The sequence below is a fragment of the Flavipsychrobacter sp. genome, assembly GCA_041392855.1.
Lineage (GTDB): Bacteria > Bacteroidota > Bacteroidia > Chitinophagales > Chitinophagaceae > UBA5543.
The window spans coordinates 593,015-823,700 of sequence record JAWKLD010000001.1 but is presented as its reverse complement, the minus strand read 5'-3'; the positions used below and the strand labels follow the sequence as shown (position 1 = coordinate 823,700).

Here is a 230,686-nt window from a genome sequence, read left to right as displayed (position 1 = left end):
TAGCATCAGTAAGCTATAACCACTTGGCAAGAATAGGCTCTCATCCTAACATAGATAGAACCAGTATGAAAGTAGTTGACCTCGAAGCCGTAGAAATACCGGGGTTTGATGACGAAATGCTGATTACTTGCCAAAGTAGAGAACGTGATGGCTCTACGCCAACCATATGTATTCCTTGTCCATGGGTAGGTAATATACAGAACGACTTTATCACAGTTATGAGAACAGACCTATATGGTAATGTATTAGACGCGTTAGACATATGGGATAATAGTGACGGTAATGGCTTGTTAGATTTTGAGTTGTACCCGACTCATACATTGTATAAAAAGTTCACTTACTTATCAAATAATTATGAGATACTTTATATATGTGGTACTGCTACAACAGAGAACACCTCTTTGCCCAATCAACCAGACTATAAACACGACAAAAAAGCATTTGTTATAGCTGTGGATGTTAGTAATAATCAGCTAAGCGTGTTAGGCAATATTACATTTAACTACCGCTCAACAGGCACTACCATTATACCTAGCCCTGGTGACTTTAACGGCAGACAATATGATTTTGATATAGCCATGCATTTAGACTGGATCACATCCGGTTCGTATATCGACCATGTAATGGTATCAGGAAGTGTGAACGGAGAGCAACCTAACCCACTGAACCCCGGAGACCCCAATACTGAATATAATAGAAGTGCTGCAATGAACCTTGTTTTGAACCCTGTAACTCTTGCCATCCAAGCAGACTTTCCATATATGTCTAAAAAGATAGAAGAACAAGGAGAAAATGAATACAGCATCGGACTAATGGAACATAGCAATGCACTTGCACCATTCAACTATAAATATCAACTAGGAAATAAGTTCTATATATCAGACAGAGGAGAATACCCTTACTCTGCATATGGCATGTGGGTAAACAGACTTCATGCAGACCTTTTCATCCTGCCTAGTGCCACACCTACCATGTACACTATTGATGGAGAATATTGGGGTATGAAGATCATGCCTACTTATGGCCAAACACCTATTGGCACACAAACTGCACGTACGGGGCATTTCCTGATCTCAGGGTTTCAAACAGAGGATTGTAATTTTACATTCTACAAACCATCAATGAGCAACATGACCGCCTTTCTGGTAGACTTACACGTAGACTACTGGGCTGCTCCTGGCGACAAAGTTAGAGTTACGCCAAAGTTCATCCCACCTCCTGCAACAAACCCTGGTCAATGGACCTCTTTTAACAGCACAACAGGTACTGGTGGCTACGCTTACTTAGGTGGTGGCTTATCCAATTCTGTATGGTATAATACTGAATTTGCTGCTAGAAATTTCAGCAATCTTGCTAATCCTAATAATGGGGACGATGAGGTAATTATGTACACACCAAAATATCAGCCTGATGGTAGTGGCAGTAATATATTAGGTTTTGCTTATACTGCTGCAGACAATGATTTTTATAGCTTACCAGATGCACCACTTACTTGTGGCCCTGAACATGACTGCGACCCTACATTCTATGAAGAGGAAGTAATGGCTGTAGCTTCGTCCACAAACAACGACCCGTTAGTTTTATGGGATGCAAATGCAGCAATTGTTCAAAACGTATATGACGATCCAGTAGAATTGATTTGTCAAGATTATAGTTCTCCTCCGGGTATCTCTAGCTATAAAAATGGCGCTACTGTAAAGAACATTATGGAAGCTAGTGAAACTAAAGTATTCCCTAACCCAACTAACGACCATGTTTTTGTTAACCTTTCATCTGCTATAGATAAAGAGGCTAATATTACTGTTGAGTTGATCAATATTCAAGGACAACATATGGGCAACCTATATAAAGGACGTGCTGAATTACTAAACAACCAAAGAGCACTTTCTTTACCTGATGTAGCTCCGGGTCTTTACTTAATCACTATTAGTGACGGTAGAGAACAACTACATAAAGAGAAACTTACTATTCAATAATAGTTAAGCGATCATAATACCACATAAAAAAGCCCCTCCTTACGAGGGAACTATATACTACTTGGGACAAATAAATTTTAATAAAAATTAATAGATTATGAAACGCCCTTGGTGGTTTTGTTTTGATTTTTTGGTGATTGTATTGTGCTGTCTGATGTCATTGGCTTTAATTGTAATGATGGCACTGAATTATTATGTTTATTTTGTTCTTCCTGAAAAGCTTTCTTCTGCAACCCATACTGAAGCCATGAAGTATATACAGTCGCTACCCCTATAAGTAATGTTAACGCAATAACAGAAATATCTTTAAACTTTAACAGTTTTCTGCTATTATACTTGCCTGTATATCCTCCTTCTCCATGATATGCGATACCTTCTAATGTTATTATCCAATCGGTAAAACATAGTTCATCAATTGGAGTTGACATGTAATATATTGTTGCGTATCCGTCCTTCAATAGTTTGACTAATATTTGATTTAGTATTTCGGAAGCTCCATCTTTTGAAAACGATTTATCTTCTTGTTGGGCTTTATGTAATAATGTTTCTATGCATATTGATTCGTTAATATGGGAATGTTTATACAATAGCTTTAGTATGAGGTCAAGCTTACTTCTCATATCCTCATGATTTGCAATTATTCGGTTCTCCATGCCGAAAAATACAGTTAGTATATTTCATAAAATAGAGTATAAACACCCTAAATAGTATTTCAATAGTTGTTACATTTGTTGTGTAGTATCGTTAATCGTACTTGCTACTCTGAATAACCACAAATGAGAAGCATTGCAAAGTATGGTCATATGGTACGCCTGTATTGGCGTAGCTGTGTCTTTTTGCAATGTAGGCTGTGGTTAGCCTTGAGTAGCATAAGAATATCGGCTACGCTATTTTTTAACTCAAAATAACCACAATTATGAAACAGCTACTAGCATTGCTATTAGTGGTGTTACCTTTTATTTCCTTTTGTCAAACAAATAGCTACATTATTGATAGCGATAAGGCAATCGCTGATTTTTTTAATAGTTCAATATTACAAGACAATTATTATTACCAATCTGCAACGGTTACTAAATTAAATCAGGAACAAAGAACCATCGACTTTGTAAAACAAGTGAAGGGGTCTTCTATTTGTTTAGTAGATAGGTTGAATAAAACTATATTTTTAGCACTTGCAGACCCAGAGAATAATAATCAACGTATAATTTATTCAGGATATAAAGTTACTGGGGCTACCCAAGTAAAAAATAGCAATATTATAGAGGTTGATTATTATTTCAAGAAAATTGAAAACAACAAGGAATTAGATGACATTATAGACGGAAGTTTATCTATATACGGGCATGATTCATTTGAGGTAAGAATAAATAACTACCCTTCATTTTATAATTATAAGTTTTACCAAAAAGACAGATTAAATAAAATAGAGGGGTATAGCTATGTAGGAAATGATACTACTAAGATTTATCACCTTAATGAATTATCCCCTGAAGATAGACCTCAATTAATAAACCCTAACCCGCCTAAAAAACATGAAAGTAACACTATACTTGACAAATATATAGCAGAAAGGGAGGCTATTATTCAATCATTAAAACAGCTAAATAAAGACCACTATACATATAGTGGTGGTACATATACTCGAATAACACCAAACCTAACAAAGAATTATCCATTATCTAATATGTGGCCTGTTGCGTCTTATGCTATTGATAAGCAAAATGGAATACTAGGATTGGTATTAGTACCATCATTCAACCCTAATTATCCTGACATTAATTTTAGAGGCGATATAACCAAGTATAGTCAAAATAAAGGCAAAGTACATATTGAAGCAGAAAGCACTTATTTCAGGGTAAAGATTGACATACAGCCTGATTATTCATCCCGTATTGAAGTAATAGGAGAAACAAAACGGCATGTTTATAAATCTGGAAAGCTAATTAAACTATATAAATAAAATATTATGAAATTTTCTGCACTTAGAACCATTGCAAAAGCTATTAATTTTTTTGCATGGATAGTTTTTATTTCAAATGTAGCAGTACTATTAGTAGCAACATACGGACTTTATTTATCTCACTTAGAATACATTAAATACAATATTGAACCTAGGCTTTTGTATTCAACATTTGGCATCGTGGTATTGGTAATTGTAGGAGTGCTAATATCACTGTTTATACTAGTGATAATGCTAGGAGTTTCAGAATTAATAAAGCTATTTATCAACTTATCTGATAAGTTAGAGAACATTGATAATAATATATACGTCTTAGCAGCTAATCATGAAGAAGCGGAGCAAGTTGTATAGGCTATGTAGGCTCATGGCTAGGTGTTTTATATGGCTTATATACCCCTATAATGATAAATAAAAAAGGAGGCTATTACACCTCCTTTTCTCTACCTATTCATTAATAAGTGCGTTACACTTATAGTAGTTACAGTTACAAGCAAAATAATAGCTAAAGCCTGTTGAAATGTAACTTTTGCCTCAATGATAGGACATGCAGGGGAACCGCATGTTTTGATTGTTAAGTCAATCATGTAAAATATTTTTAGTTAGATACAAAGTTCACTTTGCTTAACTATCCTTTCAATAGGTACACTAATTGGTGTATCTATTTTTTATATGATTTTATTTTCTTATTAACTCTTTATAAGTAACACGTGTATTAGAGACCTTTAATACAGCATTTTTAAAGCGTTCTACGCTTGTTAAATCACGAGTATTATATCTATATCCAAACTCACTACAATAGTTGTTTAGGTGCTTTACTGATACACTATGATATATACCATAGATACCACGCTTTAAGATTGACCAAAAGCCCTCAATAGAGTTTGTATGGAATTTACCTCTTACATATTCCTCTTTTTCATGGTTTACAATCTCATGTTGTTTGAACTCTTTATGTAAACCACTATAAGCACCAAACCCGTCTGTTATTATGGTAGCATCTTTGCTTACAATCTCACGTACTATTGGTTTTATTGCAGCACCGTTAGCATAACCTGTAGTAACAGGACGTAATACCATATTACCATTACGCTGCAATAGACCTACCATAGGAGTTTTGCCAGTATAACCGTTTACTCTTTTACGCTTTGATTTATGTTTGTTACGCTCCTTACCACCAATGTAAGTTTCATCAATCTCAACTTCACCAGTCAACTGGTCAGTGCTATTGTCTTTTAGCATTTCACGAATACGGTGTAATACAAACCATGCTGATTTTTGTGTAATACCCAATGTTTCTGATAATTGTATGCTACTTACACCTTTCTTAGATGTAGTGCAAAGGAACATAGCAGCAAACCAAGTTCTAAGACCGATTTTAGAGTTTTCAAAGATAGTGCCAACGGTTACGCTGAACTTCTTATGACAAGTCTTTTCACGGCACTTATAACCTCTATTAGTTACATACGGGTTGATGCAACCACAATGAGGGCAAGCAGGATTGCCTCCCCAACGCTGTTGAGCGTACCACTCTTTACAAAAGTCCTCGTCTTTGAAGAAGTCTAATAGCTGTTGTAAGTTCTTGAACTGGCTTTGCATTTGATTAGTTTGTGATACAAATATACAACTTGTCCCGTTAACTACCTAATAATAAGCGTAGATTTTTTCATCAATCTATATCATTCCAAAATTTATAGCCTTTACAGTAAGTGCTTTCAGCATTTATTGAGATAGTTAAGGATAAATATTTGTTTGCAACATAAAAAAACACATATCTTTACAATGCTAAAATTTAAAGATTATATCAATGAATACTGAAACAGATAAAAACATACCCAAAAATGAGGAATCAAGTTCGTACCGAAGTAAGCGTACGCGTAGCTCTCCGTATCCATCCTATATCATAAATAAATGCTTTGATTTGGTGCAAGACATCGATACTGAGTTTACCGATGTTGTTTATACTCCACAAGAAGATATAGTTAATAATGTAGGTAAAAAGGGTGGTGCATTCCTTATGTTTCTCGGTTCTTGCGTTCAATACAATTTATTAGATTTGAAAAAAGGTGAAGGATATAAACCTTCTGCACTATTTAAAAAAATATCAAGACCATTGCCTAATGAAAATGTAGACGATTTATACAAGGAGTGCTTGCTTGAGCCCAATTTATATAAAAGTTTAATAAATGAGTTCAATAATAAAGCCTTGCCAAGCAAAAGTGGGCTAGCTAATATATTGGTGAGGAATTACAATATAAAAAGTAATGCCGCAGACAAAGCCGCTACTATATTCATAAAAAATCTTAATGAGTTAGGATGTATTAAGGACGGGAATATATTATACTTAAATTCCGTTAAAGCCAATAAAGTAGAGGAGATTGAAGACGATAGCACTATTATTGAAGAGCAGGAATCTATCGTTAAAGATTCGCAAATAAATACACCCTCTACGTCTGTAACTACGCAGACCAACCAATTACTATTAACAGAATCAACAAATCACGATAAATTAACCATAAAACTTACAGAGGGCAAACATGCGTATTTGTCTTTTCCAAATGATATAAACGTAAAAGATATAGAAATACTAAAATTGCAGATAGAATCACTTTCATTAACAATATAAAAAATACCGATGTAGTTACATCGGTATTATAATTTGCTAAAATTTAAAGACTGTCGAAACAGACTCTTAATGCTACAAAGATAAGAAAAGATAAGAAAGGGCAAAATTAATTGCCCGTATTTAAGATGACCAAGGAACGAAACTACAACAGATTAGGGCAGCCAACATATACTGCCGACCACATTAGAGTTACGGTACGTTGTTAGTCTCATAAGCTAAACAATACACGCCGTCCCGTTGTAAGTCGTTTACAGTCCACAGGAAAAGAACCATTCGCGGTGGTCGCCTCGTTTCTACGAGGCTTTCCTGTTTCAACTACAAAGGTACAACAATAGTACCAGATATTAATTAAATTTGCTTTATATGAGTAACGATAAAGACAATAAAAAGAAAGAACGTGCTGATAAGTACGAAGAAAAGGTGAAGTTTGACGGCACTTTTGAGGAAATGGTGGGTATGAGCTTTGGAGGTAAGAAAGAAGAAAAAGATATGATTGAATTACATTTTGCTTTTGAAGAGAAGGAATATAGCTTCAAATATCGTACAGAAGAAAGAATAGAAGGAGAAGGGAGAGGACGGGTTGAATGGAAAGATTATTATATCACCTTTGAAGATAAGCGGCAAGGTATTAATATTAAAAATGAACTTTTGCAATCCACAAAAGGTAAAGGCTCTTGGGTGAAAGATGGCAATATAGATGCTCCAATAGATTTACTATCAAAAATATCAAGTAATATTTACAAGTTTGAAAACGGGGGAAACAGCGAATAACACGCTGTTTTTTATTTGCCTACCCTTGTCCCAAGTAGTATATAGTTACCCCTTACGAGGGGCTTTAAATTTATAGAACCATTAAAAAACAATACTTACATCATGGCTACACTACGGTTGAGGAAGTTGGTCAAGTCCTCACCCTTTAGCATATCCTGCGATAGCAATGCCAAGTCGAATGCATGACGGGCAATGCGTACCCTATCATCTTCCTGCTCTGCCTTTAGTATACGGCTAATCAGCTCATGATTACCATTCACCCCTACTTTGTAGCTCTCCGGCATAGCACCAAACATAGCCATGCTTGGGTTCATTTGTGCCATCTCACGCATACGGCGGGTCATCTCGTCCATTGTCACCGTTACAGGTAGTTCGTCTGCACTTATGCTCTCTACTTCTACCTTCATGGTCTCCCCTTTGTTGATGGCTTTGTTGAATATCTCGGTCACCATCTTTGTTTCTTCTTCTGTTAACGCATGAGCTACAGCATCTTCTTTTTTGATGAGGTTGTTTATCGTATCAGAGTCTACACGTCTTAGGGTTATTTTCTCCAGCTTATGCTCCATGAAGCTCACAAAGTGATTATCGATAGGAGAATCCATAAGCAATACATCATAATCCTTTTTAGCCGCCGCTTGTATCTGAAAGTTTTGCTTCTCAGGGTCGGTAGCGTATAAGTACACCAACTGCTCTTCTTTATTCTTCTGTGTAGGCTCTACCTTCTCTTTATATTCGTCTAGTGTGTAGAATTCGTTCTTCGTATTCTTCAACAGGGCAAACTTAGTGGCCTTCTCGTAGAACTTCTCATCAGTCACCATACCGTATTTCACAAACAGACCAACATCTTGCCATTTAGACTGGTAGCCCTCACGATCGCTCTTGAATAGCTCTGCTAATTTATCAGCCACCTTCTTAGTGATGTAGCTATTTATCTTCTTCACATTACCATCTGCCTGTAAGAAGCTACGCGATACGTTCAACGGGATATCCGGAGAGTCTATCACCCCGTGTAGCATCATTAAGAACTCCGGTACGATCTCCTTCACCTCATCGGTAATGAATACCTGACGAGAGAAAAGCTTGATCTTGTTCTCCTGCATTGGGTTGAAGTCTTTCTTCAATTTAGGGAAGTACAATACCCCTGTCAGGTTGAATGGATAGTCTACATTCAGGTGTATCCAGAATAGCGGGTCTTCCGTCATCGGATATAGCTCGCGGTAGAAATTCAGGTAGTCTTCGTCTGTCAGGTCGCTAGGCGCTTTTGTCCAGATAGGAGCGGTATTGTTGATGATATTATCCAACTCTACCGACTTGTATTTAGGCTTGCCTTCCTCATCCTCACCATCAGGCTCTTGCTCTGTTCTCGTACCAAACTTTACAGGTATTGGTAAGAAACGGCAATGCTTATCCAATATTTGCTTCAGCTTATACTCTTCTAAAAACTCTTCGCTCTCTTCGTTCACATGTAGTATAATATCAGTACCTACCGTATCACGGCTACCTGCACTTATCTCAAAGCTAGTACTACCATCACACTCCCAACGTGCCGCTTCTGCACCCTCTTGATAAGAAAGTGTGTTGATCTCCACCGTGTCTGCCACCATGAAAGCAGAATAGAAACCCAAACCGAACTTACCAATGATCTCATTGGCATCTTTAGCTTCTTTGAACTTCTCTACAAACTCTGTAGCACCAGAGAAGGCGATTTGGTTGATGTATTTCTTGATCTCCTCAGCCGTCATCCCCAAGCCATTATCTGAAATAGTAATGGTCTTCTTTTCAGCATCCAGCTTCACCTCTACCATTGGTGTAGGTAGCTCGCCCTTGTACTCGCCAAGAGACGATAGACGTCTTAGCTTCTGTACGGCATCGGTAGCGTTAGACACTAGCTCACGAAGGAATATCTCATTATCCGAATAAAGGAACTTCTTAATAATGGGAAAGATGTTTTCCGTATGTATGGAAATAGTACCTTTTTCTTGCATATCTATTATGTTTTTACTTTTTATAGTTATGCTAGTACCTAATCAATCCCCGTTCCAATAGCCCTTACCGTGTCATATTGACAGAATGGCGGTAGGCGGACTGAAAAAATGTACCGCAAAGAAGGTGTATTGTGTCTTAGTTTTAGGGTAGTTGGGACAGCTAAACTGTTTTCTGTAATTTAGGTCTACCCTATGCGCATCATTACCAGAACATTAGGATACGACCCATATACACTACGTATAGAGGAACACCTCACCGATACACACAAAGGTGTATACTACAGAATATGCGAACTAACAGTACACAAGGGTTTTACTCAGATAGGCAAACACAAAGGCAAGTCTCCAGAAGAATGTATTGACCAAGCCACTTTTCACTACGGTGTGCCCAAAGACTACTGGCAGTATGCTGATGTGCATGACAGTGCTGCAAAAATAGAAAGCGTTAGTGATCAACTTTTAGCTAACCAGCAATTACTATATGCTTATAACAAATATAAAATCCTAGATTATACACTTGCTCCTTTTATTAGTAAACACAAGAAATCATTAACTATCATATTTAGTTTTTTAACTGCCATTTGGCTAGCCATACTCATATATGCACTCACTCACAAGGTTGAAGCAACAACCGAGGACACGGTAATACCTACTACAGAACATAATGAAGACCTTGACTTTGTTGAACAACCCGAATTCAATAGAGTACTCCTCCTCTACAAACTAGACGATAGTATAACACATATAGACACCATACATCTCTAGTTATTCTACCGCTCTGAACATCATCTCACCATAAGGCGTTTCAACATTTGTGCCTAGGCTGTCATTCCATGTTCTTTCCAATAAAATAAAGGAAAGCGTATCTATACCTACAGTATCTACTAAGGATAGTTGTCGCACATGTAACAAAGTATTAAATAGTCGAGGGTCGGCGTACTTGGAGTTAATATACCCCTTGGTGTCAACGCTCCATATAGGCCATGAACCTTTAGGTGATCCCCAAGGATGGTGGAAGTTAATTTGTGTTGTATCGTATTTCTCTACTGTGAAGCAAAAGGAATATCCTGTGTCTAACACCATATCTATGGTGAACGCCTTTACATAATTATACCATTGCTGTTCCAGCCAAGCCTCTCCTATCACTGTTTCAGTACCACTTATGGAAACCAGCTCATACCGTTTAAGAAACACCCCTCTTTTTTTAGCACCGTCCATATTTGCCGACCATTGTATATTTTCCAAGTCGGTACACAAACCGCAGCCAGCTAGTATGCATATGAGTAATAAGGGCAGGTATCTGTTCATTGTTGTTGCTATGGCAGATGAAGATAATACTACTAGAACTATAATAATAACGTTTTAGTATATCCACCATACTGGCATAATACTTGTATTTTAGAGGGTCTATCTATAATAATAACACTTCATGAAATTCGTCTGCTCGCTACTGCTCCTTCTTCCTTTTCTCAACACTCAGGCAAGCACAGTTGATTCTATTAAAATAGAAGATAATTATCTGCTCTACCATAAAGTTGACACGAAGCAGTCTGAAAAAGCAGGACTGATCCTATACATGCATGGCGGTGTCAGCCAGTTTAAAGGCACAAAGCCTACACTTGTGCCAACTGTCGACCTACTCGAGGGCAATCAGTACTTTTTACCCGCTGCTACTAATGCAGGCTACGACGTGATACTGCCTATTGCCTACAATGAGTATAACTGGCTGGAGGACAAAGGAGAGTTATACATCAACCAAATAGTAGCTACCTATGGTAAGGATTATGAACGGATAATCATATCTGGCTTCTCCGATGGGGGTACAGGGGCTTATCGCTTTTTCTACAACAATCCCAAACAATATGCAGGGCTACTCCTCTTCAACGGATACCCACAACTGGGCAACTATTATAAAAAAGTGAACCACTACGACGGCATGGGTAAAACCATTGTGTATAGCTCTTGTACAAACGATAAAGTCATACCCTATGAATTTCTATTGGTAGAATATCGTAGGCAAAGCATGCTCAACCAGCACACCTACTTTATTTTAGCCGAAGGCAAACATTCTTTTGCTGCTTATGACCAACAACATATTGACCAATGTATAGCGCTGCTGAAAAAAGAGCCTACACCACAGACAAATGATAAAATAACCCTTTACCCTCCTGTTGACGGGCTTGTGGTAGACGGAGTACTAAAACATATCTACGATTTCAGAAAAAAGACAGCCAAGAACTACACCATGGCAGCTACCGAATATCAAAACAATCAGCATATTTATAAGGCATACGACAAACTCCTGTCCAATGGCGCTATAATTAAACTACAACCAATTACGGTTGCTCCTTCCTCTATCAAAGAAGGTATTGATTTCGACTTTGATATCACTATCGACGGTAAAAAGGAGATCATTAATCTTACCAATTGGTTGAATACCCCTACATGGTAATCGGTATGGCACAATACTTGTTCTTCCTAAATGCTAAAAACTAAACTATATGAAACTATACACCTTATTTACAGTCATTGCTATAGCGGCTGTAACCACATCTTGTAAAAAACCGACCGACGGCATTACTAACCGCAACACCAGCGAGATGATCATTGGCACGCATCCAGGGTTTGCACCGGCTGCAACACCATCGCATTACTACCTTATTAACAACACAGGTGCTTATGAAGACACCACCAACACCAAACCCAACGTACAGCAATATAAATTTGACTACAAACTAAGTCAGGCAAAATACGATCAGGTAAAGTCCTTATTAAATCAAATACCCGAAGCCTTACTGAAAGAGAACGGGAAGTCTTATCGCAGTCCCAACACAGCAGACTGTAGTGGTAATATGGTGACTACCGTAATAGATGGCACTACTTACACATGGAGTATGGAAGATTGTACCGAAGGCATGCCTGACTATGTAAAACCTTTTGCCGACAATGTAAGCGCAGCTGTAAATATCTTAAGGCAATAGCACTTACTGACATACGGTTGTCAATGGGTAATAATACCTTTGTACAAGGTATATGATAATAATAACCAAAAAGCCTGAAGTAACTAAACGAGTAGATTCCTGCATTAAGGTCTATAACGCTAAGGGTATTGACGCAGGTGTAGCAGCTATACAAGAGCATATTCTATCGGCAAAGATCAAGTTCCCTTTGTTGGAGCATGCTGCCACCTTATTGTATGAGCAACTACCCGAGGAAGACCATATACCACTTTGTACTAAAATAGAACAGCTAAAGACCATCGGCGGGAATGTATTGATAGGTATTATCTTACAACAACGCTTATCTACACATTTCTCGAAATCGTTGGAGATGGCTACTCATTATATCTCATTAGCAGATGTGTGGTATGTATGTGATATTATTGGGGAGCGCACCTATGGCTATGCGCTACTCCACTACCCTGAGCAAACACTACCTATCATCAAAAAACTATCAACAAGCGATAGCAATTGGGTCATCCGTTCGCTGGGAGCAGGCGGGCATTATGCTATAAAAAAAGGACTTAAAGCAAAGCATGCGGTACAACTCTTTCAGCTGCTACTTACCATGGCCAACACTAAAGACAAAGAGATAAGGCAAGGCGTGGGCTGGGCAGCAAAAACTACCGCAAAGTTTCACCCTGATATTATACAACAGCACCAAAAAGAAATAAACAATACCGAGCAAGTGGCTAACTGGTTCCGTAAGAAAATAGAAATAGGACTAAACCGTAATAGCTATGCCCAAAGAAATTGAAGTAACATCGATACTCAATAAAAAGAAGCATAGAGATTCATGGTTCTTGGACGACTACACCATAAACCTCTATAGTAGCTGTTCCTTCAACTGCTTGTACTGCTATATAAGAGGCAGCAAGTATGGTACCAACCTAGAGACATCCCTATCAGTAAAAACAAACGCCATAACACTACTTGACAAGCAACTGGCTAATAGAGCTAAAAAAGGACAATACGGTATTATAGTTCTCTCTTCTGCTACCGACCCCTACTTACAGATAGAAAAGAAATACCAGCTTACCAGACAAGCGCTTAAAGTAATTGCCAAACATAGATTCCCTGTACACATCATTACCAAATCAGACTTGATAGAAAGAGATTTTGATCTCTTACATCAAATAGACCAAACAGCGATATTACCCAACGACTTGAAAGACGACCTGCAACGAGGTGTTATCGTATCCTACTCTTTCTCTACGCTTGACAATAAAGTAGGAAAGATATTTGAACCGGGAGCCACATTACCATCGGCTCGTTTAGCGGCTTTACAAAAAACTGTTGCCAAAGGTTTTCTGACAGGAGTAAGCCTGATGCCGCTGCTACCTTTTATATCCGACACTACGGAACACTTGGAGCTGATGTATTCCACCTTCAAGCATATTGGGGTTGACTATGTTTTACCAGCTACCATCACCCTCTTTGGCAATGAAAAAGCAGATAGCAAAACGCTTATACTAAATGCCGTAAGCAAGCATTATCCTGAACTATTGGAGCGCTACCATAAGTACTTCGACAACAGTCACGAATTACCTAAATATTATCGTGATGCCTTCTACCAAAAGATGCAGGAACTACTTGATGAATATGGACTGGCAAACAGTATTTTGGAGGGCGCTAGGAGGAAATAGCTTTTTACTTTTTCTCTTTCTTAGGAGGTAAAGACATCACATATTCATAGCTCTTATCAAGGTATTTGGCAAGCAGTTTTAGATCGCCGTACATTTCCTCTGGTATCAACACATAATCTTTCATTACTGCTCCGTAAGACTTGTAGATAGTCGTATTATGTTCTTCCATAAATTTCTTACAGTCGTCCTTATGCAGCCGTATACCTATCTCACCAGCTTTGTTGAATAGAGAAAACATATATCCGTTAGCTGATGTGTAGGGCATGGTTTTGCCCTTACGCTCGAACTTCTTATTGGTAGCAATAAGTTTATCGTAAAAGTTGAGTTTCTCCTCCCACATAGCAGTAGTTAATTGTGTTATTAATACAGGGTTAATATTTATCATTCAGTCTACCCTTTTACCATACTAGTAACCATATCATCCAATGCTGCAACCTTATCAGTGGCATCAAAGGCATCTTCTGGCAATACCATACCTATCCCTATTACTTTCTTAGCTACTTTAAATAGCTCTTCCATAATTGTAACTATCTCCCAATTGACACGAATGGTAACACGAGCATTACCCGTAGAAGTAATGTCATAATGTGACACTTCTTTATCTCGTAGATTGGTTAGCCTTTTTATCGGATTCTTCATGGGTTTATACCTACTCAAAGCAGTGCGTATTGCACCTAGCTTATCAGCATCTATAGTGTCATTATAGGCATTGGTATAATACATCTGCAAGCTATTTTTCTCTTTCGATCTATCACCACCAAACAATGCTACAAAATCAATTACCAGCCCCTTATATAGTAATTCGCTCATATATTTCATATAAGCATTATGCTCTATTAATACTTTCTTTTTATCGTCAGCATCACGTAAATATTGCAATAAAGACAACTTATCATATATCAGTTTCAATAATAACAACTGGTCTTCTAAAAGTTGTTGTGCCGTTCGACTGTCTAAAGGTTCTTGATAAGAAGCCTGCTTATTTTTAGAGTATTGCTTTTTATGCATATGCTAATATCGAATTATTTTCTTTAACCTACCTCTTTTCGAGTAACTAATAATTAATGATAACCACCTGTTTTAGAACCAAAAGTTAATCGCAACATTAAGTTTTTTTAATGTGCTTTTTCCATCCAAACCAAATGCATTTTTAGCTACGTCTTTCTATATACCAGTACTATCACAAAGGAAGTACTGCACTACAAAATAAGGCTATTATTCAACAACTATACAATATGCAACCTATGAAAAACAGGCTACTCATTCTTTTATCTACACTGGCCATTGTGGGCATTTCTATGCTGCCACAACAGGCAAAGGCAACACATGCCTCGGGTGCAGAGATCGTATACGAATGGCTGGGAGACTCTACATATAGATTCTTCTTTAAATTCTACCGCGACTGTACCTTAAATCCTAACGGAACGCCAGCTACTGCTGCACCACCCAACACGGTGAACCTTTGTTTCTTTAACAACTGTACTAACACAGCATATAATAGAGTGATGACAAGATGGACAGGTACTATCCCTCCCGGTGTAGCAAACGGGACACAAGTATCACGTGGTTGCTCTATGACCAGAACTGACTGTGAGAACCCAAACTCATCAGTTCCCGGATATGAAGAATGGTGGTACTCTGTAATAGAACCACTACCCTTAGCCTGCAACTCTTGGAAGTTTGCCGCATGGATCAATGCACGTAATACAAGTAACAACATAGGTGGCGGACAACTATATGTAGAAACCACCTTCAATAGTGCTAACACATGGGCTAATAACTCTCCTTACTTTTCTATAAAGCCTATACCTTATGTATGCATAAATACCCCATATACATTCAACAATGGCTCCATCGATGCTGATGGAGATTCTTTAGTATCTGAAGTAATAAGACCATTGAATGCACCTACGGGCAACAGCTGTACTAACCCTGCGCAGTTAATGGGATTAAGAGCTCAACCTACTGGTTTCCCAGCTATTACTTTTCCTGGAAACCCTATACAATCCAACGGCTCTTTCTCACTAAACCCTAGCACAGGACAAATCAACTTCACAGCAAGTCTTATAGGAGCTGAAACAATGACCATACGTACAAGAGAATACCGTAACGGACAGTTGTTAGGCTCTATAATGAGAGATATACAGGTACAAGTACTACAATGTAACCCTACAATACCTAAAATTGACACACCTAGTATTGATATCAAAGGAGGACAATGGCTCAACAACCAAGCTAACGGTTGCATAGACCAGAAAATGGAATTTTGTTTTGATGTCACATCAGCAGACACTGATGCAATTATCATACTTGAAGACAATTTAAAACAATCCTTACCAACAGCTTCTATTAGCTATAAAAATCAAAGAACAGATACGGTAACGGCATGCTTCTCTTGGACACCTACAGTAGCAGATGTAGGACTTAATAATATTATCATTACTATTAAAGATTCTACCTGTAAACCGCCAGGCATATTATTGTCCTATACTATAAGCATACCTATATATATATGGCCATCTACCAAAGCTGTGCCAGATACCAGCATATGTGAAAATGACGCTGCTTTCTTAGGCGCTACCGGAGGAGGAAACTATACATGGACAATACTTTCCGGAGGTACTCCTAACAGTTTAAACAATCCAAACATCGCTAACCCAATTGCAAGACCTACCACTACAACTACTTATGTAGTTACTTCAGGAGCATCTTCCTTCTGTACTAACAACACTGATACTGTAAAAGTAGATGTACTTAGTGGTCCTAAATTTGATGGTCAGGATGATGTGATCACCTGCCCGGGCAAGCCTACAGCTTTAGATGTAAAACCTGATAACACAACTGGTGTTACTTATACCTATAATTGGACCCCAACCACATACTTAAGCTCTACAACCAAGGCAGACCCTACAAGTACTACACCTGTAGATATCACCTACTATGTAGAAATAGGCAGCAATGTAAATAGCTGTAAAGGCAGAGACACTATTATGATCGATGTTTTGGACGGATTTAATATAGAGAATCCAGATACTATTATATGTGCTGGTCAAAGCGTTCAAATACGTGCTAATGGTGACACTAGATACAAATACACATGGACTGATGATGCAGCTTCGGGTGTTGTGTCTAACAGGGATATTATAGCACCATCACTTACCCCTGCTCCTCATGGCGAGTATACATATACTGTAAAAGCAAGCTATGCAGGTTGTGATGACAGTATAGCAACCTTAAAAGTAGAGGTACAACCAATACCATCTGTAGTTGTTAATCCTGACAAATCAATATGCTTTGATGACACCACAAGCTTATCAGCAGATGTTACACCTGCAAACTATACCAACTATAGCTACAAATGGACACCTGGAGCATCTCTAAATAACGATGCAATTACGAACCCTATATTCAAAGGTACAGGCACGACTACATTGATACTTACAGCAAGCACATCTATTGGTTGCGAAGGAAAAGATACAGTTACTGTAAACGTCTTCCCTGCCGACTTTATCAATGTATCAAACGATACGGCAATATGCCCGGGAGATACAGCTATTATAGCAATGACCGTACCGACCGGTACACAATACTATTGGAGTCCTGATATTAGTATTAACAGCACTGAGGATATGTCTCCAAAAGTATGGCCTGTAGCCAACCAACTTTATACTGTATATGCGAGAGATATCAATAACTGTAAGGATACAGCTCGTGTAAAAATAAAAGTACAGCCTAAAGCAATACTACACTTACCAGATTCTATACGTCTTTACCCGAAAGAAACCTACCATATGAATCCTGAAGGTAACTGCGTGTACTATAGCTGGTTCCCAACTGTAGGTTTAAGTAACCCTAGCATTGGTAATCCAAGGGCTACTCCTGATGTAAACACACGTTATATAGTACGTGCAAGTACTGAAGGTGGTTGTATGGCTACAGACTCTATAGACGTGCTTGTGATTGAAGATAGTTATGTAAAACTACCAAATGCCTTCACTCCAGGAAATGGTAATAATGCTACTTTCAAAATAGTAGGCAGAGGCGCTATAGAATTGAAGAGCTTTGCTATCTACAACCGCTGGGGAACAAAGGTTTTTGAAACAAAAGATGCTAACCAAGGATGGGATGGACGCTTTAACGGAGAACCACAGCCAATGGGTGTGTACATATACTCTATTGAAGCAACTACCCCAACAGGCAGAACAATCAATAAACAAGGCAACGTTACCTTGATACGATAAAAGACATAGAGATAATATAGTGTTGAGGGGCTATTGCGCAGATGCAGTAGCCCTTCTATTATTTCATAACTATAACATTGCCTTAAGAAAGCATTAGGAATATATTTAAAGCATATAAAATACTTTCATTTTAAAATCCACACTAAATGAGTAAGGCTTTAAAATTTATACTGACAACATCATGGATACTTTTCTCTCGTGGCTATGATGTATATGCTACTTATCAGCATACACCAGACTTAGAAAAAGAAGCTAACCCATTGGCATCAGTACTTGGGTTTGGCTGGTCGCCTATATTATTAATAGTTAGCCTACTTACTCTTTTTATTATTTATAACTATTACATAGCTACTTTCAAACCATACAACCTCTTACCTCAAGAAAAAGGGTTAAGTTTTGAACAAGTGACTACTTACATATACTTTGGCAAGAGTGATAAATGGGCTGCACTTTTATATAAAATGCCTAAAAATGTAAAGCGGCTACAACACTACTTAGGACATATACTTACCTATGCCATATCATTTGCAGGTATAATAAGCACTATAATGTGGCTATTAATAAGACACACCGATTTCTATAAAAACTACCACAGTGCTGCTGCTATATATGTTATTATAATACTTGGTATAATTGGCATCAATATATACTGGCACAGAAAAATGTATAAAACATACCAACTACAAACAGAACAGTCGTACACTACCACTACCATTTAGAGAAGATATTATATAGTTTTGTTGGCAGAAAGCTATTAGCATGCAACAGTTTAAAATAGAAGAGTACGAAACACAATTCGATAAGAAATTCCCCGAGTTTGAAAGCTTGAGCAAAATGGAAGGCGATAAAGTCATACGCCATCTACGAAACAATATACCTGGCGCAAGCGAGCGCGGTAATATTTTTGCTACCATTGAAGACAACCTTGAATATGACGATTATGACGAAGAAGTAATTTATGATATAGCCTATCTATTCAGTCTATACGATTTTGCGGATGCAGAAAAAATGTACATCATTTGGAATGAAGACACTGTAGACGCTATGAACAAATTCCCTTTTATTAACGCGTGGACAGCTATTTGGAAACCGGAATTTGACGAAAGGATTATTCTTTACACACCTGCTACAGGAAAGGTACTACTCATCACTCAATATGGTGCTGTATATAGCAACTAATACACTTCTTCTATCACATTACATTATATAGGGCAGCTATTTTAGCTACCCTTTTTTGTTAATAAGTGGCAAACTGTTAACAAACTTCCTGTTAACCAGTTCTAAACATAGCGTTAAGCAAACATGATTCTTTGGAGTGAGGCTTGTTCTTGTTGCATCTTTGTGTCAACAAAACAAACAACAACGTCTCGGGCGTTTCAAAACAAAAAATAAAACACACACAAACACAAAACAAAAACACACACAGTAAAAAACACAGTCATGCAAAACACGATCACTCTTCAACAACAAGCAACTTTAAACATCGGGAAAGCTATAGCTAAAAAAGATGCACTTAAAAAGAATGCACTCTTTGTTGCTATCATCACTTGCATTGTTTTAGCAGTTAACCTTTAAGTTTTTTACTAAATGCCTGTATGCTACAGATAATAGTGCAGTAGAATATAGATAGCAGCTACATGGCATATTAACAAGTTCTCTCTTATCCTCTATATGTAACAGAAGCCTCCAGTCTTGGAGGCTTATTTGTTTATGTATAAGTATATAAAAAGTGCCTTATACTAAACGTATAAGGCACGGGATGGTACACCTATAACCATCTATGATAACTAATTAAGGCTTATGCAAGAATACAGACCTTATTACGCGATTCACATTTATTCTACAATATTGAAACGTCTGGTGTATACCTGACCATCTACTTCTATAGATAGTGTGTATAAACCTGGTGCGATCTTGCCGTTCAAGCTCAATTTATGGGTCAATTTACCATTTACAACGTCTGTAGTAGCAGTATGTACTTTCTGACCAAGGTTGTTGTAAATAGAGATGTTTGTAGCTCCATTAACACCTGCGAATGTTCCCTCAATAGTAAACTCACCATTATTCGGGTTAGGATACAATCCTAGCTCATCAGCTCCATTTACAGCATTCTGTACTGAGTTAGGCTGATTTACAACCAAGGTATTACTAGACTCAAACTCGTTCACTTTACATGGATGGTCTGGCTTCATTGTCACTTGGATCTTATCTAAGTATAATAGATCATTTACTACATAGGTATCACCTGTTACACCAGCTACTACCTGACCACTTCTACGCCAGATGTAAGTTGGGTTAGCACCACCATTTACAGGAACTGCAGTTATCGTTGTAGGCATACCCGGTACTAGTACACTTGGGTTAGCTACGATAGATACAGATGATGCTTCCACTTTATTCACTGTGAAGATCTCCTTATTGGTGATCACAGGCTCAGGACAAGAGAAGCTGTTCGTGAAGATACACTGAACAGTATCATTATTTTTTGCTCCTATAAACTTAAATGTACCTTGCGGATTATTAAGGACCTTAACGCTATTCACATACCAATCGAATGTTGGGGAAGGACCTGCATTTGTATAATACAAGAATACATTTACGGTATCACCCTCACATATATTGGCAGATGGTGTAGCTTGTATTCTACCAGTAGCAAATGTTCTTGGTATAACTCTCATATTGATGCCTGCACTGCTTACCACCATTGGTGTTGCACATAGAGCACTACTTGTCAGACGACAGCTTACCACATCACCATTTACAAGTGTATTAGTAGTAAAGGTTGTTGCAGCCACACCAGTGTTCACACCATTTACTTGCCATTGGTAAATCGGGTTCGCACCGCCATTCACCGTACTTGTAACTGTAAACGTCGCCGCTCTTGTATCACATACTGAATCACCCGGAGGTCCACTGATCGTAATAGATGGTACCGGACGAGGATGAACGATCATCGTCTTAGTATTACTTGTTACTGATGCAGGTGAAGGACATGGTACACTAGAGGTCATCACACATGTGATCACATCTCCGTTAGCTAAGCCTGAGCTGGTATAACTTGTAGAGTTACTACCCACATTAGTACCATTTCTCTTCCATTGGAAGCTTGGACTAGGACCAGGGTTAGTTGTAGATACTACAGTAAAGGTTACTGAAGTATTTACACATATGTCTGTATCACTCGCTGTTATTGTTAGAGCAGGAGTAAGGATCGGATGAACGATCAATGTTGCACTGCTTGTAGTAGCAGGAGTACATGGACTTGCACCACTTACCACGCAACGGAATTGAGCATTGTTCAATCCTAAGTTAGCATTAGTAATAGATAGTGTAGATGAGGTAGCACCATTGTAAGTGAAACCACCAGTACCACTACTACCATTGCTGATATTAGTAAATCCGCTTCCTGTATTGGCCTGCCATTGGTAAGTAATACCTGTACCTGTAGCGCTACAGCTGAAGCTTACATTATTACCATCACAGATAGCATTATTGCTTGGGTTACCTGTTATAGCAGGAGGCGTGTTAACTGTTAATAGTCTTGCATTCGAAGTAACAGAAGGTGTACAAGAACCACTTATGATACAACGATATTGGTTGTTGTTGAACGATGCTGCCGGAGCTGCCAAGTTTAGTGTTGCTGTAGTAGCACCGCTATACACACCACCATTAGATACATTGCTCCAAGTACCACCACCATTAGTGCTTACTTGCCATTGGTAAGTAACAGCAGTACCTGTAGCTGATACGCTAAAGCTAGCATTACTTCCAAGACATACTACAGAGTTAACAGGCTGTGCTGTAAATCCTGGTAGAGTAAGCATGGTAAGTGTAGCCGCTGTAGAAGTAACTGAAGGCGCACATACGCTATTGACCATACAACGGTATTGGTAACCATTGATCGCCAAACTAGCACCTGTTAATGCTAAAGTAGCTGTATTAGATCCACTATAGATACCTATGTTGGTCACATTAGTCCATGTAGTACCACTATTAGTGCTTACTTGCCATTGATAACTAATACCTGTTCCTGTAGTAGTGACACTGAATGTAGTATTACTACCATCACAAACGTTCTTGTTAGTAGGATTAGCTGTGATAGCAGGTAAAGTATGTACTGTTAATGTTCTTGCTGTAGAAGTAACGCTTGGCGTACAAACACCACTTACGATACAACGATATTGGTTATTGTTAGCCGATGTTGTTGCTGCAGTAACACTAAGTGATGGAGTGGTTGTATTACTGTGGATACCCGTATTAGTTAGGTTCGTCCAAGTACCACCACCGTTAGTACTTACTTGCCATTGGAAGGTTAGGCTTGTACCTGATGCTGTAATACTAAAGGATGTACTACCACCATCACATATTACTTTATCTACGGGCTGTACATTTATAGATGGCAGGCTATTAACCACTAGTAAGCGAGGAGCAGAAGTAACACCTGGAGGACATGAGCCACCCAGTACACAACGAAACAAGGTACTACTAGATGTAGCCATTGCATTAGTTATGGTTAATGATGCAGTAGTAGCATTGCTGTAGATACCACCATTCGTTACGTTACTCCAAGTAGCACCACCATTAGTACTTAATTGCCACTGGTAGGTTACACCTAAGCCTATAGCCGTAACATCAAAGGTTGTATTATCTCCCGCACATATTGTACGATTGACGCCATGATTTGTTACAAAAGGAGCAGCATTAACGGTCAATATTCCAGCATTAGATGTAGCAGCAGGAGCACATGTACCTGTTACAACACAACGATATTGATAGTTATTTGCCGTTGGAGGTACATTGGTCAAATTCAAGGTAGATGTAGTAGCATTGCTATACATACCACCATTCGTCACATTACTCCAAGTAGCACCACCGTTAGTACTTTCTTGCCATTGGTAAGAAATGCCTAAACCTGTTGCTGATATTGTAAATGAGGCATTGTTATTCTGGCATATGGTACTATTAATAGGGTGCATGGTAACAGCTGGCGTACTATTAAAGATTAGTATAGCTGCTGTTGTTGTTGCAGCCAGAGCGCAAGTACCGCTAATTACACAACGGTATTGGTTATTATTTTCTGCAACTGTTGCTGCAGTTAAGTTTAAAGTAGCTGTTGTAGCATTACTGTAGATACCCGTATTCGTTAGGTTCGTCCAAGTAGCACCACCGTTAGTACTTACTTGCCATTGGTAAGCTATACCAGTACCTGTACCTGCTGCAGTGAAGCTTGTGTTGCTTCCTTCACAGATAGTACTGTTAACAGGGTTAACGGTAACTACAGGAGCTGTATTGATCGTTAATGTAGCAGCAGTTGATGTTGCACTTGGTGCACATGTACCACTTACGATACAACGATATTGGTTGTTGTTAACTGCTGTTGTTGCTGCAGTCAAGTTCAACGTTGCTGTTGTTGCATTACTATAGATACCAGTGTTCGTCAAATTCGTCCAAGTAGCACCACTATTAGTACTTACTTGCCATTGGTATGTCAATGCTGTACCTGTAGCCGTTACACTGAATGAGGTATTGCTACCCTCACAGATAGTACTGTTAACCGGAGCAACTGTAACTACTGGCTTAGTATCTATGGTCAACGTAGCAGCTGTTGTTGCTACAGATGGCGTACAAGTACCGCTTACCATACAACGGTATTGATTATTGTGTACTGCTGTTGTTGCAGCAGTCAAGTTCAAGGTAGTTGTAGTAACACCTGTATAGATACCTGTATTCGTCAAGTTCGTCCAAGTAGCACCACCATTAGTACTTACTTGCCATTGGTAAGCTACACCAGTACCAGTACCTGCTGCTGTGAAGCTTGTATTGCTTCCTTCGCAGATAGTACTGTTAACAGGGTTAACGGTAACCACAGGAGCAGTATTGATCGTTAATGAAACTGTATTAGAGGTTACACTTGGTAAACAAACACCACTTACCACACAACGGTATAGGTTACCATTGTCAGAAACAGCAGCGCCTGTTAGGTTTAGTGTTGCAGTAGTAGCACCACTGTAGATACCACCATTAGCTATACTACCCCAAGTACCACCACCATTAGTACTGATATACCATTGATATGCTGCACCAGAACCTGTAGCCGTTACCGTGAAGCTTGCATTACCACCAGGACAAGTTGCTGTGTTAGATGGTTGTCCTGTAATTGCAGGCAATGTATTTACTGTTAATTGTGCAACATTAGATGTAGCACTTGGAGCACAAGTACCACTTACCACACAACGATATCTGTTTCCGCTGAAGGTTACCGCAGGAGTAGCTATGCCTAAGCTTTGTGTAGTAGCACCACTATAAGCACCACCGTTCACTACATTACTCCAAGTAGCACCACCGTTAGTACTTTCTTGCCATTGATAAGTAACATTAGCACCTGAACCTATTATGGTAAATGATGCACTATTACCTAAACATACTGCCATATCAGCCGGTTGCGATGTCACCTTAGGCACTGCATTTACAACAAGTAAACGTCCTGCGGTGGCTACACTTGGCGCACATGTACCACTTATTACACAACGGAATAGTGTACTACTAGCCGACGGTGTAGCATTAGTTATAGTTAATGATGCAGTTGTAGCATTACTGTAGATACCACCGTTTACAACATTAGTATAAGTAGTACCACCGTTAGTACTTGATTGCCATTGATAGGTCAAACCAGTACCTGTTGCTGTTACATCAAAGGTTGTATTATCTCCCTCACAAATAGTACGGTTAACACCGTGGTTAACTATTGCAGGAGAAGTATCGATCGTAAGTGTTGCAAATGCCGATGTTGCAGAAATAGCACAATTAATAGTACCACTTACAACACATCTATATTTAGCATTATTTATCGCTAAATCTGCATTAGTTATAGTTAATGTAGCAGTAGTTGCGCCACTATAAGCAAAACCACCTAAACCGCTACTACCATTACTTACATTAGTAAAACCACCTCCTAAATCTACCTGCCATTGGTAAGTAATATTGGTACCAGTAGCAGCAATGGTAAATGACGTACTACTACCAACACACGCATTTTTATTAGTAGGGTTAGCAGTAATAGCAGGTTGGCTATGTACAGACAATGTTTTTGCAGTAGATGTAACTGTTGGCGTACAAGCACCACTTACTACACAACGATATTGATTATTATGAGCACTAGCAGGTGCCCCTGTAATAGTTAGGATCTGTGTAGTAACGCCGCTGTAAATACCACCGTTTACTAGGTTAGTCCAAGTAGCACCACCATTGGTACTCTCTTGCCACTGAATAGTTAATGTAGTTCCCGAAGTATTTACTTCAAAGGTTGTATTACCACCTTCACAAATGACCCTATCAACAGGTTGTACATTAATAGCAGGTAATATATTTACTTTTAGTAATCTTGGTGCAGATATAACGCCTGGAGGACAGGTACCTCCAATCACACAACGGAAAAAAGTACTACTTGCTGAGGATACCACATTTGTGATAGTCAAGGATGCTGTGGTAGCATTACTATAGATACCTCCGTTAACCACATTTGTATAAGTATTACCCCCGTCAACACTTGACTGCCATTGATAGGTCAAACCAGCACCCGTTACTGTTACATCAAAGGTTGTATTATCTCCCTCACAAATAGTGCGGTTAACACCGTGGTTAACTATTGCAGGAGGAGTATTGATCGTAAGTGTTGCCGCATTTGAATTAGCATTTGGGGTACAAGTACCGCTTACTACACAACGATATTGATTATTATTTACAGCTGTACTCGCCGCGGTCAAGTTCAATGTAGTGGTAGTAGCACCTGTATATATTCCTGTATTGGCAAGATTAGTCCAGGTAGCACCACTGTTAGTACTTACTTGCCATTGATAGCCGATACCAGTACCTGTAGCTGTTATTGTAAAGCTTGTATTATTACCTGCACATATAGCACTGTTAACTGGCTGTACTGTAACGACAGGTTTTGTATGTATGGTTATAGTTGCGGCAGCGAGACGTAGCGCTTGGTGTACAAGTACCACTCACTACACAACGGTATTGATTATTATTCTCTCCCACTGTTGCTGCTGTTAAGTTTAAGGTTGATGTTGTAGTATTACTATAGATACCACCATTTGCCAAGTTGGTAAATGTAGCCCCCCCCATTCGTACTCACTTGCCATTGGTAGCTCAATGCAGTACCGGTAGCAGTTACACTAAACGAAGTATTGCTTCCTTCGCAAATCGTGCTATTTATTGGATTGACAGTAACTACAGGCTTTGTATCTATGGTTAATGTACCAGCATTTGAAGTAGTACTTGGCGTACAAGTACCACTAATAACACAACGATACTGATAGTTATTTACGGCAGTGTTTACTGCTGTCAAGTTCAATGTAGCTGTTGTAACAGTACTATAGATACCTGTATTAGTTAAGTTGCTCCATGTACCTCCACCATTCGTACTTACTTGCCATTGGTACGTCAATGCTGCACCTGTTGCAGTCACACTAAACGAACCATTACTCCCTTCACATACTGAGATATTGCTTGGCTGTGCTGTTATATTCGGTGCTGTATTTACCGTTAATGTCCTTGCTGTAGAAGTAACACTTGGCGTACAGGTACCACTTACAACACAACGGTATTGGTTATTATTCTCACCCGCTGTTGCTGCTGTTAAGTTTAAGGTTGCTGTTGTTACATTACTGTAAATGCCTGTATTGGTCAGGTTAGTAAATGTTGCTCCCCCATTTGTACTCACCTGCCATTGGTAGCTCACTCCAGTACCTGATGCCGTTACACTGAAAGATGTATTATTGCCTGCACAGATTGTACTGTTAACGGGCTGTACAGATATACTTGGCAATGTATTGATCGTTAATGTTGCTGCGTTTGAGGTAACACCTGGAACACAAGTACCACCTACAACACAACGATACTGGTTATTATTCTCTGCAGTAGTTGCTCCTGTTAAGTTCAAGGTTGCAGAAGTGACCGTACTATAAATACCTGTATTAGTTAGGTTTGTCCATGTACCTCCACCATTGGTACTCACTTGCCATTGGTACGTTAAGCCTGCTCCTGTAGTCGTAACACTAAAACTAGTATTGCTACCATCACATATCGTACTATTAACAGGCTGCCCTGTTATATTCGGTGCTGTATTTACTGTTAATGTTCTTGCTGTAGAAGTAACACTTGGCGTACAGGTACCACTTATTACACAACGGTATTGGTTATTATTCTCTCCCGCTGTTGCTGCTGTTAAATTTAATGTCGCTGTAGTAACATTACTATAAATACCACCATTTGCCAAGTTGGTAAATGTTGCTCCCCCATTTGTACTCACCTGCCATTGGTAGCTCACTCCTGTACCTGATGCCGTTACACTGAAAGATGTATTATTGCTTGCACAGATTGTACTATTAACAGGCTGTACAGATATACTTGGCAATGTATTGATCGTTAATGTTGCTGCGTTTGAGGTAACACCTGGAGTACAGGTACCACTTACTACACATCTATATTGATTACTATTAACGGCTGTAGTTGCTCCTGTTAAGTTCAAGGTAGCAGAAGTGACCGTACTATAAATACCTGTATTACTTAGATTTGTCCATGTACCTCCACCATTTGTACTCACTTGCCATTGATAAGTTAATCCTGCTCCTGTAGCCGTAACACTAAAACTAGTGTTGCTACCATCACATATTGTACTATTACCAGGTTGCCCTGTGATAGCAGGGCCAGATAAAGCTGAAAGAGTGGTAGTACTCGTATTAGCACTACCACAAGAATTAATCATTACCAGTCTATACCGATAACCATTCATACTTGCAGTTTTATTTGAAATGCTCAATGTTGCTGTTGTAGCTCCACTATATATACCTCCATTAGTTACATTACTCCACGTACCACCGCCATTAGTACTTAGCTGCCATTGATTACTTGTTGCATTATTTACGCTATAACTGAAAGATGAGGCTGTACCTTCACAAAATGGATTATTAATTGTGGAGCCAGATGTAAATGGTACACTATTAACAGTTAGCGTACCGTGACTGGAGGTTGCTGACGGTGTACAAGAACCACTTGCTACACAACGATACCTATAATTATTCATTCCTGTAGTAGCACCTGTTATCGCTAATGTTGCTGTAGTAGCACCACTATATACACCTCCGTTACTTACATTGAAATAACTAACTCCGTTATTAGTACTCATTTGCCATTGATAACTACTAGCATTATTAGCGCTTACGGTAAATGTAGTATTACTCCCTGCACATATCGTCCTGTCGGGCGGATTTGTTGTTATAGAGGGAGTACTATTCACAGTTAGTGTACCATGACTAGAGGTTGCATTTGGAGCTATAGCCCCGCTAACCACACAACGATACCTATAATTATTCATTCCTGTAGTAGCACCTGTTATTGCTAATGTTGCCGTTGTAGCACCGCTATATACGCCACTATTACTTATATTACTATAAGTAAAGCCACTGTTCGTACTTAACTGCCATTGATAGCCTGTAGCATTATTAGCGCTTACGGTAAATGTAGTATTACTTCCTGCACATATTGTCCTATTAGGAGGGTTGGCAGTTATTGATGGTGCAGAAGCAGTCGCAGTTACCGTAAATGTAGTAACCCAAGAATTACCAACAGAAAAACTAGCAAACATCTGTACACCGTAAGTACCTGCAGATAAAGGATATGCAGCTCCAGAAAAACTACCACTACCATTCCCACTAATAGTATTACCACAACAGCCAGCAAACCCCCATCCTCCATTAAAACCACTACCGCCAGAAACCGAATAAGTGGCATTAGTTAGTTGTAACCCTGAATTAACTGTTATTTGAAAATAATCTTGTCCATCACCAGGTGTACTCAAATTACCACTAACAGTATATGTTCCTGCAGATGAAATAACAAAAGTTGGGTCATTAATAGTAATTGAAATATCAGCACCTTCGGCATATAAGCTAGTCTGTGCTTGTGCTACTTGCACTAATAGAATCAACATAGACAAGCCTATAAAAGACTTATGCAAACATTTTGCAGTCATGGAGAACGTCTCCTTTAGACGTCTATTCATTTTAAACATAGGATCCACTTTAATTAAAAACAATAGGTTTACTAACCATTTTATTGATTTGTTCAGTGGAGACAGGGTATCTATATTTAAAGACTAATATTTGATCATTTTATACAAATTATTGTAAGCGCATAAACATGATTGTCTCTAAGTATATAACTTGCGACAAAGTAGTCATTTTTGTAATAATTAGGGTGTTTTAACCCATTTTATATACGGTTATTTTTATGGCAGATATCAAGCGTATGACATAATATGTGGGAAAGTTGTTACCATTTTTTGATGTCATGTCATTTATAGTTTAATACTGCTTGACACTACTCACATGATTAAGAATAACAACAAATAAAAACGATAACATCTTAGCGCTTTTATATTCAACTTGGAAAAAGGTAAGCCCCCCCCCTCTTGGAGGCTTATTTGTTTAACAATACATGGTATTTATAGACGAGTATCAGTATTATAAGCTAAAACACCTTTAAACTCTTTAAAACTATACGCACTTACTCCTAATATCGACGCGTTTATTAACTCCTTTCTGTTTATACGTATCATACATGTAACTTTATTCATATAAGAATCTAATGCAAAAAAGCAGTTAATATGAGAAACCTATATATAATATTTTTATCCCTGCCTCTATTTTGCGGATATACAACAAATGGACAAGTTGTTAACCCAGGAAATACAGTTTTTAAAGAAAAAACATTTACCCCATCTCCTGATGACTCTGCATCAGCAAATGCTCGAATAACATTTGGTTGTGATCCCAAATCATCACTTTTCAACATTGAGAATACCGTACTATACAAACCTAGTTTTGACGAAATGACTGCTGCTGCATGGACTCACAATGCGCACAATTGCCAATATGGATTAATTAGATTTTATCAGAAATTTCCACAAATATCAACCATACCTTCCCATGCTATTATAGACAGTGCTTTTGTAATACTAAAGGGTAAAACACCAAGATATAAAGCAATAACTGTAGGAAACTCTTACTATCCTAACTCCCCATATAATAAGTGGGGAACTAATGAAGTAGAAATACTACGCAATTTAACGAATTGGCATGCAGGATCAATTACATGGAATAATGCACCAACTTACACTTTAAAAAATAGTGCAACTATACCCTACTCTACAAGCCAAGGAGGTTATGACATAACAGCAAACGTAACTGCTATGATACAGGACATGGTTAGCTCATCAAACAATTTTGGATTTACATTCAAGCTGCAAACTGAAAAATTATATCGAAGTATGCTCTTTTTCAATAGCAATGCTATTGTTACAAATAACAGACCAGCTTTAAAAGTATACTATCATTATAACAATGTATCAATTAGCAGCAGAAATAACGAAGGAATAAGTAACATAAGCATTTTTCCAAATCCATCTCATAAAAAAATAAGTATCAATTATCATACAAAACAAGCAAGACTATTAAACTATTATATTATCGACATCAAGGGACAAACTTTAATTGAATCATCTATAGAAACCCGACAAGGGAACAACAAGCTGGATATCGATCTTGATAAAATTGAGAGTGGCACCTATATATTGCAAATGAATGTTGGAACAGATGTCACTAGAAAGCTATTCACAAAAATATAACTAGTTGTGTTATACTTAAATATAAATACATTCGGAGTAGAAGTTTTTATGGCACTTTTCTAAAGTTGCGCGTGTTTATAAGTATTTACAAAACATTATATTTAAAGTTACAACAACTTACTATCCACACATGACAAGAAGATTATATTTTTCTTTTTTTCAATTCACACTCTTCTTATTTATACAGTACATAGCCGCTGGACAATCTATACACACAAAACACTTTACAAAAAAAGATGGTTTACCTAGCGCTGCAGTATACATGTGCCATCAAGACCTTGATGGTTATATATGGATGGCAACAGCTAATGGGCTAAGTAGATATGATGGCAAAGAGTTCAAAAACTATAATCAAGAAAATGGAACTCTATTAAATAACATTGTAATAACTATTAACAACGATTATGAAAACAATATATGGGCTAAAGCGTACTTTGGACCACCTGAATTTTCAGTGATAAAAAAAAATAAAACAATTAAACACTTAGACTCCTCAGCCTATACATTACATGACCAAGGGCAACATTTACTTGAAAAACTATATGCTAAAAAAAGCCAGACAGCCTATATTATAGGTTCATACTCATTAATGAGTATAAAAAAAGGCAGGAAGCCTGCTTATGTAAAGACGTCTTTAGCGAAAATAATTTCCATATTCGAAACCGACAATGGGAACGTGTACACAACAGAGGGACAATCAATATATAGGATCAATGATACTATTATTGAATGTTATCAAAAAAACATCTTCAATTCACATTGTAGTAAACTAGCTTACTATAAAGGCTTTTTGTACGCACAAATAAAGGACTCAATACATATTTACAAAGACTGTTTGGGATCCTTCATTCATACAAAAGCATACAAACAGACAAAAACAGCTGCCAATTTGCATGCAAATGAACATGGCTTGTGGATAGCATATGATAATGAACGTAAAATCAACTTACTCAAGCAGTACGACTTCCTATCATCACCCGTAGAGGTTGAATTACCGGGGTTGGTCAATAGAGTATTAACTGATAATGACCAGGGATTATGGATATGTACATTCGATAACGGTGTAGTATATATACCTAACCCCAATATTATTAGCTATTCTGTAAAAGAGGGTCTATCCTCGCAAACAGTACTTGCTATTGATGCTATTAATGAAAATAAAATATGGATAGGACATCGCTCAGGTGAGGTTGACATTCTGACGAAAGACAATAATCATATAAAAGCAAAAAAAAGATTCTATATAAAAGACAGCTTCCCAGGTTATAGCTACATTGAAGATATAATTACCCATAAAGAAAACACCTACATTTTATCAAGAGGAAAATTTCATAAAATTGAGCGAGGACAGCTAAAAGAAATATTTAAAACTAATAGTACCTATAAATCGTTTCAGGTAATCAATGATTCTTTGATTGGTATCGGTTCTACAGCATACTTCATTCTAAATACACGAACAAAAAAACAAAAGAAATATTCGATAGGACGAATATTTTGTCAATCAAAAGATTCAGATGGTAATATCTGGCTAGGTGGCTTAAATGGCCTATATGTCTTCAACCCAGTTATTGATAACGCTCCAAGGAAGATAACCTATATCGATTCAGGAACAGTACATGCATTATCTATACAAAACAAATTTATATGGCTTAGTTTGAATACTAGATTATACCTTATAAATAAGGACAGTGTCTTAAAAGAGTTTTCAAAAGACGAAGACCAATTACCCAAATCAATTATAGGAAAAATAGCTACACAGAATAATCATATTTGGCTTGGGTCTGTAGATGGCTTGTTCTACGGCTCATTTAATTATGACTCCTTAACGTTTAATAATAGTAGACTTATTAATCATAATGACGGGCTTTTAACTGACGAGGTGAGTACTATAAAAGCTTACGATTCGGCAACATATATAGGCACTTATAGCAATGGCTTTTTTTCCACAACACCTAATGACACAAGTAGTATTAATTACGTAATATCAGATATAAAATTCGAAGAGTTAAAAAGCAATAAAATATTCAGCTCAGATAGCATTAGTATTGATTACTCTAAAGAAGGGATCGAAATAGAATTTCATACCGCCGCACTAAAATATCATGATGAAATATTCTACAGGTACAAGTTAGAACCTTTCCATACCGAATGGAGAACAACTACCAACAATATTATACAATACACAAACATCCCTCCGGGACGGTATGACTTTCTGATTGAAGTTCAAGACCGTAGACCAAATACTACATCAACACTTAGCACTACACATATTTATATTGAACCCCTATTTTGGCAAACATCCTGGTTCAAACTTTTAATTGGGTTATTACTCTTGTTATTAATAAGTCCACTATTTTATTGGTACTATCGTTATTTAAAAAAACAAACAAAAAGGCAAATAGAACGAGACAGGTTTATAGCAAAAACACGATTAAAAACATTAAAAGCACAAATTAAGCCACATTTTATATTTAACTCGTTAAATGCAATGCAAGATTATATCTATACAAACAGTAGAGATGATGTTGCTAAACTATTACAAAACTTTGCGAGCTTGATCCGAAAAGGACTACACTTTTCAGATAATGATTTTGTAACAATAAATGAAGAGATACTTTTTTTAGAAAAATACCTTTCTCTTGAGAAAATAAAATGTGAAGACTGTTTCGATTACGAAATTAAAGCCCCTCAAGCGATACGCTTACTTAATATCCCAAGTCTCATTACACAACCTTTTGTAGAAAATGCTGTTGTTCATGGACAAAGCAAAAATAAGCACTCATTTATAAGCATTGTCTATTCCATTGAAGAAAACAACATTACATGTACAATAAAAGATAATGGCATTGGAATAAAGAAGTCCCAACAAAGAAAAAAAGGAAACACCTCAAAAGGAATGGGAATTTCGATGGAAAGGGTTGATTATTTTAAAATGGGATTAAATGTTGACATCAATATACAAATTGAAGACCTTTCTGAGAATAATTCAAATACTACAGGAACTTGTATAACTATAACTGTAAACAACAGTGCTAACAAACAAAAAAAATGAAAACAACAGCATTAATTATTGATGACGAATTGAGATCAAGACGTGTCTTAAAAAGAATGTTATCTCAATACTGTGAGGACATATACATCCTAGGCGAAACTGACAATATAGACCATGGTTTAGAATTAATAAAAAGTACTTCTCCTGACATACTATTTCTAGATATTCAACTAAAAAATGAAACAGGATTTGAACTACTAGGGCAAATACCCAATATAACTTTTCAAACAATTTTTGTAACTGCGTATGATTCCTATGCCATAAAAGCTATTAAGTGGTCGGCACAAGATTATATTCTTAAACCTGTGGACCCTGACGAGCTTAAAGCAGCGGTAAACAAAGCAATAAGCAAAACTAACACTCATAAAAAAACAGAAGAAAAAAAGGCAGTAAGCACTGAAGCAAACATCGGTCTACCAACAATGGATGGTTTAAAATTTGTACCTATAAACACCATTATGCGTTGTGAAGCAAAGGGCACCTATACCCATTTCTTTTTTGATAAAAATGAAAGCATCCTTGTTTCTAAGTCATTACAAGTGTATGAAAACCTTTTAAAGGAACATGGTTTTTTTAGGATTCACAAATCGCATCTTGTAAACCTGAAATACATAAAAGAATATATCAAGGGACGTGGTGGACACATAGTAATGAAAGACAACACAACTATTGGTGTAGCACTACGAAAAAAAGAAGATTTCCTTAAACGAATATTACATTAACTACGCGTTCACTTCATTATCTGCACGGCTACAAATTATCCTTAAGCATCCGTCATAGTAAAAAGTAATTTTCCTCCTGTAGCTACACAATACAGGCGGAACCCGAAAAGCCTTATATGAGAGTAGGGTTTATTTAAAACATTTACTATGAAAAAAGTATTTATAGCGGTTACCCTTACACTACTGCTATTTGCAAACCTATCATACGCGCAGTGGTGCCAACAACCTGACCCTGGCTTCTGCCCTGGCAACCGCTTTAACAACGGGGATTTTGAGTCTGTAACGGGCAATCCAGACTTGGCCACACATCAAGATATCAACTTAGCAACAGGTTGGGGTTCTATTTTCACAAATGGTGCAGGACAAAGCAATGCTGACCTAGCCTGTTCAGGCACCTCATTATGCGGAGGCATTCCATTGCCAAACAATGGAGGCATAAACTCAGGCATGTGGATACATAATGCTAGCGTAGCTAGTAATGCTGATTTTAGAGAACAAATGTATAACCGACTGGTACAACCTATAGCAGCTAATACGGGCTTTTATTCTTTTACTTGTAAGCTTGCATCTCCTACAGCTAACAGCTGTCAAGCCAATACAGCCAACACAATTGACATTGCCGTATATGGTGTACTAAACCCTACTAATACTTTAGCCAACAATCCTTTTACCAGCTTATACACCCCGTCTGACTTAAATCTCTGGAATGGTATACCAGGAGTGCAAGTAGTACTTTTAGGTACCATCACTACACCTGTGGGTTTAAATGCAAACTGGCAAATCGTCAACTTCACCTTTGATTCTAATATTCTACCAGCAGGAGGTATTACGCATATCATGATTACCAGAAGCCCAACCCCTAGTGCTATCTTTAGAAAAAAATTCATTTTGTTTGATGAGTTCTGCATGCAACCTACAACTACACCTGAAGAGCCTGCAAGAGGTTGCTGTGATGAAATAGAAGAACCTAACCTGATCAACAATGGAAATTTTGGGGACGGCAATTCAGGATTTACGAGTACTTATACTTACCAAGGTTCTATAGGAGCTAACTCCGTATCCGAAGGCATGTATTCTGTACTTACAGGTGCTGAGGCGGCAAACATTAGCAACTGTTGGGATATTGTAGACCATACAACTTGTACTAATGATGAGGGGAAGTTTATGGTAATAAATGGTAAAACCCACAACCCGCAAAGCTCAATTATCTACCATCAAACAGGCATACCTGTTGAAGAGGGAGAGGAATATATTTTCTGTATGTATTACCAGCATTTACCGCAATGCGCCTTCGATATATTCTCTCCTAACAATATAACCTTGGATTTTTTAGACGCAGATTTTTCTATAGGCGGATGCGAAACCGAAATTGACGATTGTGGATGGACTAAAATATCATACACACTAATACCTGATAATAATACGCTTGATATAGTTATTTTCTTGAATCAAGCAGGAATAGGTGACGGTAACGATATAGCTATTGATGATATCAGCTTAAGAAAAAAAGCAGATGTACCTGACAACATATGCGGCTTTGACGTAAGCTCTAGTACTACAGGTAGCAATATTGTCTTCACTGCTAATTCTTTTACTCCAATACCCGCAGGCTTTGATGTTACATGGACCGTTATGGAAATCGATTACACTACCAGAAATCCTATACCTGGTACTACACTTACTTACACATGGCCACCTAATTCTACAAACTTTCCAGGATACTGTTGCACACCGGGTGGAGCTACCCCAGGTGCTTTTACTACCGGTAAAAGTTACAGGATAATACGCAATGTAACCAATTGTTGTTACAAAGATTGTAACTGGGTATGGGAGTGGTTATCTACGCCTATGTCGATGATAGAAGGGGCTGCTAAACAACCGGGAGATGAACCTGAAAAACCATTCAATGGATATTATCATTACAAGTCTGTTAACGGACAGGATTTCACCCCTGTTAACCTAACTGTAGCAAATGATAATGGCATAAACATTTTCCCCAACCCTGGTGATGGTGTGGTGACTATTAAATCCGAGCATGTTTTAGAAAACACGACCTTAACTATCTACGGTACCGATAGCAAAGTTGTTCTTAAAAAAGATATCAACGGCACAAAAGCAAGTATTGATATTCATGCACTACCTAACGGCGTATATACATTTGAGATTACTGAAGCTAATGGTAAGGTAACACATAAAAAGTATGTAAAACAAGAATAAAAAGCAACAAATTTGGCTTGTTTACCTTTTCTAAAATAAAAAGGCCTTTGCTCGACAGCAAGGGCTTTTTATTTCTAAAGGAAAAAGTTAATAGAATTATGACCTATTCTATGACGTCAATAATTTACAACTGCTTACAATAGTAACGACTAATCCAGTAACAAGTAAGTTTCCTCTCCAGACTTAGAGACTTATTTGTTTGCAGCAAACAACAATTCTACACTAAGAACACGTAATAATTGTTGAATCTCCTATATGTGCATATTCATGACGAGCATTTAATTTATTAGGATAAACAGCATTACTAAAGTCGATTCTATCAAAAGACTCAATGAAAGAATCAAAATCAACTGATGTCATTTCATACAATACTTTGTTTAATAAAGTAGCTAAGGGTTTTCTAAATATTGTTGAAAGAGAAAGGACATGAGCATGTCTAGATTGTTGTAGCAAAACATCCGTTAAAGAACAGTTTTTAAATATTGGATACCCTGTAAGACACTCGATTAGTATAACCCCCCAAGAGTAGATATCGGACAAAGGAGTTAGCTTGCCATTTTTCAACTGCTCATATCTAGCATAGGAGGGTGTACCTCTTTCTTCATCACTTAAATCATCACTAAGCACTATTTGACTATTCTTAGAAAAGAATGAACTTATGCCAAAATCTAGGACTTTAATGTCTCCTTTGCTTGTTATCATAATATTTTGAGGCTTAAGGTCTCTATGAACAATACCTTTAGCATGCATATACCTGATAACATTTAATAATTGTCTCATTATTTTTTTCACTCTAGATGCATTTATAGTATCATTACTCAAGAGTGTATCTTTTAATGTACGTCCATTTATATATTCTAATACTGCAAAGGGTTTATTAACATTCAACCAGCCTTTATCAATTAATTTCACAATATTAGGGTGTGATAGATGAGCACAAATTTTCAATTCACGGACAAAGCGTTTCCTTTGTTTTTCTTCATGAACAAAAGTCATCCCTTCTCTATACTTCAGTACTTTTATAGCAACCACCTGCAATGTATCAACCTCAACTGCTTTATAAATAGCACCAAAACTCCCCTCTCCTATTTTATGTAGTATTTTGTAACGATACTTCTCTCCATTAAGAATAGCCCTACATATGAGTTCTTTTTGTTTCATGGTGTCCATTAATTATTCACTTAATTTTTAGCATTCTATCTCCCCAATACAAATATTATCCTTTATCACTTTCAGTTGAGGGAATGCAAATCTTATTTCCCCAGTTCTCCTTTCTATTATTTCGGAAAACAAATAGCCATATGGTTTCATTTTCACAATTTGCTTACGTAGCCTAAAAACTTGTAAATTGAGGTAATACTTATCAACAATAAAACCCAACTCTTTGCTTATTTCTTTTTCCAGTTCGCTTGTTCCTACCCACCCTTGGTCTGCAAAAGTCACCCCTTCTTTAAAGTCGTCTAATCGTTTCCTACACAAAGAGAGTAACATATAGTTATACGCCCTCCTTCCAAAATCATATTCATTATTATCAATTACAAGCTTCAGTTGTATATCCTCTTCGTTTGCACTTACACAAATATTAAAGCAAGCATTCTGAAAGACAATATCATAGTCTAACGTATCTGTTAATACCTCGTTGGCAATAAATTCCCATTCTTCATTTCTATATTTAAATTTAGTACCTGTAGACAAAAAGATCTTTTTATCTGCTGACTCAGCTACCCATTTTTTATTTTCAGACATGTAGAAAACTATCTCCGGCTGCTGTTCATTGGGTAAAGCGCAACAAGAATCCAGAGGTAATATTCTATTCTTTGTAGTTAACGATCTTAAATAGTTTGTTGGAGGTTTGGTATCAAGAACATACCACTTATCTGCATTTACATTACCAAATTGTATCTGTGTGTTTAAACCGATCTTTCTGCAACACTTACTAATCAATACACCATCAATAAAAGTTCCATTCCTACTATGGTCTCTTATATACCAGTAGCCATCAGACCAAAATATAGTAGCGTGTGTACGTGAGACATCTCCATCACTCAAAGTAGTACTGCAGAGATATGTATTCCTACCAAATTGATGATAAGAATTAAAAAAAACAATTTCTTTTGTTTTTGCGTTTTCAAGGCGACCCATAAATAAGGAGTTTTATACTTAATAAACTTCCTCCAGTTTTCAGTGTACCTAAAATTAAGGAATAAAATTATAAGTACACAAAAAGCCACTCTCGAGAAGTATATCTTCAAAGAGTGGCTTAACTAAGTGCTGTTATACAGTTTATTTATATCAGCTTATTAACTGGATATATAGGTCAGGCTTAATGCTAAGTTGTCTAATACCACAAGTGGGTATGGCTGCTTAGTCAGATTGGAGAATATGACCAAACTAAACTTCAATGCCCCTTGATATTGACTAGGTTTATTCTGAGTCATCCAGTTATCAATATTATCTGCCCAGCCTTGCAACATTGGGTCTAAACCTGTAGCCAATGTAACAGATACTATCGTCTGCATTACCACAGGTAGATTAACAGGAGAAAGACTTGAAGCGTTAATACTATAATCGTAACTACATGTCATCTGGAAAGACAATGTTGGCTCAGTATTGTCCTTCAATAGCGTATCCATTAAAGTTTTAAGCTGTTCAAATAATGTTCTGGTCGTTGGTGAACCTTGATTATTTGGCAGATTGGCTATCTCGATCAGCTGTGTGCTATTGATCGTTGTCATACAAGCATTAGAGAAAGAAATATCACCCGTAGTATAGACAAAGACATCGCTGGTTACTTTTCCTTGAACAAGATTTTCATTCCGTGTCAAGTAGACATCTGTCATAGCATCCTGACGTTGAAGAATATTCATATCAGGAATTAACACCTGCCTTGCAGCTATATTCTGCGCATCGGTACTCAACAATGGTTCGCCTGTTGATTTATTGACATAATAATAGCAGAAATCTCCATCACAAGCATCTTCTTCATTTGTCCAAGTTTTAATATCATAAGTATCAGGCGAAATAAGTACTTGAGGCGTTCCTATACCTTCAGGTGGTTTACCATAAATAGTTACTACCTGCACAAACTGTCCATCTAAGCTTTTAGGACCTTCTTGTACTTTAAAAGGGTAAGGCTCAGCAGTACCTGTACTTGTGATTTGGCGTGGAGTACTATTTATACTAAGCCCTCCTCCTGCAGAGGCAGCAGTTACAATATTTTGAACTATTTGCACAAATGAACTTACAGCAATACCTGCATCGTTAAATAACTTATTTGCATCTTCACTATCTTCATTATACACCTGCGCATCAATTTTATTGACCTTAGTTTGCAGATCCACATCTATTGAAGGATATACTGTTATAAACTCTGCAAGTTGATTAAAGGCATCAGGTATAGCCTTTAACATGGCCATTTGTGCCTCACCCACATTAAAGTTTATAGTAAAATTCAATGTATCCTGAGGGTAATGGAATGTCTGCGAATAATTAAATACATAATTCCACTCCAGCAATTGACTGATATCTGGATTATTGACGTTAGGAGATGCTCCTGATTGATTAACCAATGATGGATTTTGAGGGAAAGACCTTAAGAACATCGGAACGAAGAATCCTCCTAATTGGCTTTCCAAAGTTTCAACTCTGTCATTTGGCAATACAAAGCTTAACCAGCTGGATGGCGTAAATCCATTTATAGGCTCTGCTATTTGATGCTCTATATCTGCACTCTTATAAGAAAGGTTAAGATTTATCTCTGACAACACCTCCCCTTGTGCACCTCTTACTATTTCAGGTGTAGTGAGCAAGAAGGCAAGAGGCTGTTCTTTGCTTTCATCAAGAGAAACCTTAGCAGAAGTTATCGTTAGCTGATCTGGTTTAGAGTAACTTACATAATCTGTATTTATAACAGCCTCTTTCTCACCCTGTACGGCACGCATATTAGCATCAAGTAGATCATCACTAATCGTTACAGTTGTTGTTCCTATAATAATATTGCCAGAAGCCTGAATTTCTACTGATTTACCATCTTCTGCAAGTGTTGCACTAACTACAGTAAGCGGACTAGCTAAAGTATAATTAGCTGTATTTGTAGCAGAGGTACTATCTAATGCTGCATTAAAATATAAAGTAGTGATCGTCAACTTATCTTCTTCACTAACAGCACCTTCAAATATGGTATTTTGCATAAAATTACCATATAGATTAGGAGGTGTTCCGTCGGTTGCATCTGCTGTTACTTTAACATCGAATTGTATACCCGAATTAGTTGCATACAAATTCATCAGCTTGGCTAGCAAGGCTTGCTTCAACGCATCTTGTACGGCTTGTGCATCCGCCGTCTCCCCTTGATACACTGGCACCATAAGCAGCTTAGCAATATCAGCTAACGACTCTTTACTGTTTTGTATATCTTCTAAATATGTTTTATTCAGCTTCTTATCGATCAGCTGTATTGAAGCAGTAAATTCAGGAGTAAGTATATCATCTACAGCACTAAAGAAAGTAGCTACCCACTGGTCTAGATCTATTTCTGTAAAATCTTTTTGATAGGCAGGAGTTGTAAAGTCGATACCAACACCCGAACTATAGGTATATATATCTACCCCTTTACGACTTTCTAGCTTATTAGAAACTGGTCTTGGTGCAAATAATGCCGGCAAACCTGGATTCTGAACATCGTAGGCTATAGGACCGTTATCATCGATACCTAATCTTACCGCCCATATTGTTCCATCAGGTTTTTGCTCACCGAGCTTATCGCGGTCTGCACCTGTAGAAACTTTTAAGTAATACTTGTCCGTTATAGACATTGTTGTTTCAAAAGCTTCAGCAAACTCATTAAGTGCTAGAGTTGCCGCACCCGAATCTGTAGACGGGGATATATTGGTAGAAACCGATTTTATACCGCCTGTAGTTTCAAAATCTCCCATTACAGCACCACCCGTACGTTCAATATTGAAAGACAACAGGATCTCGAATATCTGTTCCGCATTTACTTTCGTTGGTTCTATCGCAAATGAAAGTGTATAAACACTCTGTGGAGCTGCTACTGTTGTTCCACCTTTAGAGCGATCTTGTAAATACAGATATATAGACGCTATCCAACTATTCACCAAGTCATTAAAGGTATCTTCAGCAACAACAAAATTCATATCCACGAATAATGTTGTCTGCATAGACATCTGAATACCTGAAGGGTCGGTTAGCTGATACAGTAGTTGCGTATATACTTGCAGATCCTGTGTGGCTTGCTGTACAATAGAAGAGCTTGCCTCTGCCGGCACATCAGGATAGCTATAAGTGGCTTGCCCATTATAGGTAACAGTTTTGCTATCATTCTGAATATTACCAATAGCCAATGTATACTGAGTATCCTCTGTCATTGCATCTGTAACAGTTAGAACAACTGTCATATTATCGCTTTGGAGCTGTGCCGCCGTTAATGCAACATCAGGGTTTAAGTCAGAACTTAATTTATAATTGGCAATGGCATTAGCCGTAGTAGCATCTAAGGCAGTAGTAAATGTGAGTAGCAACGATGTGCTGCTAGTTGCTTTAGCCGACAGCAGACCATTATACTGTGTCGTATCAAACGATATCGGAATATTGATTTGATTAGCAGGCGTATTGATCACATACCAACCAGTGGACGTAGACGGCCATTGATTGATAGCTAATAAGCTATCAGTATAACCTGTTAATATAGGCCATTCGTTATGCACTGTCGGGGTATCATTAGTTGATTGACTTGTGGTCGATTCATCTAAAGTAGTCAATATAGTATTACCATATATATCACACCATTCAAAATCTGGCTGTATCAAATATCCTAGACCAAAATACGGACTACTACTCATATCAGGCATACCGTCGGCAGTATCGCTATTTGGCAATTGGTTTGCAAGTCTACTATAAGGCACAGATTGTTTGAACACCCACTTATCTGCCATTGCAGGATCATCTGAATCAGTTGGACCAGCAGGAAGACTAGGGTTACTTGCTTTGAACCACGAATTGTCTATAACCTCGAAAGTAAGGACAGAGAAGTCGTTCTGTAAGAACAGAAGCGCATCGCTATCATTTGTTATTTTATCCGGTGCTTCAGCCGGTTTGTTTCTAACAGCTTCTAAAGATACCACACCAGCAGGCACTGTAGCATCTCTTGTTATAGGTCCGCCAATCATCTTCAGCGATGTTCCCTTAACAAATATATCTACTAGATCTCTGTTATAATTGGCCAACGCAGTTAGATCCATATTATACTTATAAGAAATATCCGTTAGCGTTTTAGTATCAGCTGCTCCTGCTTTCACTGTTATGGCTGGCAACCTTAACCATAACCCTTGAGAAAGGTTACTATCATTAGATGCAGGAAGATCTGTCAATGGGTTAGCAGCCCTTATAGCATCCGGAGTTGTGCCAAATTCAGTAGACATTGTATTTAAGGTCACATTATCTGTTGTTACTTGATAAAGACCTTCTGCAACATTAATTTCATTATTATCATTAAGTATTGCATCTGTATTGTCTGCAACTATATCGCCTATATTGGTAAAGTATTCATAAGACAGACTGCTTAATGTATCACCAGTATCAAAAACAGCGGTATGTATTACAGGGTTAGACTGTGCAAAAAGTGAATTGTCGTTCACATTCACAGGATCTCCTGTTACAAACATATTCATGCAAGGCTCCAACAGGTTTTGTGTGTCTTCTACCCCACTATTTGAATAAATGGTAAGAAGTGACAGTACCGCTTCTCCCTTATCGTTGAATATCTGATCCGGCAAACCTTCCCCTGCATCGGCATTATAATAATATAAATAATAGCCGCCATCTCTAGTAATACTAGCTTGCCACAATAATGTTATTAACTCTGTTGGCGAATTCAACAAGTTGCTCTCTTCACTTTCAGCCTGCAACTCTACAGCAAATTTATTCATTGCCATTACTGTATCAGGACGTGTAAATGTAGAAAGGTTGGCTTGCGCTATACCGATGGTCAAATCACTTATAGGATCGGTTTGTACACCAGGATTTGATCCATCAGATTGATCCGGTGAATAACCAAAAGCAATAAGGTCAACTAAGCTATCATTATTATTAAGGTAGGTAACCATTTGCTCTAATATGAGCGCATTATTACCATCAGCACCACTTATCTCATAAGTAGTAGCAGATGCTGGGCTATCAGTAGATACCGGAACTTTTTTGACGGTAAAGGATACCTGAGTACCCCATCCATAGTTATCTATAGGCTCTGATTTCATAGCCTTGGTTACAGGATCAACCGTACCAATATTTACTTGAAAACGTGGTGTTACCTCCCTACCTGTTGGGTCTGCCAAACTTATCAAGTCATTAGGCAATGTCCAAACATTCACACTTTGCGAGCCTCCTTCCGTACCTCCATACGGTAACACAAGTGGCGAACCTACTTGCCAAGGAGTAACTGTACTAAATGAATAATGACCATAATCATCACTAAACATATCTCCCAATCCTAATTGTAGTAATGACAGATCCAAATAATTTTCCTGTGCGTAACTACGTACAATTTCTAATTGGGTATAGTCAGTACCGTCTTGTGCTATGCTAATATCTAGAGTTTCTTTACCTCCATCAAATATCATCCACTCTAGTGCAGAAGGTATAGTGAAGGTAACATCATAAGCATCTCCTTTACTCAAAACCGGCATTGGGAATTGTTGACCAGTAAGAGCAAATAAACCTGCAGTTGCCTGTTCATACTCCATCTTATCATTCACCCACATACCTTGATACTTAGGAGTAATACTTCCTCCGTCATCCATAGTAACAGGCAGTCTCAATCCCGACAGATAATATCTGGAAGCCATACCTGACAGTTGTTGCAAACCATTACTAGCTTGAATTTCTGTTATCAGCTCACCAACTTTAAACTGAGGTAAATCACTAACAACAAGATTCCCGTCATTGTCAGTTATATCAAACAGGTACACAATAGCTGCATTATCAGATATCTCTGCTATAGATTCAATGCTTACACCATAGCGAGCAGAGAATGAAGTCAAAGTATCCTTATCTTGTACTTTACCGTTGATAGCTGGCAAAGCTAGTTTTGCCGATACTATCAGCAAACCTTTCAATGATAGCACGTTTGAATTGGTCAGTAATTCATCAACAGACACCTCGTAACCCTGGGCTATCGAACTAAGTGAATTTCCTGACTGTACAACGATAGAATCTTTGCCAGTGTAATCAATTACAGCGCCACTTTGCAATATCGTTGTTGCGTCCTGATTAAGCGTTGCTAAATCCTTAGACGTAAACGAACTATTATATATTGTATTAGATGCTATGCTATCAAAAGTATCTCCACTTACGGTTCCATATATAGCTCCGTTTACTTCTATTACCTTATCCGTAACAAGCAAGTGTGCTTTATTACTTTCAAAAAGATCATTTACAGAATAAGCATCAGACGTAAATTGACCATTGGCATTTACCCAATCTATTACATCTTGAACTGTTTGTGTTTCTACTATAGGATAATTAAATGCATCCAATGCACTTTGTGCATTTTGCGTCATTTGGCGAGCTAGCAATAAGAAGTAATCTTCAAATATAAATGTGGCCAAAGACTCCGTACTATTAGCTTGTTCTGATTCAGCCATTAATGTACTATTAGTCTCCTGTTGTACCTGAACTGCCAACTGATCAAAATATGCTCTTAGGTCTTTTATGTATGTATCAGAAAGTGAATTATAATCTTCAAAAGCATACGTCAACGCTTTATTATCACCATAGGCAGGAAGGTTGATAGACATTTGCGGTGCAATTGGGAAGTACGCCGTATCTACTTGTCCTGCTTCTGTTGACGGATGTGATACCGTCATCAAAACTTGTGCATCTAAGAAGCTGTTGATATCTGATGCAGGTATAGGGTCATTATTACTATCATCGTTTAGATAATCATATATCTCTTGTAACCTTACCTTGCTAATCACTAAATTGTCTACATCTGCTGAACTAATGGCTCCTTGATGGAATGCTGCAATTACCCAACGGAACACCTGTTTACTTAATACTTCAAATGAAGTATCTGGCGTAGTACCTATTGCTTTTAGCTTCGCAGAATCAGGATCTTCGCTGGTAGAAGCTGTCGACTCTATAAACAGCATTGCAGAATATACGGCTAATTGCTCAGACGTTTGAGTGGCTATATCACCCGCCATACTCAATCCTAAACCAATATAGGTTGTAAGCGGCGCTTTTTCTGCAGGAGCATTAAGATTGCTCCATGTTGGTGTGTCAACAAATACATCTTGGTCCATTGCAAGGAAGGACATAGCATATCTTTTCCGTGACAACTTCCTAGCTGTAGATGTTTTCAATAATGTGAGGCTATCCGCCTGAGACCCTTGTGCGATTTGCCATGGTGCAGAACCGCTACCAACTTTAATTTCATAGGTTTCCCTAATTGTCATATCAAAGCTAAAGCTGATCTTGATCTTAAAGAGTCCTAAATTTATTTTCACGGATACAGACACACTAACTTTAGCGGTAAGTCCAAGTATTATAGGCTCGTAAGCAGTAATGGTAATATCAGCTAATATACTTAATGCTACATTCACTTCTGCTTTTATGATCTTGAAGTCTACATAGCCATACAATTTACCCTGTATACCTACTACTCCTTTTACACTATAATAGTATGCAGGAGCAATATCGGCCTGCTCTCCTGTTGAGGTGTCTATGTACTGATATGGATTGAACTTAGCTAACACCCCTTCTATAATGGTCACAAAGGTCAAGCTAAAACCTGCTGCCAAAATACCAGCATTGAAATCGTAACCTAAACCAAACTGTATACCTACACCAAATAGGATAACAGGATTAAATGTACCATTGGTTATTTGTGGCACCTCTGTAGATGTAGCACTTGATTTTTTACCAAAGTACAAACCCGCAGAACCCATTATAGGTATCGGGAAAGGCACATAAATAATCGTCTGAAGTGTGAACGACCTTGAGAAGTCAGCATTATATGGGAAACCCAGATCTACTAAGAAGTCACCATTGGTGTAGATCTCGATGCCAAATACAGGAAGGGTAATATTAACCTGCCCCAGCTGTATTTTACGCATTACATCAGGCAGCGTTATCTCTGACTGATAAACACCTACTGAATCACTAATTTTTCTATATAATATTTGAAAATCTAACCCTTTAAATATTCTTGCGGGCTCTCCACTTAACGCAATTCTTAAAGCATAAAGATTGGGGTCATTAAATACAATTTGAAGATCGAGGAAATAACCTGATCCACTATCACCCGTTGCCGCTAAGCTTTTAGTTTGAGCATCAGAACTACTACCTCCCGAATCTCCTTCTTTCTGCAGCTTCAACACACCAATATCAAAGCCTATCATCCAAGAGCTGTTAGGATCAAAGGTTATATTAGGTATTGCATCAGGCGTTGCAGGTTTCAGATTACCCATTTCACATATAGCCTGCTGCACAGAGGTTACTGAAGAGAAGCCAGGAATACTAACATGCTGGCCTAAGGCTAACATACGCAGGTCAAAGTATTTATTACCTTGCCCTGAAGGTGCTGGTGTTGTTTCCGGCTTGGTAGCATCCCATTTGATCTTATCCGCACTCTCTCCATCCTTAGGTTCCTGTCCTATCATCCAGAAGAAACTACCTTCTATTGTTATAAATACGCCATTCTTTTCCAGATCTGCTGTATTTCCAGACTCATAGTTCAAACCTATCTTATTAATCTTACAGAAGCCCAGATTGATCTCCTTAATATCTACATTGAAAGAAACGGTCTTGGTAGTGAAATTATAAACTAGCTCTAGAGCACTAAGGGACAAACTATTCAAAACATTCCATGGAGATGCTAATGAATACTTATAACCAGTAGCCCAACTTATAGCCTCCTCTACTATCCACCCTAACGATACAGAGTCTGTAAACTTTAAAGTACCCACCCATTCCTTATCACTATTTTGGGTAACAACTCCTGACAATACTCCCCAAGTAAACCCAAATGAAAGCACATCAGGGTTGTAATTGTAGAATACATTCATCTTAATACCTATCCACTCTACATCAGCATTAAGCATGCAATAGTACCCAGCTTTACTTTCGGCTTGTAGTGCATAAGTATTTGTTTGGTTGTCAACAAGGGTTAAAGTACTTGTATCAGCATTATTAGTATCTGCATAAATACCAAAGCCAAATTTCAGATCCGCACGTACATTCATTTTTATGAATGGAATTGTCCAGAATCCTTTTGTTGCTCCCCCAATCTCATAATACTTTTGCTTTTCTTGAAAGGTAAAATTGAGACCAACTAGTTCATAGTCATAATCAGAAGGTATTTTCCAATTTGAAGGCAATAATTGATTAGCAATGGCTGTAAGATTCAAAGGAGTATTTTCATCCTGCTGACCAGAAAATATCCAGCCTGTATCACTCGTATAGCTTGCAGCAAGTGTTATAGACACAGCAGTATCCCCTTCTCCAAAAGTAAAACCACCTGACAGACCACCTTCTAGTTTTTTATTTTTGCTTTGCACCCTTACTCCTACATCATTTATAGTAACTGGTGGAGCTCCAGGTATTATATCACTAATATTGAACGTCCAATTAAAGTTCAACTTTGACACTACATTATAGTTACCACTTGTACCATCAAAAGACGATACAAATTCTGTTACTACAGGAGTTGCACCTTCAGGGTTAAATACTGTACCAGGAAGAAACAGATTAAACAGGTCTGCTACTTTTATCTCTCCGCTTACCAGCTGCCCATTGAACACTGGACCAGGATAGTCCATACTGATAATAACAACACCTGCATCATCGCCAGTACCTATTTCAAACTTACCCATTACACTCCATGTGGTGGTCCTAGTTGAAATAGAACTTGGATTTTGAATTAGCACATTAAATGTGATACTATCCATCACAAGACCTTCCATAAGGTTTACAGGCTCATTAGTAGCCATCACAAAACTTACATACTCAATTGTACTATCACTAATACTGTAAGCCATTTGGCAATCTGTAACACCTATGGCACTAAAAGCATTAAAAGGACTTGGCAGTGATTGTACTAAATTAACACCACCAGCCATTTGGTAGAATTGCGCTATACTTGCAGGAGTTTCAAAGTGACCTTCAAGCTGCCATGAATCATCTATAGGCATTGTAATGGCCACGTCTAGACTTTGCTCAAAACTGCTCAATTTCCCACCTACACTTCCTTGAGTAGGCACTAAAGTATCGGCTACGGTAAGTGATACGAATGGATTTTTAAATTTAAGCCAAGTCAACTCATCAGTATACCACTCTCCTTCATAGATCATTTTCCATGCAGACATAACACTTCCTTCCGGAGCTGTAAATGTTATCTCAAATGCTAACGGTATACCATCAAATGCATCAGTAGCACCTTTTACAGTTATAGTATCAGGGTTTTCAGTTCCCTTTGCAGGATCTATTGTTGCGTCAGTTAGCGATATTTTTATTCCTACTAAACCTGATATAAAATCGAATATAGGACCCGCACTATACACTCCAGGGAAAAGATCTAATACCTTATCATCACTAAAATTGTCATACAGTTTAGCCAACAGATCATTTAGCGGATTCGTATCTTCTTCTGCTAACAAAGTAGTATTGGCACTTGATGTAGACAACACTCCATCCGACTGTAAAACATAGCCAAGGTAACTAAGCGCTACTCTAAATTTATCATTTGCAGGGTTTTGATAGAATGCTTTTATATTATCATAATAGGTGTGATATTGACCTGTGGTTGAAGTCATATAATCCCTGATAAAGCCACCCATTATTTCAGCCGGATTACTACTTGTTTTGCTCGGCCAGTCCATCAACGGGAAATTGACATTATTAGCTATTCCCTGCATCTGGTATACAATAGATGGCACAAACACTACGGGCATATATACGTTAGTGTAATCTTCGTAAGCGTCGTACTCTGAATACCCTAATAATGTTGTAGGATATTGCACCTTACTACTATTAGGTCTTGCTACATGAAAATATGGCTTACCTATTTGCATGGCTAGATTAGCCGTATTCTGTCCTTCAAAAACTGCAGGGATAGTAGCCTTATACATCAAATAGTTAAAGATGTCTGATGGCACTCTTCCTATTTGTATAAAGAGTAAATTATTCTTCGCCTTATTTAAAAAGGAGCTGCATTTACCATTTACAGTGCTTTCGGTTGCATCCCATACATAGTCAACTCTATCCGATGCTTTTACATTATCTAAGTATTCAGCACGATACTTACTCGGTTTTAATAACTGAAGCGTTTCGTTTACTTCCTTATCGGTCAATGTAAAATCAGCAATCAACTTTCTGTTAAGCCCACTTTCTTCAGCAGTGTATGCTCCTTGAATCAGGTCTGTTAAGGAAGTATTAGCACCTGTACCTCCATTGACAAAATTGTCCATTGACAATACTATAATAGGCTTTGCCCCTGACCTTACAGCACTGCCATCCATTTGCGATGCTAAATACCCTGTAATAACATCAAACATCCTCTCTTGCGGAGGTGGCAACAATTCAGAATTTTCCCTTATACTATATACAACACCTACATCGTAAGTACCATTATCTATATTTTCAATAACATCTTGTAATACAGCTACTTGATCTTTATATCCATTTTGTGCATAATAATCCCAATCAGGAACCTGCCCAACTTCCATATAATACCCCCTTTGGGTAAATGCTTTATAATTGAGTAAAGACTGATCGGTTAAAATTATAGGACTTTTGGGAGCTGATAACAACTGAATCTCTTCAGAAGAGCTCCACATGTATGGTTGTATCTGTAGAAAATATTTACTGTTTAGATCTGTAACCTTTACTGGTATTTCATTCCCACCTGTAAACGCCAAATTCACTTCATCTGTAGGAGGTTTAGTGGTACCTGACGTCCAAGCTATTAAATTAACGGTAGCATTATTAACCATCCCACCTGTTGTTTGATTATCAAGACTAGGCATTAATTGCAAAAGCTTAGTCAGGTTATCATCCATAGCGTCCGAATAATAAACTTCAATAGTACCTGCATAACCAAAACCATTATCAGTACCACTATTAGTAAGCTGAAAAATGAGATTTACGGTACTAGCTTGATGCCCATAACCATAAGTAGCTGGCACCCACACCCTTATTGTTTTATTATCGTCCCCATTCAGATAAGCAACAAAAAGATCCAAAGATGTTTTCATCTGAGTCTCCTGTTGACCAGAAGTCATATATCCTTTTACAGAATTAAATATCTTATCGAAAATCATTGTTTTTCATTTTTGGATAGTGAGTTGGATAATTTGCTACAATCTTTAGGTTCTGTGCTTTCGTCATGGTTGTACATAGCGTACCACCCTAAGCCTGAAGATTTGCCGTTAGATTGAGGATTGCCAAACAAGTAAAAAAGAGTTGAACCGTTTGGAGGCAGTTTTAATAACCCTAAAAATTTCAATGCTATTTCTGTAAACATCATCATAAAAGAGTTACCATCTCCACTACTGTTGGGAACATACGTTAAACGTACTTGCCCTATGGATAATTTAAGTACAGACTGCAAACTGATCAGTTTAGCACCTCCACCAGTCCCTGGAAGTTTTATACCAACTGATACCGGAGGAGCAGATTCACTATCATCAGTAGCTGCAGGATCCCAAGCTGTAAGCATTGTTGACGTAAGTCCGACATTAGCAGCCAGCTCTCCGGGAGTACCCATATTTAATTGGTAAGAAAGCCCCACCCAAGAACTACCAGATAATGAGCTCACCTTCATATCTGTAATTACTGGTAAGTAATCCTTATCTGTAGGTAGCTTATCCGACGTTCCTTGTGTATAATTTTGCAGATTAAGCGCGAAGTTTATATATAAACTATTAGGCCTTGCTGTACTTCTACCTTGATCAAAGGTTATTTTAGAAGCATCAAATACCATTGTTTTAGTAACGGGATCTGTCTGACCAGGTGTGTAAGGAGAAGCCGTCATTTGGATGATCAGATTATTAAAGATCAATCCTTTTCTGGGGCTATCTGTACCGGGGTCACTACCAAAAGAGAATATATCAAAGTCTACAGTTTCACTATCTTCATCCTCAGGATCTTTCTTATACGTAAGTTTTTTAAAATCCCAATAACCATTGAGGGTAAATTGACTGACCAAATCACCATCTTCATTATTACCTACAGTATTAAAGTTAGCATTCGTTATTTCTACTTTGTTCACTACAGGGCTGTTAAAGTAGAAGGTATTCACACCCTCTGTAGCTAAACTGTATATAGCCTCATCACCCTTGAATTGCAGCGACCCTGTTAAGATCATTGTATTATAAGAGTTCCCTCCGTCACCCATATGATCAACAGGACTACCGAAATAATTATTTGTCGTCAGCTGGGCATAGCTTTGGAAACTTTTTACTGCTGTATTTTCAAACAGAACTTTTAGATCCAATAAAATAAAGTCATAGGTTTCTGTAAGATCAGGTTCTACAGGAACTATTGGGGTTTGATCTACAAAATCGGGGTCATTGTAATAAATAAGCCCAAACATATTGCTAGGTGTATTTATTTGAGGTCCATTTGCCCCTTGCTCTACTGGTGTAATATTAATACCAAAATGGTGTGTTCTGAAAGCATCAGGGTCTCTTACACCCGACAAGATACCACTAAGATTATCCGGTAATGCAGATATATCCATTCCAACTATAAGAATACCTGTCCAGTTCTCATCTTGAGCTATTGCATTAAAATTGCCAAAGTATTCTGTATCAGTTTGATTATAAGCATCCTCAAAAAATGTTTGCAGCCATTGTGATAGGATGACTAACTGTGTATCATCCGGATCACTAACCTTACCTTTGTTATCTACTACAGAAGGTGCTGCAAAAGTGTCTTTATCCGTCCATTTTTGCCAGTTGGCTATTAAAGAGTTATCTGCACTACTCGGGTCATATAATTTCCCCTTTCGTCCTTTAACAATGATAACGTTATTATAGTTATTATATTTATTTTGAGTTCCTGTGTTAGCTTGCATTCCCCAATCACCTATAAACATATTGTTATAGAATGCTGCGGCAGCTTCGTCCAACGTTTCAGAACCACTTAAAGAACTTACAGCAGTTCCAATATTTTTATCATTAGCAATCACTAAAAACAGGTCACTAGTACTAAAGGCCTGCACTAAATTCTCATCAGGATTATCAAAATACATTTTTGTGAAATCGCCTGAGGTATCCGTTCTATTCTGAGCTAGGTTGATAGCATCCCAAACAGGATTACTTGTACCACCTACCAAGTCTACTATTAATCCCGAGGGTGTTGTTACTGTAGCAGAAGCCGTATCTGTGCTACTCTTAGCAGAACGGAGATTTTCTTTTGCTTGTTTTGCAGCTGCAGAAAGAACGGTATTAATAGCTTTCTTTCTTATAGGAGCTACTATGGTCTTTTCAAAGTCTTCCACTTGCGACACTGAAAAAGAAGATTCTTCAACAGGGTTAAATGTGATACCTGTATATGGAAGCATGGGGAATAAGATGGTATCATTTGCAGTAAACGTAAAACTCGGTTTAACATGGCCAATCAATGTATCACCATCTGAGTTTGTACCATTATTACCATATAATGCTGACCCTTTGGGTTGTGCCACGTAAGAAGGTAAGTTGTTACCTGTCCCACTTAATATAGTACACCAAGAGGTTTTATATTGTGTATCAAGCAAAGGTGTATTAGGTAAAACAGGCTGTTTTACTGGAGAGGCTTGAGGTAATGGATAAACTGGTGCATATGCAGGCTGATTACCTACAAAACGCAATATATCACCCGAACTACTACTCGTTCTAGATCGCACATTAAAGAATTCTGTACCTTGCAAACCACATTGCAAAGGATATACATCATCTGTAGTTGCACCATTCAACTGGATAATGAAATCCCCCTCAGGAGCCAAATGGCTTTTTTGTTTATTAGCGCTATATTGTTCCCCACAATTGAAAAGCAATCTAGCTTGAAGCCCTGTACTATCAGTTCCTGTGGGTACTAATTGTATCGTATCTCCCCATACGGTAAAATACATTGCATCCATCAGCGTTTCTGACAGATTATTATTTTTCCCAGTGAAATTAAATACTGTTCTTCTTGAATTATACTGTTGCTCAATAGATGCACCAGGAACATTTTCAACTTCAAATACAGTATTAAATACATCTGTAGGATCTATTGTAATATCAAAACCTATTTGATCATCAGATGATGGTGTAATGCCACTTGCTAATGGTAAAAATTCTGCTAATGCGTTTTGGTTAACATTACCACTAAGTGGTATAAGCATTTGAAAACCCCACGAAAAATCATCAGCTAATGAGGACCTTGTGATAAATGCAGAAAAGGAAACACAACCTCTATAATCACCACTTAGAGGCAATACCCCTTCTGTTGCATATGTAATTTTTGTACTAGGGGCATCAGATCCTGTAAATTGAATTTTAGGGCTACTATCACTACCTCCGCTAACACCAAGTGAAATTGAATCACTAGTTGCTGTAAGCTTTATTCCATTTTGTATATATAAAAAAATGTTGGATACTAAAGGTATTTCCACTCCTTGAATACTAGCAGAACCGTCTCCGGCAATGGTCATAATAATAGTATTCTCCGTAGCACTAAAATCATTTATATCTAGCAACCAGATAATGTATCTACCAGTACCTAAAAGGTTCAATAGTTTATCCACGAAATCATTCGTCTCTGCAACAGTATCTAGTTGAGGTGTATGTGCAGATAGAATAAAGCTCCCGTTCAAACTACTGTCTGTAAGGGCTTGATCTACATCATACCCTTCTTCTGGAGTAGATGGTTTTTGAGGTAATAAGAATCCGGCAAAGCCCTTATCTGCCGTTGTTGTTGAAGCTACATAAAGTTGGCTATTCAAAGATTCATTAAAAAAGGCCATCCTACTATATATTAATATGGTGATTACTACATTTTGTTACTAAACGTACAAGGGAGGGAACTAGAAAAGTCTAAGGGTATAGAACAAAGTCTGTAAACGAAAAAGCACAATAAGTCAGCTAGACTTTTTGCCTAGTAACTATAATAAGTTTAAGATGTCGACTCTTATACTGTCAACACCTTAAACTATGAACATTTAACAAATACTACTATCTTATGTTGTAATTGTAGCCGTACAAGCCATAGCCGTTTGTACATTAACACCACCAGCGCCAGCTTTCCAGCCACTAGTAAACAATGCTACAGTATATACTTGACCACGAAGAATAGAAACTCCATTGATCGCAGCACCACCTTGGCTACTGTCTATGGTTATTGCATTAGAAGCAACTGGAGCTGTAGTATAAGAGGCTTGACCTGTTTGCCATATACCAACCCAAGCTCCATTTGTTTTAGGCGTTGCACCATCAGGCAATTGGAAATTCATTGTAACAGAATCAGATAACACTTGGAAGTTATTTAATGCTGAAGATTTATAAGTCACAGGGTCAGTAGCTGAAGCCGGTATGAATGCTGTAGCACAAACATTTTCCCATGTCATGTTTGCACCGGAACCTTTAGGCCCAACCGCGTAGCCAACAATGTAACTAACACCTACGTTGATCTCTATCTGGTCAACTACTTGAGAACCTTGAGAACTGTTCCCTTCAATTGGCGCATAACCATCAGGAGTAGCATCATTCCAAGGTATTGTATTTTGGTTTCTCCAAACAACTAAGTAATTGCCATAAGAGTTAGGCAAATTATTTGGCAAACCTTCATAACTAGCACTTAATAGATTACCTACTACTACGGGAATGTTGGTAATAGCGGTTGTTTGCAATGGTGTAGACATAATTGTATCTGTTTTAATGATGAATAATTGAGTTTATTATTGAACAAAAATGAAAGCATCTACATCTCTCATTTCGTTTCCTCTATATTAGGAGAAAACTTTCGAAATAAATATTTCACAATATTTCACCTCACTAAAACAACGATGAGAATTATATATATAATATAAATTATAACCTGCTCTATTTTACTGTAAAAATGATCATGGCAGCAGCCTGTGTTAACTTTTTACCTGTATAATATATTAGCGTATAGGTTTGCCCTCTATCTAGTGTAATATTATTAATAGCGCCATCATTAATATTTGAATTATTAACAGGCTTCCCCTTTCCTACAGGAGGGAATGAATTATACGGCGATGCCATACCTTCCCAAACCCCAAACCAGTTACCATAATCAAGTGGCAAATACCCTTCCATTGTCCTATATCTAAAGGATAGCGAATTTGCGGCTACTTCCAACAACTCTATACTAACCCATTCACTAGTATTGTCTGTGCTATTTGCAGCCAAATGTGCACAAGCACATATTTGCTCTACAGTAGAGTCTACTGAATAACAGGCGATATAAGCTGTATTAATATTAATTTCAATTTCTTCCAATACATAAGAACCACTTTGCGTTGCATCTATTGGTAGAAGTTGCTTTTTCATAGGCTTATACTTCCATGGCACTTCTGTAGCACGCCATAACCATAAGCTATTATGGTTTTGCCCCGACTGGTTTGCCGGTAATGTTTCATAGGTCAATGATAAAGTATTTCCACTGACCGACTTTTGGTCAATATTGAGCTGACAATGATCATACCTGACTAGCTCATACCCCCTAGAATTAGTAGAATCTTGTGAATAACATAAACTATTTATCAGCAATAATGATAATAGAAGCATTGATCTTAGACAATATGACTTCTTTAGATTATTCATGTTTCATGTTGACCTTAATAATAAATTGATTTTGGGATAGTCTCTACGTAGTTACTGACAATTAGTGTAGTAGAAATAATTTACATGGTGTTCATATAAAGAACATACAAATATATGTTTTTTATATTGATATTTAAGCATTTACGATAGTTAATACCATAAACCGATAATAGACAATAAGGCATAACAATCAAATATGGATGTTGCATTTGCGCTAATTGATAAAAAAGCCCTTGCCATACAGCAAGGGCTATAACCAAAACTAAAACCTAATGAAACAATACACCTTCACGTTTACGCTTCCACCTCATGTCCATTATTCCTAATCACCACAACTCCATCAAACACATCTACTACTACTTTTTTATCCTTATCTATTTCTCCACCTATTATCTTCTTACTCAACATGTTAATAATGTCTTTCTGTATCACCCTCTTTAATGGTCTTGCTCCATATTGCGGATCGAAACCTTTTTGCGATAGATAGTCAACTGCATAATCTGTAAACTCTAATAGTATGCCTTGACCTTCCAACTGTTTTTGCAGATTTTGCAACTGTATCCTTATTATTCCACTTATTTCTTTTCTCATTAATGGGCGGAACATAATTACATCATCTACCCTATTTAAGAACTCGGGTCTTACAGATTGTTTTAATACATCCATTACCTGCTCTCTAGTCGCGTCAACTACAGTATCTATATCCTTGCCTTCTAATTCTGCAAAGTTTTCTTGAATAATATGGCTACCCATATTACTTGTCATTATGATGATGGTATTTTTGAAGTTCACCGTTCTACCTTTATTATCCGTCAGCCTTCCATCGTCAAGTACTTGAAGCAATACATTAAATGTATCAGGGTGTGCCTTTTCGATCTCGTCAAGCAAAACAACAGAGTAAGGTTTTCTCCGAACGGCTTCCGTCAACTGTCCACCTTCATCATAACCTACATATCCTGGAGGCGCACCTACCAATCGGCTCACACTATGCTTCTCTTGATACTCACTCATATCTATTCGCGTCATCATACTCTCGTCATCAAACAGTATTTCGGCAAGCGCCTTAGCCAACTCTGTTTTACCCACACCTGTAGTACCTAAGAAGATAAACGAACCAATTGGTCTGCGCGGATCCTGCAAGCCTGCCCTACCTCTACGTATCGCATCTGCCACTGCCTCAATCGCCTCATCCTGTCCCACTACACGCTTGTGCAATTCAGCCTCTAAATTAAGTAGCTTAGAACGTTCGCTTTGTAACATTCGTTGCACAGGGATACCAGTTGCCTTAGAAACATTCTCTGCTATATCTTCTGCATCCACTTCTTCTTTCAACAACCTTTTGTGCTCTGAATCCAAATTATTCAATTGTGCACTTAGTTTTTCTATAGTAGCTTCTTCTTCTTGTATCTTTCCGTAACGTATCTCAGCTACTTTACCATAATCACCTTCACGTTCCGCTTGCTCTGCCAATAGTTTACTTTCTTCTATTACATTCTTAGAACGATTGATCTGGTCAACTATTTCTTTTTCTTCTAACCACTTAGCTTTCAAGGTATCACGTTGCACATTCAATAGTGATATATCCTGATTCAAGCTTTTCAACTTAGTTTCATCATTTTCCCTCTTTATTGCCTCCCTTTCTATTTCTAATTGGCGGATCTTACGTTCCAATTCATCAAGCTCCTCTGGCATAGAGTTTAGCTCAAGTTTCAGTTTGGCTGCACTCTCATCTATTAAATCAATAGCCTTATCTGGCAAAAAACGGTCGGTTATATACCTTGTAGAGAGCTCTACTGCTGCGATAATAGCCTCATCCTTAATACGAACCTTGTGATGGTTTTCGTATCTATCTTTTAATCCACGTAGGATAGAAATAGCGTCTTCATTAGAAGGCTCATCAACAAAAACTTTCTGAAAACGACGCTCTAATGCTTTATCTTTCTCAAAGTATTTTTGGTACTCATTAAGAGTAGTTGCTCCTATGGCTCTAAGCTCTCCTCTGGCTAGTGCCGGCTTTAAGATATTAGCAGCATCCATAGCGCCTTCCATAGCACCTGCACCTACCAACGTATGTATCTCGTCGATAAACATGATAATTTCGCCACTACTCTCCGTCACTTCCTTTATTACAGCCTTCAACCTTTCTTCAAATTCACCACGATATTTTGCACCAGCCATGAGGCTACCCATATCTAGTGCATAGATAATTTTAGACTTTAAGTTATCAGGCACATCCCCATTGATCACACGATGCGCCAGCCCTTCCACAATAGCTGTTTTACCTACACCAGGCTCACCTACTAATATTGGATTATTCTTGCTACGACGTGAAAGAATATGTAAAGTTCTACGTATCTCTTCATCACGACCTATTACAGGATCTAATTTTCCTTCACGTGCCAGTTCGTTAAGGTTCTTCGCATATTTATCTAATGCATTGTATTCTTGACTAGCTGTTTGTGAGTTTACTTTACTTCCTTTTCTTAATTCCTTAATTGCAGCAGTCAAGCCTTTCTCTGTTAAGCCGGCATCTTTTAATAATTTAGAAACGTCCGACTTTGTCTTAAGTATACTAATTAGCAAATGCTCTTGAGTGACAAATTCATCTCCAAACTCTTTTAAAACTGTACTTGCTTTTAGTATTACATTATTCAAATCACGACTTACACTTTGTGCTGCTTCATTACTGGTCGTAGGTAATTTTTCAATCTGCTCATTAAGCTTACCTTCTACAATGGCAGTATTCATACCATTCTTCTTTAGCAGATAACCTATAGGACCATCTTTATCATCAAGTAGTGCTTTTAATAAGTGAGCCACTTCTATATTAGGGCTTTGATTATTGTAAGCCACTTGTTGTGCCTGCTGGATAATCTCCTGCGCCTTAATTGTAAAATTGTTTAAGTTCATTTTCTGTTTGTTTTACAGTAGTATATGCATAAAAATTGTTCCAAATAGGTGATTATGATAATATGTCAGGTAACTGATATTAGATAACGTCAGAGTGGCTTATTCCTATCAATAAAAATGAATTAATTGCAGTTTTATTCGCTCTTAGCTGACTAATATTCCGATGATGTGTAACTTTGCACCTACACCTTTCCGACTAGTTGAAAAAATGCGTATAATAATTCCACTCGCTATACTCCTCTTCTTAACAAACATCTCAGAAGCTCAAGACTATACTTGGTGGAACACTAAACATAACTGGGATGGGAAAACGCCTTGGCAAAACTACATGACCTTAAGTGCTAAATATACTGGCCCTAACGCATTGCCAGTACCCGAAATTACAACTGGAAAACTTCCTAAAAGTTCTTTCTTAGAGGTTGGCATTGCTGGACACATTAGTGGTGGTGATCAAACCGTCAATGGTGTTTTAAATACCATTATTAAGGCTGGTAAAAAAGCAGCTCTAGGCATCTACTTTGTACCTTACGAAGTGTACAACATGGACACTAATACTTCTAGGAACATAAGAAATACACGTGATTATGATGGGCAAGGCAATAGTGTAGGAGATGTATATATTTCAGGTTACTATCAAATACTTACACACCAAAAATACAGACCTGACATACTACTTACTTTTGGTGTAAAAACTGCCTCGGGCAACAACCTTGAAGCGGCAAGATTTACCGATGCACCCGGATATTATTTCAACTTATCCATTGGTAGAACCATACCATTTAAAGCTCTGAACTTTACATCCATTAGACACTATATAATGGCAGGAATGTATGTATGGCAAACATACAGTAGCCAATACAAACAGGACGATGCTGTACTATATGGAGCTGGTATTGAACTAACACACCCACACTTTATAATTGAAGAGCAAGTTGGTGGCTACTTTGGTTATATTAACAATGGAGACCGACCTGTGGTGAGCCGTTTATCTATACGTTCTAATAGGGACAAACTAATTAACTACAAGCTACTCTACCAGCAAGGCTTTGTGGATGCACCATATACTACACTTGTTATTTCTACAACCATTAACCTAGATAGGATAAAACAAAGTCTAATAAAAGATAAAGAGTTCAATTCTACCACAACAGCACCATAACGTATTTTTACGTTACAATATTTATTAGTACTTTTATTACTATGAAACACCTATTGATCCTCACCCTATTAATGGGTCATATTAATGCCATAGCACAAAATATAGCATATTTCTACTTTGACATATCATCTACTCAACTAAATAACATCGGTATACATAAGCTTGATTCACTTGTATATTATAATGTAATACGACAAAATAAACGATATAATATAATTGGCTATGCCGACAATACTGGGGATGAAATTGCTAATCTAGAACTCTCCAACAAAAGAGCTCGAGTAGTATTTGACCACCTAAAATATTTAGGCATCGATTCACAGAACATCAATGTACTTATAGGCAAAGGAGCTGTAGGAATCAAAGGTTTGCCCAACCAAAATAATAGAAGAGTGGATATCATTGCTGACACCTCAACAATGCCTCCTAGTCCGCAACCACCAACAGTAGATATTAAAAAACTAAAACCTGGAGAGAAATTCAAATTAGACCGATTGTATTTTGTAGGAGGCATGGCTACATTATTAGAATCGTCAATGCCTACACTAGAATATTTATTAAAGCTTTTGAAAGAGCATCCTAAACTTATTATTAGACTAGAGGGGCATGTTCATCATGAAAATATAAGATATAGAGTTCCTAGCAACGCTTTTAGCGTTCGTAATAATCGAGAATTGGAATCCTCATTACAAAAACTATCCGACGACAGAGCATATTCTGTATACAAATACCTTGTAGACAATGGCATTGACGAAAAACGATTGCACTGGAAGGGTTTTTCCTATTCCAAATTTCATGAATCTCCTAAAAATAATCGTCGTGTAGAGGTTAGAATACTGGCCAAATAAAAATCACCTGTTTTTTCACCTTAGGGAATAGTAGTTGCTACTACCCTATTTATCTATTTTTGTATTATGCGTTTTAAAATTGCCATATCTATTATTTTTTTTCTGCCTTTATTTGCCCTTGCACAAAAAAAGCAAGATACAATTAGTGTTTATTTTGACCTTGCAGCACCACAGCTAGATGCCAAACAAGAGCAGTATTTAGACTCTCTGGCGTATCATACTATATTGGACATCAATGAACGTTATGGAATTGTAGGCTATGCAGATTATGTTGGAGATGAAGCTAGTAACATCGCCCTATCAGAAAAAAGAGCTAACAATGTTCGTAGTCATCTAGCTAGCCTAGGCATACAAGATGATAAAATAGAAATAGTTATTGGTAAGGGAGAAATTAGTCGTACCATCCTTAATGGGAACCTAGGTTACAGAAAAGATAGACGTGTAGATATCATTATAGGAGGCTTCCCTTCTACTCCTCCAACAACTCCAATAGCTGCTAAAAAGAAAGACACCATTATAACACAGCCCATTAAGGTTGTGGACAAAACAGTGAAACCTAAGCCTACGATTACTACTGCTAAGAAAAACGAAACAATAACACTTGACAATATTTTGTTTTACCCGGGCAGTCATATTGTGAGGCACGAGTCTTACCCACAAATGGAAGAGTTATTAATGGCTATGAAGTCTAACCCTAACCTTAAGATTCAAATTGAAGGTCATATTTGCTGTCATATAGACGACCAAATAAAAGATGGTTATGATTATGACGCTAAAGAGTATCACTTATCTCGTAACAGAGCACGCTTTATTTATGACTATCTATTAAGAAACAGTATTAGCAAAAAAAGGATGACATACAAAGGCTTTGGCAGTACAAAACCACTACACAATCCCGAAAATACTGAGGAGGAGAAAAATGAGAATCGACGGGTGGAAATAAGAATTTTAGATAAATAATAAAAAGAGCAGCCCATAAGGGCTGCTCTTTTATATTTTGAGAGAGAGACTTCTTAGTCTTGAGTAGCAGTGTATACTACATCTACAGTGTAAGTACCTGCAGGGTAAGCGAAACCAGGAGTAGCCTTATACTTTACAGAGAAAGTTTGGTTACCACCACGGTCACCGTCAGTGATCAAATCTTGGTTAGAGCTAGTCAAAGTGTTGTAAGCAGAGCTAGAGAAGTTAGCACCGATGCTACCACCAGTATTGTTAGCAGAAACCATCACTCCAAGAACACCAGAAACAGGCATGATAGGAGCAGGAGAAGTAGAACCACTGTATGAGAAGTTAGCAGCGTTAGTTTTTACTGCAACTGTAAAATTTTTATTAGAACGAACTTTAAGTTCTTGAGCGCTAGTCTCAACACCGTTAGCGTAGTCATTAACAGTTGTGAAAGGGATAGTTACGTCAGAACCTGTAGCATTACCAGTTCCAGTGAAAGTAATTTCGATAGCGTTGCTTAAAGCTAGCTTTACTGTTTGTGAAGCTGAACTGTTAGCGTTACCCTCATCAGCTGATGCTGTGAAACCTAGAGAAACTAATGCTGCGATTGCGATGATCTTTTTCATAATTGTTGTTTTTGTTTGTTTGTTAAAAAGGTTGTTGTTAGTGTTTGTTTTAGTTGTTTGTTCGTTTGATGATGTAAAGATGCAACCACGATCGATCTATAGGAAATATTTCGCCCTTATTAACCCTGCGTTTGCAAGCGGTTAACCACCGTTTAACAAATGAAAAAGCCTCTACTATGTGCCAAAAAGCAAGAAAATGTTGGTTCTAGAGCCAAAACCTATTATTTTCAGGACGCAAAAATCACAGTACACTAACAAACACTTATAATATATTATGCTTTCAGACATCGAAATATCAAGAGCAGCCAAACTAAAACCTATTTACGAGATAGCAGAAAAGCTTGGTATTAAACCTGATGATATAATTCCATATGGTAGAACAAAGGCTAAAGTGCCGTTGAGCTACTTAAATGAGGAAAAAATAAAGAATAACAACCTTATTCTAGTAACAGCTATTACGCCCAACAAAGCAGGTGTAGGTAAAACCGTAACCAGCGTAGCAACTTCATTAGGATTGAATTATATAGGTAAAAATGCGGCGGTGGCATTACGAGAGCCAAGCTTAGGCCCTTGTTTCGGGATGAAAGGAGGTGCAGCTGGCGGTGGTTATTCACAGGTATTACCGATGGAAGACATCAACCTACACTTTACCGGGGATATGCATGCTATTACCTGTGCTAATAATATGATATCTGCATTATTGGACAATTATCAGCATCAAAATAGAAATACTGCGGATGCATTAGATACTATAGTATGGAGACGTGTACTTGACGTAAATGACAGAGCATTACGTAGTGTTATTACAGGTGTGGGAGGAAATTCAAACGGAGTAACTACTGAAGCTGGCTTTGATATTACTCCTGCTTCAGAAATTATGGCTTTGTTCTGTCTAGCAAATAATGTTGATGATTTACAAGAAAGGATAGAGAAAGTAATCTTAGGTTATAAAAGAGATAAAACACCATTTACAGTAAAAGACCTAGGAGTAGCAGAAGCTATTGTAGTACTACTTAGAGAAGCTATACTGCCTAACTTGGTGCAAACAACGGAAAACACACCTGCTTTTATACATGGAGGCCCTTTTGCCAATATCGCACATGGTTGTAATTCTATCCTTGCTACTAAAATGGCATTGAGTTGCAACGACTATGTGGTTACAGAATCTGGTTTTGGTAGCGACTTGGGTGCTGAAAAGTTCTTAGATATTAAGTGTCGTGTATCAGGCCTTAGACCTAAAGCAACGATAATTGTGTGTACTACTTCAGCGCTCAAGTTACATGGTGGCGTTCATGCTGATGATATTAAGAAGCCAAACCTAGATGCATTAATTGCCGGCTTACCTAACCTACAGCGCCATATCGAAAACATGAAGAATTTCGGACAAAGTGTTTTAGTATCATTCAATAAATTCCATTTCGATACTGATGAAGAGATCAACTACATTACTAAATGGTGTGAAGAACAAGGGGTAGCTTTTGCTATTAATAATGGCTTTACAGAAGGTGGTAAAGGAGCTGCCGCAGTAGCAGAAAAAATAGTTGATATCATTGAAAACAACCCTTCTAAAGATATCAACTTCACTTATGATGACAATGATGGTATCCGTACCAAAATAGAGAAAGTGGCTACTAAAATCTATAGAGCTGGTAGCGTGAGTTTTGGAGCAGGCACACTAACTAAAATTAAACGCCTTGAAGAACAAGGGTTCGGAAACTTGCCAATATGTATTGCCAAGACACAATACTCTTTTAGTGACAATCCAAAACTAATCAATGCTCCTGAAGGCTTCGATTTCACAATACGTGATATTATTATTAATGCAGGTGCAGGCTTTATAGTAGCAGTTGCTGGTGATATTATGCGTATGCCAGGACTTCCTGCCAATCCACAAGCTAATCACATAAAATTAGTTGATGGTGAGATAGAAGGATTAAGTTAATCACGACCTCATATATCATTATATTGCATAATAGCTACCAATTTTGGTAGCTATTATTGTATTTAGTTAAAAAGGTACTTATGATTGACATAAAAAAACACTCTGGCATCTATACATTAACTAGTGAACAGCAACTACCTATCTCTATTGAAGAGGCTTGGAACTTCTTCAGCTCACCTAAAAACTTAGCAGAAATCACACCAAAGAATATGGGTTTTGTTATCACATCAGAATTACCACCAAAAGCATATACAGGTCAGATAATCACCTATAAAATTGGCATACTATTCAGTATAAAAACTTCTTGGGTTACCGAGATCACCCATGTAGAACATCTTTCTCACTTCATTGACGAACAACGTTTTGGACCGTACAGCATGTGGCATCATGAACATTTTTTCACCTCATTACCTAATGGGAATACACTAATGAAAGACAAAGTGAGTTACAAAATTCCTTTAGGAATATTGGGGCATCTGGCACATGTCATATTCGTAAAAAAACAGTTATTAAACATCTTCAAATACCGCTTTGACACTTTAAACAAGAAGTTTGGCTAGTTATTTTTCATCATTAACTCCAAACTCTTCCATAAGCTCAAGTCCATAATTTCTAATGGTGTCTATTATCTTGATAGCTCTTTTACCCCTTTGAGTAATAGAGTACTCTACTTTGGGAGGAATCACAGGATATGCTTCTCTGTGTATAAAACCTTCTTCTTCCAATTGTCGCAACTGAGAAGTAAGCATTTTATGAGTTATATGTGGTATATCTTTTTTTAGCTCACTGTAACGCATTATTCTATCTTTCAGCCTCCATAAAATCGGCATTTTCCATGTCCCGCCTATCCTATCCATGGCAAACTCTACTGGGTTATAGTATAGTTTACCTTTATACATAAATTCTGGCATAATATATAATTATTTAATAATCATTTTACTTTCCTAAAAGTATGTATCCCACTTTAGGGTAAGTATGTTGCCAAACATACTAAATAAATTGAAATTCGCTCAAAATTATAAACAATGAAAAAAATAACTATTGCGCTACTGTTGTTAACAATGACAATAGCATGTAAAACAAATTCTCAGACTACAAAAAAGGATAGTAACGTGAAAGAAGTTAAAAATTACATACACCAACATGGTGCCTCACCTAAAGGCAAAATACTGATGGTTGCCAGTAGTCCTACTACATCAGAGCAGACCGGTTGGCCGATAGGCTTTTGGGCTGCTGAACTAACACACCCATTATACGTATTTCAAGAAGCTGGTTATGAAGTAGAATTAGTTTCAACAGAAGGAGGAAAGCTTATGATGGATACATACTCCAATCCTACAGATGAGAGTGGATATTCGGCACACGATATTATTACACTAGGGTACATGCAGCAAGACTGGTTTAATAATATGCTTTCCAACACTCAAAGTATTGACAAAGTAGATGTGAATCAATATGATGCCATATTCCTTGTTGGCGGCCAAGGGCCCATGTATACTTTCAAAAACAATAAAACGCTGGAAAAGTTATTTGTAAGCTTTTACGAAAAGAACAAACCTAGCGCTGCTGTTTGTCATTCTACAACATTATTACTTGGCGCTAAAAAAAGTAACGGTGATTTACTTGTAGAAGGTAAAACATGGACTGGATTTGCCAATACTGAAGAAGACTATGCTGATAAAGCTGTTGGAATGAAAATACAGCCGTATAGAATAGAGACAGAAGCAAAAAAAATAACTAATACAACTTTTAAAGTCTCCGACGCCTTCTCTTCTTACGCCATTGCCGATGGACACTTAATAACTGGACAACAACAAAACTCCGGTGCCGATGCAGCAAAACTTGTAATAGAGCAGTTATTAAATAGCAACTAATCTCAACAGCACTTGCATATGCAAGTGCTGTTAAATCTTCTTGTATGGATAAAATATTAGTACTGATAGCTACTATAATATTGAGCAAAGCAGCAAGCAGTCAAAGCTTGGAAGTAATGGCTGGTACAAAAAATATATTTACTGATGTTCAATGGCTAAAACCTATTAACAAAAAAAGGAGCTTATCTGTATTTAACAGAACAAGAGCTACTGTTGATTATCAAAAAAAAACGAATCTCTTTACGGGTACGTATATAAATTATACAATAAAGAAAGGTATTGGTATTACTGCACTAGGCAGGTTATCTACAAATAATGCAGGTGGAGATGTAGGCATACACTACTTTAGGTCATCAAAAAATGTTTTGATTTTTGCATTATTATCTACAGAAATAGGTCAAGAACTCAATTATAGTTGGTTTTCAATTATAAGATATAGACCAAAAATAAATTACAAATGGAAAGTATATACGAGCTTAGAACTGTATACTTTGATGAATAATACAACTCATATTTTGAGCGTGCAAAGAGTAAGGCTTGGATTGGAAAACAAATATATGCAAATGGGTATTGCTCTAAACCTTACAGAGTTAAACACATTACCCAACTACAATAACAATACAGGTATTTTTATCAGAAAAGATTTTTAGCGTATGAAAATAGCAATTATAGGGACAGGCAATGTAGGTAGTGCATTGGCTCAAAAATGGCATGATGCAGGACATACAATTCATTTAGGGGTTAGAGATATTAATCAGTTTAAAGGAATTGAATTATTGAAGAATAAAAATATAACTGCTCACAATGTCCAAGAAGCTGTAGCACTGTCGGAAGTGATTTTGCTATCTGTCCCTGCTTCAAAAGTTATCGATATTGCTCGTAATCTTGGTAACACAAAAGAAAAAGTAATTATTGATGCTATGAATAACATCAATAAACAGTTGAAAGGATTCAATAATACAACAGATGCGATTTTGTTAAATACAAATTGCCAAAATGTGGTCAAGTGTTTTAATACAACAGGTTATAACAATATGATTGATACAAAATACAAGACAACGATGATAGATGCATTTGTAGCAGGAGATAGTGAATACGGTAAAAAAATTGCAACCCAGCTAGCAAAGGATGCAAATTTTGGCCAATGCTATGACATTGGAGGAAATATTTTTTTTGATTTGATGGAACAATTTGCTTTTTTCTGGATCAATCTTGCCATAAATCAAAAGATGGGGAGAGATATAGCCTTTAAATTATTAAACAGATAACACCTAATAGATAGCACTATAAAGCTTAAACTGAAATAAGAAATAATAAAACTACTATAATATTAGGCTGTATTATGATAAATTAGTGCGATACACTTATTATTATGTACAAGCACCTTTTAATCCTCTGCATAGGTATTGTTTTCAGTTTTCAGCTAAAAGCTCAAATTGACACGACAAATGGTTTTACCGCACCAAATAGTGTAAGTAAAGACCATGTTAAGCTCACAAAATATTTGTGCGAAGGCATAGTAGATGATCAACTAAAAGCCAACCTTATTTATAACTGGATCACACACAATCTTAGTTTTAATCTAAAAGATGCCCAGAAACCTGAAAAACAAAATCCTAGCATAAAAGAGGTGTTACACAACACCAATACAGTAGGTAATGGTTATGCAAACTTATTTATTAGCATGTGTAGAGAGGCAAATCTAAATGCTGTGCCTATACATGGCTACCATAAAAAGTTCTATCACAATCTTGGCGGCGAGTTCCACATAGCCAAAACAGCCATGTGTGCTGTTCTCATAAACGGTACATGGCAATTTATAGATCCTGTAAGCGGTTCAGGTATTATTTCTCATGAACCAAAATGGCTTAGAAAACAACTGAATAGAATTTCTAAAAACGATGTACTCTATGTTAAAGAAGGTGTATTCGTGTCTAAGTATCAACCAGAGTATTTCATGATTGCTCCACAAAAGGTAAGAAAAGACTTTTTAGCTGCAGACCCTATTTGGCAATTATTATCACCGCCTATGTCACTAAATATATTTAGTGGAAATGACAGTATAAATGAAGCATTTAATAAAGGAGCTCAAAGAATTAACAACACACCGCAATTAACAAAAATTGGTCACTTTAACGAGGAGGAACAGGTAACAGACCGTGTTAACCGAACTCATCAATTCAACCCCAACTACTGGCTTGACCTAGCACGAGCAGAACAAATAGAAAGCTATAAATATCTAAAAGACTATATAAACGCTCCTATAGACGGCGACTATAAAAAAGCAATTCTCAAAGCTATCGAATTACGCAAGAATGCTGACGGCTACATCGACTCACAAAAGAAAAAGTTTCCAGCTTACTACTCGGGGCTTAAAAAGAAAAACACTGCTAGACATATTGCAATTAATGGAAGGATAAGAGAGGTAAAGAAAAATATAAAGACAGAAACATCTGCCTTAAATAGAGAAATTACAAAATCTGACAATAACAGAAAAGAACTTGCAAATACAAAGTCTGAAAATCTACAGCAACAAAAAGGAATTGATGAAGAGAAGATCAAAAAAATAAAGACAGCTAAAGAGCAGAAAGACGTAAAATCCACAACTCTAGTGGCCAAAGTGGTAAACATTAATGCAAAGAGTAAGGAAATTCAAGAACAGAACAACCTTATTAATGAAGAGCTAAAAACTTTGGAAAAACACTTTGCTCAAGTAGACCCTAACTATGAACTATACTCATCTAAATCTGCACTTGTAGACTCTCTTCTACAACTAGAAATATATAGTATGGTAGGTCTAAGCTTGGACGATGAAAATCAATACCAAGAGTATATTAACAAAAGTAAAGCTGCATGGACTGATATTACCATACACAGAGAAGCTCTTCTTACAGCCTATGATTCTACCCTAGCCTCTTTCAAAAGAATTGACAAGGCTATTGTAAAACAACATAAGCTTTATGGAGACATCTTAAAAGACATGGAAGATTATAAAGCGCTTAATGATAAATGGATGGAATTGGAGCAAGTATATGCTGAAACAGTTAACAACTACCAAACATCTATTAATAGCCGCAATCAAAACATCAATCTAATATTAGAGCTTCACAACTTCTTAATAGAAAATTTTCAACGTATAAATAAAAACAGAGAAGATAGTGAGGAAACAATAGCATTGATGCAAAAAATAGAGGACCAACGCAAAGACATAACTGAAACCTTAATAATAGAGGATAAAGACTACGACGAGAATATACTAAAGCATATGGCCAAGGTTAACGATGAATCTATAAAAGAATTAAAGAAGATTCTCACAAAATAAAAAATACCTTTAAGCGCAAATACACCTATTATTTGCGCTTAAATTTATTACGCTTATAATAGCTTTTTCTGCTCTTTTTCTTTCTCGGACTATACGCAGGCCCTTCAGGTATCCCCTCTGGATTTGTGGACTTAGGTATCTCTCTTTCAATAAGTTTCTCGATACGAGCAAACTTATCCTGATCTTTATCATTGATAAAAGTAATAGCTGTACCCTTAGTTGCTGCTCTAGCCGTTCTACCTATTCTATGTACATAGTCTTCAGGATCTGGTGGCACATCATAATTTACTACTAAGTCAATACCCTCTACATCTATACCTCGAGACAACACATCTGTACCTATTAGTATAGGCAGCTTCTTACTTTTAAATTTCAATAATATCTCTTCCCTTTGTGCTTGTTCCAAGTCTGAGTGGAATGCTTCTGCTTTTATACCTGCCTTAGCAAATGCTTTATCTAGTTTTTTTACATTCTCTTTGGTTGAGGCAAAGATGATAAGGCTATTATAATTGCCTTGCTTCAGCAAAGTGGTAATTAAATTAAGCTTATCATCATCATACACCATATAAGCTTGCTGATTGATTCCTTCAGCGGGCTTTGATATAGCAATACTTATTTCAACTGGGTTATTTAATATCTTATTAGCCAGTGCTCTGATTTTTGGCGGCATAGTTGCCGAAAACAAAAGCGTCTGCCTCTCTTTAGGCAAATAGCTGATAATCCTCACAATATCATCATAAAACCCCATATCTAACATCCTATCCGCTTCATCAAGTATCAAATGCTGTAAATCATCTAGCTTTACAGCACCCGATGTAAGGTGGGCTATCAGCCTACCAGGAGTAGCTATTACAATATCAACACCTTTGTCTAATGCTTTCTTTTGTTGCGACCATACCTCTCCACTACCTCCACCATATACAGGTATTGAGCTGATATCCATATAATATGCCAAGCCATCTATCTGTTGGTCTATCTGTTGCACCAACTCTCTGGTAGGAGCCAATATCAGTGTGTTTAACTGACAAACGGGCGATGTAATAATATTATGTAAAACAGGCAGTAAATAAGCCGCTGTTTTTCCAGTACCTGTTTGAGCACAGGCGATCAGGTCTTTTTTATCTAAAATAACTGGAATGGCTTTTTCCTGTATGGGAGTGGGCGTCTTGTAGCCCATGCTATCTAACCCGTCTTGTACATCCAGGTCAAATTCAAAATCGTCAAATGTCAACTATTCTATTCTTTTAATATCTGTTGAAGTTAACCAATTTTAGCTATTACGCATACTATATGCTAAAAACCTAGATCCAATACTTTATGCTTAATGGCATACAACACGAGCCCGGCAGTGTTTCGGGCTCCTGTTTTGTCTAGCAAGTTTTGTCGGTGCCCATCTACTGTTCGGGTGCTTATATATAAGGTCTCCGCTATTTCGGTAGTGGTCATTTCCTGGCATATAAGTTTCAACACCTCTTCCTCACGCTTGCTTAGGTGTACTACCCTATCAAAAGACAGCTTTTTATCTTTTACCAGAGCACCCTTACGCATCGCCTCTATCATCATATCATTAAAATGGAATCCATTAGCCATTACATCATTGATAGCTTTTTCTACCTCATCTATTCCGGCATTTTTCAGCAAGTAGCCATCAGCCCCCTGCTCTATCATTCGAACTATAAATTGTTCTTCATCATACACAGATAGAACGATGATCTTAATATCAGGATATTGCTGGTGTATCTGTGCAGTTGCGTCGATGCCATTAAGTCTTGGCATGTTCAAATCCATTAATATCACATCAGGCAGTTGAGTAGTTTTTTCTAAAAATTGCACTAATTCTTGCCCGTCTTCTACCTCTTGTAGCACTTCAATATGCGATATATCATTGATGAGTTTGCTAATACCCTGCCTGAACAAAGTCTGGTCGTCTGCAATAACTACATTTATCATATTGATATTTTTTTAGAGGGTATGATTATATGTACTACTACTGTACTGCCTTTGGTAGTATAACTCACTTCTCCTTTACACTGCTTTACTCTTGCTTCTATATTTTTCAGGCCAAGCCCCCCTCCTTTCAACAATTGCTCATAGTCATATCCTTTACCATCGTCGTAATATTGAATCATTAACTGCTCATCCTCATATTGCATAGCAATATCAATGGTTTCCGCTGCAGCATGCTTTAGGGTATTGTTTACCAACTCATGCAATGCTCTATAAACAGTCAGTTCAATTGTTTTGTCAAAGCGATACTCTTTGGGTAAGGCATCGAGCTGCATTGTAATGTTGGAGCTATTTGCAATACGGTTGCAGAGTTGTAATAATGCTGTCGATAAGCCAAAGGCGGCTAGTGTAGGCGGTAACAAATCATGAGATATACGCCGCACCATATCTATAGTATTATCTATAGTAGCCCGCGTATGATCAAAAGCTTCTGTTGGCAAACCTTCAACTTGCATCCTTAGCAAGGAAAGAGCGGCACCCACCTCATCGTGCAAGTCGCGTGCTATACGTGCACGCTCTTCTTCTGTGGCTTGAATATTACTGTATAGCAAGTTGTCTTTGTATTGTAGCTCCAGTGCATTTTTCTCTTTTTGCTCTTTTATTAACCTTTTGTGATAAGCCCTGAAAAACAACAACATCCCTCCACATAGCAGCAACATACCGGCAGTGCCCGCATAAAGCACAAAATATTTATCTACTTCTTGCCAGCTTTCCATAGAGCAATACCAATTGTAGTATATAATAGCCAAAGAGCTATAGCATGTACACTCCAAGCTATATATGTTTTAATAGTTTCAGCCATAATATAGTTACTGAACAAGAATAGAAATAATGAAATCGAAAAGTATGCTAACAGTGCCATGTTTATCAAATCTATAGGCGTTTTTATGATTGCCATAGGCTTACCTTCAACTAACTGTCTGTAAAAATAGAATACAGAGTAACTGATTATTATAAGACACTCTATAGAACGAGCATAAATATTAAACTCGTTTATTCCGTGCACGTAAAACATATCTATTCCTGCAAAAAAGAGAAAACAAATGACTAATAATGTTATAATCCAATTATGATTGTATCTCCTATATAAAGCATAATAGAAAGCAGAAATCATTAAAAACTCTAATATTGTATATATGTGTAATAGGAAAAGGTTGTTTTTCTTATTCAACCAGTAATATGTTAATACAATCTCACTCACTGAAGCAACAATAATAAAAACTATTACTGGTCGTAAAAGAAAAGGGATTGACTTCCCTTTTACTATACACACAATCAAAGGAAATATAAGAGATAAAGGAGCTACATTAATTAAAAATTTACTAACCAAAGTAACTTGTCTTTTTACAAAAACTATGACTCATTATCATATAATACACTAACCATATCACAAGTACTTGGACAAGGTCTAGAAAAATCATAAACCATAGAATTACCAGTATCACTCGAGTAAACAATGTCAGTACCCGAATTTGTGCCATCTGCATTTTCTACAGCTACCATAAATAAATTCATATGGTCTGCAGGATTTATAAAATTTGGAGAACCCGGAGGTTGAAGGTTAGTAATACCAACGCCAAGATAAAGCCTACAGCCCGTAATATTGTTATCGTTTTGCATCATCATATACATGGCCTCAATATCTTCTTTAGGCATGTAAAATGCACGTATAAAATTATCGTCTGCTCCTAATGTTTTATTGTAAATTCTCCAGTTTGCAGTACTCGTAATAGCAATATCTGCATCTACTATTGGATATGCGGGAATAGCTCCTGCTTGCGCTTCATTTTTAATAGAATCTTTCTTTTCTGATGACATAATCGGGTGTTTTATGAATGATGAAATAAATAACTATTCTCACTAATATATAAAAAGATACCGACAAACAAGTTGTTCTTAACCCACTAAACTCAAAACAGGTATTTATACCTATTTCTAAGAACGAGCAGTTCTGCTCTGTTATCGCTACATCTATAAAACTTCCTTTGTACTATCATTTACAACACAAATGGTAGGCGGATTCTGAAAAGCCTATAATAGAGTAAGAAGCACCTTAAAATTTTATTATTATGGCAAAATCACACAATGTAAAACTGACAATTACCAACAAAAGTGGTGTTGACCTGAACTTTGCAGGAGAATGGTTTGATTCAGGCAGAGTAGCAGATGGTTATTCATGGCCTAAGGTTATCAAGAATGGAGACCATGAAACCATTCTTTGTTATGAAAAAGATGGTGCATTGGCAGGCTGTTCTGGATACTGCATATACAAAGTAAATGGTGGTACAGAGCTAACAATAGCATTTTCTAACCCGTCTGCCGGCAGCAATAAGCTGGGTGCAGGTACAGGAAGTGCCAAAAAAGTATGGGATGACATGGATAACCACGACTACAAACCATTTGTTGTAGAATTTTCTGCAAATGGAAACAACTACTATGCAAACTGTAAATGCACAGGCAGTAGTGTAAATGATGCTACAGTATCTATATCTCCTAGATAACCTAAGAGCTATTGCAACAAGCCACTAGTGTTTTCCTAGTGGCTTATTGCTTATAATTGACCCAATTTGTCACTACCTTTTTATTACAACACGCTCACGATATATATCGTTACCTATCCTCACTTCCACTAGATACATTCCATCCGCTATATCACTAAGATTCAGTATACTATTGGAGCTATTACTGATACTCTTTGTCAATACTATCTTACCAACCAAGTCGTGTACTATAATTTTAGCAGCTTCAACATCTGTAGAAAGCTGAACATTGAAAGTACCATTGTTAGGATTAGGATATATTTTAAGATATTGGTTACCGCTTAACAACTCAGGAGTTACTTCACGACCTTGCTTAGGAGATGAGTTGCAATTATCATTACAGTTACCCAATACGTCTCCAGAATGGTTGGCCAAATGTGCACTTACAGCGTTTTTACTAATACTTAAGGTATTACCATTATGACATAGATATACTTTATTATTTTTCTTTCCAGGCACTCTTATATCCTTAACGCACAGACTAATAGAACAAGTTGTTGAAGCGTTTGTATTATCGGTAACAGTAAGTGTAAAAACATAAGTACCCGCAACCGTTGGTACAACCGTCGGCGACTGACAAGTAGTACAACTTAAGCCACTACCCGACCATAAGTAACTATAACCACTACCACCTGTTGCTACGCCAGTTAGCGTAACAGTTTGTGGACCGTACCCTAAATAGATATTGTTTGGATTACCACCTGTGTATATATTATTTGAAGGTGTAGATGTAATATTACAAGATAACTGACCTGTATTGCCTCCAACGACTGTAACAACACCTGTACAAGTTGAGATATTACCGTTCACATCAGTTACAGTAAGAGTAACATTATTTGTTCCTATATCAGCAGTAATAAAGGAAGTTTTTGACAACACTTTTGATGCTATACCACAATTATCCGAGCTACTACTATCTATATCCGAAACTACAATACTACCTGTTCCATTACTTAAGACCAATGTATAATTCTTACACAATACAACCGGAGGCTGGTTATCTACAACAGTTACAGTTTGCGTACAACTAGAACTATTACCACTACTATCAGTTGCTGTCCAAAGTACATTTGTCGTTCCTACAGGATAGCTCGAAGGGGCATTATTAGTTACAAAAGTAGCACAATTATCACTTACAGTAGGTGTGCCCAAATTTACACTTGTAGCAAAACAAGCCCCATTATCAGCATTAACCGTAATATTTGCAGGACATGTAATAATTGGCTTGGTCGTATCTATAACTGTTACATTTTGTTTACAGGTAGAAATATTACCATTATTATCAGCCACAGTCCATAAAACCTGAGTAGTTCCTACACTATAGGTCGACGGCGCATTATTGAATACGGTATCAATACCACAAGCATCTGAAGCAGTTGGTTGCGACAAAATAACACCTGATGCGGTACAAAGACCATTATCAGTAGAAATTGTAATATTCTGCCCACAAGTCACCACAGGTTTTAATGTATCTAATACAGTAATAACAAAGGTTGTATCTACAGAATCACACTGATTCCACAATGAGAGAGTAACAGTAGTATTACCAACATTGAAGGAATTACCTGAACCATTGCCATTTCCCGCGCCTGTAGTAGCACCAGATAAATTATAGATCATAGAAGGAGCAGGAACACCAATAACATTTACAGCATAATTAATCGTTGTATTGCATGATATTGTTGCATACCCTATTATTGCCGTAGGCACTAATGTAAATTGAGGAGCAGTACCAACCGTAAGTGATGCTGGAATAGATATTGCAGCAGGAGATACGGTTCCTGTAGCAATACATCTATATTCATAACTACTCATAGATACCGTAGGTGCAGACAAACTAAGCATTGCCGTTGTTGCACCACCATACACGCCACCGTTGGTTATATCAACCCAGCCATTCCCGTCATTTTCTTGCCATTGATAACTAGTAGCATTAGTTGCTACAATAGTAAAGCCAGCACTTTCACCTAAGCAAATGGAAGTATCGGTAGGTTGCATTGTTATTATAGGAGATGGATCATAAGCACACAAACTAAACTCCCCTCCTTCATCAACATTATAATTCCATACTCTCAAATAAAGTGTTTGTCCTATTATCGAAGTATCATTATAATTCATGGTATTATTTAACTGTGCACATGCCAGCTGTGTAAAAGAACCACAGCTACCGGAATAAAGGGCAAATTGTGCATTTACACCACTAATATTTTGCCTATTAATAGTAAGCTTCCCTGATGCCGGCATTTGCAATGTAAACCAAACATCTCCTCCTTTATAAAAACCGCAGCTAGGGTTTGGTGCTATTGCTGTTGTTTCATTTGTTGCATACCTATTAGTATAGTTATTAGGAACACATGCAGATCCAACAGTAAGTGGTATTGCATTAGCACAGTTATTATTTACAGGGATTGGTGGATCCCAAACACAAATTTGAAAACCTCCTCCTTCGTCAACATTATAGTTCCAAACTCTTAAATACAATGTATCTCCTACCACCGTACTATCTATGTACGTTTTTCCTGCATCAAGCTGAGCACAGAATAGTTGAGAGAAAGAACCACAGTTACCTGAATAAACAGCGTATTGAGCATTGGCACCTGCATTTTGCTTTTCAACACGTAAGTTTCCAGATGCTGGCATCACAAACTTGAACCATATATCCCCCCCTTTATAAAAACCACAACTAGGGTTAGCTGCTATAGATGTAGGCTCTGCAGAAGCATAGGCATTGGTAAAAGACACCATATTACATACCGTATCTATATCCAACATTATCGCATCGGCACAGTCATCATTAACTGGTATTTCTGGTTCCCATACACATATTTCAAAATTGCCTCCTTCTTCTGTATTGTAATTCCATACTCTCAAAGTCAACGTATCACCTCCAACAGAAGGATTAATTACAGTTTTTCCTGCGTCTAATTGAGCACACATTATCTGACTAAATGCCCCACAGCTACCTGAAAAAACAGCATATTGTGGATTCATGCCAAATCCTTTAGCCTCTACTCTAAATATACCAGATGCTGGTGCAACAAACTTGAACCAAACATCCCCTCCTTGATAAAAACCGCAAGTTGGATTAGGGGCAATAGTTGTAGACTCACCGGTTGCATAGGCATTGGAATATAAACCACTATTGCACACAGTATCTACATTAAGCATTATTGGGTCAGTGCAATTATTATTTACAGGTATAGTAGGTTCCCATACACAAACATCAAAGTCACCTCCTTCTTCACTATTATATCTATATACTCTAAGATAAAGTGTATCACCTGCTAAGGAGGTGTCTATATATGTTTTTTCATAATTAAGTTGGGCACATAATACTTGAGAAAAAGAGCCACAACTACCCTTGTATATAGCATATTGAGGAGCATCGCCGGTTAGCTCAAACCTAATATTACCAGATGCAGGCATGATAAATTTAAACCACACATCTCCACCTTGATAGAATCCACAACTCGGGTTTGGAGCAACAGATGTAGGCTGTCCTGTAGAATATTTAGAGGTATAAGACACCTTATTACAGGATGTATCTACATTTAACATTATAGCGTCTGCACAGTTATTATTTATCGGCACCGGAGGTTCCCAAACACAAATTCTAAAAATACCACCTGTTGCACTATTGTACTTGTATACCCTTATATATATATCTTTGCCAGCAAGGGCAGGATCCGATATTGTTCTATCAGGATTTAATTGATTACAGGAATACCATGTTAATGCTGCGCAGGAGTCTGTATAAATAGCAAACTGGGCATTAATACTTGTAATTCCTCTTACTTCAACCCTAATATTACCTGAAGATGGCACTGTAGCTTTAAACCACACATCACCACCTTGATAAAATCCACAGCCGGGTGAAGGAACTCCAACAGATGCAGTGGCATTATAATTATTAAAGGTATCATAGTGGCAAACTGTATCTACATTGAGCAATATAGCGCCAGAGCAATCATCATTTGATGGAGCCTGTGCATTAACAGACATTGTTGCTAAAAAAAACAGTACTACAACAAAAAAGCTTTTGTAGATTTTGAGTATCAATTCGTGCAAGTTCATATTGGGCGATTTAATGATCAACAATTGCTAAGTAGAAATACTTAACATGATGCAGGATTCTCTATTATACTCTAAAATGAAAAAAGTCAGGTTTTATAAGTTAGTAAATATATATGATAGATTATATATCTCTATACGCTTTACAACAATTTAATATAAACTATTATATCCATTACTTAAGAAGAATCAGTATTAATTCGAACCAATTGAGAATATAACTTATTGATATTAAGCAGCATAACAATAAAACTATTCCATTACAAACTATTAGAGGTTTGTACCTGTCTTAGGTGACAGGTATGCGACTATATATTTCTATTCTTGTAATGCTCTTTGCAGTTAAGAGCTATGGACAAACACAAAACAATAAAAAGCTGAATGCACTATTTATTGGCAATAGCTATACTGCAGTAAATTCTCTACCACAAATTGTATCAGATATTGCAAAAAGCATGGGAGACACACTGACTTATGGTATTGAAGCACCAGGAGGTTATTACTTCCTAAGTCATATTAGCGTTAACCCTCCGGCAACTATCAATAAAATAAAAGTTGGTAATTGGAATTATGTTATACTTCAAGAACAAAGTGTTAACCCCGCGCAACCAGATAATGGTGTCAATACAACTTTGTTTCCTTATGCAAAACGTCTTGATAGCCTTATTAACTTATATAATAATTGTGTTGAAACAATATTCTATATGACTTGGGGCAGAAAAAATGGAGACTCTTTTTTTTGCGATTATTATACAACAAAATTTAACTGGCCTTACTACTGCTCCTATAATACTATGGATAGTATGATCCGTATTAGGTATGAACAACTAGGAGACAGTAATAATGCTATACTTTCTCCTGTTGGGGCTATATGGCGATATATAAGAAACAATTACCCAAATATCGAGCTATATGACTCCGACGAAAGTCACCCTTCTGAAGCAGGGTCTTATGCAGGTGCATGCAGCTTTTATACTACATTATTTAGGAAAGATCCTACACTGATTAAATATAACTATACCTTATCTACTAATGATGCCTCTAATATTAGAAATGCAGTAAAAGCAGTATTGTATGACAGCTTACAGTATTGGCATGTAGGCCAATATAGAACTGAAGCAGGATTCTCTTATACACAAAATAATGCTACTGTAAATTTCAACAACCTTTCAGTGAATAATACCAGCACTACTTGGTATTTTGGCGATGGGCAATTTACCAATGCTCCAAACCCTATGCATACCTATACTAGTACAGGCAGCCATACAGTTATGCAAATTGCTCACGACAACATTTCTGGTTGTGATGATACCGCATATGCTCCCATCAACATATTTCCGACTACTATTAATGGTATTCAACCCCATATCTCAGCAATAACAATACCTAACCCCAATAACGGTATTTTTAAAGTAGGCATGAATGGAAAAATTGTACAAATATCAATTTCAGATATTTATGGAAGAGAGGTATATCATAACAATACCTCTCCTAATTTTAATATTAATATCAGTAATGAACCTAAGGGACTATATATAATGAAAGTTATTGATCAGGATGGTGAAGCTATACGTAAATTCTTAAAATTATAGGTTAACGCTAACATACGCCTATACTTATTTTATATAATTCTCTGCTCTTTTTGTAAACTTAGCTAACATACTTTGCGCAGTATACCCTAAACTTATATACCCTAAACCTAGCCACTTACCAGCAAAGTCAAGTTGGCTTATTTCATGAGATGTTAATGTAGCTCCAACAATAACTAAAATAGAGATAGCTATACTAAAGCGTTCAAGTTTCCAATAGTTTAATAAGTTGATTTCGCCTTTAGCCTTTCTATTGATCCCATCCAACTTAACAAGATTATGAAGAATAATCCCAATCATTCCCATTCCAACTAAAAATGTTAGTGTATAAAGTTCGCTATTAGCAATGTAATTTGTTATTACAGTCATTGTGTCATCATTTCCTTGTTTTCCCATAAAATCTCTTTGTAGTATTTGCAATACAGCATAGCATTATGCATTATCGTCGGCAACAACAAGCTTACTTAGCAAGCTGTAACTGGTATATCCAATAGTAAATGTGCCAATAGCTAACCATCTTCCGGCTAGCTCCAAAGGACTTATATAATGCGACAATGCTGATGTTATGAATACCAATATTGCTGATAGACTTACTATCAGCAATTGTGTAGACAGTTCACTTTTACTCGGGACACCCTTGTTAGGCAAAATAACTTTGAACGCAAATTGCAATGCAATACCAAGCAGTCCTAAAAGAATCATTAAGATGGTAGTATTATTTATCATTTTCATTTTTTTTGTTAGTGTAAAATTATAGGCTGACAGAGGTTGGAAATGTGCTGTATCACTAATAAAAAAAAATCTTTACACGCACTTGAGATGTTATTATAATTGCTACTTATTAGAGTCATAAACAAGAAACTAACTAACAAAATGCCTATAACTAAAATCATCGCATTGTAATTACAATGCGATGATTTTAGTTATAGGTAGTCAAGAGATAATGATATACTACAATTAAATGTAAAAAAGCTTTACACCTTATAAGCTTCATTGATCGTCGACTCTAAACCTATGTTCAATGCAAAAGTTGCTAATGCTGTTCGTGTGCGCACGTTAAGCTTATCGAACAATACTTTACTATACTTATCTATAGTCCGTGGGCTTACGCATAGGATATCAGCTATTTGTTTATAGGTAAGCTCCGTGGCACAAAGAGACAAAAACCTCAACTCCAAATTTGTCAACACGGGGATATCAGCACTATCATTATTAAGTAAATAGATCATCCTACCAGAAATTACGTCAGGATAATAGTATCCATTAAAATGAATTTTATGAATAGCCTCATGTAATTCAGTAGGTTTACAATTCTTTAGCATATAGCCATTAGTACCACATCTTAATGTTTTTACTATAGCGTGAATATTATTATACGCTGATAACATCAAGACTTTTACTTTTGGCCATTTTTCTTTTATTGACATTAAGGTATCATAACCATTTAGGTTGGGCATATTAATATCTAGAATACAAATATCAATATTGGGGGTTGATGTTTCTATCTTCTCAAGTGCAGAGCTACCATCCTCGGCCTCAAACACAACTTGACAATCATCAAAACCTGAGATAATACTGGCTAAGCCCGAACGGTATAACGTATGATCATCGGCAATGCCGATTTTAATTGTTTTCATTATTAAGTAATATGGTTTAGTGTTTATAAAATCGAAAATACAAAATAGAAGTACTATATATCAGTTCTCAATCTGCTTTATATAAGACATAATAACCTTTGCATAGTTGTTGCAGTTATTTATAGCTAACATAACAAAAGATAGTTGCTCTGAATTATTAGCATACTTCACCATTGCATCTTCGTATTTCAATATTATATCATTGTAATTTAAAAAAGAATACTCTGCCTTATAATTATCCCTTACGTCTTTCTCTTGCTCATTCCCAGAGGCGGTATATATTTTAAAAACAAAACCTGACTTTATATCCCCTTCTATTGTTAAGCATTTCTTATCAGGCCAAGTTATTGTCTTAGCAATAAAAGTTTTGTAAAGGCCATCATTCTCTTTTTCCAAAAAAGACAACATATGTGTAAAAGAATCTACGATGGCATAATTAGTTGCTCTTTTATAATAACTTACTAGCCTTGGTGCTTTGTTACTGATAAAACTTATCCCTTGTTTTAATAAGTTGCTCAATAAAGCCAGTATTAGGAAATAAAAACTAATTAAAGCATAAGAGGAATAATTATTATTAATAATACTCATTTTTTTACTTAAAATCTTATTATAAGACTCTAGCACAGTATCTGAAATACGAGAAATTTCTTCAAGATCATTTTCAGATAACACCTGCTTCCATCTGTCGTAAGAATTAAGAATAATCTCTATTTCCTCTTTTAGCTTCAACATTCCATCAGATTGTCCTTGTGTAATATTGAATATATTTTTTAACCTTTTACTCTCCTCGGCTAACAAGTGGAAAAAGACATCGATATCTTCACTTAATTCAGATACTACCTCATTGGCATTAGAAATGCCGTTAATAAAATCGTCTATTATTCCTTGTAATGACTCATTCAATATCGCGAATGAATTCAATTCTAATATTGTCCTTTGGTTAGGAGAGGTACCTAAACAACAAAAACTGATAGAGTCTTTTATTGGTATATATTCAGGATGTGCTCCTGCATACTCCAATAAGCCTATTGACAAACGTCCCATAATCGATTGAATATTTAAGCGAGTTCATGCTGATACGTTTAGGATAAGTATATAGAATTATAACCTCAAGGCTATATTTCATATATAAATTAGGTTTTATGCTAAAATAGTTTCAATATTACATTATAACACATATATTTTGTTTTACTACCACTTTTTTATAGTTAATTATTATCAGGGGTATTAGCCGTTCCAATCAATATACAGTATTGCACCATAGTCTCTAGTCCATCAACATCCAACATCTCATTCAATGCATCATCCATAAACCCACCAACGCATACGGCACCCGCATCTTCCATTTCTACAGCCAGAGATATATTTTGTGCAATGTGACCTGCTTCTAGCAAGGCAAACCTATATGCTCTTTCTTTGTACTTAAACTTAGCCCTCATCATGTTGGATACAAGCATAATTGACACAGCACTATTAGCTACTGTTTTCCTCATCGGTCGCATACTCGCATTCAACTGTTCATTTAGCTCATCTCTAGAAGCTTTCGAAATCAAATAAAGGCAGTTTTCTACAGGGGAATACATATATAATCCAGGCTCAACAGTGGCAACATTTTGTATAACACAATAAATATCAATAGGGTACAATCCTCCCGGGGATGGTGCCGTTCTCATATTCCATTCAACTCCATCTGCATGTTTTTCTTTTCTATTTACTCCATCACCAGCAAATAGAATATTTGATAGCGAAGCAAATGACAATGGTTTATCTGCAAATTCTCGGCGTGACTGTCTTTTCAAAAACATATCGTAATCTTCCTGCTTGTCCTTATCAGTTAGGATATTCTGTTTTAACGAAACAGAGGGATAACCATGGTAAGTATAATTGGGTTTTGATATTACCTCTCTTATTTCTTTGGAGCTATTAACATGATTGATCCATTTATAAAAATTATAGTCAACCATTCTCATTTTCGATTTTTCATGATATAACTCACTCAGGGAGAAGTATTCTTCATTCTTAATATTGTGCATCTCTTAATTTTAAAATGTAAATAAATGGTATTCTTAAAGTACGCTGCTGGCTATGGATAAGGATGAGGATATGAATTTAGAACAACAGGTTCTTTTGGACTCTTGAGACCAACTGCATAAGGCACTTCCTTCCATCGCTTACCGCCCAAATATTGATAAGTGTAGTCTCCATCCATTAATTCTAAAGCAGGCGTAAGAACCTTAACAATGTTAACTCCGCAGGCATGCGCCTCTGGTGAAGTAAGATTAACACCTAAAACATCATAGCCTTTACTACGGAATTCGTCGGTAACTTGAGCTAATATCTCTTCAATCGTTTTGTTCTTATAAGCATTGTTATCCCTTAACCTACTAAGAGTAAGTGTTGCTTCTTTCGGTTGAAATTTAAAGGCATCTGACATATCATTATAAGCATACAACTCCATCCTATCCGTAAAAGATTTCACATTAGTATATCCGTCCACAATCGGAAAATCAACATCATCTTTATAGATCTTCCAAATATGCCCCTGCACTAATTCTAAAAGGGTTTTTAATACCGCCTTTTCGGGATCAGGATGAGCAGCGCCACCTACAACTCGGGAAACATACTCTCCCCTATAATCTGTAAGCACACCAAAAAACGAATGGATTCCCAAATCCATTGTAGTACAGTAAATATCATACTGCAATCCAGGACGCATGAACTTAGATGTGTATAGTTCGTATATACCAGAATCTTTATCAATAGATATCTTAGGACATGGGAGTTGGTTCTTCCACATGATCATAAAAGCATCACGCTCTATTAATTCACACAACCCTTTAAGAGTAGCTTCAGCAGCAGACGTTGCGCATGATGCACCTGTTGACAAAGAGGCATTTAAAACTTTTTCTCCTTCTTCTTTATAATGAGAATAGTAAGGAAGATAAACAAAACATGCTGGCACGTATTTACTCACCTTATCTACTATGCTATCTGCAAGCACCCAAGTTACAGGCACATTTTCATCAAACATTACATATGGAGCAATGTTTTGAGACTCATCGAAAAGACTCCAATCCTTAGGCTCCACAATAGGTAAACCTTTTTCCTTCAATTCTTTCGCTGTTGCAAAAACTAGATCTTCTGGATGTATAATACTTAAAGAATAACGTTCAATAGTTTCACCAATAGCAGCGTAGTAGGCATCTTCCCAACTTATACCAGCTCCTGAACCACTTATTTTGTAGTCAACAGGTATGCCAATCTTTTTCAAACTACATGCCGTAGCTGCAGTTACAAACACTTCTGGATCTGAATGGTTAATATTGATCTCTGCAACATAATTTACAATACCTGTTTCCGGATGAAATAGATCAAGAAGTGTCTTGTCTCCAAAATGAGACTTCTTTATATGTTTTCCCATAATTTTTTTGTTGGTTTTATTTTGTTAACACCACAGATCGGACAACGAGGTATTTTAAATACTGTTTCAAAAAAGGTTTTACCGCTAAAAACATCTAGTACCCATATGTTATCTACAGTAGCTAAGTCAGCGATATATGAGTAGTATTTAACGATCTCAAGACATATAAAATCAACACCTAATGAGATATTAAGATTTGCATTGTCAGGAGACACGGCTTGTGGTGGCAAATTATGTGCTGCAGCACTTTTTCTTATTTGAAAACATTTATAGCAAGCAGATTGCTTATAAATATAAAAAGGACCAATATAGACTTTAGGAAATGATACCTGATAAGGTAGAAAATCCTTTTTATGTTGCTTACACAAATCATTAATTTTTACAGCAATTGTTTCAGAAAAGTTTTCAGCCATGTAGATCACTACATCAACTTCTGCATTAATAATTGTATTTGCATCTAAATCCTGTGAAGTTGTCTTATGTAAATAAATATTAGAATAAGGGTTACCCATTGTTTCAATAGCCCTTAATACTTTAGCTTCCTCTTCAAGAACATTTTCAGCAGCATGTATATAATAATGTATATCTCCTATACCGATCTTAATAAGTTCTAAAATTAGTTGGCAAGCATTATCCCCATTACCGACCAACATAACCTTTCCTTCCTTAATTCTTTTTTGATGACTTAAAGCACTTGGAGAAAAAGGCATGAACATACTTTTCTTGTCAAAACCAAATTTTGCCAAAGCTTTCAATTGGCTATCAAGCCCCTTTAGTTCATCTGGTTCAAAAGCTCCCAAATCTGATTCTGACGATTCAGATATAACACCTTCTTTCTGAAGTTCATTCATAACGGTCATAATATCACTTATCATATGACCATTAACTAATAACAATTTAGCAATATCATCAGCAGTTCTTACACCATCAACAAGATTTAGATATATTGCCTTAAGGCTTTTTTCATCAGCTATATATCTAGCCAAATCTGCATTAGGATTAATTTGAGGGATATAATAAAGAAGCCTCATAGTGAAATAGTTTTAAGATTAAAAAATGAAATTGTGTAATTGTTATAGCATTGTTTATCGCTATATAATGCTATATCATCATGGTTAAAGGTTTGCTGTTTAGGGTATAAACAGCTATTCTTTTTCATTATCATACTTGTTTTTTAAGTGTTAATAATCTGATTCATATCGATATGATGAGCAAAACTATAATCTGACTACCTGTGATTTATTGATGCTTCACTACAATTGTGCTGATGTTCCACATGACATGTAAGGGTATATTTTCAAAAAAAAATAGTGATACTACACCTTGAAAAAAGAATTGTTTTATTATATAAAAAACAAGGCGCCTTACGGGGCGCCCTGTCAAGTCCAGTGAAACTATTTGTAATTGGTTCTAGTCAAAAATGAACATACTCATGTAGCTATTAAAGTTCTATAGTAAGAGTAGACGATGAGCTTGTACAAGCGTTTGAACTTGTAGAAGTACATACTGTAACTTCGAAACCAAGATCAAACAAACCAGCTCTCATACTAACAGACTGAGAGAATTTAGAAGCAACAACTGCATCTTGTGTTAAAGTATCAATACCACCAGTTGGATATAAACCACTAGCATAAGAGTCATTCAATAGAGTTCCCAATGCATAAGCAGCGATTTCTCCCATATCAGCAAAACCAGTTTTAGCAGAAAGTTCTTGAGCACTTGGAGTATTCAAGTGATCAACACTCATAGAAGCACCTATTTGCTCAGGTGTTTGGTTTACTAATGCAACTCTGTTAACAGCAGTACTTACAATATCACCAGTCTTACCGATCTCTTTTAATGTGATACTGTTAATTTGCAAAGGATTGTGACTAATATTAGCTACTGCAGCTACGTGAACACCTACTCCGTTAGAAAAATAGCTAACGATACTTGCAGCTTCATGGCTTGGAGTAGTAGCAAAATCAAAATCTGTAAAACTTGGATTAATTACCATAGTATATGATTCGCCAGGGTTTTCTGGGTCAACACCTACTATTGCAATAGTTCTGTCAGAATAAAAAACTTTACCTTCAGCCTCAAAACTTGCTTTTAAGGTTTGATAGTTAGCGTTAGGGTCACATTGACTTTGTGTAATTTGTACTGCACTCGCGTTGTCTAAGATTGAATAATTCGCCATAATTGGATTATTTTTTTAGTTAAGGATAGTTTCACTGAACTTTGTATCCATTTTTGATATAGCAAATGTAGTTTGAGCTATAGCCCTAAAATTTATGCTATTACCATATTTAGTGGGATTTATATACACTAGCAGTTAGATATATCTCCCATTAAAAATGCTCATAAAAACATAGCTGGCTAGTTTAAAACTTCTAATTAATTTGCAGCCAATAGTTTTAGGAAATACAACACTAATCCGTTATTTTGTACATACATATACCGACATTATGAAACTGAAAATGACTGTTGTTTTATTAGTTTGCATTAACATATGCTATGCTCAGCAGTACACTTCTTCAGATATAGATTCACTGAAAAACATCGCTTCTAAACAACAAATAGATAGTAGTAATGTAAATACAATATGTGAATTAGCAATTGCTTATTACCGAACAGCTCCAGACTCCGGATTAATATATGGATTTGAAGCATTACGAATATCTAAAAAGTCCGAATGGGAGATCGGACAAGCTAAAGCGTATAAAGTAATTGCTATAAATTATATAGCATTATCTGAATATGCCAAAGCTTTAGAAAATCTATTAGCAGCGTTAGAGGTCTATGAAAAATATAATTATGATCGTGAAGTAGCATCTATTTACAACAAACTTGGGTTGGTATATGCTCGTAATGACAACTCAAAAGCTCTTTCTTATTATCAAAAATCCCTAGACCTATACCAAAAAATAAACGATATAAATGGAGTAGCCCAGGTATATGGCAATATGGGCAATGTTTATTTCTCTACAACTAACTATGCTAAAGCATTATCTAATTACAACCTAGCATTAGAACAATGCAGAAAACACAATGATAATTACGGTATAGCACAAAATGTACAAAACATTGCTATGATAAACACCGTTGAAGCTAACTATAAAGAAGCTCTAAAAAATAATGAACTCGCAATTGACATTAATGAAAAACTAAATAACCAGTACGGTCTTGCTATCAGCTATGGAAACTTAGGTGTATTATATATGTATATATTACAAGACTCTACTACAAATTTCAAACTTCCATATGATAAAAATACTTCTCTAAAGACAGCAATTCACTACTTAGAAAAGTCTGTTAACATTGCTCAAAACTTAGGCGCTTTAGACATTGCACAAAACTTTTACAAAGACTTATCCGACGCAGAAAAAATGCTTGGAAATAATGGTAAAGCTCTTGAATATTACAAGCTTTACAGCTTATACAAAGACTCCGTCTATTCTCGAAAAAGACTACAACGAATGTCTTATTTAGAAACCGAAAGAGACATTTACATAAAAGATAAGCAGATACAGATAAACAACCTTAAACTGGAAAAGAGAAACAATCAAATAATACTCATTGGAGCAGGGAGTTTATTACTAATGCTTAGTTTAGTTTTTCTATATAAAGAAAGAAGAAAGTCTGAAAACCTTTTGTTGAACATACTACCTAATGCTGTGGCCAAAAGGTTAAAAAACAAAGAACACCCTATTGCTGACAACCTTCCAGAAGTATCTGTATTGTTTGCTGACATGGTCGGATTCACTAAATACACCACAGAAAGCAATCCTAAGCATATTGTAAATATGCTGAATGACATCTTCACTGTATTTGATGAAATTGTAGAAAAAAATGGGCTTGAAAAAATAAAAACTATAGGAGATTGTTATATGGCAGCAGCAGGCGCCCCTAACTCTATGAGTAATCATGCAGCTGCTGCTGCAATAACTGCAATAGAAATCAAAAAATCTGTGAACAATCTTAAAGAAAAGTACGGGATTAATATTGACTTTAGAATCGGTGTTGATTGTGGGCAGGCAATAGGAGGAGTCTTAGGTAAGAAGAAGTTTGTTTATGATATATGGGGAGATACGGTTAATACAGCTAGTAGAATGGAATCGACAGGCATTGCTGGCAAGATACATTGCACCGAAAATTTCAAGGAAGCATTAGAACATAAATTCCTATTCTCTAGAGGAGAATATATGCAGATAAAAGGAAAAGGAATGATGCAAACATGGTTTTTAGAACGTAGTATTGACTAAACAGCCTCATTGACAAAGGAATGCTCTTCGTATGCAACAATACTAGGCAATGTAAGACTCACGGTTGTTCCCTTATCATTAGAGGCTATATGTAAATATCCCCCAAAAGCTTCTACTCGCTGTTGCATACTTGCTAGTCCAAGACCATTTGTATCTTCTTCTTTTATATCCTTAGCATTAAACCCTACACCATTATCCGAAATATCTATTTTTAGAAATTCTGGATTATTATTCTGTGTAATAATTATACCATCTGCGTATGCATGTTTTACAATATTATGTAATGCTTCCTGTACTACTCTAAAGACGGCTAACTTAACATCCTTATTCAGCGTTTTCCTCTCTCCGTAAAGTTCAAATTCTGTATTAATACCTTTTGCAATCTTAAGGACAGATAATTCATCTTTTACTAATCCATCAAGATCTTTCTTGTAAACATGATCTGTATTTAAATTATGACTTATATTTTGTACACTATAGTGTATTTGGTCTATTATTGAAATAGTATCTCTAGCCACCTTATTATTTCTAAACTCTCCACTTATTTCTTTACTTAAATAATAAATATTCATTTGAGCTAAACTTAATAGTTGCCCAATATTGTCATGTAACTCTTTTGATATACTTGTTCTAATATGTTCTTGCTCAATCAAACTAGAATTAGCCGGTATCTGTCTAGAAGAAATACCAGCCTCTACTTGCCTAATAGGCCCTCTATTATCTTTATTTTTTTTTATTATTAGTATCAAGAGAGCTGTCAATAGAGACAAACAACATGTGGTGACATATAATAATAACTTTGTGTCTTTCATTATTCTTATGAGATGTGGCATGTATACACAATCACCTAATACTTATATATAAACACATAATGCATTAACAAGACTAGAAGACCAACAATAGATATTAGATATTACATTTTACACCTAAAATACAGCCTACTATTTCATGCTTATAATACATTAGGCACGTATATACTTTTACAAAACATTATGTCATTGGTTTAATGATAAAATGAAATATAGTATTACATGCAAATGCATTACCTATTTATAAAAATTGACCAGATTTTTATTTAAATATTTATTTATTACTCTTGCTCATCACAATCCCCGGATAAACATGTACTGCTATAACAGCTATGGCTAGTATTAAAAACTGCTGAGCATATGTTACATAAAAACATAATGCAATACAAATAGCACATATCACCCCTCCTAGTATGGATGGAGTGAATTTAGAAAGCCAACCTGTAATTAAAGAACCTATACAATACAGAGATAATGTTATTGCTATTATATATCCCACACCTAATTTATATCCTATTGTATTCACTAAAAACAAACCGATAGCAATACCTATCCACACTTTCATATATACTTTATCTATTCCTGATGCTGGTTCATCGTTTTTTCTAGCCTGTAGAAAAGACAATACCCCGCCTACTAGAAATAGAATAGAAGCACTATTGAGCGATTTCATACCATGTTCAATAACAAAATATTTCGCAACAGAATAAAGAGCGACTATAACTCCCCATAAAACATAATAATATGAAGCAGCAGGCAAATTCTTTTTTTGACTCATCGTGTAGATTACTTAATTATCCTTTTTCAAGGGCTATTGATAATTTATTGCTCCAAAGTTAAATGATAAACTCCCCATGAGGTAGAGTAAAAACACCCCCTCACCATACCTTATCCCTTATTTAATTCAACAAACTCATTTTTTGATTAGAGAAACCAAACTTAACACCTAATACACCTATTATGTTTTTCACCGAATAAAAATCCTTACCGATAGAAGCGACTATAACTATTTTTTCTGATATCATATAATTACTAACTAGTGCAAAGCGATTATAATTACTTCCTTTTAAAGAAAAGTCATGTCTTGCAACATACTCCATTGACATATCTAAAACTCTTGTATTATATGACATGGCAATACCATAATCGAAAAAAGGAACATCTTGACTAGTGAATAAACTCCCCTTGGTATATCTAACAACACCTACCAAATCTATTGGGATTTTATAATATGGAGCCCACCTTATATTTAACCATAAGCCAGTCTTATTAATATGCAAAGCTTCTACTCCATTATTTCCTACTGTTGAAGATATTGCACCTGCAAACTCTAACAAAAAAGATGCTCTAGATCTCAAATATTCTATTTCTTTTAGCTTTTCTTTTATTTGAGTCTCCTTCATATCCTCTGCTACAAGCAAATCAACAATATTACTTTTTATACTATTAATCTGAGCAACTCTATTTTGTGAAAACAATCTAAGGACTGTCACCCTCCCCCCTGCTGCAATTGATGAGAACGTATCTTTGACAATTGATGCTACGGAAATATTGAATGTTTGTAGTATCGGGAATTTATTATTTGTATGGTTCTCAAAAGTGTAATTTGGATGCTGAAAAAGCCAATATGGCGTAACTTGTATAGCCCCACCTTCCAATAAGTTTAATATATCGATACCAAAAGCTTTAGGATCTGACGGCTTTTCTACAAGTGATGGCGATTTGTCTAACAAGACAAACCCAGGGGCATTAGGGATGTACATATTATTCAACTCAACTTGTCCTTTCTGAGCATTACACTTCATCACAGACAGAGCTACTAATATCAGATGCATGTATAAATTCCTCATCACACAAATTTGTAAGTGGTTACTAATGAATATATATCGCCCTCATTATCTAACTTTCCTTTATAAGTATGAGATGATGGAACTCCATTATCAAAATCATGAACTATAACCACTGCATTTGTTGCAGGATTAGCATCAAGAACATTAGTGACAACTTTGCATTTTTTCCCGTGGAGTGACTTTCCTTTGCCTAAATAAAGATTTTGAATATCACCTTTTGCAATTTGGTTTGACTCAAAAAAAACTACACCAGCACCAATTTGGGCATTACCGATTGTAATAGTTATATGTAAATCTTCTTCTGTATCTACTGTAATAATAACAGTGTCCTTTTCTTCTTTTTTTAATCCCATAATACTTATATATGTGTTAACATCTGCCGCATTTCGATAGACCAGCGGTATATATTCAGAAAAAAGACATAGTATCAACTATTCTTTTCTCAAAACTAAGTGAGAGGAAGAGCTAAATATTGGATATATCACTAAACCCTGTAGGTAATGGATGGATAAAAACTGGGTGATATATCAAAAAAAAGAGGAAGATTTAACCTAGAAAACAATAAAAAACGACAAAAGCCCCTACAGAAGGGGCTTTTAATTTAGTAGCGAGAGAGGGAGTTGAACCCTCGACCTCAGGGTTATGAATCCTTAAATACATGGTTTTAAATGGTCTCAAATGAGCGTAAATACTGGAAAACTCTTTATTAAAAGGCATTCCAGAACTCACTAATTTACAATAAAAGTCGTAAATTGTTTTCGAATTGTTTTCGAATAAAATGGCTACATCAAAAATCATCCTACGAGAAAAGAAAAAAGACGGCACTTGTCCACTGACTATCCGTATCACAAAAAATCGTAAATCAGTCTATGTATATCTTGGTTTTACCATTAAGCCGAAAGACTGGGATGCAGAAAAACAAAGGGTCAAAAAATCTCATCCTAATTCAGAGCGACTTAATAACTATATCATAAAGAAACTGGGTGAGGTCACAGACACCGCCTTAGAAGTGCAAACGAAGAAAAGTCACAGTACGGCAAAATCCGTCAAGCAAAAGGTGCAACCTGTCGCAGGGTCATCATTTGCGGCACAGGCTGAACTTTACCTAAGCGAGTTAAAGAAAGCAGGAAAATACAATCGTTATGTGGCAGACAAACCGCGTGTAAAAAGGTTTAATGAATTTGTACAAGGTGATATTGACTTTGCAGATATTACGGTTTCTCTTTTAGAAAGGTTTAAGGTTCATCTAAAAGCAACTTTGAATATAAGTGAGCGCACAATTATGAATTACCTAATGGTGATACGCTCAGTATTTAGTCAAGCTATTAAAGAAGGTGTGTCTGACTCCAAGCACTACCCTTTCGGTAAAGGCAAAATATCAATTAAGTTCCCTGAGTCAACAAAGGTTGGTATATCTAAGAATGATGTTGTAAAGCTGGAAACTGTGGAATTAACTAATGCCAACCATGATCTGGCGCGTGACCTATGGCTTATCTCTTATTATTTTGCAGGAATGCGTATTTCTGACATTTTGCGTCTACGCTGGTCTGACTTCCAGGAAATGCGTTTGCATTATACAATGGGCAAGAACAAAAAAACGGGCTCCTTGAAGACTCCCGAAAAAGCACTACAGATTCTTGCTAAGTACAAAGACAGAAAAACCAACGATAATAACCTTGTTTTTCCTGTCTTAACAGTTCTTCCCAACTTGGATGATGATTTTGAAGTACAACGCAAAATCGCTTTTGCTACTGGCAGGTTTGACAAAATGTTAAGAAAGCATGTTGCACCAAAAGCTAAAATAAACGCAAAACTAACAATGCACATTGCTCGTCATACTTTTGCTTCTCTTGCAGCAGACAAAATACCAATTCAAATGCTCCAAAAACTATACAGACATAGCAACATTACAACTACTATCGGCTATCAAGCAAATTTTGTGCATAAGGATGCTGACGAAGCATTAGATGCTGTTATTGGATCATAACGAAGTTAGTTGCTACCCTTTATTATCAAATAATCCGATTTCTAGTATATCGTTTGACTTTGTATTTTAGACCTGATTTATCTTCATCAGGTTATGCGCGTTACATTAAGAGTTACAATCACATTACTTACCACTTTAGGGATCTACAGTTTTCCTTCACTGGCGCAAAGCACTTCAGATATAGATTCTCTAAAAACAGAGTTAAATAAATCCAGTATAACAGAGAAAAAAGCTGATGTTGCTAACCGTATTGCTTTTATACTAAAGGATAAAGAGCTCGACACAGCCATTACTTATGCTGAATTAGCTTATACATATGCAATACAGGCTTCATACGATCTTGGACAAGCTGATGCTCTTTTAAATCAAAGCATGATTTATGCTAATGCAGGTATGTATGATGAAGCACTAAGTAATGGTCATGATGCGATAGACCTTTACAAACTAAAATTAGTGCGCGCAGGTTCAAAAGAGCAAAAACGGATAAAGAAAGGGCTTGGCGACAGTTATAATAATATAGGGGTCACTTACTTCTATCAGGGACAGTATGACAGTGTTGAACAAAATTTCTTAAAATCACTAGAGTACAGAACAGAAGTTGATGATAAGCCAGGTATCGCATTCTGTTACGGTAATCTTGGGGCCTTAGGTCAGGTACAAAGCAATTATCCAAAGGCATTAAAATACCAGCTTAGAGCTTTAGAAATACAAAAAGAACAAAAGTATGATTGGGGAATTGCAGCAGCTTATAATAATATTGGCATTGTATATTTGAAGCAGGGCAAACTTGCAGAGGCTTTAAACATGCACCTGTCAGCCTTAAAGATCAGGAAAAAAATTGATGACAAAAGAGGCGTAGCCAGTTCTTATAATAATATAGGAAACATACTGATTGATCAGGAACGGTTTCAAGAAGGACTGGACAACTATCAAAAGGCATTAGCGATAGCTATACAATTAAATGATAAGCGTTCTGAAGCTGATTGTTATGATAACGTAGGCATTGCGTATCAAAAATTGGGCAAGTATGATCTTGAGCTAGAGAGCCATTTAACAGCTTTAAAGATCAGACAGAAAATAGGAGATGCCAAAGGCATTGCAGACTCCTACCATAACATAGGTTCCACATATCTTGAACAAAAAGACTATGATAATGCACTTAAATACTATGCAGTTGCTATTGAACAACATAAAAAATTAGACGACAAATTTGGACTAGCATATTCTTATTATAATGCCGGACGTATATACCTAAACCAGAAAAATACTCAAAAAGCGTCTGTCTACCTTAAAAAAGGACTAGAATTATCTAATGAAACCGGACACCTGGAGAGTATTAAAGATAGCTACCTTGGACTATATCTATTGGACAGTACCCTGGGAGATTTTGTGGGCGCATTAAAATATTATAAACAATATGTTGTTGCAAAGGATAGTCTTTATAGTGCAGATGTTGCAAGGAAAACAGTTCAGGCTCAAATGGAGTACGAGTTTGAGATAAAAGAAGAACTAATAAAATCTGAGAATGATAAAAAAAATGCTCTGACAAAAGCTGCGAACAAGGCTCGAATAAGGGTAATCCTAGCTGTATCCTGTTCACTACTGGTTATTACAATACTTGTTTTCTATTTCATACGAAAGCGGCAAAAAGACAAATACAACTTGGAACTTGCAGATGTCAAACAATCTGCAATCAAAGCGCAGTTAGATTCCCATTTTATCAGTGTTACATTATTAGCTATTAATGAATTCATTGAAAATCGTGACAAACAATCTGCACAGGACTACCTGAATAAATTTAGCCGCTTGATTAGAAATGTACTCAGAAACTCAACTGTAACTCAGACAACTTTAAAAGAGGAACTTAATTTTGTTGATGACTACTTTCAACTGGCAAGCCTGTCATTTCCAGAAAATAAAATATCCTGTCAAGTGCATATAAGTGAGGAGATAAACCCTGAAATTGTTGTAATGCCTCCTATGGTACTGCAAATTGTTGTAGAGAATGCTTTAAGACATGGCTTGTCAGAAAAAAAAGAAGGAACAGTCACTATAGATATTTCCAAAGATAAGGATAAGATCAAGTGTGTCGTTGAAGATACAGGTGTTGGTGTTAATGCAAAGAAGCAAGGTAAGCATATTATAAGAAAATCATACGGCACTTCATTAGCTGAAAGATTGGTCTCCATTTGGAACCACAACAATAAAAAAGCCTATTTTCAAATTATGGATAAATCAACAGAAATTAGCGGTGAAACAGGTACAAGAGTAATATTTTCATTTCCTATTATCGAAATTTAAGAACTGATTATGATTAAATGTGTGATTGTTGAGGATGAACCTCTGTTTAGTAAAAACCTACAGCAACTTTTAAAAAAAGCAGATGTTACACTACAGGTTAAAGCTGTGTGTGCAGATATAGATAGTGCTTGTACAGCAATAAAAAAACACCAGCCTGATTTAGTTTTCCTTGATATATACTTAAATGGAAATGAGCAAGGTGGTTTTGACCTTTTGAATATGTTTAAAATCATACCGTTTGATGTAATATTCACAACTGCTTTTGTTGATCAGAATATCCAACAGATAAGAGCTTGTGGTCTCGATTATATCATGAAACCCTATATGGAAGATGAGCTTTCGGATGCAATAGAAAAATTTAATCGAAAGAAATTTGGTGCTATTAGAGCAGAGCAGTTGCAAACTTTACTGCGAAATCTTGAAGTGCAAGATATAGATGAGCATATCGTCTCCTTTTATGCCGGTAACGATAATATTGTTGTCAAAGTAAAAGACATTATTTGCTGTCATGGAGTTGATATGACTACTCATTTTTTTATTAGGGACTACGATAAACCTAACGTTCTAAAAAAGGTTACATTGTCAAAGGGAATAGGAAAAGTAGCTGAAATTCTTGCTGCATACGGCATTATCAAGATACATCGTTCTTATCTTGTTAACCATAAACACGTAGCAAATTATTCTACTAAATCCGTAAAGCTTAGAGAGTTTGCTAAAACACCTATAGGATATAGTCGAGAATTACCTGTTTCTGACGGATACCGCTCTGACTTTCAAAGATTGATGGGTAAATTATAGCTAGCATAAATATTCTATTCCAAGTAATTTGATGCTTATTCCAAGCAAATAGCTTATAATTCCAAATGTTGGGTCTATAAACTGTTCAATCATACTAATTTCCCGTGCATGAACATCATAAGTATGGGAGGAAATATTGGCAATTCAGAACAAAAAGGTCTCAATCAAAATCTTTGTCAAAGAATTCATGCAAAGATATATCTAACGCATCCAAGACCTTCAGGAAGTTCGTCAGTTTTAGGTCAGAGCCTCTTTCATATCGACCATACTGAGCACGGGGAATCTCATTCTCATATGCAAAAGTCTCGTAATTTTTGTATCCCTTCTGCTTTCGCAAGGTTTTCATCTTATTGCCGATGGCTTTTAAAACCTGCTCTTTGTCTTCGTATCGCAGTTTACTTTTCATGAAAAAATTGAAAAGTAGCTTAGATAATACTCTAAAAGTACCATTCTAAAGTTCATACTCTAAAGTATTATTTATCAGTAATTTTATTATTTTGTGAAACATTAAAAAATAGAACATGAAAAGATTATTTACACTTTTAATCAGTATTGGAATATCTACTATAGCGTTTGCTCAATACAACCAGCAACATCCAAAACTGACCGCAACAGGTTTACCAGCCTCAGCTTCATTTGGAGGTTCTGTTTCTCTATCTGATGATGCTTCCATTGCTATTGTAGGAGCATGGGGAGGCACAAACGGAGCTACAGGTCAGGCTGTCATTATGAATCGTAATGGCAGCATATGGACTCAAGGGCAAACTTTGGTTGGTAGTGGTGCTATCGGAGGCGCAAATCAAGGAAATTCAGTAGCTGTATCAGGCGATGGAAATACTGCAATAATTGGTGGCCCAAATGATAATAATGGAGCAGGGGCTGCATGGATATTTGTAAAGAATGGTACAACATGGACAGAGCAAACAAAACTCGTTGGTACAGGAGCAACTGGTAATGCTTGGCAAGGGTTCTCTGTAGCTATTTCAGCAGACGGGAATACTGTTATTGTAGGTGGTCCACAAAATAATACGCATGTTGGCGCTGCTTGGGTGTTTACAAGATCAGGCACGACATGGACACAGCAAGCCATGTTACAAGGATCTGATGCTGTAAGTAGTAGTTCATACCCTTCTGAACAAGGATATTGCGTTGCCATGTCTAGTGACGGTTCAACAGCATTAGTTGGAGGACGTTTTGATGGTGGAGCCAAAGGTGCTGCTTGGTTTTATGCCCGAAACGGGAATAGCTGGACTCAGCAAGGTGGTAAAGCGACAGGCAGCACCTTACAGCCTATCGGAACATCGGTAGCATTATCAGCAAATGGAAACGTAGCAGTGATTGGTGCTGCTGCTGCCGACAGCAAAACTGGAGGTGCATTTGTTGTTACAAGGACAGGTTCAACGTGGACACCTTATTCGTCAATCTTGCAAGGGACCTTACCAGTTGGTAAAGCACAACAAGGTGGCTCCGTTGACATCTCAAATGATGGCAAAACTGTTGTTATGGGTGGGGCTGCAAGTATTTTTACGCCTAACAGTGGAGATATTGGTATTGGTTCAACTTGGATATTTAAATATGATGGTAGTAATTGGAATCAAGAGGGGAATAAATATGTAGGTACAGGCAATTCAGGTAATTCTCAGCAAGGAGGCTCCGTCTCAATATCAGCTGATGGTAATACGTTCGTAACAGGTGGCTTTGGTGATAATAATTTTAATGGAGCAGTATGGGTTTTCTCAAAAACAATCCCTCCGACAACATCAGTAAATCGTTTGTCGAGGATGTCGGCACGAGTATATCCAAACCCAGTAAATAATACAATGCACATAGATTCCGATCAGCCTATTTATACTGAACTGATAGCTTTGGATGGTAAAGTTGTAATAAAGAAGACAACGAACAAGTCATTGGATGTTTCTAATTTGCCTGCCAATATGTATTTCCTAAACTGTTATAATCTTGAGGGGCAGTTATTGCATACAGAAAAAATCATCAAATCAAAATAAAAAATAAATTTTCATTGTATGAAACTTAGAAACTCAGTGAGAGTAATCCTCTTATCCCTTTCTGTATTTGTCTTACCTAGTCAACTTCTCTTTGCGCAAAAAAGCAACAATGATGCTAGTGCAGCATTTGAAAAGGGCAGTAAAACAATCGGGGTGACAATAGGTGTTGGGACTAATTATGATTTCTTTTATTATTCTGGATATACTCAATATCCTCTCTTGGGTCTTATATACGATCAGGGCATAGTCGAAAATGTTGGTCCTGGCACAATAGGTGTCGGGGGGATTATTGCAATAAAAACAGCAATAGATAATTATGCAAACGGTTTTAAAGCCAGATCAAACAACTTCATAATCGGCGCAAGAGGGACGTATCACTTGACTTTGTTAAAGAACAAGAATAATAAATTTGACCCCTATGGAGGTGTGACATTCGGGATGAGAATATATAGATATAATGACCCGTTTTATAACGATTCTGATAATGGCGTGTATCCTGTTGCCGGATTGTTCGTAGGTGCTAAATATAATTTCAGCAAAAATTTTGGTGCATTCTCAGAACTTGGATATGATATTTCATTTTTTAGGTTAGGAATATGTGCAAACTTTTAATAGAAAGCTTATTGATTATTGGTATACAACTTAAAAAGGAACCATAGTAATATTACTTCGGTTCCTTTTATTTATAGCCTTATTCTTTAAGACTTCAAAAACACGATTCCATCTTAACTAACTTTAGTCTTAACATTTCTATTGCTCATACAGATGTAATGTATTTACATTAAAAACTAATAATTTCATCTAAAGAAATATCATGTGGCTCTTCAGGCACTTTATCAATCAATTGCATATTATAGCAAACTCCCACCTTGTATCCCTTTGGGCATGATGAAAAAAACTTATCATAATAACCTGAACCATAGCCAATTCTGTAACCTCTCTTATCAAATGCTAGGCCCGGAACTATATATAATTCAATCTCACCGTTATATTCAATACCACTAGCTGGATGCTTTGTTCCAAATCGCCCATCTTCAAGTTGATCTAAAGAAGCAAGTACCAGATTTTGCATTTCTTTTTTAGGCAACGATTTTGGGCATACAACTGTTTTACCATCGGCAAGTAAATTATTTAGAAGCCCCCTTACATCCACTTCATCACCCATTGGAATGTAGCTATGAATTACCTGGTAATTTTTATCATCAATTACTTGCTCAATCGCCTCACATATTTTTTGATCTAGTAGGACTTTCTCCTCTTTCGCTAACTGGCTTCTTTTGTCTGACATTTCTTTTCTTATAGCTGATTTATTCATTTTTCTGTTTTTTGAGATAAAGATAATCGTCTAAAAAATAATAAAAGAGTTTTTTATCTTTTAATGTTCAAATGTCATATCTTCGCATTGCAAATGGGATTTTATGTTCTCTAAGACATGTGAATATGCTATTAAAGCTGTTATTTATATAGCACAGAAATCTAAGGATGGTGTTAGAATAGGTATTAAGGAGATTGCTAAAGGCATTGACTCTCCAGAGCATTTTATCGCAAAAATTCTTCAGGATTTAAGTAAGAAGGGACTTGTTCAGTCTATGAAAGGTCCGAATGGAGGATTCTATCTTGATGTTGAATGTTTGGACATTTCTCTTGCAGACATTGTGAAAGAAATAGATGGCGATAAAGTTTTTACAGCTTGTGGATTAGGACTAAAGCAGTGTAACGCAAATAAACCATGCCCTATCCATAATCAATATCAGGAAATCAGACAAAAAACACATGATATGCTGAAAAATGCAAAGATTGGAGAGTTTGCTGAAAAGCTAGAACGTAATACGCTGTTTTTAAAAAGATAAAAAATTTGTTCAAATAAAAGATAAAAAGGTGTTTATATCTTCTATGTATTATCTAAAGCATGTTTTGAAAATAATTCCGGCAATATTGTTTGGAATGTTTATCCCGGTTATAGGTTTGGCACAACAAATTGATGGTACTCCATCAGAATTCACATTAGGTTCTTCTAACGGGTTGCTCCTACTGTTCTTTTTATTAGTATTAGGAATGTTCTTTCTGGTAATGGTTTTAAGTCAGAAAGCAAAGCAAATTAAAGTAGAAAGTACCCGGCAGAAATCTCATATAGATAGATCGAAGAGCCAGTCATATTTAAAACTGTTAACGAGTAAGCAAATTCAGAAGCTGTTGCAAAGACGTAAAGGACACTCACACTTGTTACTCATTGCTTTTAGTGTTCTACTTTCCCAAATACCAGTTACTAGTTGGGCACAAAGTACTGACGCAATTTCAAAATCTTCTCTTTTTAACGAGGCAGGAGTGCTGATCACTATAATCTTATTAATGATACCTATAACAGTTGGAGTTGTTATTCTCATTATGAAACTTACTGTCGTTCTGAAGCAATACAAGAACAGGAGTAACCTGATAGAAGCAAAAGAACTGGCGAAGTATATAGATTCTTTAGGTGATGATGAAATTGAAGAATTACAATCAAGAAAATCAGCCTTAGACTACCAACTCACGAATAAGGAACTTTCGGGAAATGAGCAAGTGTTAGATAATCGAGGATTGATTAAAATTCTTGAGGAAAAGACAATCCCAATTGTAGCAGTTAAAAAACGAGCACAAAAGCCGCACGATATAGACCCTGAATTGAAACGGCTAATACTTTGGTTTATCGGCACAGCAACATTTTGGCTTCTGTTTGGTACAACCGTTGGAGAATATTTAGGAATTAAATTTGCTGCGCCTGATATAGATCATGTAAGCTGGCTCAGCTTTGGTCGACTAAGACCTGTACACACAAACTCTGTGTTTTGGGGTTGGGCATCGTTGGGCATGATAGGTCTTGCCTATTATATAGTGCCCAAGGTGAGCAATACCAAGCTCGCTAACATGAAAACTGGTTGGTACTCACTTTTTCTCATTAATGCTGCTGTTATATTAGGGACAATTTGTTTAATGTCAGGCATTAATAATGGAGGTGGTGAATACCGAGAATACACCTGGCCTGTTATGCTGCTTTTTGCAATTGCGCTCATTATTACGTTGGTGAATTTTATTCAGACTGTAGCGAAAAGGACTACAAGAGAGATTTACATCTCAAACTGGTACATCATTGCATCAATAATTTTCACAATCGTTATTTCTATAGTTGCCTATCTCCCATTTTGGCAAAATGGGCTTGGTGAAACTATAGTACAAGGTTATTACATGCACCAGGGTGTAGGAATGTGGTTCATGCTTTTTACCCTGGGAATCGTTTACTATTTTTTACCACAACAGTTAAATAAGCCGATATATTCATATAGCTTAGGTATTCTCGCTTTTTGGACACAAATTTTATTCTATACATTAATCGGCACACACCATTTTGTGTTTAGTTCTATTCCCTGGTGGTTACAAACTGTTGCTATTGTCGGAAGTGCAGGTATGGCAATACCCGTGGTAGCAGGTACAACGAATTTCTTACTAACATTTAAAGGTGTATGGTATAAGATAAAAGATAGCTACACCTTGCCATTTTTCTTAGTAGGTATTGTTTTCTATTTCACAGGATCAATGCAGGGAACAGCTGAAGCATTTAGATCTACTAACTTACTTTGGCACTTTACTGACTTTACTGTAGCGCACTCCCATTTGACGATGTATGGCATAATCTGCTTTTTTTTATGGGCATGTATTTATGCTATCGTGCCTCGCTTGACAGGCAGGGAAGCGCCACAGATGACAATAGGTGCACATTTCTGGTTGGCATTGATAGGATTGTTGTTCTATACCGTGCCGCTCATGTACGGAAGTACTTTGAAAGGACTGCTATGGATAGAAGGCAAGCCATTTATTGATAGTGTTATTCTAATGGCTCCATACTGGCTATGGCGAGCTATCGGAGGCAGTCTTATGTGGCTATCACACATCGTATTTGCCTACAACCTGTATAAAATGATTATCACAGAATCAAGCGTTGACGTTAAAGACACAGCTATAAACTTATTGAAAGTAAAATCTGCTACTAACAGTTAATAAGTAAACATGGAATTATTTGATAATCATAAGAAACTTTTTACTACAGCAGCATTGTTTTTTGTTGGACTTACAATAATGGTTGCCATAGTACCGGCATTAAATAATCAAAAAAATAATGCTCCGCTACCTGATGCTGTAGAGCTATCAGACATAGAGATGAAAGGTAAAGCTATCTATATCGCTAATGGATGTGTTGCATGTCATACACAGCAAGTGCGAAACGTAGATATGGATAAGGTTTGGGGAAAACGACCAAGTATTGCCGCTGATTATGCGTCCATCACAAGGACAGATATCTTCCGTAATACAGCAACATTAATGGGGACAGAACGTACAGGGCCTGATCTTACAGATATCGGTAATCGACAGCCGAGCAAAGATTGGAACCTTGTTCATTTATATAACCCAAGGATTGTAGTAAACGAATCAATCATGCCGGCATACCCTTGGCTCTTTACAATAAAAAAGGAAGTGGATTCTACTGATGTAGTTGTGACAATTCCTCAAAAATATAAAAAGGACATTGAGGGAGAGGTTGTGGCGACAAATGATGCATTGTATCTCGTTGCATACTTGCAAGCGTTAAAGCAAACTCCATTACCCGGTAATACCGCTGCTCCTGAATTTTTATACAAACGAAAAGATAAAAATATGAAGCAGGACGGCACAGCAGATGTTTTGGATGGCAAGATGCTTTATACGGCAAATTGTCAGAGTTGTCATCAGGCAGATGGGCAGGGTTTACCTGGAGCGTTCCCGCCTTTAAAAGGCAGTTCAGTGGTTGAAGATGATAACCTGGAACTATATGTTGATATCATATATAACGGCTATGATGCTAGGCAAGAATATGGGGTCATGCCCCCAGTGGGTAAAAACATGGAATTTACCGAACATGAAATTGCAGCTATTATTAACTACGAACGAAGTTCGTGGGGAAACAGCGGTAAACAAATATCAGCGGACGACGTAAAGAAGGTATTAGAATTTATAAAGCTTAAAAGTGAATAACGGTAATCTTCCTAATAAAATATGAATGTTAGTGCGTGCTATTGAAAGCATTTCATTAATTCAAAAAAAACAAAATTGATGTTCAGAATAAAATTCTTGCCATCGTTTCTAATTGCATTACTAACAAGCGTACAGGCTCTTTCTTGTCCTGTCTGTGAGCGGCAGCAGCCCAAGATAATAAGAGGTATCTCACACGGAGTCGGGCCTGATAGTAATTGGGACTACCTGATAATAATTGCAATGGTAATCATTGTATTAATAACTCTTTTCTTTTCCCTACGATATCTTCTGAGTCCTGGCGAAAAGTCTGAACAACATATTAAAAGGTTCATCTTAAATACAGAAGAACATGAGTAGCAAAAGTAGAATATTGATCTTTTTGGACGATGAGTCTAGTCCTATTGCAGAAGTGGAGTCACCAATAAACTTTGAATTGGATACAAATAAGCTAACTGATGGAGAGCACACTCTTAAAGTCGTGAGTAAAGACCCTGACGGCAAAGAAGGTATCAGATTAATCCCATTTATTGTGCGTAACGGACCTGCAATTGATATAGGGGGAATCAAAGAAAATTCGGTAGTTGATGGAGTTGTGCCAATAATGATCAATGCATACGGCAAAGGCTCTCAAAAATCATTTTATATAGAGGGCAGTGAAACCCCTCAAAGCATCCCAGCATGGGTGTGGATATTAATAATAGGTTTTGGTGGATGGGCCATGTATTACTTGTTCACATTCTTATCTGTTAGAGTATAACATCATGGATAAAAAAGACATATCGACATTAGATGACATTCAAATACTGGTCAACTCATTTTATGATGACATCAGGAAAGATGATCTGTTGGGCCCTATATTTAATACCATTATTCAGGATAGGTGGCCGGAACATTTGAGCAAGATGTATCGGTTTTGGCAAACGGTACTTTTAAATGAACATACCTATTCCGGTAGTCCTTTCTTACCCCATGCAAAATTAGATGTCGATCAGGTGCATTTTGATAAATGGCTTGAATTATGGCATAAAAATATTGACAGCCATTTTGAGGGCGAGATTGCTAAAGAAGCAAAATGGAGGGGAGATAAAATGGCTGTCATGTTTCTTTCAAAAATATCATACTACAGAAATAACCCAGCTAAACCGTTGCTTTGAGTCCTGCAGTGTCATATAAAACATCAATTGCAGTTGCTTTCATCTGGTCGGGAGCTGTATTTGCTATCAGTTTTCTTGAAGCCTGGTTAAAGTTTCGTGCCCCTGGTGTAACATTGCCTATTGGCTTAGGGATAGGTAGAATTGTATTTGCAGCCCTGAATAAAATCGAATGGCTATTTTGTATTGCAATCATTGCCTGTCTCATATTTCAGGGAACTCTAACGCTCACTGCAAATACTCTTATTCTGATCATTATTGCATCTCTACTATTATTACAAACTTTCTGGTTACTGCCTCAATTAGATGCCAGGGCAGAACTGCATATCAGTGGACAAGATACAGCCCCTTCAAGCCTACACCTTCTTTTTATTATTGCGGAAGCGCTAAAGATCATTTTATTGGTCAGCTTCGGGTTGGCACAATTTGAAAAATTTAAAATATGACAGATAAGAAAACAATTGAATTACTAGAGCAGAAGTACATTGCTTTGGGAGAAAATCCTGAGACGTATATGCAGGGGTTATTGCATACCAAACCTATAACATACTGGGATTATATTTCAGTTGACACCCTGTTGTCTCTGCAAAAGACCAGAACGAATTTCAAGGATGAAGAAATATTCATTTTGTATCATCAGGTGGTTGAACTACTCCTAAAACTAGTATTGCACGAGATAAAACAGATCTCGTTGAATGATGAGATTACGCCCTCAATAATGCTTGAGAAGATACAACGGGTGAATCGCTATACAACTATGCTGATTTCATCCTTTGATATTATGAAAGATGGAATGGATTACGATGACTATAATACCTTCAGAGCATCGCTAACACCTGCAAGCGGATTTCAAAGTGTTCAGTTCAGATACATTGAGCTATATTGTACGCGTGTGACAAACCTTGTTTGTAAACGACCATTTAAACCTATGCCAGTGAACCCTACGCTACAAGACTGTATTGATAATTTATACTGGAAAGATGCAGGATATGATAGATCAACAGGTAAAAAATCCATTACGTTACAATTATTCGAGGAAAAGTATATTGAAGAAATTACAAGGCTGGCAGAAAATGTAGTGGGAAAAACAGTAGAGGAACGATTCTCTTCTTTCGCCGGAGATAATTCTGAACTGCAAACTCAATTAAGACAATTTGATAGGTTGTATAACATAGAATGGCCTTTGGTGCATTTAAATACTGCTCAACATTATCTCGATTCACGGAATGAGAACAAAGATGCTACCGGAGGGTCGGAATGGAAAAAATATCTCCATCCAAAATATCAAAAAAGGATGTTCTTTCCTAATTTATTATCAGAGGAAGAAAAACAAAACTGGGGCAATTAAAATACAAAAAACATGACAGTTACAGAAAATAACACATTAGGTAGCATTGTTGCTAATAACCTGAGTACATCTAAAGTATTTAATAAGTATGGTTTAGATTATTGTTGTGGTGGGAACAAAACACTACACGATGTTTGTAAAGAAAAGAATATCAATATAAAAGAAATAATCAATGAACTAACAGACAATAGTGTTATAACACCAGGCATTGACTATAATTCATGGCCTTTAGATTTGTTGATAGACTACATTGAAAAAAAACACCATAGATATGTAAGGGAAGAGGTACCTGTTATCTCTAAAAACCTTGACCGACTTTGCAAGGTACATGGTGAGAAACACCCTGAGCTTTACGAAGTGCAACGCCACTTTGAGAGTAGTGCGAATGAACTTTCTACGCACATGCAAAAAGAAGAGATGTTGCTGTTTCCGCATATCAGAAATCTGGTCAAAGCAAAAACTGATAACACGCAAATTGTGCCGGCTCCATTCGGTTCTGTCAAGAACCCTATCGGAATGATGATGAAAGAACACGAGTCTGAAGGAGAGCGTTTCGTTAGAATCAAGCATATTACAAACGACTACCTGGTTCCTGAAGACGGTTGTAATACTTATTCTGCTACTTACCAGATGTTGAGGGACTTTGAAACTGATTTGCACTTACATATCCATCTTGAGAATAATATTCTATTCCCAAAATCTATTGCACTGGAAGCGGAGCAATAGTTGCAAATAAAAATAAGATAACATGGGTCAAAAGCCATTAAAACGAAATAAACATATTCAACCGCTCTCAAGAGAACATCATTTCGGATTATTATTCTGCTGGAAGATTCGAACAGGCATAAAAAAGGATGTTGAAGTCAATCGGATTGTAAAATATGTAGAGTACTTCTTTAATACATATATGGAACCACATTTCAGAGCGGAGGAAACACTTCTCTTTAATCAGATAGAACATGATATGTGTAAAAGAGCGTGTGACGACCACCAGGAGATAAAAAACATGGTAACAGGTGTTTTATCGGGTAATGATGATTCCGTAGAAAGTCTTAAAAATCTCGCAAAGAAAGTAGATGAGCATATTCGATTTGAAGAAAGGAGTTTATTCCCCCTCTTGGAGTTGTCGTTAACTGAAATTCAATTAAACAGTATTGGCGAAAGCTTAGATGTATTGCATTCTCAAAAGCTTGTAGAACAATATGACGATGAGTTTTGGGTTGAATAATCATGTGAAACTCAAAATATGAAAGAATTAAAAGTTTATATTTTAGATAATGATTCCAGATATGAGATTAAGACTTTTAGAGCGGAGTATAGAAACTTAATGGAGTTAATAAGAAACAATATATATGTTGACTGTTTTGGTGAATGTGGCGGAATGGGTAGATGTGCTACGTGTTTAATTGAAATACTTGACCAAAAGACAGGTATAACTTCTCAGGAAAGAAATGAAGAGTCAACAATTTCAAGAATTGGGGGAAGAAGTAAGAAATTACGTTTATCATGTCAAATATTAATAGATGAATCTATTGAAGGATTAACTGTTAGAATATTAGATGAGTAGAAATGTTGTAGTTAGCTAATTATTTTGCAGTATGTAATTCATGCAAGTTCGTATAATTCATTTTCAAAATTCAGACTTGAATATCTCTTACTACAATAATAAATGTTCTATAATTTTTATTTCACACTAATTGTCACCACTAAAAACATTGGAATAAATAGCAGTAGAAAAAAGTAGAGGGGGTAAAAGATTGGAACAATATCAATATTGAAAGAAGGTTATAATGTTTCAATATGCTCCGGGCAATCAAGTCTGATCTCTGTAGCTTTTAAAGGTTTTTTGAGCATATTACAGTAGCTCTTGCCTTTTGACTGGCTATAATACTGACAAGTAAAACAAACACGCTGTACAGAAAGTACACCCTTCTGGTTTAACTGATAGACAAGTTGACTTATATATTTGTATAAAATTTCTAGATCACTATTTTTAGCATCACTTATTTGTTGTGAAATTGGAGCAGAAAAACTTTCAGTTTCTTGAACAACCTTCCTGCCTCTTGTTGTTAGTTGAATATAATAGCTTCTGCTATCTTCAGCAAGATGATCTTTTTTCACCAATCTTTTACTATCAAGAGATTTTATGGCATCGCTTAAAGTTGCCTTAGTAACATTAAATTCCTTAGCCAGGTAACTAACTGTGCAATATTCTTTCTGATGATATGAAATGAATATCAATACTTGAATTTGTATAGGGCTTAACTCAAATTGTTTAGCCTTATCCCATAATAAAGCTTTAAAGGCTGCTGATATTCTCTCCAGCCCAACGGTGACTTTCTTTGATAAGTCCAGCTCTTGTTCTTCAGGATTAAAAATAGTTTTACTCATAATAAAATTGCCTACCGAGCATAAACTCAATAGGCAAAATACGCAATCATTCTTAGTTAATCGCAATTCTCCATTTCTATAATTGCATATCCATCCTTTTTAATCTGTTGTACTATTTCTGTTGAGGGTGATTCTATATGACAGAACCTACATTCTTTAGAAGTTATACTATCAGTCTTAAAATGCTTAGTACTTAAATAATAGTTTCCATATTCAAAGATTTTTGCTTCATCTTTAAACTCTGACGGAACTAGTATGTCAAAATGCATAACTTTTCCGTCCACTCTTTTTACATAGGTATCCCACACAGAAATCTTCATTTCTTTTCACTTTACTTTATAGGGTAATGATAAGTTACCACTGGCTACACTATAAACATCATAAACACCTAACATTGGCAAGTCTTTATTAGTAGTGTTTACTTTCATAAAAGCAGCTACACCATCATAATTAAAATCAAATTTATTATTGATTCTGTAATCAGGAACGATAACCTTAATCGAATTGTTTTTAGTTATTACAGGATAACCTGGTGAGTCCATATACATAGGCATTCCTGGGTTTGTAGGTGGCAATACGATACTTTTATCTTCCTTTTTAAATTGTTTTACAGCTAAGCCTCCCTTTACCCTTTTATCTTCAACTAAAACTACCCAATGCGGGTGCCATTCGAGCCCATCATTATCAAACACATTGTCGCTATTTTCATCCCACAAAGGAGTGTCATCAAAATCAGGATGAGAAGTTAATGCTAAGGCTACAATACCATCAGTTGCATTAAACCCAACGTCAGTAGGTTTAAGTGTTGTTGGAAAAACATACCCTAATACATGAGCACCATCTAAACTTCCTGTTAAACGAGGTCTAGTTTGCCCTGCGTTGCCTTTGACCTGTATATCCCAGATTGTAACGCCTAACTCTTTGTTATGAGAAACCTCAACATTGTTAATTGAGAAGTTGGGATTTTTATAATTAGACTCTTGTGCATTAGAACAGTCTGCAAAAAATAGCATTAATGGTAATACTAACAAAGTTGTTATTCTTTTCATTTTTAAACGAAGTTTGAATAGTCAGGACTCCATAAAAGACAGGAGTCCTAACTATATAGGTTAAAAATTAGCCTTTTACATCTTCAATTGATGCACCAAAATTTATGTGTAATACATTACCCTCTGGTGTAACCAGGGCTGGAACAGATTTCACCCCAGCACTTTCTGCTTCTTGTATTCTAGATTTGTCGTTTCCGATATGAACAACATCCACATTGTCCTGTCCAATTAAATTTACAATGTCTTGTTCTGCACTAACGCAAACAGGACAGCCAGCATGATAAAATTTTGATTTACTCATTTCTATTCCTTTTAAATGTTAATAATGAACAACAAATATAGTAAGGATTCCTAACTATACAAGGCGCTCTATATCGATTTTATTATTGCTGCAAGAGTTTTTATTTATAATTGGTTATGATTTTGTGCAATAAAACGATCTAACACCATTTCTAAATACATGTGCATACAATTTAGATGCTGCAAGTTAGACAGGATTTTCTTTTCATTCTGAATGTAAGTCTTATTAAAATTTAATTCATGACGGCCGTGAGTAAGCATATTGTTAATATTTTCCACCGTAACCTCAAAGTGAAATTGAAAACATAAAATATTGTCTTGTAAATAAGCTTGGTTTTTACAGGCTTCGCTGTGAAAGAGTCTAATACCATTATCAGTAATATCAAACATATCTCCATGCCAATGAAATACATGAAAGCTATCAGGCAAAAGATTTAAAAGCTCAGATTTATTACTAGCACCTTCTGTTTTCTTAATAGGAAAGAAACCAATTTCTTTATGTTTACTTGGATAAACACTAGCACCCAAGATGTCGCTTACCAACTGTGCTCCAAGACAAATACCAAGTACCAATTTGTTAGTATCTATAACTCTTTTGATAAACTCTCGTTCTTCTCTCAGCCAGGGGTGTTCCTCAAAGTCGAATATACTCATGGGGCCACCAAGTATCACAAGCATATCTACTTGTTCTATGGGTGGTAATTCTTCACCTAAGTACATCTTAGTAGAAGAGATAGTACAACCTCTTGTTCTTGCCCATATCTCTATATGACCAATTTCTTCAAAAGGTACATGTTGTATATAATGAAGATTCATGTGTCGCTATTTTCGTTCCAATAATAACTATCAGGATATGGTCTTTCACCAAAAATTGCTGTACCAATTCTAATCATTGTACTTCCTTCGGCTATTGCTAATTCTAAGTCGTCAGACATACCCATTGACAACTCATTAAAGCTAGCATTAGGAATATGTAGCTCCATTGCCTGAACTTGAATTTCTTTTAGTCTTTTAAAGCAGTCTCTGACAGCATCACTTTTTGAGGAAAGAAGACCAATCGTCATAAGCCCTTTTATGTGTAGCCTATCAAAATCGGATACTTGCTTTATAAATTCAATAGCAGTCTCTGGCTCAATTCCAAACTTACTGATCTCATTAGAAGTATTAACCTGAATAAAAATATCTACATCCTTATTTTCATACTTGCATCTATTATTCAGCTTCTCTGCAAGTTTCATCCTATCTACAGATTGAATTAAATCAACATATCTCAAGGCATGTTTTATTTTATTGGTTTGTAAATGACCTATCAAATGCCATTGGCAGTTGTTATTCTTTAGCAAATCATATTTTTCAATTCCTTCAAGTACCTTGTTCTCACCAATAAGGTCATGTCCTAAATCAATCGCAGCTTTGATTTTATCGACTGAAACTGTTTTTGTTGCCAGAAGAAGTTTTACTTCATCTTTATCTCTACCATAAAGCTCGCATGCAGAATTAATTCTTTGCCTTATATGCCTAATGTTCTGCGCTATTTCATCATACATTTATCTACTAATAGCTATAAGTTAAAATGCAAATATAATTAGCAATCCTAACTAAACAATAGAGGCACATTAGCATTATCCTTAATGATTATAAAAAGACTCTTGTAAATCTCCATATAAGAATTGTCTAATATTATTTAACTGGGCTAGAAGAAGATACCCCCCATTACAATCTACAATAATACTTAATACCCATTTGATAACCCATCTTGGTAGTAAAGGACATATCAGGCTTTCTAATCTTATTAATCATTAACTGTGTTGCAGAGTTTACCGCCTCTCTAACAGGATCGCCAGATAGTCGTGCATAAATAGCAGTAGATACCTGGCTTTTATGATTTAACGCCCTACCTATTATTGGCAGACTGGTATTATTGATTGCCATATAACTTGCAAGCGTCCGTCGTAAGTCATGGATCCAAATATCAGTAACACCCATCCGTTGTTTAATTCTGGTAAAAGATCGCTTAGGGTCTTTTAAATGCCCGTCAATGCCACCCCCAGGAAATACGAATTCAGAAGGAACCGGTTGACATTTGTTCTCATGCCAACGGCGCTTCAATATATCCAATGCATGATCAGAAAGCATATATATGTTCACGTCATTGTTTTTGCTTTCATCTTCGGTAAGCCGCCAACGTTTTAAATCAAAATCTATGTGGCTATACCGCATTTTGAGCATATTATTTTTTCGCGCTCCGATAAAAACAGAGAGCATGAAAAAATCCCGGTATAATTGTTCTTCGGATTCTAACGCCAAAAAGAATTTTCTTAACTCTTCTGCACTAAGAAACCTGTCACGGCTTCTAGATTTGAAGCGTTTAATACCCATTGTGGGGTTGGTGCCATTATATAAGTCTTCTCTGATTCCAAAGTTATACACCGCACTTATAATATTGAGAACACGGTTTGCCTGTTGCTTACCTCTTGATTCACCCTGTTTGAGGTGTATATCCCTGAGTTGTTGTTTGGTAATGTCTCCAACTTTTTTTGCCCAGAATTTAGCAGGAAGATGAAACTCTAGTGTTGCCTTATTAGCTCCTGGCCATTTTGTATGAACCAAGGCATGTTCGAGATAATATTTATCAAAAAGCTGTTGAAAGGTTAATTCTTTACGTTTGCCACGCAGTATCTCATTTGGATTCACACCTGAAATGATTTGGCTGTTCAATGAAATCGCTTTTTTGCGGGCTTGCTCTATGCTGATGTCATGGGTATAACCAATCTTTACCCGTAACAATTTACCATTCACTCTACGAAAGAACATAAATGTCTTTTTACCGCCAGGATTGATACGAACAATTAGGCCTGGTGTCTTACGATCCTTTACATCGTACTGAAGTTCTGTAACAGAAAGAGCATCCAAGGCTTGTTTGGTAAAGTTGATGGTATTGGTCATAACGTCCTCTTAGGTAACTTATAGGTAACTTTCCGTATGAATATTCGTGAGTGATCGTAAAAACCAATGTTACAAAAAAACTATTTTAATTGTTGAAAAAATTGAATTTATGTATGTCAGTGATTGACCGTATAAATTGCCGGAGCAAATTGACATGGGAGAGGTCACAGGTTCAATCCCTGTTACGCCCACCAATTTCAATCACTTAATTAGCATAAATTTCTCATCCATCAAAATAGGTAACTATTAGGTAACTTACAGTGTATACGCACATCCATAGCGATATAACAGTTATACGTCAGGCGCGAATCAAGGACAATTACAAAAACATCTTACGTTTACAGTTTATGATGAAACATAGGTATTTCTTGCCCCATATAAAACTATTTAAACCAATATTCACACGATTTTTGGGGAACTGGTTTTCTGGAAGGATATTTGTCACCCTTTATGGCTCGTGATTATGGATAAAAAAAATGTTATACGTATTAGTTATTTAAAGCTAGCGATTGCCACTATAATAGTAAGCACTCTATCTGCATCTCTAGCATATTCACTCAAAACAATTACTGAGCACTTTGAAGAACTTGTGATGGCTCAAGCAGAACAGAGGTCATTGCTGTTTATAATACTCCCTTCTATCGGTATTACACTTATTTACTTTCTTAGAAAGCATTTGTTCAAAGGCAGAAAGAATCAAGGCATACGCGAAATATATAGCACGTTGCAAAATCGCAGGGATAAGCTGCCTACTTTTAAAATTCCATCACATTACTTCAACGGTTTTCTGACTGTCATTTTTGGTGGTTCCACAGGCATTGAAGTATCAACTGTAGTTGCAACTGCTACAGTAGGTGCTGTAGCACAAAAAAAGACAACGATTGCCAATTCCTTTAGGACTGAACTGGTATGTGCAGGTGTGACTGCTGGCATAGCTACACTTTTTGGCAGCCCTATAGCAGGTTTGTTTTTTTCTATAGAAGTAATAGCCAAAAAACTGAATAAAACTATATTAATCACCTGTATCCTTTCTGCCTTGTTATCCTTTGTGTTCATATTTTTTTGGACAGATGAGAAGTTGTTTCACTTTATTATCACTAGATGGAACAACTATGCCATTCCTTACTTTATCCTGCTAGGCATATTAGCAGGCGGGGTGGCTACTTATTTTACCAAAACAGTCATACTTACCAAAGCAGCATTTAATAAGATCGATATACCTTTTATACGTGTAAATGCAGGAGCACTGTTGGTAGGTATATTGCTATTTTTCTTTCCTCAACTCTATGGCGATAGTTACCATGCCATACCTTCTTTGCTGCATGAAATAGCGCAACAAAACTTATCTTTAAATATTGTGCTGGTTTTGATGGCCGTAATTGTTTTAAAGCCACTGGCAGCAGCACTTACTTTAGGAGCAGGTGGCGATGGCGGGGTTTTTGCACCTGGGATAGTTGTTGGATCTGTATTAGGTATGTTTGTAGCTGTGCTATCCAATCACTTTTTTGACACCCATCTTATAGTTCTCAATTTTGCCCTTGTAGGTGCCGCCGCTGTATTGAGTGCAGCTATTCATGCGCCGTTTACTTCCATATTTTTAATTTGTAGTATCGCTCATGGCGGATTTATACTTTTTGCACCTGTCGCAATTGGTAGCTTTGTAGCCAGATACATTGCAAAACTGCTTTACCCCTATACCGTATATAGTTATCAGAGTGCAAAGCAGGAATGACTAAAAAAACACAGTCCGCAGCTTGTGAGGCATCATATTTATCATGTACGACATTAACATTGCAGTTGTTTGTGATGCTGACCAAATTATTCACATGTAACAGGAGCACGATTAGATTTATATCTAATGCGTTTGAGAACGTTCTGATCAACAAGAGTATTATAAACACCCTGAGAGGAACCTTACTTGCATTTGACAACAGACAATCAAAGTATCTCAAATACCAATAAAGCGTCTTAGCTGTATAACATCGGTTATAGTTACTGAAAATTTAGGTAAGTCTTTATCTGCCGAAAGTGACAATTCAGATATTAGTGCAAACTGACAATCAGAATTATTGGATCGATTCGAAAATCGTATTGCAAGGCCTTTCAAATAGTAAAAATGCATCCGTAAGATTACTTAGTTGGATGACTACGATTGTATGCTTCGACTTTAATCGTCTTATATCCTGACATAATTTTCAAATTTTCTTTGACAACATGTGTTTATTTCGCATATCAAACATCCTCTTTTTTTATTAAGTGAATTACTCCGGCAAGCAATGCCGGAGATTAGGAGGTGTTTTATTGAATCCGCAAGACCACGATCCGATCTTTAACCGTAAGGAAGCGGCAGCTTACATCAATTACAGTTACAACACACTAGCTGTTTGGGATAGCACTAAACGTTACGACCTGCAACCGATCAAGATCGGTCGCAGTGTACGGTATCGCAGATCCTCACTGGATGCATTTATAGCAAAGCATCGTTTAAGCCCTGTTTAATTAACAATATCATCTTATCAAGGAGTTTAGTGCAATGAATATTGTACAAGCTAAAGCTATATCCCTGTGTAGAGTGTTCGCAGTCTGGGAACTGCATCCCACACCGACATTTAATGGTTTCCAACTCTACCCATCTCCATTCAATCCGAAGCAAAAGACCATGCTGGTCATCAATCCAGAAACCAATACATGGGTTGACCCTGTAACCAATGAAGAAGGCGACACTGTACAACTTGTTGTTAGTTACCTTGAAAGTCAACACTTACAGCATAACGTAATGGATGCCTTGCGTTGGTTACGCAATATGATTGGTAATGAACATCGTAGAATAGAGCTACCAGACTCGATACCCAATTATAAGCAAGCGGATAGTTGCTTCAAAATTAATGACTGTACTTATTTATCCGACCCATTGTTAATGCAATATGTTGAAGAGACCAGAGGCATCCCGTTTCATATCGCAATGCAATATTTTAAACAAGTAATAGTTCTTAACCAAGCTAATAGCAAGAGATTTATCGCATTGGGTGTTGAAAATGAAGATAGTGGCTTTGCCATCCGCAATCCTTTACACAAAGCGCATATAGGTAAACGTGCCATTACTTTTGTCCGTGGCAGGAAACATAAGCCATCCACTATCCATGTATTCAAAGATATGTTCGATTACTTGTCTATTGTATTACTGCGGAATGGCAAACGTTTTGACGGGGACAGCATTATCCTGAACAGTTATGACTGCTACAGAGATATGACAGCTTATATCCGCAACTATGGTTACCGCCATCTGTGCAGCTGGATGCCTAATGACGAAAAAGGAAATGTGTTGATCGAACTCTTGAACAAATTCAGTTCTGCTGAACAGTTGCAGCATCATAACATGCAGAACCAGACTAAAGGCTTTTATGACCTCAATGACCGTCTGTTGAAAGAAGTCTCATTGCCTTCGCGTAAGATTTAAGATCGTACCAATATATGGATACGCAACAATGCCCAAGAGGACGACATGCACACTTCTTGTAATTAGGTTTTATAACCAGTTCTATGGGTAACGCACTTTCGTTCGGGAAAGAAATGGTTTTATTACAGGTGATTAACCGAAGCGGCTCCCGACTCCAACTAAAATTTTTCTCTCCCGCATAGTGCGGGATTCACAGCCCATCCAAAATTTCAGCCGGATTGGTCACTATACCTCTGGTTGTGCCCCCCTGTAAACATTTCACCTAACGAAAGGACTAACCATGCAACAGCAAAATGAACCGACCAAAAATACAGGAAAAGTTTCTGTTGATATTCATCAACGTGTTACCAACACTATTATCAGTTACCTAGAAGAAGGTACAACACCCTGGCAAAAGCCATGGGTCGGTGGAGACAGTTCCTTCAAGATTCCCCGCAATATGGTTTCTGACAGGCAATATAATGGTATCAATATCCTGCTTCTCTGGGGTGCTACGATGAAATATGAGTACGATTCTAACGAATGGGCAAGTTTCCGTCAGTGGAACAAACAGAAGGAAAGCATCCGCAAAGGAGAAAAAGGCACCATGGTCGTATATTACGACTTCACTGAAAAAGAAGAAGACGGGGAACTCAAGAGAGTTCCGTTCATGAAGTCTTATGTGGTCTTTAACCGCTGCCAACTGCAAAGCTATCAGTCGGGTGAAGAAAAAGTTTCGCTATCTAAACCTTTGGCTGAACGACTTGAGCATGTCGAAAATTATATCTCAAATACCCAAGCCGTTATTAAGCACAAAGGGAAATCAGCCTGTTTTGTTCCATCCAAAGATGAGATCCTGATGCCAAAAATTGCTGCTTTTACCGATACAGAGCATAGTACAGCAACTGAAAACTACTACAGTACCCTATTGCATGAACTGGTTCACTGGTCAGGGCATCCTGACCGTTTAGACCGTTCTTTCAGCAAACGCTTCGGTGATCAGACCTATGCAGCTGAAGAGTTGGTTGCAGAACTTGGTGCAGCATTCCTTTGTGCAGAACTGGAGATCACTCGTGAACCACGCAAAGACCATGCAAACTATATCGCTAATTGGCTGACTGCACTGAAGAACAATAAATACCTGGTTACCACTGCCGCCAATACTGCATCCAAAGCGGTGAGTTACCTGCACGACTTGCAGCTGAAACCCAATTAATAAACTGTTACAGCCATAAGAGCGTAAGTACACCTACGCTCATTCTCTATGCCGTTTTGCAGCGTGAATTGCTTTTGGACGGTGTCGGTCTGTTTCAGGTTGTTCTCATTCATGTTTGTGGCGTGATGGTTCCTTACAAGTACTAACTCCGGCCGCTCATTGCTCTAAGCAGTATTTTCGCTCTCACGCTTAAAGCGTGATTCACCCGCCCAACCAAAATACAGCTTGTTTATTCGCTATACCCTCCGTTGTTCCACACTTGTAACCATCAACCACTATGAAAGGAAACAACCATGAAACTCTTTACTGACGAGCAATACCGGCAACTGCTAAAAAACGGACAGCCGGAACATACGGATCAGGATCATCCACCTGTCGTTAAGCTGGTACTCCCTGGTACCGACTGTATCTGGCTCTTATCAGAAATTGACCCCGACAATAAGGATATTGCTTTCGGACTTTGTGACCTGGGAATGGGATTCCCGGAACTTGGATATGTAAGCCTGAATGAATTGCGGCAAGTCACCACACCTGTTTTAGGGTTTGCGGTACAACGTGCTGCTTTCTTTGAAGCTGGATACCCAATGTCCGTTTATGCTGATGCGGCAAGGATCAAAGAGGCGATCACAGAAGATGAACGTCTTTTGCAGCAATGTCATTTCAAGCAACAGCAGAAAAAACAAAACAAGCTCAGACCTTAAATCCCTATGTGACCGAAGCTGCTGCATCGGTCACTTTCCACATCATCAAATAAAGGAGTGTAACACTTGAAACACGGCAGCCTGTTCTCAGACGGAGGAGGGTTCGACCTCGCCGCTGAAAGAATGGGATGGGAGAATGTATTCCATTGTGAAAAGGATACGTTTTGCCAGACCATTCTAAAACACTATTGGCCAAAAGTAGAAACCTTAACAGACATCAAGGAGTTCAATGCAGAAAGCATAAAGGAAAGGTTGACATTATCACCAGCGTGTTGTTTATCTTATTTCTGAGTTTTTATTAAAACTTTTCGCTGATAGCTGTTTCTTTCATCGTAAAGTTCATTTTCAGTTATATCTAAAATAATTATGCAGAGCTTGGAGACGCTCTAAAATCAATTTTTAGCGTCTGCAATTATTCAGTAGAGATAATCATCCAATAAAAGTGTAAATACGAATACGTCATAAAGTAACATCTTTTTACCTTTATTTGTTGTAAAACTATCCTTACGAGTATTAGGTTCCGATTATATGAAAGTGGCCAGGGTTCAAATCAAGATTTATGTCGAATTGAAAAATAATTTTAATTTTTTTATGATGTGAAGTCCAGTTAATTACATGGAGTATGTTGATTATTTTTCAGATATTAGCTTAATGATTTTAAAGTCAAAGCTATATGTTCACAGGAATTATTGAAACTCAAGGTTCAGTATTAAGTATAACAGCCAATGGTACAAATGTAACATATACCATTTATGCTTCATTTACTAAAGATTTGAAAGTTGATCAGAGTGTATCTCACAATGGAGTTTGCTTAACGATTGAAAACATAAATATCGAAGCATCCACATATCAAGTTACTGCCATTAAAGAAACATTAGACAAAACTGAATTGAAAGATTGGCGAATAAATTCAAAAGTGAATTTAGAAAGAGGAGTTCTGCCTAGTAGTCGTATTGATGGACATTTTGTACAGGGGCATGTAGATACAACAGCTAGGTGTAAGAAGGTTTTAGATCAAAATGGTAGTTGGCTTTTTACATTTGAATTTGATAATACTTTTGCACCTCTTATTATTGAAAAAGGTTCGATTTGTGTTAATGGAATAAGTTTAACTGCATTCAATGTGAAAAATAATGCTTTTGATGTAGCTATTATTCCATTTACATGGAATAATACAAACATTTCAGAAGTATCAGAAGGTATAGAAGTGAATATTGAATTTGACATGATAGGAAAATATATATTACGCAAATTGTCACTAGAATCAGATGATTAAAAAAACATATCTGCAGATATTCCTAACAATTTAGGATATTGCTTTTGTCTGTAAACAGGATAAAATAATATCAATATAACAACGATAGTGGTTTATTATGAAACAAGAACATAGTATAAATAATGTGCCAAATATAAAAAATGCCAATGTCTGCATTTTACAGTCTAAATGGTATAAAGAACAAACAGACTGTATGACTAAAAAGTGTATAGATGTTTTAAAAATGGCAGATGCAAATATTAACACCTATATTGTCCCAGGTTGTCTTGAGTTTGCATTGGCAGCACAAAGTCTCTTAAATGTAAAACAATATGATGCAATCATTTGTATTGGTGTTTTAATGAAAGGTGATACAGATCATTATGACATGATTTTACAGTCTTGTGTCATTGGAATGCAAAACGTATCACTAGCATCTGAGACTCCATTAATAAATGCAATATTGCCTGTATCTTCCGTTGAGCAAGCTGTTGAGAGGGCATCTGATAATAATTTCAATAAGGGGATTGAAGCGGCAATTGCAGCAGCAGAATTTATTCAATGGAGAAGAGACGCAATTGGTTAGCTGCATTAGAATCGTGCCTCCTACAAAATGGTATTGTATATAAAATAATAGAGCCAGATTTGCATTTTGGAGAGAAATCTATTTTGATTGAAGTAGTCAATCAAAATCATTCATCAATCTTAAAAATATATAGCAAAAAAGATGTTCAACTTTTTGAGCATGAACATAAAATACTTTCCAGTCTCTCTAAATATTTATACCAAAAACACTTTTATATTCCTTTAATAGTTCCGTTAGAAAGCAATATAGAGAGTGCCATAAATGAGTTTAAAAACTTACAGGAAGACGATTATTACATTATTAATATGACTCGAATTGATGGGAATTTGTTGAGTAACTCTTCTTACTCAACGTTTAAAAGTCTTGAAATAATGTGCAAAATAGTAGAAGGACTTATTTCAACTACTATAGAAATGTCTTCTATCAAAAAGAATGAAGGCAGACTAATACACTGCCAAGGAATATACTCTTGGGTAGAAAGCGATCATTCTAAAATACCCTATGTAACTATTGACAATCACTTTGACGAAATTGAGTTATTAGTGTCAAAACAAAGCGTACTTTCTAAAAAGAAGGTTTTTGATTTAATTAATAGGTTTCATCATTTAAAACAAATAAATTCTAAGTTGTCTTACTTGGCTCATAATGACATCCACATAGGCAACATTATTGTTTATAACCAGAAAGTAGGGCTTATTGATTTCGCATGTTCCTACAAAACAAGTTTATTAGCGGATTTCGGCGGTGTGCTGGCCCATGTTGGAAATAATTATAAGGATTATATTGTATATCGTGCATCTACATTTCTCCATTCTTTAAACATAGAGCCAGGCTACCTAATTGACCAGATATCTTTCTATTCTATTAAAAGAGCACTTCGGCGTATTTTATTCTTAGAAGAAGCTAATTGCAATAGAAATAGTGCCTTATGGGATATACCTATTAGTATACTTACAGATAATATATCTTGTTAACCTAAAAGAAGAAGTATGCCGACTGTAGAACATCTTATTACCAATACACGCAGGCAAGTAGAAAAAATCAATCCAGATAAATTTGCATGCGAGATTAGAAATATTATTTGTACAAAACTTGGTACAGAAATATCTGGCATCTCTGACTTTATTCATAGTAACCCTATTGTTCCTTCGCGTGAAATAACTGGATTGATTAGGTGTTCTAGAATTAATGATTATCTTAAATCAGAGGGTAAACCACACTTGTTAAATGTCATATACGACACCCCATTACCTAAAAGCGAGTTATTGAGAGAAAAAGGAGGTATTGGTACAAAGATTGGATTTGTTAACCATACAATTAGAATGATCGGAAACGATGACGTTCCTTATTTTTGTCAGAAAGGGAATAAAATCGACATAAGATCTATTTGCAAAAAAGTTTCTTCTAAATATGATATCCAATACCCAAGTGAAATATCACAAAGTATTAAACTGCTTACTATTTGGAATAATATAATAACTAAAAATTTAGATAATAGTGCTCTAGAAATAATTGAGTTTAAATCAACTTTGTGGCAAGAGGTTATTCCACAAGTCAAAGACATCATACAATCACATGATTATACAATACTACTATCAGATTTGCTTGCAACTCTTCCAACAATTCTTAACACTTTAACTGAACAAGGAATCAAGTGGTGGCAAATACCTACTAAGAAAGCATTACTTAAAGTTTACAAAAAAGGAGAAGGCGAGATTGAGGAAGTATATTGCCTAAATGATATGCCCTACTTTAAATACTCTTTACTTAAGACATCAAAATGGGACTTCCTTGAGTGTAGCGCACTTAACGAATGTACACTTGCGCCATGCGTAGAACTATACGTATTGTGTTTTTTATTGATGCCTCAATATTTTCACTATGGGAATCTATATAACAAACATCTAATAGTAGAAGAATGGTTGAGAAAAAATTGCACTATAAACCGAGATGTAGTCAGATTAAATACTGATGGATTTAGTTCTATTCCTATAGCTACTGTACTCGCGACCTGCAGAAATGGACTTAAAAAATTTCAATCTTACATGCTAGACTCTTCCATTTACAATATTGACACCTATAGAAAGGCAGCATATTCAGCTGCGGAAAATGGTGTAAGTCAACTAACTCCAGTAAATTTTAATAATCATTTTATCAGGGTCAATTAATAATAAAGAGTTGTTCTATTGTTCCTTTATTGTTTTTCAGAGATAACTGTTTTGATTGTAAATAATAGTTTGTGTATTAAATCTCTTCTATACACTACTTTAAATCCATTATTTTAGTATCGATCATGTTTGATGAGTTCCCATTCGGCCCCTTTTCTGTGCGATAAGGGACGGGCAATCCCTACGATTACATCATCCTTACGCATTGGGTTGCTTTGTAAATAGTTTTCTTTGAATATCACTTCAAACTCAAGGCAATGATTTTTTCTGTCGGGATTACTTCTGATCCGGGCATACCCCCATTGATGGCTCCCTATTTCTCCAAGTAGTTTTCTTGATATTTCATTGTTTGCGTCATATCCAAGTCGTTTAAAGATGTTCATTTTACTATTTACCTCCATAACCCTGCCTGATACTTCGGTCATGCTATCCATAGGCTGGACAGCTTCAATAGTCATCTTCGCTTTCCGCTTCCCTAAAGTATGTTCTATGATCCCCCAAACCTTATCATCAATATCAATACCGCTTCGCTTTTCATGCTTGAGGATAATGTCATAAATCTCATTCTCAGTCAGCCGATCTATATTTTTGATAAGTGTGATCTCTCTTTCAAGTCTGTACTCCAAACATTCATGTGGTTCCCAGGGATGTCCTAACCTGTCAAAAAAGACTTTTGAACCACAAGAGCAGGCAAAAAACCATACCTCTGCATTACAGGAGGGGCATCCTGTTTGAAATGCTTTGGTGTTGCATGTAATATCATGTGTTGGTACTGGCATAAAACTTTGTTTTGGAGAGAAAGTCCATATTCATCAAAAATATACTCATTTCAGGTCACTTTTGAATCAGTACAGGATTTTTAGAATAGCAATAATTTTCTGATATAAAAATCAATCCGTTTTATTTGTCACATCTATTTCCTGAATAACAGGTTTGTTATTTTCTTCCAGCTCGCTATACCTTTTGTCAGCACATCGAATGATCTTACAGGATTGCATCATCAGATCATTATAAAGCGACCCCAACCTTTGTCCTTTCAACGCTACATGATGCGTACTAAATTCTATCAGGATAGAACCCGCACCATTATCCATAATACAAGTAATCAAATAGCTGTAATTAAAGAATTGCATCTTGCCATCCGCCAGAACAAAAGCCAGGTTGCGCACATTGCCACCTGACGGGTATCGGTCAGGGTCACTCGCGCCGTCCTTTTCAGTAGGGTTGTTATCCTTGTATTCGTCAAATTTCAATTCAAAGTCCCGGCTCATAGTCCTCGTATGATTTTGTGATGTTGATAGTCTGTTTCTTTGTTTTGTCCAATTCTATACTTTGTGTATGGTCATTACCTTTCTCTATTTCTTGTAAGCGAACATACTCTAGATGTTTATCCGTGGCAGACCTGACCAATTCCATTGCCCCCGAACGGTCACCCATTTGACTGGCACGGATTAATAACTCTTCGCGGTCATCTGTATAGATATGCACCTTTTCCCTAGCCCTTGAGACGGAGACATAGAACTGTTTTGCGTTGGTAGCTGCAAACGTGGCGACAGGTTGCGCCACAAAGACCTCATCCACCGTTTTACCTTGGGAGGCATGGGAAGTGATGCAATGGGCATGAGTGATATTCCCAAAGTCTTTCGCGACACGGTACAACATTTTGCTTTGCGGGTTTTGAAGCGTAAGCCCATTCTTTTTACTCGCAGAAACGACATTCAACACAACCCCATTATCCATGCGTTTGCGCTCCTTATCAAAACTATTTCTTGTGATCTGCATTTTGTCGCCTTTGGCAACAACAATCTGCTTACGTTCATACACATCAAAATGTTCGGGCTTTGACAAGTCTAGGGTCACTGTTTTGCCTGACTTGTCTTTTAGCAGAACATCATGTTCTTTGATGTCCACTATATCCCAGCGACTGCCTCGTTTAATGCCTTTCTGGTTTTGATTGAACTGTACCACTAATCCTGTTTCCAGATTGCGTGGGTCAGACCGTTCTGCCTGTGTGAACCCTTTGCTTTTGAGCCGTTCGATATCCAATTCACGTTTGCCAATACGACCTGCACGCTTAAGAGATTCTCTAATCGCAATAGTTAATTGCTCTCCCTGTTCATGTGTCGGGGCAATGACCAATACATCCTTACCAGCCTTTACTGCCGTCATATAATCGTCCAGTAATCCGGCATTATTACCAGAGCTGATCTCTTTGATGGCATCAATACTATCTAATTTTCTAAAGCCCGCCGGAATATCCCCCCTGGATAAGTCAGCAACCGCACTCCGATAAACCACATCTTTTTGACGGTAGATTTTGTCCACTTCGGCTACGGATATACCGCCGACCGTATTTAATATCCTCAAAGCATCCCCACGCACGACACTGGCATGCTGGCGGGTATCTCCGCCCAGGATCAGTCGCGCCTTTTGTTTCGTGGCAACCTCCAGCAAGGCGGCCATATCTTTAGTGCCGAGCATTCCCGCTTCATCCACCCATAGCACCTGACCACGCAACTGTTGTTGCAGTTCAGGATTATGAAGTAGTCCGGCAACAGTATCTGCTTTGGCAAAGCCTTCATCCCTTAACACACCCCTTGAAGCCCTGGCTGTAGGGGCTACAACCGTCACCTGTTTGCCTGCTTGCTCCATGAGCTTAACTGCCTCGGTCATCAGGGTGGTTTTGCCAGCCCCAGCAGCACCGCGAACAATAGAGACCATATCTGAAGTGGTCAGTACATGGCGGATAGCCTGTCCTTGCTGTCCTGTCGCCTTGATCTCCGGCACTTCCGCATAAAGTGGGCTGAAGTTGTTTTTGCCACCACGGGCAAGCTGTACCATCCTTTGCTCTTCGCGCAACACTTCTTTGGTCGTACACATGAGCCGTCCACCATCCTCAACCCGGATCAGTTCGGGCAGGGTATTCAATCCATCGGTCACGTCATCAACTGAAACCGCTTTACCGATACTATGTTTTAAAGCAGTCGCTGCCAGTGTATTGAAAGACACCACCGATGCCCTTTCAAAATGATGCAGCATCGTATGATCAATACATTCCTTTAAAACTGTGTTTTTGGTAGATTGTTCTTTTGTTTGTTCAGGGGTAAACCTGACAGGTGGGTTTTGAACGGCCTCTTTACCCTGTTCCAGTTGGATGATCTGTTCTTTCCATTCCGCTTTGAGTTCTTCCATGCTCAAACCATGCTGTTTTTTTGCACGGGTACGCACACCAAGTTCACTTAGTTCTTTGGCATCCGTAATGCCTTTTTCTTTTGCCACGCGCCCGATGGCATCGGTGCGCTTGGAGAACAGGGCGATCACTTCCTGAGGAATACCTTCCACTTCAAAGGCCTTAGCCGTAGGACGTACCTTGTAGCCCAGATCTACCAGTTTATCCGCTAATCGTTTATGAAACCGTGCTTTATAATAAGGTATCTCTTTGTTGATCTCTCTGAACTTTCCAGCTTTAAGCCTTTGTTCTGTTCCGTCCCAGGCAAGGTTAAAAACAAAGCAATGGGCGTGCAGGTGTGGGTCTGGGGCAAAGCCTTCAACAGGCCTTGCCGTCTGGTGTATAAAATCCGCCCATATCAGTTCCCCGGAATCCCTGTCCGATGATACGCCGCCCTTGCGTACCCGCACCTTTGCCTGTGCTTCCATTTCCCTCATGGTTGCCGCTACGCTATGGCGGAACGCGTTAATGATATGATCATCCTTTGCCAGTGCATTCAGAATAGAGACCGATTTAGGCACATGAAAATTGATGTCATAGCCGATCTTCCGTTCCTTTTTGGTACGGGGGGTGAGGGGTTGCCCGGTGAGGGGATGGCGGTTTTCGCACAAGGCAAAGAACGCCTCGCGGGTCACCGCCCCGGTAACACCCAGCCGTTTTGACAGGCGGCCCTGAAAGCTTCCGTTCAGTTCCTGGCCATCAATATAGTAGTCGGCTTTGCTCAAAGCTTCCGTATAATATGCTTTCGCATGTCCTGCAGACATGCTTTGTATCATCCTGATCATCTGCCTCTTTTAGGAGTTTTGTACGTTGTCAAGATTGTCTGTTTTCGATTCGTTGCTGCGTATTAAATCACGCCAGGCTGTGCTAGGTCAGATTTTTTGATTTCGTATAACTCAGTTAAACAATTACTATCAGACTTTTCCCCTAAGCACAGCTTAGGGGGGGGGTGAATCAGGCTAAAACAGTAGCATCCGGGTCGTCATCTTCGTCATCATCATTTTTGAATATATCAGAGATGTTATTGCGTAGGTCATTGTTTGAAGGACGCTTAGGATAGCTTATCGGCACTTCACGTGGAGTTAGTTCCTCACCTTTTGCAAAGCTGGTCGATAGTTCTTCGTTACAAATGATCTCATCTATCCTGTCCATGATATAGTGATCACCTAACCGTGCCTTGAGCAAGTTGCTGACAGAATAGCAGATAGCACAGAACATGATCAGAATGCCTGCTGAACTCGTAAACAGTGCTGCTATAATAAACCCAATGATGAAAGCGAAAGCCGGTTCAACGAATATATCAATAGTTCGATTGGAGAGTGGCTTCCCTTTGACCTTTATTTTCTTGAAGAATGGATAATACTTTCCCGGACTGTAACTGAACTTTGCAAAATCGAAAACAGACGGGGCTTGTCGTATTTGGATATACCGTATGATAGACACAAGTAAGAATAGCACATCGAATGTATATAAGTGAGAGACATTTGCCAGACCTGTACTATCTAAGTAGGGAATGGCAAAATAGATCAATCCTGCAATGAACAGCGCAAGGAGGAAGGAGAAGTATCGTTCGCCCATATCTTTTCTTAGAAAAGGAAGAAGAACGGTTTTGGGTAACTCAAGAAGCTGGATCAGAACATTGACAGACTTGTTCTCAAGTGCGCTGTTTTTGAACACCATTGTGTAATAAAGGTTCTTTTTCATTTAGTGTGGATTATGTTTTTTGATGAATGATTATTTTTCTGTAGTTAAATCCGTTAGAAAATTTCTTGCCCTGTACATGGACATATCCGGTGACCACCCAATTATTATCCGGTCCACCTGTCTTCAGTATGCCGAATATCTCAGGTCTAATGTTCTTTTGTAATCTCGCTGTTACAGTATTGGTATGAGATGTTTTCCCCTCAGTTGTAGAGATGGCTTCAGATTCATCTTTTTGCCATCCTTCACCCATGAGATCAGAAGCATATTTATTGGTTTCTATATCGGCATTAGCATGGAATATCTTGGTGCCTAAGGTGCCTAGGAAGCTCTTGATCTTATACTCGCCATCACGACCACCCATATTGCCAAAATAGTTAGGCAAGTTCTGTGAAATATAGACCGTTGCAATACGACTGCTCCTGGCGGTTGCCTGGTATTCCGCATCATGTTCATGAAGAAAATGCTGCGCTTCATCAGCCCAAAGAAATACAGGTCTGCCATTCTCTTCAATACGTCTGCGCTCCATAGCCCGTTGCCAGATATATTTGAAAATGACCTGGGTATCCTTACCTACCTTGTAGTAATCCTTTACAGGCAGGTTAATAAGAATGATCTTGCCGTTCAGGCTATCTTCCGGTGTGAAATTGGAGTGGTAACGACAGAATAAGGAATAAACGGGGTCGCGTAATAAGCCGTAAAGAAAGCCCACCATGTAAAAGTCAACAATAGAGCGGGTCTTTTCCGCCATATTGCGATAGCTATCTGTGAAGAAGTTATTGATGAAGCCCATAAGCCTTACATCGGGCAGGTGATCAGAGGCGGCTTTGGTAAACTCTGCATTGGTTTTGAAACGATCTAGTTCTTCCTTACTTAAACCTGCTTTCCAGCTATTGACCTGCTCCTGGACTTTGTCCATAGCGATATTGTAAGCTTTACGAAATGCATTATCCGCCTGTTGCTTGGATTCTGTATCAGCGTTATTACCAGTGAAGGTTCTCTTGGGTGCGGATTGGGCGATCTCATAGAGGTCTTGTACGGTCACTCTTCCGTAAGCCAGCAAACATAGATCTACTGTATTGGATAGCAGCATATCTAAAGCCCCCTCCCAAAAGCCATCATCTCCCTTTTTATCCTGTGGCCCATTGCCTGTAGCAATGACTGTTTTGAGTACCTGGACGATATTAGCGGTAAATGATTTGCCTGATACGGTGGATTCATATTCGAGGAAGTTAAAGTAATATCCTGCGCCAGGCTCTACAATGATCAGGTCTTGTTGCCTGTCTGCAATACGACAATATTTTTGCCAGAGTGCTTTTTCTTCATGCTTGGCAGTGAGGACTAAACCTCCAAACCCATTGGAGAGATATTGAAGGGCTATGGTCTTTCCTGAACCGGATGTTTTCCCTGAACCGATCCCGCCAAATATCTGAACTCCTTCTACGGCATTACGGGTTGTCCAGTGAGACCTATAGTCAGGTGTAGAGAAATCTATCAAAACGGTATCTAATACCGACGGTGATTGTTTATGTGTCACGATCTTCAATTAAGAATAAAATCGAGCGTAATAATAATAAGTCTTTTAATAAAAGAATCCCGTGAATAATACCCTCCGGGTGCTGCATTTAATACCCGCTTTTCAGGTCAACTATTTTTCTTATTCTAGCGCGGAAAACTATGATGAACTATGGCCAGACAAATGCCAAAGGACATGCAGGAACTGTTGGGCAAACTGCATGATCCCGATACTATCAGGTCTATCCAGGGCAGGTGGAATGAGTATGTGGCTACCAATGAACAATATGAGCAAAACTACCCTCAGCAATTTGCCCACCAGGTAGAAGGCAACCTGAAGTTCAAAGAGCAGAAATCCATTCCGACACCGGCTGAACAGATGGCTATGTTTGAGGATATGCTCAGAGAAGAAATTGAAGAGCATTTGGATGAAAAGGAACTACAAGGGAAGGACGAAGTCTATGAGCTGCATGAAAACAAGAATATTGGCACACCTAAACCTGACCTTCCTAATGGCAGGGCGGAAAAAGTCACCGACTTTAAATTGAATTTTGAGGATAGAGGGTTAAGAGACAGCCCTGTTTCTGAAGACAAGACCAATGATATGGACAGGTCTCAGGAACTCAATGTGATCTGGTTGCAGGATTACAAAGATCAGAAAGCCAAAGAAGCACAAGAGCCTGTTCAGGACACACCTAAACAAGAACCACAGCCTGACAAACCTTATGAGCTAAACCTGACCTTTGGCAGGTTAGAGGAACCGGATAAATCTGATCAGACGTTAGAGCCTGAGGAACCTGGCATGGAACCCGAAGAGGGCTAGTCTTTTTCTATGCCCAGGTCTGGGTTGTCTTTATCCATGTTTTTTTCCTGTTGGGGAGTGTCTTCTCCGGGAAGTGGTTTCATCCATGATATGGAGAGTACTTGATCTCGTTCTTTCTCGTATTCCTTACCTCCTGCGATAAATCCGGAAGCGCGTTCTGATGATATATCTTTGAAAGAACGGGCGAGGCTGTCGGCAAGTTCGGGATTGTGTTGCTTGAGCAGATAGCCTTCATTAAACCCTTTGAGGTAGTTGGGATGTACCTCTTGTTCAAATTCTTGTTCCATTAAAATGTTTCTTTTGCGTGTTGTTCAAGGTATGCATTGATACTTTCTCGGTCATACAAGATGATCCGTTTCTCAGGTTGTGAGAACCTTATCTTTCCTTCATCTCGTATTTTCTGGAGTGTTGTTCTGGACTTGATGTTCAGCAGACGCATGGCTTCCTGTTGGTCAACCCATTTATCAGTATGTTGCTGAGTACTCTTTAATCGTTCGACCACTTCTTCCAGTAAAGTATAAAATGCCTGTTCCTCAAGGCAGATAACTTGCATGATTTAAAAGTTGTTGCCATCAAATATAAGCAATCAGAGGAAATAACCGAAGTTATCAACTACAATGAAAAAGGCAATCTGAATATGGGTTAGTGCAATAATTCTAGTCACCATGAGAATTTAAAACGAATAAGACTGATATTAATTTAAAAGAGTAAGTCCTAACTTTCGAATACAGAACAATTTTTTAATAATTATTCTAATTCACAACTGCCACCAAAAGCATTCGCATTTTTATTGAGAACAAAACAAGAATCTATCTGCTCGGAACGTTCTAGAGCTTTAAGATTGAATTCTTTTTTGTCACCGCTCACATAGTCACAATAACAGACACCAGCATCTTTCTTTTTACAGCTTTGTAGCACTGTAACACTAGCTATCAATATTAAAATCGCAGTATATATTCTGTGTGTCATGACGTTTGCTTTATTTAATAACAGTTAACACATACAAAATGTTTATTCATTGCCCTGCATTGCTGTAAATACTACCTTAAAATCAGAGATGCCGATATATTGATGGTTATATTAACTCTGCTTATAACTAAGAAGATAAGTTAAAACGAAAACCTATCATTCTTTATGTCGGGTATATTGTGGCTATCAAGCCATGTCTTAAAAGCTTCGGGATTGTCAGGCATAAAATTGACACTCTGCCCCTTGCCTTTCAACGCCACAGTGAATAAACCTAAAGCTGGTGAATATAAGTATTTAGAAATTTCACTGGCTTTATATTCAAAGCCGTCAAAGTGTTCACTGGTGTTATTCTGCTTCATCCTTTTATTTTGGGCTGCAAAGATAAGTGAACTGGCTAATATATAATACCGTTAAAACACCCTATTTAAGGCAAGAGGAAAAAGGCTAATCTGCCTTACCCCTCTTAGTATGTTTAACTGGCTGTGCTTCAAATTCCGATGCTTCATATTTAGCTCGGTGCGTTCCGTCCTACCGTTCCCCGCAAGCTGGGGATTCATTCGTCCTACACTTTACCAACCCAAATAAAAAAGCCCGCCCAAGATTAGGCGAGCCCTTATAAACCTTATTCACCATGAAAACATTTCTTATTTGTGTTCTCTTTTTATAATCTCTGATAGTAAAAAATCAGAACCCCTTGATTACTTGCACTGAAGTAGTATGTGCCCCGCACTTTGAAGGTGTTATCATCTTCGATAAAAAATGCGAATGGAGCTGAACCAGATGAGGGGTAAATCGTTGGCGCATCTGATGACGAATAATACAAAGATGCAGGGTCACCACTAACTTTCCAATCTTTCTCTGTGTATAGAAGTCCTTTTGTACATGTATCAACGCCTTCGTCTTTTATATATTTCCTGTTTTCTAAAAAAGTATACACGTCATCTTTCCTACAATCTTTCACACCCTCATAGACACCTTGCAATGTCGTATGGTCATAATTGCTGTCGACAATGGTCTTGAGTCTCCATTTTCCTAGTAGGTATTTTTCATTATCATTTAGTGTAGACTGGTTGTTATTATTGCTTCCGTTGTTGTTGGCGGGTTCTGTCTTATTCTTAGAACAAGAAATTAAAAATATAGAAAGGCTGATTGTTGCAACAAGTAATGATGCATATTTCATGTTTGTAGTCTTTTATTTAGTGAGTAATAATAATTTGTTGTGATATTCCTGTGTTGAGATTGCGGATGACATACAGCCCGTCAAGTATTTCAGTGACATCTATCACATGGTTATATAAACCACCTGAATACGGCTCATGCCGCCAGAAACGCATCTGTTTGCCGCTAGCATCGTAAATAGCAAATTCAAGCAGTTCTTTGCTTTGAGGCACTATCATTTGAATTTGAATAGTGGATGAAGCGGGATTGGGGAATATCTTTAAATTACGATTACTCGATATACGCTCTATCCCTGATGGCAATGAGCCGTAATGTCTGAACATCATATATGGATAACCGTCTAAATATTCAAATTGTGACGATTGTGCGTTCCAGACATCAATCAGGGTGAGGGTTAGCAGATTATGTGTATTATAGCTGTATCGTTCCCGAAACTGGTTCTCGAATTTACTTTGAGATTTTAGATAGCCCTGCTGAATATTGGATAGTCGGTTGTGGTTATTATCGTAGCTATAAATGTTTCGCTGGCTCGGCACCCAACTTGTGTAATAGTCAAATATCGTCAGCGTATCGTTATTATTGTTTGCATCATAGTGATATACTTCTAATGTAGTAGTATCCCATGAGGATAGATGATATTGCTCTGTCAAGATACTATCAGGCTCATTGCTGTTATAGCTTATGGCTGTCCTGCTTATATCTTCCCAGCTACTTGTGGTCGGCCACCACCATTGCGTGAGTTCCCCTGTCATCTTCCCATTTGTATAAGTATAGGTACTCATGGAATCATTGCGCCAGTTATTATTTCCTATATCCCATATCTCTCGAAGATAGGATGTCCTGTTCCCTTGCGCATCATAGGTGTAACTCAACCTGTTTTCCCAATACCACCCGCTTGTAGAGTTGCTTTTGTAAGTACGAGAAGTGATACGGTCATTTGCGTCATAAACGTAATCATAGATTGCCGATGTATCCAGTCCTGTCGGTTCTATATAGCCCAAGATATGTTTGATAATATTCCCTTTGCTATCAAAGAGGTTGATACCCTTTTGGAAAGCTTCATACTGGTTCGTAGAAGAATTTAAAGTCCAGTAGGTGTATTCATCCGCCCCAAACCCCTCAAAATAAGGGTTGTAATTGGATTGTCGTGTCCCTTGGTAAGAATAAGTGAATGAGTCCACATAAGCAGTAGATTGTGTCGCCCCATCATAAACATGAATAGTGCTGGCGCTAATTGGGTCTTGCGCGTACAGAGGTTGGCAAAAGGTTAGCAACATGAGTGCTACCAAAAGTTTTTTCATTGTGTGCATTCTGATAATTTTTAAATGTGACTGTGCAGGAAATAGTTAGGCGTGGTACTCAAACACCTCAATCCTGGTACTTGCAATACCCCTCCGAGAATGAATAAGCCCACGCCATGTTGGCGCGTCTTACATCATTTTTCTCGGAGTTTGAACGTTGCAAGTTTCGGATTGAGAAAAAGCTGAAGACAGCTATATATGTTTATGTAGTCACACTTAAATTACGTCATGCACAAAATTTGATTAGATACAAATCTACAAAATATTAACTTCGTTTAAGTCAAAAATATTGATCGAACTGGGGTAGAACAGACTCTCCAGTAATACTAAATAGAATTGGAATTAGAAACGTTTAAAGATCAGGTTTGGGAGTTAGCAAAAAATGGTGCCACTCAACAAGAATTGGAAGATTTTGTTGGTATGTTCTACAGTCATAAACCCATTTCCTACTATGAAATTGAAGCTGGTAGGTTTATAGCAAGGGGACGTTACAACGAGAATGGCGAAATATTCTGTAATAAGGATCAACTTTCATATATCAAAGATGACTTATCTAAAGTAAAGCCGGGTAGGGCTAATTTCTCTGGTCAGCCTGTATTTTACGCTGCCATTCCGCATGATAGTACCTATTCTAATACAATCTCTACCATTATGATGGAGGTCGCATTAAACTCTATCCATAATTTTCAGACAAGCAGAGAATATTTTACGGTAGGAAGATGGCGTGTAAAAAAGCCCCTAACCGTAGCCGTATTGCCTTTTTCTGCAACCAACCTGGACAGAAACCCGTCAATGTCTGCTATGCGGGAATACTATAATAACTACCTTATAAAACAGTTTGGTCATCATCCGGCTAATCAATACTTCCTTGATAGCCTTGAATATATTTCTGATCTTTTCTGTCGCTATGATAACCGGGATATATCCTATCAAATATGTGCCGCATTCTTTAATGCGATCTGCAAGATGTTTAGCAAGGATAATACTGCCATTGATGGTATAGTTTACCCCAGTGCCAATACTTACAATGCAGGCATCAATATCGCATTAAATACAAAGTCAGTAGATGAAAAGCTGGAACTTGATTGGGTTCAGATGATCGCAATGCAACGCAACCCATCCAACCCATATGACCTGTTTTTTGGTCATGCAAGTGATGAACAGTTTCCTGATGTAAGTGGTAACTTTTGCTTTAAAAATGTTTTCTAATATGGGAGAGCTGGATGATATAAATACGATCTTATTATGTGATGAAACAAAGTTTTATCTGAAAAATGGTGATGTCGAAGACGCAATATTCTATTTCGGTATAAGCGTCCCTAAAGACTTAGTGGCATTCGTCAATAAAGACTTTAAAGATGCTCTTGATCAGGTAAGGGTGAAAAAGTTGGTTTTTCACGCGACTGAAATATTCCGCCCAAAACGCCCACGTGAAAAATTGATCGAAGCCCTCACGCAAATAATTATCAAATACCGGTTACAGTGTTTTTGTTTTAAATATCCTAAGAATCTTCTGTTTAATGCAAGCAAGAATCTGAGTTACCTGAATAACGATATTATTGATTTCAACAAAGATGAGTTCCAAGCATTGTTCTATTTTGTGACCACACTCAACACATATATAAGGGATGAAAAGCCTGCATTATTGAAACAGAAAATCCAAATGTACTTTGATAGAAATGTATATGGCCTACAAGATGATATAGAAGGCTTTAAATTTTCAAGAGAAGATTTCTTATTAAAGCAAATGACATTTGTTGAGAAAAGTAAGATTGGACTACTTGCCTTGCCAGATTTCTTTGGTTTTATATTCAGGAAAGCAAAAATAAGCAACAACCGTTTTGAAATGGGCGATAAGTCACTGGAGCATTCTAAGTTATCTGTTTACTCATATTATTCATTGCTACAAATTAATTCCGCTAGATTGTTCCATTTTGTAGACATAGACAAATATATAGATGCTATAGACTATCTTCTAGGATTAAAAATAGACTATAAGAACATCTGATTTATCATTTTTAAGTCTATGGACTAATCGTTGACATTATAATTGAAAGGATTTTTGGCGGTGATGTTTTTTCATGGGAGAGCAAAAACCTTTTCAGATAAAGAATGTACGACCCCGACATGGCAAAGTTCAAATCAAAACTGAAATTGAAACTGTCTAAGATCAGGTGTAATAGTGCTATTTGCAGCACATTCTGTTGGGTATATCTCCATTTGTACCTATAAAAATGGTGCTTTTTGTTTTCGAATTGTTTTCGAAAACAAAAAGCCTTTCGAGGCTTGCGACCTGAAAGGCTTGTCTGTTCTAGTAGCGAGAGAGGGAGTTGAACCCTCGACCTCAGGGTTATGAATCCTAAGTATACTAGTTTCAACTGTACTCAAATGGTCTACAAGTATTGATTTTACTGTATTTATATAAATAATAAAGAACAACATAATACAGATAAATTCAAAAATGTTTTAGTATTGTTTTAGTAAAATTTCGTATTTTTATTATGTGGCAAGCGTTAAAGCAATACTATGGAATGAACAAAATAAAGATGGACTCTATCCAATCACTATACGTGTAATTAAGGATAGGAAACCTTCCTATGTCTATATCGGTCATTATATCGAAAAGAAGTATTGGGATGCTGATAACCAAAAAGTAAAAAAGTCTCACCCTCTATCTCGTAAACTAAATACACTTATTCAAAAAACAGTATATGACGCTCATGAAAAATTATTGGAGCTTGAACTAAATGATAGTGGGAGCACTTCACATAGTGTCACTAAAAAGGTACGTTCTCGTAATAAGAACTCATTTTTTGCCCAGGCTCAGGTGTATATTGATAACAAAAGAGCTAATAAGAAATACAATCAAGTGGTTTCTGACGAACCCCGCATTAAACATTTTAAAGAGTTTTTAAAAGGTGTTGATATTTCCTTCAAGGATATTACTGTTCCCTTGCTAAAAAAGTACCGTGCCTACCTTAAAGGCTCTCGGAATGTGAGTGAAAGAACTATTATTAATCACTTAATTGTTATTCGTACCATATTTAACCAAGCTATTGAGGCTGGTATTGTGGAACAGAAACACTACCCTTTTGGAAAAAATAAGATACAGATAAAATTCCCAGATTCTCTAAAAGTTGGATTAACACGTGAAGAAGTACAACGACTTGAAAATGTTGAATTAATCGACAAGAAATTACATCACGCACGCAACTTATGGCTTTTTGCCTTCTATTTTGCAGGTATGCGTATTTCGGATGTATTACTCCTTAAATGGTCTGATTTTCATAGTGATAGACTCCACTACTCTATGGGTAAAAATACCAAAGCTGGTTCTTTAAAGTTGTCTGATAAAGTGATTAAGATACTGGCTGAGTATAAAAGAGAGCAACCTAAACACGACTTAGTCTTTCCAGACTTAGAAGTAGTAACTAATATCAACGACCAATATGATGTACAACGTAAAACATCTTATGCTACTAAGCGTTTAAATAAGGCACTTAAAGCTGTAGCGGAATCAGCTAATATTAATACCGATCTAACGATGCACATTGCTCGTCATACTTTCGGTAATCTTTCAGGTGATAAAATACCAATCCAAATGCTTCAAAAGCTATACAGACACTCTTCTTTAACAACAACAATCGGCTATCAATCTAATTTTATACATAAAGATGCTGACGATGCACTGGATGCTGTTATTGGGACATAAAACAGATTAACAACACTTTCACATAGTTTTAATACATTTTGCTGGTTAAAATATATTTACATCGAAATTTGATTTAACTTTGTTATTAGTGCAAAAAGTAATAGTGCTCTTTTTAATGATGCTTTTAAGCATAGGCTATATAGCGCAACCAACAATGGATATGCGCTCTGTATATTTATGCAAAATGTATGAGCACTGTAGTATAGAAGACCCCGATATTACGCCATTAGATTTTGTATTTGAGCACCTACTCAATTTGGAAGAAATTGAGCAGCTTTTTGAGGGTGATGAAGAGGAAGAAGAAGGAGAATTACCGCATCAGCCATTCCAAATCACACAGTCATCATCACAATATGTAGTTGCAATCCCTAGAACGCTACAAGTTAGCCTCCTCCCTTTCATAGAAATAACTGACAGAGTTGACTACCCTGCTAATAAGAATAATTTCTACCACTACAATTACAATACAGATATTTTCCGTCCTCCTATTGTTTAGTTTTTTATCTGAATAGAAATATTTTTTTAATGAATTAAACATTTTAATAATGAGAACAGCAATTATATTGTTGTTGGTTACCGTGTTATGCGTAACAACAACACATGCCCAAAATATTCCAAATAATATAAAAGGGGCATTTATGAAATTACATCCTAATGCAAAAGGAGTAAAATGGGAAAATGAAGATGGCAAGTATGAAGCCACCTACAAGCAAGATGGACACAAAATATCTATCTTATTCAACTCCAATGCAACTGTCGAAGAAACAGAAACTTCAATTTCTGTAAAAGACTTGCCAACAAAAGCATTAAAATATGCGAGTGCTAAAGGTGAGATTGAAGAGGCTGCTAAAACAGTTTCCTCTGATGGAACAATTACGTATGAAGCAGAGGTAGATGATACCGACCTCATATTTGATGCTAATGGTAATTTCATAAAAAGTAAAAAGAACAAGGAAGATAATCACGACCATGAGGAAGAGGACGATAGTCATGAAGATGATGAAGACTAATCTTTCTTAAATAAGCATTGTCCAGAATATTCTGGACAATGCTTTTATTACTATCCTTTTGAGAATAGTAATACATCTATGTTCAACATTTAAAGAAAAATTAAACAAAAATGAAACAGTTTATAATAACTGTACTCCTTTCAATAGTGAGTATATATACATATGCCCAAACAGGTGATATTACAGTCTCTGGGCAAATCAAAGAACAAAAAACAGATGCAGTAGTATCGTACTCAAACGTAATACTTAAAACAGAAAAAGACAGTGCTTTTGTAGCTGGTGCCTTAACCGATGAGGAGGGCAGGTTTTCTTTAAACAATATTCAAAGTGGTGAATATTTCATAGAGGTGAAGTATCTAGGATTTATACCCAAAAAGACACCTCTTCTTGTAGGACGATTAAGCAAATACCTTGATGCAGGTACTATCTATTTAACAGAAAACCAACAAGCATTAGACGAAGTAGTAATAATTACTAAAAGAGATGCTGTATCAGGAAAAATGGATAAGAAAACATTTAGCATCACTGACAATATCACACAAACAGGAGGCTCTGTATTAGATGCAATGAAAAATCTACCTAGTGTAACAGTACAAGAAAACAAAGTTCAAATACGAGGCAGTGATAAAGTGATGGTATTAATAGATGGGAAACAAACAGCACTAACAGGGTTTGGAACACAATCAGGATTAGACAATATTCCAGCGTCTGCTATTGAAAAAATAGAAATTATTAATAATCCCTCTTCTAAATACGATGCAAATGGAAATGCAGGGATTATCAATATTATTTATAAAAAGGAGCAGAAAGATGGGTTTAATGGGAAAGTTGGTGTAACTGGTGGGCTTGGTGCATTATGGATTAAAAAAGGAAACTACCCTACTATACGACCACAATATCAATACACGCCAAAGATCAATCCATCGTTATCTATAAACTATAGAAAGAAAAAGACAAATATCTTTTTGCAAGCTGACAACCTTTATACTCAAACACTCAATAAAAACGAATTTGTTGAAAGACGCTATGATGATGGCACAATAATAAAACAACAAAGTAAAAGAAACCGGAACACAAATATTATTACAGCCAAAACTGGGCTTGACTGGTATGCAGATGATAAAAACATTGTCACCATTTCAGGACTCTTTAGTAGTGAGAAAATAATAGACAGAGGCGACCAACCATTTTTCAATAATGACCTATCACAAAGATTACGTCTTTGGACGTTTATAGAAGACGAACTAAAAACTACTGCAACAGCATCGGCATCTTGGGAACATAAGTTTAAACAAGCTGGGCGAACAGTGCGCACCTCGTTAAACTATACATATCATAGAGAAAATGAGCAGTACTTCTTTACAAATATTTTACCTACATATACAGGTCTCGATTCTTTTAAACTCATATCTGACGAGCAGGTAGCTGATATAAATATTGACTATACACAACCTCTAAAATATGGACGTTTTGAAACTGGTCTAAAGTTTCGTTATAGATATATCCCTGTAAATATGCAGTTTATACCAGGTCTTAATTCCCCACTAGATGTAAATGCAGGAGGTTGGGCAAACTATTCTGAGACAATACCTGCTGTATATGGAAATTATGTTTTTGAAAGCAAAAAACTTGAGGTTGAAGCGGGAGTTAGAGTTGAGTATGTAGGTATACAGTATGATGTAAACCCAAATCACAACACGTATACAAGTGACGGTTACAACTACATCCAGCCTTTCCCTAACCTCAGATTTACATACAAAATGAATGACTACAATAAACTATCCCTGTTTTATAACAGAAGAGTAGACCGCCCTAATGAAGTAGATATTAGAATATTTCCTAAATATGATGATGCAGAGATAGTAAAAGTCGGCAATCCTGCGTTACGTCCTCAATTCACTAATACTGTTGAACTTGGATATAAAAGGAATTGGGCAGGTGGATATATATACACATCTGCATATCACAAGATGATGAATGCGACTATTACTCGCATTTCAACAATAGTTCCGAATAACACAATAATTTATAACGTATTTCAAAATGCTGGAAAAAGTTACAATACAGGAATAGAGATGCTCCTATCAAAAGATATTGAGAAATGGGCAACTTTAAGTCTAAATTTGAATGGATATAAAAACACTATTGAGTCTTATTCTGTTATAAACAGATATCCTCAATTAGATACATTTACTGCTCCTAAACAAGAAATAACATCAGGTAATATTAAATTCAATGGCACGCTACATTTACCTAGAAAAATTGATGGACAAATTACAGCAATATATTTAGCCCCTGATATTATTCCACAGGGTAAAATTGCATCACGTTTTTCAATTGACTTAGGTATAAAAAAGACTATTCAAAAAGGTAAAGGAGAATTGTTTATTAATGCCACTGATATTGCAAACACACTGAGAATAAAGAAAGATATTCAAAGTGATGGCTTTAGATATACAAGTACTGATTATTACGAAACACAGGTAATACGTTTCGGTTATAATTATAAATTTTAATACTTAAATGATGAAAACATTCATAAGTAATGTATCAAATGAAACTTCCTTGATTAAGGAGAGCGTAATGTGTAACTCAAGTAGATTTTTTTATTGACAGGAATTTGAAAAAAACATAATGAAATTATGAACGTTATATTACATATGGCAATTTAATTTTCGTACACAACTATAAAAAATTGAAAAATGATTAATCAAAATAAAGTTATACGAGTAACAGTATTTTTTTGGATTATGAAAATACTGGCTACAACTTTAGGAGAAACCCTTGGTGACTTATTGTCAATGACATTTAACTTAGGCTATTTAGTAAGTTTAGGAATCACTGCCACATTCTTCCTCGTTGTATTATTCATACAACTTAAAACTAAACAACTTTACCCATACTTATATTGGGTAGTAATTGTAAGTACGACAACAGTTGGAACTGAAATATCTGATTTTATGGATAGAACATTAGGTCTTGGATATTTATACGGCTCACTAATATTATTAACATTACTCTTATCAACTCTAATAATTTGGTATAAAAATGACAAAAAGCTAACTGTATATCCTATTTATCTCTTAAAAATTGAAGTATTATATTGGGTAGCAGTATTATTTTCAAACAGCTTAGGAACAGCGTTTGGGGACTTTTTAAGTGACAATATAGGATTAAGTTACCTAACAAGTGCTTTAGCAACAGCTGGGGTTATTGTAATAGTATTCTTAGTTCATCAATTTGCAAAAGTAAATCAAGTGTTATTATTCTGGATTGCCTTTATATTCACTCGTCCATTTGGCGCAACATTTGGTGACTTATTAACAAAACCACTAGCAAAAGGGGGACTGGATTTAGGCACACTACCTGCAACATTGGTGACGGCAACTATATTATCGTTATTTATTCTATATACACATAAGAAACAACTTAGTGAATAATATGGTTAAAATATGAAAATACCCTTTGCATATCTATTCTGCAAAGGGTATTTTATGAAACATTATTAAACTACAATATCTAGTATTTTATCGTCTAAGACAGAAACCTTATCATTCAGTAATACTTCTAAATGGTCTTTTAATAAAGTCACTAGGTTAGTATTCCCTATTTGAAACTTGTGTCCCTGACTGGACATTATTTTGCCTTGAGCAACAAATTCCGTGTGAGCATGACCACCATTTCAATTGATTATCAACGCATTTAGGGGTCAATTATACTGATAAATGGTGCTCAAGGCTTGTGAGATTTTCCACGTTATGTACAAAATATTAGCTTGAAGGAGTTGTTTACACTTATCTTACTAAACAAAAAGCCCTCCAAGAGTTACTTGGAGGGCTTAAAGCTATACTTCATTACATCTTAAATCCCATTATCTCATCATCCAAAGCCGATACTTTATCATTCAGTAATACTTCCAAGTGGTCTTTTAGTAAGGTCACTAGGTTAGTATTCCCTGTCTGAAACTTGTGTCCCTGACTATCACTAATAACTAATACACAGCTATCATCACTTCCGAAGTTGAAGGAACGTAAACCATGTAAGGTAGTTATCGTCCTATGTCTCTTCTCAGTCAATGACTTTAATTCATCTACCTTCTGTATTCGCTCTTCAAGAGTTAGTGGTTTAGCCTCTTGTTTGGCAGTAGGTACTGGCTTAGTCTGTGGAACTTGTACTTTAGGTGCTTTAGTATCTACACCATTTCTTTGATTCTTCTTTACTGCTGTTGTACTCATAACTTTTCTTTTTGTGTCTGTTTTTAGACGATTAAATAATATGTTTACCGGAATGAGCTCTTTTCCGAAGCGATGTAAAGGAGAAGTGTGGCAAGGAGACAAATAGGAATATGGAATAGCATTGTTTGCCTCTGTAGTAAACGAACCTAGTTTAGTGTAGGAAAAGGTGTAAGTGACAGGAGATGTATTGTTTGGGTAGACACAAAGATTATGCAACAGGCGGTAAGGTAGTGGCACTAAATGGTTGTGAAGTAGTGCCGTCTATCATGAGTTTTAAGTAAATGTGGTAACGAGGGAGATTAACAAAGTCTTGTTCTTTAAACACTGGATAAAATTCTTTAGCCAAATATTCTGCATCAGTAGCTCCTACTCTAAAGACTATGATACTACCAACATTACCAAATATGGCATTTCTAATCGGTTCTTCTAATTGCTCTATGTATTGATGGGCTATATGTAGTGTCAATTTGAACTTAAAGCACTCTGCCAACATATTACAGATGACGGAATTAATATACACGTGTATTTCATCTGCATAGAGGTTAAAGGGGATGCGTTCTGTTCTTGGCTGATTAGCTCGTGCTAGTGCCGTATTCTGCATAGCAGTGATTAGCATACCTCCTAATATAGCTGTGGTTTCTTCTCCTAATTCTCCTTTTGAGAGGTTACAAATGAGGATTTTACGAGTATCCATAATGGTTTTAATGTTAAGCGTGTTTGTCTGATGGCCTAACACTCGTCTTAGAGGTTCACTAGCTCGCAATACTCCCATTTTATTGAGTATCGGTGCTATTACTTCTGCTCTAAACTTTGGGGTATAGGTATCAAATTCTTGTTCCCAAAAGGCACAGATATGCTCATCGGTTAAATAGTTGAGTACATGGACTCTAAACTCTCTTTTTGTGAGCAGTGTATGTATATCTAGTAGTGTGGCTAGTGGGTAGTTAAGCAGTGTAAGTATGGAGTAACGTAGTATATATTCCATTCTGACGCCCCAACTATCTGCCCATATCTTTTTAAAGGAAGCTATAAGTCCTGATGTGACGATATGGTGCAGTTGTTTTGGTACATCATGTAGAGGATTAAAGAATACGTCACTTTTTGTATCTACAGGATTGAAATATATGAGGTCTTGTTTTCGATGATTAGGTATGTGGGAGATAATGTTTGCTGCTAGTTCTGCATGAGGGTCTAATACAGCTACTCCCTCCCCTTTTGTTATATCATCTAATGCCATGTTATGTAGTAAAGTAGTTTTTCCCGAGCCCGATGAACCTAAAAAATATAAGTGTCTCTGTTTATCAGATGACTTAATACCAAACTTCTGATTTGCATTTCTATAGTTCGTTATGCCTATGGGAGTAAAGTCTTCATGCATGTATAGAGCATAACTTTGTATTACTACTTCATATAGACAAGAAATAATGTTACAAATACAAAGATTACCTGTCTATTTTTTCATTACAAATTCAAGCATAGTACTTCTGTGGATGTAACAGAAATACATATAGCAGGTTTCCAAAAGCAATACTATTTATTAGAAGGCAAGAATATAGCTAAAGACGCAGCATATGCTTTATTAATACGCTTACTTACCGTTGTTGATACCGTCTATGCCCCATTAACAGCAGACGATATAAAGCTTGTACATACTCATCGTAAAGAATTAGGTCTATCTCCTATTGACGAGAACTTATACAAAACGATAGAATAATGATGTTGGTTAGTTTAATATTGAGGATTTCTTAGAGACCCGTAAGGGGTAGCCCTCAGTCCTTTAAAAGACTAACCAACAGGCTATCCCTTTCGGGTTTTTATAATTTGCTATGACCATTAAAAAAAGTAAAGCTAAATATTTCCTTTATGCCAGAAAATCATCAGAATCTGATGAAAAGCAGATGCAATCCATCAACAATCAAATTGCAGTTTTGCAAGAATTAGCGGACAGAAACGATATTGATATAGTTGATATTATTGCCGAATCCAAATCAGCTAAAGAACCTTTTATTCGACAAGGTTTTACTGAGATGATAGAGCGCATTAAAAAGGGAGAGGCAAATGGCATTTTAGTCTGGCATACTAACAGACTTTTCAGAAACCCTCACGATTTTGGCATGGTGCAATGGCTTTTACAAAATGGTACAATCTCCTCTATTTTCACTCCTGAAAGAAACCATCTACCTGATGACAATGCCTTACTCCTTGCAGTAGAAGCCAGCATGGCTAACCAATATGTCCGTGACTTAAGTAAAGCTGTAAGACGTGGACTTAAAAATAAAGTAAAACAGGGATGGTATCCGGGTATAGCCCCTGTTGGCTATTTAAATACAAAAAATAGTAACCACGGTGATAACTATATTAAAAAAGACCCTAAACGATTTCCTATTATCAAAAAATGTTGGGAGTTAATGCTAACCGGTAATTATCTACCAAGTCAAATACTAAGTACACTGAACAAGGAATGGGGTTTTAGAACACCTATAAAAGGTTCAAGGGGTGGTAACCCCATGTCTCGGAGTGCTTTATACCGGATGTTCAACGATATATTCTACACAGGGCTTTTTGAATATGCAGGACAAACCACACAAGGAAATCATACCCCCATGATTACAATAGAACAATACGAAAGAGTACAAATGCTATTAGGAAATAACAGGCGTAGAGGTGGTAATAATCACAAGTACACCTATACTGGGCTAATCAATTGTGCTGAATGTGGGAAGCAATTAACAGCAACTTATAAGACCAAGTTCATCAAAGCAACAAAAATACATAAGCCCTATGTCTATTACTACTGTCTAAATGCAAAGAAGAATAAGTGTACTCAAAAAGGCTACATTTCTGAAGAGATTATTGAAGAAACAGTGATAAAAGAGCTAGCTTGTATTACACTCCATCCAGATTGGCTCCCCTATCTCAAAAAAGTATTGCAAAAACTAAAACCCCAAACTTCCACTAAACAGGACGCTATTGAGCAATCAAAGTTAGATACCATAAAACAAACACAACAACAAATAGACAATCTCTTACAGATACGTCTTAAAGGTTTAATTGATGATGAAGTCTTTAGTAAAGAAAAAAATCGCTTAGAGGCTGATTTACTGCGTCTGAAGACCTATCTAAAAGAGAATCAAGCTACAATAAATAAAAAACATGTATCAGTAAATGATGTGCTACTTTTCTCAGTCTACGCTTATAGTAAATTTATTAAAGGAGACTCAGATACTAGGCGAAAAATTGCCAGTAGTCTTTCTTGTTCGAACTGGACATATAAAGACAAAAAACTCTTAATTCATAAGGCAGAATGCTATCAACCGCTTGAAAAATTCAAATATCGTCGCATCTCCCCTATAGGAGTGTTCGAACTGAAACAAAGCATATATAGCAATGTAAAAAGCCCATATTCGATTATTTGTCCCATTGTGCGGGGACTATGGGACGCTATTCGAACCAAACTAAACTCTTGTGTTAATAAGATTAGTATATATATTGAATTTGATAACAAATCAAAGAGTTAAGCAAAACAAATACACCTTATAATAACCTATGAATATAGGCAACCAAGTAACTTTTTCTGCTTGAAGACCACATTTATGCTACCTCTATTTAACCTTTTATTATAATACTCGCCAACGAGATTTTTACTGTCTGTTAAATACTTCAATCGAGAAGTCCCACTATGATCAAACAAGTCTGGAGATAAGGGTTCCGGTTCATTTGAAAACACATAATACAATAGGAAGTGACCGTTTGTATCTTTTACAATTTCAACTAAAGAAGAAAAAGACTGAGATGTAACTTGACCTGTATGAGCATCACCATAATAGCTATGGATATTGATAGATGATGCAGTTTGCGTTATTTCTATTACGCAATCTTTCTCCGTATTATTACCAGCATTATCGGTATAGCTTGACATTAATTTCCCTTTATAACGCCCTCTTAAGTTAGGAACATTAATAAGCCATTGAAATATCTTCCACTTCCATCCAATATAATTGATAAAAGCGAATGTGAGAGAAATTAAACCCAGTGTTGAAAAAACATCAATGTAAGTAGCAATACTAGAGAGGTACTCATATTTACTAACCCAAGCTTCAAGTTTATTTGAAATAGGTTGAAATACTAGTGCTAATATTAGTATGAATACTATAAGTCGTCCTGAATGAAAATATTTAAAGTTCATAGTTATTGTTACTGATAACCAATATAATTCCACATTTTGACAAGATGTTCATTTACATCCTGATATGTCCATTTCCTCCCATCATAAAATAGATATAATAGTTCAGAAACTTCACCCCAATCTTTACAGGTATCTTGTACCTTTGTTTGATTATATAAATAAACAATTGACTCACGCAAACGAGCAGTCCACGAATCATTGTTGGTAAATATTGAATTTGGTACATTCCATACAAGGCATTCAAGCAAAAATGATGATATAGCAGGGTTAACAATCTCACCATTATCAATCATATGGTATCTTACCTTCTTATATATACGAACAAGACTTTTAAAACGTCTATATGTATTAGTATTTTTAGTTCTTCCATTTGTAATATGTTGTTTGGGGTAACTAGTTATCTTTTTTCCTTCATCAGAAAAGAAACATACACCTGTAACATATGAACTTTTTTGGGAGTATCGTCTATACTCCCAAGTCGGGACTACATCAGTCTCTGTTCTATATGAATTACCTAACACTCTTAAGCATTTATTCTTTCGTACAACTTGATCTCTACCAAACTTATTTACCAGAGCCCTCTCTACATCATTTTTATATTGAGAGAATGTGTATTCAGTAGGTGTAATCTCATAATCTTCACGTGTAGCCTCATTTGGCAAATCATAATAAAAACCGTCTTTGTAACAAGCATTAATATCTATATCGCTATTTAATCTTACATTGGTATTATTCGCATATGACCCTTGACCAAAAACTTCTATAGACTTCTGACGCAACGTATCGTCTGCAGTAAGAGCTTCTCTAACCATTCGTTCAGCATTAGAAAGCTTTTCCTCTTCTGTATTACTAGCTGGGTTTGTCCAGTTTGCAATTATTTGTTCTGAATAATTAGGCATCGTTACTAACATTTTTATAAATAATACCTCTACTCTATGTTATTTAACAACTAACATCAAGAAGTTCGATTAGATTAAAACAAAGAAAATACGTTTTCTTTGTAATATATAGGTGAAAATCACCCTATTTTATGTAGTACTTAATTAGCAATAGATAAACAATTTCTAAACTATTCTATCTCTTTTCCACATTACTACCCTACTTTTTGCCCTTTATAGCAAATTCACCTCCCTATTATATTACCACCTACTTGCTATCGTTTATACATGAGCAATATTAAAGTAAACGTCAATCGTCTAAGGGAAGCAAGAGAAAGCATGGGTTTCTCACAAACACAATTAGCACACCTCATTGGTTTAAAAAGTTCTGTACGCATCTCCCAATGGGAAAAAGGAGAAAGCATACCAAGTCTTAAAAATGCCATTGCAATTTCAATCGTTTGTAAGCGACTAGTTGATGACATCTTTGTAAACATTCGTAAAGAACTCCTGCCTGAGATTGAAAATCGTCAATTGGAAATACCACAAAAACATTTGCCTCCCTAACTCATAACGTACGCATACGTTTATACATACAAACGTTACGTATAGTTCCTTATCCACACATTTATCTATTTGTGTGAGACGTTTTAACAACCCTAAAACGTGTATTCATCATGTACCTTACAAAAGAACAAGAACAACTAGCCCTTGAAATAGCCCAAGCATTAAATGATATGCACTCAATACAATGGCATAGAGATATGGTAGCTAAATATCCTGAAAGCCATTTAAGAGAATGCCTCAGAAAAGCATTAGCAAAACCAGAACATACAATCAGAGTATCTCGCGGTGCGATATACAATAATCTTGTTGAACCAAAATGGACACCACGCTCGGAGTAAGTATAGGCACTCGCTTTATGGGATATGCAGTGTTCCACAAAGGAGAGTTAATAGATTGGCGTATAAAAGCATTTAGAGACAAATGGTCAAAAAAGAAGCAGAAAAAAATCTTACAGGCATTTGCTCACGTCTTAAATACATACCCCATTCAAACCGTTATCAGTAAAGAGCCCCATCCTACGTACTGCACGAAAGAGGTATATCAACTCATTAATGAAATAAAGGCAATAACCAAAAAGAAAGGTGTCTCATTTATTCCATATTCACTTGAGAAATTAGACTTGTCAAAAAACAGTTCGCAAAAGGTTGGAGTAATTAATTTGACACTAGAAAAATACCCACATTTAAAGCGACACTGCGAAACAGAACGACAAACAAGAGCTGAGTATTACATAAAAATGTTTGAAGCAATTGCACTCATTGATGGCTATTATAGAAATCAAGGCTAACACGAAAAGCTACCCTCATAGGTAGCTTTTTTAGTAACCAAATTACATGACTATCCCCCACCCTTTATTACACATACACTTACTGTGACATTCATTCTTTAACAATTAAATCATTTACAATGGCAGTACAAACCAAGCCACGCAAAGACGTGTACGCAATCGTCACTGAAAAGATCGTAGAACAATTAGAACAAGGCACTGTTCCATGGCGTAAGCCTTGGATCGGTGGCGGTGTTCCTACTAATCTCCTCTCTAAAAGACCATACAGAGGGATCAACATAATGTTGTTGGCTATGTATGGCTATGAGCATAACCTTTTTTTAACTTCTAAACAGTTAAAAGAGATTGGTGGAAGCATTAAACCGGAAGAACATCCACAAATAGTTGTCTTTTGGAACTTCCCAGATGAGGAAGAAACCGAAGAGGAAAACTCAAAAAGGAAAGCTCCGATACTCCGCTACTATACCGTGTTCAACATTGCTCAATGTGAAGGGATACCCAAAGAATATCTCCCTAAAGCAAGAGAAAAAGTACACACTAATACTCAAGTGGAAGATATATTGAAAGGCATGCCTAATGCTCCTAAGGTATATCACAAAGAACCGAAAGCCTATTATAATCCCCTTAAGGACTATGTGAATATGCCGAAGCAGAACAGTTTTGTGAGTGATAATGCGTACTACTCAACATTGCTACATGAAATTATTCATGCTACTGGTCATCATTCTAGATGTAATCGTAAAAACTTAATCGAAATGTCAGAGTTTGGGATTAATAACTACTCTCATGAGGAATTGGTGGCTGAGATTGGTTCTTGCTACTTACAGTCTCTATGTGATATTGAAGATGAATTCGAGCAATCGGCTGCCTATATCCAAGGCTGGCTAAAAGTATTGAAGAATGACAGACGATTCATTCTCTCTGCCAGTTCTCAAGCTCAAAAGGCGGTGGATTATGTACTCAATGAAGAACGTATAGATCTTAAATAAAGACTGTGAAATCTACAATAGGTAGGTATATTATCTGCTTATTGAATACTTTATTAAATGGGTATTGATTTTATTTCAATATCCATTTTCATACTTAAAAAGTAATATAAATTTAGATTATCTACTATCAAATTAATAACACTTCTAACTAACAGAAAACATTAGTAACAATAGTACTAATTTAAAGTATAACAGTTTGAATGATAAATATGTAGGAGGAGTCATATTTATATGAATTATTATAAAATGCAATTTCATTTAATTATGCACCACGCTATTCCAAACTCTTTCAAATATAGATACGTCTGCTGTCGATATACTTATACTACCTACAAATTTAGATTGATATGGGAAAGATATCTCACTCTTTTTTAGTGAGAAATCTTTAGGTATCTTAACAAAGATTGACTTATGATTTAAAGAAGAGGAATCATACAACATACTATCAACCATAACTACTTCTCCTGTTATAAAACCATATTCGCTTGCATCATATTCATCCAATTCTATATTTATTACTTTTCCAAAACTTGCACTTTTGAATAATTGATTAGGGACTTCAATTCTAGAAATGTAATAATATTTATCAGGAATTACACCAAGCATAATTTCAGATTCCCTGCCCTGATTATTGTCGTTTATTGGGTTAAAAAAGACTATTCTACCAGAATATGGCGCTCTATATAAATTCTTTTTTTCCCAAGAAATAATACCCATATTTATTCTAATAATAGTCTCTTCTGTTTTGTCTTTTAACTGATAATTATCCCTTTTCGAAATATTAGAGTAACGTTTCAATAAAAAAACCAACTTTTTTAGGTTAAAAAACAATTCACTTTTACCTTCTAATGAATCAAGAAAATACAGGCTATCTGAAATAGAAACTTTTTCATGCATAGTCTTCCATCTAAAACTGTCCAAGCACTTCTTCACATACACTATATTTTCATATGTAAAATCATCACAAAAAATAGCTACAAGCTCACCACTATCGATATGGTCACAGTTACTAAATAATATCTGTTTAAGCTTGGAGCCAGCATGAGGTTTGTACTTGCTAATCTTTGGGTAAGCACTGATTATTACGGGAAAAGTCACTTTTTCTCCATAACTAATTACATTAGTCACTAAAAAAAAGACAAATAGCACTAATAAAATAGAAATATTACCCCAAATCAAGAATTTGTTTGGAGTTTTTGACAACATTTCTTTTGTTTCAATAGAATACGACATATTATGTACTCAATTATTTACATTATTAGTTATAGTTGTTTGTCTACTAATCTAAAATAATATCCTCCTTGTTTAATTAGTTCATTATGACTTCCTTGTTCTACAATTTCACCTTTATCTAATACAACAATATTGTCAGCATTTTTAATAGTACTTAATCTATGAGCAATTACAACAACAGTTTTGTTGCTATAAAAATCATTCAACTTTTCCATGATATCTTTTTCATTATTGGCATCAAGAGAGGATGTTGCCTCATCAAGAAATAGAATGTCAGGGTTCTTATATATTGCTCTCGCAATCAAAACTCTTTGTTTCTCGCCTGTACTTATAGGCACTCCTTCATTGCCTATTTTAGTTCTGTATTCTCGAGGTGTGGTCATAATATGACTGTGAATGTTGGCAATTTTAGCTGCATTTATAACCTTATCGAGGTTAGGTAAATCTTCACCTACAGCTATATTCCCTAAAAAGCTATCATTAAATAAAAAGCCTTCTTGCATAACTACTCCAAAAGTATTTCTCCACTCTTTCAAATTAATTTTTCTTAAATTAATTTTATCATTAATTAATATTTCACCAGAGGTTGGCATATAACTACCCATTAAAAGTTTTACAAATGTGCTTTTCCCTCCACCGCTTGTTCCAACTATTGCAGTTACTTTATTATATGGTATTACTAAATTAATATTAGCTAATACATTCGTAGACATATTGTTATACTTAAAGCTTACATCTTTCAATGTAATTGAAATCTCTTTGGGTATATCGCTAATTGGCATCTCATCATTTGAGCTAATAGCATATTCTATTTCATCTTTTTTCAGATGTATTTCATTTATTCTACTTAGGCTAATTTTAGTGTCTTGCCATTTTCTTACAAGATTAATTAAGTCAACTAAGGGTCTATTTAATTGTCCAATAATAAAAGTTACAGCAACCATCATTCCTAACGTTAAATTACCATCTATAACCAGCTTGGCAGAAATAACAGTTATAATGATATTCTTTACATTATTAATAACTCTTGAGCCTATTCCTTGCATTTGCTCTAGAGACAATGACTCTATACTAATTTGATATAGTTTAAGTTGTATATGCTCCCATTGCCACCTTTTATTTTGCTCAGCATTATGAAGTTTTAATTCTTGCATTCCTGATACTAATTCAAAAACTTTGCTATTCAGCTCCGATGAATGGCCAAACCTTTTGTAGTCCAATTTTTTTCTCCTTTTTTAAAAAAATGTAATCCATAATAGATATATTATGCTACCAACTAAAGAGACTAAAAAAAGTGTAATGCTATAGTATATTAGTAGCCAACTATAAACTATAGCAGTAAACATTGAAAAAATTGTACTTAAAGATGTTCCTGTCAGGAAAGATTGGATCCTAGAATGATCACCAATTCTCTGCATTATATCACCTGTCAATTTGGTATCAAAAAAACTAATAGGCAGCTTCATGATTTTTGCAAAAAAATCAGATATCAACCTTATTGACATTCTCTTATTAACATGTAACATCAACCAGCTTCTGATAATATCCAACAAAGTCTGACTGAAAGAAATAGTAAGTTGTGCAATCATTATTAACCATACAAATCTTATATTTTTATCGCCTATTCCAATATCAATTAATGATTGTGTGAGAAATGGAAATATAATAGTTAATAAACTTCCGCAGATTAGCCCAACAAATACTTGTAATAAATATTTTCTATGCGGTCTTATGTAGTGTAATAGAAATCGCAAATCCTTTTGTGCGGTACTTTTGTCTTCAAGCTCTTTTGTTTCGAAAAAACCTGGTGTCAATTCAAATAACAATACAATACCATCTATAGTATCTTGTGTTGAGTTTCCCCCTATCCAATTTTTGATAAAGGCTTCATGAGAATAAGAATCTAAACCATATCCTGGATCTGATACATACACCTTAGTATTAGATATTGCATATACAACAACATAATGAACTTGATTCCAGTGTACAATGACTGGCAAATCTGCCTCTTTACGTAATCTATTAAAACTAATTTTCACCGCCATAGTCCTAAAACCAAGCGCTTCTGCAGCATTACTCAATCCCAAAAAAGTACTTCCTAACTTTCCAGTTGACGCTAATTGCCTTAACTTATCTATTGAAAAGTTCCTACCATAGTATTCAGAAATGATTTTCAAACATGAAGGGCCGCAGTCCATCACATCCCGTTGAATGTATGTAGGGAATTTCTTCATTTCATTAATAACCCTAGACCGTAATGTTCTATTGTTTTTTGTTTCAGGGGATTTGAAGACCATTCTTCCCATTCACAAGTTTCAGGATTATATCCACACTTTAATGGCTTGCTATAATCATCATTGGGGTTATTTAAATATGCTCTACAATCAGTACACGCATACCTAAATTCACATCTTTTACAAGTATCAATTTTATCTTTAGTAATCGCCCATTTGTCTTTAAAGTCAGATTCTTTAAGAACTTGCATTAGACTAACATCATTTATATTTCCATATGCTTTAGCCATACTTGGACAATTTTTTATATCGCCATTTCTATCTATTGCAATTTTTCTATTCAAACAACTATTAAAGTTTATTGATTCTGTAAATAATGATAAGTTTACAGCATGCATAGAAGGATTTATTACGCCGCAGCTTTTTTCTGAAATATGTGATGATTCTAAACAAATAATCTTACCAGATTTTGTCAAACTATAAGTCTTCTTATTCTCTTCTGGTATATTATAAATAAACACCCTTGATATACGGCTACACCCTTGTATAACCTTGTCTAATTCTTCTATATTATATAATGGACTATGTTTTAGAATTAGCTGAACACGCTTTATGTCTTTACCTTCGAATTTATCAATCAAAGCAACTAAGTCAGACAGACTAACAGAGTAGAAAAACCTTAATTCAACAATAAAGCAACCTAACTTTTCTAACTCATCAATTACAGAATCTACATTAAAATTAGGTTTAGTGTCGAAGTCGATTACGGCATTTGAGATATCACCAGGAAAATCCCAAGTGAGATCAATTTTTGGAAAATTTTTAAGTATTCCCTTATCAATAGTTAGTAGAATATCGTTATCCTCTAGAAAAGTAAAGTATTCATCTAGAACAATTTTATTATCATCTCCGTAGGTATTATAAAGTTGATTTTTGGTTTTGCCGTTTATATCTACCAAGATATCGTACAAATCATTAGGGATTAAATGATATTTCTTTTTACTAAGATCATATATTATTGCCCTCTTAATCCCTTTAACTGGGATACAGTCTGAGGACAGCAGTAAAACGTTGTTATTCTCCGACATTAAAACACTCTTGATACAGGTTTATAAAACTCATACGGAAGATAGTCATAAGTATTGTGCCTTATTATAGAAAGCTTCTTGGGATGTAAATCCTTATTCTTTAATCCATCTTCATCAATTATGGCGCCTAAATAACTATAATATATGGGTAATGCAGAAAACTCAACAGATTCTGATAATATTGAAGTCAATTTAGTTATTTCTCTTTCCATTGCTTTTGATTAGAAGTTCAGCAATATATTTTTCAAGATAATAGTTACAAGGATATGAAACCATGCTAAATTGTCCAACAGGATTTATTTCTAAAAAAACATATTTTCCATTCTTGCTGTATATTAAGTCAGCAGACCCACTAGTTATATTCATATCTAAAAATAGTTGTTTCACTTTTTTATCAATAATAGAAGGTAGCTTGTATGGAATCATTCTATTCATATTTGCTGTATCGTAATTCCTATAATCTAATTTAGTCTTTTTATTCTTTTGCGAAAATATTGCCATTGTGAATATATCACCATGTACATAAAATACACGTAACTCTATTTCTTTAATAATTTCATGCTGCAGAAGAGAAGCATGACTACTAGTATTCGTCCTATTAGAAATTTCTAAAGGAAATACCCTGTTAGTACCAGTAGAATATGATATATCATTATGATTAAATCGTATCATTTCAGATATAGCTTTTGTTATATGAGGTTGTTTTGATAAACGACTATATAAATCTTTGTTATTGGTCGAAATATATGTAGACGGTATATTCAGGCCTACTTTTTTTGCAGATTCTAGTGCAATTAATTTATTAATAAAATTATCACTTACTAAATTAATATGATTTTTTTTTGACAAACACGAGTTAATAAAGTGATTTATTTTACCCAATTCAGCTCTTAAATGCTCGTACAGGGCATTTTTATCTACATCAGATTCATGTGAAATGAATTTTGGAAAATGAAATGAGAACTCCCCTCTGCGAAACCAAAATGAACTAATATCATCTGATCGAACAGTTTGACAATCGGTTTTGAATATAAAGCTAACTTCGGAATCATTTATATTAATTTCAACATCTAAAATAGTATTAGAAGGGTTAATCCTAACTACTTTTGAATCGGGTGACAAATACTCAATCCAATCAATTACTTGATCTGTTGAGCGATCCCATGGTTGAGACAAAATCAATATCATTAAAAACTATTTACTTTCGTTGCATTTTAATCCTTGGCAACCCTAGAGAATCTCTACGAATATTAACTCTCTGCGAGTCTATTATGGGATATAATTTTCCTTTAAATTTAGGATTATACTGAGTGCCATATAGTTGATATCCTTTTTCCTTGACTAATATTCTGTCAGACAAATAAGCAATGTAATAACTTTTAATATCGTCAGAATTTTTAAGCATACTCTGTAAAACCTTTTTCTGAAAAAAAACATCTTCATCAGAATGTTGGCATAATAAAAATGCTGCATTTGAAGCTGATGCACCTACCATAGAAATTGTTGGAAAACCGATAGAATCTATTACAGATTTAACGTATAAGTAGTTCAGTTTATCTATCTCAGATACTTTCTTTCTTGCAATACTATCGGATTTAATCATCCATAAATAACCACGAATAGATTGGTCAGCACCTTTTCTAAGAAGTAGCTCATGTTCAATATTACGATACCGGACATTTCGTGCTTTATATTTATACTTATCAAATATTTTATTTTTCAATTCTTCCCAATCTTTAGAGTTTTGCCATTTTTGCAGCGTGTACTCTCCTAATAATGCAGGGTTGATAACTTCATCAAAGCCTAAAGTCTCGGGTTTGTAATCTTCAAATGAATAGAAAAGGTAATAAAACGTTGAATCTTTTTGGTCAAGTATTGAGTAAACAATAGCTAGATTTTGTGCTATGTTACTGTAGGGGAAAGTACCTTTTAAATTTTGATTCTTGTCAAGATATTCTAAAAATGATTTTTTACGAGATTGTAAAATCGCCTTTTCCTCTGACGTCACTTGGGAGTAAGCACTTGAGCAAATTAAAAATGCAAAGAAAAAAAGAAAGAGTCTAAAACTGACCAGGATTCTTGAGATTAAAAACATGATAATAAGATAAATAAAACTATTTAACGTCTATATGAATGATTCAAATATAAATCATTCATATAGACTAGAAATACACTTAAGTCGTATAAGAACCTACCACACCGGTAAATGGATCATATGCTTCGTAATCTAGACCCGAGCCAAGAGATATTGTAGTCTCTCCTGGATGATCATGTTCAAGAACCTTACCTAAATCTACATTTCCTGGGTACCAAGACGCCTCACCCCAATCATCAGCGGTACCGTCACCAGGGACACCATTGTAAGAACTTCCACCAGCTGTAAGATCGGCTACATCATGTGCATGAACAGGATGTGACTCTGATCTAGTCGACATAACATATAACCTACCGCCTATAACCATGTGTAGATTTTCAATTTCTGCATCTTTAAACTTGTTAAAGTTACTAGAGCTTAGCTTTTCTAATTTTTTCATACTTTAGGTTTAAGTTTATAATATATGTAATATACAGAAAAAAAAATCATCATGTTTAAACATACATGTAAGTTTTTTACATTGTCTTTAATTTGCATTTTATCATTAAATAAAATTGCCTTTTCTCAAATAGACACCAATGTTAACGCTATTGTTTTTACTTATGTTGACAACATGCCAAGATTCAATGGTAATATAGATACATATATTCAGGAACATATCAAAAAGAAGTATAATGCTCAAGAAAATGATGCTTTAAAAAAAATTGTTTTAAAAGTTATTATTGACGAAACAGGGAGCGTTCTATATCCTAAAATAATCTCATCAAATGCTAGTCAAGAGTTAAATAATGAAGCCATTACAATAGTAGAAAGTATGCCAAAATGGAAGCCAGGAAGACAAAACAAAAAAGTTGTTAAAGTTTATACAACTATTACCATAAAGTTATAACCTTATGGTAATAGTTGTAAGTAAAGCTCATTTTAATAAGTAGCACTACTTATATTTCCAGATACTGCATCTGTATCATCGTATACATATCCTGCACTTGGCAATTCCTCAATTTCTCCAGTATGAGTATGTTCAACTGCTTTTGTAATATCTATGAAGCCTGGGTACCATTTAGTTTCACCCCAATCATCAGCGGTACCATCACCAGGCACCCCATCATGATTAGCTCCTCCAGCTGTAAGTTCAGCTACATCATGTCGTGGAGGATTAGTACCTGATGATTTAACCATTGGTAGTCCTCCAATAACCATGTGTAGATTATTAATTTTTGCATCTTTAAATGTTTCAAATTTACTTTGATTTAAATTTTCTAGTTTTTTCATAAAAGGTTTATTTAGAATAAATGAATTATCTAATATAAGATTTAAACAAAAAAATAAGAACTTTTAAAATAGAATAATTGTTAATGCTTTTTTGTCTATGATATCATTGCATATGAATCAAAAGCTAATTTATCATACGCAAATAGTGTAATTTGTATAATCTAGTATAATTGAACATTGAAATTTTTGCTACTATTTATTTTTTCTGTTGTTACAGCAAAAGCTTATTGTCAAATAGATTCCTCAAAATCTATCTTCAATGACACTCTCCAGATTAGTGAAATTATTATAAGTGCCAAAACTGCTATTAAAGTAAACAATGATACCATCAGCTACAGAGTAGACTCCTTTTATAAAGACCCATTAGCAACAGCAGAAGACGTTTTAAAAAGGTTGCCCGGGGTTGAAGTAAGTAGAGATGGCACTATTACTATCAATGGTAAAACTGTTACCAGAATATACATTAATGGTAAAGAGTATGATACAGAAGACCTTACTTCGATCACTAAAAATCTACCCGCTGAAATCTTAGAGAAAATACAAGTTGCAGATTATCATAGTGAAGATGCTATATTTAGTGGCAGAAAAGAACCCACAGAGGAAAAAGTTATCAATCTACAGTTTAAGAAAAAGTACAAAGATGGTATATATGGGCGAGCCACTGGAGGGTATGGAACAAAGGATAGATACCATATTGGACTATTCGGCAATTATATGTCTAAGGATGGTCTAAGATTAACAACCATTATTGGAGCTAACAATACTGGCATCTCTAATATAGAGAGTACCAGTAATGACTCTTGGAACTCTCCAGGTGTAAAAGATAGCCGAAAAGCCACAATTAACTTTTCCAAAGATGTAACCCCTAAATGGAAGTTAAGTGGTGGTTATAATTTTAATACCAATAAAAATACATTATACCGCTCCTCTTTTAGAACCACCTATTTACAAAATGACAGTTTGCTACTACAAGAACAAAGTCAACGTTCAATAAGTACAAACAATAGTCATAGGGTAAATATTAGAAGCAACTGGGATATTAGTAAAAGACTTAAAATACGCTCCTACCTATCAATGGACTATCAAGAAAAAGATGCTAGCAGTAATAGTAAAGACATTACATATCAAAACCAGCAAGAGCAAATAGATTTTCAAAGAATTTCTCTAGTCAACAGTTATGACACTAAGGCTAATATTAGATGGAATAATACAATAATGAAGGCATTTGCTAAGGAAAAAAGAACACTTATTGTGAGTGTAAATGCAAATTATGGAGTATCTAAAGGTATCATTAACAATGAAAACAAAAATGAATACCTCATATCCTCTTCAAACACCAATGTATCTAACACGGCTCAAACTAGAAGCAATAATGTAGCTACTCATATCGGCATTAAATATAATGAGCCTGTAGGCTCGTCCAGTATGGTATCTCTTGATTATTGCAATAACTATACTATGGCCTCTAATCAGAGAGAAGTTTTGGTAGACAACAATGGTATGACAGCTTTTGACACTACGCAAAGCAGGAACTATAACAATAGCAACAATGAAAACACATTAGGGCTTAGTTATCAGTATTCAAAAAACAAACTATATGGCTCTTTAGCGTTTCAGTTACTGCCCTATAATAGGACTACAAAAGATGAGCATAATAACCAAAACAACATTTCTCAACAAGGTGTTAATTATGCACCTCGTTTACATTTACAATACAAAATGACTAAAAAAAGAAATATTAGTTTTGGCTACAATGGTCGTATTAATGCTCCTAACCTCAGTCAATTACAGCCCATCCCTGACTATACTGATAGCTTGAATATATTTACGGGCAACCCCAACCTTAAACCTGAAATCAGCAATAACATAACCCTTAATTATAGAAATTATAACTTATCAGGTGGTAACACGAATATATATCTGCGTAGTAGTTGGTACAATCAAAAAATAATCAATAACGTAGTGATTACGAATAGTAAAAGGGAGACAACACCTATCAATGCAGATGGTAATTATTCTTTTACTTTAGGTATTAATAAGACCACCTCTATTATTAAAAAGAAACTAAGATTTACGACAAGTATCTCCAGCAGTTGGCAAAACAACGTCAATATCATCAATAATATAATACAGAAGAGAAAGAACTATACCGTAACACCCAACATATACCTTAACTACCTTTCAGATGACATCTATGAAGGCAATATACGCTATGGCTATAATTGGAATAAAACAATAACAACAAATAGTACTAATAACCTATTGCAAACACATAGCCTATCTCAACAAGGAACTTTCCATTTACCTTTTAATATTAAATGGGAATATGACCTTTCATATATTGTAAATAATGGTCTAAACCAATCTTTTGAACAAGAGTTTTTCTTAGTAAATACATCTTTGTACAAAGAGTTCAAAAAAATTAACGGACTATTCATCAGTCTTCAAGCATACGATATATTCAATAACTACCCAACTGTACAACGTAACATTAATGACAACTACTATGAAGATATTTCTGTTAATAGAATAGGTAGTTATTATATGGTTTCACTGATTTATAGGTTTACATCTTTCCCTGTTTATTCTAAATAAAGAACAAAAAATAAAATAGCCCCATATTTTGGGGCTATAAAGGCATCTATATAATTGTTATTATTTACTCATATACTGAGAAAACAGAAAAATCCATAATATCTACATAATCACTGATAGTTGTTGGATCTATTGAAACTTCAGTTTCGTCAGGAAGAATTTCATAAGCTTCCACACTACTTAGGGTATAACTGCCACCAGTAGTTCCACCTCCAGAAGGTGGTGTATATGTTACAAATCCTTGAAACTTATATTTTTTATTACAATTGTATGATATTACTATGAGGTTATACGACCCATCGTTAATGTCGATATAACCATTAATATAATATGTACAAGGTCCTAAATCTAAAGGTTCATTATCAAATTCAAAAAATCCCGGAGCAGACTCCGTTATTGTTGCATTTACTGTAGTGTTAAAAAAAGTTGTACTTAACAATATCAGAAATATAGAGTATAAAAAAGTTCTATAATTTAATGACATAATTTTGTTCATAATATTGGTTTTTTAGGTAAAAAATAGTATTAAAATTTATAGTAAGTAGATGCCTACATGTGTACTTGTGCATTGTTTGTGTAAGTATATTTGAGGATGATTTTCATGATATAAGATTATGGTGTTATTCAAAAATAAAAAATATATTTAAAAATTTAAACTACATTATTCGTTACTAAAATCTAATAAGCGAGCCATACGAACCGAATGCACGGAGCCTGTGCAGTAATTGAGGTTGCGAGCAAACAAGGATGGGTGCAGGATGAAAAGCATGTAATGCAAATACTGCACTCAACGGAGCTACGCTCGCTTGCATACCGAAGGTATAAGCGTGGCTAATAGCAGAGCTTAGCGGAGAGCAGACTTGTAGCTCAAGGCTCGCTCTATCAATAAGCAGTAAAGGGATTTCAGTATGAAATACTGAGCACTGCGACGCATTGAGGAAATGAAAAAGCAAGAAGCATGACACACAAAACGTGTGGCGTACTTCTTGCAGAATGACGAAAAAGTGCCTATTTTCCTGTGACTGTGAAGCCAGAGGCGGAATAGTCACTAATAAGAATACTGCACTAGCAGACAAATGCTTTTATCGAACAAACACAAATTCTATTTCATTTCGTCTATTATACACACTATCCTTTGGATTAGTCTTTACATGAAATCGAGTGTTAGATAGTTCTAATACATCAAAGACAAACATACTATCAGGATACTTATACATAAACGATGTTTTAAAACGTTTGCCGTCTGTACTAATTTCATATTCACCAGACACAGGAGGAATGCTGTCACACCCTACCCCACGTTCTGCATCATTAGGTACGTATATTACAGAGTCACTAAATTTATAATAATCAACTAGAGTACACATGGAGATACTGTACTTACTATACTGTATGGTTTCATTTCCTTTGTCATCATATATTCTCCAGTTAATATCATCAAGACTCCACAAAGATTTAGTAAGTATTTCTTTGTATTGATTTACGTCAACAGTAGATTTTTTCTCTGTTTTATTGCATGCGCATGCCATAAATAATAGCACTGCATAGATATATACCTTATTCATTGTAGTTGTTTTTAAAATGATAGAATTACTTAACCTTAATTGTAAAACCTAAATCCACAAAACTTTGCCTCATTGCACCTACTTCTGCAAAAAAGGCAAATGAATGGGTTAGATAGTATCGTGCGCCACATGAAAGTGCAGGAAAGGCATTCGATGCATAATCTGTACTACCACTTCCCCCATTATCGGTAAAGACAACACCCATATATCCTCCTACACCTGCAAAGAGGTCTACTTTAGGAGCATTAATAAGTCTTCCGAAATGGTAATAGCCAAAAACGCCTATATGGACTGCTCCATAGTAGAGTTGTGGGTCAAATGTCTTGTCAATGACATGTGCATAATTGAGCTTAGGCGCGACACCGATGTCTTCACTTACTCCTATTTCATAGCTCCATTTTAATGGGCCGAAAATGGAATAGTCTTTTTTCTGCCCTATTGATTTAGCAATACCGCTTGCTTGAGTGATTACGCCATAGGAGAGTGAAAGTAGTTGAGTTCCTTTATCAAAGGAACGATTCGTGAGTACAGTGTCTTGTCCAAATGAGTTGTTTGTTATAGCTACACATAGTAACCAAAACATTAACTGTCTAAAAAGCTGTGTGGTGTTTGCCGCTTTTAAAATCATTATCCAATAAAAAATGTGCTAAGGACTCTATAGCATGTGATAAATAAGAAAGATAGGCGTGAGCCCTAGTCGTATTCCACTGCGGCGGGTCACCACAACCCTTGTCGGTTTCATACGAAGAACTACACGCCCGTTTGGCGCATAGTAAATCATTCTTCCGACTGCGATTGTAATGTGGTGATTGCCGCAAAAGAAGCTAACTACGCTTATCTTATAATATGTTTATTTTCTAGTCGCTATAATTGTAATTGGTTTATACAAATGTACTCTTTAAAACATTGAATAAGTAACACAAATGCAACATAAATAACTTGCCTAAGTAGGCTCTATCATTGATTTTTGCACACTTAGTTTGTAAAGTTTTTTTGTTGGAAGTGAATAAATAACGTATTTTGCTCGTCCCCCTAAACTTTTTTTTGTACGTTAGTGGGCATATTAAGGGATAAGAGGATAAATAAACTTGAACTTTTGCTATCAAACTTCATGGTTAGTTTAACCAACACGACATCTGCACCATTGCAGGTAAACTACAATTCTGCTACACTGAAAAAAAATATTTGTAGCAGCAATCCCCTACAAGCAAAAACTATTCCAAATAAAAGTTATTTATATATATCATTTTCACTATTAAATACTTAGCTATTTAACAGTGACAAGAAATTGCGACTTATATCATAGGCTGCAATGATTGCAACGAGCCCGACAATAATGTTGGGCTTATTTTTTAGTTGTTATACACTTAATATATTCGTAAATTACTATATCAATGTTGCAATCATTGTTAGTAAGACGCAATAAAAAGTGAGCGCGATAAAAATGTGAAGCTTGGATTATATCACCTACAAAATATTAAAGCCTATGATGGGTTAGTAAACCAAAAATGTAATTACGCAGGGGTAGTTGGCATAATCCACCCCCTGTGAAATTACTAGAGATATAAATTCCCATTAAACAAGTCTGGTAGTGAAGTAATAAAAGAGGTATTGCCTCAAGTGTGAACTGGTACACGTTAGTTTTAGCTGGCGGTGTAGTTAGAGTTGAACAACATAAACATTTTTTCTTAATCAATAAAATATACACGAGTATGAGACTAAAAAGAATAAGACCTCCGACAATACCACTGGTGCTAAAAAAGAAGAGCCTGTATGCCTCTCGAAAAGAATACAAGCTCCTATTGATTTAGCATCTGCTATCCAGCGTGAACAGTATAGTTAATGCTATACCCACTATAACATAATGTTTAGCGGGATAGCAAAGGTACTATATGTAGCCGAGATAGCAAGCTTTTTGTTATCTCGGCTTTTTTGTGTCAACCTGAATGTGGAATCAATAATATGTTAAACGATTAAAACATTTAGAAAATGAAATACCTTTTCTACTTATTTATCCTCCTTTCCATTGGAGGCACAATATTTCTCTCAAAACAAAATAAGAGTATTGAAAGTGATAAAAATGGAAATCACGATGTGAACATAACGACTAAAACACTTCTTCCTCCACTCGTTATTTATATTCTACAAGATGTCAGTGGTAGTAATAAAGAAAACGGTGTTGTTATACTTACGTCTCAAGAGCTAGAGCCATACGAATCTATTATAAATAGAAATGTCTACCTCTTCTTTAATGTAATTGATAGTAATTCTGCGCAAAGAATGGTTAGTATAAAACTACCTATGAAAACATTTACTAACCCTGTCCTGACAATTCCCGAGGGAGTAAATCCATACGAAGAAGAAGTATTAATGAAGCAGTACCGTCTCGCAAAGAAACAGTATAAGCACGATAGTAGTGCATATATAGCCGATAGAAATAAACGACTACAGAGATTCTACAATCAGGTGGAAACATTTATAGCGCCGTACATGAAGATGGTAGTCAACAAAAAGGGTGATACGGTACAGGCATATGCGCAGCACACAGATCTCGTAACTGCAATTCAAATTGCAGATAAAGCATTTACCGGACTTGAAGATGCAGAGCTATATCTCATTCTAAATTCTGATGGTTTTGACTCAAATCACAGAGTAGTAAACAGACTTACACACAATGTCTCATTACTTGTAGTAAATGCACATGATAAGCCGACTCCAGCTCTCGAGAAATTAATCCCTATTAAGTTTCAATCGTTGTCACAAGCAGTGACATATTCATTAACTAACAAAACTTCAAACTATGGATACTGAAAAGGAAAAATACCTGATAACGAAACAGATCGAAAGACTAGTTGAGGTATGTAGTCGTTGTATTAAGAACAAGCAAAACGTAGAGAAATTTAAAGAGAAAATTAGCTCAGTCAGTAAAGCTAATCCAGACCTTGAGGCGAAACGCCAAGATAGTAATAGTATTATTACCTACTTCGGGTACTTATTCGCAGTTACAGGCGCAGTGACAGTTGATATCTTTCTATTAAAAACGGCACTAATGCTTATTTGCCTACGTCTAGCTCTACCTCTATTCTTTACATATATACTACCGCCTATACTAGTAACTATTGAATTAACTATTAGCTATATTGTTAATCGACGCATACGTTCAAGAGAAGGTGGCAGTAGTTTTGAAAAAAGTACTCCTTACTTAGTATTACTAGTTATTATAGGTCTGGTAACTGTTGGCATTAGACATAAGGTAGTAACAGATATTGCATATGATGAAGCTGAACCCTTGTTTCAAGCAATATTCGATTATGCACTTTCAGATGTTGTCTTTTTTATTTTCTCGTTAGTTGCACACCTAATTATCATTCTCTATGCAGATAGTATAATGACAGCTTTTAGTTTTTTTAGACATAAGTTTCTAATTAATGAATGGAACCGAAAAATTGAAAGATTAAACAACTACTATATCAAACAATTGACCCCGTCATTTGCTAAGGAAATACTAGAGTACTTACATATAAAAAAAGAGTTTGTACTCAAATTCCCTAATAAAAGTATAGACTATGATGATTACATACCAGAAGATGTAAAGCGGTTAGCATGTGATGTACTTGGTCGTTCCGCATTTGAGTTATCTCAAAATAACAAAGAGAATAATAATACCAGCTATGAAAAATATGCTAAATCGGACTTTGTCCCTCATGGGGAGGCGTAATGAGAATAGTAATGCAGGGTGGCAATATTGGTCACCCTGCATTATATGTTACTACCCTATACATAATTAAAAACAACTCTAAAAAATTTACACATGGATTTTTCAACTCTCCTATTTATCGCAATAGTGGTCATAGGTATATATAAGCTACTTCACAGTCAAGGCACAGCTACTCCATTTGAAGCTACATTTGACTCGACTCTATCTGTAGGCAATTTTCTTAATCATGGTTTTTCACTTGGAAGCCATACGCTCTATGCTACTGAAGATGATTCAGATAGGCACTGCATGGTTGTAGGAACTACAGGTGCTAAAAAAACAACAAGCTGTTACGCTAATAGCGTCTGTAATATATTGAAACGAACCGACCACAGTATATTTGGTGTACAACCTTCAAGAGATGCTTTCACATACACAGCAGGATTTGCACATGAAAAAGGAAGAAATGTCTTTGAGATTGATTTTACAAACCCTAATGCTTGGGGATTCAATGTACTTGATGAAGTTAATAGCGTACAGGATATTACTAATGTAGTAAGCACACTTGTTGAGAATAGTGAGGCTGCGCCTAAAGGTGGTGATTTTTGGAAAACAAGTGCCAAGGATTTTATCTCGTTTTGGGTTCGTGTCATTTTAACCTACCCTAAAGAGTACCGCACATTCTCAAACGTCTTGAGACTAATCGAGTACTTTGCCATTGGCAAAACAGATGAGCTAATTGTGAAAATTGGAGACCCTGATTTATTACGTACATACAAGACATATGTCGCAAACTCCCCTAACACAATGCAAGGCATAGTAAGCCAGGCAAAAAGTTGCCTCTCTTGTTATGCTAATCCTACTATTCAACGAACTACCAGTGTTGCTCAATCAATTAGTCTTAATACGCTACGCTTTCAAAGTAGCTATGTTGTACTTACCTCTCCAATCACTGCGTACTCCTATATCCGTCCTATCATTTCAACATTTGTAGAGGCAATGTATAATCGTTTCCTTTCCTATATTCCAGATTTCTCAAAGGAGAAAAAGATATACATGCTTTTAGATGAAGTGGGAAATTACAGGCTACAAAACCTACCTATGTATCTTGCTACAGCAAGAAAACACGGTCTACCATCTATGCTTATACTGCAACAAAAAACCTCACTTATTGGCATGTATTCTAAATCAGAATATGACACAATATGTGCGAACAGTAACCTACAGGTTTACTTACCTCCGGTAATTGACCTAGAAACTACAACAGAACTTTCTAAACGACTAGGTACACACACTCGAAAAGATGAAGACGACAAAAAAATGAGGCACGCCTTACTTACCCCTGCTGAGATTTCACGACTAGATAAAGCAATTGTTATCAATGGTTCTAAAACAACACTCGCAACCGTAAAACCATACTATACATCAACAGAATTCAGTAGATATAGTAAACTTCCCGTGCCTGAAATAGAAACGACTTTCCCTGATGAAGTACCGTTAATAACCCTCTAATATGGCACGTAAAAACAGATTGTTAGAATATCTGATTAAGCGTAATGTCTTGGGGACTACCCAAGAGGTACAAGCAAGACGTGACTATTACAATATGCTTCGCCGCGAGTCTAGGAAGCGTAAGCAGGAGAACTACAAATCATTTAAAGTATGGTTTTCACATCCTGAAGTGAAGAAGCTAGAAGCGCAAGCAATTAATGCTAAAATAAGTGTCACCAGTTTAATACAACAGAGGGCATTACACAGTTCTGTACGCTCCCCTATTAATCATACGGTTCTAAATGAGGTCTTATCTAAACTAAACTACGTATATGAAGTAGAGCAAACTGTGTATGAAGACATAAGCGCTGTATCGCGAGAGCGAATGGCAAGACTTGAGCAACTATATACAGAACTCGTAAAACTGCTCAAACCATGTTGATAAAGACAATCAATCTAAAATCGAGTGGTTCTATTACACCTTTGGTGAAGTACTTGTTGCGATATCAAGACCGCTCTAAAATAAAAGAAGTCGATATTGTGGCACAAGGACATGCCAAACTTATATACAAAACAGGTACACGAGCACGTACAGTAAATGGATTAGTAAAAGCTTTTAGACAACAAGAGACACTACGCCTCTTTCCCAAGTCTAATAACACACTACTACAGCACACTATTATTAGCTTTAACAAACTGGACAACGAAGCCGTGACTGATAAGGTATTGCTGGAAACAGCTCATAAGTTCTGTGAGCTTAAAAATGAGCTAGGTGGCGAAACAATAATTGCCATATTCCAACACTTGGATAAAGGTCATAAACATATACACTGCGCCAGTAGTACCGTAAACAATACTGGCTATTCTAACGTGCTTAATCCTAGTTTATTTGCTCAACTCAAACATGAACTTTCTGCTCATATTGAGCATACGTTTCCAGAGATACAACACTCAACAGTTCGTCATGGATTAGCAAAAGAGCTATCTACACCGGAGCTTATTGAGAATATTAAAAATAGTCGTGAAAGTGATAAAAAGGAACTGCTTACCATTCTTGAAAATACATACAAGAATGTAACGTCTAAAGAGCATTTTTTATCAGAACTAGACAGATTAGGACATACACATTACAAACGTGGTGATACACTCGGTGTACATTTTAATGGTAAGAAATACCGCCTCAAAAAATTAGGTTTTGATAATGAAAAGTTAGATAAGCTACAAGTAAATAACGAACGAAACGAAATACTAAACGAATTACAAACGCTCCGTGAACAATCAAACGAACAAGAGCACGAACTATCACGCTAACTTCTTTCTATTGTATTGGGGGTATGGGGGTGTCCCCCATTTTGGGAGTAGACGGGTGTCTACTCCTATCTTGCTAACCGTCCATTTTTGTGTTCTAATGTCCTTTAGAAATTACTTCAACCGTCCTTTAGAAATAATTATTTGTCTTTTATCTTCAAAAAACATTCAGGTTAATTTTTAAAACAAAAGTTGGTTCTCAAATATCCCCTCCAAGAGTTTGGGAATGGGTATGTTCTAAAATGTCTAGATGATAGCAAAGGCATAAAAAGAAGATGGTGCTTATAATAACCCATACTCTTTTCTTCATTTATATATTCTCTTTCCTCTGCGATATACATTTCTTGTCTTAAGTGGTCTTCTGGAATATTAATACCAGTCATTGTTGAACCTGAGCCCTTTGACGCATCAGCCACACAAAGCAATTTCTCCGTTTCTTTATCAGGAAACCATAATTGTAAGTTCAATTCTGGCATAGCGTCCTTTAAGAAACTCCTTAATGACTGATAGTAGCTTAATTGCCTTAATACTAAACACCATTCTCCTAATAGAACAACTAAGATGCTTGATTTTTCTTCTTTTGCAGTTTCTGTCCCAAGCTTTGTAATATCAGAATTAAATAAAGGGAAAAATGTTCTAAATCGGACATTTAGCATTAAATAATCGATAATATTTTTTAGCCAATTTATTGCCACGCCAAAAAGACCAGTTTCATATAATAAGATCAAGCCTAAGTTAATCTCAATACAATGCTCATCGTACCTTGGATTTAAACTAGAAGGATTATTTTCTATTAAAAACTTCAATGCATTTGCATACCCTTCTGCATTATCATAAGCATATTGAGCATGGTTAATATGATGTTCTCTTTTACCCGTTAGTGCTAATGAGCAATCCCACAATTCGAAGCATCCCATCATACTGATAATACCTATTTGTTCAAATGTCGTTAAACAATATTCATCGTGATTATGAACACCGATGCTAAGTCCATCTTTTTGGAGAGTATATTTAACAACCTTTTCTGCATACTTATGATTCTTTAATCTCCAGTTCTGTAAAATGCTGTAGAACTCTAATATTACTTTTTCCTTTTCTATGAAAGAATTGTTTAGCAACCAATTATACGTTGCTAAAACAATTCTTTCTGAGGCGATATATGAAGGCTTAAGATTATTGGATTTTTCACACCAAGACGAAACCAAACTTTGACAAAGGTTTACTAAACGCAGTCTCTTAATAACTTTTTTTTCAGATAAGTTATTTGTTTCATCTTGGGGGAGTAATGAATTAAGGAAACTGTAAAAGTGGCTCAAATCATAATCTGGCAAATCAATAAATGATAATGCCCTCTTAAATGTCAACAATAAATCATCTGAAAGAATATCTTCATTCATTTGATAGCTCAAGGCTTCTTGAACAAGTTTTTTTACGCCCCAAAAGTCAAACTCAATATTTTCTTTGGAATTGTTATTAATAAACTGTGCCCAAGTTTCTTCGACAGCTAATTCTTTATCACCATTACAACATACTACTATCTTTATAGGCAGGCTTTTGTGTGAGGGTTGTATCCGAGTGTTTAAATAAACATCGAAAATCTCCATAATTGAGGGTCTTATATCATTCTCATGGCCAGAGTCCCAATTTCTTCTTGAAAAATTTCCTTGTTTTATTACAAACAGAAACAACTTTCTTTGTCCATCATCATCTGTACCTATAGCAGGTAAATCAACTCCGTACTGTCTACCCTTTTGAATCTTAGTTAAAGGGATGTATTTCATACTTTGTAACAACTCTGTTACAAAGCTGTCTAATTCTCCATCTTCTTTTAGAGAAGATAAGTATTCGGTAAGAACATATCTCATTTAACAGCACGTCTTTTAAAAGTTCTCCATATATATCTTTTATATTCTTGATTAACCGGATCTATATATTCTCCAATTGGCAACTCGAAGCTGGCAGAAATACTCCCAAGGGTAGACTTATTTGAGTATTGACGTTTTATATCAAACATCTCTTCATTTCTAACAAACATGTGGTTACCATTTTTGACAGACACTTTTTTAAACAAGTCTAATGTTGACGGTTGTTTAAAAATTGAATCATCGTCAAGCTTAAATCTTTTATTTTCCTGCTCGAACAATAATTTTAACCTTTCTGGTGAATGACTAAACTCTTTAGGTTTGTCAAACTCAATGTTATAAACCTGCTCATAAAATTCAATTACGTGTTGAATTAACTCTTTTTGGACCGTATTGGCAGTTTGTAGTTTATCTTTTAAGAATTGAATTGAGCCTCTATAATTGTATATTATATAGTCTGTAAATAAGAGCTTAACCAATTTCAAGATATAAACACAATCTCCTTCATACATAAGGCTTGAATAAAGCAAATTTTCCAACTGTTCTTTTGAATATAAAAAACCAACAACCTTAAATAAAACAAACTCTATATCCGAAGGTGACAATGAATTTAATGTAGGTAGATGCAGACTTATAGAGGTTTGACGACTGAGGGAATTAAAACCAATCACACGCATTGAGGCTACATGGAATCTACTGTTATCTTTGTTAAACCAAAGCGTTATCCATTTTTCTATTATTTCAATATTAGTTTCATATATTTCTTCGAAGAACATTTTAAATCCTTCTAAGTTATCTAAATCATTTTCCTTTTCTTCAATAAACAATTCAAAGAAATGGAAAACTTCATCCTCTCTATCTTTTATAATAAAATGGAAAATACCATTTAGGTTACGATAAGTGTCTACATGTTGATTTGACAAATTCGTAAGGCTTTTAAACGAAACCTTATACCACTCTGACATATATTCTTCTTCATGTTTTAGTAACATAACCTTTGATAATGCCCATACAGCATCTTTACCTAAAACAGAATTTGCAAAACGCTCTAACTTAGGTCTTGCTTGAGATAGCTTCTCTATAAGAAGTCCATAAACAAAAATCAACCCTCTATTAATACGATCATTCCCTTTTAACTCTAATTGGTCAAGAGTTGGCATCAAGAGATGTTCAATATCTTCTGGGGTATCATTATTTCCATGTAACATAGAAAGGCAACTCAACCCTACTGTCTGGTGCAAAATATCAGATGACTCTAATAATTCCTTTAGTATGTAGAAAGAGGCTTCTACACCTAAGGACTGAGTAAGTCCTAAATATGCATAAGGACAGAATAGCTCCAATTTCTCCGCATAAGGCTTTGAATTAAGTATAATTTTTTTACCAAAATCGATATTTTGCTTTGCAAAAAACCTCACAGTATTATTCAAACTAAAATAATTACCTTCAGCTTTTATCTCTTTAGTGATTTTAAATAGAAAGTTAACAAGGGTATCAATATCAGTATCTAAAAAAATAAACGTTGTAAACAAAGCTCTATATTTTAGTGGGAGCTTTATTTCTTCATTACTAATATAGTCAACCACAGATTTGCAATAAAACCTATTTATCACTACTAATGCAAACTCTGAATATTGATAAGCAACATGTCTCGGAAGAGTCTTGGGTGTACTGCTACTAATAAAATCTACCCAATCTTCAGCACTTTCATATACAAGTGAATACTTATTTATATAATATACGATATATAATATGTTAGTAAAAACAGGAGAAGTAAACTCCAAACCTCCATTATCCCTGAGTATTTTATACTCAATCGCAAAATCAGCTCCTTCTTGAGAAATTTCTGTGGTTGAAGCTTTATCTATAATACTAACTGCAATTTCACTGAGTGAAAGTGCATAGTCTTTATTCAAAAATATTTTTTCAATTGTCGGTGACAAGCTTTCATAGTCCATACTCTACTTTTAAATCAAAATAGATTGATAGATAAATATATTGAATTGAAATGGTAAATTCACTTTGATTTTTCACACTTAATATCGGTTTACATGAAAACCTCCAAAAACACAATTGTTATAACAACCTCTATTTTAACTCTTGTAGCTTTTGCCGTCGCATTTTACTTATATGTTGAAAACAGAAAGAAAAAAGAGTCTATAAGTAAATTAGAAGAAGAGAACCATTTACTTGAAGCCAACAACCTAAAATTAATTCTAGATAGTTTAAATAACACACCTAATATCAGCGATGAAATCAAAAGACAATTAAAACTACTTATAGATAAATATAAAAACATTGATAAAGGTATCTCCAATGAATTAGCGCAAGCTTTACAACTAATTCAAATTGGACAACCCGAAAATGCAATAGAAGACTTAGTGAAAATCATGGAGCATTTGTTGAAAAAGTACTATAGCAATAACAAAGGATTTCATTCTTATTGCAAAAAAGAAAAGAAAAATGCTTCTCGCCCACATTTACATGACCTTCTAACTTATTGCCAATCAGAAAAGAAAATTAGTGAAATTGAGTATAAGTTCTTTATTGCCATTAAAGAAGTAAGAAATAAAGAAGACCATACTATAGATTTAAAACTTGAAAACTACTTAACAGAATCCGGCATTATTACAGCTATGGGAGCTATTATGAAGATTTCTATGTGGGTATACCCTAACAAGCAAATATCAGAGAACAAAAACAACTAAAATTGAGTCCAATTTATTTCACAATACCTTCTCTTTTATATTGATTATACTATAGAAAGTCAAAGGTTTAATGAATATTTATTTATTTCGCTCCATATCTCTATCATTAGCATTATCACGCAGGTTCTTAAGCTCATTTAACTGTTCTTGTGCCCGTTCCATTTCATGTTGTTCTTTCCCAGTAATAAAACCTTCAAAATAGGTATTTTCAGGTAACTGTGTAGCTACTAACTTCTCCATAAGAGATGGTGCGTTCTTAGCTATCGTATAGCCTGTATTGAACCCTTTTGCATATTTAACATCTTCCTCTTTTTCCATATTAAAAACTATTAGCATTTTTATCTAAATACTCATCAATTGATTGGTTATCATACATAATGATTCTTTTCCCTGGCTTGGAAAATCGTATTGCATTCTCGTCACGTAATTTTTGGAGCGTTGTTTTACTTTTAATACCGAGGCGTATCATTGCCTGTTCTGGAGTGAGCCATTTCTCTTCTTTTTCACCTTGCATAGTATTAATACGGCTTACCACCTCATTAACTAAGGCGTAAAAGGCATCGTCTTCAAGGCAAATCACTTCCATTGGCTAAACACATTAGGTAGATAAAGATATAAAAAGCAGTCTACTTACAACACAATAGAGTACGTATAAAACCACAAATGTTTTAGTATTGTTTTAGTAGGATGGGATAAAAAACAATAGCCCCTCTGAAAGGGGCTATTTTACTAGTAGCGAGAGAGGGAGTTGAACCCTCGACCTCAGGGTTATGAACCTTATAAAATCACAAATAATTGATTATGAGTCATTTAAGATTTATTAAAATAAACCTTATTGATAGTAATGAATGTATTGTAGAAGATCATTTCACTTTCAACAAACTCGCATTAATAGCCACAACCACGGTACTTACAGTCATCAACATAGCTCCTACAGCAGGGCTAAGAATAATACCCCAGTTGTATAATACACCCGCAGCTATTGGCATCGCTATTACATTATATCCTGTTGCCCATATAAGGTTTTGTATCATCTTCCTGTAAGTAGCCTTACCAAACCTGATTAACCCGGTAACGTCTTTTGGGTTACTATTCACTAACACTATCCCGGCTGTTTCTGCTGCAATGTCAGAACCCGAACCAATAGCAATTCCTATATCGGCTTGTGCTAAAGCGGGTGCATCATTTATGCCGTCACCTGTCATAGCTACGAATTCACCTTTGTGCTGTAACTCTTTTATATGCTCTAATTTTTCATGCGGTAAAACTTCTGCAATAAAATCTTCCATATCCAATTTTTCAGCTACGGCTTTAGCTACTTTCTTATTATCACCTGTCAACAACATACTTTTTACACCTTCTCTTTTTAATTCACCAATCGCCTCATATGACTCTTCTCTTATTTCGTCAGCTAATGCTATAGTTCCTACAAGTTCGTTATCAACAAGAATATACACTTGTGTGGTAGCATCATCCTGTTGCTCAGGAATGTTGACATTATGCTCTTTCAAGTAGCCAGGACTAACTACATGCACTTCTCTACCATCATATTTTGCTAATATGCCTTTTCCTATAATAGCTTCAGCATCCTGTACTTTGGGTATAGACAATCCTTTCTCTTTTGCTTTATTCACAATACCTACCGCTATCGGGTGTTCTGAGCTACCCTCTATAGCTGCTGCTAATGCCAATACCTCATCATCAGAATACGAATCTGTATAAGCCTTAAAACGAACAGCCTTAAATTCTCCTATCGTCAAAGTTCCGGTCTTATCAAATACAACAGTGGTCACTTTTCTTGAATTCTCAAACGAGGTTCTATTTTTTATTAAAAGACCATTCTTAGCCGAAATTGTAGTTGAACGTGCTACTACTAAAGGTACTGCAAGACCAAGCGCATGAGGACAGCAAATAATAATTACGGTTACCATACGCTCCATAGAATAGGCAAGATCATGACCGGACAAGTACCATGCAAGGAAAGTAGTAATACCGGAAACAATAGCTATAACTGTCAACCACTTTGCAGCAGTATCTGCCATTAATTGTGTTTTGGATTTGCTCTTTTGCGCATCACTTACCAACTTTATTACCTGAGAAAGATAGGAGTCTTTAGTGTCATGAGACACCTCAACTTGTATAGCTCCATTACCATTAATAGAACCAGCTATTACTTTGTCTCCTTTTTCTTTTAATACAGGTTTTGATTCTCCTGTTAGCATCGATTCGTTAATATGAGAACTACCATCTTTGATAACCCCGTCTGCTGCAATTTTTTCGCCAGGCTTAATCAATATCATATCACCAGGTTGCAGGCTATCCGTTTTCACTTCTTCCGTAGTATCTCCTTTTACTAAATGAGCTTCGGAAGGCATCAGTTTGACCAACATTTCTAATTCCTTAGATGCACCAGCTACTGACTTCATCTCTATCCAGTGCCCTAGCAACATAATGAGAATTAACGTTGCTAGCTCCCAGAAAAAGTCGGAACCTTCAAGTCCAAACACAGTGGCACTGCTATAAATAAATGCTACGGAAATGGCAAAACCTATCAGTGTCATCATTCCCGGATTCTTGCCTTTTAGTTCATTTATGAGGCCTGAAAGGAATGGCCAACCACCATACACAAATATGACAGATGACAAAGCAAAGAGAAGATATTTACTACCGGTAAAAGACCAACTTACCCCCATCCAATGCTGAATCATTGGAGAAAGTAGCATAGTTGGGATAGTCAATACCAATACGATATAAAAGCGCTTTCTAAAATCAGCGATCATGGCATTATGATCATGCCCATAATGTCCGTGTCCGCTATGTTGATGACTGTCATGTTCATCTTTGTGATGCTGGCGATGTTCGTGATGTTTATGTTCCATGATAAATCATTTTAAATATTATTGAATGGTATCTATTATAGAACCACAGCTAAGCATATCAGCTCCATAGTACGGGTTCTTTACTTCCCCTTCAAAACTTATCCAATCAGCCCCATTATTTTTATCTGCCATAGGGCATTGCATCACATAAAGAGATTTTTTGAATGGTGCAAAGTGTCTGGACATTATGATAATCTGCCCTGACAATGGTTTTAGATAACGTCTTAGCTCGCCGATATTTTTTGCATCTTTCATTTGTTCAAGTGCATTTAACGCATTACCACTATGCTGCATCCATACTTTATGTTCCAAGCCATCGAAATTACTCATGTCTGTCTGCTTAATTTGTTTATAAAGGCTTTTAGCAAGTTGTTTGCTTTTATTGAAGTCATCATCTACAAGAGCGTCCTTCAAAAGCTCGTATTGCTGTACAAGTTGGTAAATAGTTGCCTGTTCTAAATCGTTTATACTCTTTTTACCTGCACCTTCTGTAACATTATTATTCATGTCTCCGTGATTATGACTCATTGACATAGCCCCTCCTTCAGGGTTCATCATGCTAGGCTTACCAGCTAATTGTGCTGCAGCATCTACACTAAACGTACCATTGGTGACAATTTCTTCTCCTTCTTCAAGACCTTCTTTTACCACATAACTATCTCCTAACATTGGACCTAGCACTACTTCTCGCATCATAAAATTGTACCCACTTCCTGCAGATTGCTCTTGTACATATACTATTGAACGTTCCCCTGTCCACATGACAGCTGATTTAGGGATAACTAATGTCTCATTCTGCTTTTTAAGTGGCGTTTCGATTATTCCTGTAGCAAACATTTCAGGCTTAAGCTGATTACTCTGATTTGAGACTTGTACTCTTGCACTTGCTACTCGTCTGGCAGGATCAATCACCGGGTCAATAAAATCTACTTTACTTTTAAACACCTTACCTGGTAACGATTGTACAGAAAAATTAACCGCATCACCTTTGTTTATCCACGCAAGGTCTTGTTCGTACACATCAAACAGTACCCATACCGTATTCAAGTTAGCTATTTCAAATAGAGCTTGTCCTCTTTGCACATAATCACCTGTATTTACTCTCTTATTACTTACAATACCCGATACATCTGCAATAACAGGAAATCTCTCTTGTAGCTTTCCAGTACTAAGAATATTGTCAATCTGTTGTTCACTCAATTTCCAGTTTTTCAACTTTTCTCTTGCAGCATTGTAGAGCTCGGGTTGTGTTTCTTTTATTTTGTAGGCTTCTAGAAGTTCATCCTGAGCTGTTACCAATTCTGGGGAATAAACATAAGCTATTGTTTGCCCCGAGGATACGTACTCACCAGTAAAATCAACTAACAACCGTTCCAGTCTACCCGGGATATGTGATACCTGTGAGAATAGCTTTCTTTCGTCAGGCTTTACTTTGCCATTCATTCTTATCTCTTTTACAGGCTTCTGCCTTTTTACAATAGATGTCTGCACATTAGCCAGTTGCATAGCTGTTGGAGTCATACGAACTTCTGAAGACCCAACGTCTGAACCTTCTCTATTCAGAGATACTAGCTCCATACCACATATAGGACATAACCCTGGTTCCGTTTTCCTTATTTGGGGGTGCATGGTGCAGGTCCAAATAGCCAGCTCTGCTTCTTGTGTATTTGTTTCCTGTGCAGGCTTGTTATTACTACCAAAGAATAATCCTCCTAATAGTACACCTATAACCAGTGTGCCTAATGCTATATATATTGTATTTTTATTTATTTTTTTCATTTTACTCTGATTTCGATGTTATATAATCGAGTTGTGCCAACGCTATGTAATAATCCTTTGTCGCCTTTACTTTAGCGATCTTGTATTTCAACAACTGCTGTTCCATACGTAACACTTCTTCATAGTCGTTTCCTGAATTACTGTAGTCTGTAAGCAGCAGATCTGTTACCTGTTTCGTAGTTACTATCTGTTGATCGTAGAGCTTTATTAGTTCGTATGATTTACTCAGTTGATATTCTGTAGTTGCATATTTACTGTTTAGTTCGTTTGTATATGCTTCCTTCTTAGCCGATATAGCATCTTGCATGTATTGTGCTTCTTTTATTGCTGACCTATATTTCCCTCTGAATATGGGGAGGCTCATGCTTACCATTGGCATCAATACATCATTGCCATTATCTGGTATTGTTATATTATTTCGTTGACCAACTATCACATAGTCCATACCAACCCCAAACTTTGGCAATCCCTGTTTCTTTGCTAACCTTTCTTCTGCCTGGGCTGATTGCATTTTAAGGTCTAATGCATTCAAGATGGGGTTTTCATGCAATAAGCTATCCTTACGATAGTTCATGTCAATATTTGGTGGAGGTAAAAAGCCAGTAATATCTACAACTGCTGTATCTGTACGATTAAGTATAGAATTGAACCTTACCAGTAAAGATCTTTGTTCTTGTTGCAACAGTTGTATGTCTGTTGTAGCCATATCTATCATTATATCTGTACGCAATGCATCAGACAGACTTCCTTTGCCATTCTTAAATGCTGTTGTGGCTAACCTTTTATACACTTTTAGTATTTCTATATTTTCTTTTTGTAGTTGTAAGGTCTGCTTATTTTCATATAAGGGATACCATGCTTCTTTCACTTTGTAGTATACTTCATTACGGGCATCTAAGAACTCTTGGTATTTAGCTTCCGCTTGTAAGGTCATCATATCTTTTTTAGCAGCCAATGTTCCAAACCAAGGGAACATCTGTGAAAGACTAAACCTTGCCCTTTGAGGCCCTACTCTGGTTTCAACAGGCATAATAAAATACCCGAAAGACAAAGTAGGGTCAGGCAACGCATTAGAACGAGCAGCCCTTTGCATAGCAGCTTCAAACGCTGCATACTTTGCTTTAATCATAGGGTTGTTTGTAGCAGCCTGTTCTAAATACCGTTCCGGTATTTGTGCTTTAATGTCAAGTTGTACTCCTATTAAAAGCAATACGATTACACTATATATATACCACTTCATTATGATTTCTTTTTAAGTTTTCGTTCTTCCCTGTAGCTATACAAAACAGGAACAATGAAATAACTGACGCATGCGATAATCATACCGCCAAAAGCAGGTATCGCCATGGGCACCATGATGTCAGCACCACGCCCTGTAGATGTAAGTACAGGCAGCAAAGCAATGATAGTTGTTGCAGTAGTCATAATCGCAGGTTTTATTCTTCTCAACCCTGCTTTTGTAACGGCTGCTCTTATTTCTGCTACGGTCTTGGTTGTATTATTCTTGAAACTTTGGTCGAGATAAGTACCCATCAGCACACCGTCATCTGTAGCGATGCCAAAAAGTGCTATAAAACCTACCCATACCGCAACACTCAAGTTCACCGTGCGCATCTGGAAAAGTTCTCGCATATTAGTACCGAAGATGGAGAAATCAACAAACCAGCTTTGACCATATAACCACAACATCAGAAAGGCTCCGCTAAACGCCATAGCTATACCTGTAAATATCATTAGCGATATACTTATAGAGCGAAACTGGAAATACAATATCAAGAATATGATCAGCAACACCAGTGGCACGATAACAGATAGTCTTTTTTCAGCACGAATCTGATTCTCATAACTACCAGAGAACTTATAATTCACTCCTGCAGGTACTACCAGCGCTCCTTCATCAATCTTTTGCTGTATCATTCGCTGCGCATCTTCTACAACATTTACTTCTGCTTGACCGTCTTTTTTATCGAACAACACATAACCTGTAAGAAAAGTTTCTTCACTCTTGATGACCTGCGGACCTCTTACATATTCAATTTCCACAAGGTCACCTAAAGGTATCTGCACTCCTGTTGGAGTAGGTATCAATATCTGCGATAAACTTTCAGGGTCATCTCTCAACTCACGTGGGTAACGCACGCGAATCGGATACCTTTCTCTCCCTTCGACTGTTGAGGTAATTTGCATACCGCCAATGGCAGTTTCAATAGAGCGTTGCACCTCTTCTACACTTAATCCGTAACGAGCTATTGCATTTCTATCAATATCCAAATGCATATAAGGTTTGCCCACAATTCGGTCTGCAAAAACAGCTTCTTTCTTTACCGACGGCACCTGTTTTAGAATCGCTTCTAACTTCAATCCGAAGTCTTCAATAGTGTTTAAATCAGGACCGTATACCTTAATGCCCATAGGAGCACGCATACCTGTTTGTAACATTACTAGCCTAGTTTCAATAGGCTGTAGTTTGGGAGCTGTTGTCATACCGGGAATATGACTAACCTGTGTTATCTCATTCCATATATCGTCAGGTGAATGTATATGGCTACGCCAATTCCTAAAATATTGACCATTTTCATTTTCAATCAACATGGATTGTTTTACACCTTTTTTAATAGCATCTTCGTTACTTAAAGTATCTCCGTTAACTAATACAAACCTACCAGCATCATCTGTCTGATACCGTACACGATGACCTCTGGCATTGATCATATATTCAGGTTTGTAGTTAATGATATTCTCATACATGGATATGGGTGCAGGATCTAAAGCTGACTCTGCCCTCCCCATCTTACCTACAATTTGGTCTACTTCAGGAATATTAGCTACCAGCATATCCAATTGTTGTACTACCTGCTTGTTCTGCTCAATACCCGCATGAGGCATGGATGTTGGCATTAACAAGAAACTACCTTCATCCAACGACGGCATAAACTCCTTACCTATTCCTGGAAATGCATGAGATAACCCTGACCATACTTTTGTTGCTCTGATATTTACATTAACAGCATCGAATCCTTTAGCCACAAAACCAAACATGGTATTAAAACCTACCCATATATTCAGGGCAAAGAACATGAGCACAGCAGGTATCATCAGGAACTTTCGCTTATTCGCAAGACACCAATTCAGAATACGCTCATAATATCTTTCCAGTAGGTAGAAGAACAACAGTATTAGAAAGACAATGCCTGCAACGAAGATATAATTGACTAATAATGACCTTTCTGCCCCTAATGGAATCCAGTACTGAGCCAATATCCATGTTACTGATACTACGGTAATGATGACGGGTAGATTTCGTGTAAAGAAGTTATCCTTATTGCTATATTCAGTTACAAACCAACCTACACCAAAAGCCATAAGTGTTAACCCGGCCCATACATTCACAAAAATGAGTGATAGTAAGCCTACTACTATCAAGATGACATTGAGTGCGTTACTACGCTTACCTTTATCAAGCTTAATACCAAATAACCAGTGTGCAATGGTAGGCAGTATCAACAAAGCAACAACTAGTGACGACAACAGAGCAAAGGTCTTAGTAAATGCCAACGGACGGAAGAGTTTACCTTCAGCCCCCTGCATAGTGAATACAGGTATAAAACTCACAATAGTTGTAGTTACAGCTGTAACTATTGCACTGCTCACCTCAGCAGATGCATTATAAACAGTATCAATCAGCTTTTGTCCTGTGGGCGATTCTTTAATATGCTTAATGACATTCTCAGACAAGACAATACCAAGATCTACCATTGTGCCAATGGCAATAGCAATACCTGACAGGGCTACGATATTAGCATCTACACCGAAATATCGCATGGCTATAAAAACCATCAATACAGCTAATGGCAACAAGCTGGAAATAATAATAGAAGCCCTCAAATTCAATACCATGATGACTACTACAAGAATAGTAATGAGTAACTCTAGCGACAATGCCTCTTCTAACGTACCTAATGTCTCATATATTAATTGTGTACGGTCATAAAAAGGGACAATAGTCAATTGGCTTTCACGTCCGTCAGCAAGTGTTTTCTTTGGCAAGCCCGGAGCTATTTCTTGTATTTTATCTTTTACATTGTTGATTACTTCGAGAGGATTAGCACCATAACGAGTAACTACTACTCCTCCAACTACTTCAGCACCTTCTTTATCCAGCAAACCTCTTCGGGTAGCAGGACCAAGAGTTACGATACCTACATCTTTAATACGTATCGGTACATTATCATGTACATCAACAACCGCCAGTTCTAAGTCTTCTATAGATTTGATGTAACCCAAGCCCCGTACTAAATATTCAGCGCGGTTGATTTCTATTGTTTTGGCACCGACATCTTTATTAGCGTTTTTAACTGCCAGCATTACTTTATGTAGTGGTATATTATAAGCTTTCAATGCATCAGGATTAACATCTACCTGATACTCCTGAACATAACCACCAATTGATGCTACTTCTGATACTCCTTGAGCTCCATTAAGTGCATACTTTACATAGAAATCCTGTACCGTTCTTAGTTCGTGCAAGTCCCAACCTCCAGTTGGGTTCCCATCTTTATCTCTACCTTCTAACGTGTACCAATACACTTGCCCTAATGCCGTTGCATCAGGTCCTAATGAAGGTTGTACGCCATCCGGCAATAAACCTGATGGGAGTGAATTTAGTTTTTCCAGTATGCGAGAACGTGACCAATAGAACTCAATATCCTGGTCAAAAATGATGTAAATACTACTAAACCCAAACATAGAAGAACTACGTATAGACTTTACTCCAGGAATGCCTAGTAAGGAGGTAGTAAGCGGATAGGTTATCTGGTCTTCAATATCTTGTGGAGAACGGCCAGACCATTTAGTAAAAACTATCTGTTGATTTTCACCGATATCAGGTATGGCATCTACAGGCACTGGGTCTGAAGGTAGTACTCCAACTTCCCAACCAAACGGAGCGGTGACTATACCCCATGCTATAAACAATACTAGCACTAATACTGTTACTAGCTTGTTATGTAAAAAGTAATGTATGACTCTATTAAGCATAAACTTATTTTATGAAGCTTAGCGATAATGTTTATCTTTTTAAAACTTCTTGTACACTACCACACCTGTACATAGAGGAACCATAGTATGGATTTGCAATATCTTCTGTTTCACTTAGCCACATAGCTCCTTTACCATCGAAAGCCATTGGGCAGTACGATTTATACAAGGGTTCTGTAGTACCTACAGCCTTTACAAATTCATACATTACTTTAGATAAAGCTTCAAAACTCTCTCTTTGCTTCTCTATATCTTCTGTTATTTCAATAGCCTTAGACAACTCTGTTATACGTGCTTTATACTGACTGTACACCTCTTGTTCTTTATCTGAAAACTGTACCCTATTGTACTGTTCTATATGGCTTGCTAATTGCTTTGCTCTGCTTGATGCATCAGCAGGATTATCGCCAGCTAAGGCTGTTTGCATATGCGTATAAAAGTGAGTGATAGCATCTGTATGCACTTGAAATAATGAGTCGGTCTCTATTTCTGCTTTTAGAACAGGTATTTCTTCATTTGACATATTGTGCTCATGTTCATCATTAGCATTATTATGACCTTTGCGAGAAGTATTGTCGCCGTTGCATGCTATAAGTACGGTTGCGCTAATGAATAACATGACATAAAATAGATTTTTCATAGACGTATTTTAAAATTATAAAATATGATTGTAGAAGCCACAAAAAAGCGACAGACATCACTGTCATACTATAGATTACTATAGTGTTGACAGACTAATGGCTATCGCAAAAAAGTGTTGTATCAAATCAATAGAGACTGCACCCTGATGAAAATAGGATGCTTGTGTATATCTGTATTGGGAGGAGCATGAGGCAGCCCTGTATTAACATTAGAACTATAAAGTGAATGAAGGGTATTATTGAAACTGATATAAGATGTAGGTAAACCTGCTGATGCTATAAGGCTCTTGTTTATGACCAACTTATAGCCTGTATTCTGGTCATCAGATTTTACAAACTTTTGCTCATCTTTACAGCAGCCATTGTCTTCTCCCTTCTTATTCTCCATGCCGCACTTACTGCACCTGTCTTTATCAGAAATATCATCAGATATAGATGCCTGTGCTAACTCTCCCATGCAATAGTGCTCATACATCATGAACCCTGATGAGCTCAGAAAGTAAAAAACAGATAATATGATTACTAATACTTGACGCACGTATACAAATTTAACTTAAATATTCAGATATACCATAATGCTTATTCGCAGCACCTCTTCTTGAATAGTTTTTTCAATAACCTAACGACTTTATGCATAGTCTTCTGCTTCAAACCCTGCTTTTTTAACTAGTTCTATTATATTCTCTTTAGTCAAATGCTCTGTTTTCACTGATAGCACTTTATCTGATGATTGAATGTCAACATCCCATTCTGATACTTCTTTTTCATTGTCTAGAGTCGGGGTTACAGCTCTTACACAACCGTTACAGTTAATGTTAGTTTTAAATTTTAAAGTTTCCATTTGTTCAAATTTTTATGATTAATAATTATGAGTACTTAAGTCTTAAGCTATTTGCTGTTACACTAAGGCTACTTAATGCCATGGCTGCTCCTGCTATCATCGGGTCTAACAAGAAGCCATTTATTGGGAATAAAACACCTGCAGCAATTGGGATACCTATTACATTATAAATAAATGCCCAGAACAGGTTTTGTCTGATAGTAACGACTGTTCTTTTTGAGAGTGCAATTGCCTTAGGTATTGCATTTAAGTCAGACGTAATCAGGGTAATTTTAGCAACGTCAATAGCAATATCGCTACCTTTCCCCATTGCAATACTTACATCTGCTTGTGCCAATGCTTGACTATCATTTATTCCGTCGCCTACCATAGCTACTACTTTACCAACTTTTTGTAAGCCTTTTATATAATCTGCCTTATCTGCGGGCAATACCTCAGCTTTTGTATTGTTGATACCAACCGTCTTTGAAATAACATTAGCTGTTGAAGCGTTATCGCCCGTAAGCATATGCACTTCTATACCAAGATCATGTAGTTGTTTTATTGCTTCTTTTGAGGTCTGTTTTATTTCATCAGCGACAGCTATGACTGAAAGCAGCTTTTTGTTCTTTGCAAAAAGCACAATGGTTTTTGCTTGTTTCTGTAACTCTGCGATTGTAGCCTCCGCATCACTTGAAACAACTACATTGTTATCATCCATTAAAAGCCTGTTACCAACTAAGAATACATTGTTGTTGTATACTGCTTTAACACCTTTACCGGTTATGTCTTCTATTTCTTCAACTTCTGCAGGTGTAACAGATTTATTATTATAGTAATTCACTATTGCATCTGCTATAGGGTGCTTGGAATGCATCTCCATAGCCAGCATTACTTCAGATACATCATTTTCTGATATATTAAACACATCTGTCACACTAGGCTTCCCTTCCGTTATCGTACCTGTTTTGTCTAGCACAACAGTATCTACTTTATAAGCCTGTTCAAGACTTTCAGCATCCTTTATTAGTACGTTTTGATCTGCTCCTTTACCTACCCCAACCATAATTGCTGTAGGTGTTGCCAATCCCAAAGCGCAAGGGCATGCTATTACCAATACAGTAACAGAAGTCAACAATGCATGAGTTAACGCATTCTCACCCCCTAAAATCATCCATGAAGAGAAAGTGAGTATAGATATCAATATAACTGTTGGTACAAATATGCTTGCAATCTTATCAACCAGTTTTTGCACAGGAGCTTTACTGCTTTGTGCATCCTGCACCATCTTTATTATCTGAGCTAGCAAAGTATCAGAACCTACTTTTTCTGCTCCAAAACGGAATACCCCTTTTTGATTAATGGTCCCCGAATAAACCTTATCACCGCTTTTCTTTTCTGCTGCTATAGGCTCTCCTGTTATCATACTTTCATCCACATACGAGCTGCCCGATACTATGACACCATCCACCGCAACTTTCTCACCCGGTTTAACAAGTATGGTATCCCCAACATTTACATCTCCTATTGGCACCTCTTCCTGTCTGCCATGAGCATCTACAACTGTTACAAACTGTGGTTGCAATCCTATTAACCTTTTTATAGCAGTAGATGTATTTGATTTTGCTTTTTCTTCCATCAATTTGCCCAGTAATACAAAAGCTATAATAACTGCCGATGCCTCAAAATAAACATGAGGTTGTAAGCCTTTTGACAACCAGTATTCCGGAAAAAGGGTATTAAAAAGACTAAACACGAATGCAACACCTGTACTTACTGCAACTAGTGTATCCATATTAGCTTTTCTATGACGGGCTTGTTTAAAGGCATTAATAAAAAAATGACGTCCAAAGAAAAACACTACAGGTATTGACAGAAACAGCATTATCCAGTTCGCATGCTTCATATTCATAAAGAACATACCGATAGCAACAAGAGGTACTGAAAAAGTGATTGCACCTATTGTTCTACGTTTTAACAAACTATAATAACTAGCTTCTGCAGCTTCTTTCAGCTCTGTTTCATTCTTTTTGTCTACTATCAATTCATAACCTATAGACTGTATTGTTTCCTGAAATTCAGCAGGGGACGTTTTTGAGGGGATATATTCTACTGAAGCACTTTTGTTAGCGAAATTCACGCTTGAAGAAATAACCCCATCAATAGCATTTAGCATAGACTCTACACTAGATGCACAAGCAGCACAGGTCATTTTCAAAACAGGAAAACTATCTTTTATTGCAACCTCAGAACTATGTAATAATGTTCTATCTGACATAACCATTGTATTTGAATACAAAATTATGCAGACCTATTCTCTAACTTTTACACGATTACGTTTTTAACTTACATAATTCCTACTTCTGTTTTACACCCACTTTATCCAGCTCTTTTCTCGGCTTAGACTGCAAATCTCTAAAGGATTTAGGAGACATACCGGTAACTTTCTTGAATTGTGATGATAAGTGTGCAGGACTACTATAACCTAACTTATACGCAATTTCAGTTAATGACAGCTCGTCATATACAATAAGCTCTTTTGCACGCTCTATTTTTTGATGTATTAAATACTGCTCTATAGTTATACCTTCTGTTTCTGAAAAAAGTCTGCTTAGGTAATTATAATCTTGAGGAACCTTATCTGTGATATACTCACTTATTTTCAAGGCAGGGTACTCTTTATCAGAATGCACTAGGTCTATGATAATATTTTTGACCTTTTCGATCATTCTTGCTCTTCTGTTGTCTATTAGCTCAAAACCTAAATCTTTAAGGTTTGCATCAAGTTGAGTTATTATACTAGCTTCTAAGTCATCTATATTAAGCTCCACTTCACCTAATTGTATTGATGTAGGATAAAGGCCAAGCTTTTCAAGCTCAGCCTTTACTACCATCTTACATCGGTCACAAACCATATTTTTCACATATAGTTTCATCTTACTCTATAATTACTTTTCTGGTAAAAACATCTTTATCCGATTGTAAAATTAAAGTATATATACCAGTTGGTAAGATAGATGAGTTAATAGTCAATTTATTTCCTACCATTTCATTCTGATACATTATTTTGCCCGTCATGTCGGCTATTCTTACCAAAGCACTATTACCACTCCACTCTACATTCAGCACATCTTGTGCAGGTACCGGATATACTATGAGTTTATTCTCCGACGCTATAGATCTAATACTTGTTGGAACATTGCTATTCTCTATTTTTAAAAGTTGTCTCTTATTTCTATTAACCAACCATATTCCATTATCCCAATCTATTCTAACGCCCATAATACCTGCATCAGACTGTATTCTTCCAACTTCTGTTGCAGGAGCACTACTTACATCATAAATAATGATCTCTCCTGTAGCATTATCAGTTACAACAATACGATTGTCTTTATAATCAATACCACATGGAGAAGTTAGCCCACTACTTACCAGAACCTCAACAGTTGCGCCAGTCATTTTTCTATATTTTGCTAGAGGTTCCATTGCTCCGGGATCAGGTGATAACCCACCTGCATCATTCCCACTTGTTGTTTTCATCCTGATGATTCTGTTATTACCACCATCAACGATATATAACCAGTCATTCTGCTTATCCAAAACCATGTGACTAGGCACTCCAACTTTTCGCTTTACCGAAACATCACTATACCTGTATATTTCTCCATCAGCATGATAATCTCCACCTACAACGTGGGGTGTTTTAAAATCATACTTGCAGATATTACCACTATACCCATCAAATACCCAGTATACATTTGCATTATCATGTGCAATACCCATTGCAAATGGGCTTTGGTGTAACATATCTAAATGACTACCTAAAAGTGTAGACGGATCCCAATTACTTTGCTCTAATCGAGCAAAAATTGAAGTATCGGTTGACCATAAAGCAGGACCCATAAATGTTGGAGATTGAGAATTGGTATTTTGTATTTCATGAACTGTAGCAAAATTCCCATTATCGCCAATAGCCATTGCAGATGCTCTTATCATAAAATGCCCAGCATGAGAATCTCTCCTAAACTCTGAACTCTGAGTTGATTTGTTAGCATCGAAGAAGATGGAAACACTACCAGTATTTCCCTCATAGTTTAACACCCACCAGGTATTTGTACCTGGTATAAAATCTAGATCTTGAGGGTTTAAAAGACCATCGGATGCACCTCCTATTACTTTAAAATTATTTGTACCTGTTAGGTATTTATCTATTGCATTTTGTGCATTTGTATAATTAGCTATGCACAATAAGCATAGCATTATCAATAAAGTTTTTCTCATATTGAAAATATTAAGTCATCAATTATTGCAGGACAGAACAGTTGTCATTGCAATTTTAAAAATCATACTGTAGCTGTTAACTATCGTAGTTGCAGCATTTGATGACTAGTATCAAATCAGAAAAACACAATTATCTAAATAAACCTTAGTGGAAATAATTGGTGGAGGATGAAGTTTACTGTAGTGACAAAGCCTATTTACAATAATTCTTTTATCAAAATCCTGATATGGTATTGATGAGGGCGCATCATCTATTACTTTCTTAAACGAATATATGTCTTTGAATACCTGCTTGTGGTCATCAATATCACCTTTAATAACCTTACTGCTACAACACCCATGCTTCTCCCCCTTTTCTCCGCAACAGGAGTCTTTCTCTTTATCATTAAAGAAAGACGCATATTGAAACAGCTCGCCACAGTAATGGAAATGTAGTGTCACACCTGTACTTCCAAAGGCGTAGAAAACAGATATTAATATGACAAGTAATTGCTTCAAGAGATTAAAAACGTATTAACTCAAATATAAGATAAAGTTACTATTCAAAACTAGAACTATAAAATTGTGCTCTAGAGTAACTATAAATAATGAAAATACGATGACGAAGACACAACATTGTAGTACGACTCTGACCAGAAATGTTTTAGTATTGTTTTAGTAGGATGGGATAAAAAAGCAATAGCCCCTCTGAAAGGGGCTATTTTACTAGTAGCGAGAGAGGGAGTTGAACCCTCGACCTCAGGGTTATGAATCCTGCGCTCTAACCACCTGAGCTACCTCGCCAAATAATGTGGTTTTAAAGAGCGGCAAAGGTAAATGAAAACTTTAATTTTTCACAATACTCAACTTATTTTTTACAACATTTGGTATTAATGCCACTTTTCTAGTTTCATAATCAAAACAGACGATGCTAGTAGACGCGTGAGCTATATCCTTCGAAGGGGTCTCTCCTTTTTTCATGATCTTATATAACAGAATAAAACCATACTGACTAACATCCGTCACATAAATAGAAATTTCAAATATATCTCCATAAAAACCTTCAGATTTATATGCTATAGACACATCCGCCATTATCGTACCTACACCGCCAAGGTCTAACTCAGTATAGCCTATACTCTGATAAAATAGTACTCTAGCCTCTTGGATAATGGACAAAATAGAATCATTCCCTACATGCCCCCCATAATTAACATCCGTAATACGAACAGGAACTTCAGCTATAAATAAGGGATTATCCTGTGGAAATTTTATTTTTACACGACTCATGAAATTCTATTTTAGATGAAGATAATTTGTATTGGTCGAAACTACTCAGAACACACCAAAGAACTAAATAATGATACTCCGGATGCTCCTGTCATTTTTATGAAACCTAAAAGTGCTTTACTTTTCCCGGGCAAGCCTCTATATTACCCTGAGTTTACAGACGACCTACATTATGAATGTGAACTTGTAGTAAAAATAGCTAAAAATGGCAAATACATAGCGAACAAGTTTGCCCATAAATATTACAATGAGATATCAGTTGGTATAGATTTCACAGCTAGAGACCTCCAGCAAAAACAAAAAGAAAAAGGACTTCCATGGGAAATAGCAAAAGCTTTTGACGGCTCTGCTGTTGTAGGAGATTTTATTCCTATCGACGAGAACATAGCGATTAATAACTTAGAATTTAGTCTGGATAAAAATGGGGAGCGTGTGCAAAAAGGGAATAGTAAAGAGATGACGTACTCAATAAACCAGATTATAGAGTATGTATCTCAATTCTTCACACTTAATATAGGGGATCTCATCTTTACGGGCACACCTGCAGGTGTAGGAGCTGTAAACCCTAATGACAGATTAGAGGCCTATATACAAAACCAAAAACTGCTGGAATTAGAGATCAAATAGACCATATATGCGTATATATAACCCCAAAAACTGGTTTGGTATACTTTTTCAATTTCACAAATCAGACACTTTAAGAAAGTTATCCATACTTATACTGATAATATCCATATACACTGCGTTACTTTCTTATATAGAGCTTAACTATCTTACAGCTAAAGGGCAAGGCTATTTTTCTAATTTGAACCAACTACATGGCCTATTAGGTTTTGCATTATCCATACTTCTGGTATTTCGTACAAATACTGCTTACGACCGTTGGTGGGAAGGAAGAAAGCAATGGGGTGCCTTGGTTAATACAAGCAGAAACCTCGCAATAAAACTCAACTCCTTACTAGCAGATGACGATACTGATAATAGAAGGTTTTTTAAAAATGCGATACCTCTATATTCCAGTGTATTAAAGGATCATCTTCAATCTGAATATACACGCTACTCACTTGACGAAATAGAACATCCTGAACTAAAAGTTATAGATGGAAGCAGGCATGCTCCTAACCATGTAGCAACTCGCATTAATAACAGGATAAACATGCTACACAAAAATGGGCTAATAACAGGTGAAGAGCTATTATATATCAACAATGACTTTACGGCTCTTACTGATATATGTGGAGCATGTGAACGAATAAAAAACACTCCAATCCCTTACTCTTACAGTGCTTTTATTAAAAAATTTATTTTCATTTATGTAATGACACTCCCTTTAGGCTATGTATTTACATTAAGCTATTTTGTCATTCCTATTGTTGCCATTGTGTTTTATGTAATGGCGAGTATGGAACTCATCGCTGAGGAAATTGAAGACCCGTTTGGTTTTGACGATAATGATCTACCTATGGAAAAAATTGCTCAAAACATTGACAAACACGTGAAAGAGATACTTTAAACTCTATTATATAACATTAGCTTATCAACTAGAACTGGATATGGGTATAATTCTTTTTATATTCGTATTTACAATGACTACCCAATGAAAAAACACATAATATCTTTCAGTTTTATTTTATCTATTTTATGTTCTGTTTCTGTAAATGCACAACAGCGTCCGAGTATCGGTTGTGTTGACAAAGAAGTGCGCTTGCAATCAGAGCAAATAAAACGTCAGTTTAAAGAACAAGGGCTTACTGTATATAAAGATGCAATGGTACAAATGGAGCCTCGTCAACCCTTTTCTATTGCCGTCCAGTTAACCCAAGGGCAACTATACCAATTACTATTTGTAGGGAGTAAAAAAGCATCTAAGATAACTATGGAGCTTTTTGACGGAAAGGACAATCTTATTGATAAGAAAACGCTTACTGAGCCTGAAAAAAATAATTTCATCATTTATTCTTTCGCTCCTCTAAAAAGTGATATATACCTTATTGTTCTCACTCAAAAAATAAAAGGCAAAAAAGTATGTAGCAGCTTTAGCATATTGCAAAACAATGCTACTGCTATGGGGGAAGAATAATTGAAGACAGTTATATAAAAGAATGGGAGTACAAATCGAAGATAGCTGGAAAAAAGAATTATCTGAAGAGTTTGAACAGTCTTACTTTAAGGAGATTGCTAATTTTCTTAGAAAAGAGAAAGCAGCAGGAAAGCTTATCTTCCCTCCCGGAAAACAAATTTTCAACGCCTTTAACACAACAACTATCAATAATGTAAAAGTTGTTATCCTTGGCCAAGACCCCTATCACAATCACGGTCAAGCTCATGGCTTAAGCTTTTCTGTACAGAATGGTGTTGCCATACCTCCATCATTAGTTAATATCTATAAAGAACTCCACGAAGATATAGGTATTGCTATACCTCAACATGGCAACCTTGAAAAATGGGCAAAGCAGGGAGTGCTATTACTTAATGCCTCACTTACCGTAGAAGCGCACAAACCAATGTCTCATAGCAAAATAGGCTGGCATCAATTCACCAATAAAGTAATTCAAATACTGTCAGAACGAAAAGAGCATCTAGTTTTTCTGCTTTGGGGTGGATTTGCCAAAAGCAAGCAACCTCTTATTGATAAAAGTAAACACTTAATACTAACATCTGCACACCCTTCTCCCCTATCTGCCTACAACGGCTTTTTTGGCTGCAAACATTTTAGCAAAACAAATAATTGGCTTAAAGAAAAAGGCTTAGACACAATCGATTGGGAATTGTAATTTTGCCAAGTAATAATGAATACTGCAAAAAAAATACTAGGTCATTTATATTTTATATATGGCATGATATTATTTATAATAACCATGCTTATTGTATTTATACCCATTTGGCTTATCGCTCTTTTACCTGAGCCTAGTAGAGCAAAAAGGTTGCATGAAATATTCAGGCTATGGATGGGTATTTACTTACCTCTTGTAGGCTGCTTTGTAAAAAGATCAGGAAAACAACATTTTAAAAAAGGGGAAAACTATATTGTTATCACCAACCATAATTCCTTGGTAGACATACCCGTATCTTCACCATGGATACCTGGTCCTAACAAAACTCTAGCAAAATCAGAAATGGCAAAAATCCCTGTCTTTGGAATTATCTATAAAGCAGGCTCCATACTTGTTAATAGAAAAAACGAAAAAAGCAGACGTGAAAGCTTTTCTGAAATGGAAAGAACATTAAGCATGGGGATCCATCTTTGCTTGTACCCTGAAGGAACAAGAAATAAAACAGACCAACCGCTACAGCGCTTCTATGATGGCGCATTTATAGCAGCAATAAAAACTCAAAGACCAATTATACCGGGCATCATCTTCAATACTAAAAAGATACTGCCACATCATACAAAGTTTTGGGCATGGCCTATGACTATTAGGTTTGACTTCCTAGAACCCATACCTACCAAGGGGATGACATTAGATGATGTAGGAACCCTTAAACAAAAAGCCTATGTCATTATGGAGCAACATTATATAAACAACCAGTAACTATGAATTTCAATATTATAGGTACAGGAAATATAGCATGGTTCTTTGCAGAAAGACTAACCCAAGCAGGGCATCAATGTATAGGAGTATATGGCAGGAACAAGAACAATGCTAAACAGCTAACCGATTCTATTAATAGTTCTATAATAGAAAACATTTCAGATATAGATGATAGTGCAGACTGTTGCTTTTTAGCAGTTTCAGATAATGCCATAAAGGATATAGCCCATCAACTATCATTTCAACATACGATATTAGTTCATACAGCAGGTTCTGTAAAACGAGAAGTATTAACCTCAGCAGCACCGCACAATGCCGTAATATGGCCAATATACTCCATCAACAAACAGAACATACCTCAACATAAAGATATTCCTATAGCCATAGAGGTTTCAGACGATAAGGTCGATCATATTATATCGGGATTAATAAGCTCAATAACAGACCAGCTTTTTAGTGTGAGTAGTGAACAACGTAGTTGGCTACACTTATCTGCTGTTTTAAGCAATAACTTTACAAACCATCTTTTAGCAATAAGCGAACAGATATGTAAGGAGCAAGAGCTTCCATTCGCTGCACTCTACCCTATAATTCACCAAACTGTTGAACGACTACAAACGCAAAGCCCATATAGTACTCAAACAGGGCCTGCCATTAGAAAAGACATGGGGACAATAAAAAAGCATATGGACATGCTAAGCTCAAATACAAGCTGGCAAAAGGTATATGAATCTATCACTACCTCAATAGATAACTCATATAGCACAGATAAGGAAGATAAGCCTGATAAGTAGTACCTTTGCGCCAAATCGGACCAGAAGAAATGTATAATATAAAATTCAACTTTGAACAAAAGGGTTTAGAGCCAAAAACGGTAGAAAACGTAGAATCAGATATAAGCATATTAGAGGTGGCTCATGAAAATGACATTGAGCTGCATCATAACTGTGGTATGGTTTGCGCTTGTAGCACTTGTCATATATACGTTACCAAAGGTCAAGAACACATTGCTGAATTATCAGACAAAGAGGAAGATTTCATTGACCGTGCAAGAAATCCTAGATTAGACTCAAGATTAGGGTGCCAATGTATATTAAATGAAGGAGGAAGCGGCACTATAGAAGTAACTGTTCCTGACCAGTCTTTAATACATGGGGAATAATAAAAAAAATAATATTTAAATTTAATATATGGCTCATTACGAACCACCAATTAACTGGGGAGATTACGAAGACATAGCCTTGAAACTCTATGAGCGTTTTGGAGATGACTTTGGGGAAAGCAAAATTTACAGAATACGCTTTACAGAACTACTAGACTGGATATTAGAGATCGAAAACTTTGAAGGGAAAAGAGAAGATTCCAATGAAGGGCACTTAGAAATGGTGCAAAGTAGTTGGGTATATGAATGGAGAGACAACCAAGACTAATGAATATACTAGAACTTTTCACTCCAATTAAGACCTTCATTTTTGACGTAGACGGGGTTCTAACCAATAGCGCACTATTGGCTACTGAAGATGGTCATCTATTACGTCAGGTAAATATAAAAGATGGTTATGCACTGCAACTTGCAGTAAAGAAAGGATATAATGTCTGGATCATTTCAGGAGGTAATTCGGAGGCAATAAAAGTACGTTTTCAAAACTTAGGACTAAAAGAAGTACACATTAAGGTAAAAGATAAGAAGGCTTTACTAAAACAACTTGTTGAGAAAAATAACCTTTCTTTAGATACAGCCTTATATATGGGTGATGACATCCCCGATTATGCAGTAATGCAGATGTGCGCGTTACCTACCGCTCCAGCCGATGGATGTACAGAAGTTAAATCCATAGCTAAATACATAAGCCCACTCAGTGGAGGGCAAGGTTGTGTGAGGGATGTTATAGAAAAAGTATTAAAACTTAATGGAGATTGGGACTTACCGAAGTAAGTCCTTTTTATTTTGATTCGTAACTCCCAGTTAGCTTAAATAAAAATCCTGTATCATTCTTAAAAGAAGCCTTTACATTATAGCCCATATCAGCCTCATCCCAGCTTACATTAATTGTCGGTTCCGTATCAGGGGTTATTAGCTGTAAAAACTTTACCTGACCAGCGTTACGTAACCATAGCAACTTATCTGTTTGAGACTCCAAAAGCTCCTTGATCATTTGCATCATACAAACACCTGGCACTACAGGCTGACTAGGGAAATGACCAGTAAAAATATCATGATCTGCATTGAAAAGCACCTTACATGTAAAACTATTTGGTTCTCTTTGCAAGTAGTCAATCTTATAAAAATCGTTCATTAACATGGGCATTAGTTTTTAATCTTAGTAAGCTGTATTGTGAATTTTGCTTTATGATGATCAAAAAATACTGAGTTCGGCATAGAATTCAGGCTATTCTTCTCACCAATTTTTACTGTTGTTACTATATTTTTCTTCCCTATATTTTCTATCCTTAATAACTGATCATCTTTTGACACATAGCAATTGCTTCCCTTTTCTAAACTAAAACAATTATAAAGCTCTTTACCCCTATCTCTCAAAAACTTTTTTTCATGCTCTTTATCCACATTTAAGAAAAGAAGCATTTCCATATCTTTCCTCAAAACATTTATAACCACAGGTTTATCAAGCTTATTGATGATAGCATTTACCTTAAAACTGCCATTACTACCCCATTCAAAATCAAAAAAAGTAATTCCTATCTCATTTTGGAATACTGCACGTACCGTGCCATTTTCACTTTTCTTAAATAATAACAACCCACTAAGATGGTATTTCTTAAAAATTACATTTCCATTAACTAAACATCTGTAAAGTGTTTTTTCATACTCTGGCTTGAACCTTAGCGCAGAAGAATCAGTATCTTTTTGCTGAATCAAGTACTTATATGGGCTATTAGAGCAAGAACTGATGAATAGTACAATTAATGCACTACTTAACTTTAAATAGAGCTTCATTTAATTGTATATTATGCTTAGTATTAAAAAAGCTCATATCTGTAAAATCTCCACCATTTTCTACCATTACCAGCTTTGTCACGTCCAACCCCTTTCTATTCATATACACTTCGATATGATTGAACATCTTCTTCATTGTAGAGGTAGTTGGGGTTAACAATAATAGATAATTCTTGCTATTAGTATAAGCGGCAACTTCAAAATCAGGATTTTCAAATACACTTCCTTGCATGCAGTCTATCATTATTCTGTTTATCGACTGCATCATTTTGCTACTTCTAGCATTTATTTTGCTAGTTTTTTGCTCATCTTTCACCAGCATCTTACCATTGTTAATGATCATTAAATACTGGTATGGCTCAGTATATTCAATCCTTACTTTATCTTGTTTTTGATAATAAAAATCTCCTTTTGACTGTATTTTCTCTTCTAGCAGTGACAAATTTTTTATTTGCTTAAAATCACTTTTTATGCTTTTCAAGCTAGCATTTACAGCTTTCAACTCTATCTGGAAAGAAGAAACATCACTTAGCTTAGTATAGCCTTTGGGCTGTCCTAGAGCAGTAAACGTTATGAAAAATAATATTATGAAGGAGAATCTACGCATAAGCTTTTATACCCAATAAATCGTCAATACGTACAAATGTAAAACCCTTTTGCTTCGCACTAGTTATCAATTCCGTTAAAATTTCAGCTGTAACCTGCATAGAATCATGCAATAGTATAACATCTCCAGCCTTTATATTACCTACGACCCTACTCAATAGCTTATCCGCATTATTTGTTGTGGTATCGTAAGAACGTAAGCTCCAACCTATAGAATGCATTTGGGTAGCTCTAATAGCACGAGCAAGATTGGGATTGGTAATACCATACGGGGGTCTGAAAAGCAATGGCTTTTTACCTATTGTTTCTAAAATAGATTCATTAGCCTTATTGATGTCAGCAGCCATTTTTTTAGACGACTGCCAGTCAAACATAAAACCATGTTCATAACTATGATTACCTACAATATGACCTTCCCTATCAATACGCTTTAGCGTTTCTTTATTATGCTCAATGTTTTTACCAATACAGAAAAAAGCTGCAGGAACACCTTCTTGGGACAATATGTCCAATATAGCATTTGAAGAAGCTACAGGTCCATCATCAAAAGTTAATGCAATTTCTTTCTTGCTAGCATCGCCGCTGTTGAGCGACTTTACAAAATAGTTGTATTGAATATGTACTACACCCATAAAATGGATGCTTAGAAAAAGTATAGAAACTACTAATAACCAGCTCCAATGTAGGCTATCGTACATAAACACACCTATAGCAGTTGAAAAAAATGCTATAAAAAAAATGCTATTTACGATAATGATCGGTCGCAACAGTCTATAGTTTTTCAAAAATAGAACGGAGACGCTCTCTAGTCATTTGCTCTTTCCAGTTCGGACCAAGTGCATTTTCCCACAATGGAGCCATACCAATAGACACGTCTATCATCGTATCAAAGTCCTTATCAGAAAGCCCTTTAGTAACACCAGTGGGTATATCAATATTGTACTTTTTCACCATTTCATGAAACTCTTTCACCCCTTCAGGATAAAACTCTTCTAGATGGTTAAATACGATACAGTTACCAATACCATGCTTAGTTCCTAACAGATAACTAAGGCCATAACTTACAGCATGAGCCACACCTACTTGGGAGTATGCTATGCTCATACCACCGGCATAGGAAGCCATCATTAGTTTTTCATCACTTTCATCCGTCCACTCATCATTTTTAAGAAAAACCTCTCTACATAGCTCTAGTGCCTTCTCTCCATACGATTTACTAAATTCATTGATATAAGTTCCTTCCAAAGACTCGATACAATGTATATAGCAATCCATACCTGTATAGAATCGTTGATTGACCGGTGCGTTCTTTATCAATTCAGGATCTAAAACGATTTGATCGAAAGGAGTAAAATCTGAATTCATACCCAACTTTCGCTCCGGACCAGTGAGCACACAAGTACGCGATACCTCCGCACCTGTACCTGAAAGTGTTGGGATACCTACTTTATAAACAGCCTTATGCTTTACCAGATCCCAACCTTGGTAATCTTGAGCTTTACCTGGGTTGGTCATCATAATAGATACCGCTTTTGCTAGATCCATTGCTGAACCACCACCTATACCTATAATACCTGAAACTTCACCAAACTCGGACTTTAACCTATTGGCTATCTCATCTACATAGCTTGTTTTAGGCTCGTGTGTTACATCAGCCTCTATAATAAGGTCTTTACCTTTTAAAGGAATTCTTGCTTTAAACGCTTCATTACCAGAAAAATGATGGTCTAACAGAAATACCATTGGAGCATCACCTATTCTTTTAGGGGCTAATATATCATCTAATTGCGAAAAGCAGCCCCTACCATACACTACGTAATCAACCATTTTAAAGTTGCGAAAAGTCATTCTTCTTGTCTTTTTGATATTTAACTAAATTCTACTGCCAGCCATTAGCATCCATTAATGCTTCTGCTTTGGCTATATCTTCAGGAGCATCTATTTCCACACCCATATATGGTGTTATTATCATTTTTATGGGTACACCGTTTTCAATAAAGCGTAAACATTCTATTTTCTCTACTCTTTCCAGTGGAGACTGTGGCCACAGTGTAAAGTCTATTAACGCTTTTTTTCTAAATGCATAAACACCAATATGCTCATAATAGTTGATAGCTATATTGGTATCTCTTCTATATGGTATTGGACTTCTTGAGAAATACATAGCATGCATTCGTAGATCGAGCACTACTTTTACATAGTTAGGGTCTTCTATATATTTTTCTTCTTTAAGCTTCTGAACTATAGAACCTACTTGAACGTTTTTACCCATCGGGCCTTCAAAAACTTTCAACAACTTCTCAATAGGTTCCTTTTGTACAAAAGGTTCATCTCCTTGTATATTAACAAACACATCGGCTTCTATATCCATGACAGCTTCTGCAATTCTATCTGTGCCACTTTCATGCTCTTTTTGGCTCATTCTGACCGTACCGCCTATAGATTCTATCTCTTCTTTTATCTTATCACTATCTGTTACAACTATCACTTCTGAAAACAGCCCCATATTTATAGCTGACTCATAAGTACGAGCTATTACTGTTTTCCCCTTTATTTCTGCCAAAAGCTTACTCGGGAAACGTGTAGCATCTAGTCTTGCCGGTATTAACGCAATCGCCTTCATATTATAAAAATATTATTTCTTTTTAAAGAAGCCTATTATTAATGTAACCCAACCTGCTATAAAGAAAAGGCCACCAATAGGTGTTATGATTCCAAAACTTTTAAGTCCAACACTACCATTCATCTTAAGAGCAGTAATTATATATAAAGAGCCTGAAAATAACAGTATACCTATTGTAAATAGTAAACCAGCCAATTTCACCAACCTAAAAGGAAGATATTGATAAGTAATACCTACTACTAATAATGCAAAGCTGTGATAAAACTGATATCTAACACCTGTTTCAAAGGTTTGTAACTGTGCCTCTGTAAGAACTGGTTTTAACGAATGTGCTCCAAATGCGCCTAAAACAACTGCTAACATCGCAAAGATAGCGCCTACAATAAGTGCCGGTCTATACATTTATTCAATATTTCTTCAAAGTTAACAACTGAAATGTTCTTATACTCAAAAATATGATCTGCCTGCTCATATAAGGGTTTTCTTATTTCGTATAAGTTTTTTAGTAAGATATCTATATCTGATACATTCTTAAATAAAGGTCTGTTATTTATATCTTTTTCAAGCCTTTCTTTAAGAATATCTATTGGTGTTTCTAAGTAAATAACACAACCAGAGGCTTTCATGAAAAGCATATTATCTGATGATAACACTACTCCTCCACCTGTCGCCACAACCGTATCTTCTAGAGCATTATCTACAACTTCCTTTAAGGCTTGAGACTCTATCTCTCTAAATTTAGCCTCTCCCTCATCTTCAAATATCTGTGCAATAGTTTTGCCTTTTGTTTCAACAATGTGACCATCTATATCTACAAACCTCCACCTATAGCTCTCTTCTAGAACTTTGCCCCAGTACGACTTACCAGACGCGGGCATTCCTATAAGAAAAACTAAACTCATATTTTACCGTTGATATACTTCCACAACATTAGCAAACCCATATTCGCTGCTATTTCCTTATTCCTTTCTCTATCGTAGTGAAACTTGAACCTTTTTGTCACAACACCTCTTTCCCCTGCTACCGCCATCCAAACAGTACCTATAGGCAACTCGTCTACAGCATCAACACTTTTACTCAATAAGCCTGTAACCGATAAGCAATAATTACTCTGACAACTTTTTTTACCATTTATAGCCATTTCAATAGCCGTTTCTTCACTTATTGCCCCATATTTATCAAGCGTATCGTTAGATACTCCTAATACAGAACTCTTTAAGTCTATCTGATAAGGAATAACACCTCCTTGAAAATACCTACTCGAACCGGGAATTTTAGTGATCAAGTGAGCTATATACCCTCCTGTACAACTTTCTGCAAATGCTGTGGTTTCACCACGTTCCAACAAACTTTTACCTACAATTTCCTCAAGAGATAGATCTTCTGTAGCTAGGGTTATGTCATCAAGTCTTGCCACAAGCTTTTCTTGATAAGTGCCCAGCTCCTGAATAAGTGTTTCTTTATTATTTGACCTACCTGTAAGCCGTAATTTCACCATGCCTGCACTAGGCAGATAAGCAAGCTTAATATACCCTGGCAAACTTTCTTCAATATCTACTATCTTTTCAGCTATAAAACTCTCTCCTTCTCCCGCAGTAATGATCGTTTTATGCTCCAATGCATCAGATTGGTACCGTTCAATAAATCTAGGTATCACTTCTTCCTCCATTATACTCATCATCTCAAACGGAACGCCTGGCATGGAAATAATAACTTTACCATCCTTCTCAAACCACATACCAGGTGCAGTTCCCATACTATTATGCAATACAGTACAGTTATCTGGCACCTCAGCTTGTTTAATGTTTCTTTCCAGAAAAGGCCTATTTCTAATTTCAAATAGATGCTTTACATGTTTTAAAACACCATCATCTACAACAAGCTTAGCTCCAAAGTATTCACTCAAGAATGGTTTAGTTATATCATCTGCTGTCGGACCAAGCCCACCAGTAAGCAGCACAATATCTGCTTTTGTCAACTCAAAATCCAAAGCTTCTCGTATAGAGGTTTTCAAATCTGCCACTGATACTTTTCTAACTAACTCCAATCCTATGCTGTTCAACTTTTGCGCAATCCAAGCGGAATTTGTGTCAATAGTTTGACCTATTAATAGTTCATCGCCAATTGTTATTATAGACGCTTTTATATTGCTCATACTAGCTAAAAAATGGTTGTAGTTGCTGTTTCATTATCTCTGGCATAGCAACAGTTTTTCTTTGTTCTTTATTATAAAAGACCAGCGTTGTAACACCTCGGTTTACTAGCTTACCTTTCTCATTATACATTTCAGTATGGAAATCAACTTTTGAACCTTCAGGCAGTTCTTTTATTATGGTAGTAACTGTAATTAAATCATCATAGAATACTGGTCGTAGATACTCCATAGTCTGCTTTACTACAGGCATCATTATACCTTTTTCTTCTAACTCCTTATAGGCAAGGCCAAGAGCTCTCATAGCATCTGTCCTTCCAACTTCGTAATAAGAGGCATAGTTACCATGATACAAATAGCTCATTTGATCTGTCTCTCCATACCTAACACGTATTTCTGTTTTTGCTGAATACATCTTTACTTTTCTGAATCTCTTATTGTATATACACCATTTGCTTGATTAAGACATGTAATGGTCAAATCGTTGATGCAAACATGTGCAGGAAGTGATGCGCAGTAAAAAGCAGCATCTGCAATATCCTTAGCCATCAATGGTTGTATATCATTATACACTTGATCTGCCTTCTCTTTATCTCCCTTAAATCTAACCAGTGAGAATTCAGTGTCAGCCATACCAGGATTTATCGCAGTTACCTTAATACTATAAGGCAGCAAGTCAATTCTCATGGCTTGGGTCAATGCATCTACCGCATGCTTGGTAGCACAATAGACATTGCCATTTTTATATACAAGCTTTCCAGCAGTTGAACCTATGTTAATTATATGTCCACTTTTTTGTTCCTTCATCAAGGGAACTACTTGGCGCGTAACATACAACAGTCCTTTAACATTAGTGTCTATCATCACATCCCAATCATCAATATCTCCTTCATCAACACCACCTAGACCTGCTGCTAAACCAGCATTATTTACCAATACATCTATTTTTCCTATCGTCTTTTTCAACTCGTCTATTGCTTGCTTTACCTCTTCTCTATTGCGAACATCAAACACAAAAGCACCCACCTTGACACCATAGTCTTTTTCTAAGGTTTCTTTCAAGTTATTTAACCGCTCCTCCCTTCTACCCGTAATACAAACATCGTAACCATTTTTTGCAAATAAAGTAGCTATCGCCTCTCCGAAGCCTGCGGTTGCTCCTGTTACTAATATTGTTTTATTCATACCTTATTAATCTTACAACAAAGATAACACCCTATGTTTGATAAACTATGAAACATAAAAATAGCGAAGCATTAAGGAACACTTCGCTAACATATCAACTACTTATGAATTATCTAATTAATGTTGCATCTCCTTTTACTGTTTGGTCTTTACCAAATCTATCTTGTATGCTCAACAACCAGAAATAAGTGCCTATTTCAGCCTTCTCTCCCTTATAATATCCGTCCCAACCTGCGTTGATCTTATCAGTAGAATATACTAACTCACCCCACCTGTTAAACACTCTAAAATAATTCAGTTTAGAATAACCTACATTTATTGGCCTCAACAAATCATTCAAGCCATCTCCATTGGGAGTAAATCCAGAGGGAACAAATAAAGAAGCCTGATTCACAACCCATACATTTATATCGTCCGTATCTTCACATCCTTCATTACTTTTTATAAACACGGTATAGTTGTATCTTCCTGTATCTGGATAGGCACCTCTTGGATTCCTAATATTTACAAAATTCAAATTATCACCAGGTGTCCATAAATACTGGTCGCCTCCGCTGGCAACAAAGTTTATTGACTCTCCTTTTACTATAATAGTATCATTACCTGCAAAAGGTACAAACTCATCTATGGTTACATTTTGGGTTATAGTATCCATACAACCTCGAATAGTTTTGGATATGAGCTGAACGGGATAAGTACCTCCTACTTGGTAAGCATGCTTAGGATTTGGCAATGTCGAGAAATTGCCATCACCAAAACTCCAGTTCCAATCTGTAATAGGTTTAAATGTAGCATCAGATAAGTCCATAAAATCTATATCAGCTTTAGGACACAACAACCCGTCAAAACTAAAATCTGCTTTAAAACTAGGATATACTTTTACAAAACGAGAAATACTATCAGGACAGGTACTATTCGCATTTACCGTCAGCTTAACAGTATACGTACCCGTATCTGGATAAACAAATATTGGCTGAAATTCGGTAGAAGTAGCACCTGGTACTCCAAAATCCCACAAATAGGAAAAGCCTCCAATGCTCTTATTGAGAAATAAAACTTCCCTGGATTTACACTCTACTATGTAAGTATTTATTTCATCGGATAATTGGGGTATATCCGCTACAACAGCTTTTGAGCAATTTGTTACTTCAAACTGAAATTCCCTTCTTGTTGTATTTATCCTTACCCCGTTCCTCCATTCGTGACAACAAACGGTAACTATAAACCTACCTTGAACATTTGGAGTACCAGTAATCATGCCTGTTACTGGGTTAATCTGCACTACAGGATTCCCTCCCATAGGTCTGGTAGCTGAGAAACCTGCCGTATAACCTGGTGCAAAACTTATAGGAGAAGGCAAGAAAGGACTTGGCAAGGGTTTTGCATCTCTTAATGCACCGCCAGGGTAAGTATCACAAAACTCATATGACAAGGAGTCTCCATCAGTATCTGTAGCCGAATGATCGTATACTAATGGATTATTGATACAAATTATTTGAGGAGGAAAGTTTTTAAATACAGCACTACTGTTACAAGGAGCTTCATCAAAGGGAGGAATGGTACAAAAGTAGGTACCTCCTGTACTATTGGGTGAGTTGATATTCAATATTGAAGCATTTCTACAACACCTTACGTAGACAATCCTGTACCCTTCTGCACTAGGTGCTAAAGTGTATACTTTAGAAAAGGTCACCTTACGCAAGCAAATCGGAGGAGGATTATTAATACACGAGTTCTTAAAATTTGGCGGTACTAAAACTGCTTCTACTCTACCGGTCAAATCATTCTGCCCTATACTATCAATTCCACTGTTAGCAATATTACCACTTAAGTCGAAAATGCCTATATAGGCTGGTACATCTTCTGCTATAGCATTAGCTTGTCCTCTAAGACAATCTTGATAAATAACTAAATTGATCCTATACCTATTGTTACCCAAACACTCATAAGTAAAATCGGCTCCTACCATATGACTTGCTGAGGCTAAATGCGTAACACCTAGCGTAACAAATAATAATAATAGTAACCCCTTCAACCTCATGAAATAATAATTATTGGTAACAATACTCTAAAAAAGCAGATAGGTCTTTATATAGTTCGTCTTCCTTTTCCACCATGCACATGTGCGCGCAGTCTTGGTATAGGCTTACAAAGTTAACGTTTGCAGAGATACAATGTTGCATCGTGTTTTTTGACGGTGTTACCATATCGTCCACACCCATAACCCATTGTATCGGGAAAGCTTTATTCAGCAATATATCCGACCTATCTGAGCGTTTTATCATGGCATTGTAAAAAGCTATCAAACTCTCTGCTTTTATGTTTAATGCCTTATCAATTTGCGCATTTATCAACGCCTCATTATTTACAACAAAGACCTTAGAGAATAAGTTTACCACCATTTGCTTCACAAATATCTCTTTACCTCCTTTTTCAATGATCGCAATAGCCTTTTTCCTATTACTTAGCTTTTCTCCTGTGTCTTGCGACGCCGTAGAATGAACCATTGACATCCCTTGCAATCTATCCTCAAAAAACTCAGCAAAAGCTAATGCTACATATCCTCCCATAGAATGGCCTACAATAACCGCTGTTTCCACATCTTCATTGGCTAAAACATCATAAATACACGTTGCCATAGATTCCATACTAAGCTCACCTAAAGCTGCAATGCTATTTCCTACACCAGGTAAGTCAATAGCTAATAAGGTGTATTTATCTTCTAACTTATCCATAACACCAAACCATATACTTGCATCTTCAGGAAAACCATGTATAAAAAGCACAGCTTGCCCCTTACCTTGCTTATAATATGCTAGGTTATTACAATACTTGGAAGATATCTTGATTAGACTTCTAGACAATATTATTTTCTATTTTTCCTAATGATAGAACCGTATATAAACACCAAGCTTAAAAGAAGCGGAGAAAATTCCAATAATGCCATCTTCTGTATACCTACCACATGTAATAATAGTGACATTATTAACAACCCAATCGCTAGATACGCATACTTGTTTTTACCTCTTTTAGTTTGAAATGCTAACAACAAGTTAGTTGGTAGTGCCCAAAGTATATTATAGTTATACTGACAAGCCTGATGATCTGTTGCCAACCACATCAACAACATGATGCAACCCAATGCACCTGAAACAAACAATAATAAAAAGCTCATAATATTTCCTAAGGTAGACATTGAACCTATAGACAGGCCTAGCATTGTTAAGGATAGTAACCCTATTACTAATATAAATGGCCAGTTCACTCCCACAGGCTCCATTCCACCACCCTTCAAAACCAACTCTGTCTTAGAAGTTATTTTTTCACCATGTACTCTTGCTCCAGCAAGAGCATTTCTCAAATAATCTGGCAGATACATAATCCCCCTATTAGTCATAATACTATCTGTAGGACTACCCAATAGCAGGTTAACACCAAAACGTTCCCAATGCTTACTATAAAAATATTGGTTCATTATATCTCTATAGCTCATTTGCTGACCATCTGGCAACGCATTCCCCCATTCAAAACTATTCCCTAAGGACTCTTCAAAGACATCTCTTAACCTTGTGGCGCAATTATCAAAAAAGAAATCATACTTATAGTACTTATTCTCCTCTCTTGCATTCCAGTTTAAATAAGCGTAGATCTCCTCTTTATCATTATCACCAATATTAAGCACTTGCTCTTCCACACTCCTGTTTGCATATACATACTCCTGTATAAAACCTTGATAGGTATTAATGTTAACGTAGTAAAGCAACTTTCCTCTTACAAATTGAGGTATAAAATCAGGTCCGAAATTAAATGTACCATAGTTATACACGTAATCAATACCATGAGTGCTGTCAATGACACGTATTGCAGCATGACCAAACACTTCCCAAACCTCTCCAAAACCAGGGCCACATGTAAGAAGGCTAACACGTAAACCACTACTTTGTCGCTCTACAATGGAGTCTTGCTGTGCCATCAAAGGCATTGAAAGCAGTAAACAATAAATAACTAAACGTAATCTCATCAACATAATAGCAAAATAACAAAAGGCTGCCTGAATAGGCAGCCTTCAATTGTATTATTTTATAATTATTATCTAAGTGAATTTTCAGCACCACCGTCGAGCATAGCAGATATATATTCTCTATTTAATCTTGCTATGTTCTCTATTGAAATACCCTTAGGGCATTCAGCCTCACATGCGCCAATATTAGTACAGCCACCAAAGCCTTCTTTATCCATTTGTTGTACCATATCCACAACACGGTTTTTACGCTCCGGATCTCCTTGCGGCAACATAGCCAAATGAGATACTTTTGCTGAAGTGAAAAGCATTGCCGAAGCATTAGGACATGCTGCCACACAAGCACCACAACCAATACATGCCGCAGAAGCAAATGCTTCATCCGCCATATGTTTTTCTATAGGCAATGCATTGGCATCAACAGCATTACCTGTATTAACTGAGATATAACCTCCTGCTTGTATAATACGGTCAAGCCCTGTACGGTCAACTACCAAGTCCTTAATTACAGGAAAGCCATCAGCACGGAAAGGCTCAACAACAATGGTATCACCATCCTTATACTCTCTCATGTGCAGCTGACAAGTAGTATTTTTAGACCAAGGACCATGTGCACGGCCATTGATATGCATACTACACATACCACATATACCCTCACGACAATCGTGGTCGAAAGCGATAGGTTCTTTACCTTCAGAAACTAATTGTTCATTCAATACATCAAACATCTCTAAGAAAGACATCTCAGAAGAAATATCCTTAACCTGATGTGTTTCGAAACTACCTTTCTCTTTGTTGTTTCTTTGACGCCATACTTTCAACGTCAAATTCATATTGTAATGTTCCATATTATCTAGAACTTTTTATCCTGTTAATAACTTAATTACTTATAACTACGTTGAGTCGGCTTCACAACTTCATAGTCTAAAGACTCTTTATGTAACTCAAAATTGCTCTCTCCTTTATACTCCCATGCGGCTACATACATATATTCCTCATCGCGACGTAGTGCCTCACCTTCTTCTGTTTGATATTCTTCACGGAAATGACCTCCACAACTTTCATTTCTGTTCAAAGCATCTTGGCACATTAGTTCACCTAGCTCTAGGAAATCAGCAACACGGCCTGCTTTATCCAATTCCGGATTAAACTCATCGTTAGAACCAGGAACAAATACATTGCTCCAGAATTCTTTACGCAGTGCTTTTATTTCTTCTATAGCCTCTTTCAGGTCTTTCTCATTACGGGCCATACCACATTTATTCCACATGATTTTACCTAAACGTTTGTGGAAACTCTCTACACTTTCTTTACCCTTAATGCTCAACAATTTATCAATGCGCTCCTTAACTGACTTTTCAGCTTCTACAAAAGCCTCATGGTCAGTAGAAATAGCTTTGGTACGTATTTCGTTGGCTAGGTAGTTACCTAATGTATAAGGAATAACAAAATAACCATCAGCAAGACCTTGCATTAATGCAGATGCACCAAGGCGGTTAGCACCGTGGTCGCTAAAGTTAGCCTCACCCAATGCATATAGCCCTTCAACTGTCGTCATCAACTCATAGTCTACCCATAGCCCACCCATTGTGTAGTGAACCGCAGGGTAAATACGCATAGGTACCTCGTATGGGTTTTCACCTGTTATCTTTTCATACATTTCGAAAAGATTACCATACTTGGCTTCTACTACACCTTTACCTAATTCTTGTATTTTATCTGCACTAGCGTTATGTAGCCCTAGCTTGTTGGCTTCACTCTTACCATATCTTTCAATAGCTGAAGAGTAATCTAGATATACGGCTTGCTTAGTAGTACCTACCCCATAACCAGCATCACAACGCTCTTTAGCAGCACGGCTAGCAACATCACGTGGTACAAGGTTACCAAATGCAGGATATCTTCTTTCTAAGTAGTAATCTCTTTCTTCTTCAGGAATATCGTTTGCTTTACGATTATCGTCTTTTTTCTTAGGCACCCATATACGACCATCATTTCTTAGAGACTCTGACATAAGAGTCAACTTAGACTGGTGGTCACCACTTACAGGAATACAAGTTGGGTGAATTTGTGTATAACAAGGGTTTCCGAAATAAGCACCTTTTTTGTGTGCCTTCCAAGCAGCAGTTACGTTGCTACCCATTGCATTGGTAGATAGATAGAAAACATTACCATAACCACCAGTACATAATAGCACCGCATGACCGAAGTGACGTTCTAACTCACCAGTAACTAAGTTACGAGCTATAATACCACGCGCCTTACCGTCAACCTTTACTACTTCCAACATCTCATGGCGAGAATATTGAACCACATTACCTAAAGCCACCTGACGCTCTAACCCTTGATAAGCTCCTATCAATAACTGTTGTCCAGTTTGACCAGCTGCATAGAAGGTACGTTGTACCTGTACACCACCAAATGAACGGTTGCTAAGCAAACCACCATACTCACGAGCAAAAGGAACACCTTGTGCTACACACTGATCTATAATATTAGCACTAACCTCTGCCAATCTATGCACGTTACCTTCTCTCGCTCTATAATCACCACCTTTTACAGTATCATAAAATAGACGATAAGTACTATCACCATCATTTTGATAGTTCTTTGCTGCATTTATACCTCCTTGTGCCGCAATAGAGTGTGCACGACGAGGACTATCTTGGAAACAAAATGCTTTTACTTTATACCCCATTTCACCAAGCGAGGCTGCTGCAGATGCACCAGCAAGACCAGTTCCCACAACAATAACCTCTAGGTTACGCTTATTTGCAGGGTTAACTAACTTACAAGTTGATTTATATGTAGTCCATTTAGCATCTAATGGGCCTTGAGGTATTTTTGAATTAAGTGCCATATTCAGAAAAAGAATAATTAATTAATATATTTTAGGATACCCAACCAAAGTAAAATGATAACGGCATCATTATAAATATGAACGGTATAATGATAGAAAAACCTACCCCTACCGTTTTAATTATTTGTTTGTATTTATTAGTAGCTAAGCCTAATGTTTGAAAAGCACTAAAAAATCCATGAACAAGGTGCCAAGCTAATGCAATACAACCCAATATGTAAATAATAACTACAACAGGATTTTGGAAGGCCATATGCATCTTTTCAAAAAGATCTAACTCTCCATTACCTGATATTTGAGAAATCCTGTTAGGCGCCCAGAATGCAGAAGTATGTAATACTAAGAATATAAGCAACAAGCTACCCAATATACCCATAGAGCGGCTATACCACTTACTAGTAGCATTACCTGCACTAACTGCATAACGAGAGCTACGTTTTTTTCTATTCTTCATCCACAACTGCAAGCCTTGTACAATGTGTAGAATCAAGAAGCCAAATAAGCCAACCTCAGCAATATGAATAATCATATTTGTACCCATGAAATGAGCTGCTTCTTCAAAAGCCTCTTTACTAACCCAAATGAGGGAGTTAATATAACAATGGACTACTAGGAATACTACGAGAAAAAGCCCAGTAAGTGCCATTTGAATCTTTTTACCTACCGAGGTGCTGAAATAATTGCTCCAGGACATAAACTTCTACTGAATTTGTGTAATAGAATTGTAATTCCACAAAGATAGCGCTGTAATAATTAAATCACAATCGATTTTTATACACTTATCAACTATGACAGGGTTGTAAGGCAGAACAAGTATAGAAAAAATCAATATTCTAAACGTAGAATACCATTATCTACAAGTTGAAAGAAATGTTGTGGCTGAAAGGTTCGCCAGTTGTCACATTCGAAAAATCTCAAATATTTAGAAATGCTCGATTGTTCAAAATCATATCTTGTATGCTCAGGCATATTAACAGGAACTATCCATCCACCTTCGTCTTTTATATCATCATACCATTCCTCATAATAATCTGCTTCTCCCCCATGATAGTTCATTACATTTTCTGTAACCAACATGTATTTATAGATGCCTTGCGCAATCATTACGTCTATTACAGTTCGCTTTAGCTGCATTACATCATTCTCTACAGCATCATTCCACTCACCAATAAGTTCTATTATGGCAAAATTCAACTCGTAATCGACATACAAAACCTTTATATATAAAGTGCGCGATCCGAACTCATCCCATTGTGGGTGTATATAATAATTGTAAACAGTATTAGAAAATTCAAATTCACTATGCTCCACTCCGTAAAATGGAGACAATTCATCATCTTCCGATGTATATAAATGTCTCCAATTATAATATGGCTCTATCTCGTGCATTTATTATCCCAACTTAGTATTACCATACTTTTCTTGCCACGCAAGAGCACCTCCTGTAACATTCACCAAATTTGTAAAACCAGCTTGTTCTAAAACCATACAAGCTTGCATACTTCTTTTACCTGAACGACAATGAATGATCACCTCTTCTTCCTTTAAGTCTTCAATCTCATCTATCATCATGTTCATTATATTACCTAACGGTATTAGCTGAGCTCCAATATTATATTCATTGTATTCTTCAAGCTCTCTTACATCTAATACGTGTAAATTTTCACCATTATCAACTCTTTGCTTTAACGCTTCTACTGTTATCTCTTTCATTATATTATTTAATTAAATCTTTATCAACTTTTGAGGCTGTTCTGGTTCAAGACCTTCAATTGTAATATGTACAAAGTACATACCCGAATGCAAGCCTCCAATTTGAATTTTACCATCAGACCTCAGCACTCCTCTCATCATTACCCTACCTTGAACATCTACGATCTCATAATGCTTTTCCCTATCGCTATTAACTTTTACCGTAACAATATCAGTAGCGGGATTTGGAGTCAAAGACCAGTTACCACCTTTTGTTTCGCCAGTATTAGCTACAGCCGAAGGGAAAACAGTGCCAAATACCGGCCTTATCATCAATGCTCCAGTGATGTTAGACGACTGCCAAGTATTAAGAACATTATAGTATAAATGATTAGCACCAACCCTATTCACATCCACACCAAAATATAGGCTATCACTACTACTTAATGCAGGTTGTATAGTACCTATGTAAAAAGTTCCCGCAGGTAATGGTACAGGCTTATTAAACTTATATGTCCACATATGGTTCACTACAGAATAAACAGGATTCAAAAAATCTTCTTGAAAAATAAGCTTCTCTGTACCTCCATTAAATGCGATATCACTATAAACTGCCACTGAAAAATACTTATTAGTAGCTAAAGGCAGCTGCCTACCAAAATATATAGATATGCCATTTAGCGTATCAGGTTCGTTTAAATGATATTCGATTGCAGTTTTACCAGGTAATGTCGGAAACTGATTTAAGAAATAGCTTTTCTCAGCAGTACCGTCATCATATGCTAAATAATTATGAAAAATCTGATTATGTACTATAGTATCATTTTCCTTTCTATCATTAGCAGAAACTGATTCTATATAATATTTATTCTCAAAGATAGAAGGATGATTCTTTTGAGGTGCTGCCGGCAAAGTTGTATAGTTTGTAAAAGAAACCGTAGAAGTGTTATTAGCGCTAAGGGCAAGATTGTTACCTGTATTACTAGATAGGTTACTATTAGAAATCACTTCTTTTGCTACAAGGTTGTGATTAACATTATTACCTGTAGTTCCGTTATTACGTATGTAAGCTTCCATGTTTACCGCCCTTTCTGTGTTAGCATCTGCTTTATACTGATGAAAAGGCATAGAGGTATAGTCACTTAAAAATGAAGTAGGCTGAATAGTATATGCTACATCATTTATTGCAGTATCATTAATTCCTCTATTGGCATCTAGTTTTATGTAGTCTACATTCCATACATCATCATTCAATACCATTGTAGCTTTATTCACAAACCTGATCTGAAAACCGTCATGAAAATAATTGGAGTCTGTTACGGGCAATATCACCTGCTTAAATGGTTGCAGAGTATTACCAGGCGTAGACCATACCAAAGTCCATGCATTAGTAGTACGCATAAACAGCATTAGAGAATCCTCGGGTTCAGGGTAAAAGCCATTCCCCTGGGGCTGATAAAAAAAGCTCAAATAAATACTATCAGAAGGTACATGGGTAGATAAGTCTATTCTTTGAGAAGTTAAGCTATCAGCATATTTAGAATTGCTATTAACAGCTTCATATGGCAAACCGAACTGATTAAGTGCATCAAAAGTTGCAACTCCACGACTAATGGGATTAACACACATTGTATTATTAATATACACTTTATTGTCTACCCACTTAGCTTCATCAGGTTTAACACTATAGGTTGTAAAATCTTCAAAAAACGGCAACGAAATGGCAGTGGTTTTTCTTGCCTTTTTATCAGTCTTATCTACAACATCAACTACAGGATTATCTTTTAATGGCAATAGATACTCTTGTGCACACAATTTACCAGTGTGCATAACAAGTAATGTGACAATAAATGCGACAGGAAGCTTTAACATATTTTACTTTTTACCTTTTACAACACATATTCCTAAAATTTATTGTCTATAACCCATCATCGAAGGTTCCTTGTTTTACCCTTATATCAATGATATCGCCTTCTTTAATTCTATTATGTTCTTTAAACTGATTTAGTGCCTTAGGGTATTGATCATAAACTTGAGCCATGGCTGAATCTGTAATAGCACCTTCCCATACTACATGAAAAGCTAAACCATTTGCGCTAAGTACGGCAACAGCTTCCATATATGACATACCTATAGTATTGGGCACATCAAACTCCGTATTACCCAACCCATCACCAATAACCAGATCTATCTTACTTCCAAGTGGAATCATTCTACCTACAGATACAGGCTTCCCTTCATATCTTTGCTCTAAGATTGCTCCTTTTGCTATATCCGGGATGTATGTAGTGTCACCCAAACGTAGTTTGTTGCTTCTCAAAACCATTTCGGCGCTCCTGAAAGAGAGATTTAATAAATTGGGCATTGGAGCAAGTGGTGCTTGGGCTTTATTAACCGTAATAAATATAGTTCTCCCGCGCTTCACTATTGAACCAGTATCCGGTTTTTGAGATAATACAATGTTCGATTTTTTCTTTAACTCAAACACAGAATCCACATCAACGAGAAAACCCTGTTTTTCTATTTCTAATACTGCCGTATTAAGATCGCGACCTATTACGTTAGGTATCTTTACCTCTTCACCATGATTGGTTATGCGGCTTAGGCTTGCAAAAAAGACAATATAAATTGTTGCCATTAATAGAATAATAGCCAACAGGTTGAACAATATTGTCTTCCTATATTTCTTCTGCAATAAAGCCATAACTATACCAACTCAGTTTTCTCCATTAAACAGTCCTCAATAAGTTCCCCATAAAACTCCCTAAGTGTTTTGCCAGAAGCATGTACCTGCTGAGGAACTATACTTGCTTCACTTTGTCCAGGCATTGTATTCACTTCTAAGAAATAAAGCTTATTGGTACCTTTTTGCAGTATATAATCTATACGTACAATACTTCTACAATTCAAATGTCTATATATATATTCAGACTTGTTTTTCAACTGTTCTAAAACATCATCGTCTATGGGAGCTGGCGTTATTTCATTTGTTACCCCAGGTGTATACTTTGCTTCATAATCAAAAAACTCATTCTTACTCACTATCTCTGTTGGTGGTAATGTGTGTAAATGATTACCAATTCTATATACACCGATCGTTACTTCTCGTCCTTCTATATACTCTTCAATTAGCACTTGATTATCTTCCTTAAAAGCATTTTCTATGGCTGGCAACAACTCTTCCACATTTTTAACCTTACTAACACCTAAACTGGAACCACTCTCATTAGGCTTAACAAACATAGGTAGTTTTAGTTTCTCTAGAATATTGCCTACAGAATATGGTTCATTTTTGATTAGATGTACCGAGTTTGCAATATTTACAATATTGAAAGCATCTACTACCTTATTACAATAGCTTTTATTAAATGTTACTGCAGAAACAATAGCATTACAAGAAGTATATGGCAGCCCTATCATATCTAGATAGCCCTGCATGCGCCCATCTTCTCCAGGTGTGCCATGTATAGCTAAGAAAGCTGCATCGAATACAATCTTCTCATTATTAAGCTTAATCGTAAAATCATTTTTATCTACAGACACCTTATCACCTATGGTAGTTTCATACCACCAGTCATTTTTATCTACAATTATCTTATATACATTGTATTTCTCAGCATCCAAGTGCTTTGTAATAGTTTCAGCTGTTTCTAGCGAAATCACAAATTCACCGGAATAACCACCAGCAATTAGTGCAATATTCTTCTTCATTTAATTATAAAAGGTTGTATCCAAAGGTAATAGAAAAAAAATGTAAGAAATAAAGGTTTCGGAAAAATAGCCCGCTCTACTTGTTAAGGTTTTATCAACGTCTTAGCTTCACAGGTATCACAAGCTTCAAGCCCGACCATATATTATCAATAGCGCATACTTTCACATCTACAAGCCCAATACTCAACGCAAATTCCCTTATCAAGTCTTCGCTGATATCAGTATCTACCTTTGAAGCCTTTTTCGGCCATGACACCCATATCATACCGTTCTGAACGATGTCCTTCCTCAATTGAGGTAATAAGCATTCCAATTCAACCCAAGATTTCGAAAAAACATGTATAAAATCCTTTAACTCATTTTCCTCACACTTAATATCTACGGGAAAATTATCAAATAGATCATAATAGTTATCAGGTATGCCAATCAACTTAATATTATGCCCCTCCTTGATACCCAACTTTTTAGCTAAAGGTGTTCCAGAATACCCTGCACTACTCATATAATTAACTTTTAGAATACAAATGCTAAGAAACGTTTCTTATTTTTGCCCCCCAATTATACTATAATATACATAACTAAATAAGCATACTAATGACTGTAGATAAAATAAAGTTTGGAACTGATGGCTGGCGTGCTATAATCGCAAAAGATTATACGACCTATAACGTAGGCCGCGTATCTAAAGCTTTGGCTGATTGGCTTTTACAAAAAAAGGAAACACCTATTGTCGTTCTTGGCCATGACACTAGATTTGGCGGTCCTTTGTTCTGCGAAACAGTAGTAAATGTATTATGTAATAATGGGGTTAAAGTAATAATGGCACAAGGGTTTGTTAGTACTCCTATGTTATCATTTGGTGTATATAAACTAAATGCAGACCAAGGTGTTGTTATAACAGCATCCCACAACCCTCCTACCTATAATGGATTTAAGCTAAAGGGAGCTCATGGTGGACCTTCCAACCCTGAAGATGTTGCTGAAGTTGAGGAGTTGATTCCAGATACTGTCAATATTCCACAATTACCATTACAACATTGGGAAGAAAGTGGTTTATTAGAATACGCAGATCTTGAGGCGCTATATGTAACATACCTTAAAGAGAAGTTTGACTTTGAAGCTTTAAAAAAATCACCTTTCAAACTTGGATATGATGCTATGTATGGTGCAGGTCAAAATGCTGTAAAGCAACTTTTACCTGAAGCCACACTTTTACACTGCGAAAGCAATCCAGGTTTTAACGGACAAGCACCGGAACCTTTAGACAAAAACTTACAAGAATTATCTAAAACCATAGCTACAACTCCTGAACTAAAAATGGGGCTAGCTACTGATGGTGACGCTGACCGTATTGGCCTTTTTGATGAAGATGGGAATTTTGTTGATGCACACCATATCATTTTATTACTAATACATTACCTGCATAAATATAAGGGGCTAAGTGGTAAAGTTGTTGTTGCTTTTTCTGTTACTGATAGAGTCAAAAAGATGTGTGAGTTATACAACTTGCCATACGAAGTGACTAAAATTGGCTTCAAGTACATAAGTAAAATAATGATAGATGAAGATGTACTTGTTGGCGGTGAAGAAAGTGGAGGTATCGCGGTTAAAGGACATATACCTGAAAGAGATGGTATTTATGATGGTTTAATGCTTTACCAGTTCATGGCAGAAACAGGAAAAACTCTTAAAGAGCTTTGCAACGAAGTTTATGATATTGTCGGTCGCTTTGTATACGAAAGAAACGACCTACATATAGACAATGCTGTAAAGGTTTCCATAATCAATAAAGCAATAAACGGCGAGTACACTAAGTTTGGTAAATATACCTTTAACCGAACAGAAGATATTGATGGGATGAAATATCATCTAGACAATGGAGGCTGGATCATGTTGCGTGCTTCTGGTACAGAACCTGTATTACGTGTTTATGCTGAAGGGAACTCTAAAGAAGAAACTTTAGACATCCTTGAAAATGTAAAACAAGAAATACTATAATCTAAAAAAAACATTTCAATAAAAAGGGTCTGTAGCTAGCTACAGACCCTTTTACATATAAATATGACAATCTATTTATTTCATAGATTGAGCATCTTCTAAAAACTTCTTAAGACCGATATCTGTAAGAGGATGCTTTAAAAGACCTAGCATAGGCTCTAAAGGACAAGTACAAACATCAGCACCAACCTCTGCACAACGAACTATATGTAAAGGATTACGAATAGAAGCTGCAAGTACTTCTGTCATATAACCTTGAGCGTTGTATATATCTACTATTTGCTCTATTAAATCAATACCATCCCAGTTACTATCATCAATACGACCGATAAATGGAGAAACAAAAGTAGCGCCCGCTTTTGCCGCTAATATAGCTTGACCTGCAGAAAAAACAAGAGTACAGTTAGTTTTTATGCCATTATCAGTAAACCATTTAATAGCTTTGATACCTTCTTTTATCATCGGCACTTTTACTACTATATTTTCATGAAGAGCAGCAAGCTTCTTACCTTCTTCTACTATTCCATCAAAATCTGTACTTAACACTTCAGCACTTACTGGCCCATCAACGATCTCACAAATCTTTTTGTAGTGAGCAATAATGGCCTCTTCACCACGAATGCCTTCTTTTGCCATCAAACTAGGATTAGTGGTTACACCGTCTAACACTCCTAGGTCATTAGCTTCTTTGATCGTATCCAAGTTAGCTGTATCTATAAAAAATTTCATTTGGGATAAATATTTTGGTCAAAAATAATTTAAAAATCCAATTGAATAAGGGGACAGAAAGATATTGTGGAAAACTCCTAAAAAAAGTCCTGGCAAGTTACTTACATCGCGCCGCTACGACCACCTACCCTTGCTACATTCCTGTCCTGGGGGATTCAGTAGGAGCTGGCCGTATAAGACTTGCCAGGGCGGCAAAGGTAGTAAAATTTAGTTCACAGAACAAAGGATAATCAAAGAAAAACTAAGACTTTGCTAAAGCACCCTTCAAATAGTCAATTACATTCACCTCTATTGGGTCTTGATTGCGTAATTCTGCCAAGTATACTGAAACCCAATCAGTAAGGTGTATCAAATAAAACACACGCTCCCAATAGCTATTACCTTTAGAATAAACCTCTATTATATTCTTGGTGTATTGTTTTATGATCTTTTTATTTATTTCTATTCTCAATTGCACACGCTCATAATCATTCTCATTTCTTAATATCACAACAACTTTATCATCAGCTTCATCCCTCCATCCTACAAGTTCATTATGATTCATCTCTGGAATAACATGATGCCAGCACAAAACCTTGCTATTTTCGTTGAGCTGTTGGCGGAAACGTACTGCTACTCCTTCAAAATCTGCAGAAGTGTATATTATAGGTAATTTACCATGTAATTTCTTTGCCAATGCACGAGCTTTTGTCTGTATACCCTTTAGGTCCGTTTGCATCATTTTAATGGATGACTTTAACTCTTTTTCAAAGTTTCCTTTTATCATCTTAAAATGACTAAGAATATACAATAACTGTGTCATTGAATACCCTAAACAAGAACGAGGAGGCATACCCGCAGGCAATAGTATACAATCAAGGTCCTTCTTCTTAGCCATTTCAGCTACTTTACCACCCGATGTTACGCAAACAATTGTTGCTTTAGCCTTTATAGCCTGTTTCATTGCAGCAAGGGTTTCTTCTGTATTTCCTGAATAAGAAGAAACTATCACCAATGTTTCACTACCAACAAACGACGGTAATGCATATGCCTTATTAACTACAAATGGTACATTTAGCTTATCAAATACAAAGTTTTGTATTATTGAACCTCCAATACCACTACCTCCCAAGCCTGTTAAAACAACATTCGAGAATGTTTTTTTAGCCGTAAGGAAGCGATAATTTTGGCCAATTGCTATTGCCTCTTGTAGCTGAATCGGGAAGTTTTGCACTAGTTGTTTCATAGAAAAACATTTCAATGACCAAACATAAAGAAACTGGAATAAAAGGTGAACTAATTGCTCAAAACTTTTTACAAAAAAAGGGTTATCAAATACTATATACCAATTGGCGAAACGGGCAAAAAGAAATTGACATAATAACTACGATTAATACGTTACTGGTTTTTGTTGAGGTAAAAACCCGGGCAAATTATAATTATGGTTACCCTGAAGAAGCCGTAACACCTAAAAAGCAAACTTTCTTAAAGGCTGCGGCTGAAGCCTTTTTATTAGAAAACCCAAAATATGAGGAAGTCAGATTCGATATCATAAGCATCTTATTAGAAAAGGATACAGTTAAAGAAATAAAACATATAGAAGATGCTTTCTTCTAGTCAAGAATTGTACCTATCTTTTACAAGAATATTTTTTGAACTGAATAAATGGAGTTACACGCACACGTCATAATTATTATACTTAGTAGTATTGTGATACTTAGCTACTTCTTTACCCTTATAAGTAATAAAACCAATATCCCTTCGGTTCTTTTGCTTATATCAACAGGTATTGGTATTAAGTATCTATCAGCACACTATGGCTACGTAGAAAAGGATGTAGATGTGCTTGTAAAAACACTTGGGGCAATTGGGCTAATAATGATCATACTTGAAGCTGCTTTGGATCTTGATGTTCATAAAAAGAAAATAACACTCGTAAGAAACTCTTTCCTTTCTGCTTTATTTATTTTTCTAGCGTCTGCTCTTGCTATTGCATATTTATTGCAAAGCTGGCTATACGAGCCCTTTATGACAGCTTTCGTTTATGCCATACCAATGAGTATTATCAGTAGTGCAATAGTAATTCCTAGCACAAACAATCTACCCCATGAGAAAAAGGAATTCATCATATATGAATCTTCTTTTTCAGACATTTTAGGCATCATGGTTTTCAATTATTTTTTGATGGACAATGTGCTTAGTTTCAGTTCTAGTTTAGCATTTCTTGGCAGAGTAGGTCTTGCAATAGCTGTATCTATTCTAGCTTCTGTACTTCTTGTTTACCTTTTATCAAAAATGGAACATAGCTTAAAATACTTTTTAGTGTTTGCTATACTTTCCATAGTTTATGCATCGGGCGAACTTATTCATTTACCAGCCCTACTTATAGTACTTGTATTTGGTCTTGTCTTAAACAACAGCCCTAAAATTGTAATAAAGAGATATAGTCACAAGGTTCCCTTGAGAAAACTTATTGGTGTAATAGACTTCATGAAATCTATTACTGCTGAAACATCTTTTTTAATAAGAACCTTTTTCTTCATTTTATTTGGCTACACCATAAACTTAAGAGTGCTTATAGAGCCTGACGTTGTTTTCATAGGCAGTATTATTGTAGCCATATTGTTGTTTATTCGCTTTTTATACCTAAGGTTGATTTTGAAAACTAACCTTTTCCCTGAGATTTTCTTAATGCCGAGAGGTCTTGTTACAATACTATTGTTTTACAGTATCCCAGCATCAAAGAAACTAAGCACTTTCAACGTAGGTATCTTATTCTATGTTGTTGTACTTACGAGTATAATAATGGCAATAGGTCTTATTTTTTATAAAAAAGAAGACAAAGCCCGATACCTCAAAACTACCGAGGAAAATGCTATATAATTAATCGTACACCACCGAGATCCTCTACCCTATGACTGAAGCGATCACTAGGCGAACTGATGAACATAAAGTTGTGCGGGATCTTCCAATCCTCACTCAGTCGATTAATTAACTCAGGCCCAAACTCGCCCTTTATCTGAATGAACTCTATTTTTATTTCAGGATAAGCTCTATCTAATACTTCAAAGTCTTGCAAAAAGCCTTCAGATATTTTCTTCTCTTCATTTACAACTGTTACTATCTTAAGCCTTCTTGTGATCTCATTTTGCTGCACATAAATCATCACCTTATTAAGGATAGAGATATCATCACCTTTAGTAAAGTATACAAACTCCTGACCTGATAATTTCCTTATGGCTCTTTTTAGTCCTACTCTACTCCTATGTGCTAGCTTTTGTAAAGAATCGAAGAAACTATTGGCTAATACCAGCATATATTGCAACAACTCATTACGGCGAAGGAACAAATATATGATCACCATAGCCGGAACAAAATAATTAAGGAAGAATACCAAATACTCTGAGTGCATTGTAATATTACCATATATAGCTATTACCAATGCCAGTACTGCTACTGCAACCATAACGGGATGTGCATATTCAGGACGAGGTAATCTTGCTCTTTTTATCTTTAATAAGAAGTTACCATAACCGAAATACACCATTACCAATAAAAAAGATATTGTGTATACGCCTGCAAGCACGCCTAGGTCACCTCTACTAATAAACAATACAGAAAGGCACAATAGGAAGAAAATAACCAAAATCAACCAAGGGCTACCCTTTTTAGTCTCTTTTAGCAATACCTGTGGCAATACTCTATCCAAAGTCATCCTTTTTATCAAACCACTAACACCCACATAAGAAGTAAGCACAGCACCACTTAATACCAAAACGGCATCAATTGAAATAATTTTCGATAAAATACCACCCATAGCGTCACCACCGGCAACAGTACCTAAGTGAGATAATAATGCTTCTTTATGACCATCTACTTCTCCTATAGGCAATATAGAAATAGCAACCAGAGCCATTAACGGATTAATTACAGATACTGAGATCCACATGTTCCTCAATGTTTTCGGGAATACACCTTTATCTTGCTCCTCAACAAAGTTTGCAGAACTCTCAAATCCAGAAATACCCAACATAGCTGTACTAAAACCAAACACTAAGGCCATAGTGATACTACCTCCTTTTACAGGCAATTTAAAGTTGGCAGCTGCTATATCAAAACCATGTGTGGCTACAAACCAAACTCCGGCAATTATCAATAAAGCCATTGTAGCAAGGTGGGTAATAAATATTATAATAGCGACTATAGAAGATTCTGAAATACCCAATATGGTTAAGAATAAAAAGAGGCCTAACAGAATTATAGTAGCCAAGGTAACATCAATACTATGCACCATACTATGCAGATAATGCATCCCTTCACTCGCTGATATCACAGCTGTTGCCATGTAAGACAGTATCGTCAAACATGCCGCAACAGACGCATTACTTTTACTTGTCGTATTTAGTAATACATTATAAGCACCACCATTCAGCGGCAAGGCTCCTACAACTTCTCCATATATCTTTCTAAACAAGAACAAAACGGCAGCCACCATTAATAGGGATATCCAAGCATACTGACCTGCATACAAAATAGTTAGTGCCGATACATATAAACAAGATGACGTAATATCGTTTCCACAAATCGCAGTTGCTGCCAGCTGCTTTAACTTCTTGGGATGACTCATATTTTCTACAGTTAAACTATTAGCTATTAATCTTATAGGTCAATACTAATTTAGTTTGTAAATGTCTGAATAAATTAGTGGATAATAAAAAGGTTATGTCTAAATATTCTGTGTATTAATCCTTTTTATCTGTTTTTACATTAAAAGGAGGTGGTACATAATCATCAGGAAGGTAATCTGACGGTATGGTTGTTGCATTCCCATCTCTCAATGTTTGATAATGTGGAGACATTATTTCTACTCCAGCTTCATTAAACTTATCTTGAATATTCTGATGTAATGATGAATAAATTACTGCTTGCTTGCCTGGTTGTTTTGTATAGGCATTAATTTGATAACTGACATAGTAATCATCTAAACTTGTTTGCAGTACAAAAGGTTTTGGGTACTGCTGAATCAGTTCTGTATCAGCTGCAGCATTTATTAATAGCTCATGAACTTTACGCCATGGCACATCGTACCCAATTGTAACTGTTGAGTGAACGATCAATCCATACCTTTTAGATGCAGACGTATAGTTGATCGTATGGCTATTCATTACTGTAGAGTTCGGTATTGTAATATCTTCATTTTTTATTGTGCGTACACGTGTTACCAATAGTGTTTTCTCTATGATATCACCCATCACTTCTCCTATCTTAACTCTATCTCCTATTTTAAAAGCTCTCATATAAGTTAACACTAAGCCTGCTACAATATTTGATAGCGAACCTGAAGAGCCGAAAGTAAATAATACACCTAAAAAGACGGAGACTCCCTGAAACGCCGGGGAATCAGAACCTGGCAAATAAGGGAACATCACTATTATCATGAATGCGAAAAGCAATATCCTTATTATTTGATATGTAGGAGTAGCCCAATCAGGATAAAAACCAGGTAGGTTAAGCGCACCTGAACGTACCTCATCTCGTAAAAACTTAACCCCCTTATTTACATATCTAAATACAATCCATATAACTATTACTGTAAACAAATCAGGCAAGTAATTCCAAATGCCTGAAAATATTTTCTTCAGTGGATCTAATACATAACCGAATAGCGTACCAGCAACATTTTTCGTCCACGGAAAAATGGAGAATAGCACTGGTAACATTAAATAAATGAGTATTGCAATAACTAGCCATCTAATAGCATTAATGGCGAATTTCATCGCACCTATTTGGCTTTGCGCGGTAAACAACTCATAATTTCTGATTCTCACACCTTTCACCCATGTATGTCTCCCCTTATAGATCTTGAGTAGTACCCACTTATAAAACTTATTGATATACTTGATCAAGACTACAACAAAGATGACTACCAAAATGGCCAACCCTATTTCCTTTAGTAAGGTTTGTACACTGGTTGCTTTTCTATGTGCCTTAACTGACTTTATAATTGCCTCACGATACTTATTAGCTAAACCTACTGTACTCTCCCCCATCCACAAAGCATCCCTATCAGTTATGCTTAGTACTATCACATCATTATATAATAAGTCTACTGTTTGTTCTGATTCATATACTTTCAAAGAATCAATATTGAACAACACGTCATCTTCAAGCTCTTTAATTCGTTCTTCTACATTATGAGCTCTTGCCTGCGGACTGAACGGCCCCAACTTTGCATATACATAGCATATCGTATCAGTGAATGGGGATATAGGAAAACCCGTAACAAACTGTTTTAATGAGTCTATACGTCTTATCTTTTGAGCTAAGGCATCTTTTTCTGCTTGTTTTATAGCCTCTAGCTCATTTAGCAATTCTTGCTTTTTTAGATTATCCGTTGTTTTCAAAGAGCTCAACTCACTTTCTAAAGCAGCTCTCTTAAGAGAGTCCGCTATTTTAATTGAATCTAACCTTTGTAAATACTTGGTATTAGCAATTAAAGCTTCATTTTTTAATGAATCACTTTCTTTTGCCGTACTATCTTCTTGAGCAAAAACGCCAGACGCGCTATATAATACAGTAATAAATAGCAGTATAAACCTGATCAAAACCTTCATTGTAATACCGTTTAGTTAATTCATCAACTTCTTTGACACCTTGCCTATAGTCAAACCTTGTACTATTATGGAGAAGATAACAACTATATATGTAATTGTTACAAACTCATTCCTATACATTTCACTAGGCAAGGATAATGCCAAAGCCACCGAGATACCTCCTCTTAGTCCTCCCCAGGTCAATATTGCTATGGCATTCTTCTCAAATTTCATTCTCAACTTAAGTAACATTATAGGAAAAGCAACAGAAACCCATCTTGCAAAAAGCACAACAACAATAACAATACCTCCGATCAGTAATATAGTAGCATTAACCTTAATAACTAAAACCTCAAACCCTATAAGCAAGAATAAGATAGTATTTAATATATCGTCAATCAACTCCCAAAACTTACCTAGGTAATCTCTTGTAACGTCAGACATTGCCAAAGCCTTACCCTTATTACCTGTAATAATACCTGCTACTACCATTGCTAAAGGACCAGATACATGTAGCGTATGTGCTAAAGAATAGCCCCCCATCACTATTGCAATTGTAATTAGCACCTCTACCTGATAACTATCTATGGACCGTAGCAACCAAAAACCAACATACCCCAGTAGAAGACCATACAATAATCCTCCTCCTGTCTCTATCAGAAATAATTCTACAATATCACCTGTAGAAACAGCTCCTGCTGAAGGACTGGCAAGTTGGTATATTGCTAAAAAAACAACAACAGCCATGCCGTCATTAAATAAAGACTCTCCCGATATCTTTAACTCCATAGACTTGGCAATACCCGCTTTCTTTAATATACCCAATACTGCTATAGGATCGGTTGGGGATATTAGTGCTCCGAACAACAAGCAGTATAAAAAGTCTATAGGATTATTAAATGCTATAAAAAGATAATAAACTATTGCCCCTATTATAAATGTGGAAATAAGTATACCTATACTAGCCAATATAATGACAGGAGCTAGTTCTTTTTTAAGATCAGCTAAGTTGATATGTATAGCTCCTGCGAACAGCAGAAAACTAAGCATCATATTCATCAATAGCTCATGGAAATCTATAGAATGAATAATGCTGATAAGGTTATTGGATATTGATGGTGTATAATGCCCTATCGTCACTAGCAATACTGAAAACGCTAAGGATAACACCATGATGCCAATGGTAACAGGCAACTTAATGAAACGAAAATTTATATATGCAAAAACTGCAGATATAGAGATTATGATTGTAATGATGGTATAGAACTGCATATAAGCAAAAATACAGCTACCTGTCTATAAGTAGCTGTAGTAAAAGTAATGAATTGATATTTATCTAGGAATATTGTACCTGATACCAACAAACCCTCTAGTACCTTGTAAAGAGGCATAGTTATAAGTAGGGTCAAAAGTGTAGCCATTAGGATTACCCACAGGGTCAGCCACATTTTTATCAAATGGATCAAAAGGTCTTATTATAGGATCCTTAGGAATAAAGTTAAATAGGTTCTTTACCCCACCATAAAATTCGAACCCTTTACGCATCTTTTTTGTCACTTGTATATTAGCTATACAATAAAGGGGCGAGTATTCAGGTCTATAATCATTAGGCAATATTGGCAGTCGCATCGGGCCTGTCCATTTACCTGTAAAGTCTATAACTACCCTTTGTTTAGGTATAGTATAAGTAACTACTAAATTGCCCGACCATTCAGGTGCATACATCTGTCTTGTTTTCACCAAATTCCCCATCCCATCATCTTCCTTTTGGTAAACATTCATATAAGTGACCCCTGCACTCAATTTCAGGGGAATGTTTAAAGTAACATCCGTATTAACCGACACACCTTGAGACACAGCGTGACCTTTAAGATTATCATAAATAATCTTATTAGGATCTGTATCAAAATCACCATTTATCTTATTGGTGAAATAAGAATAGAAACCAGTTACATCAATACCTACAAAAAATGCATCAGCCGGTATCTTGAGTACATAGTTCAAATTACTATTATAAGAACGTTCCGGTCTTAATGCTTCAGCTATTACAACATCCCTAGCGCCAGTTAAGGCAGCATGATCTTCTGTAAATAAATTCACTACCCTATATCCTGTACCAAAACTTGCTCTAAGTACATTATTCTTATTAGGTGTTAATTTATAGGCTAGTCTGGGAGAATGAACACTACCATGGTATTTATCATAGTCGTACCTATATCCTATTAAAACTTTTTGTTTGGTATCAAGCGTCCATTCATCCTGTATATATGCACCGGGCAACGGTGTTACAGCTGGCATATTTTGAGGAGACAAACTATCTGATGTTGCAGTTGCAGGCGTATTATCATCATATACAGTTCTTCTGTACGATGCTCCTAACAACAAATTATGCCTAGTACCTACCTTTTTATCCCAATATACTTGAGCAAAAAACACTTGCTGGTTAGCCATGTATGGTGTAGTTCCATAATAAGAATTTTGATCATGCCAGTTATAAGACAACTGCGTTATCACCTTCTCTTTTATAGGCAACTCATACATGCCTATCACCTCCCAGCGACTGGTATAGATACTTTCTCCATATACACTATCTGTACCTCTAAAACTACGATCCCAATTCATTTGTCCTCCCCATCTATCCTCATAAACATATCTACCTGCGATACTGGCTATACGGTCACTCTTTCTTTCTATATTCACCTTATTAAATACCGATATTCTATTTTGTAGGGTAACATCCGTAAAGCCGTCGCCGTTTTTGTCGTAGGGTGTGCTATAGTTGAAATAGTTTACCCCTAGCATATTTTGCAGCTTTCCCAGTTTGTATTTTGCAGAGATGTCAGCATTATACTCCTCCCATGATGTAGCCATTAAGTCTATACTGAACAATGGTGCTTTGGAAGGCTTTTTAGTAATCACATTAATAACACCTCCCATAGCTTCTGAGCCATAAAGTGATGAAGCCGGGCCTTTTACTACTTCAATTCTATCAACGATACTATTGGGTATACCACTCAAGCCATATACCGTAGATAGTCCACTAACTATTGGCATGCCATCTATCAATATCATCGTATATGGTCCTTCCATACCATTAATATGAATATCTCCTGTATTACAAATATTACAGCTTATCTGAGGTTGTACTCCGTTGATCATCCCAACTGCTTCAAACAAACTTGGTGTAGGGTTTTTTCTAAAATATTTCTGAGTAATGACCTCTACAGGGATAGGGCTATCCATTCTACTCATCTCCTTCATAGTACCTGTGACCACAACTTCATTAAGCGCGCCTGTTTTAGACCGTAGATTAACCGAATAATACTTTCTACCTGTAAGTGTAATAGTATCAGACACGAAGCCCACAGAGCTGACTATTATGCTTCCTTGCTTTTCTTCCTCAGCTATTACTAAGCTAAAGCTGCCATTTTCATCCGTTTGTGTACCTATAGCAGTCCCTTTCAACACAATCGTACTATAAGGCAAAGGCTCTTTATTGTGCTTATTAAGCACAACACCTTTAACCTCTACAGTTTGTGCAGAAAGCGAGATACAGCCAAATGTAAAAATGACCGACCATAAAATTTTACTGAATAGATTTATCTTCCCTACCATTTCAGGGCAAAGATACTTTATTTTTAGACTAATCTAAAAATAATATTCACATACTCTTAAACTGCCATTAAACTACACCCTCTTAAGGCTGTATTATCAAGTCGTCCTAAAACCTCAAAACTGCCATCAGCATATACTTTACCGATATCTTCTGTTTCAATAAAACTGCAGGAATATAGGTTAGCCAGATCAATAATATTTAAAATGCCAACACCATCTGTATGATTAACTAAAGGGTCGTTGATGTCCCTTACTAACACCTTCATTGTTTTAGAAGGCTTGTATATCCCATTTCCTTTTGAGTATGCCTGTGATAATAACTCTGTCATACCATACTCAGAATGTACGGAATCTATTCCCCAGCTTGTGGTAAGCTGCTGGTGCACTTCTTCTCTCGTCAGCTCTTTCCCCCTTCCCTTCATGCCTCCCGTTTCTATAACAATTACATTATCCATATGGAATGGATATGTTGTAGCAAAATCAAGTAAAGCGAAGGTGACACCAAAAAGGATAACCTTCTTTCGTTCTTTAGCCAGCTGTTGCAAAATAGAAGCTAGCTTTTCATATTCGTTCAGATAAAACCCACCCTCTTCTTGATTACTACTTTGCATTAACATATTGACCATGTATACCAATGACGAATTCCCTCGTTCTAAATACGATGGCAGCAATGCTAGAAAAACGTATTCTTTAGGGTCTCCAAAGAAGTAGGTAAAGCCTTTTAAAGAAGACGCATTATAAATATCAGTATTTGATATAAAATGTTTGCTTTTCAAGGCTTGATTAGTAGTGCCGCTACTTTCAAAAACTCGTACAAAATTATTATACCCTTCTAAACAAACATGATGTGTTTTGAAAAACGAAATAGGCAAAAACGGTACATCCTCGATCTTAGACACTTTAGCATTTACTAGATCTGTATAGTCTCCGTAAAGCTTATTCTTACTAATTTGAAGATTATACACTTGCAAGGCAATTTCATCGAAGTTATCCTCGTTTATACTATTGATATAGTCATAGACAGATATGTCATTTATATTTAGCACATTCGTTAACTTTGGTAAATATGAGAACAAAACTATTTCTACTTGCAATATTAACAATTGGTGTTGTAGCATGTAAGAAAACACCAAAATATTCTAGCGTTCCAAGAATAAACTACAGAGGAATTACAACTAATACAGTAACCTCCGGTAGTAGTGCTGATTTTGTTCAAATATCATTTAACTATACTGACGGAGAAGGCGACTTTGGTTATGACCAGCAAGGCAGTAACTACGATATCTACTTTTTAGACCGTAGATTTAAGGATACTGCTGATTTTAGTGGTTTATATTTACCCAATAATTTCAGAAAGGAAATACAATCCCGAGACCTAGAAAACGGCATATCAGGAATCATTACATTCCAGTTAGACGCAAACCGCTTTTTAGTCAAAAGACCTAATCGCCCCAACGGAGACACAACCAGTTTTGAAGTATATATAAAAGATCTGGCAGGTAATGAGAGCAATAGAATTACCACAGATGAAGTTTATATTTTGCCTTAATTAGTAAATTGCCGTTTTACTATGTCTTACTTTTATGTATCCATTTTTCTTAAAATTTGAATACATGAAACTTAAATTTGTTACTACTCTCTTCTTAGCAAGCTTTATTACGTTACAAGCTAATGCTCAAGGATGTTCCGATGCAGGCTTTTGTACAGCAGGAGCGTTAAAAGGTACTAACTCCAACAACCAAAGCAGTATCGCTTTGTCTACAGCTATTAGTAGTGGGGAAAATGGCACTAACATCATAACACCTCAACTAGAGCTAAAAGCTCCTATGGGCACAAAAGGATATATAGAAGGTAAGCTACCCATAAACATAGCTTCAGGAGAAGCTGGCAGCCATACAGGAATAGGAGACTTGATAGTTACCTACACCAGACCTCTTGCTAAAAAATTTGCGTTAAATGGAACTGTAGGTACTAGAGTAAGTTTTGGGGATGCAACTGCAACTGACAATAATCAACCTCTGCCGATGCCCTATCAAAGCAATTTGGGGACTACAGACTTAATTGTAGGAGTAAGTGCAAAATGGGGAAAATATATCTCGACTGCTATAGGGTATCAGCAACCGCTTATACAATACAACAATAATCAATACAGCCTTAGCTCATCTACCTATAATACCTATTTCGAATCTGCCAACTTAGAAAGAAGTGGAGATATATTATTTAGAGTACAAGGACATTACGACTGGGAAAAGCTTGGTATCTCAGCAGGACCATTATTTATATATCACCTTGCTAACGACAAGATCACTTATG

206 protein-coding genes, 1 tRNA gene, 1 other RNA gene and 1 pseudogene (2 of these 209 cut by a window edge) are annotated in these 230,686 nt (G+C 36.4%); 90 read left to right on the top strand and 119 right to left on the bottom strand.

The features are described from left to right. Positions 1-1,976, top strand: the 3' portion of a protein-coding gene (locus tag R2800_03990) for a T9SS type A sorting domain-containing protein (protein MEZ5016187.1). It extends 274 nt beyond the left edge of the window; only the last 1,976 of its 2,250 coding nucleotides appear in the window; the start codon falls outside the window, past its left edge; it ends in the stop codon at positions 1,974-1,976. A gap of 95 nt (positions 1,977-2,071) precedes the next feature. Here R2800_03990 and R2800_03985 read toward each other — a convergent pair whose 3' ends face one another. Next, on the bottom strand, positions 2,072-2,629 hold the full coding sequence (locus R2800_03985) for a hypothetical protein (protein MEZ5016186.1): 558 nt from the start codon (positions 2,627-2,629) through the stop codon (positions 2,072-2,074). Positions 2,630-2,892: 263 nt separating this feature from the next. On the opposite strand from R2800_03985, the gene R2800_03980 reads away from it, so the two are divergent. After that, positions 2,893-3,936: a hypothetical protein gene (locus R2800_03980; GenBank protein MEZ5016185.1), complete on the top strand. Its 1,044-nt coding sequence runs from the start codon at positions 2,893-2,895 to the stop codon at positions 3,934-3,936. A gap of 6 nt (positions 3,937-3,942) precedes the next feature. After that, positions 3,943-4,287, top strand: a complete 345-nt coding sequence (locus R2800_03975; protein MEZ5016184.1) for a hypothetical protein — start codon at positions 3,943-3,945, stop codon at positions 4,285-4,287. Positions 4,288-4,611: 324 nt separating this feature from the next. Here R2800_03975 and R2800_03970 read toward each other — a convergent pair whose 3' ends face one another. After that, positions 4,612-5,532 (bottom strand): IS1595 family transposase, encoded by a 921-nt coding sequence (locus tag R2800_03970; GenBank protein ID MEZ5016183.1) that lies wholly within the window; start codon positions 5,530-5,532, stop codon positions 4,612-4,614. 208 nt (positions 5,533-5,740) lie between these two features. On the opposite strand from R2800_03970, the gene R2800_03965 reads away from it, so the two are divergent. Then, entirely contained in the window at positions 5,741-6,559 is an 819-nt protein-coding gene (locus R2800_03965) for a hypothetical protein (GenBank protein MEZ5016182.1), read from the top strand. Between the two features lie 363 nt (positions 6,560-6,922). Beyond that, the gene (locus R2800_03960) at positions 6,923-7,330 is read left to right on the top strand and encodes a hypothetical protein (protein MEZ5016181.1); all 408 of its coding nucleotides are present in this window, start codon (positions 6,923-6,925) and stop codon (positions 7,328-7,330) included. Positions 7,331-7,425: 95 nt separating this feature from the next. On the opposite strand, the gene htpG is transcribed toward R2800_03960, so the two are convergent. Then, on the bottom strand, positions 7,426-9,315 hold the full coding sequence (gene htpG / locus R2800_03955) for a molecular chaperone HtpG (protein ID MEZ5016180.1): 1,890 nt from the start codon (positions 9,313-9,315) through the stop codon (positions 7,426-7,428). 192 nt (positions 9,316-9,507) lie between these two features. Between htpG and R2800_03950 the strand changes: the two genes are divergently transcribed. Next, positions 9,508-10,080, top strand: a complete 573-nt coding sequence (locus R2800_03950; protein ID MEZ5016179.1) for a hypothetical protein — start codon at positions 9,508-9,510, stop codon at positions 10,078-10,080. Here R2800_03950 and R2800_03945 read toward each other — a convergent pair whose 3' ends face one another. Further along, the gene (locus R2800_03945; GenBank protein ID MEZ5016178.1) at positions 10,081-10,623 is read right to left on the bottom strand and encodes a hypothetical protein; all 543 of its coding nucleotides are present in this window, start codon (positions 10,621-10,623) and stop codon (positions 10,081-10,083) included. A 121-nt stretch (positions 10,624-10,744) separates the two neighbouring features. Here R2800_03945 and R2800_03940 point away from each other — a divergent pair, with 121 nt between their 5' ends. The 4 genes from R2800_03940 to R2800_03925 are packed head-to-tail and all read left to right on the top strand — an operon-like array spanning position 10,745 to position 13,960. Further along, positions 10,745-11,767 carry a hypothetical protein gene (locus R2800_03940; protein MEZ5016177.1) on the top strand — a complete coding sequence of 341 codons (1,023 nt, stop codon included), beginning with the start codon at positions 10,745-10,747 and terminating at the stop codon, positions 11,765-11,767. Positions 11,768-11,816: 49 nt separating this feature from the next. Next, positions 11,817-12,296: a hypothetical protein gene (locus R2800_03935; protein ID MEZ5016176.1), complete on the top strand. Its 480-nt coding sequence runs from the start codon at positions 11,817-11,819 to the stop codon at positions 12,294-12,296. Positions 12,297-12,348: 52 nt separating this feature from the next. Beyond that, positions 12,349-13,071, top strand: coding sequence for a DNA alkylation repair protein (locus R2800_03930; GenBank protein ID MEZ5016175.1), 723 nt, complete (start codon positions 12,349-12,351; stop codon positions 13,069-13,071). After that, positions 13,055-13,960, top strand: coding sequence for a radical SAM protein (locus R2800_03925; GenBank protein MEZ5016174.1), 906 nt, complete (start codon positions 13,055-13,057; stop codon positions 13,958-13,960). Before R2800_03930 ends, R2800_03925 begins: the two co-directional genes overlap by 17 nt. Positions 13,961-13,964: 4 nt before the next feature. Here the strand turns inward: R2800_03925 and R2800_03920 are convergent, their stop codons facing one another. Together R2800_03920 and R2800_03915 are read right to left on the bottom strand one after the other, a co-directional pair. Next, positions 13,965-14,345, bottom strand: a complete 381-nt coding sequence (locus R2800_03920; GenBank protein MEZ5016173.1) for a hypothetical protein — start codon at positions 14,343-14,345, stop codon at positions 13,965-13,967. A gap of 5 nt (positions 14,346-14,350) precedes the next feature. Beyond that, entirely contained in the window at positions 14,351-14,968 is a 618-nt protein-coding gene (locus tag R2800_03915) for a hypothetical protein (protein ID MEZ5016172.1), read from the bottom strand. A gap of 236 nt (positions 14,969-15,204) precedes the next feature. Here R2800_03915 and R2800_03910 point away from each other — a divergent pair, with 236 nt between their 5' ends. The 4 genes from R2800_03910 (at position 15,205) to R2800_03895 (ending at position 19,776) form a co-directional block, all read left to right on the top strand. Continuing rightward, positions 15,205-18,201: a gliding motility-associated C-terminal domain-containing protein gene (locus R2800_03910; GenBank protein MEZ5016171.1), complete on the top strand. Its 2,997-nt coding sequence runs from the start codon at positions 15,205-15,207 to the stop codon at positions 18,199-18,201. A gap of 146 nt (positions 18,202-18,347) precedes the next feature. Then, positions 18,348-18,920: a hypothetical protein gene (locus tag R2800_03905; GenBank protein MEZ5016170.1), complete on the top strand. Its 573-nt coding sequence runs from the start codon at positions 18,348-18,350 to the stop codon at positions 18,918-18,920. Positions 18,921-18,960: 40 nt separating this feature from the next. Continuing rightward, positions 18,961-19,380, top strand: coding sequence for a hypothetical protein (locus R2800_03900; protein MEZ5016169.1), 420 nt, complete (start codon positions 18,961-18,963; stop codon positions 19,378-19,380). Positions 19,381-19,641: 261 nt separating this feature from the next. Continuing rightward, positions 19,642-19,776: a hypothetical protein gene (locus tag R2800_03895; protein ID MEZ5016168.1), complete on the top strand. Its 135-nt coding sequence runs from the start codon at positions 19,642-19,644 to the stop codon at positions 19,774-19,776. A 260-nt stretch (positions 19,777-20,036) separates the two neighbouring features. On the opposite strand, the gene R2800_03890 is transcribed toward R2800_03895, so the two are convergent. After that, entirely contained in the window at positions 20,037-26,207 is a 6,171-nt protein-coding gene (locus tag R2800_03890) for a T9SS type A sorting domain-containing protein (protein MEZ5016167.1), read from the bottom strand. Positions 26,208-26,284: 77 nt separating this feature from the next. Then, positions 26,285-29,269, bottom strand: a complete 2,985-nt coding sequence (locus R2800_03885; protein MEZ5016166.1) for a hypothetical protein — start codon at positions 29,267-29,269, stop codon at positions 26,285-26,287. Between the two features lie 603 nt (positions 29,270-29,872). Here R2800_03885 and R2800_03880 point away from each other — a divergent pair. The 4 genes from R2800_03880 to R2800_03865 all read left to right on the top strand — a co-directional run bounded on the left by R2800_03880 (position 29,873) and on the right by R2800_03865 (position 36,883). Further along, on the top strand, positions 29,873-30,892 hold the full coding sequence (locus tag R2800_03880; protein ID MEZ5016165.1) for a DNRLRE domain-containing protein: 1,020 nt from the start codon (positions 29,873-29,875) through the stop codon (positions 30,890-30,892). A gap of 130 nt (positions 30,893-31,022) precedes the next feature. Next, a complete protein-coding gene (locus R2800_03875) occupies positions 31,023-33,944 on the top strand; it encodes a histidine kinase (GenBank protein MEZ5016164.1) in 2,922 nt (973 codons plus the stop codon). After that, entirely contained in the window at positions 33,941-34,666 is a 726-nt protein-coding gene (locus R2800_03870) for a LytTR family DNA-binding domain-containing protein (protein ID MEZ5016163.1), read from the top strand. The genes R2800_03875 and R2800_03870 overlap by 4 nt, the downstream gene beginning before the upstream one ends. Before the next feature lie 147 nt (positions 34,667-34,813). Continuing rightward, positions 34,814-36,883, top strand: a complete 2,070-nt coding sequence (locus R2800_03865; GenBank protein MEZ5016162.1) for a T9SS type A sorting domain-containing protein — start codon at positions 34,814-34,816, stop codon at positions 36,881-36,883. A gap of 222 nt (positions 36,884-37,105) precedes the next feature. Here the strand turns inward: R2800_03865 and R2800_03860 are convergent, their stop codons facing one another. From R2800_03860 to clpB, 7 genes are all read right to left on the bottom strand, one after another. After that, positions 37,106-38,044 carry a serine/threonine-protein kinase gene (locus R2800_03860; protein ID MEZ5016161.1) on the bottom strand — a complete coding sequence of 313 codons (939 nt, stop codon included), beginning with the start codon at positions 38,042-38,044 and terminating at the stop codon, positions 37,106-37,108. 27 nt (positions 38,045-38,071) lie between these two features. Further along, complete coding sequence (locus R2800_03855; protein MEZ5016160.1) at positions 38,072-39,025, bottom strand: FHA domain-containing protein; 954 nt, start codon at positions 39,023-39,025, stop codon at positions 38,072-38,074. A gap of 158 nt (positions 39,026-39,183) precedes the next feature. Next, positions 39,184-51,219 (bottom strand): LysM peptidoglycan-binding domain-containing protein, encoded by a 12,036-nt coding sequence (locus R2800_03850; GenBank protein ID MEZ5016159.1) that lies wholly within the window; start codon positions 51,217-51,219, stop codon positions 39,184-39,186. Next, positions 51,216-54,890, bottom strand: coding sequence for a hypothetical protein (locus R2800_03845; GenBank protein MEZ5016158.1), 3,675 nt, complete (start codon positions 54,888-54,890; stop codon positions 51,216-51,218). The genes R2800_03850 and R2800_03845 overlap by 4 nt, the downstream gene beginning before the upstream one ends. Positions 54,891-55,103: 213 nt before the next feature. Then, the gene (locus tag R2800_03840) at positions 55,104-55,784 is read right to left on the bottom strand and encodes a hypothetical protein (GenBank protein MEZ5016157.1); all 681 of its coding nucleotides are present in this window, start codon (positions 55,782-55,784) and stop codon (positions 55,104-55,106) included. Between the two features lie 181 nt (positions 55,785-55,965). Further along, the gene (locus R2800_03835) at positions 55,966-56,673 is read right to left on the bottom strand and encodes a hypothetical protein (protein ID MEZ5016156.1); all 708 of its coding nucleotides are present in this window, start codon (positions 56,671-56,673) and stop codon (positions 55,966-55,968) included. Positions 56,674-57,003: 330 nt separating this feature from the next. Beyond that, the gene (gene clpB, locus R2800_03830; protein MEZ5016155.1) at positions 57,004-59,619 is read right to left on the bottom strand and encodes an ATP-dependent chaperone ClpB; all 2,616 of its coding nucleotides are present in this window, start codon (positions 59,617-59,619) and stop codon (positions 57,004-57,006) included. Positions 59,620-59,827: 208 nt separating this feature from the next. Between clpB and R2800_03825 the strand changes: the two genes are divergently transcribed. The 3 genes from R2800_03825 (at position 59,828) to R2800_03815 (ending at position 62,586) form a co-directional block, all read left to right on the top strand. Next, complete coding sequence (locus R2800_03825; GenBank protein ID MEZ5016154.1) at positions 59,828-60,778, top strand: hypothetical protein; 951 nt, start codon at positions 59,828-59,830, stop codon at positions 60,776-60,778. Positions 60,779-60,819: 41 nt separating this feature from the next. Beyond that, positions 60,820-61,626 (top strand): OmpA family protein, encoded by an 807-nt coding sequence (locus tag R2800_03820; GenBank protein MEZ5016153.1) that lies wholly within the window; start codon positions 60,820-60,822, stop codon positions 61,624-61,626. A 66-nt stretch (positions 61,627-61,692) separates the two neighbouring features. Continuing rightward, complete coding sequence (locus tag R2800_03815) at positions 61,693-62,586, top strand: OmpA family protein (GenBank protein ID MEZ5016152.1); 894 nt, start codon at positions 61,693-61,695, stop codon at positions 62,584-62,586. Positions 62,587-62,639: 53 nt separating this feature from the next. On the opposite strand, the gene R2800_03810 is transcribed toward R2800_03815, so the two are convergent. Then, complete coding sequence (locus R2800_03810; GenBank protein ID MEZ5016151.1) at positions 62,640-63,197, bottom strand: hypothetical protein; 558 nt, start codon at positions 63,195-63,197, stop codon at positions 62,640-62,642. A 274-nt stretch (positions 63,198-63,471) separates the two neighbouring features. Between R2800_03810 and R2800_03805 the strand changes: the two genes are divergently transcribed. Together R2800_03805 and R2800_03800 are read left to right on the top strand one after the other, a co-directional pair. Further along, on the top strand, positions 63,472-65,139 hold the full coding sequence (locus tag R2800_03805; protein MEZ5016150.1) for a formate--tetrahydrofolate ligase: 1,668 nt from the start codon (positions 63,472-63,474) through the stop codon (positions 65,137-65,139). A gap of 80 nt (positions 65,140-65,219) precedes the next feature. Continuing rightward, positions 65,220-65,699: an SRPBCC family protein gene (locus R2800_03800; protein MEZ5016149.1), complete on the top strand. Its 480-nt coding sequence runs from the start codon at positions 65,220-65,222 to the stop codon at positions 65,697-65,699. Here R2800_03800 and R2800_03795 read toward each other — a convergent pair whose 3' ends face one another. Beyond that, a complete protein-coding gene (locus tag R2800_03795) occupies positions 65,700-66,050 on the bottom strand; it encodes a helix-turn-helix domain-containing protein (protein MEZ5016148.1) in 351 nt (116 codons plus the stop codon). 114 nt (positions 66,051-66,164) lie between these two features. Between R2800_03795 and R2800_03790 the strand changes: the two genes are divergently transcribed. The 4 genes from R2800_03790 to R2800_03775 all read left to right on the top strand — a co-directional run bounded on the left by R2800_03790 (position 66,165) and on the right by R2800_03775 (position 70,335). After that, complete coding sequence (locus R2800_03790; GenBank protein MEZ5016147.1) at positions 66,165-67,013, top strand: type 1 glutamine amidotransferase domain-containing protein; 849 nt, start codon at positions 66,165-66,167, stop codon at positions 67,011-67,013. 44 nt (positions 67,014-67,057) lie between these two features. Then, complete coding sequence (locus tag R2800_03785) at positions 67,058-67,663, top strand: hypothetical protein (protein ID MEZ5016146.1); 606 nt, start codon at positions 67,058-67,060, stop codon at positions 67,661-67,663. 3 nt (positions 67,664-67,666) lie between these two features. Then, positions 67,667-68,281: an NAD(P)-binding domain-containing protein gene (locus R2800_03780; GenBank protein MEZ5016145.1), complete on the top strand. Its 615-nt coding sequence runs from the start codon at positions 67,667-67,669 to the stop codon at positions 68,279-68,281. Between the two features lie 104 nt (positions 68,282-68,385). Beyond that, entirely contained in the window at positions 68,386-70,335 is a 1,950-nt protein-coding gene (locus tag R2800_03775) for a transglutaminase domain-containing protein (GenBank protein MEZ5016144.1), read from the top strand. Positions 70,336-70,363: 28 nt separating this feature from the next. Here R2800_03775 and R2800_03770 read toward each other — a convergent pair whose 3' ends face one another. The 5 genes from R2800_03770 to R2800_03750 all read right to left on the bottom strand — a co-directional run bounded on the left by R2800_03770 (position 70,364) and on the right by R2800_03750 (position 74,160). After that, positions 70,364-71,566 (bottom strand): DEAD/DEAH box helicase, encoded by a 1,203-nt coding sequence (locus R2800_03770; protein ID MEZ5016143.1) that lies wholly within the window; start codon positions 71,564-71,566, stop codon positions 70,364-70,366. 62 nt (positions 71,567-71,628) lie between these two features. Continuing rightward, the gene (locus R2800_03765; protein ID MEZ5016142.1) at positions 71,629-72,285 is read right to left on the bottom strand and encodes a response regulator transcription factor; all 657 of its coding nucleotides are present in this window, start codon (positions 72,283-72,285) and stop codon (positions 71,629-71,631) included. Beyond that, positions 72,282-73,058: a histidine kinase gene (locus R2800_03760; GenBank protein ID MEZ5016141.1), complete on the bottom strand. Its 777-nt coding sequence runs from the start codon at positions 73,056-73,058 to the stop codon at positions 72,282-72,284. Before R2800_03760 ends, R2800_03765 begins: the two co-directional genes overlap by 4 nt. Then, the gene (locus tag R2800_03755; protein MEZ5016140.1) at positions 73,037-73,240 is read right to left on the bottom strand and encodes a hypothetical protein; all 204 of its coding nucleotides are present in this window, start codon (positions 73,238-73,240) and stop codon (positions 73,037-73,039) included. The genes R2800_03760 and R2800_03755 overlap by 22 nt, the downstream gene beginning before the upstream one ends. Positions 73,241-73,695: 455 nt before the next feature. After that, positions 73,696-74,160, bottom strand: a complete 465-nt coding sequence (locus tag R2800_03750) for a hypothetical protein (protein ID MEZ5016139.1) — start codon at positions 74,158-74,160, stop codon at positions 73,696-73,698. A 251-nt stretch (positions 74,161-74,411) separates the two neighbouring features. On the opposite strand from R2800_03750, the gene R2800_03745 reads away from it, so the two are divergent. After that, positions 74,412-74,843, top strand: a complete 432-nt coding sequence (locus R2800_03745) for a hypothetical protein (protein ID MEZ5016138.1) — start codon at positions 74,412-74,414, stop codon at positions 74,841-74,843. A gap of 72 nt (positions 74,844-74,915) precedes the next feature. On the opposite strand, the gene R2800_03740 is transcribed toward R2800_03745, so the two are convergent. Further along, entirely contained in the window at positions 74,916-78,956 is a 4,041-nt protein-coding gene (locus R2800_03740) for an HYR domain-containing protein (GenBank protein MEZ5016137.1), read from the bottom strand. Positions 78,957-79,255: 299 nt separating this feature from the next. Between R2800_03740 and R2800_03735 the strand changes: the two genes are divergently transcribed. Continuing rightward, positions 79,256-80,545, top strand: coding sequence for a T9SS type A sorting domain-containing protein (locus R2800_03735; GenBank protein MEZ5016136.1), 1,290 nt, complete (start codon positions 79,256-79,258; stop codon positions 80,543-80,545). Positions 80,546-80,569: 24 nt separating this feature from the next. Here R2800_03735 and R2800_03730 read toward each other — a convergent pair whose 3' ends face one another. The 8 genes from R2800_03730 to R2800_03695 all read right to left on the bottom strand — a co-directional run bounded on the left by R2800_03730 (position 80,570) and on the right by R2800_03695 (position 87,779). After that, on the bottom strand, positions 80,570-80,938 hold the full coding sequence (locus R2800_03730; GenBank protein ID MEZ5016135.1) for a hypothetical protein: 369 nt from the start codon (positions 80,936-80,938) through the stop codon (positions 80,570-80,572). A 36-nt stretch (positions 80,939-80,974) separates the two neighbouring features. Continuing rightward, the gene (locus R2800_03725; protein MEZ5016134.1) at positions 80,975-81,274 is read right to left on the bottom strand and encodes a hypothetical protein; all 300 of its coding nucleotides are present in this window, start codon (positions 81,272-81,274) and stop codon (positions 80,975-80,977) included. Positions 81,275-81,516: 242 nt separating this feature from the next. Beyond that, the gene (locus tag R2800_03720) at positions 81,517-82,179 is read right to left on the bottom strand and encodes a response regulator transcription factor (GenBank protein MEZ5016133.1); all 663 of its coding nucleotides are present in this window, start codon (positions 82,177-82,179) and stop codon (positions 81,517-81,519) included. Between the two features lie 60 nt (positions 82,180-82,239). After that, positions 82,240-83,223 carry a hypothetical protein gene (locus R2800_03715; protein MEZ5016132.1) on the bottom strand — a complete coding sequence of 328 codons (984 nt, stop codon included), beginning with the start codon at positions 83,221-83,223 and terminating at the stop codon, positions 82,240-82,242. Between the two features lie 164 nt (positions 83,224-83,387). Further along, positions 83,388-84,212, bottom strand: coding sequence for a SagB/ThcOx family dehydrogenase (locus R2800_03710; protein MEZ5016131.1), 825 nt, complete (start codon positions 84,210-84,212; stop codon positions 83,388-83,390). Between the two features lie 50 nt (positions 84,213-84,262). Continuing rightward, positions 84,263-85,600, bottom strand: a complete 1,338-nt coding sequence (locus tag R2800_03705; protein ID MEZ5016130.1) for a YcaO-like family protein — start codon at positions 85,598-85,600, stop codon at positions 84,263-84,265. Next, positions 85,585-86,631, bottom strand: coding sequence for a hypothetical protein (locus tag R2800_03700; GenBank protein ID MEZ5016129.1), 1,047 nt, complete (start codon positions 86,629-86,631; stop codon positions 85,585-85,587). Before R2800_03700 ends, R2800_03705 begins: the two co-directional genes overlap by 16 nt. Positions 86,632-87,041: 410 nt before the next feature. Beyond that, entirely contained in the window at positions 87,042-87,779 is a 738-nt protein-coding gene (locus tag R2800_03695) for a hypothetical protein (GenBank protein ID MEZ5016128.1), read from the bottom strand. Positions 87,780-88,047: 268 nt separating this feature from the next. Between R2800_03695 and R2800_03690 the strand changes: the two genes are divergently transcribed. Next, positions 88,048-89,844 carry an adenylate/guanylate cyclase domain-containing protein gene (locus R2800_03690; protein MEZ5016127.1) on the top strand — a complete coding sequence of 599 codons (1,797 nt, stop codon included), beginning with the start codon at positions 88,048-88,050 and terminating at the stop codon, positions 89,842-89,844. Here the strand turns inward: R2800_03690 and R2800_03685 are convergent. The 4 genes from R2800_03685 to R2800_03670 form a co-directional block, all read right to left on the bottom strand. After that, positions 89,841-90,656: an ATP-binding protein gene (locus R2800_03685; protein ID MEZ5016126.1), complete on the bottom strand. Its 816-nt coding sequence runs from the start codon at positions 90,654-90,656 to the stop codon at positions 89,841-89,843. The two genes, R2800_03690 and R2800_03685, sit on opposite strands and share 4 nt — an antisense overlap. A 271-nt stretch (positions 90,657-90,927) precedes the next feature. Continuing rightward, entirely contained in the window at positions 90,928-91,431 is a 504-nt protein-coding gene (locus R2800_03680; GenBank protein ID MEZ5016125.1) for a hypothetical protein, read from the bottom strand. Between the two features lie 121 nt (positions 91,432-91,552). After that, positions 91,553-92,458, bottom strand: coding sequence for a hypothetical protein (locus tag R2800_03675; GenBank protein MEZ5016124.1), 906 nt, complete (start codon positions 92,456-92,458; stop codon positions 91,553-91,555). Between the two features lie 44 nt (positions 92,459-92,502). Then, a complete protein-coding gene (locus R2800_03670) occupies positions 92,503-92,856 on the bottom strand; it encodes a hypothetical protein (GenBank protein ID MEZ5016123.1) in 354 nt (117 codons plus the stop codon). 425 nt (positions 92,857-93,281) lie between these two features. On the opposite strand from R2800_03670, the gene R2800_03665 reads away from it, so the two are divergent. The 3 genes from R2800_03665 (at position 93,282) to R2800_03655 (ending at position 97,589) form a co-directional block, all read left to right on the top strand. Further along, positions 93,282-94,490, top strand: a complete 1,209-nt coding sequence (locus tag R2800_03665; GenBank protein MEZ5016122.1) for a site-specific integrase — start codon at positions 93,282-93,284, stop codon at positions 94,488-94,490. Between the two features lie 93 nt (positions 94,491-94,583). Further along, positions 94,584-96,791 (top strand): tetratricopeptide repeat protein, encoded by a 2,208-nt coding sequence (locus tag R2800_03660; GenBank protein ID MEZ5016121.1) that lies wholly within the window; start codon positions 94,584-94,586, stop codon positions 96,789-96,791. 9 nt (positions 96,792-96,800) lie between these two features. Beyond that, a complete protein-coding gene (locus R2800_03655; protein ID MEZ5016120.1) occupies positions 96,801-97,589 on the top strand; it encodes a response regulator transcription factor in 789 nt (262 codons plus the stop codon). A gap of 160 nt (positions 97,590-97,749) precedes the next feature. Here the strand turns inward: R2800_03655 and R2800_03650 are convergent, their stop codons facing one another. Further along, positions 97,750-97,995, bottom strand: a complete 246-nt coding sequence (locus R2800_03650) for a helix-turn-helix domain-containing protein (protein MEZ5016119.1) — start codon at positions 97,993-97,995, stop codon at positions 97,750-97,752. Between the two features lie 115 nt (positions 97,996-98,110). Here R2800_03650 and R2800_03645 point away from each other — a divergent pair, with 115 nt between their 5' ends. Then, positions 98,111-99,595: a T9SS type A sorting domain-containing protein gene (locus R2800_03645; protein ID MEZ5016118.1), complete on the top strand. Its 1,485-nt coding sequence runs from the start codon at positions 98,111-98,113 to the stop codon at positions 99,593-99,595. Between the two features lie 18 nt (positions 99,596-99,613). Beyond that, entirely contained in the window at positions 99,614-100,207 is a 594-nt protein-coding gene (locus R2800_03640) for a hypothetical protein (protein ID MEZ5016117.1), read from the top strand. Positions 100,208-100,376: 169 nt separating this feature from the next. On the opposite strand, the gene R2800_03635 is transcribed toward R2800_03640, so the two are convergent. Then, complete coding sequence (locus R2800_03635) at positions 100,377-100,910, bottom strand: 5-formyltetrahydrofolate cyclo-ligase (GenBank protein ID MEZ5016116.1); 534 nt, start codon at positions 100,908-100,910, stop codon at positions 100,377-100,379. A 103-nt stretch (positions 100,911-101,013) separates the two neighbouring features. Here R2800_03635 and R2800_03630 point away from each other — a divergent pair, with 103 nt between their 5' ends. The 10 genes from R2800_03630 (at position 101,014) to R2800_03585 (ending at position 108,704) form a co-directional block, all read left to right on the top strand. Beyond that, entirely contained in the window at positions 101,014-101,445 is a 432-nt protein-coding gene (locus R2800_03630; GenBank protein MEZ5016115.1) for an Rrf2 family transcriptional regulator, read from the top strand. A 94-nt stretch (positions 101,446-101,539) separates the two neighbouring features. After that, on the top strand, positions 101,540-103,627 hold the full coding sequence (locus R2800_03625) for a cbb3-type cytochrome c oxidase subunit I (protein MEZ5016114.1): 2,088 nt from the start codon (positions 101,540-101,542) through the stop codon (positions 103,625-103,627). A gap of 9 nt (positions 103,628-103,636) precedes the next feature. Then, positions 103,637-104,638: a cbb3-type cytochrome c oxidase subunit II gene (locus R2800_03620; GenBank protein MEZ5016113.1), complete on the top strand. Its 1,002-nt coding sequence runs from the start codon at positions 103,637-103,639 to the stop codon at positions 104,636-104,638. Positions 104,639-104,987: 349 nt separating this feature from the next. After that, positions 104,988-105,395, top strand: coding sequence for a cytochrome C (locus R2800_03615; protein MEZ5016112.1), 408 nt, complete (start codon positions 104,988-104,990; stop codon positions 105,393-105,395). Positions 105,396-105,399: 4 nt separating this feature from the next. Then, positions 105,400-105,792, top strand: a complete 393-nt coding sequence (locus R2800_03610; protein ID MEZ5016111.1) for a group III truncated hemoglobin — start codon at positions 105,400-105,402, stop codon at positions 105,790-105,792. Next, the gene (locus tag R2800_03605) at positions 105,789-106,235 is read left to right on the top strand and encodes a hypothetical protein (protein ID MEZ5016110.1); all 447 of its coding nucleotides are present in this window, start codon (positions 105,789-105,791) and stop codon (positions 106,233-106,235) included. Before R2800_03610 ends, R2800_03605 begins: the two co-directional genes overlap by 4 nt. Then, positions 106,232-107,137: a tryptophan 2,3-dioxygenase family protein gene (locus tag R2800_03600; GenBank protein MEZ5016109.1), complete on the top strand. Its 906-nt coding sequence runs from the start codon at positions 106,232-106,234 to the stop codon at positions 107,135-107,137. Before R2800_03605 ends, R2800_03600 begins: the two co-directional genes overlap by 4 nt. 12 nt (positions 107,138-107,149) lie before the next feature. Continuing rightward, positions 107,150-107,863: an iron-sulfur cluster repair di-iron protein gene (ric, locus tag R2800_03595; protein MEZ5016108.1), complete on the top strand. Its 714-nt coding sequence runs from the start codon at positions 107,150-107,152 to the stop codon at positions 107,861-107,863. Positions 107,864-107,885: 22 nt separating this feature from the next. Beyond that, on the top strand, positions 107,886-108,365 hold the full coding sequence (locus R2800_03590; protein ID MEZ5016107.1) for a hemerythrin domain-containing protein: 480 nt from the start codon (positions 107,886-107,888) through the stop codon (positions 108,363-108,365). Between the two features lie 18 nt (positions 108,366-108,383). Then, positions 108,384-108,704: a 2Fe-2S iron-sulfur cluster-binding protein gene (locus R2800_03585; GenBank protein ID MEZ5016106.1), complete on the top strand. Its 321-nt coding sequence runs from the start codon at positions 108,384-108,386 to the stop codon at positions 108,702-108,704. 218 nt (positions 108,705-108,922) lie between these two features. Here the strand turns inward: R2800_03585 and R2800_03580 are convergent, their stop codons facing one another. The 7 genes from R2800_03580 to R2800_03550 form a co-directional block, all read right to left on the bottom strand. Beyond that, positions 108,923-109,528: a MarR family winged helix-turn-helix transcriptional regulator gene (locus tag R2800_03580; protein ID MEZ5016105.1), complete on the bottom strand. Its 606-nt coding sequence runs from the start codon at positions 109,526-109,528 to the stop codon at positions 108,923-108,925. A 56-nt stretch (positions 109,529-109,584) separates the two neighbouring features. Next, the gene (locus tag R2800_03575; GenBank protein ID MEZ5016104.1) at positions 109,585-109,848 is read right to left on the bottom strand and encodes a DUF2024 family protein; all 264 of its coding nucleotides are present in this window, start codon (positions 109,846-109,848) and stop codon (positions 109,585-109,587) included. Positions 109,849-109,854: 6 nt separating this feature from the next. After that, positions 109,855-110,577 (bottom strand): hypothetical protein, encoded by a 723-nt coding sequence (locus R2800_03570; protein MEZ5016103.1) that lies wholly within the window; start codon positions 110,575-110,577, stop codon positions 109,855-109,857. Between the two features lie 67 nt (positions 110,578-110,644). Beyond that, on the bottom strand, positions 110,645-110,878 hold the full coding sequence (locus tag R2800_03565; GenBank protein MEZ5016102.1) for a thioredoxin family protein: 234 nt from the start codon (positions 110,876-110,878) through the stop codon (positions 110,645-110,647). A gap of 104 nt (positions 110,879-110,982) precedes the next feature. Then, a complete protein-coding gene (locus R2800_03560; protein ID MEZ5016101.1) occupies positions 110,983-111,693 on the bottom strand; it encodes a type 1 glutamine amidotransferase in 711 nt (236 codons plus the stop codon). After that, the gene (locus tag R2800_03555; GenBank protein ID MEZ5016100.1) at positions 111,690-112,424 is read right to left on the bottom strand and encodes a YggS family pyridoxal phosphate-dependent enzyme; all 735 of its coding nucleotides are present in this window, start codon (positions 112,422-112,424) and stop codon (positions 111,690-111,692) included. Before R2800_03555 ends, R2800_03560 begins: the two co-directional genes overlap by 4 nt. Before the next feature lie 166 nt (positions 112,425-112,590). Continuing rightward, positions 112,591-113,823 carry a site-specific integrase gene (locus tag R2800_03550; protein MEZ5016099.1) on the bottom strand — a complete coding sequence of 411 codons (1,233 nt, stop codon included), beginning with the start codon at positions 113,821-113,823 and terminating at the stop codon, positions 112,591-112,593. 463 nt (positions 113,824-114,286) lie between these two features. Here R2800_03550 and R2800_03545 point away from each other — a divergent pair, with 463 nt between their 5' ends. The 9 genes from R2800_03545 to R2800_03505 all read left to right on the top strand — a co-directional run bounded on the left by R2800_03545 (position 114,287) and on the right by R2800_03505 (position 123,185). Continuing rightward, positions 114,287-115,555 (top strand): chloride channel protein, encoded by a 1,269-nt coding sequence (locus tag R2800_03545; GenBank protein MEZ5016098.1) that lies wholly within the window; start codon positions 114,287-114,289, stop codon positions 115,553-115,555. A gap of 569 nt (positions 115,556-116,124) precedes the next feature. Further along, positions 116,125-116,322, top strand: a complete 198-nt coding sequence (locus R2800_03540; GenBank protein MEZ5016097.1) for a helix-turn-helix domain-containing protein — start codon at positions 116,125-116,127, stop codon at positions 116,320-116,322. Between the two features lie 34 nt (positions 116,323-116,356). Next, positions 116,357-117,280: a hypothetical protein gene (locus tag R2800_03535; GenBank protein MEZ5016096.1), complete on the top strand. Its 924-nt coding sequence runs from the start codon at positions 116,357-116,359 to the stop codon at positions 117,278-117,280. Positions 117,281-117,560: 280 nt separating this feature from the next. Beyond that, positions 117,561-118,475 carry a zincin-like metallopeptidase domain-containing protein gene (locus R2800_03530; GenBank protein MEZ5016095.1) on the top strand — a complete coding sequence of 305 codons (915 nt, stop codon included), beginning with the start codon at positions 117,561-117,563 and terminating at the stop codon, positions 118,473-118,475. 293 nt (positions 118,476-118,768) lie between these two features. Further along, positions 118,769-119,176, top strand: coding sequence for a DUF2958 domain-containing protein (locus R2800_03525; GenBank protein MEZ5016094.1), 408 nt, complete (start codon positions 118,769-118,771; stop codon positions 119,174-119,176). Positions 119,177-119,849: 673 nt separating this feature from the next. Continuing rightward, entirely contained in the window at positions 119,850-120,452 is a 603-nt protein-coding gene (locus R2800_03520; protein ID MEZ5016093.1) for a riboflavin synthase, read from the top strand. Between the two features lie 97 nt (positions 120,453-120,549). Beyond that, positions 120,550-121,017, top strand: a complete 468-nt coding sequence (ribH, locus tag R2800_03515) for a 6,7-dimethyl-8-ribityllumazine synthase (protein MEZ5016092.1) — start codon at positions 120,550-120,552, stop codon at positions 121,015-121,017. Next, positions 120,993-121,991 carry a phosphotransferase gene (locus tag R2800_03510; GenBank protein MEZ5016091.1) on the top strand — a complete coding sequence of 333 codons (999 nt, stop codon included), beginning with the start codon at positions 120,993-120,995 and terminating at the stop codon, positions 121,989-121,991. Before ribH ends, R2800_03510 begins: the two co-directional genes overlap by 25 nt. Positions 121,992-122,006: 15 nt before the next feature. After that, the gene (locus tag R2800_03505) at positions 122,007-123,185 is read left to right on the top strand and encodes a hypothetical protein (GenBank protein MEZ5016090.1); all 1,179 of its coding nucleotides are present in this window, start codon (positions 122,007-122,009) and stop codon (positions 123,183-123,185) included. Between the two features lie 113 nt (positions 123,186-123,298). Here the strand turns inward: R2800_03505 and R2800_03500 are convergent, their stop codons facing one another. The 5 genes from R2800_03500 to R2800_03480 form a co-directional block, all read right to left on the bottom strand. Further along, positions 123,299-123,964: a hypothetical protein gene (locus tag R2800_03500; GenBank protein ID MEZ5016089.1), complete on the bottom strand. Its 666-nt coding sequence runs from the start codon at positions 123,962-123,964 to the stop codon at positions 123,299-123,301. A gap of 111 nt (positions 123,965-124,075) precedes the next feature. Then, the gene (locus R2800_03495) at positions 124,076-124,456 is read right to left on the bottom strand and encodes a hypothetical protein (GenBank protein ID MEZ5016088.1); all 381 of its coding nucleotides are present in this window, start codon (positions 124,454-124,456) and stop codon (positions 124,076-124,078) included. Further along, positions 124,440-127,199: a MobF family relaxase gene (gene mobF / locus R2800_03490; GenBank protein MEZ5016087.1), complete on the bottom strand. Its 2,760-nt coding sequence runs from the start codon at positions 127,197-127,199 to the stop codon at positions 124,440-124,442. Before mobF ends, R2800_03495 begins: the two co-directional genes overlap by 17 nt. Before the next feature lie 169 nt (positions 127,200-127,368). Continuing rightward, positions 127,369-127,992 (bottom strand): hypothetical protein, encoded by a 624-nt coding sequence (locus tag R2800_03485; GenBank protein ID MEZ5016086.1) that lies wholly within the window; start codon positions 127,990-127,992, stop codon positions 127,369-127,371. A gap of 136 nt (positions 127,993-128,128) precedes the next feature. Continuing rightward, a complete protein-coding gene (locus R2800_03480) occupies positions 128,129-129,652 on the bottom strand; it encodes a TraM recognition domain-containing protein (GenBank protein MEZ5016085.1) in 1,524 nt (507 codons plus the stop codon). Between the two features lie 150 nt (positions 129,653-129,802). Between R2800_03480 and R2800_03475 the strand changes: the two genes are divergently transcribed. Beyond that, the gene (locus R2800_03475; GenBank protein ID MEZ5016084.1) at positions 129,803-130,453 is read left to right on the top strand and encodes a hypothetical protein; all 651 of its coding nucleotides are present in this window, start codon (positions 129,803-129,805) and stop codon (positions 130,451-130,453) included. Here the strand turns inward: R2800_03475 and R2800_03470 are convergent. The 6 genes from R2800_03470 to R2800_03445 form a co-directional block, all read right to left on the bottom strand. Continuing rightward, positions 130,450-130,740 carry a hypothetical protein gene (locus tag R2800_03470; protein MEZ5016083.1) on the bottom strand — a complete coding sequence of 97 codons (291 nt, stop codon included), beginning with the start codon at positions 130,738-130,740 and terminating at the stop codon, positions 130,450-130,452. The two genes, R2800_03475 and R2800_03470, sit on opposite strands and share 4 nt — an antisense overlap. Further along, on the bottom strand, positions 130,740-131,006 hold the full coding sequence (locus R2800_03465) for a helix-turn-helix domain-containing protein (GenBank protein ID MEZ5016082.1): 267 nt from the start codon (positions 131,004-131,006) through the stop codon (positions 130,740-130,742). The genes R2800_03470 and R2800_03465 overlap by 1 nt, the downstream gene beginning before the upstream one ends. 194 nt (positions 131,007-131,200) lie before the next feature. Continuing rightward, a complete protein-coding gene (locus R2800_03460) occupies positions 131,201-131,422 on the bottom strand; it encodes a hypothetical protein (protein MEZ5016081.1) in 222 nt (73 codons plus the stop codon). A 140-nt stretch (positions 131,423-131,562) separates the two neighbouring features. Continuing rightward, on the bottom strand, positions 131,563-131,781 hold the full coding sequence (locus R2800_03455) for a hypothetical protein (GenBank protein ID MEZ5016080.1): 219 nt from the start codon (positions 131,779-131,781) through the stop codon (positions 131,563-131,565). A gap of 302 nt (positions 131,782-132,083) precedes the next feature. Then, the gene (locus R2800_03450) at positions 132,084-132,602 is read right to left on the bottom strand and encodes a hypothetical protein (GenBank protein MEZ5016079.1); all 519 of its coding nucleotides are present in this window, start codon (positions 132,600-132,602) and stop codon (positions 132,084-132,086) included. Between the two features lie 16 nt (positions 132,603-132,618). Then, positions 132,619-133,902 (bottom strand): T9SS type A sorting domain-containing protein, encoded by a 1,284-nt coding sequence (locus tag R2800_03445; GenBank protein ID MEZ5016078.1) that lies wholly within the window; start codon positions 133,900-133,902, stop codon positions 132,619-132,621. 336 nt (positions 133,903-134,238) lie between these two features. Here R2800_03445 and R2800_03440 point away from each other — a divergent pair, with 336 nt between their 5' ends. From R2800_03440 to R2800_03410, 7 genes are all read left to right on the top strand, one after another. After that, entirely contained in the window at positions 134,239-135,111 is an 873-nt protein-coding gene (locus R2800_03440) for an RES domain-containing protein (GenBank protein MEZ5016077.1), read from the top strand. Position 135,112: 1 nt separating this feature from the next. Beyond that, the gene (locus R2800_03435; GenBank protein MEZ5016076.1) at positions 135,113-135,910 is read left to right on the top strand and encodes a hypothetical protein; all 798 of its coding nucleotides are present in this window, start codon (positions 135,113-135,115) and stop codon (positions 135,908-135,910) included. A gap of 495 nt (positions 135,911-136,405) precedes the next feature. Then, positions 136,406-137,614 carry a site-specific integrase gene (locus R2800_03430; GenBank protein ID MEZ5016075.1) on the top strand — a complete coding sequence of 403 codons (1,209 nt, stop codon included), beginning with the start codon at positions 136,406-136,408 and terminating at the stop codon, positions 137,612-137,614. An 88-nt stretch (positions 137,615-137,702) separates the two neighbouring features. Beyond that, positions 137,703-138,110 carry a hypothetical protein gene (locus tag R2800_03425; protein MEZ5016074.1) on the top strand — a complete coding sequence of 136 codons (408 nt, stop codon included), beginning with the start codon at positions 137,703-137,705 and terminating at the stop codon, positions 138,108-138,110. A 49-nt stretch (positions 138,111-138,159) separates the two neighbouring features. Next, positions 138,160-138,624, top strand: a complete 465-nt coding sequence (locus R2800_03420; protein MEZ5016073.1) for a hypothetical protein — start codon at positions 138,160-138,162, stop codon at positions 138,622-138,624. Positions 138,625-138,734: 110 nt separating this feature from the next. Further along, the gene (locus R2800_03415; GenBank protein ID MEZ5016072.1) at positions 138,735-141,140 is read left to right on the top strand and encodes an outer membrane beta-barrel family protein; all 2,406 of its coding nucleotides are present in this window, start codon (positions 138,735-138,737) and stop codon (positions 141,138-141,140) included. Positions 141,141-141,326: 186 nt separating this feature from the next. After that, positions 141,327-142,064 (top strand): hypothetical protein, encoded by a 738-nt coding sequence (locus R2800_03410; protein ID MEZ5016071.1) that lies wholly within the window; start codon positions 141,327-141,329, stop codon positions 142,062-142,064. Positions 142,065-142,478: 414 nt separating this feature from the next. Here the strand turns inward: R2800_03410 and R2800_03405 are convergent, their stop codons facing one another. Beyond that, on the bottom strand, positions 142,479-142,859 hold the full coding sequence (locus tag R2800_03405) for a hypothetical protein (GenBank protein ID MEZ5016070.1): 381 nt from the start codon (positions 142,857-142,859) through the stop codon (positions 142,479-142,481). A 208-nt stretch (positions 142,860-143,067) separates the two neighbouring features. Next, positions 143,068-144,237 carry a type IV secretion system DNA-binding domain-containing protein gene (locus tag R2800_03400; protein MEZ5016069.1) on the bottom strand — a complete coding sequence of 390 codons (1,170 nt, stop codon included), beginning with the start codon at positions 144,235-144,237 and terminating at the stop codon, positions 143,068-143,070. A gap of 108 nt (positions 144,238-144,345) precedes the next feature. On the opposite strand from R2800_03400, the gene R2800_03395 reads away from it, so the two are divergent. Together R2800_03395 and R2800_03390 are read left to right on the top strand one after the other, a co-directional pair. Further along, complete coding sequence (locus R2800_03395; protein ID MEZ5016068.1) at positions 144,346-144,573, top strand: hypothetical protein; 228 nt, start codon at positions 144,346-144,348, stop codon at positions 144,571-144,573. A 112-nt stretch (positions 144,574-144,685) separates the two neighbouring features. After that, entirely contained in the window at positions 144,686-146,377 is a 1,692-nt protein-coding gene (locus R2800_03390) for a recombinase family protein (GenBank protein MEZ5016067.1), read from the top strand. 26 nt (positions 146,378-146,403) lie between these two features. Here R2800_03390 and R2800_03385 read toward each other — a convergent pair whose 3' ends face one another. Continuing rightward, a complete protein-coding gene (locus R2800_03385; GenBank protein ID MEZ5016066.1) occupies positions 146,404-147,045 on the bottom strand; it encodes a hypothetical protein in 642 nt (213 codons plus the stop codon). Between the two features lie 8 nt (positions 147,046-147,053). Next, positions 147,054-147,944: a nucleotidyltransferase gene (locus R2800_03380; protein ID MEZ5016065.1), complete on the bottom strand. Its 891-nt coding sequence runs from the start codon at positions 147,942-147,944 to the stop codon at positions 147,054-147,056. 267 nt (positions 147,945-148,211) lie between these two features. Between R2800_03380 and R2800_03375 the strand changes: the two genes are divergently transcribed. From R2800_03375 to R2800_03360, 4 genes are all read left to right on the top strand, one after another. Beyond that, complete coding sequence (locus tag R2800_03375) at positions 148,212-148,490, top strand: helix-turn-helix transcriptional regulator (protein MEZ5016064.1); 279 nt, start codon at positions 148,212-148,214, stop codon at positions 148,488-148,490. Positions 148,491-148,600: 110 nt separating this feature from the next. Further along, on the top strand, positions 148,601-148,828 hold the full coding sequence (locus R2800_03370; GenBank protein MEZ5016063.1) for a hypothetical protein: 228 nt from the start codon (positions 148,601-148,603) through the stop codon (positions 148,826-148,828). 17 nt (positions 148,829-148,845) lie between these two features. Next, on the top strand, positions 148,846-149,277 hold the full coding sequence (locus tag R2800_03365) for a hypothetical protein (protein MEZ5016062.1): 432 nt from the start codon (positions 148,846-148,848) through the stop codon (positions 149,275-149,277). A gap of 119 nt (positions 149,278-149,396) precedes the next feature. Then, positions 149,397-150,266: a zincin-like metallopeptidase domain-containing protein gene (locus R2800_03360; protein ID MEZ5016061.1), complete on the top strand. Its 870-nt coding sequence runs from the start codon at positions 149,397-149,399 to the stop codon at positions 150,264-150,266. A gap of 258 nt (positions 150,267-150,524) precedes the next feature. On the opposite strand, the gene R2800_03355 is transcribed toward R2800_03360, so the two are convergent. From R2800_03355 to R2800_03320, 8 genes and pseudogenes are all read right to left on the bottom strand, one after another. Further along, positions 150,525-151,499, bottom strand: coding sequence for a hypothetical protein (locus tag R2800_03355; GenBank protein MEZ5016060.1), 975 nt, complete (start codon positions 151,497-151,499; stop codon positions 150,525-150,527). A 29-nt stretch (positions 151,500-151,528) separates the two neighbouring features. Further along, on the bottom strand, positions 151,529-152,212 hold the full coding sequence (locus R2800_03350) for an ATP-binding cassette domain-containing protein (GenBank protein ID MEZ5016059.1): 684 nt from the start codon (positions 152,210-152,212) through the stop codon (positions 151,529-151,531). Between the two features lie 198 nt (positions 152,213-152,410). Beyond that, positions 152,411-153,733: pseudogene (locus R2800_03345) on the bottom strand (cysteine peptidase family C39 domain-containing protein). Further along, positions 153,730-154,821 (bottom strand): grasp-with-spasm system SPASM domain peptide maturase, encoded by a 1,092-nt coding sequence (gene gwsS / locus R2800_03340; protein MEZ5016058.1) that lies wholly within the window; start codon positions 154,819-154,821, stop codon positions 153,730-153,732. Before gwsS ends, R2800_03345 begins: the two are co-directional and overlap by 4 nt. Continuing rightward, positions 154,821-155,033 (bottom strand): hypothetical protein, encoded by a 213-nt coding sequence (locus R2800_03335; GenBank protein ID MEZ5016057.1) that lies wholly within the window; start codon positions 155,031-155,033, stop codon positions 154,821-154,823. Before R2800_03335 ends, gwsS begins: the two co-directional genes overlap by 1 nt. After that, positions 155,014-156,009 carry a grasp-with-spasm system ATP-grasp peptide maturase gene (gene gwsG / locus R2800_03330; protein ID MEZ5016056.1) on the bottom strand — a complete coding sequence of 332 codons (996 nt, stop codon included), beginning with the start codon at positions 156,007-156,009 and terminating at the stop codon, positions 155,014-155,016. The genes R2800_03335 and gwsG overlap by 20 nt, the downstream gene beginning before the upstream one ends. A 10-nt stretch (positions 156,010-156,019) precedes the next feature. After that, positions 156,020-156,916 (bottom strand): DUF6624 domain-containing protein, encoded by an 897-nt coding sequence (locus R2800_03325; protein ID MEZ5016055.1) that lies wholly within the window; start codon positions 156,914-156,916, stop codon positions 156,020-156,022. A gap of 79 nt (positions 156,917-156,995) precedes the next feature. After that, on the bottom strand, positions 156,996-157,256 hold the full coding sequence (locus R2800_03320) for a hypothetical protein (protein MEZ5016054.1): 261 nt from the start codon (positions 157,254-157,256) through the stop codon (positions 156,996-156,998). A gap of 150 nt (positions 157,257-157,406) precedes the next feature. On the opposite strand from R2800_03320, the gene R2800_03315 reads away from it, so the two are divergent. After that, positions 157,407-157,805: an energy transducer TonB gene (locus R2800_03315; GenBank protein ID MEZ5016053.1), complete on the top strand. Its 399-nt coding sequence runs from the start codon at positions 157,407-157,409 to the stop codon at positions 157,803-157,805. 32 nt (positions 157,806-157,837) lie between these two features. On the opposite strand, the gene R2800_03310 is transcribed toward R2800_03315, so the two are convergent. Continuing rightward, positions 157,838-158,188: a hypothetical protein gene (locus R2800_03310; protein ID MEZ5016052.1), complete on the bottom strand. Its 351-nt coding sequence runs from the start codon at positions 158,186-158,188 to the stop codon at positions 157,838-157,840. A 186-nt stretch (positions 158,189-158,374) separates the two neighbouring features. Between R2800_03310 and R2800_03305 the strand changes: the two genes are divergently transcribed. Continuing rightward, positions 158,375-160,783: an outer membrane beta-barrel protein gene (locus tag R2800_03305; protein ID MEZ5016051.1), complete on the top strand. Its 2,409-nt coding sequence runs from the start codon at positions 158,375-158,377 to the stop codon at positions 160,781-160,783. Between the two features lie 64 nt (positions 160,784-160,847). Here R2800_03305 and R2800_03300 read toward each other — a convergent pair whose 3' ends face one another. The 3 genes from R2800_03300 to R2800_03290 form a co-directional block, all read right to left on the bottom strand. Beyond that, on the bottom strand, positions 160,848-161,279 hold the full coding sequence (locus tag R2800_03300; GenBank protein MEZ5016050.1) for a hypothetical protein: 432 nt from the start codon (positions 161,277-161,279) through the stop codon (positions 160,848-160,850). Positions 161,280-161,865: 586 nt separating this feature from the next. Further along, entirely contained in the window at positions 161,866-162,348 is a 483-nt protein-coding gene (locus tag R2800_03295) for a hypothetical protein (protein ID MEZ5016049.1), read from the bottom strand. 25 nt (positions 162,349-162,373) lie between these two features. After that, positions 162,374-162,931, bottom strand: coding sequence for a hypothetical protein (locus R2800_03290; GenBank protein MEZ5016048.1), 558 nt, complete (start codon positions 162,929-162,931; stop codon positions 162,374-162,376). Between the two features lie 1,511 nt (positions 162,932-164,442). Here R2800_03290 and R2800_03285 point away from each other — a divergent pair. The 5 genes from R2800_03285 to R2800_03265 all read left to right on the top strand — a co-directional run bounded on the left by R2800_03285 (position 164,443) and on the right by R2800_03265 (position 168,847). After that, a complete protein-coding gene (locus R2800_03285; protein MEZ5016047.1) occupies positions 164,443-165,159 on the top strand; it encodes a hypothetical protein in 717 nt (238 codons plus the stop codon). Further along, positions 165,149-166,066, top strand: a complete 918-nt coding sequence (locus tag R2800_03280) for a hypothetical protein (protein ID MEZ5016046.1) — start codon at positions 165,149-165,151, stop codon at positions 166,064-166,066. The genes R2800_03285 and R2800_03280 overlap by 11 nt, the downstream gene beginning before the upstream one ends. A 93-nt stretch (positions 166,067-166,159) precedes the next feature. Next, positions 166,160-167,557, top strand: a complete 1,398-nt coding sequence (locus R2800_03275) for a type IV secretory system conjugative DNA transfer family protein (protein ID MEZ5016045.1) — start codon at positions 166,160-166,162, stop codon at positions 167,555-167,557. A gap of 1 nt (position 167,558) precedes the next feature. Beyond that, positions 167,559-167,978, top strand: a complete 420-nt coding sequence (locus tag R2800_03270; protein ID MEZ5016044.1) for a hypothetical protein — start codon at positions 167,559-167,561, stop codon at positions 167,976-167,978. Continuing rightward, positions 167,972-168,847, top strand: coding sequence for a relaxase/mobilization nuclease domain-containing protein (locus R2800_03265; protein MEZ5016043.1), 876 nt, complete (start codon positions 167,972-167,974; stop codon positions 168,845-168,847). Before R2800_03270 ends, R2800_03265 begins: the two co-directional genes overlap by 7 nt. A gap of 170 nt (positions 168,848-169,017) precedes the next feature. Here the strand turns inward: R2800_03265 and R2800_03260 are convergent, their stop codons facing one another. Together R2800_03260 and R2800_03255 are read right to left on the bottom strand one after the other, a co-directional pair. Next, positions 169,018-170,709: a hypothetical protein gene (locus R2800_03260; protein MEZ5016042.1), complete on the bottom strand. Its 1,692-nt coding sequence runs from the start codon at positions 170,707-170,709 to the stop codon at positions 169,018-169,020. Continuing rightward, a complete protein-coding gene (locus R2800_03255) occupies positions 170,706-172,664 on the bottom strand; it encodes a hypothetical protein (protein ID MEZ5016041.1) in 1,959 nt (652 codons plus the stop codon). The genes R2800_03260 and R2800_03255 overlap by 4 nt, the downstream gene beginning before the upstream one ends. 93 nt (positions 172,665-172,757) lie before the next feature. On the opposite strand from R2800_03255, the gene R2800_03250 reads away from it, so the two are divergent. Then, entirely contained in the window at positions 172,758-173,414 is a 657-nt protein-coding gene (locus tag R2800_03250; protein ID MEZ5016040.1) for a hypothetical protein, read from the top strand. Between the two features lie 78 nt (positions 173,415-173,492). On the opposite strand, the gene R2800_03245 is transcribed toward R2800_03250, so the two are convergent. From R2800_03245 to R2800_03175, 15 genes are all read right to left on the bottom strand, one after another. Then, on the bottom strand, positions 173,493-173,732 hold the full coding sequence (locus R2800_03245; GenBank protein MEZ5016039.1) for a hypothetical protein: 240 nt from the start codon (positions 173,730-173,732) through the stop codon (positions 173,493-173,495). 1 nt (position 173,733) lies between these two features. Beyond that, positions 173,734-174,000 carry a helix-turn-helix domain-containing protein gene (locus tag R2800_03240; GenBank protein MEZ5016038.1) on the bottom strand — a complete coding sequence of 89 codons (267 nt, stop codon included), beginning with the start codon at positions 173,998-174,000 and terminating at the stop codon, positions 173,734-173,736. Positions 174,001-174,277: 277 nt separating this feature from the next. Then, positions 174,278-176,293, bottom strand: coding sequence for a copper-translocating P-type ATPase (locus R2800_03235; GenBank protein MEZ5016037.1), 2,016 nt, complete (start codon positions 176,291-176,293; stop codon positions 174,278-174,280). Between the two features lie 18 nt (positions 176,294-176,311). Next, positions 176,312-178,072 carry an efflux RND transporter periplasmic adaptor subunit gene (locus tag R2800_03230; protein ID MEZ5016036.1) on the bottom strand — a complete coding sequence of 587 codons (1,761 nt, stop codon included), beginning with the start codon at positions 178,070-178,072 and terminating at the stop codon, positions 176,312-176,314. 1 nt (position 178,073) lies between these two features. Beyond that, positions 178,074-179,312 carry a TolC family protein gene (locus R2800_03225; GenBank protein MEZ5016035.1) on the bottom strand — a complete coding sequence of 413 codons (1,239 nt, stop codon included), beginning with the start codon at positions 179,310-179,312 and terminating at the stop codon, positions 178,074-178,076. After that, positions 179,312-183,109 carry an efflux RND transporter permease subunit gene (locus R2800_03220; protein MEZ5016034.1) on the bottom strand — a complete coding sequence of 1,266 codons (3,798 nt, stop codon included), beginning with the start codon at positions 183,107-183,109 and terminating at the stop codon, positions 179,312-179,314. Before R2800_03220 ends, R2800_03225 begins: the two co-directional genes overlap by 1 nt. A 31-nt stretch (positions 183,110-183,140) precedes the next feature. After that, entirely contained in the window at positions 183,141-183,749 is a 609-nt protein-coding gene (locus R2800_03215) for a DUF3347 domain-containing protein (GenBank protein MEZ5016033.1), read from the bottom strand. Between the two features lie 122 nt (positions 183,750-183,871). Continuing rightward, positions 183,872-184,288, bottom strand: a complete 417-nt coding sequence (locus R2800_03210; GenBank protein ID MEZ5016032.1) for a hypothetical protein — start codon at positions 184,286-184,288, stop codon at positions 183,872-183,874. Positions 184,289-184,378: 90 nt separating this feature from the next. Further along, positions 184,379-184,591, bottom strand: coding sequence for a heavy-metal-associated domain-containing protein (locus R2800_03205; GenBank protein MEZ5016031.1), 213 nt, complete (start codon positions 184,589-184,591; stop codon positions 184,379-184,381). A 25-nt stretch (positions 184,592-184,616) separates the two neighbouring features. Beyond that, positions 184,617-186,848 carry a heavy metal translocating P-type ATPase gene (locus R2800_03200; GenBank protein MEZ5016030.1) on the bottom strand — a complete coding sequence of 744 codons (2,232 nt, stop codon included), beginning with the start codon at positions 186,846-186,848 and terminating at the stop codon, positions 184,617-184,619. A gap of 79 nt (positions 186,849-186,927) precedes the next feature. Beyond that, on the bottom strand, positions 186,928-187,506 hold the full coding sequence (locus R2800_03195) for an AraC family transcriptional regulator (protein MEZ5016029.1): 579 nt from the start codon (positions 187,504-187,506) through the stop codon (positions 186,928-186,930). Position 187,507: 1 nt separating this feature from the next. Next, positions 187,508-188,851: a T9SS type A sorting domain-containing protein gene (locus R2800_03190; GenBank protein MEZ5016028.1), complete on the bottom strand. Its 1,344-nt coding sequence runs from the start codon at positions 188,849-188,851 to the stop codon at positions 187,508-187,510. Positions 188,852-188,962: 111 nt separating this feature from the next. Beyond that, entirely contained in the window at positions 188,963-189,349 is a 387-nt protein-coding gene (locus R2800_03185; GenBank protein ID MEZ5016027.1) for a hypothetical protein, read from the bottom strand. Between the two features lie 211 nt (positions 189,350-189,560). Continuing rightward, positions 189,561-189,634, bottom strand: a tRNA-Met gene (locus R2800_03180). 42 nt (positions 189,635-189,676) lie between these two features. Then, on the bottom strand, positions 189,677-190,120 hold the full coding sequence (locus R2800_03175) for a thioesterase family protein (protein ID MEZ5016026.1): 444 nt from the start codon (positions 190,118-190,120) through the stop codon (positions 189,677-189,679). 15 nt (positions 190,121-190,135) lie between these two features. On the opposite strand from R2800_03175, the gene R2800_03170 reads away from it, so the two are divergent. From R2800_03170 to R2800_03130, 9 genes are all read left to right on the top strand, one after another. After that, positions 190,136-190,747 carry a fumarylacetoacetate hydrolase family protein gene (locus R2800_03170; GenBank protein ID MEZ5016025.1) on the top strand — a complete coding sequence of 204 codons (612 nt, stop codon included), beginning with the start codon at positions 190,136-190,138 and terminating at the stop codon, positions 190,745-190,747. Positions 190,748-190,754: 7 nt separating this feature from the next. After that, entirely contained in the window at positions 190,755-191,633 is an 879-nt protein-coding gene (locus R2800_03165) for a bestrophin family protein (protein MEZ5016024.1), read from the top strand. Positions 191,634-191,717: 84 nt separating this feature from the next. Next, the gene (locus R2800_03160; protein MEZ5016023.1) at positions 191,718-192,200 is read left to right on the top strand and encodes a hypothetical protein; all 483 of its coding nucleotides are present in this window, start codon (positions 191,718-191,720) and stop codon (positions 192,198-192,200) included. Positions 192,201-192,222: 22 nt separating this feature from the next. Further along, the gene (ung, locus tag R2800_03155; protein ID MEZ5016022.1) at positions 192,223-192,894 is read left to right on the top strand and encodes a uracil-DNA glycosylase; all 672 of its coding nucleotides are present in this window, start codon (positions 192,223-192,225) and stop codon (positions 192,892-192,894) included. A gap of 63 nt (positions 192,895-192,957) precedes the next feature. Continuing rightward, on the top strand, positions 192,958-193,653 hold the full coding sequence (locus tag R2800_03150; protein MEZ5016021.1) for a lysophospholipid acyltransferase family protein: 696 nt from the start codon (positions 192,958-192,960) through the stop codon (positions 193,651-193,653). Positions 193,654-193,655: 2 nt separating this feature from the next. Beyond that, entirely contained in the window at positions 193,656-194,447 is a 792-nt protein-coding gene (locus tag R2800_03145; GenBank protein MEZ5016020.1) for a DUF2520 domain-containing protein, read from the top strand. Between the two features lie 29 nt (positions 194,448-194,476). Beyond that, complete coding sequence (locus tag R2800_03140) at positions 194,477-194,815, top strand: 2Fe-2S iron-sulfur cluster-binding protein (protein ID MEZ5016019.1); 339 nt, start codon at positions 194,477-194,479, stop codon at positions 194,813-194,815. Between the two features lie 28 nt (positions 194,816-194,843). Beyond that, positions 194,844-195,083 (top strand): Fe-S cluster assembly protein IscX, encoded by a 240-nt coding sequence (gene iscX / locus R2800_03135; GenBank protein MEZ5016018.1) that lies wholly within the window; start codon positions 194,844-194,846, stop codon positions 195,081-195,083. Beyond that, positions 195,083-195,589, top strand: a complete 507-nt coding sequence (locus tag R2800_03130) for an HAD hydrolase family protein (protein ID MEZ5016017.1) — start codon at positions 195,083-195,085, stop codon at positions 195,587-195,589. The genes iscX and R2800_03130 overlap by 1 nt, the downstream gene beginning before the upstream one ends. A 7-nt stretch (positions 195,590-195,596) precedes the next feature. Here the strand turns inward: R2800_03130 and R2800_03125 are convergent, their stop codons facing one another. The 23 genes from R2800_03125 to R2800_03015 form a co-directional block, all read right to left on the bottom strand. Beyond that, positions 195,597-195,950: a hypothetical protein gene (locus R2800_03125; GenBank protein ID MEZ5016016.1), complete on the bottom strand. Its 354-nt coding sequence runs from the start codon at positions 195,948-195,950 to the stop codon at positions 195,597-195,599. A gap of 11 nt (positions 195,951-195,961) precedes the next feature. Next, on the bottom strand, positions 195,962-196,609 hold the full coding sequence (locus tag R2800_03120; GenBank protein MEZ5016015.1) for a hypothetical protein: 648 nt from the start codon (positions 196,607-196,609) through the stop codon (positions 195,962-195,964). Beyond that, complete coding sequence (locus tag R2800_03115; GenBank protein MEZ5016014.1) at positions 196,584-197,216, bottom strand: outer membrane lipoprotein carrier protein LolA; 633 nt, start codon at positions 197,214-197,216, stop codon at positions 196,584-196,586. The genes R2800_03120 and R2800_03115 overlap by 26 nt, the downstream gene beginning before the upstream one ends. Continuing rightward, complete coding sequence (locus R2800_03110; protein MEZ5016013.1) at positions 197,209-197,913, bottom strand: polysaccharide deacetylase family protein; 705 nt, start codon at positions 197,911-197,913, stop codon at positions 197,209-197,211. The genes R2800_03115 and R2800_03110 overlap by 8 nt, the downstream gene beginning before the upstream one ends. Before the next feature lie 73 nt (positions 197,914-197,986). Further along, positions 197,987-199,063, bottom strand: coding sequence for an iron-containing alcohol dehydrogenase family protein (locus tag R2800_03105; GenBank protein ID MEZ5016012.1), 1,077 nt, complete (start codon positions 199,061-199,063; stop codon positions 197,987-197,989). 31 nt (positions 199,064-199,094) lie between these two features. Next, positions 199,095-199,838, bottom strand: coding sequence for a 3-deoxy-manno-octulosonate cytidylyltransferase (kdsB, locus tag R2800_03100; protein ID MEZ5016011.1), 744 nt, complete (start codon positions 199,836-199,838; stop codon positions 199,095-199,097). A 12-nt stretch (positions 199,839-199,850) separates the two neighbouring features. Then, on the bottom strand, positions 199,851-200,240 hold the full coding sequence (locus R2800_03095) for a DUF423 domain-containing protein (GenBank protein MEZ5016010.1): 390 nt from the start codon (positions 200,238-200,240) through the stop codon (positions 199,851-199,853). Continuing rightward, positions 200,216-200,740: a shikimate kinase gene (locus R2800_03090; GenBank protein MEZ5016009.1), complete on the bottom strand. Its 525-nt coding sequence runs from the start codon at positions 200,738-200,740 to the stop codon at positions 200,216-200,218. Before R2800_03090 ends, R2800_03095 begins: the two co-directional genes overlap by 25 nt. Continuing rightward, positions 200,737-201,993 (bottom strand): CinA family nicotinamide mononucleotide deamidase-related protein, encoded by a 1,257-nt coding sequence (locus R2800_03085; protein MEZ5016008.1) that lies wholly within the window; start codon positions 201,991-201,993, stop codon positions 200,737-200,739. Before R2800_03085 ends, R2800_03090 begins: the two co-directional genes overlap by 4 nt. Before the next feature lies 1 nt (position 201,994). After that, on the bottom strand, positions 201,995-202,405 hold the full coding sequence (locus R2800_03080) for a thioesterase family protein (GenBank protein MEZ5016007.1): 411 nt from the start codon (positions 202,403-202,405) through the stop codon (positions 201,995-201,997). Positions 202,406-202,407: 2 nt separating this feature from the next. Beyond that, the gene (locus R2800_03075; protein ID MEZ5016006.1) at positions 202,408-203,175 is read right to left on the bottom strand and encodes an SDR family NAD(P)-dependent oxidoreductase; all 768 of its coding nucleotides are present in this window, start codon (positions 203,173-203,175) and stop codon (positions 202,408-202,410) included. Positions 203,176-203,284: 109 nt separating this feature from the next. Next, on the bottom strand, positions 203,285-205,216 hold the full coding sequence (locus R2800_03070; protein MEZ5016005.1) for a PKD domain-containing protein: 1,932 nt from the start codon (positions 205,214-205,216) through the stop codon (positions 203,285-203,287). 10 nt (positions 205,217-205,226) lie between these two features. Further along, on the bottom strand, positions 205,227-206,039 hold the full coding sequence (locus R2800_03065; protein ID MEZ5016004.1) for an alpha/beta hydrolase: 813 nt from the start codon (positions 206,037-206,039) through the stop codon (positions 205,227-205,229). A 2-nt stretch (positions 206,040-206,041) separates the two neighbouring features. Beyond that, the gene (locus tag R2800_03060) at positions 206,042-207,196 is read right to left on the bottom strand and encodes a DUF4105 domain-containing protein (GenBank protein MEZ5016003.1); all 1,155 of its coding nucleotides are present in this window, start codon (positions 207,194-207,196) and stop codon (positions 206,042-206,044) included. 68 nt (positions 207,197-207,264) lie between these two features. Next, positions 207,265-208,044, bottom strand: a complete 780-nt coding sequence (locus tag R2800_03055; GenBank protein MEZ5016002.1) for a succinate dehydrogenase/fumarate reductase iron-sulfur subunit — start codon at positions 208,042-208,044, stop codon at positions 207,265-207,267. A 35-nt stretch (positions 208,045-208,079) separates the two neighbouring features. Continuing rightward, the gene (locus R2800_03050) at positions 208,080-210,056 is read right to left on the bottom strand and encodes a fumarate reductase/succinate dehydrogenase flavoprotein subunit (protein ID MEZ5016001.1); all 1,977 of its coding nucleotides are present in this window, start codon (positions 210,054-210,056) and stop codon (positions 208,080-208,082) included. Positions 210,057-210,087: 31 nt separating this feature from the next. Continuing rightward, positions 210,088-210,750 (bottom strand): succinate dehydrogenase cytochrome b subunit, encoded by a 663-nt coding sequence (locus tag R2800_03045; GenBank protein ID MEZ5016000.1) that lies wholly within the window; start codon positions 210,748-210,750, stop codon positions 210,088-210,090. Positions 210,751-210,881: 131 nt separating this feature from the next. Continuing rightward, positions 210,882-211,445, bottom strand: a complete 564-nt coding sequence (locus R2800_03040) for a hypothetical protein (GenBank protein MEZ5015999.1) — start codon at positions 211,443-211,445, stop codon at positions 210,882-210,884. Between the two features lie 3 nt (positions 211,446-211,448). Continuing rightward, positions 211,449-211,769, bottom strand: coding sequence for a rhodanese-like domain-containing protein (locus R2800_03035; protein MEZ5015998.1), 321 nt, complete (start codon positions 211,767-211,769; stop codon positions 211,449-211,451). Between the two features lie 12 nt (positions 211,770-211,781). After that, positions 211,782-213,620, bottom strand: a complete 1,839-nt coding sequence (locus R2800_03030) for a T9SS type A sorting domain-containing protein (protein MEZ5015997.1) — start codon at positions 213,618-213,620, stop codon at positions 211,782-211,784. A gap of 46 nt (positions 213,621-213,666) precedes the next feature. Next, positions 213,667-214,386 (bottom strand): PASTA domain-containing protein, encoded by a 720-nt coding sequence (locus tag R2800_03025; protein MEZ5015996.1) that lies wholly within the window; start codon positions 214,384-214,386, stop codon positions 213,667-213,669. A 68-nt stretch (positions 214,387-214,454) separates the two neighbouring features. After that, positions 214,455-215,459, bottom strand: coding sequence for a D-alanine--D-alanine ligase (locus tag R2800_03020; GenBank protein ID MEZ5015995.1), 1,005 nt, complete (start codon positions 215,457-215,459; stop codon positions 214,455-214,457). A 94-nt stretch (positions 215,460-215,553) separates the two neighbouring features. Continuing rightward, the gene (locus tag R2800_03015; protein ID MEZ5015994.1) at positions 215,554-215,961 is read right to left on the bottom strand and encodes a hypothetical protein; all 408 of its coding nucleotides are present in this window, start codon (positions 215,959-215,961) and stop codon (positions 215,554-215,556) included. A 92-nt stretch (positions 215,962-216,053) separates the two neighbouring features. On the opposite strand from R2800_03015, the gene R2800_03010 reads away from it, so the two are divergent. Further along, positions 216,054-217,457: a hypothetical protein gene (locus R2800_03010; protein MEZ5015993.1), complete on the top strand. Its 1,404-nt coding sequence runs from the start codon at positions 216,054-216,056 to the stop codon at positions 217,455-217,457. A 75-nt stretch (positions 217,458-217,532) separates the two neighbouring features. Here the strand turns inward: R2800_03010 and fsa are convergent, their stop codons facing one another. The 3 genes from fsa to R2800_02995 all read right to left on the bottom strand — a co-directional run bounded on the left by fsa (position 217,533) and on the right by R2800_02995 (position 219,411). Then, the gene (gene fsa, locus R2800_03005) at positions 217,533-218,186 is read right to left on the bottom strand and encodes a fructose-6-phosphate aldolase (GenBank protein MEZ5015992.1); all 654 of its coding nucleotides are present in this window, start codon (positions 218,184-218,186) and stop codon (positions 217,533-217,535) included. 87 nt (positions 218,187-218,273) lie between these two features. After that, an RNA gene (ffs, locus tag R2800_03000) (signal recognition particle sRNA small type) lies at positions 218,274-218,372 on the bottom strand. 55 nt (positions 218,373-218,427) lie between these two features. Continuing rightward, entirely contained in the window at positions 218,428-219,411 is a 984-nt protein-coding gene (locus R2800_02995) for a bifunctional phosphoglucose/phosphomannose isomerase (GenBank protein ID MEZ5015991.1), read from the bottom strand. Between the two features lie 14 nt (positions 219,412-219,425). On the opposite strand from R2800_02995, the gene R2800_02990 reads away from it, so the two are divergent. Together R2800_02990 and R2800_02985 are read left to right on the top strand one after the other, a co-directional pair. Then, positions 219,426-219,782 (top strand): YraN family protein, encoded by a 357-nt coding sequence (locus tag R2800_02990; GenBank protein MEZ5015990.1) that lies wholly within the window; start codon positions 219,426-219,428, stop codon positions 219,780-219,782. A 48-nt stretch (positions 219,783-219,830) separates the two neighbouring features. Next, positions 219,831-221,048 (top strand): cation:proton antiporter, encoded by a 1,218-nt coding sequence (locus R2800_02985; GenBank protein ID MEZ5015989.1) that lies wholly within the window; start codon positions 219,831-219,833, stop codon positions 221,046-221,048. Here the strand turns inward: R2800_02985 and R2800_02980 are convergent. From R2800_02980 to R2800_02960, 5 genes are all read right to left on the bottom strand, one after another. Further along, entirely contained in the window at positions 221,041-222,792 is a 1,752-nt protein-coding gene (locus R2800_02980; GenBank protein ID MEZ5015988.1) for an APC family permease, read from the bottom strand. The two genes, R2800_02985 and R2800_02980, sit on opposite strands and share 8 nt — an antisense overlap. Before the next feature lie 115 nt (positions 222,793-222,907). Further along, positions 222,908-224,779, bottom strand: a complete 1,872-nt coding sequence (locus tag R2800_02975; protein MEZ5015987.1) for a mechanosensitive ion channel family protein — start codon at positions 224,777-224,779, stop codon at positions 222,908-222,910. 15 nt (positions 224,780-224,794) lie between these two features. After that, positions 224,795-226,030, bottom strand: coding sequence for a sodium:proton antiporter (locus tag R2800_02970; protein ID MEZ5015986.1), 1,236 nt, complete (start codon positions 226,028-226,030; stop codon positions 224,795-224,797). A gap of 60 nt (positions 226,031-226,090) precedes the next feature. Continuing rightward, a complete protein-coding gene (locus R2800_02965) occupies positions 226,091-228,373 on the bottom strand; it encodes a TonB-dependent receptor (protein ID MEZ5015985.1) in 2,283 nt (760 codons plus the stop codon). Between the two features lie 56 nt (positions 228,374-228,429). After that, positions 228,430-229,419, bottom strand: coding sequence for an acyl transferase (locus R2800_02960; protein MEZ5015984.1), 990 nt, complete (start codon positions 229,417-229,419; stop codon positions 228,430-228,432). 20 nt (positions 229,420-229,439) lie between these two features. Here R2800_02960 and R2800_02955 point away from each other — a divergent pair, with 20 nt between their 5' ends. Beyond that, positions 229,440-229,922 carry a hypothetical protein gene (locus tag R2800_02955; GenBank protein ID MEZ5015983.1) on the top strand — a complete coding sequence of 161 codons (483 nt, stop codon included), beginning with the start codon at positions 229,440-229,442 and terminating at the stop codon, positions 229,920-229,922. 64 nt (positions 229,923-229,986) lie between these two features. Continuing rightward, positions 229,987-230,686: the 5' portion of a hypothetical protein gene (locus R2800_02950; protein MEZ5015982.1), read on the top strand. Its footprint extends 212 nt past the window's final position; the window shows 700 of its 912 coding nt (coding positions 1-700); its start codon is at positions 229,987-229,989; the stop codon falls past the right edge of the window.

Coding starts and splice junctions, on each gene's coding strand:
- R2800_03915 (MEZ5016172.1), bottom strand. CDS start 14,968: ATGCATAAAAAGCAATACTCTAAAAATAAGCAGGCTTCTTATCAAGAA.
- R2800_03255 (MEZ5016041.1), bottom strand. CDS start 172,664: ATGGACTATGAAAGCTTGTCACCGACAATTGAAAAAATATTTTTGAAT.
- kdsB (MEZ5016011.1), bottom strand. CDS start 199,838: ATGAAGGCGATTGCGTTAATACCGGCAAGACTAGATGCTACACGTTTC.
- R2800_03880 (MEZ5016165.1), top strand. CDS start 29,873: ATGAGAAACCTATATATAATATTTTTATCCCTGCCTCTATTTTGCGGA.
- R2800_03625 (MEZ5016114.1), top strand. CDS start 101,540: ATGTTTATCCCGGTTATAGGTTTGGCACAACAAATTGATGGTACTCCA.
- R2800_03705 (MEZ5016130.1), bottom strand. CDS start 85,600: ATGGGAAAACATATAAAGAAGTCTCATTTTGGAGACAAGACACTTCTT.
- R2800_03935 (MEZ5016176.1), top strand. CDS start 11,817: ATGAAACTATACACCTTATTTACAGTCATTGCTATAGCGGCTGTAACC.
- R2800_03450 (MEZ5016079.1), bottom strand. CDS start 132,602: ATGAAATATGCATCATTACTTGTTGCAACAATCAGCCTTTCTATATTT.
- R2800_03375 (MEZ5016064.1), top strand. CDS start 148,212: ATGAGCAATATTAAAGTAAACGTCAATCGTCTAAGGGAAGCAAGAGAA.
- R2800_03685 (MEZ5016126.1), bottom strand. CDS start 90,656: ATGAAAGACACAAAGTTATTATTATATGTCACCACATGTTGTTTGTCT.
- R2800_03635 (MEZ5016116.1), bottom strand. CDS start 100,910: ATGAATAAATCAGCTATAAGAAAAGAAATGTCAGACAAAAGAAGCCAG.
- R2800_03190 (MEZ5016028.1), bottom strand. CDS start 188,851: ATGAGAAAAACTTTATTGATAATGCTATGCTTATTGTGCATAGCTAAT.
- R2800_03910 (MEZ5016171.1), top strand. CDS start 15,205: ATGAAAAACAGGCTACTCATTCTTTTATCTACACTGGCCATTGTGGGC.
- R2800_03270 (MEZ5016044.1), top strand. CDS start 167,559: ATGGCACGTAAAAACAGATTGTTAGAATATCTGATTAAGCGTAATGTC.
- R2800_03825 (MEZ5016154.1), top strand. CDS start 59,828: ATGCGTATAATAATTCCACTCGCTATACTCCTCTTCTTAACAAACATC.
- R2800_03600 (MEZ5016109.1), top strand. CDS start 106,232: ATGACAGATAAGAAAACAATTGAATTACTAGAGCAGAAGTACATTGCT.
- R2800_03035 (MEZ5015998.1), bottom strand. CDS start 211,769: ATGAAAGAGATAACAGTAGAAGCGTTAAAGCAAAGAGTTGATAATGGT.
- R2800_03640 (MEZ5016117.1), top strand. CDS start 99,614: ATGAAACTTAGAAACTCAGTGAGAGTAATCCTCTTATCCCTTTCTGTA.
- R2800_03620 (MEZ5016113.1), top strand. CDS start 103,637: ATGGAATTATTTGATAATCATAAGAAACTTTTTACTACAGCAGCATTG.
- R2800_03420 (MEZ5016073.1), top strand. CDS start 138,160: ATGAGAACAGCAATTATATTGTTGTTGGTTACCGTGTTATGCGTAACA.
- R2800_03875 (MEZ5016164.1), top strand. CDS start 31,023: ATGACAAGAAGATTATATTTTTCTTTTTTTCAATTCACACTCTTCTTA.
- R2800_03315 (MEZ5016053.1), top strand. CDS start 157,407: ATGTTTAAACATACATGTAAGTTTTTTACATTGTCTTTAATTTGCATT.
- R2800_03310 (MEZ5016052.1), bottom strand. CDS start 158,188: ATGAAAAAACTAGAAAATTTAAATCAAAGTAAATTTGAAACATTTAAA.
- R2800_03510 (MEZ5016091.1), top strand. CDS start 120,993: ATGGAGAAGAGACGCAATTGGTTAGCTGCATTAGAATCGTGCCTCCTA.
- R2800_03580 (MEZ5016105.1), bottom strand. CDS start 109,528: ATGAGTAAAACTATTTTTAATCCTGAAGAACAAGAGCTGGACTTATCA.
- R2800_03150 (MEZ5016021.1), top strand. CDS start 192,958: ATGATATTATTTATAATAACCATGCTTATTGTATTTATACCCATTTGG.
- R2800_03755 (MEZ5016140.1), bottom strand. CDS start 73,240: ATGGCAATCATAAAAACGCCTATAGATTTGATAAACATGGCACTGTTA.
- R2800_03455 (MEZ5016080.1), bottom strand. CDS start 131,781: ATGAAGCAGAATAACACCAGTGAACACTTTGACGGCTTTGAATATAAA.
- R2800_02965 (MEZ5015985.1), bottom strand. CDS start 228,373: ATGGTAGGGAAGATAAATCTATTCAGTAAAATTTTATGGTCGGTCATT.
- R2800_03740 (MEZ5016137.1), bottom strand. CDS start 78,956: ATGAACTTGCACGAATTGATACTCAAAATCTACAAAAGCTTTTTTGTT.
- R2800_03325 (MEZ5016055.1), bottom strand. CDS start 156,916: ATGTTTTTAATCTCAAGAATCCTGGTCAGTTTTAGACTCTTTCTTTTT.
- R2800_03280 (MEZ5016046.1), top strand. CDS start 165,149: ATGGATACTGAAAAGGAAAAATACCTGATAACGAAACAGATCGAAAGA.
- R2800_03170 (MEZ5016025.1), top strand. CDS start 190,136: ATGAAGATAATTTGTATTGGTCGAAACTACTCAGAACACACCAAAGAA.
- R2800_03130 (MEZ5016017.1), top strand. CDS start 195,083: ATGAATATACTAGAACTTTTCACTCCAATTAAGACCTTCATTTTTGAC.
- R2800_03175 (MEZ5016026.1), bottom strand. CDS start 190,120: ATGAGTCGTGTAAAAATAAAATTTCCACAGGATAATCCCTTATTTATA.
- R2800_03365 (MEZ5016062.1), top strand. CDS start 148,846: ATGGGATATGCAGTGTTCCACAAAGGAGAGTTAATAGATTGGCGTATA.
- R2800_03720 (MEZ5016133.1), bottom strand. CDS start 82,179: ATGAAAACAATTAAAATCGGCATTGCCGATGATCATACGTTATACCGT.
- R2800_03985 (MEZ5016186.1), bottom strand. CDS start 2,629: ATGGAGAACCGAATAATTGCAAATCATGAGGATATGAGAAGTAAGCTT.
- R2800_03410 (MEZ5016071.1), top strand. CDS start 141,327: ATGATTAATCAAAATAAAGTTATACGAGTAACAGTATTTTTTTGGATT.
- ribH (MEZ5016092.1), top strand. CDS start 120,550: ATGAAACAAGAACATAGTATAAATAATGTGCCAAATATAAAAAATGCC.
- R2800_03570 (MEZ5016103.1), bottom strand. CDS start 110,577: ATGAAAAGAATAACAACTTTGTTAGTATTACCATTAATGCTATTTTTT.
- R2800_02995 (MEZ5015991.1), bottom strand. CDS start 219,411: ATGAAACAACTAGTGCAAAACTTCCCGATTCAGCTACAAGAGGCAATA.
- R2800_03675 (MEZ5016124.1), bottom strand. CDS start 92,458: ATGAAGTGTAATGCTCAGAAAGGACAAGTTGAGTTGAATAATATGTAC.
- R2800_03615 (MEZ5016112.1), top strand. CDS start 104,988: ATGAGTAGCAAAAGTAGAATATTGATCTTTTTGGACGATGAGTCTAGT.
- mobF (MEZ5016087.1), bottom strand. CDS start 127,199: ATGATCAGGATGATACAAAGCATGTCTGCAGGACATGCGAAAGCATAT.
- R2800_03750 (MEZ5016139.1), bottom strand. CDS start 74,160: ATGTCATCAGAAAAGAAAGATTCTATTAAAAATGAAGCGCAAGCAGGA.
- R2800_03485 (MEZ5016086.1), bottom strand. CDS start 127,992: ATGGGCGAACGATACTTCTCCTTCCTCCTTGCGCTGTTCATTGCAGGA.
- R2800_03120 (MEZ5016015.1), bottom strand. CDS start 196,609: ATGAAGCTCTATTTAAAGTTAAGTAGTGCATTAATTGTACTATTCATC.
- R2800_03670 (MEZ5016123.1), bottom strand. CDS start 92,856: ATGGGATTAAAAAAAGAAGAAAAGGACACTGTTATTATTACAGTAGAT.
- gwsS (MEZ5016058.1), bottom strand. CDS start 154,821: ATGTCGGAGAATAACAACGTTTTACTGCTGTCCTCAGACTGTATCCCA.
- R2800_03855 (MEZ5016160.1), bottom strand. CDS start 39,025: ATGGGTCGCCTTGAAAACGCAAAAACAAAAGAAATTGTTTTTTTTAAT.
- R2800_03125 (MEZ5016016.1), bottom strand. CDS start 195,950: ATGAACGATTTTTATAAGATTGACTACTTGCAAAGAGAACCAAATAGT.
- R2800_03290 (MEZ5016048.1), bottom strand. CDS start 162,931: ATGTTTTGGTTACTATGTGTAGCTATAACAAACAACTCATTTGGACAA.
- R2800_03710 (MEZ5016131.1), bottom strand. CDS start 84,212: ATGCACAATATTAAGAATGAAGAATACTTCTCCCTGAGTGAGTTATAT.
- R2800_03785 (MEZ5016146.1), top strand. CDS start 67,058: ATGGATAAAATATTAGTACTGATAGCTACTATAATATTGAGCAAAGCA.
- R2800_03360 (MEZ5016061.1), top strand. CDS start 149,397: ATGGCAGTACAAACCAAGCCACGCAAAGACGTGTACGCAATCGTCACT.
- R2800_03780 (MEZ5016145.1), top strand. CDS start 67,667: ATGAAAATAGCAATTATAGGGACAGGCAATGTAGGTAGTGCATTGGCT.
- R2800_03900 (MEZ5016169.1), top strand. CDS start 18,961: ATGCAACAGTTTAAAATAGAAGAGTACGAAACACAATTCGATAAGAAA.
- R2800_03260 (MEZ5016042.1), bottom strand. CDS start 170,709: ATGAGATATGTTCTTACCGAATACTTATCTTCTCTAAAAGAAGATGGA.
- R2800_03700 (MEZ5016129.1), bottom strand. CDS start 86,631: ATGAGGCTTCTTTATTATATCCCTCAAATTAATCCTAATGCAGATTTG.
- R2800_03335 (MEZ5016057.1), bottom strand. CDS start 155,033: ATGGAAAGAGAAATAACTAAATTGACTTCAATATTATCAGAATCTGTT.
- R2800_03695 (MEZ5016128.1), bottom strand. CDS start 87,779: ATGGCGAATTATTCAATCTTAGACAACGCGAGTGCAGTACAAATTACA.
- R2800_03790 (MEZ5016147.1), top strand. CDS start 66,165: ATGAAAAAAATAACTATTGCGCTACTGTTGTTAACAATGACAATAGCA.
- R2800_03655 (MEZ5016120.1), top strand. CDS start 96,801: ATGATTAAATGTGTGATTGTTGAGGATGAACCTCTGTTTAGTAAAAAC.
- R2800_03165 (MEZ5016024.1), top strand. CDS start 190,755: ATGCGTATATATAACCCCAAAAACTGGTTTGGTATACTTTTTCAATTT.
- R2800_03630 (MEZ5016115.1), top strand. CDS start 101,014: ATGTTCTCTAAGACATGTGAATATGCTATTAAAGCTGTTATTTATATA.
- R2800_03195 (MEZ5016029.1), bottom strand. CDS start 187,506: ATGAAACTATATGTGAAAAATATGGTTTGTGACCGATGTAAGATGGTA.
- R2800_03975 (MEZ5016184.1), top strand. CDS start 3,943: ATGAAATTTTCTGCACTTAGAACCATTGCAAAAGCTATTAATTTTTTT.
- R2800_03495 (MEZ5016088.1), bottom strand. CDS start 124,456: ATGAGCCGGGACTTTGAATTGAAATTTGACGAATACAAGGATAACAAC.
- R2800_03400 (MEZ5016069.1), bottom strand. CDS start 144,237: ATGCATGAAGACTTTACTCCCATAGGCATAACGAACTATAGAAATGCA.
- R2800_03550 (MEZ5016099.1), bottom strand. CDS start 113,823: ATGACCAATACCATCAACTTTACCAAACAAGCCTTGGATGCTCTTTCT.
- R2800_03865 (MEZ5016162.1), top strand. CDS start 34,814: ATGAAAAAAGTATTTATAGCGGTTACCCTTACACTACTGCTATTTGCA.
- R2800_03905 (MEZ5016170.1), top strand. CDS start 18,348: ATGAGTAAGGCTTTAAAATTTATACTGACAACATCATGGATACTTTTC.
- R2800_03970 (MEZ5016183.1), bottom strand. CDS start 5,532: ATGCAAAGCCAGTTCAAGAACTTACAACAGCTATTAGACTTCTTCAAA.
- ric (MEZ5016108.1), top strand. CDS start 107,150: ATGACAGTTACAGAAAATAACACATTAGGTAGCATTGTTGCTAATAAC.
- R2800_03265 (MEZ5016043.1), top strand. CDS start 167,972: ATGTTGATAAAGACAATCAATCTAAAATCGAGTGGTTCTATTACACCT.
- R2800_03160 (MEZ5016023.1), top strand. CDS start 191,718: ATGAAAAAACACATAATATCTTTCAGTTTTATTTTATCTATTTTATGT.
- R2800_03590 (MEZ5016107.1), top strand. CDS start 107,886: ATGGGTCAAAAGCCATTAAAACGAAATAAACATATTCAACCGCTCTCA.
- R2800_03795 (MEZ5016148.1), bottom strand. CDS start 66,050: ATGCCAGAATTTATGTATAAAGGTAAACTATACTATAACCCAGTAGAG.
- R2800_03380 (MEZ5016065.1), bottom strand. CDS start 147,944: ATGCCTAATTATTCAGAACAAATAATTGCAAACTGGACAAACCCAGCT.
- R2800_03800 (MEZ5016149.1), top strand. CDS start 65,220: ATGATTGACATAAAAAAACACTCTGGCATCTATACATTAACTAGTGAA.
- R2800_03470 (MEZ5016083.1), bottom strand. CDS start 130,740: ATGGAACAAGAATTTGAACAAGAGGTACATCCCAACTACCTCAAAGGG.
- R2800_03025 (MEZ5015996.1), bottom strand. CDS start 214,386: ATGGCAACAATTTATATTGTCTTTTTTGCAAGCCTAAGCCGCATAACC.
- R2800_03010 (MEZ5015993.1), top strand. CDS start 216,054: ATGACTGTAGATAAAATAAAGTTTGGAACTGATGGCTGGCGTGCTATA.
- R2800_03405 (MEZ5016070.1), bottom strand. CDS start 142,859: ATGAGTACAACAGCAGTAAAGAAGAATCAAAGAAATGGTGTAGATACT.
- R2800_03560 (MEZ5016101.1), bottom strand. CDS start 111,693: ATGAATCTTCATTATATACAACATGTACCTTTTGAAGAAATTGGTCAT.
- R2800_03465 (MEZ5016082.1), bottom strand. CDS start 131,006: ATGCAAGTTATCTGCCTTGAGGAACAGGCATTTTATACTTTACTGGAA.
- R2800_03320 (MEZ5016054.1), bottom strand. CDS start 157,256: ATGTCGACTAGATCAGAGTCACATCCTGTTCATGCACATGATGTAGCC.
- R2800_03370 (MEZ5016063.1), top strand. CDS start 148,601: ATGTACCTTACAAAAGAACAAGAACAACTAGCCCTTGAAATAGCCCAA.
- R2800_03300 (MEZ5016050.1), bottom strand. CDS start 161,279: ATGAACAAAATTATGTCATTAAATTATAGAACTTTTTTATACTCTATA.
- R2800_02990 (MEZ5015990.1), top strand. CDS start 219,426: ATGACCAAACATAAAGAAACTGGAATAAAAGGTGAACTAATTGCTCAA.
- R2800_03460 (MEZ5016081.1), bottom strand. CDS start 131,422: ATGACACACAGAATATATACTGCGATTTTAATATTGATAGCTAGTGTT.
- R2800_03730 (MEZ5016135.1), bottom strand. CDS start 80,938: ATGGGAAAACAAGGAAATGATGACACAATGACTGTAATAACAAATTAC.
- R2800_03610 (MEZ5016111.1), top strand. CDS start 105,400: ATGGATAAAAAAGACATATCGACATTAGATGACATTCAAATACTGGTC.
- R2800_03220 (MEZ5016034.1), bottom strand. CDS start 183,109: ATGCTTAATAGAGTCATACATTACTTTTTACATAACAAGCTAGTAACA.
- R2800_03095 (MEZ5016010.1), bottom strand. CDS start 200,240: ATGTATAGACCGGCACTTATTGTAGGCGCTATCTTTGCGATGTTAGCA.
- R2800_03545 (MEZ5016098.1), top strand. CDS start 114,287: ATGGATAAAAAAAATGTTATACGTATTAGTTATTTAAAGCTAGCGATT.
- R2800_03690 (MEZ5016127.1), top strand. CDS start 88,048: ATGAAACTGAAAATGACTGTTGTTTTATTAGTTTGCATTAACATATGC.
- R2800_03765 (MEZ5016142.1), bottom strand. CDS start 72,285: ATGATAAATGTAGTTATTGCAGACGACCAGACTTTGTTCAGGCAGGGT.
- R2800_03250 (MEZ5016040.1), top strand. CDS start 172,758: ATGAAAACCTCCAAAAACACAATTGTTATAACAACCTCTATTTTAACT.
- R2800_03530 (MEZ5016095.1), top strand. CDS start 117,561: ATGCAACAGCAAAATGAACCGACCAAAAATACAGGAAAAGTTTCTGTT.
- R2800_02975 (MEZ5015987.1), bottom strand. CDS start 224,779: ATGAAGGTTTTGATCAGGTTTATACTGCTATTTATTACTGTATTATAT.
- R2800_03810 (MEZ5016151.1), bottom strand. CDS start 63,197: ATGAAAAAGATCATCGCAATCGCAGCATTAGTTTCTCTAGGTTTCACA.
- R2800_03665 (MEZ5016122.1), top strand. CDS start 93,282: ATGGCTACATCAAAAATCATCCTACGAGAAAAGAAAAAAGACGGCACT.
- R2800_03080 (MEZ5016007.1), bottom strand. CDS start 202,405: ATGTATTCAGCAAAAACAGAAATACGTGTTAGGTATGGAGAGACAGAT.
- R2800_03500 (MEZ5016089.1), bottom strand. CDS start 123,964: ATGCCAGTACCAACACATGATATTACATGCAACACCAAAGCATTTCAA.
- R2800_03110 (MEZ5016013.1), bottom strand. CDS start 197,913: ATGTACGATAGCCTACATTGGAGCTGGTTATTAGTAGTTTCTATACTT.
- R2800_03930 (MEZ5016175.1), top strand. CDS start 12,349: ATGATAATAATAACCAAAAAGCCTGAAGTAACTAAACGAGTAGATTCC.
- R2800_03355 (MEZ5016060.1), bottom strand. CDS start 151,499: ATGTCGTATTCTATTGAAACAAAAGAAATGTTGTCAAAAACTCCAAAC.
- R2800_03445 (MEZ5016078.1), bottom strand. CDS start 133,902: ATGAAAAAACTTTTGGTAGCACTCATGTTGCTAACCTTTTGCCAACCT.
- R2800_03140 (MEZ5016019.1), top strand. CDS start 194,477: ATGTATAATATAAAATTCAACTTTGAACAAAAGGGTTTAGAGCCAAAA.
- R2800_03235 (MEZ5016037.1), bottom strand. CDS start 176,293: ATGGAACATAAACATCACGAACATCGCCAGCATCACAAAGATGAACAT.
- R2800_03860 (MEZ5016161.1), bottom strand. CDS start 38,044: ATGAAACAAAAAGAACTCATATGTAGGGCTATTCTTAATGGAGAGAAG.
- R2800_03920 (MEZ5016173.1), bottom strand. CDS start 14,345: ATGATAAATATTAACCCTGTATTAATAACACAATTAACTACTGCTATG.
- R2800_03845 (MEZ5016158.1), bottom strand. CDS start 54,890: ATGGCCTTTTTTAATGAATCTTTGAATAGCCAACTTTATGTAGCTTCA.
- R2800_03105 (MEZ5016012.1), bottom strand. CDS start 199,063: ATGACTTTTCGCAACTTTAAAATGGTTGATTACGTAGTGTATGGTAGG.
- R2800_03435 (MEZ5016076.1), top strand. CDS start 135,113: ATGGGAGAGCTGGATGATATAAATACGATCTTATTATGTGATGAAACA.
- R2800_03820 (MEZ5016153.1), top strand. CDS start 60,820: ATGAAACACCTATTGATCCTCACCCTATTAATGGGTCATATTAATGCC.
- R2800_03295 (MEZ5016049.1), bottom strand. CDS start 162,348: ATGAATAAGGTATATATCTATGCAGTGCTATTATTTATGGCATGCGCA.
- R2800_03525 (MEZ5016094.1), top strand. CDS start 118,769: ATGAAACTCTTTACTGACGAGCAATACCGGCAACTGCTAAAAAACGGA.
- gwsG (MEZ5016056.1), bottom strand. CDS start 156,009: ATGATATTGATTTTGTCTCAACCATGGGATCGCTCAACAGATCAAGTA.
- R2800_03475 (MEZ5016084.1), top strand. CDS start 129,803: ATGGCCAGACAAATGCCAAAGGACATGCAGGAACTGTTGGGCAAACTG.
- R2800_03585 (MEZ5016106.1), top strand. CDS start 108,384: ATGAAAGAATTAAAAGTTTATATTTTAGATAATGATTCCAGATATGAG.
- R2800_03060 (MEZ5016003.1), bottom strand. CDS start 207,196: ATGAGATTACGTTTAGTTATTTATTGTTTACTGCTTTCAATGCCTTTG.
- R2800_03115 (MEZ5016014.1), bottom strand. CDS start 197,216: ATGCGTAGATTCTCCTTCATAATATTATTTTTCATAACGTTTACTGCT.
- R2800_03070 (MEZ5016005.1), bottom strand. CDS start 205,216: ATGAGGTTGAAGGGGTTACTATTATTATTATTTGTTACGCTAGGTGTT.
- R2800_03840 (MEZ5016157.1), bottom strand. CDS start 55,784: ATGTCTACACCATTGCAAACAACCGCTATTACCAACATTCCCGTAGTA.
- R2800_03950 (MEZ5016179.1), top strand. CDS start 9,508: ATGCGCATCATTACCAGAACATTAGGATACGACCCATATACACTACGT.
- R2800_03415 (MEZ5016072.1), top strand. CDS start 138,735: ATGAAACAGTTTATAATAACTGTACTCCTTTCAATAGTGAGTATATAT.
- R2800_03650 (MEZ5016119.1), bottom strand. CDS start 97,995: ATGAAAAGTAAACTGCGATACGAAGACAAAGAGCAGGTTTTAAAAGCC.
- ung (MEZ5016022.1), top strand. CDS start 192,223: ATGGGAGTACAAATCGAAGATAGCTGGAAAAAAGAATTATCTGAAGAG.
- R2800_03715 (MEZ5016132.1), bottom strand. CDS start 83,223: ATGGGACGTTTGTCAATAGGCTTATTGGAGTATGCAGGAGCACATCCT.
- htpG (MEZ5016180.1), bottom strand. CDS start 9,315: ATGCAAGAAAAAGGTACTATTTCCATACATACGGAAAACATCTTTCCC.
- R2800_03225 (MEZ5016035.1), bottom strand. CDS start 179,312: ATGAAGTGGTATATATATAGTGTAATCGTATTGCTTTTAATAGGAGTA.
- R2800_03385 (MEZ5016066.1), bottom strand. CDS start 147,045: ATGAACTTTAAATATTTTCATTCAGGACGACTTATAGTATTCATACTA.
- R2800_03965 (MEZ5016182.1), top strand. CDS start 5,741: ATGAATACTGAAACAGATAAAAACATACCCAAAAATGAGGAATCAAGT.
- R2800_03030 (MEZ5015997.1), bottom strand. CDS start 213,620: ATGTTAAAGCTTCCTGTCGCATTTATTGTCACATTACTTGTTATGCAC.
- R2800_03885 (MEZ5016166.1), bottom strand. CDS start 29,269: ATGAATAGACGTCTAAAGGAGACGTTCTCCATGACTGCAAAATGTTTG.
- fsa (MEZ5015992.1), bottom strand. CDS start 218,186: ATGAAATTTTTTATAGATACAGCTAACTTGGATACGATCAAAGAAGCT.
- R2800_03275 (MEZ5016045.1), top strand. CDS start 166,160: ATGGATTTTTCAACTCTCCTATTTATCGCAATAGTGGTCATAGGTATA.
- R2800_03145 (MEZ5016020.1), top strand. CDS start 193,656: ATGAATTTCAATATTATAGGTACAGGAAATATAGCATGGTTCTTTGCA.
- R2800_03925 (MEZ5016174.1), top strand. CDS start 13,055: ATGCCCAAAGAAATTGAAGTAACATCGATACTCAATAAAAAGAAGCAT.
- iscX (MEZ5016018.1), top strand. CDS start 194,844: ATGGCTCATTACGAACCACCAATTAACTGGGGAGATTACGAAGACATA.
- R2800_03090 (MEZ5016009.1), bottom strand. CDS start 200,740: ATGAGTTTAGTTTTTCTTATAGGAATGCCCGCGTCTGGTAAGTCGTAC.
- R2800_02980 (MEZ5015988.1), bottom strand. CDS start 222,792: ATGAGTCATCCCAAGAAGTTAAAGCAGCTGGCAGCAACTGCGATTTGT.
- R2800_03020 (MEZ5015995.1), bottom strand. CDS start 215,459: ATGAAGAAGAATATTGCACTAATTGCTGGTGGTTATTCCGGTGAATTT.
- R2800_02970 (MEZ5015986.1), bottom strand. CDS start 226,030: ATGCAGTTCTATACCATCATTACAATCATAATCTCTATATCTGCAGTT.
- R2800_03390 (MEZ5016067.1), top strand. CDS start 144,686: ATGACCATTAAAAAAAGTAAAGCTAAATATTTCCTTTATGCCAGAAAA.
- R2800_03505 (MEZ5016090.1), top strand. CDS start 122,007: ATGCCGACTGTAGAACATCTTATTACCAATACACGCAGGCAAGTAGAA.
- R2800_03575 (MEZ5016104.1), bottom strand. CDS start 109,848: ATGAAGATTTCTGTGTGGGATACCTATGTAAAAAGAGTGGACGGAAAA.
- R2800_03980 (MEZ5016185.1), top strand. CDS start 2,893: ATGAAACAGCTACTAGCATTGCTATTAGTGGTGTTACCTTTTATTTCC.
- R2800_03535 (MEZ5016096.1), top strand. CDS start 116,357: ATGAATATTGTACAAGCTAAAGCTATATCCCTGTGTAGAGTGTTCGCA.
- R2800_03040 (MEZ5015999.1), bottom strand. CDS start 211,445: ATGCACGAGATAGAGCCATATTATAATTGGAGACATTTATATACATCG.
- R2800_03350 (MEZ5016059.1), bottom strand. CDS start 152,212: ATGTCTACGAATGTATTAGCTAATATTAATTTAGTAATACCATATAAT.
- R2800_03055 (MEZ5016002.1), bottom strand. CDS start 208,044: ATGGAACATTACAATATGAATTTGACGTTGAAAGTATGGCGTCAAAGA.
- R2800_03015 (MEZ5015994.1), bottom strand. CDS start 215,961: ATGAGTAGTGCAGGGTATTCTGGAACACCTTTAGCTAAAAAGTTGGGT.
- R2800_02985 (MEZ5015989.1), top strand. CDS start 219,831: ATGGAGTTACACGCACACGTCATAATTATTATACTTAGTAGTATTGTG.
- R2800_03815 (MEZ5016152.1), top strand. CDS start 61,693: ATGCGTTTTAAAATTGCCATATCTATTATTTTTTTTCTGCCTTTATTT.
- R2800_03870 (MEZ5016163.1), top strand. CDS start 33,941: ATGAAAACAACAGCATTAATTATTGATGACGAATTGAGATCAAGACGT.
- R2800_03775 (MEZ5016144.1), top strand. CDS start 68,386: ATGTACAAGCACCTTTTAATCCTCTGCATAGGTATTGTTTTCAGTTTT.
- R2800_03735 (MEZ5016136.1), top strand. CDS start 79,256: ATGCGACTATATATTTCTATTCTTGTAATGCTCTTTGCAGTTAAGAGC.
- R2800_03230 (MEZ5016036.1), bottom strand. CDS start 178,072: ATGAAAAAAATAAATAAAAATACAATATATATAGCATTAGGCACACTG.
- R2800_03085 (MEZ5016008.1), bottom strand. CDS start 201,993: ATGAGCAATATAAAAGCGTCTATAATAACAATTGGCGATGAACTATTA.
- R2800_03205 (MEZ5016031.1), bottom strand. CDS start 184,591: ATGGAAACTTTAAAATTTAAAACTAACATTAACTGTAACGGTTGTGTA.
- R2800_02955 (MEZ5015983.1), top strand. CDS start 229,440: ATGAGAACAAAACTATTTCTACTTGCAATATTAACAATTGGTGTTGTA.
- R2800_03960 (MEZ5016181.1), top strand. CDS start 6,923: ATGAGTAACGATAAAGACAATAAAAAGAAAGAACGTGCTGATAAGTAC.
- R2800_03940 (MEZ5016177.1), top strand. CDS start 10,745: ATGAAATTCGTCTGCTCGCTACTGCTCCTTCTTCCTTTTCTCAACACT.
- R2800_03835 (MEZ5016156.1), bottom strand. CDS start 56,673: ATGCTTCTATTATCATTATTGCTGATAAATAGTTTATGTTATTCACAA.
- R2800_03215 (MEZ5016033.1), bottom strand. CDS start 183,749: ATGAAAAATCTATTTTATGTCATGTTATTCATTAGCGCAACCGTACTT.
- R2800_03555 (MEZ5016100.1), bottom strand. CDS start 112,424: ATGTATGATGAAATAGCGCAGAACATTAGGCATATAAGGCAAAGAATT.
- R2800_03895 (MEZ5016168.1), top strand. CDS start 19,642: ATGCAAAACACGATCACTCTTCAACAACAAGCAACTTTAAACATCGGG.
- R2800_03850 (MEZ5016159.1), bottom strand. CDS start 51,219: ATGATTTTCGATAAGATATTTAATTCTGTAAAAGGATATATGACTTCT.
- clpB (MEZ5016155.1), bottom strand. CDS start 59,619: ATGAACTTAAACAATTTTACAATTAAGGCGCAGGAGATTATCCAGCAG.
- R2800_03245 (MEZ5016039.1), bottom strand. CDS start 173,732: ATGGAAAAAGAGGAAGATGTTAAATATGCAAAAGGGTTCAATACAGGC.
- R2800_03680 (MEZ5016125.1), bottom strand. CDS start 91,431: ATGAGTCAAAAAAAGAATTTGCCTGCTGCTTCATATTATTATGTTTTA.
- R2800_03745 (MEZ5016138.1), top strand. CDS start 74,412: ATGGCAAAATCACACAATGTAAAACTGACAATTACCAACAAAAGTGGT.
- R2800_03050 (MEZ5016001.1), bottom strand. CDS start 210,056: ATGGCACTTAATTCAAAAATACCTCAAGGCCCATTAGATGCTAAATGG.
- R2800_03565 (MEZ5016102.1), bottom strand. CDS start 110,878: ATGAGTAAATCAAAATTTTATCATGCTGGCTGTCCTGTTTGCGTTAGT.
- R2800_03045 (MEZ5016000.1), bottom strand. CDS start 210,750: ATGTCCTGGAGCAATTATTTCAGCACCTCGGTAGGTAAAAAGATTCAA.
- R2800_03805 (MEZ5016150.1), top strand. CDS start 63,472: ATGCTTTCAGACATCGAAATATCAAGAGCAGCCAAACTAAAACCTATT.
- R2800_03945 (MEZ5016178.1), bottom strand. CDS start 10,623: ATGAACAGATACCTGCCCTTATTACTCATATGCATACTAGCTGGCTGC.
- R2800_03760 (MEZ5016141.1), bottom strand. CDS start 73,058: ATGGAAAGCTGGCAAGAAGTAGATAAATATTTTGTGCTTTATGCGGGC.
- R2800_03660 (MEZ5016121.1), top strand. CDS start 94,584: ATGCGCGTTACATTAAGAGTTACAATCACATTACTTACCACTTTAGGG.
- R2800_03075 (MEZ5016006.1), bottom strand. CDS start 203,175: ATGAATAAAACAATATTAGTAACAGGAGCAACCGCAGGCTTCGGAGAG.
- R2800_03240 (MEZ5016038.1), bottom strand. CDS start 174,000: ATGGAAGTGATTTGCCTTGAAGACGATGCCTTTTACGCCTTAGTTAAT.
- R2800_03520 (MEZ5016093.1), top strand. CDS start 119,850: ATGTTCACAGGAATTATTGAAACTCAAGGTTCAGTATTAAGTATAACA.
- R2800_03645 (MEZ5016118.1), top strand. CDS start 98,111: ATGAAAAGATTATTTACACTTTTAATCAGTATTGGAATATCTACTATA.
- R2800_03725 (MEZ5016134.1), bottom strand. CDS start 81,274: ATGAAAATGATAAATAATACTACCATCTTAATGATTCTTTTAGGACTG.
- R2800_03200 (MEZ5016030.1), bottom strand. CDS start 186,848: ATGTCAGATAGAACATTATTACATAGTTCTGAGGTTGCAATAAAAGAT.